Raw genomic sequence first — 185,311 nt, 5'->3', positions numbered from 1 at the left:
GGGCCCCCCCCCCGCCCCCCCCCGCCATCGCCGTCGAAGGCCCCTTGCCCCATCTGTTCATCCCCCCGACACCCCAGACCACCACACGAGACCTAGGGTAGGTATATGAGACGCGCGAAGATCGTCGCCACATTCGGCCCGGCCATCTCCAGCTACGAGAACACGCTTGCGGTCATCGAGGCCGGCGTGGACGTAGCCCGCATGAACATGAGCCACGGCGACCACTCGGTGCACGACAGCACCTATGAGAATGTCCGGAAGGCCTCCGCCGAGCTCGGCAAGGCCGTCGGCATCATGGCCGACCTCCAGGGCCCCAAGATCCGTCTGGGCCGATTCGTCGACGGCCCGCACGAGCTTGCCGTCGGCGATGTCTTCACGATCACGACCGAGGACGTCCCCGGCACCAAGGAGATCTGCTCGACGACGCTCAAGAGCCTCACCGAGGACGTGAAGGTCGGCGACACCCTCCTCATCGACGACGGCAAGGTCGGCCTCCGCGCCACCGCGGTCGACGACGTCAAGGTCGTCACCGAGGTGACCGTCGCCGGCACGGTGTCCAACAACAAGGGCATCAACCTGCCGGGCGTCGCCGTCAACGTCCCCGCCCTGAGCGACAAGGACGAGGTGGACCTCCGCTGGGCGCTCAAGCGCGGCGTCGACTACGTCGCCCTGTCGTTCGTGCGCGACGCGAGCGACGTCGAGCGCGTGCACCAGATCATGGACGAGGAGGGGCGCCGCGTCCCTGTCATCGCCAAGATCGAGAAGCCGCAGGCCGTCGACCAGCTGCACGAGATCATCGACGCGTTCGACGCGATCATGGTCGCGCGCGGCGACCTCGGCGTCGAGCTGCCCCTCGAGGAGGTGCCGCTCGTCCAGAAGCGCGCGATCGAGCTCGCCCGGCGTTGGGCCAAGCCCGTCATCGTCGCGACCCAGGTGCTCGAGTCGATGATCGAGAACCCCCGCCCGACGCGCGCCGAGGCCTCGGACTGCGCCAACGCCGTGCTCGACGGCGCGGACGCGGTCATGCTCTCGGGAGAGACGAGCGTCGGCGCATACCCGATCGAGACCGTGCGGACCATGGCCAAGATCATCGAGTCCACGGAGGAGCACGGCCTCGAGCGCGTCCCGCCGCTCGGCTCGCAGCCGAAGACGCGCGGTGGTGCCATCACGCGCGCGGCCGTGACCATCGCGGACCAGCTCGATGCGAAATACATCTGCACCTTCACGCAGTCGGGCGACTCGGCCCGCCGCCTCAGCCGCCTGCGCCCGCAGAAGCCCGTCTTCGCGTTCACGCCGCTCACCTCGACGCTGAACATCCTGAGCCTGTGCTGGGGCATCCAGCCGCGCATGGTGGACTTCGCCGAGCACACCGACCAGATGATCGCCCAGGTCGACGAGTACCTCCTGCGCGCGGGCCTCGCCGAGCCGAACGACCTCGTCGTCGTCGCTGCCGGCTCGCCCCCCGGCGTCGCCGGGTCGACCAACGCCCTGCGCGTGCACAAGGTCGGCGACCTCGCCGACGCCGGCCAGCTCGTCGGCGGCGCGGCCGTGCCCGAGCGCGAGAAGGTCGGTCCGTGGCCCGTCAAGGACAAGAACAAGGCCAAGCCCATCTAGCTCTGGCTGGCCCAGGCACACGGAGGGCGGCATCCCCAGGGGGATGCCGCCCTCCGTGTGCATTCAGCGGTGCCGGCGCGTGCCGGCCCCGCGCGGCCCGCGCCGGGCCTCCCGGTCAGGTGACCTGGTTGATGATGGTCTCCGCGACCTCGCGCATGCTCAGGCGGCGGTCCATCGAGGTCTTCTGGATCCAGCGGAACGCCTCGGGCTCCGTGAGGCCCATCTTCGTGATGAGCAGGCTCTTGGCGCGCTCGACGAGCTTGCGCGTCGCGAACTGCTCCTGGAGGTCGCTGACCTCGGCCTCGAGGGCCTTGATCTCCTCGTGCCGGGAGAGCGCGATCTCGATGGCCGGGATGAGGTCGTTGGGTGTGAACGGCTTGACCACGTAGGCCATGGCGCCGGCGTCCCGGGCGCGCTCGACGAGCTCCTTCTGGCTGAAGGCCGTGAGGAGGACGACGGGCGCGATGCGGGCCTTGGCGATCTTCTCGGCCGCGGTGATGCCGTCCATGACTGGCATCTTGACGTCCATGAGCACGAGATCCGGCTTGTGCTCCTCTGCCAGCTCGACGGCGCGTTCGCCGTTGTCCGCCTCCGCGACGACGTCGAAGCCCTCTCCGCGCAGGATCTCGATGATGTCGAGGCGGATGAGGGTCTCGTCCTCGGCGACGACCACGCGGCGGGTGGGTGCGGCGCTCGGGGACGTCTCGTCGGCTGGGGCAGCCTTGGCGGTCTTGTCGGACACTCGGGCTCCTAGGGGTTCGGGGGGTTGGTTCTGCCTCCGATCCTACCGGCGCGGCGCCGTCCGCGCCCTTCGGAAGGGACTGCTTGGCAACGCGAGCGTCGTCGGGAGGGTACAGTGGTTCCGCAGGCGCCCGTGTCCCAGCGGGCTGCGCATGCCCGAGTGGCGGAATTGGCAGACGCGCCGCACTCAAAATGCGGTACCGAAAGGTGTGTGGGTTCGAGTCCCACCTCGGGCACGAGTTTTCCCCTCGGCTGGGAGCGGTTTTTGGTGCTTCCCTTCTCCTGGGTTGGCGATGGCTTCGATGTACTTCTTCCGTTCACTCTGAGACTGTGACAGTCCCTTCCTGGACACCCGCGCAGTGGATACGATCGTGTTCCACCACGATCTGCTCGGTGCCGATGACCCGAGTCACGATGCGTGGTTCATCGTCCAAAATTAGGGCTGACAGACTCGTACATAGATGCGGAACCGTTTCATCATCGTCTCCGAATCTCGCTTGTTTGCCGTCGTCCGGAAGCAGAAACTGAACGCGTCACACCGCGCGAAACGGGAGCGGGGGTCCCATCCCACTGCATGGCCACGGAGGCCATCGACCCCCAGTGAATGCTTTTCACTCCCAATCCCTTGAGTAAGCAGGACGCACCATGAGCATCAACTTCCGGGCACCGTGGGGACGGCGGCCCAAGCATTCCGGACTCGGAAACGAGATCCTGGCCACCCGGACCACGTCCCGGACGCCGCCGAATGCCGCACAACCGAAGCGCCGACTCATCACGACGAAAGTACCTGGCGTACTGGCGGCCCTTGCGCTGACCGCGGGACTGGGACTCGTCGTGCCCGGCACGGCCTCGGCGGCCCCCTTCTGCGGAATCACCTGGGGTTCGCTGGCCAAGTCGACCGCCACGCTGGCGTTGGGTCCAAGCCAGGATCCGATCACCAATATCCGCTCCGGGCGCCACGCCTGCTTCGACCGCCTGGTGGTGGACGTCAACGGCGAGGCCCCTAAATACACAGTGCGTTATGTCAGCGCCGTGACACTGGATGGCTCGGGCTTTACCCTTCCGCTGCGGGGCGGCGCGTTCATAGAAGTGACAGTCATGGCACCGGCCCATGACCAGGACTACAACCCGACCTACACCCCGGCGAACCGGGACGAAGCGGTGAACGTGGCCGGCTTCCAGACCTTCCGCCAGGTGGCCTTCGCCGGCACCTACGAGTTTGTAACCGAGATCGGGCTGGGCGTCCGCGCACGGCTGCCGTTCCGCGTCTTCACGCTGGCCGGCCCGGGCGCCGGGTCCCGGCTGGTGATCGATGTGGCACACCGCTGGTGACGCCTGGGACCAGCCATGCGGGGTGCCGAAGAACGACGATGGCGCCCGGGTTCGCACAAGCAATTCCTCGGGTCGTGGCGTCGGGCTGCCAAAGGCTAGCCCTGCTGCGCGGCCCATTCCTGGACACGTCGGTTGCTTTCCTCCTCGGAAAGGTCCTCGACGCGGGTCATGACTGACCAGCGGACGCCGAAGGGGTCGCGGATGCTCGCGTAGCGGTCGCCGGAGACAAAGGTTGCCAGAGGTTCGCGGATGGCGGCTCCAGCCTCCTCGGCTCGCTGCACCAGAGCATCCGCATCCGCGCAGTACAGGCCGATCGAATAGCAGTCGTCGTCGCCCGCCGGCGCCGGAACAAGGCGGTACTCCGCGTTGGGTTCGCCGAGCTGGAGGTGGCCGTTCCCGAAGTCGAGCTCGGCATGGACAACAACCCCGCCCATCTCCGTAGCGCTGATGAGGCGGGCGTCGAACACGTCCTGATAGAACGCGATGGCGTCCTTGGCGTTGGCCACGGCAAGGAACGGGGTGAGGCTTGTGAGTCCCTTCGGGATCCCGTGGACGGTGTGCTCGCCGTGGGCGGCCGTGCTTGCCGGGGTACTTGTAGTATCTGTCATGTTCATGACACTAGGCGCTGGGTTGGTGACGGCGCTTGAAGATTCGCGACAGTCTGAGGTCCGGTGGAGGGTTCGTTCAAGGGCATCCTGTACCCGGCCCGGCTGCCTGTATTTCACCGGTTCCCGGCCCCTCCTTCTGTTGCCGACCTGGTCCAGTGGTTCTGGATCCCCGAGTGGGACATCGAACCCGGCCGCACCTCTCGCCAGCACGTGATCGCATATCCGGGTTCGAATCTGGTGGTGCAGCCCGACAACGTGGTGCTTTCCGGTCCGACAACCCGCGCCTCGTACCGCGACCTGAGCGGCCGCGGCTGGGCCGTAGGCGCACTGCTGCGCCCGGCGTCCATGCCGCTGTTCACGGATGACCCGGCCGCGCTGCGCGATGCGGAAAGGGCTCTGACTCTGGAAGAACTTCACCGTCCCGTCGCAGCAGCCATGAACGCGGGCGACGGCGACACTCGCCGGATGCAGGCAGTGGACGCCTTCGTGGCGTGGCTGGGTCCCATGGCGGGCGGCTCTGTGTCAGAGGAGGGTTTGCTGGCGAACCATCTGCTGGACGTGGTGGATTCCGATGCGTCACTGGGTCGGATAGAGGAGGTCGCTGAGCGGTTGTCGGTCTCTCCGCGGACCGTGCAACGTCTGGCCAGGAAGTACATCGGCCTCAGTCCCGGAGCCCTGATCCGCCGTCGACGGCTTCAAGACGCTGCCGAGCGTGCACGTCTGGATGCTTCAACGGATGTGGCAGCGATAGCTGCCGAACTCGGCTACGCCGACCATGCCCATCTGACGAACGATTTCCGGAAGCATCTGGGGTTGACGCCGAGTTCGTACCGGCGGGCGGTTGGTGGTGAGGAGTCCTCGTCGGAGTGTGCTCCGGGCGTCATCCAGCACCCCCTCCATACGGACGCGTGATCGCCTCGAGGAGATGTCCGTCGGGATCCGCGAAGTAGACGCCGCGTCCGCCGTCGTTGTGGTTGATCTGCCGTGGGCGGGACCGTCCGGGGTCCGCCCAATAGGGGATGCCCTGGGTCTGGATCCTTGCGAAGATTCCGTCGAAATCCTCTTCACTGACCAGGAAGGCGTAGTGCTGCGGGGAGATGGGCCGGCCCGCCGTGGCGAAATCGAGGGTCACTCCATGGTCAAGGGGCACGGTCATGAAAGACCACATGGCTCGGGGTTCCGGCAGTCCGAGAACGTTGGCCAGGAACTCTGCCGAACGCCGCTTGTCCGTTGCGTACACGATGGTGTGGTTGAACGTGACCGTCATGGTGACCTCCTCGGCGATGGGCGCGAAGGTGTGATCAGGACTCGGCGAGCGGCAGCACCAGCAGGTAGCCGGTCGGTATGTCGCTGCTCCAACGGCGTGGCTCGCGGACGACGAATTGCGTCGCCAACTGCTCGGGGGTGAGCAGGGCGTTGGGCGCGGGGGACGGTCCCCACTGCGCGCTGCCGTAGGGGTGGAGCGGATCTTGGACGCGGATACCGGTGACGGAGAACTCGGGGAACCGGTTGGGATCGCCGAGCGACTCGAAGCCGCTCATCACCGCTACGTGGCGACCGCGCCACAGGACCAGCCCGACCGGCCGGTCCGTGGCGGTGATGGCGCGCGCCGCGGTCTGCAGCGCTTCATCGTAGTCGGCGATGCTGACGACCGCGTACGGCCCCATCCCGATCTCGTTCAGCACCTGGGCCCACCCCAAGGGGTTGGCACCGTTGAAGGAGTTGGACGACCGTGCCCGGGCCATCTCCCACAGCTCGCCCTGCTGTGCGCGATCGGCCCACGTGCTGGCGGCCGCGTCGTCCGTGAGGTTGTGCATCATCTGGATGCTCGCCGCCACGCACCAGTCAAAGGTGTACTGCGGCACGAAGTCCCCCTCTTCGTAGAGGTTGTGGGCGAACGCCTGCGGCACGGGGGGCGGCGTGGGAACCGATGTGGCGGTGGGGGAGGGGGCCCCGTGAGGGGCGAGGCCATCGCGCGCGGCCGGCGGGGCCGAGGAGGTCTGGATCGGCCGATCGGTGGCGGCCTCGTCGACTCTGGCCACGGGCGCGCAGGCCGTGAGGAGGGTCGCCAGGATGACGAACCAGGTCAGACGACGGAGCGGGGCACCGATCATGACCGATCCAGTTTATCGCGGCCTATGGTGGCCTGGCTCGTATACCGGCCGGACCTCGGATGGGCGATGCGTCACCAGCCGCCGCGCGTCGGCGTGTGTCCCTTTCGGGCGTCGTCTGGCATGGCCATCTCGGCCCGCAGGCCCAGGAGCCGGATCGGGCGCCCCGGTTCGATGTGGGCTGCGAGGTCCAGGGCCCGCGCGAGGACTTCGTCCCGGTCGAAGGTCTCAGGAATCTTCTTCCCGTGGGTCGTGGTGACGAAGGGGGCGTACCGAATCTTGAGGGTCAGCCCGATCACGGGCCGTCCATCGGCCACGACGTCCTCGAGGACGTGCGCCGTCAGCTCCCTGACGGCGTCGTCCACCTGGGCGGGCTCGGTCAGGTCGCGCTGGAAGGTGGTCTCCCGGCTGTGCCCGCGGGCCACCCACGGGGTATCGTCCACCACGCTGGCGCCGTCCCCGCGTCCGAGCGATGCGTACCAGGGACCCATCCTGGGGCCGAACTCCGGGACCAGGTCCTGGGGGTCGCATGCGGCGAGCTCGGCCACGGTGGTGATGCCGAGCTTGGCCAGCCGGCCGGACACCTTGGTCCCGACGCCCCACAGCTCCCTGGTCGGCCGGCCGCCCATGACCTCGAGCCAGTTCCCGGACGTGAGGCGGAAGACGCCGGCCGGCTTGCCGAAACCGGTAGCAACCTTGGCCCGGACCAGGGTGTCGCCGATGCCCACGCTGCAGTGCAGCCGCGTCCGCTCCAGGACGGCGGCCTGCACCTGCCGGGCGTAGGCCTCCGGATCCTCCGTCTCCACGCCGACGAAGGCCTCGTCCCAGCCCAGCACCTGCACGGTGGCGCCGGGCTGCGCGCGCAGGGTGGCCATCACCGTGTCCGACGCCGCGAGGTAGGCCTCGTGGTCGACGGGCAGGATGACGGCGTCGGGCACCTTCCGGGCCGCAGTGCGCAAGGGCATCCCGGAGCCCACGCCGAACGCCCTGGCCTCGTAGGACGCGGTCGAGACCACTGCCCGCTCCGTGGGGTCGCCCCGGCCGCCGACGATGATCGGCCTGCCCGCGAGCTCCGGCCGCCGGAGCACCTCGACCGCCGCGATGAACTGGTCCAGATCGACGTGCAGCACCCACCGGATTCCGCTCACCCCACCAGTCTGCCCCAAACATCCCTGGCAGGCATCGGCTCTCTGCCGAGAGCGCAGGGGGCTTCCCGGCAGGAGCCGAGGCGCCCCGCGCTGTGCTCTCGACTTCTGCGATCGGCGGCGCGCCCCCTAGGATGGTCACGCCGCGCCAACACCAGATCCCCCCGATCCGTCAAGGACTGTTGCGTGGCCAGTCGGTGAACACTCTGTGAACTGGGCGGCTGCGAGCGGCCCCGGGCATGGGCCGTTCCCCACGTCAACCGTCACACGACCCCGAAGGGGACCCCCGGGTGGATATCACCGCCATGATCGTGCTGGTCATCGTATTGGCACTCTTCTTCGACTTCACGAACGGCTTCCACGACACGGCAAACGCGATGGCGACGCCCATCGCCACCGGAGCCATCACGCCCCGCCTGGCCGTCGCCCTCGCGGCCGTGCTCAACCTCGTGGGCGCCTTCCTCTCCACGGAGGTCGCCAAGACCATCTCCGGCGGGCTCATCCGCGAGGGCGAGCAGGGCATCCACATCACCCCCGAGGTGATCTTCGCGGGCCTCATGGGCGCCGTGCTGTGGAACGTGTTCACGTGGCTGCGCGGGCTCCCGTCGAGCTCCTCGCACGCCCTCTTCGGCGGCCTCATCGGCGCGGCGGTCGTGGGCATCGGCTTCCACTCGGTCAACTTCACGACCGTCGTGGCCAAGGTGATCCTGCCCGCCGTCGCGGCCCCGCTCATCGCCGGCTTTTCGGCCTGGCTGTGCACGCGTCTCGCCTACGGAATCACCGCCCGCCGCACGGTCGAGGGCGCCAAGCTCCATCAGGGCCGCGCGACGTTCCGCATCGGCCAGATCTTCACCTCGAGCCTCGTCGCCCTCGCCCACGGCACGAACGATGCGCAGAAGACCATGGGAATCATCACGCTCGTGCTCATCGCCGGCGGTCTCCAGGAGACCGGGTCGGGCCCCCAGTTCTGGGTCATCGCCGCGTGCGCCGTGGCGATCGCCGTCGGAACCTACGCGGGCGGCTGGCGGATCATCCGCACACTCGGCACGGGCCTGACCGAGGTCAAGCCGGCGCAGGGCTTCTCGGCCGAGTCGAGCACCGCGGCCGCGATCCTCGCCTCGTCCCATCTCGGCTTCGCCCTGTCGACAACCCAGGTGGCCTCGGGCTCCGTCATCGGCTCGGGCCTCGGCCGCCGCGGCACCACGGTGCGCTGGGGCACGGCGGGACGCATCGGCGTCGGCTGGCTCCTGACGCTTCCGGCGGCCGCCGTGGTCGGCGCCCTCGCCGCGCTGCTGGCCGGGCTCGGCACCCCCGGCGTCCTCGCGACCGCCGTCCTCGGCAGCGGAGCCGTGCTCTGGATGTTCGTCGTGTCCCAACGGGACAAGGTCGGCCACCACAACGTCGTCGAAGTCCAGGACGCCGGCGAGGCCGTCGAGTTCCCCCGCCGCCGCCCGTTCGCCCGGAAGGGATCCAAGTGACCATCAAGTGGGCCGAGCTGGCCATCGTCGCCATCGCGACCATCTTCAGCGCCGGGACGGTCGTCCTCCTCTACGGCCTCGGCGTCCGGCTCGCCGCAGTCGCGGCCGACCGCCGCCCCAAGGGTGCACTCCAGAATGCCGTCTCGAAGGCATGCTTCGGGCTGTGCGGCCTGGCCGTCGTCGTCGGCGTCTACCTCATCGTGCCCTACTTCCACTGAGCCCGCCGCCCTCGCTGAGCCCGCCGACCCCGGTGCGCCAGCGCTGGGCAGCCCTGCCGCGCCGGGCTAGGGTGGGCGGATGGCTGAGTTCGTGTACTACGTGGGCAGCAGCCTCGACGGCTACATCGCGGCCCACGGCGGCGGGCTGGCCTGGCTCGAGCAGTTCAGCCGTGTCGAGGGCGTCGGCGGTTCCTACGGCGCGTTCGAGAAGACGGTCGGGTGCGTCGTCATGGGCGGCGGGACCTACGCGTGGATCCGCTCGCACTCCCCCGGGACGTGGCCCTACTCCGTCCCCTCCTGGGTGTTCACGCACCACGAGCTGGGCGTGGACGACGACGCCGACGTCGTCCTCGTGCGGGGGGATGTGGTGGAGTTCGCGGACGAGCTGCGGCACTCCGCGGGCGGGAAAGACGTCTACATCGTCGGCGGGGGCGTGCTCGCTGGGGAGTTCCTCGCTGCCGGCCTTGTCGACCGGATCGTCCTGACGATCGTTCCCGTCGCCCTCGGCGGGGGAGTGCCGCTGTTCGGCGGAAGGCCGCTCCCGGAGCCCGCCGGCTTCGCCCTCGCGGCGCTCGTCGAGCGCGGCGGCACGGTCGAGCTGACCTACCGGCGCACCTGACCCTGGCTGGGATTGTCGCGCAGGAGGTTCGTGATCCTCGCCGTGGCGAGGCGGCGCCCGTCCTCGTCGGTGATGACGATCTCGTGCGTCGTGAGCGTCCGGCCCAGGTGCACGGCCGTGCACGTGCCGCGGACGAGGCCGCGGGCGCCCGGCCGGTGGTGAGTCGCGTTGAGGTCGACGCCGACGGCGTGCCGGCCCGGCCCCGCGTGCAGGGACGCCGAGAACGAGCCGAGGGTCTCGGCGAGCGCGGCGGAGGCGCCGCCGTGGAGGATGCCCGCGACCTGGGTGTTGCCTTCGACAGGCATCGTGGCCACGGACCGCTCGGGCGTGAGCTCCTCGAAGACGATCCCGAGCTTGACCACCAGCGCCCCGACGCCGCGCTGCGAGAGCCAGCCCCGCAGGTGGGCCGGGATGCCGGCGGCCTCGAGCTCGTCCGCGAGAGCGACTGAGAGCTCCGCGTCGGAAGAGTCCGGGAGGCCCGGGCGCCGCATGAAATTGTCCGCCATGGGAACTAGGCTGACACCCGTGACTGAAACCAGCAAAACCACCCCCCTCCCCGGCCCGACGAACACCACGGGGGGTGCGGCCGGGGGACGGCCTCGGCTGCTGGTCCTGGACGGACACTCCATGGCATTCCGGGCGTTCTTCGCACTGCCGGCGGAGAGCTTCCAGAACTCGGAGGGCCAGCACACGAACGCCGTGCACGGCTTCACGTCCATGCTGATCAATCTCGTCCGGGACCAGGAGCCCACCCATGTCGCCGTCGCCTTCGATGTGAGCGACGAGACGACGCACCGCAGGACGGAGTACAGCGAGTACAAGGCCGGCCGCAACGCCACACCGGCGGAGTTCGCGGGCCAGATCGACTACATCAAGAAGGTCATGGCGGCCCTTGGCATCCGCACCTTGGAGCTGCCCGGCCATGAGGCCGACGACATCCTCGCGACGCTGGCCGCCCTCGGCTCCGGGGCGGGCTTCGAAGTCCTCCTGGTCTCGGGTGACAGGGACACCTTCCAGCTCGTCAACGACGACGTCACCGTCCTGTACCCGCGCAAGGGCGTCTCCGACCTGCCCCGCATGGACGCGGCCGCGATCGAGGAGAAGTACTTCGTTCCCCCGGCACGCTACCCGGACCTGGCCGCCCTCGTCGGCGAGTCGGCCGACAACCTGCCGGGCGTCCCCGGCGTCGGGCCCAAGACGGCGGCGAAGTGGATCGCCCAGTACGACGGCGTGGAGGGCGTCCTGGCCCACGCGGACGAGATCAAGGGCAAGGCAGGTGAATCCCTCAGGGCGAACCTCGAGTCGGTCGAGCGCAACCGCAAGCTCAACCGGCTCCTGACGGATCTCGAGCTCCCGCTCTCGCTCGAGGACCTCGCCCAGCCGCGCCCCGAGCGCGCGGCCGTCGAGTCGCTCTTCGACGAGCTCGAGTTCAAGACCCTGCGCACGCGCGTCTACGAGATCTTCGCGATGAACGCCGCGGAAGCGCCCGAGGACAGGTTCGAGGTGCCCGCGCACACCGTGCCGGCGGACGACGCCGAGCTCGCGGCAGCGCTCTCGGCGCTCACAGCCGACACTGTCGGTGCCGAGGAGGCCCCCGTGGCCGTGGCCCTGCGCGCCTCGGGCGCGTCCCCGCGGCCCGCGGCCGAGGCGATCGCCCTCGCGACGGCGGACGCCGCCGTCGTCCTCACGCTCGACGGCGAGGTCCCCCCGCCGCTTGCCCAGTGGCTGGCCGACCCCGCTGTGCCCAAGGCGATGCACGAGTACAAGGAGGCGGCCAAGGCACTCCGCGTTGCGGGCGCCGAGGTCGCCGGAGTCGTCGACGACGTCTCGGTCTCCGGCTACCTCGCCGAGCCCGACCGCCGGTCCTACGCCCTCGCGGACCTCGCCCAGCACCATCTCGGCGTGGACCTCGGGGCGGGTCAGCCCTCGACCGGCCAGCTCGCCCTCGACCTCGAGGGCGGCGACGCCGCCGCAGCGGCGCTCGTGAAGGAGGCCGCCGTCGTGCACGCGCTGCACGCGCACCTCGCCCCGGCCCTGGTCGAGCGCGGGGCCGCCGGCCTGCTCGCCGACCTGGAGCTTCCGCTCTCGCGGGTGCTGCTCGACATGGAGTGGACCGGGATCGCGGTCGACAGCGGGCACATCGCCGGCCTCATGGACCAGCTCGGCGCCGCGAGCGAGGCGGCGGCCCAGGAGGCCTACGCCGCGATCGGCCGTGAGGTGAATCTCGGTTCGCCCAAGCAGCTCCAGACGGTCCTCTTCGACGAGCTCGGCCTCCCCAAGACCAAGAAGATCAAGACCGGCTACACGACCGACGCGGCCTCGCTTAAGGACCTGCTCGACCGCACTGGCCACCCGTTCCTTGCGGGCCTCATGGCACACCGCGAGTCGAGCAAGCTGCGCCAGATGGTCGAGACGCTGCAGAAGTCGGTCTCGTCCGACGGCCGCATCCACACGACCTACGCCCAGACGATCGCCGCGACCGGCCGCCTGTCCTCGAACAACCCGAACCTGCAGAACATCCCCATCCGCTCCGAGGAGGGCCGCAGGGTCCGCGACGTGTTCGTCGTCGGCGAGGGCTACGAGTCGCTCCTCTCCGCGGACTACTCGCAGATCGAGATGCGCATCATGGCGCACCTCTCGGGCGACGAGGGGCTCATCCAGGCCTACCGCGAGGGCGAGGACCTCCACCGCTTCGTCGGCTCGCGGATCTTCCACGTCGAGCCTGCGGACGTCACGTCCGAGATGCGCTCGAAGGTCAAGGCCATGTCCTACGGCCTGGCCTACGGGCTGACCTCGTTCGGCCTGTCCAAGCAGCTCGAGATCTCGGTGGACGAGGCCCGGTCGCTCATGAAGGACTACTTCGACCGCTTCGGCGGGGTCCGCGACTACCTCCGCGGCGTCGTCGAGCAGGCGCGCCAGGACGGCTACACGTCCACGATCTTCGGCCGCCGCCGCTACCTGCCGGACCTCACGAGCCCCAACCGGGTCCACCGCGAGCTCGCCGAGCGCATCGCCCTCAACTCGCCCATCCAGGGCTCGGCGGCGGACATCATCAAGCGGGCCATGCTGGGCGTCGAGGGCCAGCTGCGCGAGCAGGGCCTCGGCTCCCGGCTCCTGCTGCAGATCCACGACGAGCTCGTCGTCGAGGTCGCCCCGGGGGAGGAGGAGCGTGTTCGCGCCCTCGTGGCCGAGCAGATGGGCTCCGCGGCGGAGCTCACCGTCCCGCTCGACGTCCAGATCGGCGTCGGCCGGACGTGGAACGAGGCGGGGCATTGACCGTGCCCCGAGAGCCGGATCCCGCGGACGAGGCGCGCGGCGCCGGCGAGCCTTTCGACGACGGCACGTACGTGCTGCGCCGCTTCGCGCCCGGCCTTCCGGGGGAGCCGGGGCACGCCGCGACCCGGGACTGGCTCCGCGCCGTCGGGGCGGGCTTCTACGACAAGGCCCGCGACGACGCGTACCTCGACGCGGTCGCGGCCATGTACGCCGCCGACGAGCGTGAGCTCACGGGGGTCTACGCCCGCGGCCCCGTCCCGCCGGGCACGCTCGGAGAGCACATTCCCGTGGCGACCTTCGCGACGCTGCGCAAGACCCTCAACGCGGGGTTCGGGCGGCTCGTGCCCGCCCACCTCATCACTGCGGTGACCGTCCGGACGAGCCACCGCCGGCGCGGCCTCCTGCGCCGGCTCATGAGCGCAGACCTCGCCCGCGCCAAGGCCGGCGGCGTCCCCATCGCCGCGCTCACAGCCTCCGAGGGCAGCATCTACCGGCGCTTCGGCTTCGGCGTGGCCACGTCCGAGCGCAGCGTCACGGTGGACACAACGCGGCGCTTCGCGCTGTCCGCGGCGCCCGAGGGGCGCGTCGAGGCCGCGGACCCGGCCGTCCTCCTGGACCTCGGCCCCCGCATCTTCGCCCGCGTCCACCGGCTCACGCCTGGTTCGATCGACCGGCATGACTGGTACCGGCTCGCCGCGGCGGGCCGGTTCTCGCACGACGGCGGGCCCGACACGGCGATCCGGGCGGCCCTGCACCTCCGCGCCGACGGGCAGGCGGACGGCTATGTCGCCTATTCATTCCGCGGCTGGGACGCCAAACCGTACACGGTCGAGGTCAAGGACCTCGTAGCGGCGACGCACGCCGCCTACCTTGGCCTCTGGGAGTTCCTCGGCTCGCTCGACCTCGTCGAGCGCGTCGTGTGGCGTGAGGCGCCCGCCGATGATCCGCTCGTGTGGGCGCTCGAGGACCCGCGCTGCGTCGGCGCCAAGGCGGCGCAGGACATGCTGTGGCTGAGGATCCTCGACGTCGAGGCCGCCCTGTCCGCGCGGGCCTACGACGCCGACGGCGGGCTCGTCCTGACCGTCACCGACCCGCTGAGCCTTGCTTCGGGCACCTACCGGCTCACGGTCGACGACGGGGCGGCGCGGGTCGAGCGTCTGGCGCCCGGCGACGCGGCGGGGGCCGACGCCCGGCTCGACGTCGCGGACCTGTCCTCGGTCTACTGCGGCGGGGTCAGCCCGGTGACCCTCGCGGCGGCCGGCCGGTTCACCGAGCTGCGGCCCGGGGCGGCCCTCGAGGCGATGCGGCTCTTCGCCGTCGAGCGCCCCGCACACTGCCTCACGCACTTCTGAGCGGCCGCCACAGCCCCTCCCGGCCGGTTCTCAATGAGGCGCTGCGGTTTTGACCGTCGTTGCGGGCCGCGACTAGACTGGACGGGCGCGTAGTACGCGCGTGCACGACACAATCCACACTCAGGCAGACTCCTGCTTGCGGCTGAACCGCGGGCCCCGGGGACTGGCTGACCGACCACCTATCCACATCGGAGCCCCTACTACATGACCATCACCTCCACCTCGACGTCCGCTACGCCGCAGGTCGCCATCAACGACATCGGCACGGCCGAGGACTTCCTCGCCGCAGTCGACGCCACCATCAAGTACTTCAACGACGGCGACCTCGTCGAGGGCACCGTCGTCAAGGTCGACCGCGACGAGGTCCTGCTCGACATCGGGTACAAGACCGAGGGCGTCATCCCGTCCCGCGAGCTCTCCATCAAGCACGATGTCGACCCGGGCGAGGTTGTCGCCGTCGGCGATCAGGTCGAAGCCCTCGTCCTCACCAAGGAGGACAAGGAAGGCCGCCTGATCCTCTCCAAGAAGCGCGCCCAGTACGAGCGTGCCTGGGGCGACATCGAGAAGATCAAGGAGGAGGACGGCGTCGTTACCGGCACCGTCATCGAGGTGGTCAAGGGTGGCCTCATCCTCGACATCGGCCTCCGCGGCTTCCTCCCGGCCTCGCTCGTCGAGATGCGCCGCGTCCGCGATCTGGCGCCGTACATCGGCCAGAAGATCGAGGCCAAGATCATCGAGCTCGACAAGAACCGCAACAACGTGGTCCTGTCCCGCCGCGCGTGGCTCGAGCAGACCCAGTCCGAGGTCCGCTCCTCCTTCCTCAACAAGCTCGAGAAGGGCCAGGTCCGCCCCGGCGTCGTCTCCTCGATCGTCAACTTCGGTGCGTTCGTGGACCTCGGCGGCGTCGACGGCCTCGTCCACGTCTCGGAGCTGTCCTGGAAGCACATCGACCACCCGTCCGAGGTCGTCGAGGTCGGCCAGGAGGTCACGGTCGAGGTTCTCGAGGTCGATCTCGACCGCGAGCGCGTCTCCCTCTCGCTCAAGGCGACGCAGGAGGACCCGTGGCAGACCTTCGCGCGCACCCACGCGCTCGGCCAGGTCGTCCCGGGCAAGGTCACGAAGCTCGTTCCGTTCGGTGCGTTCGTCCGCGTCGAGGACGGCATCGAGGGCCTCGTGCACATCTCGGAGCTCGCGGTCCGCCACGTGGACCTCGCCGAGCAGGTCGTCTCCGTGGGCGACGAGCTCTTCGTCAAGGTCATCGACATCGACCTCGAGCGCCGCCGCATCTCCCTGTCGCTCAAGCAGGCCAACGAGGGCGTGGACCCGGACTCGACCGAGTTCGACCCGGCGCTCTACGGCATGGCCGCGGAGTACGACGAGGAGGGCAACTACAAGTACCCCGAGGGCTTCGACCCGGAGTCCAACGAGTGGCTCGAGGGCTACGAGACCCAGCGCGCCGCGTGGGAGCAGCAGTACGCCGACGCCCAGTCCCGCTGGGAGGCGCACAAGAAGCAGGTCGCCCAGCACCTCGCCGACGACGCCGCCGCTGCGTCCGGCCACGAGGCACTGCCGACGACCTACTCCTCGGAGGCCCCGGCCGCCGAGGCTGGCACGCTCGCGTCCGACGAGGCCCTCGCGGCCCTGCGCGAGAAGCTCACCGGCAACTGATCGCGTCCTGGCCAACTGATAGTCCGGCCGACTGATCGCCTGAAAGGGGCGGGTCCTGCACCGCAGGGCCCGCCCCTTTCGCATGTCCCCGGATCAGCGCAGGTCCGCCCGGACCAGCGCAGGCCCGCCCGGACCAGCGCAGGCCCGCCCGGATCAGCGCAGGTCCACCCACTCCGTCCCGAGCCCGACGGCGGTGCCCGCCCCGCCCGTGAGCCCGGCCAGACGCTCGGCGAAGCCCGCCACGGCGGGCTCGCTGTCCTCGACAGCGATCCGCAGGAGCGCGGCCCGCGGCCCGTAGTCCGTGCCGAGGACCTCGACGCCCGCGGAGCGCAGGTCGTTCTCGAGCCGCCCAGCGCCCGCGTGCGGAGCCTCGACCCCGAGGATCCGCAGCCGCTCGCGCCGCACGAGCGGGGCCGTGCCGAGCGCCGCCGAGACCGACTCCGAGTACGCGCGCACGAGGCCGCCCGCGCCGAGCAGGATCCCGCCGAAGTACCTCACGACGACGGCCGCGACGTCGCTCAGGTCCGCGACGCCGTCGTGCATCTCGCGCTTGAGGAGCGCCTCGAGCATGGGGATGCCGGCGGTGCCCGCTGGCTCGCCGTCGTCGCTGCTGCGCTGGGTGTCCCGATCGGGGCCGAGGACGAAGGCGCTGCAGTGGTGCCGCGCGTCGTGGAACTCGCGCCGCAGCCCGGCCACGAGGGCGCGGGCGTCCTCCTCCGTCTCGGCCCGGCGCAGGACGGTGATGAAGCGGGAGCGCTTGACCTCGAGCTCGTGGCGGTGCTCGCCGTCGATGGTCGTGTAGCGCACAGCGCGGCTCGGGGCAGGGCGGCTCTCGGCGTGACTCACCGCACAAGTCTAGGCGGGCGCTAGGCTGGGCCCGTGCTGAGAGTGGGTCTGACGGGCGGGATCGGGTCCGGGAAGTCCGAGGTCGCGCGGCGTCTCGCCGAGTTGGGCGCGATCCTCATCGACGCGGACGTGCTGGCCCGCGAGGCCGTCGCGCCGGGGTCGGAGGGGCTCGCCGCGGTGGCCGCGGCGTTCGGGCCGGGCGTCATCGCGGACGACGGCGGGCTGGACCGGGCGGCGCTCGGCGCCGTCGTCTTCGCGGACCCCGCACGGCGGGCCGAGCTCAACGCGATCATCCACCCCCGCGTCCGTGCCCGCGCCGCCGAGCTCCTGGCGGAGGCGCAGGCCGCCGACCCGCGCGGCGTCGTCGTGCAGGACATCCCGCTGCTCGTCGAGACGGGCCAGGCGGGGGGCTTCGACCTCGTCGTGGTCGTGGACGCGCCGGACGAGGTGCGCGTGGAGCGCCTGCTCCGGCGCAGCGGAATGGCCGAGGAGGAGGCCCGCGCCCGCATGGCCGCGCAGGCCTCCCGCGAGGAGCGCCTCGCCGCCGCCGACCACGTCGTGGAGAACGCCGGCACGCTCGAGGAGCTGCGCGCCGCCGTCGACCGCCTCTGGCACGGCGTGCTCGCCCCCGCCGCCGCGCGCACGGCCGGGGCGGGGAGCGGGGGCTAGGCGTGCGGACCTGGCCCGGGACGCGGACACCTCCTGTCCGCAGCCGGGCGTAGATTGGTTCCATGAGCCTTGCGCAGGAGATCAACCGCGTCGTCGCGCCCTTCGAGGTCGTCAGCGAGTACCGGCCGGCAGGCGACCAGCCGACGGCGATCGCCGAGATCGCCGAACGCATCACCAACGGGGAGAAGGACGTCGTCCTCCTCGGCGCCACCGGCACCGGCAAGAGCGCGACGACCGCGTGGGTCATCGAGAAGCTCCAGCGGCCCACGCTCGTCCTGGTGCAGAACAAGACGCTCGCCGCGCAACTCGCCAACGAGTTCCGCGAGCTCCTGCCGAACAACGCCGTCGAGTACTTCGTCTCGTACTACGACTACTACCAGCCGGAGGCGTACGTCCCGCAGACGGACACCTTCATCGAGAAGGACTCCTCGATCAACGAGGAGGTCGAGCGGCTGCGGCACTCCGCGACCAACTCCCTCCTGACCCGGCGGGACGTCGTCGTCGTCGCGACCGTCTCGTGCATCTATGGCCTCGGCACGCCCGAGGAGTACGTGGCCGGGATGGTCACGCTTCGGCGGGGGATGGAGCTCGACCGGGACGCGCTCCTGCGCCAGTTCGTCGCGATGCAGTACGTGCGCAACGACGTCGACTTCCACCGCGGAACGTTCCGCGTGCGCGGCGACACGGTCGAGATCATCCCGATGTACGAGGAGCAGGCGCTGCGGATCGAGTTCTTCGGCGACGAGGTCGAGTCGATCCACACCCTCCACCCGCTCACGGGCGAGGTGGTCCGCGAGGAGACGGAGATGTACGTCTTCCCCGCGAGCCACTACGTCGCGGGGCCGGAGCGCATGAACCGCGCGATCAAGGCCATCGAGGACGAGCTCGCGGAGCGGCTCGAGGTCCTCGAGTCGCAGAACAAGCTCGTCGAGGCCCAGCGGCTGCGCATGCGGACGACGTATGACCTCGAGATGATGGAGCAGATGGGCTTCTGCAACGGCATCGAGAACTACTCGCGGCACATCGACGGCCGCGGCGCCGGCACCGCCCCGCATTGCCTCCTGGACTTCTTCCCCGACGACTTCCTCCTCGTCATCGACGAGTCCCACGTGACCGTGCCCCAGATCGGGTCGATGTACGAGGGCGACATGTCGCGCAAGCGCACGCTCGTCGAGCACGGCTTCCGGCTGCCCTCGGCGACGGACAACCGCCCTCTCAAGTGGGACGAGTTCCTCGAGCGGATCGGGCAGACCATCTACCTCTCCGCGACGCCGGGCAAGTACGAGCTCGGGAAGTCCGACGGCGTCGTGCAGCAGATCATCCGTCCCACCGGGCTCGTGGACCCCGAGGTCGTGGTCAAGCCGACCAAGGGGCAGATCGACGACCTCCTCGGCGAGATCCGGGACCGGGTCGAGAGGGACGAGCGCGTCCTCGTCACGACGCTCACGAAGCGCATGGCCGAGGATCTCACCGAGTACCTCATGGGCCATGGCGTGAAGGTCCAGTACCTGCACTCGGACGTCGACACGCTGCGCCGCGTCGAGCTGCTGCGCGAGCTGCGCCTCGGCGTCTTCGATGTGCTCGTGGGCATCAACCTCCTGCGCGAGGGCCTGGACCTGCCCGAGGTCTCGCTCGTGAGCATCCTCGACGCGGACAAGGAGGGCTTCCTGCGCTCCTCGACGTCCCTCATCCAGACGATCGGCCGCGCGGCGCGCAACGTTTCCGGCCAGGTGCACATGTACGCCGACAAGGTCACCGACTCGATGGCGCAGGCGATTGACGAGACCAACCGGCGCCGCGAGATCCAGATCGCCTTCAACCGCGAGCACGGCGTCGACCCGCAGCCGCTGCGCAAGCGGATCGCCGACATCACCGACCAGCTCGCGCGCGAGGACGAGGACACGCAGAAGCTGATCAAGCAGTTTGACTACGGAAAAGGCAAGCGTGGCTACTCGGTTGCGAAGGCTGCCGTGGCCGGGCAGGCGGCCGTCCGGAAGGAGGGCCTCGCCGCCGCGCCCGCAGAGGACCTGATGGGCCTCATCGAGCAGCTCACCGAGCAGATGCACGGCGCCGCGGCCGAGCTGCAGTTCGAGCTTGCCGCGCGCCTCAGGGACGAGGTCGCCGACCTCAAGAAGGAACTCCGCCAGATGCAGGCGGCCGGGCATGCCTGAGCCAGAACCGCGGCGCGAGCCGCAGGCCCGGCGTCCCGCTCCGGAGGGGCCGCCCCCGCGCGGCCCCGTCTCGGGCGCTGTGGCGGACGACGTCGAGCGGCGGCGGATCCAGCGACGTACGGTCACGGTGCTCTCCGTCGCGCAGCTGCTCAGCGGCCTCGGCAACGGCGCGACCTTGGCGATCGGCTCGCTCCTGGCCGTTGAGTTCGGTGGCTCCCAGGCCTGGGCCGGGGCGGTCATGACCGTGCTCACCCTCGCCGCCGCCGTCGCGGCCCTCCCGCTCAGTGGCTATGCCGCGTCCCGCGGACGCCGCCGGGCCCTCGTCGCGGGCCTCGCCGCGGCGGCCGCCGGGTCCCTCCTCATTGTGCTCTCGACCATGGCCTCCTCGCTCGGCCTGCTGCTCGCGGGCAGCGCGCTTCTCGGCGTCGGAATGGCCGTGAACCTCCAGTCGAGGTTCGCAGCGGTTGACCTCGCCGACCCCACCCACCGCGGGCGAGACCTGTCGCTCGTCGTGTGGTCCATCACCGTCGGGGCCGTCGCGGGCCCCAACCTCATCAAGCCCGGCGCCGCCCTCGGCCAGGCCCTCGGTCTCCCGGAGACGGCCGGGCCGTTCGTCATCTCCGTGACGGGCATGGTCATCGCCGCCGTGCTCCTCGCCGCAGGCCTCAGGCCCGATCCGCTGCTCGAGGCCCGGCGGGCCGCGGCCGGAACGGCGGGGACCCCGGTCCTCGAGCCCGCAGGCCCGCTGCCCGGGCCCGTCAGGGGCGCGGTCCTCTCCCGCGGACTGCGGGCGATCGGGTCGTCCCCGGGCGCCGTGCTGGCCGCGTCCGGCATCGTCGCGGCCCAGGGCGTCATGGTGTCCATCATGTCGATGACGCCGCTGCACCTCCAGCAGCTCACGGTCGGGGACGTCGCCGGAGCGGGACCGGGCCATGAGGGCCACGTGAGCACGGACTCGTTCGCGCTCATCGGCTTCACGATCTCGCTGCACATTGCTGGCATGTTCGCGCTCTCGCCGCTCATGGGCTGGCTGTCCGACCGCTTCGGCCGGCGGGCGATGCTCGCCGTGGGGCATGGGCTCCTGCTCGCGGCGGTCGCTGTCGTGTCCCTCGGGGCCGGGAATGCCGCCGCCGTGACCGTCGGGCTCGTCCTGCTCGGCCTCGGCTGGTCCGCCGCGGCGATCTCCGGGTCGGCGCTGCTCGCCGAGAGCGTCGCCGAGGCGAACCGGGTCGAGGCTCAGGGCGTGAGCGACACGGCCATGGGCCTCGCGGGAGCCACAGGTGGCGCCCTGTCCGGGGTCGTCATGGCACTCGTCGGCTTCCCCGGGCTTGCCGCGATCGCCGGGCTCCTGAGCATCGCCGTCCTCCTCGCAACTGCCGTCACCGGGGCAGCCCGCCCGGCTCAGGTCTAGCAGAGCAGCGTGTCCCTCGAGGGACGGCATCAGAACGGTGGAGGAGGGGGCTGCTCGTCGGGTGGCCTGTTCGGCGGGCGAGGCGGGCCCGGTGACGTGATGTGCTTGCGGTCGAGCGGTGAGGTCCAGACGATGGCCCCGTCGGTGCTGGGCTGGGAGGCGGTCCAGTATCCCAGGGTCTTGAGCCGGTGGTGCTCGCTGCACAGGAGGGCGAGGTTGGTGGTGTCTGTCGGGCCGCCGCGGGACCATTCATGGGTGTGGTCGGCCTCGGTGTGAGGGTGGGTGCGGTCGCAGGCGGGGAAGCGGCATCCGGTGTCCCGGGCGGCGAGGAAGCGCCGCAGTGCCGGGGGCGGTTTGTAGCGCGTCCGTCCGAGGGCGAGGGGAGCCCCTGTGTCTGCGTCGGTGAGCATGCGCATCCACGTGTCCGCCTGCGCGGCCAAGCGGCGGGCGGTGGCCGCGTCGATGGGGCCGTAGCCCAGGATCTCACCGGGCGCGTCGCCGAAGGCCAGGCCCGCCGCGGCGAGCTCGGCTGCCGGGCCGGCCGAGGAGTCGTCGGAGGGGCTGTCGGCGGGTCGCTCGGCGGGGGCAGGTAGCGGCAGGGGGACGAGTGTCGTGGCGGGGACGGTCACGACGATCTCCATGCGGACTCCGCCGCGAGGCGAGCCACCGGCGGGGGAACCACTGGTCGGGGCGCCGGCGGCCGAGGCGCCGGTTGGGGCGAGGAGGATGTCGGTGAGGGCATCGGCGCGGCGCTGGGCTGTGGTGCGGGGGTCGTCCGGGGATGCCTGGGCTCGGGCGGCGGCCTGGAGGCGGGCGTCGATGGCGGCGCCTGCCTCGAGTGGGAGGTAGGCGGAGAGGTGGCACATGCCGTCGTCGCCGGGCTCGATGTCGAGCCGGCGGTGTTCCCGGGCCTGCCGGGCCCTCGTCGTCAGGGTGTGCGCGCTGTGCTCCTCGGCCATGCGCCGGAGCGCCCTCGAGAGCGCTGGCACGGACGGGCGTTCGGGGGCGTCCGCTGCCGAGCGGGCCGGGTCGCTGGCCGGTGCGGCCACCGCGACGGCGCGGTCGAGGAACCCCTCCACGGCGTCGGAGGGGATGGGGGCGGCGGCCCGCAGGATGGTCTGCGCCCGGGGCCGGTCCAGCCGGCCCTCCTGGAGCGCCATGAGCACGGGCCGGGCCTCGGGCGCCGTCAGAGCCAGCGACTCGGTAACCAGGGCCCTCGCGGCCCTTGGCGGCAGGGACCGTTCTGCGGCGATCTCGGCCGCGGTCAGGGACGGTGCCTGGCTCCGCTCGAGGGCGTCGGGGGCGTCGGCGCCCAGGAGGCTCGCGATCCCGCGGACCATGAGGACCCGCAGGGCGTGCAGCTGGGCCTCGGCGGCATCGACGCTGGCCAGGCCCGCGAGCAGCGCCTCGACAGAACGCTGCCGGGCGCGGGCAGCGACCGCCGCCGGATGGAGGAGGATCACGGGGCCGCCGCCCTCGGCGTCGTCCTCCTCCTCGGCTTCCCAGTCCCGGCACTCATAGTCGGCACGGCCGGGATCGGAGGAGGGGTCGTCAAGATAGGCGGGGTAGTCGCTGCCGGCCCACTCATCGGCCTCGCCGGGTAAGGAATCCGGGCCGTCAGTCACGAGCGGATCCTCAGAGCAGTCAAGGCATCCGTCGGGCTCCCAGGCCCTGGATTCGAAGTCGGCGCGGCCGGGATCGGAGGCGGGGTCGTCGAGGTACGCGGGGTAGGGAGTGGACGTCGCGGGCTCCGGCACGTCGATCAGCGACGGCGGCCGCCCGCCGTCGTGCGTCCCGTCCCCGAAATCCTCCATAGCCCCACCCCATCACGGGGGTCCGACATTTCTCGCGACGGCCGGAGGCGGCCAACCAGGTTCAGCCCCCGACGTGGCCCAGACGGGCGGCAGGGGGCCCCCCGCGCTCCCCGTCGGCCATGGCGAGGAGCCGCGCGAAGATGCCCTCGCCGTCGTCCGCGATGCCGTCGTGGTGGAAGTCCGCGGTCTCCCAGACCTCGAGCCCGCGGACCCGCTTGGCTGTGCCGAGGGAGAGGTCCCGGTCCACGTAGATGTCGTCGCGGTACACGGCGGCCGCGGCGGGGACGTCGTTGAGGGCCAGCCGGCCGGGGTCGTAGAGCGGCCCCCAGTCGCCCTTGCGGGCGAGCTCCTCGGCGGTCTCGGCGAGCGGAACGAGCGCGGGATCCTGCTCGAAGTACCAGGGCATGACCATCTCGCCGAGCAGGAGCGGGGCGTCCGCGTCCGGGCGGAAGGCCGGGAACTCGTCGAGGACGCGCCACGCGGCCCAGTCCGTGGCGGCTCCCTGCGCGTAGATCGATTCGTGCAGGAGCGCGTAGAGCGGGTTCGGCGCGCGGGTCACGAGCTGGTGGATCTGGGCGAGGAAGGCATCCGAGAGCCGCGGCCCGTCCGCGCCGCGGGTGAAGGCGTCCTCGAGCAGGTAGTGCAGCATGTCCACCCGGGTGTTCCCGCCGAGGAGGTTCCCGACGAGCTGGAACCGCTCGGGGGTGAGGCGCTCGCCGCTCGGCAGCCGCTCGTCGCGCCCGTGCAGGTGCTCGACGACGGCGGTCACCGCCGCGCGGTCACCCGGGTACCAGCCGAAGTACTGCTCGTTGCGCTCGGCGACCCTCGCGTACGTGGCCCGGTAGACGTCGTCGGCGGCCGCGTCGAGCGGCGCGAGCCCGCCTGCGATGAGTGCCCGGCGCAGGCCGTGCGGCGCGAGCGAGAGGTACGTGAGTGTGCAGAAGCCGCCATAGCTCTGCCCGAAGACGGTCCACGGGCCCGAGCCGAGCGCGCGCCGGATGGCCTCGCAGTCCAGCACGATCGAGTCTGCCCGGAAGTGCGCGAGGTAAGCGGCCTGCTCCGCGGGGCCGCCCCGCGCCGGGAGGGTCACGCGGTCCGCCGGGGCGGAGAGGCCCGTGCCGCGCTGGTCGAGCATGAGGATCCGGAAGTCGCGGGCGGCCTCCTTCATCCACCCGCTCAGCCCGGTCACGCGGTTCCCCCGGCCGCCGGGACCGCCCTGCAGGAACACGAGCCAGGGCAGGCGTTCGACGGCCGCGGGCGGGTGCGTGGCCGAGCTGTACTCGCGGGCGAAGACCTCGAGGTGCTCCCCGCCGGGCCGGCCGTGGTCGAGCGGCAGGCGGAAGACGTGCTCGGCCGTGCGCAGGCCCCGGAACTCGTGGCGGCCGAGGACGCGGTGCCCCGGGGCGGTGCTCATGCGGTGGAGCCGAAGCCGGCGAGCGCGTCCCCCGTGAGGCGGAACGTGTCCCACTCCTCCATCGGGTGGGCGCCGAGGCCGCGGTAGAAGCCGATCGAGGGCTCGTTCCACTTCAGGACGCTCCACTCGACCCGCGCGTACCCGCGCTCCACGGCGATCCGGGCGAGCTCCCGCAGGAGGGCCTTGCCGTAGCCGAGTCCGCGGGCGGCGGGGCGGACGTAGAGGTCCTCGAGGTAGATCCCGTGCGTTCCCTCCCACGTCGAGTAGTTGAGGAACCACAGCGCGAACCCGGAGATCTCGCCGCCTGATGAGTCCTCGACCACATGCGCGAAGATCGCCGGGTTCTCCCCGAAGAGCTGCTCCGTGAGCATCTCCACGGTGTTCTTGACGGCGTCCGGCTCCCGCTCGTAGGCGGCGAGCTCGCGGATGAGCTCGAGGATAGCGGGCACGTCGGCGGGCTCAGCTGGACGCAGGGTGGCCACGGTGGAAGGACTCATGGCACCAACCTAGCCGCCGAGGCGGCCGATCGCGGTGACGCGGATGACGGCGGTGCCGGACTCGTCGCTCGCGTCGAGGTCGACGTCGGCGGAGAAGCCCCAGTCGCGGTGGCCCGCCGGGTCGTCGAAGATCTGCCGCACGTGCCACACGCGGGGCTTGGCCTCGATGACGAGCAGCTGGGGGCCCCTGGCATCCGGGCCCGTGCCGATGTCCTCGTGCTCCTCGAAGTAGGCGTCGAGGGCCTCCTCCCATTCGGGCACCCCGAACCCGGCATCCCCGTCGAGCTCGGCGAGCGCCGCCGAGTCCTCGTCGGCGAACAGCTCGACGCGGCGGAAGAGCTCGTTCCGGACCATGACCCGGAAGGCGCGCAGGTTGGACGTGAGCGCCGGGGGAGGGGGCGGCGGGGCGTCGTGGGTGTGCAAGTCGCGGCCGCTCGTGAGCTCCTCCCACTCGTCTAGGAGGCTCGAGTCAACCTGCCGGACGAGCTCCCCGAGCCACGCGACGAGGTCCTCGAGGTCCTCGCGGAGGGCGTCCTGGGGGACGGTCTGGCGCAGGGCCTTGAACGCGTCCGTCAGGTACCGCAGGACGATGCCCTCGCTGCGCGCCAGTCCGTAGAACTGCACGTACTCGCCGAAGTCCATGGCGCGCTCGTACATGTCTCGGACCACGGACTTCGGCGCGAGCTCGAAATCGCCCACCCAGGGGGCGTGCCGGCGGTAGGTCTCGAAGGCGGCCTCGAGGAGCTCCTTGAGCGGCTCGGGGTAGGTGACGGCGTCGAGCTGTGCCATGCGCTCGCTGTACTCGAGCCCCTCGGCCTTCATCGCGGCGACGGCGTCGGCCCGGGCGCGCTTGAGCTGGGCAGAGAGGATCTGCCGCGGCTTCTCGAGGGTGGCCTCGATGACCGAGACGACGTCGAGGGCGTACGAGGGCGACTCGGGGTCGAGAAGGTCGAGGGCAGCGAGCGCGAAGGGCGAGAGCGGCTGGTTGAGCGCGAAGTTCTCCTGCAGGTCCACCGTGAGGCGCAGCGAGCGCTGGCTCGCGACGTCCTCGGCGGTGAGCTCGGCGGCGGGGATCCGCTCGACGACGCCGGCGCCGAGGAGCTCGCGCAGGATCCCGAGCGCTCGGCGCATGAGCCGCAGCTGCGCAGGCCGCCCCTCGTGGTTCTCGCCGAGGAGCCGGCGGGCCGCCGTGAAGGGATTGCCCGGGCGGCCCATGAGGTTCAGGAGCATCGCGTGGGAGACCGTGAAGCTCGAGGACAGCGGCTCGGGCTGCGCCTCGACGAGCCGCTCGAACGTCGGCTTCCCCCACGAGACGAAGCCCTCGGGCGGCTTCTTCTTCACGACCTGGCGCAGCTTGCGCGCGTCGTCGCCGAACTTCGCGCGCGCCTTCTCGAGCGCCCGGGTGTTCTCGACGACGTGCTCGGGCGCCTGCACGACGACGGTGCCCGCCGTGTCGAAGCCGGCCCGCCCCGCGCGGCCCGCGATCTGGTGGAACTCGCGGGCGTTGAGCAGCCGCGTCCGGTTCCCGTCGAACTTGCTCAGGGCCGTGAGCATGACAGTGCGGATGGGCACGTTGATGCCCACCCCGAGCGTGTCCGTGCCGCAGATGACCTTGAGCAGCCCCGCCTGCGCGAGCTGCTCGACGAGCCGCCGGTACTTGGGCAGCATGCCCGCGTGGTGCACGCCGATCCCATGCCGGACAAGCCGGTTGAGCGTCTTGCCGAAGCCGGCGGAGAAGCGGAAGCCGCCGATGAGCTCGGCGATCCTGTCCTTCTCCTCGCGCGTGCACATGTTGACGCTCATGAGCTGCTGGGCCCGCTCGATGGCCTCGACCTGGCTGAAGTGCACGACGTACACGGGGACCTGCCTCGTCGCGAGGAGCTCCTCGAGCGTCTCGTGGACGGGCCGCTCCTCGTAGTAGTAGTGCAGCGGGATGGGGCGCTCCGCGTGGGCGACGGTCGTCGTCGTCCGCCCCGTGCGCTCGGCGAGCTCGTCCTCGAAGCGGCTCACGTCACCTAGCGTCGCGCTCATGAGGAGGAACTGGGCCTGCGGGAGTTCGAGCAGCGGGACCTGCCACGCCCACCCGCGCTGCGGGTCCGAGTAGAAGTGGAACTCGTCCATGACGACCGGGCCGAGCTCGGCGTCGGCACCCTCGCGCAGGGCGTGGTTGGCGAGGATCTCAGCGGTGCAGCAGATGATGGGGGCCTCGGGGTTCACCGCCGAGTCGCCCGTGACCATGCCGACGTTCTCGGCGCCGAAGATCTCGCACAGCGCGAAGAACTTCTCCGAGACGAGGGCCTTGATCGGCGCCGTGTAGTACGAGCGCCGGCCCGTCGCGAGCCCGTGGAAGTGGGCCGCGATCGCCACAAGGGACTTGCCCGAGCCCGTCGGGGTCGCGAGGATCACGTTCGATCCGGAGACGATCTCGAGCACCGCCTCGTCCTGCGCCGGGTAGAGGGACAGTCCCCGGCCCTCGGCCCAGCCGAGGAACGCCTCGTACACCGCCTCGGCTAGGTCGGGGCGGCCGGAGGGAACGGGGAGGAGGGTGTCGAGTCGCATGGCGCCTCCAGCCTATCGGCACTAGCGTTGTCCCATGAGCTCGCTGACGTGGGACCCGGCCGTCTACGCCGCCTTCAACGACCACCGCACGCGGCCCTTCTTCGACCTCACGTCGCGGATCGCCGCCGGGGCGCCCCGCCGCGTCGTGGACCTCGGCTGCGGCACGGGGCAGCTGACGGCGGCGCTCGCCGAGCGCTGGCCGGACGCCGACGTCGAGGGCGTGGACGGCTCGGAGGCGATGCTCGACGCCGCCCGCTCCTCCGGCGGCGGCCTCGCCAACCTGCGGTTCACCCGGGGCGACATCGTGCACTGGGAGCCGGAGGACGACGTCGACGTCGTCGTCTCGAACGCCGCCCTCCAGTGGGTCCCAGGCCACCAGGGCCTCATGGGCCGCTGGCTCGAGCAGCTCGCCCCAGGGTCCTGGCTCGCCGTCCAGGTGCCCGGCAACTTCCAGTCGCCCTCGCACACGCTCATGCGCGAGCTCGCCGAGTCCTCGCAGTGGGAGCACCGGCTCCGGGGGGTCCTGCGGCACCACGACGCCGTGTCCGAGCCCGCCGAGTACCTCCGCCTCCTCCGCGAGGCCAGCTGGGAGGCGGACGTGTGGGAGACCACCTACCACCACGTGCTCGCGGGCGAGGACGCCGTGCTGAACTGGGTCCGCGGGACGGGCCTGCGCCCGGTCCTCGACGCGCTCACCCCGGAGGAGGGCCGGCAGTTCGAGGAGCAGTACAACCAGCTCCTGCTCGACGCGTACCCGCCATCGGAGCGCGACGGCGTCACGACTGCCGTCTACCCGTTCCGGCGCATCTTCTGCGTCGGGCGGAGGCCCTAGGGGAGACCCGAGGGCCTGGTCCGGGGTCAGGCCGTCTGCAGTTCTCCGCGGACCAGCCCGCGGGCGACCTCGGTGAGGAGCCCGACGCCGCGCACGGCGTCGTCGTCGCGCGTGTGCTCGGCCTCGTTGTGCGAGATGCCCTCGACGCTCGGCACGAACAGCATGACAGTCGGCACGGCGTCCTTGAGGTTGGTGGAGTCGTGCCCCGCCACCGTCATGATGGTCGTGTGCGTGAAGCCGAGCCGCTCGGCGCTCGCGGTCCCGAGGGCCACGCCGTCCGGCTGGTACGCCACGAGGCCCCATCGGTGCGTCTGCTCGACGCTGATCTGGGTCCGCGAGCGCGCCTCGGCGTCGGCGATCCCCTTGCCCAGCAGCTCGGTGGCCCGGGCCAGCACGCCCTCGTCGGGCGAGCGCAGGTCCAGGTTCATGACCGCCTGGCGGGCGATCGTGACCGGCGAATTCGGGAGCACGTACATCTCGGAGACCGAGGTGTGCAGGAGGCCCGGCTCGAACTCGTCGGCCAGGTCGCGCGCGGCGGCGATGAGGAGGGCGGCCCCGTAGAGCGCGTCCCGGCGGTCCTCCATCCGGGTGGCCCCGGTGTGCGACTGGGCGCCGTCGACGATCACGCGGTACTTCGCAGCGGCCCACGTGCGGTCCACGATGCCGACCTGGGTGCCGCTCTCCTCGAGGTTGCGGCCCTGCTCGACGTGGATCTCGGCGTAGCAGGCGACGTCGGCGAGCACCGGCGCGCTCCCGTCGGGAGCGCGGTGCCCGGCGGCGAGCGCCTCAGCCACCGTGACGCCGGTGGGGTCTGCGGTGGCGAGCGCGTCGGCGACGGGGAGCTTGCCGGTGAACACGCCGCTGCCCATCATGCTGGGCGTGAAGCGGCTGCCCTCCTCGTTGAACCAGTTGACGACGGCGACGTTGTAGACCGCGTCGAGGTTCCCTCCGCGTGCCTCGGCGGCGACGCTCGCCCCGGCGTGCGCCGCGGCGAGCACGCCGTAGGCGCCGTCGTACCGGCCGGCGAGGGGCTGTGAGTCCAGGTGCGAGCCGAGGAGGACGTAGGGGGCGCCCGGGACCAGCTCGAGGGTGCCGAACTGGTTGCCCGCCTCGTCCACGGATTCGGCGTAGCCGTGGCGGGCGAGCCATTCGCCGAACCACCGCCGGGTTTCATGGTCTGCGGGGGTGCCCGCCTGCCGGTCGACGCCGCCGCCCGGGGTCGCCCCGAAGCGCGACATGGCGGCGAAGTCGGCGAGGAACTCGGTGTCGGTGGTGCTCATGCAAAATCCCTTCCTGCCAGGGCTGCGGCGGAGTCTGGAGTGTTCGTCAGAGTGGGGAAGTTCTCCCCGCCGAAGCGGAGCTCGCCGTCCACCATCGTGCCGAGCACGCGGGTCGCCCCGATGCGCGAGGGCTCGACGGCGGTGGGGTCCTGGTCGAGGAAGACGAGGTCGGCGAGATACCGGGGCGCAAGCACACCCTTGAGGTGCCCGGTTCCCGTCGCCTCGGCCGAGCCGGTGGTGTAGGCGGCGAGCGCCTGAGCCGCGGTGATGCGCTCGTCGGGGCCGTAGACCTGGCCCGACGGCGTCACGCGCTCGACGAAGGACTGGATGACATCCAGCGGCCTGCCGTTGGACACCGGCCGGTCCGAGCTCCCCGGCAGGACCGCGCCCCGGTCGAGCAGGCTCTTCGCCGGATAGGACTGGGCCGTGCGCTCCGGGCCGAGGAGACGGGCCATGCCGTCTCCGAACTCGGTGATGAAGTGCGGCTGCGGGACGAGCACGATGCCGGCGGCGGCGATCCTGTCCAGCTGCTCGGGGCGGACGACGCCGCCGTGCTCGATCCGGTTGGGGAGGGCGTTGGGGCCGTACGTCCGGTGCGCCTCCTCGATGATCTCGATCGCGTGGTCGACGGCGCGATCCCCGATGGCGTGGATCGCGAGCGCCCAGCCGGCGCGGTAGGCCTCGAGCGCCGCCGTACGCAGCTTTTCCGGGGCCGTCTGCAGGTAGCCGTGGTTGTGCGGGCAGCCCACGTACTCCTCGCTCACGTAGGCCGTGCCGCCCAGGAGCGAACCGTCGCTGAACACCTTCACCGATCCGAGGCGGAGCCAGTCGTCGCCGAGGCCCGAGCGGATGCCGCCGTCCAGCCCCCGCGACGTGGGGTCCGAGGCGTGGCCGGGCACATGGTGGAGGGCGTCCAGGACCACCATCGGCTGCATCCGGACACTGAGCAGCCCCTTGTCCTTCGCGTTCTGGTAGGCGGCGAACTCGCGCGGGGAGTAACCGATCCAGCCGCCAGCGATCCCGGCGTCGGTCACGCTCGTGATGCCCTCGGAGAGGTAATGCGTCGTGGCCAGGTCCAGCGCCCGCTCGATGGTCTCGAGGGGGTAGGGCAGCATGAGGTCCTGGACGAGGCGCATGGCGTTCTCCTCCAGCAGCCCGGTGGGGCGGCCGTCGTCGCCCACGACGACGACACCGCCGTCGATGGGGGCGGCGAGGTCCGCACCGGCCTGCGCTACGCGCTCGAGCGCGACGCCGTTGAGCGTGCAGGCATGGCCGGAGGAGTGCTTGATCCAGACGGGGCGGCCTGCGGCCGCCGCGTCGAGGCGGTCGCGCTCAGGCTGCTGGCCTCGGAGCAGCAGGGGGCTGAAGCCCGAGGCGATGACCCACTCGTCGGGGTCGAGCGTCTCCGCGGCCTCGGCAATGATCCGGTACACGTCGGACAGGCTCGTCACCGAGCCGAGGTTGGCCTCCATGAGGCCGAGGCCGAACCACACGCTGTGGGCGTGGACGTCGTTGAAGCCCGGCACGATCGTGGCGCCCCCGGCGTCGATGACCCGCGCGGGGGTCATTCCGGGGCCGGACTCGGGATCCACCGCCAGAATCCTGCCGTCGTGAACGAGCAGGCTGGTCGCAAGGGGGTACGAGGGGTCCTGGGTCAGGATGCGAGCGTTGCGGATCAGCAGGTCGACGAGCATGGAGACCATTCAACGCTGGGACTTTGCCCCCTGCAATGGACAAAGGCCGCCGCTTCGGCGGGCAGGCTTAAGCATTTGCATAAAATGGAAGGATGATCGCTGATCATCGCGGGAGCCCCTCGGCCGTGACGCGCCCCGAGAGGGCCTTCCGGCCGGGAACCACGGTCGAGCCGGAGTGGGCACGCCTCCTGGAACGGCTGTGGCAGGAGAGGGACCTGCTCGTCGACGACTTCCTGCAGCGCTTCTCGGAGATCTCGTACGGCGAGGCGCGCGTCCCCGAGCAGGACGTCCAGCGGACCGCGGCGGACACGATGGACCATCTGATCCTCCAGATGGGCGGTGCCGAGCTGCCCCTCGACCTCCGGGCGCTGCCGCGGGAGATCGGTGTCCGCCGGGCCCGCCAGGGCGTGCCGCTCGAGGCGTTCCTCAGGGCAATCCGCAATGACTTCCGCGTCCTGTGGAAGGGGCTCGAGCGTGTTGCCGGTCCGGACAGCATCGGGACCCTCGTCGGCAACATGGACTGCGTGCTGGACATGGTGGAGGGCTACGTCAGCAGCATCCAGCAGGCCTTCGCCGAGGAGGAGGCGCGGCTCGCCCGCAACAAGCACCTGTATCGGCAGCGCCTGCTCGCGCGGCTCTTCCACGGCGGTGAACTCGATGCGGCCGACATCCAGGAGATTGCCGCCGCCCTCGAAGTCCAGCCCCACGGCACCTTCGAGGTGCTTGCGGCCGTCGACGACGCCGTGCCCCTGGCCCAGCGGAGGTACGGCTCCGCCCACGATGCCTACTTCTACGAGAACACCGGAGCGGCGTACGTCTTCCGGCCGCTCCGCAGGAGCCGCACGTGGCTCGACGAAGGGCCGGGCTTCCCGGCCGGGTACGTGCCCGGCGTCGAAGGGCTCGCGGCGCTTCCCGCAGCGGCCGCGTCGGCACTCGTGCTCGCCCAGCACCGCCGGACAGGGGCGCTGGCCACCGTGGAGGCGGCGTGGATGCCGATCGCCGCCGGCCTGCTGGAGACGACGCTGCCGGGCTTCTCCGACCGGGTCACCCGAGCGCTGGACGCCTGCACGCCGCACGAGCGCGAGCGCCTGCTCCAGGTGGCCCGCAGCTATGCGCGGACGGGATCGATCAAGGCGACCTCGGAAGAGCTCTACTGCCACCGCAACACCGTGGTGAACAGGCTGCGCAGCCTGCAGGAGGTCATCGGGCTCGACCTCACCGTTCCCGCCCAGGCGGCCTGGGCGCTGGTCTCGCTCAGCCGGTACGGCGACGACCATCACTAGCCGAAAACCAGTCGGCTTGTGGATTTGCCCAAGCGAGTCCGCCGAAGTGAGTGGAAATAGCCATTGTTCAGGGAATTCGCACCGATTTAGGCTCGAAGAACCGTCAGCGCAGACTCCCCCCAGTTCGAAAGGCTCACCCCGTGACGTCACTCAACGGCACCCAGAGCGCACCGCCGGTCGTCTCCGGCAAGGACGCGGGCAAAATTGCCCGCGCCGCCTTCGTCGGGACGGCACTCGAATGGTACGACTACTACCTCTTCGGCACCGCTGCCGCGCTCGTCTTCAACCGGCTCTACTTCACTGACCTGAATCCGACCGCGGCGCTGCTGGCGTCCTTCGCGACCTTCGGTGTCGGCTTCGCCGCCCGCCCGATCGGCGCCATCGTCTTCGGCTACGTCGGAGACCGCTACGGGCGCCGGCCGGCGCTGCTGGCGACCATCGTGATGATCGGCGTCGCCACCGCCCTGATCGGCATGCTCCCCGACTTCTCGAGCATCGGGCTGGCCGCGCCCGTCCTGCTCGCCGTCCTGCGCCTCGTCCAGGGCCTCGCGGTCGGCGGCGAATGGGGCGGCGCGGTGACCATGGCGGTCGAGCACGCACCGGCGGAGAAGCGCGGCCGCTACGCGGCGATGGTCCAGATCGGCTCGCCGGTCGCGACCCTCATGGCCTCGGGTGCGTTCGCCCTCGTCCTGCTCCTCCCCGCCGCATCCTTCGACGCGTGGGGCTGGCGCCTGCCGTTCCTCGCGGCCATTCCGATGCTGCTCGTCGCGCTCTGGATCCGCCTCAAGGTCGAGGAGTCCCCGATCTTCAAGGACCTGCTCGCCCAGGAGGAGACGGTCAAGGCACCCGCGCTCGAGGTCTTCCGCCGGGCCGGCGGGCGCCTCGTGGTGGCAGTCCTCGCCGCCCTGCTCGGCGTCGGCGGGTTCTACATGATCACCACCTTCGCGGTGAGCTACGGTGCCAACACCCTCAAGGTGGACCGCAGCGTCATGGTCAACGCGACGCTCATCGCAGCCGCCGCCCAGATCGTTGTCACGGTCTTCATGGGCCGCCTCGCCGAGAAGATCGGCTCCGGCAAGGTCACCATGTGGGGCGGAATCGTGAGCGCGGTCCTGGCGTTCCCGCTGTTCGCCATGATCGACACGAAGTCCCCGCTGCTCATCACCCTCGCCATCACGATCGGGATCATGCTCATCGCCGTCGCGTATGCCGTCAACGGCGCGCTGCTGACCGAGCTGTTCCCGCCGAAGCTGCGCTACTCCGGCGTGGCCCTGGGCTACAACATCGCCGGCGCCACGAGCGGCTTCATGCCGATGATTGCGACCGCGATGCTCGGGGTGTCCGGCAACCAGTCCTGGGGCGCTGCCCTGATCCTGGCGGGCATCTCGCTGCTGACCGCCGTCGGCGGCTACCTCGGCGGCCGGCTGCGCATCGAGGACAAGCACCTCGTGGCGGACAACGCCTAGATCCGGCCGTCGTCCGGAGCATGGTCCCGGGAGCGGCGCCGGTGAAGGCCTTGGGCGAGGAGCCACACCGTCCTCGGGACTGGCCAGACGACCGCCAGGGCCAGCGCCGGGACCAGGGTGACGCCGATGTCGGGGAATTGGCGGACGATCACTGCCAGCTGGGTCTCGAAGTGCGCCGGCGCGTAGCCGACGCAGAGCCACAGCACGAAGGCGTCGAGCCCCAGTGCGGCTGCTCCCACCAGCGCGAGGCGCCAGCGCCGCCGGCTAGCTGAGGATGCGGCCCGCCGTCGCCTTCCCGTCCTCGCGAGGATGGCCCCGGTGAGCACGAGGCTCGCCAGCTCGGCCAGGAGGAGGGCCGATGACACCACCCAGCCGTTGCGCTGCAGCCAGTCCTCGTGCACCACGGTCGGGGCGGGGGGTTGCCCATGGAGGATGCGCAGGACGTTGCTGTCCAGCGCCTTGAGGCGCGACGGCGCGGAGGTGTCGTTGGCGTTGATGACGAGCGCCACTCCGAGGCCGGAGGCCGGGACCATGGCCGTGTAGGTGTGCGTGTTGCCCCATTCCCCCTGATGTTCCAGGAGCAGGGGGAGGTCGCGGCCCTCTGCGGGGGATCCTGCGCCCGCCGGGGAGGCCTCGCTGAGCGGCCGCGTGAACCAGGCCATGGCGTACTGCTTGGACTCGTCCACCCGGACCCCGGGCGTGTGCATCACGTCGACGCTTTCTGGGCGGAGGATCCGGTGGTTGCCGTAGCTCCCTCCGTCCAACAGGGCGACCAGTTCGTGGCCGAGATCCTCGGCCGAGGCGTACATCGTGGTGGACGACATTCCCGACGTCGGGGCGGGCACCTCCGTCTGGCGCCAGAACGAGCCGAACCACAGCGAGTGCCCGCGGGCCATGCTGTCCGCCTCGGCCGAGGCGCGGGTGGTGTGGGCATGGTCCATCTCCAGCGGGCGGAAGACGTGGTCGCGCATGTACTCCCCGAATGGCTGACCGCTCACGGTCTGCACGAGGAGGCCCAGGATGTTGTAGTTCGCGTTGGCATACCCGAAGGCGTCCCCGGGATTCCCCTCGAGCGAGGCCCCCGCCAGGTCGCGGACGCCCTGTTCGAGAGCGTCCGGGGCCTGGGTGTCGGACCCCTCGAAGGCCGCGTCCGCGGAGGACAGCCCGCTCGACTGGTGGAGCAGGTGCCGGACGGTGATCGCGGAGGCCCGGCTGTCCTCAAGGCTGAACCATGGCAGGTACGTCACCACCGGCTCGTCCAAAGCGAGCCGGCCGGCCTCGACCTGCTGGAGCACGGCGATCGCCGTCAGCGACTTGCTGGTCGAGGCCAGGAGCACCGGAGTCTGCGCAGTCATCGGCCGCCCTGAGTCGTCGGCCCGGCCGAAGGCGCGCTCGTGGACCTGCTCGCCGTCCCTGACGATCACGACGGCGGCCCCCGGGAGGCCGATCGAGTCCAGCTGCTCCTGAAGGTAGGTGTCGACCCCCTGGAAAGCAGGGTCCGCGGCGGTCTCGTGGGCGGCAGCGGCGACGCCGGACGGCGGTGCCAGGAGACCGAGGCCGACGAGGGCGGCGGCCTGGAGAGCCGCGAGGACCGCGCAGAACCGGGCAACGGCCTTCATGCGCCCTCCCGATGCTGTGTACCGTGGATTCAGGTGCCGTCTACCAGCCGCGCTGCTTCCACTCGGCGAGGTGCGGGCGCTCGGCGCCGAGCGTCGTCGGCCGCCCGTGGCCGGGGTGCACCTCCGCCTCGTCGGGGTAGACGTCGAAGAGGCGCTCGGTGACGTCGGCGTAGAGCAGCGCGAAGCGGTCCGGGTCCTTCTGCGTGTTGCCCACGCCGCCCGGGAACAGCGAGTCACCGGAGAAGATGAGCGGCGGCCCATCGCGCTCCTGGAGGACGAACGCCATCGAGCCGGGCGTGTGCCCGCGCAGGTGGACGGCGGCCAGGTCGAAACCGCCGGAATCGCTGGAACTGCCGGAGCCTGTGGAGACGGGCACGACGTCGCCGTGGTCGAGGACGACGTCGACCGGCACCGGGATCCCGGAGACGTCCTGCCGGCCCGCGGCCACCTGCGCCCCGGTGGCCTCGACGAGGCCCTCGAGCGCGCGCACGTGGTCCCAGTGCTGGTGCGTCGTCGCGACGAGGGCGAGCCGCGCGGGGGTCTGCGCGTCCGCGGCGCCCTCGGCGAGGAGCTCCCGGATGGCGGGAAGGTCGTCCGCGGCGTCGATGAGGACCTGCGCCCCGGACGCCTTGGCGGTGATGAGGTAGACATTGTTGTCCATCTCGCTCACGGCGATGCGGCGGACCGTGACGCGCTCGAGATCGTGGAGGAGGCTGCCCATGCGGCCAGTGTAGGCGCGCCGCCGGTAGGCTGAGCCGCATGTCACATCCCGACTTCCCCGGGCGCTGGCGGCCCAACGCCGAGCTGGCAACGCCGCTCTTCGAGCAGCTGCGCCGCCGCATCATCGGCCTCGCGGACGACGGCGCGCTGCCGGCCGGGCACCGGCTCCCGCCTGTGCGGGCGCTCGCCACCGAGCTCGGCGTCGCCCCGCACACCGTGGCGCGCGCCTACCGCGAGCTCGAGGAGGCCGGCGTCGTCGTCACGGCCGGCAGGGCGGGCACGAGCATCGCGCCGCGGGGGGCGCGCGAGGAGGAGCTCGCCGCGGCGGCCGCCGCGTTCGCGTCCGCCGCCCACGCGCGCGGCTGCACGCTGGGAGAGGCCGTCGAGCTCCTCACCGCCGCGTACGCCCGGCTCTGACCCGCCCGGCTCCGAGGCCGCCGGGGTAACCGGCGCTATCGAAGACGTTTTCGAAATGTCGGCGCCGTCGACTAGCATGGATGGGTGCAGAGTCTCTCGACGCTCAACGATGCCCCCTCGCCCCAGGCCTCCGCGTCCGCGTCCCCGCGCGTCCTGTCCGGCGCCACCGGCGGGCCGGCGCACCACAGTGACCTGACCCGGATCGTCGTCAAGGGCGCCCGCGAGCACAACCTGCGCAACGTGGACCTGGACCTGCCCCGCGACGCGATGATCGTCTTCACGGGCCTCTCCGGCTCGGGCAAGTCATCGCTCGCCTTCGACACGATCTTCGCCGAGGGCCAGCGGCGCTACGTCGAGTCTCTCTCCGCCTACGCGCGCCAGTTCCTGGGCCAAGTGGACAAGCCTGACGTCGACTTCATCGAGGGCCTCTCGCCTGCCGTCTCGATCGACCAGAAGTCCACGAGCAAGAACCCGCGCTCGACCGTCGGCACGATCACCGAGATCTACGACTACATGCGTCTCCTCTGGGCCCGCGTCGGGCGCCCGCACTGCCCGATCTGCCACGAGCCCGTCACGAGGCAGACCCCGCAGCAGATCGTCGACCAGCTGCTCGAGCTCCCCGACGGGACCCGCTTCCAGCTTCTCGCGCCCGTCGTGCGCGGGCGCAAGGGCGAGTTCGTCGACCTCTTCAAGGAGCTCGCGGCGAAGGGCTACGCGCGCGCCCGCGTCGACGGCGAGCTCATCCAGCTCTCCGAGCCGCCCAAGCTCGGCAAGCAGTACAAGCACACGATCGAGGTCGTCGTCGACCGCCTCGTGGTCAAGGAGGGCATCCGCCAGCGCCTCGCGGACTCGGTCGAGACTGCGCTCGGGCTCGCAGAGGGCCGGGTCCTCGCCGATTTCGTGGACCTCGAGGCGGACGACGACGGCCGCGTGCGCGCGTTCTCCGAGAATCTCGCGTGCCCCAACGAGCACCCGCTCGCGATCGACGAGATCGAGCCGCGCTCGTTCTCCTTCAACAACCCCTTCGGCGCGTGCCCCGCGTGCACGGGCATCGGCACGAAGCTCGAGGTGGACGAGGAGCTCGTCGTCCCGGACCCCGCGCTCTCGCTCGCCGAGGGCGCCATTGCGCCCTGGTCCCTCGGCGCCGCGACGCAGGAATACTGGACCCGCCTGCTCGAGGGCCTCGCCGACGACCTCGGCTTCTCGGTGAACACCGCGTGGCACAGCCTCCCGCAGTATGCGCGGGACGCGGTGCTCTACGGCAAGGACCACAAGGTCGTCGTGCAGTACCGCAACCGGTTCGGCCGCGAGCGCAAGTACAGCACGGGCTTCGAGGGCGCCGTCCAGTACATCCAGCGCAAGCATCTCGAGACGGAGTCGGACTTCGCCCGGGACCGCTACGAGGAGTACATGCGCGAGATCCCGTGCCCCGAGTGCGGCGGCGCGCGGCTCAACCCGGCGTCCCTGTCCGTGCTCGTGGGCGGGAAGTCGATCGCCGAGACCTCGCGGCTCCCGCTCCGCGAGGCCCGGGACTTCCTCGCGACGCTCGACCTCACGGCGCGGGAGGAGCAGATCGCGCACCAGGTGCTCAAGGAGATCGACGCGCGCCTGACGTTCCTGCTCGACGTTGGCCTCGAGTACCTCAACCTCGAGCGCTCCGCCGGAACCCTCTCGGGCGGCGAGGCGCAGCGCATCCGGCTCGCGACGCAGATCGGCTCAGGTCTCGTGGGCGTGCTGTATGTCCTCGACGAGCCGAGCATCGGCCTGCACCAGCGGGACAACCGCCGGCTGATCGAAACGCTCACTCGCCTGCGCGACCTCGGCAACACGCTCATCGTCGTCGAGCACGACGAGGACACGATCCACGAGTCGGACTGGATCGTCGACATCGGCCCGGGCGCTGGCGAGCACGGCGGCGAGGTCGTGTACTCGGGCCCGCTCGAGGGGCTCAAGGAGAGCCGCCGGTCCATCACAGGCGACTATCTCGCCGGCCGCCGCAGGATCGAGATCCCGGCCAAGCGCCGGAAGGTCGACAAGACCCGCCAGCTCAAGGTCGTCGGCGCGCGCGAGCACAACCTCCAGACGGTCGACGCGACCTTCCCGCTCGGCGTGCTGACCGCCGTGACGGGCGTGAGCGGCTCGGGCAAGTCCACCCTCGTGAACGACATCCTCTACAAGGTCCTCGCGAACAAGCTCAACAATGCCAAGCAGGTGGCCGGCCGGCACACGCGCATCGAGGGGCTCGAGCACCTCGACAAGGTCATCCACGTGGACCAGAGCCCCATCGGCCGCACGCCGCGGTCGAACCCGGCGACGTACACGGGCGTGTTCGACCACATCCGCAAGCTGTTCGCGGAGACGAACGAGGCCAAGGTCCGCGGCTATCAGCCCGGCCGCTTCTCGTTCAACGTCAAGGGCGGCCGCTGCGAGGCCTGCAGTGGCGACGGCACGCTCAAGATCGAGATGAACTTCCTCCCGGACGTCTACGTCCCGTGCGAGGTGTGCCACGGCGCGCGGTACAACCGCGAGACGCTCGAGGTCCACTACAAGGGCAAGACGATTGCCGACGTGCTCAACATGCCCATTGAGGAGGCCGCGGAGTTCTTCGCCGCGTTCACGCCGATCGCGAGGCACCTGCGCACGCTCAACGACGTCGGCCTCGGGTACGTGCGCCTGGGTCAGCCGGCGACGACGCTCTCGGGCGGCGAGGCCCAGCGCGTCAAGCTGGCCGCCGAGCTGCAGAAGCGCTCGAACGGCCGCAGCGTCTACGTCCTCGACGAGCCGACGACCGGACTGCACTTCGAGGACATCCGCAAGCTCCTGGGCGTGCTGCAGTCGCTCGTCGACAAGGGCAACACGGTGATCACGATCGAGCACAACCTCGACGTGATCAAGAGCGCCGACTGGGTCCTCGACCTCGGCCCCGACGGTGGCTCCGGCGGCGGCCGCATCATCGCCACGGGCACCCCCGAACAGGTCTCCCGCGCCGACGGGAGCCACACGGGAGTGTTCCTCGCGGAAGTCCTCGGCAAGGCCTGAGCATCGGGAAAACGCCGGGATGAACGCCGCGGCATGGACCCTGCACGCCCTCTGCGGGGCTCCATGCCCGCGTATTCATACGAGTTTCTGGCACTGAAGACGATATGGGAGACTGTCCCGGTGACAGACAGCCCCGAACTCGTGATCTTCGATCTGGACGGAACCCTCGTCGACCCAGCAGGAAGCATCACGGGCGGCATCGCGCATGCCCTCGCGGCACACGGTCTTCCGGTACCGGACGGGGCAACGCTCTCGAGCATGGTCGGCCCGCCCCTCGTCGAGTCCCTCCGCCGCCTCGCCGAGGTGCCCGCCGAGGCGATCCCCGCCGTCGTCCACTCCTACCGCCAGCGGTACATCTCCCATGGCATGGCGGAGAGCCGCCCCTACTCCGGCATCCCCGAGCTGCTCGAGCGGCTGCGCGGGCGCGGGCTGCGCCTCACGGTCGCGACGCAGAAGCCCGAGTCCCTCGCCAAGCGCCTGCTCGCGGCGCATGGGCTCGACCGGCACTTCCACAGCATCCACGGCGCGCCCGACGACGAGACGCTGCCGCCTGCCCCGGACGGCAAGACCGGGATCGTCCGCGCCGCCCTCGCCACCAACCACGGGCGTCCGGACGCGGCGGTCATGGTCGGCGACCGGCGCCACGACGCGGCCGGTGCCGCCGCCAACGGCGTGGCCTGCATCGGCGTCCTGTGGGGCTTCGCCCCCGAGGGAGAGTTCGCCGCGCTGGATCTGGCCGCCGTCGTCGGGACCGCCGACGAGCTCGAGGAAGCCATCCTGGCGGCCCTCGACGTGGGCCGCGCCGCATCGGCGCAGGAGGCCGCCGCATGGTGATCTACTCCCTCACGCGCCACAGCATCCGCGCCGCGATCGCGGGCTTCTGCCGCCCCACCGTGACCGGGCTCGAGAACGTCCCGAAGGACGGCCCGGTCATCGTGGCCTCGAACCACCTCTCGTTCCTCGACTCGGTCATCATCCAGGCGCTCATGCCCCGCGGCGTCGCGTTCTTCGCCAAGGCCGAGTACTTCAACGGCACGGGCGTCAAGGGAAAGCTCATGAAGGCCTTCTTCGAGGGCGTCGGGTCGATCCCGGTCGAGCGCGGGGAACAGGCCGCGAGCGTGGCGGCGCTCAAGACCCTCCTGGACCTCCTCGACGAGGGCCGCGGGATAGGCATTTACCCCGAGGGCACGCGATCGCGGGACGGACTCCTGTACCGCGGCCGGACGGGCGTCGGCTGGCTCGCCCTCACGACCGGCGCGCCCGTCGTCCCGGTCGGCCTCAAGGGCACCGAGAAGCTCCAGCCGGCGGACAGGAACACCATCGTCCCGCGGCACTTCGAGATGGTGGTGGGGGAGCCGCTGTACTTCGGGAAGACGGGTCCGGACCACTCGCTGCCGGCGCGCCGCGAGGCGACGGACCGGATCATGGACGCCATCGCGGCCCTGAGCGGGCAGGGCCGGGCGCCCGGCTACAATAAGCCGCCCGCCCAGGAGTAAGCGCCGCGCGGCGAGCCCCACCCCTGTCTAGACTGGACTAGTGGCAGATCCATCGAGCTACCGGCCGAAGACGGGGGAGATCCCCGCGGATCCCGGTGTCTACAGGTTCCGCGACCCGCACGGCCGCGTTATCTACGTCGGCAAGGCCAAGAGCCTCCGGCAGCGCCTGAACTCGTACTTTGCCAACCCCGCCACGCTCCTGCCCAAGACCTACGCGATGGTCCATGCGGCCGCGAGCGTCGAGTGGACCATCGTCGGCAGCGAGCTCGAGGCGCTCCAGCTCGAGTACACGTGGATCAAGGAGTTCGCTCCGCGGTACAACCTCGCCTTCCGCGACGACAAGACGTACCCCTACCTCGCCGTGTCGATGGGGGAGAAGTACCCCCGCGTGCAGGTGCTGCGCGGGGAGCGCCGCAAGGGTACGCGCTACTTCGGCCCGTACACAGCCGGCGCCATCCGGGAGACCATGGACACGCTCCTGCGCGTCTTCCCCGTGCGCTCGTGCAGCGCCGGCGTCCTGCGGCGCGCCGAGCAGAGCGGCCGCCCGTGCCTCCTGGGCTACATCGACAAGTGCTCGGCTCCCTGCGTCGGACGCGTCACGCCCGAGGAGCACCGCCGGCTCGCCGAGGACTTCTGCGCGTTCATGGGCGGCGAGGCCAAACGCTTCATCGGCGGTCTCGAGAAGCGCATGGCCGCGGCCGTCGCCGAGCTCGACTACGAGACCGCCGCCAAGCTGCGCGATGACATCATCGCGATGCGCAAGGTGTTCGAGCGCAACGCCGTCGTGCTCGCCGAGGACACCGACGCGGACGTCTTCGCCGTCGAGGAGGACGAGCTCGAGGCCGCCGTGCAGGTGTTCCACGTCCGCGGCGGCAGGATCCGCGGCCAGCGCGGCTGGGTCGTCGAGAAGGTCGAGGACACGACGCCCGCTGGGCTCGTCACGCACCTCCTCGCCCAGGTCTACGGCGAGCAGTCCGAGACGGACGGCCGGCTCCCGCGCGAGGTGCTCGTGCCGGTTCTCCCGGAGGACGCCGAGCAGCTCACCGCGTGGCTCTCCGCGCTCCGCGGAGCGCGCGTGACCCTGCGCGTCCCGCAGCGCGGGGACAAGGCCGCGCTGCTCGAGACGGTGCACGAGAACGCCGTCCAGGCCCTGCGCCTGCACAAGAGCCGCCGCGCCGGCGACATCACGACCCGCTCGCTCGCCCTCCAGGAACTCCAGGAGGCGCTCGAGCTGCCCGAGGCGCCCCTGCGCATCGAGTGCTTCGACATCTCCCACGTCCAGGGCACGAATGTCGTCGGATCCATGGTCGTCGTCGAGGACGGGCTCGCGAAGAAGAGCGAGTACCGCCGCTTCTCGGTCACGGGAGACGCGGCCCGCGACGACACCGCCGCGATGCACGACGTCCTCACGCGCCGGTTCCGCAGCTACCTCGCCGACAGGGAGCTTCCGGTCGATGAGAGGGGCAAGTTCGCCTACCCGCCGAACCTCGTCGTCGTCGATGGCGGCCAGCCCCAGGTCACGGCGGCCGTGCGCGCCCTCGCCGAGCTCGGCATCGGCGAGGAGGTGCGCGTCATCGGCCTCGCGAAGAGGCTCGAGGAGGTCTGGCTGCCCGAGGGCGACTTCCCCGTGATCCTCCCGCGTGCGTCGCAGGGCCTGTACCTGCTCCAGCGGATCCGCGACGAGGCCCACCGCTTCGCGATCACATTCCACCGGCAGAAGCGCGGCAAGTCGATGACGGCCTCGCTCCTGGACGAGATCCCGGGGCTCGGGCCCGCCCGCAAGAAGGCGCTCCTCGCGCACTTCGGCTCGCTCAAGCGGCTCAGGGCCGCGAGCCTGGCCGAGCTCGCCGAGGCACCCGGAGTCGGGCCAGCCCTCGCTGGCGCCATCCACGCGCGCTTCCACGGCCTCGGGACGGCGGGCCTCGGCACTGCGGGAGACGGCGGGCTCCCCGACCTGCCGGGGGGCGCCGATGCCGCCGGTGAGCCGGCTGGGGAGACGGTCCCCGCCATCAACTACAGCACCGGCGAAATCCTCGACTCTTAGCTAGGCTGGGGCCCATGAGCGAGACGAGCGCGGCGGACGCGAGCCCAGACACCCTGACCCCCGTCAAACCCACCGCGTCGGAGCTTCTCATCGTCACCGGGATGTCCGGAGCGGGCCGGAGCACGGCGGCCAACGCCCTCGAGGACCACGGCTGGTACGTCGTGGAGAACCTGCCGCCCCAGCTACTCGGTACGCTGTCCGAGCTCGTGGGCCACGCTTCGGCGAAGATCCCCAAGCTCGCGGTCGTCATGGACGTGCGCAGCAAGGGCCTCGACGCGGACATCCGCGGCGCCCTCACCCAGCTCGCGGCGAGCGGCGCGGAGTACCGGGTCCTCTTCCTCGACTCGAGCGACGAGGTCCTCATCCGCCGCTTCGAACAGGGCCGCCGCCCACATCCGCTGCAGGCTGGCGGGCGCATCTCCGACGGCATCGCCGCGGAACGCACGCTGCTCGCGGAGCTCAAGGAGAGCGCGACCCTCGTCCTCGACACCTCCGACTTCAACGTGCACGGGCTCGCGACGGCCATCACGGAGCTGTTCTCCGAGAAGGGCCCGGTCACGCTGCGCCTGAACATCATGAGCTTCGGCTTCAAGTACGGGCTGCCGGCGGACGCCAACTACGTCGCCGACGTGCGCTTCCTCCCGAACCCGCACTGGGTCCCGCAGCTGCGCCCGCACACGGGCCTCGACCCGGACGTGAGCGACTACGTCCTCGTGGCCAACGGCGCCCAGGACTTCGTGGACCGCTACGTCCACGCCCTCGAGCCCGTCCTCTCCGGCTACCGGCGCGAGAACAAGCACTACGCGACCATCGCCGTCGGCTGCACGGGCGGCAAGCACCGCTCCGTGGCGATCGTGGAGGAGCTCGGCAAGCGGTTCGCCCAGCAGCCGCGCGTGACCGTGACCACGTCGCACCGGGATCTGGGCCGGGAGTGAGCGCCCTGTTCACCGGCCAGCTCCCGCTCGTCCGTCCTGGTGCTGGCACGAACGGGGGCGTGCCCAAGGGACCCTCCGTCGTCGCCCTCGGCGGCGGCCACGGCCTCGCCGGCTCGCTCTCCGCCCTGCGCCTCCTCACGACGGAGCTCACCGCCGTCGTCACCGTCGCGGACGACGGCGGCTCCTCCGGGCGCCTGCGCCGCGACTTCGGCGTCGTCCCCCCGGGCGACCTGCGGATGGCCCTCGCCGCCCTGTGCGACGACACCGATTGGGGCCGCACGTGGCGCGACGTCATGCAGCACCGCTTCCGCTCCCCGGCCGGGACGAGCGGCCTCGACAACCACGCGATGGGGAACCTGCTCATCGTGACCCTCGCGGAGCTCCTGGGCGACATCGTGGCGGGCCTGCGGTGGGCCGGTGCGCTCCTCGGTGCCCGGGGCCAGGTCCTGCCGATGTCGCGCGTGCCCCTCATGATCGAGGGCGACGTGCTCGTCTCCGGCCCGCACGGCGGCGGGGACCGGCTCGAGACGATCCGCGGCCAGGCCGCGTGCGCCGTCGCCGGCCGGCTCGAGGACGTGCGCCTCGTGCCCGACGACGCCCCCGCGTGCCCCGAGGCGCTCAGCGCGATCGAGCTCGCCGACTGGGTCATCCTGGGCCCCGGCTCCTGGTACACGTCCGTGCTCCCGCACCTGACCCTGCCCGAGATGCGCCAGGCCCTGTGCGACACCCCCGCGCGTCGGTGCCTGACGATGAACCTCGCTGTGGACACGAAGGAGACGTCCGGCATGACCGCCGCGGACCACCTCCGCGTCATCCAGCGCGCCGCCCCCGAGTTCAGCGTCGACGCCATCATCGCCGACGTCACCTCGGTCCGCGACCGCGACGAGTTCGTACGCGTCGCCGCCGAGCTCGGGGCCGAGGTCCACTTCGGTAGAGTAAGGTCTTCCGGCCATCGGCCGGTCCACGATGCGCTCCGCCTCGCCGGGGCGTACCACGAGATCTTCAACGGCGGCGGGCGATGAGCCGCGCAGGCTCCGCGCCGCCGCGCGCATCCGAGCAGGAGGGCACACCATGGCACTGACCCAGGGCGTCAAGGACGAGCTGTCGCGGCTGGGCGTCAAGAAGTCCTCCGAGCGCAAGGCCGAAGTCTCGGCGATCCTGCGGTTCGCGGGTGGCCTGCACATCATCTCCGGCCGCATCGTCATCGAGGCCGAGGTGGACCTCGCCTCGACCGCCCGACGGCTGCGCGCGGCCATCCATGAGGTCTACGGGCACCAGAGCGAGATCATCGTCGTCTCGGGCGGGGGCCTGCGCAAGGGCAGCCGCTACGTCGTGCGCGTGGTGCGCGACGGGGAAGCCCTCGCGCGGCAGACCGGACTGCTCGACAACCGCGGGCGCCCCGTGCGCGGGCTGCCGTCGGTCGTCGTCAACGGCTCGGCCGCGGACGCCGAGGCCGTGTGGCGCGGCGCGTTCCTCGCCCACGGCTCGCTCACGGAGCCCGGGCGCTCGAGCTCGCTCGAGGTCACGTGCCCCGGCCCCGAGGCCGCCCTCGCGCTCGTCGGCGCCGCCCGCCGGCTCGGCATCGCCGCGAAGGCGAGGGAAGTGCGGGGGGTGGACCGCGTCGTCGTGCGCGACGGCGACGCGATCGCCGCGCTGCTGACCCGCATGGGCGCGCACGACGCGCTCATGGCGTGGGAGGAGCGGCGCATGCGCAAGGAGGTGCGGGCGACGGCGAATCGGCTCGCGAACTTCGACGACGCGAACCTCCGCCGCTCCGCGCAGGCCGCCGTGGCAGCGGGCGCCCGGGTGGAGCGCGCGCTCGAGATCCTCGGGGACGACGTGCCCGAGCACCTGCGCTACGCGGGCGAACTGCGCGTCGCGCACAAGCAGGCGAGCCTCGACGAGCTCGGTCGGCTCGCCGACCCGCCGCTGACCAAGGACGCGATCGCCGGCCGGATCCGCCGGCTCCTGGCGATGGCGGACAAGAAGGCCGCCGAGACCGGAATCCCCGGCACCGAGGCCAACGTTACGCCCGACATGCTCGACGGCTGACCGCCGTCGACGGGCATGCCCCCGGATCTGCATAGGATGGAGCAGTCATCAGCCCGTGCTTCATGGGACGTGGCGCGGGAAACCAACCGATGGAGGATGTTGTGACCTACGTACTGCCTGAGCTTCCGTACGACTACGCGGCGCTCGAGCCGCACATCTCGGCCCGGATCATGGAGCTGCACCACAGCAAGCACCACGCCGCCTACGTCGCGGGTGCCAACACGGCGCTCGAGAAGCTCGCCGAGGCCCGCGAGGCTGGCGACTTCGCCAACGTCACCCGCCTGAGCAAGGACCTCGCGTTCCACCTCGGTGGCCACACCAACCACTCGATCTTCTGGAACAACCTCTCCCCGGAGGGCGGCGACAAGCCCGAGGGCGAGCTCGCCGCGGCGATCGACGACGCGTTCGGCTCCTTCGACAAGTTCGTCGCGCACTTCAGCGCGGCGGCGACGAGCCTCCAGGGCTCCGGCTGGGCGATCCTCGCCTACGAGCCCCTCGGTGGCAACGTCGTCATCGAGCAGCTCTACGACCAGCAGGGCAACGTCCCCGTCGGCACGATCCCGCTGCTCATGCTGGACATGTGGGAGCACGCCTTCTACCTCGACTATGTCAACGTCAAGGCGGACTACGTCAAGGCGTTCTGGAACATCGTGAACTGGGCCGACGTCTCCAAGCGCCTCGAGTCCGCGCGCCAGGGCGCTGGGAGCCTCATCACCGTCTCCTGAGATTCGCGTCACATTCTGTGACATTCGGTGCGAAAGGGTCCGTCTGTTCCGAGACGGGCCCTTTCCCCGTAGGATGGTGGGCGGAAAGGCCGCGCAGGCCTTTCAGCCATGGACAATGGAGACTCGGGCTGTGGGCCTTTCCTCGTGCAAATCTCTGCCCAACGATGTGCGGACCGTCTAACAGTTCGAGCAGTCTCCTGGGTGCTCGACTGAGCATCAAGGAGATCGACCAGAGTGACCACTCGTATTGGCATCAACGGCTTCGGCCGCATCGGCCGCAACTTCTTCCGTGCCGCCCTCTCCCAGGGCGCGGACCTCGAGATCGTGGCGGTCAACGACCTCACGAGCCCCGAGACCCTGGCTCACCTGCTCAAGTACGACTCCGTGACCGGTCGCCTCGCCGAGTCCGTGGAGGCCCGCGACGGCGCCATCGTCGTCGGCGGCAAGGAGATCAAGGTCCTCGCCGAGCGCGACCCCGCGAACCTCCCGTGGCAGGACCTCGGCGTCGACATCGTCGTCGAGTCCACCGGATTCTTCACCAAGGCCGCGGACGCCAAGAAGCACATCGACGCGGGCGCGAAGAAGGTCATCATCTCCGCGCCGGCCACCGACGAGGACATCACGATCGTCATGGGCGTGAACGACTCGCTCTATGACGCGTCCGCGCACAACATCATCTCGAACGCCTCCTGCACCACCAACTGCCTCGGCCCGCTGGCCAAGGTCATCAACGACGCGTTCGGCATCGAGCGCGGCCTCATGACCACGGTGCACGCCTACACGGCGGACCAGAACCTCCAGGACGGCCCGCACAAGGACCTCCGCCGCGCCCGCGCCGCAGCGCTGAACATGGTCCCGACCTCCACGGGCGCCGCGAAGGCCATCGGCCTGGTCCTGCCGGAGCTCAAGGGCAAGCTCGACGGCTACGCGATCCGCGTCCCGGTCCCGACGGGCTCCGCGACCGACCTCACCGTGACTCTCTCGCGCGAGGTCACCAAGGAGGAAGTCAACGCCGCGGTCAAGGCCGCCGCCGAGCAGGAGCTCAAGGGCATCCTCGCCTACACCGAGGACCCGATCGTCTCCTCGGACATCGTGACGGACCCGGCCTCCTCGATCTTCGACGCCGGCCTGACCAAGGTCATCGGCAACCAGGTCAAGGTCGTCTCGTGGTACGACAACGAGTGGGGCTACTCGAACCGCCTCGTGGACCTCACCGAGCTGGTCGCCTCCAAGCTCTGAGTCCCGTAACGTTCCGGGAACTCAGATAGCCTGACCTCATGACTGCACACACTCTCGACGAGCTGCTCGCCGATGGTGTCCGCGGGCGGCGCGTTCTGGTCCGGTCGGACCTGAACGTGCCGCTCGACGGGTCCACCGTCACTGATGACGGCCGCGTCCGCGCCTCCCTCCCCGTGATCCAGAAGCTGGCCGAGGCCGGCGCCCGGGTCATCGTCATGGCCCACCTCGGCCGCCCCAAGGGCGCGCCCGAGCCCAAGTACTCGATCAAGCCAGCCGCCGACCGCCTCGCCGACCTGGCCGGGGCCGCCGGCATCACGGTGCAGCGCGCCGAGGACACCGTCGGCGAGAGCGCCCAGGGCCTCGCCGCGGGGCTCGAGGACGGTCAGGTCCTGGTCCTCGAGAACGTCCGCTTCGACGCCCGTGAGACGAGCAAGGACGACGCCGAGCGTGCCGCGTTCGCGCGCGAGCTCGCCGCCCTGACGGGGGAGCGCGGCGCCTACGTGGACGACGCGTTCGGCGCCGTGCACCGCAAGCACGCATCGGTGTTCGATATTGCGCAGATCCTTCCCGCGTACCTCGGGGAGCTCGTCCGCGCAGAGGTCGAGGTGCTGCGCCGTCTCACCGACGGCGCGGACCGTCCTTACGTCGTCGTCCTCGGCGGCTCGAAGGTCTCCGACAAGCTCGCGGTGATCGACAACCTCATCGGCAAGGCGGACAAGCTCCTCGTGGGCGGCGGCATGCTGTTCACCTTCCTCGCCGCGAACGGTCACAAGGTCGGCTCGAGCCTCCTCGAGCAGGACCAGATCGGCACCGTCCAGGACTACCTCGAGCGCGCGACGGCGGCGGGCACGGAGTTCGTGCTGCCCACCGACGTCGTGGTCGCCTCCGGCTTCGCCGCGGACGCCCAGCACGAGGTCGCCGCCGCGGACAAGATCGAGGACACGGCCTTCGGCGCCTCCGGCATCGGCCTCGACATCGGGCCCGAGACCGCCGAGGCGTTCGCACGCGAGATCGCCGGCGCGAAGACCGTCTTCTGGAACGGCCCCATGGGCGTCTTCGAGTTCCCGGCCTTCGCGGCGGGCACGAAGGCCGTCGCGCAGGGTCTGGCGGACGCCACGGGCAGCGGCGCGCTGACCGTCGTCGGCGGCGGCGACTCCGCGGCCGCGGTCCGCACGCTCGGCTTCGAGGACGGCCAGTTCGGCCACATCTCGACCGGTGGCGGCGCGAGCCTCGAGTACCTCGAGGGCAAGGAGCTCCCGGGCCTCACGGCCCTCGGCGCCTAGCCACCGCGTTTTTCATCACGGCCGGGCGTGCCGGGCGCACCCAGTGCGCCCCCCGCGCCCGGCCGTTCCCCTGATCCCACGACTCCCAGGAGGCACCGTGACCAGCTCGACCAACGGCACGTTCGACCGCACCCCGCTCATCGCGGGCAACTGGAAGATGAACATGGACCACGTCCAGGCCATCACCCTGCTCCAGAAGCTCGCCTGGACACTCGACGACGCCAAGCACGACTTCTCGCGCGTCGAGGTCGCGGTCTTCCCGCCGTTCACCGACCTGCGCGGCGTCCAGACCCTCGTTGCGGGCGACGACCTCCCCGTCGCGTACGGCGGCCAGGACCTCTCGCAGTTCGACTCTGGTGCCTACACCGGTGACATCAGCGGCGCGTTCCTGGCAAAGCTCGGCTGCCGCTACGTCCTCGTGGGGCACTCCGAGCGCCGCGAGGTCCACGGCGAGACCGACGAGGTCCTCAACGCCAAGACCAAGGCGGCGTTCAAGCACGGCCTCGTCCCGGTCCTGTGCGTCGGCGAGGGCCTCGAGATCCGCCAGGCTGGCACCCACGTGGAGCACACGCTCGCGCAGCTCCGCGCCGACGTCGAGGGCCTCACCGCCGAGCAGGCCGCCCAGCTCGTCGTCGCCTACGAGCCGGTCTGGGCGATCGGCACCGGCGAGGTCGCCGGCCCCGAGGACGCGCAGGAGATGTGCGCGGCCATCCGGGCCGAGCTCGCCCAGATCTTCGGCGCCGAGGCGGCGGCAGGCACGCGCCTCCTCTACGGCGGCTCCGTCAAGGCGGCCAACGCCGCGGCAATCCTCTCGGAGGCGGACGTCGACGGCGTGCTCGTGGGCGGCGCGAGCCTCGATCCGGCCGAGTTTGCTAGCATTGTCAGGTTCGAGAGCCACGCGGCGGCCTAGCCAGCGCCCGCACCGACGGCGAGAACCGACCCCTGCGAGAAAGGCCGGAGCACCCACGTGGAAGTCCTGACGATCATCCTGCAGATCCTGCTCGGCATCACGAGTCTCCTGCTGACGCTCCTGATCCTGATGCACAAGGGCCGCGGCGGCGGCCTCTCCGACATGTTCGGCGGTGGCATGTCCTCGGGACTCGCCTCCTCCGGCGTCGCCGAGCGCAACCTCAACCGCTTCACCATCATCCTCGGCCTCACGTGGGGCATCGTGATCATCGCCCTGGGCCTGATCATGCGCCTCACGAGCGTCGGCGATTCCTGACGCAGCGTTCCGGGCGCCAGCCGGGAACGCACCAAAGGGGCGGGAGCAGCGAATGCTGCTCCCGCCCCTTTTTCGTCTGCCTGGAACGTCCGGCCTTCAGGCCGAGGCGGGCTCCTTGCGCACGAGCTCCTGCGGGACCTTCGCGGCGGCCGCCGCGTCGATGAGCCAGAGCGTGCGCGAGCGCCCGCGGGCGCCCGAGGCGGGCACCTGGACCGGCCCGGCTCCTGCGAGCGCGAGACCCACGGCGCCGGCCTTGTCCTCGCCAGCGACGAGCATCCACACCTCGTCGGCCGACTTGATCGCCGGCAGCGTCAGGGAGATCCGCGACGGCGGCGGCTTGGGCGCGTTCTCGACGCCGACGACGATCCGCTCGGACTCGCGGATCCCGGCCATCTCGGGGAAGAGCGAGGCGATGTGCGCGTCTGGGCCGACGCCGAGGAGCAGGACGTCGAACCGGGGGAGCCTGCCGGGCACGTCCGGCCGGCTGTCCGAGTAGTCCTCGGAGTGCTCGCGGGCGGCCTCCTCGGCGAGGCGGCGCTCATAGTCCGCCGCGGCCTCGTCCGCCGTCGCGAACTCGTCCGCTGCCCCCGGCACGTGCACCCGGTCGGGATCGAAGGGGAGCCGGTCGAGGAGCGCCTCGGCCGCCTGCAGGCTGTTGCGGTCCGGCGAGCCGGGCTCGACGAAGCGCTCGTCGCCCCACCACACGTTGACCTTGGACCAGTTGACCGCGCGGCACGCGGGCGATTCCGCCACGGCGCGGAGGGTGCCGATGCCCATCGAGCCACCGGTGAGGACGACCGTGGCCTCCCCGTACTTGTCCTGCAGGTCCACGAGCTTCGTGATGAGCCGGGCCGCGATGGCCGCGAGCAGGACCGACGAGTCTGGATGGATGCTCACACGGGGATCAGCGCTCACTCGGCTGCACACTCCTCAGGTTGGTGCGCGGCAGCCCGGACGCGAGGACCTCGCCGAAGACCTCGTCCGCGTCGAGCCGCCGCAGTTCTTCGGACAGGCAGTCTTGCAGACTGCGGCGGGGCAGGGCAATGCGCTGGTTGGGCTGGTCCGGCTGCGTGAGCTCCGCGACCGTGAGGCCTGGGCGGTAGAGCTGGATGTCGCCCGTGGCCCGATGAAGGCGCACGCGCCGGATCCCGGTTCCGGCCGGGTCCGCCACGATCGTGACCGGCGCGTCGAACGCGAGCGTGAGCCACGAGGCGAGCAGGACCGTGCTGGGGGAGTCCGAGGCCCCTTCGACGGTGACGCCGGTGACCGGGCTGCCGTCGGCCTGGTCCAGCGCGGCCGCGAGCTGGATGCGCCAGTTGGTCAGGCGCGTCCAGGCGAGGTCCGTGTCCCCGGCCTGGTAGGTCTCCCGCAGGCGGTACAGGGCCGACGTGGGGTCGGGCTCGTTGCCGGAGTCGGTGATCCGCCGGTGGGCGATGCGGCCGATCGACGTGTCGCCCGCGTCCTTCGGAGCCCCGTGCGGCCACCAGGCCACGATCGGCGCGTCCGGCAGGAGCAGGGCGGCCACGAGCGACTCGGACTCCTCGGCCAGGCGGCCGTAGCCGCGCAGGACGATGACCTCGGAGGCGCCCGCGTCGCCGCCCACCCGGATCTGCCCGTCGATCCGGTCCGCGGAGTCGCGGCCCGAGTCGACGAGCACGATGATGCGGCACGGGTGCTCGCGGCTGGCCTCGTTGGCGGCCTCGATGGCCTCCTCCTCGTAGCCGTGCTTCGTGATGACGACGAGCGTCAGCACCCGGCCGAGGGCCACGACGCCGCCGCGGTGGCGCATGTTCGTGATCTCCTTGGAGATCTTCGACGTGGTCGTGTTGGGCAGGTCGATGATCATGGCCGCCTCCAGGAACGTCCGTCACGGGCCAGGAGCTCGTCGGCCGACGCCGGCCCCCAGCTGCCCGGCGCGTAGGGCTCGGGCTGGGCGCCCGTGCTGGCCCAGTACTCCTCGAACGGGTCGAGGATCTTCCACGAGAGTTCGACCTCCTCGTGGCGCGGGAAGAGCGGCGGCTCGCCGAGCAGGACGTCGAGGATGAGACGCTCGTAGGCCTCGGGGGAGGACTCGGTGAACGAGTGCCCATAGCCGAAGTCCATGCTCACGTCCCGGACTTCCATCTGGGTGCCGGGGACCTTGGAGCCGAAGCGGATCGTCGCGCCCTCATCCGGCTGGACGCGGATGACGACCGCGTTCTGGCCGAACTCCTGCTCGTGCTGGTCGAGGAACAGCAGGTTCGGCGCCCTCTTGAACACGACGGCGATCTCGGTCACGCGCCGGCCGAGCCGCTTGCCCGCCCGCAGGTAGAACGGGACACCGGACCAGCGGCGCGTGTTGATGTCGACCCGGATGGCCGCGTACGTCTCGGTCGTCGAGTCGGCGGGGATGCCCTCCTCCTCGAGGTAGCCCTGCACGAGCTCGCCGCCCTGCCAGCCGCCCGCGAACTGGCCGCGCGCGGAATGCGTCGAGAGGTCCTCAGGCAGCTTGACGGCCGCGAGCACCTTCTCCTTCTCGGCGCGCAGGTCGTCGGCGTTGAAGGAGATCGGCTCCTCCATCGCCGTGAGCGCGAGGAGCTGGAGCAGGTGGTTCTGGATCACGTCGCGGGCGGCGCCGACGCCGTCGTAGTACCCGGCGCGGCCGCCCGTGCCGATGTCCTCGGCCATCGTGATCTGCACGTGGTCCACGTAGTTGGCGTTCCAGAGCGGCTCGAACAGTTGGTTCGCAAACCGCAGCGCGAGGATGTTCTGGACCGTCTCCTTGCCCAGGTAGTGGTCGATGCGGAACACCGCATCCGCCGGGAACACCGACTCGACGATCTCGTTGAGCTGGCGCGCGGACTCGAGGTTGTGCCCGAAGGGCTTCTCGATGACGACGCGGCGCCACTTGCCGTCCTCGGCCTGGGCCAGGCCGTGCTTCGAGAGCTGGCGGCAGACCTGCTCGAACGCCTTCGGCGGGATCGAGAGGTAGAACGCGTGGTTGCCCCGCGTGCCGCGCTTGGCGTCCAGCTCCTCGAGCGTGTCCTTGAGCCGCAGGAAGGCATCGTCCTCGTCGAACGAGCCGCGGACGAACCGCACGCCCTCGCTGAGCTGCGCCCACACCGCCTCATCGAACGGGGTGCGTGCATGGGCCTTGACTGCGGCCTTGACCTCCTCGGCGAAGTCCTCGTGCTCCCAGTCGCGGCGGCCGAACCCGACGAGCGCGAAGCTCGGCGGGAGCAGGCCGCGGTTGGCCAGGTCGTACACGGCTGGCATGAGCTTCTTGCGGGCCAGGTCGCCCGTCACCCCGAAGAGGACGAGCGACGACGGCCCGGCGATGCGATTGAGCCGGCGGTCCCGCGGGTCGCGCAGGGGGTTTGCCGGCCGCTTCGCACCGCCGATGTCGTTCTCAGGCATGGTTGCTTTCTTGTCGGGCCTAGTTGCTGAGCGAGGACACGAGTGCGAGCAGCGCCTCGACGCCGGCCTCGCGGTCGGTCAGGTGAAGCCGCAGCACGGGCCGGCCGTGCTCCGCGAGGACCTGGGCGTCACCCGCGGCCTGGGCGGTGATGAGCTGGCCGAACGTGAACGGGCGCTCCGGGATCTCGACGTCGGCCTTCGCGTCGGCCGTGACCTGGAGGAACACGCCGACGGCGGGGCCGCCCTTGTGGTACTGGCCCGTCGAGTGCAGGAAGCGCGGGCCCCAGCCGAACGTCGTCGGGCGCCCCGTCACGGAGGCGAGCTGGTCGCGCACCGACTCGAGCGACGGGAAGGCGATCCGGTCGAGATAGGCCTGAACGCTGAGGTACCCGTCCGGCCCGAGCTGGGCCAGGAGCGCCTTGACGGCCTCGGCCGCGGTGGACGCGCCGCCGAGCCACTCCCCGCCGCGGACCTCGATCGGGCCGTCGATGAAGGCGGCCGGCGTCGGCTCCGGGCGCGCGTCGAGCAGGCCGCGCGCGGCGACCTTCGCCGCCTCCACGTCCGGCTGGTCGAACGGGTTGATGCCGAGCAGGCGGCCGGCCACGGCCGTGGCGAACTCCCACAGGAGCAGCTGGCTCGCAAGGCCGCCGCCCACGGCGGCCTCGTCGGCGCCCAGGCGCGGCTCGGCGTCGGCCGACACGAGGCGCACGACGAGGACGTCCTCGGCGCCGCCCGAGACCTCGGGGGAGTCGACCGATGCCACGACCGGGAGCACGCCCCGGCCGATCTTGCCCGTCGACTCGGCGATGAGCTGCTCGGCCCAGTCCGCGAAGCCCGTGATGCCCGAGCCGTCCTCGACGATCACGATCTTGTCCCGCAGCGGCGACGTGCCGCCGAGGGCCGCGCCGAGCTGGAGGCCGATGTTGTCCGCGGAGTCCTCGCGCAGGAGCTCGGCGGCCTCCTCGGCCTCATCGAGGAGGGCCTGGATGTCGACGCCGGCCAGGCCCGAGGGCACGAGGCCGAAGGCCGTGAGCGCCGAGTAGCGGCCGCCCACCGACGGGTCGGCGTTGAACACGGCACGGTAGCCGGCCTCGCGGCTGGCCGCGTCGAGCGGCGAACCCGGGTCGGTCACGATGATGATGCGACGCGTCGCGTCGATGCCGGCCGCCGTGAACGCGGCCTCGAAGGCGCGGCGCTGCGAGTCGGTCTCGGCGGTTGAGCCGGACTTCGAGGACACGACGATGGCCGTGGCCTCGAGCCGCTCGTCGAGGGCGGCGCGGACCTGCTCGGGATCGGTCGAATCGAGGACGACGAGCGGCACCCCGGCCGTGGCCGTGATGACCTCGGGGGCGAGCGAGGAGCCGCCCATGCCGCAGAGCACGATCCGGTCGACGCCCTCGCCGCGCAGCTCGTCGCGCAGGGCGAGGATGTCGGCCACGAGCGGCTGGGAGACGGTGGCGGCCTCAATCCAGCCGAGGCGCTTGGCCGACTCCTCCTCCGCCTCCGGGCCCCACAGCGTGTGGTCCTTGGCGAAGATCCGGCTGGCGATGGCGTCGTCGGAGAGGGCAGCGGCGTGCGCCTCGACGGCTGCCCGGGCCGCGCCCGTCGCGTCGAAGGTGAGTGCGCTCATGCTCAGGCCCCCTTGCTGGCGGAGGTCTGGGCGGCGAGGCCGGCCTCGATGTCGCCGAGGAGCTCGTTCCAGGAGGCGACGAACTTGTCCAGGCCCTCGGACTCGAGCACGGCCACGACGTCGTTGTAGTCGATGCCGAGCGCGGCGAGTTTGTCGAGGTGGGCGTTGGCCTGGGCGTAGGCGCCGGTGACGGTGTCGCCGGTGACCTGGGCGTGGTCGAAGGTGGCCTCGAGGGTCTTCTCGGGCATGGTGTTCACGACGCCGGGGGCGACGAGGCCGGTGACGTAGAGGGTGTCGGGCAGGTTCGGGTCCTTGACCCCGGTGGAGGCCCAGAGCGGGCGCTGCGGGCGGGCGCCGGCGTCGGCGAGGAGCCTGAAGCGCTCGGTGGAGAACTCCTCCTCGTACACCTGGTAGGCCAGGCGGGCGTTGGCCAGGCCGGCCTGGCCCTTGAGGGCCTTGGCCGCCTCGGTGCCGATCGCCTCGAGGCGCTTGTCGATCTCGGTGTCGACGCGGGAGACGAAGAACGAGGCCACGGAGTGGATCTGGGACAGGTCGTGGCCGTTGGCCTTGGCCTTCTCGAGGCCGGTGAGGTACGCGTTGATCACGGCGCGGTAGCGCTCGAGGGAGAAGATCAGGGTCACGTTGACACTGATGCCCGCGGCGATGGTCTCGGAGATGGCCTCGAGGCCCTCGAGGGTGGCGGGGATCTTGATGTGCACGTTGTCCCGGCCGACCTTGGTGTGCAGTTTCTTGGCCTCGGCGATGGTCGCGGCGGTGTCCCACGCGAGGCGGGGGTCGACCTCGATCGAGACGCGTCCGTCCACGCCCTGCGTGGCGTCGGCGACGGGGGCGAGGAGGTCGCAGGCGTCGGCGACGTCGGCGGTGGTGATCTCGAAGATCGCGTGCTCGACGTCGGCCCCGGCGGCGGCGAGCCCGGCCAGCTGAGCGTCGTAGCCGTGGGTCTTGGTGATGGCCAGGTGGAAGATCGTCGGGTTCGTGGTCACGCCCACGACGTTCTTCTCCTCGACGAGGGCCTTGAGCGAGCCGTCCGCGAGGCGGGAGCGGGAGAGGTCGTCGAGCCAGATCGACACGCCAGCGTCGGACAGTGCCTGGGTGGGGGTAGTCATGTCAGTCTCCTTGTGAGAGCCAGTGGAACTTCAGGTGGTCGGGGTCAGGCCGCGGCGATGGAGTCCCTCGCGGCGGCCGTGACGGCCTCCGCAGTGATGCCGAACTCGCGGAACAGGGTCTTGTAGTCGGCGGAGGCGCCGTAGTGCTCGAGGCTGATCGTGCGGCCGGCGTCGCCGACGAACTCGGCCCAGCCCAGGGCCAGGCCGGCCTCGACCGAGACCCGGGCCTTCACCGCCGCGGGCAGGACGGACTCGCGGTATGCGGGGTCCTGGGCGCGGAACCACTCGACGCAGGGCATGGACACGACCCGGGCCGCGATCCCCTCGGCGGCCAAGGAGGCGCGGGCCTCGACGGCGAGCTGGACCTCGGAGCCGGTGGCGATCAGGACCACGTCCGGGGTGACGTCGGCCCCGTCGCGCTGGGCCTCGGCCAGGACGTAGGCGCCCCTGGCGGTGCCGGCGGCGTCGCCGAACGCGCCGTCGCCGCGGTCCCAGACGGGCAGGTTCTGCCGGGTCAGGACGATCCCGGCCGGGTTGTCGGTGTTCTCCAGGATGGCCTTCCACGCGTGGGCGGTCTCGTTCGCGTCCGCCGGGCGGACGACGTCCAGGCCCGGGATCGCGCGCAGGGAGGCGAGCTGCTCGACCGGCTGGTGGGTCGGGCCGTCCTCGCCGAGGCCGATCGAGTCGTGCGTCCACACGTAGGTCGAGGGGATGCCCATGAGCGCCGAGAGGCGGATCGCGGGGCGCTGGTAGTCGGAGAAGATCAGGAACGTGCCGGAGAACGCCCGGGTCTTTCCGCCCAGGGTGATGCCGTTGACGATCGACGCGGCGGCGTGCTCGCGGATGCCGAAGTGCAGCACCCGCCCGTAGGGGTTGCCCTTCCACGCCTCGGTCGAGCGGGAGGCCGGGATGAACGAGGGCGAGCCCTCGATCGTGGTGTTGTTCGACTCGGCCAGGTCGGCCGAGCCGCCCCAGAGCTCGGGCAGCACGGGGCCGATCGCGTTCAGGACCTTGCCGGAGGCGGCGCGGGTCGAGACGTCCTTGCCGGCGGGGAACACCGGCAGGGACTTCTCCCACCCGGCGGGCAGCTGGCGGGCCTCGAGGCGCTCGTGCAGGGCGGCGGCCTCCGGGTTCGCGCCCTTCCAGGCGTCGAAGGACTCCTGCCACGCGGCCCGGGCGTCGCGGCCGCGCTCGAGCGCGCCGCGGGTGTGGGCCAGGACCTCGGGGTCGACCTCGAAGGACTTCCCCGCGTCGAAGCCGAGCACGCCCTTGAGCGCGGCGACCTCCTCGGCGCCCAGGGCGGAGCCGTGGATCTTGCCGGTGTTCTGCTTGGTCGGCGCGGGCCAGCCGATGATCGTGCGCAGCGAGATGATCGAGGGGCGCCCGGTCTCGGCCTTGGCCGCGACGAGCGCGTCGTAGAGGGCCTGGATGTCCTCGACGTACTCGCCCGTGGCGGTCCAGTCCACGCGCTGGGTGTGCCAGCCGTAGGCCTCGTAGCGCTTCAGGACGTCCTCGGTGAACGAGACGTCGGTGTCGTCCTCGATCGAGATGTGGTTCTCGTCGTAGACCACCACGAGGTTGCCCAGCTCCTGGTGCCCGGCCAGCGAGGACGCCTCGGCCGTGACGCCCTCCTGCAGGTCGCCGTCCGAGGCGATGACCCACACCGTGTGGTCGAACGGGGACTCCCCGGCCGCCGCCTGCGGGTCGTACAGGCCCCGCTCGCGGCGCTGGGAGTAGGCGAACCCGACCGAGGAGGCCAGGCCCTGGCCCAGCGGGCCCGTGGTGATCTCCACCCCCGCGGTGTGACCGTACTCCGGGTGGCCCGGGGTCAGCGAGCCCCACGTGCGCAGCGCCTGCAGGTCGTCGACCTCGAGCCCGTACCCGGCCAGGAACAGCTGGATGTACAGGGTCAGGGAGGAGTGCCCGGGGGAGAGGATGAACCGGTCACGCCCGATCCACGACGGGTCCGAGGGGTCGTGCCGCATGAGCTTCTGGAACAGCAGGTACGCCGCCGGGGCCAGGCTCATCGCCGTGCCCGGGTGGCCGTTGCCCACCTTCTGCACCGCGTCCGCGGCCAGCACGCGGACCGTGTCCACCGCCTTGCGGTCCAGATCCGTCCAGGTCAGTTCTTGCACATCCACTGCAGGCACGAAACCGAGCCCCTCTCCATTGCTGACGACTGGGCAGGCCTCAGCGAGCCCGCGAATGGTGGGCCTGCGGCAGTCTGCCAGCCGTTCACCATCGAAACGTTGTCTGTGGATGCCCCGAGCCCGCCGGGGTCGAGCCGTGCAGCACTGCGGCGTCCGCAGGCACGCGCCATGTCCTGTTGCAGGTCAGCCTGTAGCAGGGCAGCGGTCCGTGTTGCGGCAGCGGGGCGTCCAGCTCACATACTAGTCACGGGCATGGGGCCGAGGAGAGCCCTTGCCGGAAATTTGTCCCCATATTCCGGAGTGTGAATCACTCCACACGGCCGCCCCCGGTGACCAGTAGGACATCCGCACGATACATCCCCCGCGCACCCCCGCGAGATCTCCCGCGCGCCCGCCCGCGCGGGAGGGCGCGCGGGGGCCGGTATCATGGAGGCGGCACTGTGCGCCCGCCGTCGGGCGGCCGCCGCCAGCAGCTTCGGCAGAGTCGATCCCGACTAGTACCCCGAGTAGAACAGAGTCGCGCACCCGTGAGCACAGCAGACGCCCCCGCCACCGTCCCGTCCAGACCAGCAAAGCCGGGTCTGCGCCGCAAGGTCAAGGCGTACGTCGCACTCACGAAGCCCCGCGTCATCGAGCTGCTGCTCGTGAGCACGCTGCCCACGATGGTCTACGCCGAGCGCGGCTTCCCGTCCCTCGGGCTCATCCTCGCGACCATGGTCGGCGGCGCCTTCGCCGCCGGCAGCGCCGGGGCCTTCAACTGCTACATCGACCGTGACATCGACCGCCTCATGCGCCGCACGGAGAACCGGCCGCTCGTCACGGGCGAGGTGACCCCGCGCGAGGCGCTCGCCTTCGCGTGGCTCCTCGGCATCGCGTCCCTCGCCATCCTGTGGTTCGGCGCCAACCCGCTCTCGAGCGTCCTCGGCGCCGCGGCGATCTTCTTCTACGTCGTGATCTACTCGCTCATCCTCAAGCGCCGCACCGCGCAGAACATCGTGTGGGGCGGCGCCGCCGGCTGCTTCCCCGTGCTCATCGCCTGGGCCGCGGTGACCAACACGCTGGAGTGGCCCGCCGTCATCCTCTTCATGGTCATCTTCCTGTGGACGCCGCCGCACTACTGGCCGCTCTCGATGCGCTACGGCGAGGACTACCGCAACGCCAACGTGCCGATGCTCGGCGCCGTGGCCGGGGCCAAGATCGTGGCCGTCCAGGTCGTCCTGTACGCGTGGGCCATGGTCATCTGCTCGCTCCTCATGGTTCCCCTCGGCGGCGCCGGCTGGGTCTACACGGCGGCCGCGGTGCTCACGGGCGGCTGGTTCCTCTACGAGTCGCACGCCCTCTACGCGCGGGCCCAGCGCGAGGAGATCGAGGACAAGAAGGCCATGAAGGTCTTCCACGGCTCCATCAGCTACCTCACGGTGCTGTTCGTCGCCCTCGCGGTCGACCCGTTCGTGGGCGCGCCGATCATCGCGGGATAGATCGAAGCAGGAGACGACAGAAGGAGGGCCGCACCCGTTCGGGTGCGGCCCTCCTTCGTGCCATGCGTGGCGTCAGAGCCGCGGGCTGTGGCGCGCGAGGTCCGCGACGTTGACGGCGGAGGCCATGAGCAGGGCCGCCACGACCATGTGCGTCCCGACGAGCAGCGGCGGGATGCCCGTGTAGTACTGCGTGATGCCGATCGCGGCCTGCAGGAGCGTCAGGACGAGCAGGACGAGGACGCCCGAGCGGAAGGGGCCGTGGATGCGCCACCGGACGGCGGCCCAGACGCCGAAGAGGGCACCGAACGCTACGAGGTATGCGGGGACGGCGTGGATGTGCGAGAGGAGGTCCCAGTCGAGCCCGTTGCGCGGCGCCTCGGCGTCGCCCGCGTGGGGGCCGGCGCCGGTGACGACGACGCCGAGCACGACGGCTGCCGCCGCGGCCGCAGCCGTGGCCGCCATCGCGGGGAAGACGGCACCGGGGAGGGCGGGCAGGGTCCTGTCCATGAACCGGCCCGTGCGGCCGAAGGCCCGGTTGACGAGGAGCATGGCGACGACGACGAGGGCCATCGAGACGAGGAAGTGCAGGCCGACGACCCACGGGTTGAGCTGCGTCAGGACGGTGATGCCCCCGATCACGGCCTGGGCGGGAATGCTGCCGAGGAGCGCGGCGGCGAGCCAGAAGAGGTCCTTGCGCTCTTTGCGCAGGTTCCACAGCATCACGAGCATCGCGAGGGCGACGGCGGCAAGGGCGAAGGTCAGGAGCCGGTTGCCGAACTCGATGACGCCGTGGATGCCCATCTCGGGGGTCGCGCTGAGCGACTCCGCCGTGCAGCGCGGCCACGTGGGGCAGCCGAGGCCTGAGGACGTGAGCCGCACGGCGCCGCCCGTGCCGATCAGCAGGGTCTGGCCGATGAGCGAGGCGATGGTCAGTGCCCGGATGCGGCGGTCGACCTCGCGGGGAAGGCGCGCCGTGAGGCGCGAGAGCGGCGTGTGGCCAGTGGCGGTCATTCAGATCAGCTCCATCGGAACCAGCGGGTGGCGGCGGTGCCCGCGACGGCGGCCCAGATGGCCAGGACCGCTGCGGCGGGGAGGTTGAGGGTGCCCTCGAGGGAGGCGGCGCGCAGGGCCTCGCCGAGGGCGCCGGAGGGCAGGAACCCGACGACGGGCTCGAGGGCGGCGGGGAGCCGGGTGGCAGGCAGGACGATGCCGCCGAACACGCCGAGCAGGATCCAGACGAGGTTCGTCACGGCGAGGGTGGCCTCGGGCCGCGCAGTCCCAGCGATGAGCAGGCCGAGGGCCGTGAACGCCGCGGCGCCGAGGGCCAGCAGCGGGATCCCGAGGAGCACGCCCGACGGCGCCGGCCGCCAGCCGAGCGCGAGGGCCACGCCGCCGACGACAACAACCTGGACGGCGAGCACGACGAGCACCGCGACGACCTTCCCTGCGATGAGGCCCCCGCGGCCGAGGGGAGTCGTGGAGAGGAAGCGCAGCACCCCATAGCGCCGGTCGAAGCCGGTCGCGATGCCCTGCCCGGTGAAGCCGACGCTCATCGTGCACAGCGCCAGGATGCCAGGCGCGGCGACGTCGATGCGGCTCGCCCCGAGCCCGTCGAGGAAGGGCGTCATCGTGAGGCCCACGAGCCCGAGGAGGGGCAGGACGAGCATGAGGATGAGCTGCTCGCCATTGCGCAGCATTGCCCCGGTCTCGTAGCGGCCCTGCTGCCAGACGCGGCGGGCCAGGCGTGCGGCGCTCATGCGCGGTGCTCCTGTGGGGATTCGGCTGCCGATTCGGCAGCAATCGCGAGGAACACGTCCTCGAGGTTCTGTGCCCCGAGCTCGAGGCTGTGCGGCATGATGCCCCTCTCGTGCAGCCACGACGCGAGGGCGAGCAGGTCCGCCGTCGTGAGCTCGCCGTCGACTGTGTACTGGCCCGCGGGGCCCTCGGCGACCTCGGCGGCCGAGCCGGCGAAGGCGTCGGCAAGCGGCAGGCCCGGTTCCGCGGTGAGGGTGAGCCTGCGGGCCGCATCGCGGCGGTGGGCGAGCAGCTCGGCGACCGTTCCGCTCGCGACGACGCGGCCGCGGTCGAGGATATGCACGACGTCGGCGAGCCGCTCGGCGTCGTCGAGCAGATGGGTGGTGAGCACGATCCCGAGCCCCTCGGCCCGGAGCTCCTCGATGAGGGCGACGACGAGCTGGCGCGACTGCGGGTCGAGGCCCGCGCTCGGCTCGTCGAGGAAGACGACCTCGGGGCGGCCGATGAGAGCGGCGGCGAGGGCCACGCGCTGCTTCTGCCCGCCCGAGAGCCGGCGGATCGTGGTCGAGGCGAACTCGTCGATGCCGAGCCGCCGGGCGAGCTCGTCGACGGGCCGGGGGTCAGTGTACATGCCGGCGACGTGGCGCAGGAGGTGCAGGGGCCGCGCCGCCGGGGGCAGCCCGCCCTCCTGGAGCATGATCCCGACGCGGGAGCGCAGCTCGGCGTCCGCCCGCGCGGGGTCCTGGCCGAGGAGCCGCACCGTGCCGGCCGTGCGGGTCTGGAGGCCCTGCGCGCACTCGAGCGTCGTCGTCTTGCCGGCTCCGTTGACGCCGAGGATCACGGTGATCTCGCCCTGCCGTGCGACAAGGTCGACGCCGGCCAGGATCCGCTTCATCCGGCCGTCGAGGGACGGGATAGGGCCGACATCCTTGACGAGGCCCTCGATCTCGAGGCATGGTGAACCGGTTCTGAGCACCCGTCCATTCTACGCGGGGTAGTAGTGCCGCCGCCGCGGGCCCAGGAGTGCTAAGCCTCTCCTTACTGGAGACGCTCGCCCGATTAGGCAATGATTATTTTGTGTATTCCGTGACCACGCCGAATGCTGCCCAGCGGCCGCCCGCCGACACCGAGGACCGCACGCGCGACCGCGTCCTCAGTGCCGTGCTCGAGCACGGTCCCGTGAGCGCCGCCGAACTCGGCGACCTGCTCAACGTGACACCGGCCGCCGTGCGCCGCCACCTCGACGCCCTCACGCAGGCGGGCGTCGTGGAGGTCAAGCGCGTCGCGACCTCCGGCACGGGCGCGGGACGTCCCGCCCGGCGCTACGTCCTGACCTCGCGCGGCCAGTCCAGCATCGGCGACGACTACCTCGACATCGCGCGCAAAGCCCTCGAGCGCCTCGGCGAGCTCGGCGGCTCGGGCGCGGTCGAGGAGTTCGCGCGGGAGCGCTTCGCCGCGATGGAGCGCCGATACGAGCCGATCGTCGACGCCGCGGGCGACGACGTCGCGGCCCGGTCGCGGGCTCTCGCCGAGGCCCTCACCGCCGACGGCTTCGTGGCCTCCGCCGCGTCCGTGCAGGGCAAGGCCCCGCTCCCGGCACACCTCGCGAGCGTCCAGCTGTGCCAGGGGCACTGTCCCGTCCAGCAGCTGGCCGCCGAGTTCCCCCAGTTCTGCGACAGCGAGACCGCCGTGTTCTCCCGCCTCCTCGGCGTGGACGTGCGCAGGCTCTCGACGCTCGCGCAGGGCGGCCACGTGTGCACTACCCACATACCCACCGGACGGGCGGCGATCGCCGCGGCCCGGCCGGGCACCGCTACCGAAGAGACGACCACCCACAACACTGAGAGGCCGTGATGACGGATCAAATGGCCGAGAAGAAGGCCGTGGACGGCGAGTCCACAGTGATCTCGGAGATTCTGGAGAAGAACCCGGAGCTCCATGGGATCGGCACCTATGAATACGGATGGGCAGACGCCGACACGGCCGGCGCCAACGCGCGACGCGGCCTCGACGAGGACGTCGTCCGCGATATCTCCTCCAAGAAGGGCGAGCCCGAGTGGATGCTCGACCTCCGCCTCAAGGGCCTGAAGTACTTCGACCGGAAGCCGATGCCGCTGTGGGGCGCTGACCTCTCGGGGATCGACTTCGACAACATCAAGTACTTCGTGCGCTCGACCGAGAAGCAGGCGGCCTCGTGGGAGGACCTCCCCGAGGACATCCGCAACACGTACGAGAAGCTGGGCATCCCGGAGGCCGAGCGCTCGCGCCTCGTGGCCGGCGTCGCCGCCCAGTACGAGTCCGAGGTCGTGTACCACCAGATCCGCGAGGACCTGGAGAAGCAGGGCGTGATCTTCCTCGACACGGACACCGCGCTCAAGGAGCACCCTGAGTTCTTCCAGGAGTACTTCGGCACGGTCATCCCTGTCGGCGACAACAAGTTCGCCTCGCTCAACACCGCCGTGTGGTCCGGCGGCTCCTTCGTCTACGTCCCGAAGGGCGTCCACGTCGAGATCCCGCTCCAGGCCTACTTCCGCATCAACACGGAGAACATGGGCCAGTTCGAGCGGACGCTGATCATCGCGGACGAGGATTCCTACGTCCACTACATCGAGGGCTGCACCGCGCCGATCTACACCTCGGACTCGCTGCACTCGGCCGTCGTCGAGATTGTCGTCAAGAAGGGCGCCCGCGTCCGCTACACGACGATCCAGAACTGGTCGAACAACGTGTACAACCTCGTGACCAAGCGCGCCATCTGCCACGAGGGCGCGACCATGGAATGGATCGACGGCAACATCGGCTCCAAGGTCACCATGAAGTACCCGGCCGTCTACCTGGTCGGCGAGCACGCCAAGGGCGAGACCCTCTCGATCGCGTTCGCGGGCGAGGGCCAGCACCAGGACACCGGCTCGAAGATGGTGCACATCGCGCCGAACACGCAGTCCTCGATCGTGTCCAAGTCCGTGGCGCGCAACGGCGGCCGCGCGGCCTACCGCGGCCTCGTCCAGGTCCGCGAGGGTGCGAAGAAGTCGGCCAACACCGTCCGCTGCGACGCCCTCCTGGTCGACACGATCTCCCGCTCGGACACGTACCCGTACATCGACATCCGCGAGGACGACGTCGTGCTCGGCCACGAGGCGACCGTCTCCCGCGTGTCCGAGGAGCAGCTCTTCTACCTCATGTCCCGCGGCCTGCCCGAGGACGAGGCCATGGCCATGATCGTGCGCGGCTTCATCGAGCCGATCGCGCGCGAGCTGCCCATGGAGTACGCCCTCGAGCTGAACCGCCTGATCGAACTGCAGATGGAAGGGTCTGTCGGCTGACATGACTGAAATGACTGAAACGCCCCTGAATGAGACGCTTCTGAACGAGAAGGCGCGCATCGGGGCGCCGTCCATCCCCGGCCTCACGGAGGAGGGCGAGAGCCTGACCCCGCTCGAGCCGGCGGAGACCACCCGCCCGCAGTCGGCGTCCGCCCCCGCCTCCCCGCTGGGCGGCGACGCCGCCAAGGGCCACTCGCACGGCGGCGGCTACGGCATCCCGGACAGCTCCCGCGCCGGCCGCCTGACGTCCTACACGCTCGAGGACTTCCCGGCGATCCGCGGCACCGAGGAGGAGTGGCGCTTCACGCCGCTCAAGCGCTTCGGCGGCCTGCACACCGCAGCGCTCGACGGCGCGGCCCCGGCCGTCGCGGTCGAGGCGCCGGAGCAGGTGCGCGTCGAGACCGTCGGCCGCGAGGACTCCCGCATCGGCTCGGCCGGCATCCCGGAGGACCGCGTGTCCGCCAACGCCTGGTCGCACTTCGCCGAGGCCACGGTCGTCACAGTCCCCGCGGGGGCCGAGCTCGAGGACCGCGTCCTCGTCACGCTCACCGGCGCCGGGAAGGCCGCAGCAGCCCAGCACGTGGTGGTCGTCGCCGAGGACGGCGCCCGCGCCGTCGTCGTGCTCAACCACGTCGGCGAGGCGGTCGTGTCGGAGAACGTCGAGATCGTCCTTGGGGACGGCGCGGACCTCACGGTCGTGTCCCTCCAGGAGTGGAGCGACGCCTCGGTCCACGCCTCGAGCCAGCAGGTAAAGATCGGCCGCGACGCGCACCTGAAGCACATCGTCGTCAGCCTCGGCGGCTCCGTGGTCCGCGTGACCCCGACGGCGCGCTTCGCGGCGCCCGGCGGCGAGGTCGAGCTCTACGGCCTCTACTTTGCGGACGCCGGGCAGCACCTCGAGCACCGCACGTTCGTGGACCACGCCCAGCCGAACTGCGTCTCCAATGTCCTCTACAAGGGCGCGCTGCAGGGCAAGGACGCACGCACGGTGTGGGTCGGCGACGTTCTGATCCAGAAGCAGGCCGAGGGCACCGACAGCTACGAGAAGAACCAGAACCTGGTCCTGACCGACGGCTGCCGCGCCGACTCCGTGCCGAACCTGGAGATCGAGACGGGCCTCATCGAGGGCGCCGGCCACGCGAGCGCGACCGGCCGCTTCGATGACCAGCACCTCTTCTACCTCATGGCGCGCGGCATCCCGGAGGACGTCGCCCGCCGCCTCGTGGTGCGCGGCTTCCTGAACGAGATCATCCAGAAGATCGGCGTTCCCGCCATCGAAGAGCACCTCACCGAGGCCGTCGAGCGCGAGCTCGCCGCCGGAGACAACTGACCCCCGCTACACCTCGCCCGGTGCGACCGGGGAACAAGGAGAACAAACACACATGTCGACTCTGGAGATCAAGGACCTGCACGTCTCGATCGAGACCGAGCAGGGCGTCAAGGAGATCCTCAAGGGCGTCACGCTCACCGTGAAGACCGGCGAGACCCACGCGATCATGGGACCCAACGGCTCCGGCAAGTCCACGCTTGCCTCGACCATCGCGGGCCACCCGCGCTACACGGTCACCAAGGGCTCGATCACGCTCGACGGCGAGGACGTCCTCGAGATGAGCGTGGACGAGCGCGCCCGCGCGGGCCTCTTCCTCGCCATGCAGTACCCGGTCGAGATCCCGGGCGTGACCATGACGAACTTCCTCCGCACCGCCAAGACGGCGATCGACGGCAAGGCCCCGGCGCTGCGCACGTGGACCAAGGACGTCAAGGCGGCCATGGACCAGCTGCGCATCGACGCCGACTTCGCCCAGCGCAACGTCAACGAGGGCTTCTCGGGCGGCGAGAAGAAGCGCGTCGAGATCCTTCAGCTCGAGCTCTTCAAGCCGAAGTTCGCCGTCCTCGACGAGACCGACTCGGGCCTCGACGTCGACGCGCTCAAGGTCGTCTCGGAGGGCGTCAACCGCGCCCACGCCGAGGGCAACATGGGCACGCTCCTCATCACGCACTACACGCGGATCCTGCGCTACATCAAGCCGGACTTCGTGCACGTGTTCGTGGACGGCCGCATCGCCGAGCAGGGCGGCCCCGAGCTCGCCGACCGCCTCGAGGACGAGGGCTACGACCGCTACGTGGCCGGCGCCGGCGCGGCGAAGGCCTGAGGACGAGGGCCGCGATGACGGAGACGCAGCCTGGACAGGCGTCCCTCGACGAGGTCGAGGAGCTCCTCAAGGACGTGATCGACCCCGAGCTCGGGGTCAATGTCGTGGACCTCGGGCTCGTGTACGGCCTCGAGTACGGCGAGGACGGCGCGCTGCTCATCAGCATGACGCTCACGACCGCGGCGTGCCCGCTCACCGATGTCCTCGAGGAGCAGGTGGGCCAGGCGCTCGACGGCTCGGTCGACGAGTGGCGCCTCAATTGGGTGTGGATGCCGCCGTGGGGTCCCGAGCGGATCACCGAGGACGGCCGCGACCAGATGCGGGCGCTCGGCTTCAACATCTGATCCCGGCCCGGATTCCGAGCCGGTGACGACGACGGGCGGTTGCCTTCCGTGCGGAAGGCGACCGCCCGCCGTCGTGCGCGTCTGTCAGGGGGGTTGCGGCTAGACAGCCCCCGTGAAGGTGTTGCACTGGTCGATGTCGCCGCTGTCGTAGCCTCGCATGAACCAGGCCTGGCGCTGCTCGGCCGAGCCGTGGGTCCACGCCTCGGGGTTGACCCGCCCGGTCGCGGCCTGCTGGATGCGGTCGTCGCCGACGGCGGCGGCGGCCGAGAGCGCGTCGCGCAGGTCCTGTTGCGTGAGGGGCTCGAGGAAGGGCCGGTCCGTGCCCGGCGCCGGGGCCGAGTCCGCGTGCTGCGCCCAGATCCCGGCGAGGCAGTCGGCCTGTAGCTCGACGCGGACGGCGCCCGACTGCGGGCCCTGGGGGTCCTGCTGCGCGTAGTCGAGCGTGCCGATGATGTTCTGGATGTGGTGGCCGAACTCGTGGGCGACGACGTACTCCTGCGCGAGCGGCCCGCTCGAGGCCCCGAACTGGGTCTCGAGGACGCGGAAGAAGCCGGGGTCGAAGTAGGCGGTCGCGTCAGCTGGGCAGTAGAACGGGCCGACCTCGCTCGTCGCCGTCCCGCAGCCGGTGCTCACGGCCTGGTCGAAGATGACCGCCTCGGGCTGGGGGTAGCGCACGCCCCGCTGCGGGAGGTAGCCGGCCCAGAAGGCGTTGAGACTGTTGACGGTCCCGACGATCCGGCAGTCGATCCGCGCGTCCGCCGAGGCCCCCGTCCGGCACTCCGCGGCGGTGCCGGGCCCCGCCGGCCCCTGGCCCTGGGGCGCCTGGCCGGTGAGCTCGTTCAGGATCTGCGGGTTGATCCCGAGCAGGCTGAGGACGAGCACGAGGATTCCGCCGCCGATGCCGCCGCCGATGATCGTTCCCCGCCCGAACCGCCCCCCGCCGCGCCGGTCCTGCACCTGGGACGGGTCGAGCTGCGCGTCGTCATTGAAGCTCATGTACGCAAGGGTAGACCTCTGCCCATCGATAGACTGATCGGATGCCATTCCTCGACCGGCTGCGCTGTTGGGCTGCCGAGAAGCCGCACGAGCCCGCCGTCGTGTGCGGCCGGGAGAGGCTCTCGTGGTCCGAGCTGCACGGCGCCGCGGAGGTTCTCGCCCGCTCGGGGGAGCCGACGCGAGTGCTCCGACAGGGAAACGGCGTGGACTTCGCAGTGCGCTGGGCCGCGGGCGTCGCGGGGGAGCGCGAGTGCGCCGTCCTCGACCCGCTCTGGCCCGGGGCCCTCGCGGACGACGTCGTCGCTCGGCTCGCGGTGCGCGCCGCGGGTCGGTCCCCCGGGCGCGTCGGCGCTGCCGCCGAGGGGCCAGCCGAGCTCGTCGACGGCGACCCGGCGTCGTCGTTCCTCGTCGGCCTCACCTCGGGCACGACCTCGCTGCCCAAGGGCTTCTCCCGCACGAGGGAGTCGTGGCGGCGCTCCTTCGAGGCCTCCGTCGAGTGCTTCGGGCTGAGCCCCGGCGACCGCGTGCTTGCGCCCGGGCCGCTGTCCGCGAGCCTGAACCTGTACACCCTCTCCGAGTGCCTCTTCGCGGGCGCGACGTTCCACACCCTCGCGCACTTCGACGTCGGCGACGCGCACGCCGAGATCACGCGCCGCGGCATCACGCGGCTCGTCCTCGTCCCGACGATGCTGCGCGTCCTCGCCGAGCGCGGCCTCGCCGGGGACGTCGACGCGAGCGGGATCACCGCGATCGTTTGCGCGGGCCAGAAGCTCGACCGGCGCACGCTCGAGGCCGTCCGCCGCTGGGCGCCCCAGGCCGCCGTGTGGGAGTACTATGGCGCCTCCGAGCTCTCCTTCGTGGCGGCGAGCCGCCACGCGCCCGGCGGCGAGGCCGCCGAGGTGGGCACCGGCGTTGGCCGCGCCTTCCCCGGCGTCGAGCTCGCGATCCTCGACGACGCGGGCGCGCCCGTGCCCGACGGCGCGGTGGGCAACATCTGCATCCGCAGCCCCCTCGTGAGCTCCGGCTACGTGTGGGGCGATGATGGCGAGGCCTTCACGCACCTCGGCGGCTGGGCCACCGTGCGCGACCAGGGGTTCCTCGACGCCGGGACGCTGCACGTGCTCGGGCGACGGGCCGACATGATCAACACGGGCGGCGCGAACGTGTACCCGCACGAGGTCGAGGCCGCCCTCGCGATGCTCGACGGCGTGGCCGAGGTCGTCGTCGCGGGCGTGCCGGACGACGTGCGCGGCCAGCGCATCGTGGCCGGGATCGTGCCCTCGCACGCCGGCCTCGGACAGCTCGCCGTCCGCGCGGGGCTCGAGGGGTCCCTCGCGCCGGTCAAGCGTCCGCTCCAGTACCTGCGGCTCGACGCGCTCCCCACGACCGAGCGCGGCAAGCTTTCCCGCGCGGAGTTCCAGCGGTGGGTCCTCGAGGGGGACAGCCGTGCCCGGCCGCTCGTCTGAGGCGGGAGCGCGCCGGGGGGCGGCGTCGCGGCCCCCTCGGTTCCGGGGCCGGCCCGCGACCGAGGGGGCGCCCCTCGTCGTCGCGGGCCGCCGGACGCCGCTCGCCCGCGCCGGCACGCACTTCGCCGGGGTGCCCGTTCAGGACCTCCTCGCCCCCGTGCTCCGCGCCCTCGCCGACGCGCCGGGACTGGGGGAAGGACAGATCGCGGACGTCGTCGTGGGCAACGCCGCGGGCGGCGGCGGCAACCTCGCGCGCCTCGCCGCGCTCGAGGCGGGCCTGCCCGAGCGGATCCCCGGCATCACCGTGGACCGGCAGTGCGGATCCGGGCTCGACGCCGTCGTCCTCGCGTGCCGGCTCGCCCAGGCGGGCGCCGGCGCCGCGTTCCTCGCCGGCGGGGCCGAGTCGGTCAGCACCGCGCCCGAGCGGGGGCGGCGGACGGACGACGGCGGCATAGAGTTCTACTCCCGCGCCCAGCACGCGCCCACGCGGCCGGGCGAGGACGAGCCCGGCGACCCGGACATGGGCGTCGCCGCCGAGACCGTGGCCCGGGAGGCCGGCGTCGGCCGCGAGCGGCAGGACGCGTTCGCGCTGCGCAGCCACCGGCTCGCGCTCGCGGCGGCGGAGGCGGGGGCGTTCGACGGCGAGCTCGTGCCCGTGCGCGCGGGCGGCGGCTGGGTGCGTGCGGACAACGGGCCGCGGCCGCGGCTCGATGCGGCTCTGCTCGCGCGCTTCCCCGCCGCGTTCGTCCCCGGCGGGACGGTCACGGCCGGGAACTCGTGCGGAGACGCGGACGGGGCCGCGGCGGTGATCGTCGCGGCGCCCGGCGCCCTCGGCTCCCTGCCTCCAGATGGCGGACGGTCTCCGGGCGGGCGACGGCGGGCGCTCGCGTTCGTCGGCGCGTCCTCCGTGGGCGTGGACCCCCGGCGGCTCGGCCTCGGCGCCGCCGCCGCGGCCGAGGAGCTGCTCGGCGCCCACGGCCTCGCGGTGGCCGACCTCGCCGCCGTCGAGTTCAACGAGGCCTTCGCGGGGCAGGTGCTCGCGTGCACCGACAGGCTCGGATTCGGGGACGGGCAGCTCGAGGCGGTCCTCAACACGGACGGCGGGGCCCTGGCGCTCGGCCACGCCTACGGGGCCTCGGGGGCGGTGTCCGTCGTCCGGCTCCTCGCGCGCGCCCAGTCCCTGCCCGAGGGCTCGCTGTGCCTCGCGATGATCAGCTCCGCGGGCGGCATCGGCACGGCGGCCCTCTTCGAGGCAACCGCGCTCCCCTAACCAACGCGGGGTCACGTCCCTAGGATCCGGGGTCACCTCTCAACCTTGCGGAGTCACCTCTCAGCGTTCCGGGGTCATGTCTCAACGATGCGGAGTCATGTCCCTGCGTTCCGGGGCGAGTGACCCCGCATCGTTGGGAGGTGACCCTGCATCGTTGGGAGGTGACCCCGCATCGTTGGGAGGTGACCCCGCAACGTTGGCGGGTGACCCCGGGTCTAGTCGTCGGCGTCGCCGAGGCCCCGGGCGGCGAGGGCGTCGCCGGTTCGTCGCGCGTAGGCCACGGCCGAGAGCACGACGGGAATCGTCCGCGCCCGGACGCTGCGCTCGAGGCCCCGGGCCCGCGCGGCGTCGCCCACCTCCGCGAAGGATCCGGCGAGCACCGGGATGCTCCGCAGCATGATCGCGATCGCGAGGGCGAACCGCTCAGGGTCGGCGCCGAAGCGGCGGAACGGGCGTGCGGCGCCGGCGACGGCGTCGAGCAGCTCGCGCAGCGGCACGGTCGCCGTGAGCAGCGCCGCCGCGAGGAAGCAGAGCAGGAGGTTCAGCACGATCCGGCCCGAGGCCGCCGGGCCCTGCTGCCACCACTGGAACGCGAAGAGCACGCCCAGGAGCGGGGCGATGAGCCTCCACGGCGCGACGAGCCGCCGCACCCCGAGGCCCGCCGAGAGCCATGCCGCCACGACCGCCGCGACCGCGAGCGCCGAGGCGCGCCAGTCCAGCAGCATGAAGCTCGCGGCCCCGGCGGCGAGCACGCCCGCGAACTTGGTCCACAGCGGCGCCCGGTGCAGCCACGAGTGCCCTGGCACGTACCCGGCCAGAAGCCCCGGCGAGATCCGCGCGCGCATCAGCGGCCGCCGTCGTGCGCCGGGATGCCGCACAGCGCGCGGTAGAACGCGACGCCCTCTGCGGGTCCGCCGTCGAAGGCGATCCGGCCGGCGTCGACCACGAGGACCCGCTCGGCGTCGAGGGCCAGCTCGAGGTCGTGGGTCGAGAGGATGACCTGCTGGTCCAGCCCTGCGAGCGTGCGGCGCAGGAGCTCGCGGTTGCGCAGGTCCAGGAGGGTGGAGGGCTCGTCGAGGACCAGGACGGACGGCTCGACGGCGAGCACCGCCGCGAGCGCCATGAGCTGCCGCTCGCCGCCGGAGAGCTCGTAGACGCTCTGGTCCGCGAGGGCGGCCAGCCCGAACCGGTCCAGGACCGCCTGCGCGGCCGCGGCGCGGTCGGCGCGGGAGCGGTGGTGCCGGCGCAGCGAGAGCTCGACATCCTCCCGGCCCGTGGGCATGACGAGCTGGCTCAGCGGATCCGTGAAGACGAAGCCGACACGCCCCCGCACCGCCCGGCCCTCGGCGGCGGTGTCGAGCCCGTCCACGCGCACGCTCCCGGCGCTCGGCAGCACGAGGCCGTTGAGCAGACGCAGGAGCGTCGACTTGCCCGAGCCGTTCGCGCCGAGGACGGCGACCCGCCGCTCCGTGAGGTCCACGCCGACGCCGTCGAGCAGCACCTTGGAATGGGTGCGGCCCGACTCCGGGTCCTCGACGGCGACGGCGACGCGGACGCCGTCGAGCTCGATCCGGCTCACGCTGCGGCGGCCTCCGGCGCCTTGACGCGGCGCATGAGCACATCCGGGAAGGCGCGGTGCACCGCGACGGCGGCGACGGCGGCGACGGCGTTCTTGAGCAGGTCGCCCGGGTAGTAGGCGAGGTCCGCGAGGAACGCGGCCTGCCACGCGAGCTTGAGGTTCACCACCATGCCCACGACGCCGAGGCCGTGGATCACGACGACGAGCACCGCCGTCGCGGCGAGGAAGAACCAGAGACCCCGCCGGCGCGGGGAGGTGCGGCGGATGACGAGCTCGGCGAGGAGTCCGATCGCGAAGGCGCCGACGAGGAAGCCGATGATGTAGCCCGCCGAGCCCGATGCCAGAATCTGCAGGCCCGCGCGGCCGCCGGAGAAGATCGGCAGGCCCGCGAAGGCCAGGGCGAGGTAGAGCCCCATGGCGGCCGCGGCCCGGGCGGCGCCGAGGACGAGGCCCGTGAGCACGATCGCGAGGGTCTGCAGCGTGATGGGCACGCCGAAGCTCCCGACCGGGACGCCGGGGATGACGGCCGAGACGGCGATGAGGGCGGCGAACACGGCGACGAGGGCGAGGGACTGGGCGTCCCACGTCCGGCGTGGGCCTGTGCCCTGCGCCGCGGGCGCGGCGGGGGCGCTCTTCTGCTTCATGGGACCTCCTGGGGCTGGGTGCGGGTGCTGCGGGTGCAGGGTCTGCTGTGAAGGGTACGCATCGCAGGGCCGCTCCATTTTGTAGGGCGCCCACCAAAGGCCGGGGCCGGCCGTTGGGGGAGGGCCACAACCGCGGGCCGGTAGACTTGTCTGGGCCTGCTCGGGCCCCCGCCCACCTCGAAAGGCAAGACCCCACGTGATCACCGTCTCCGACCTCGAACTCCGCGCTGGCGCGCGCCTGCTCATGGACGAGGTGAGTTTCCGGATCGACAAGGGCGACAAGATCGGGCTCGTCGGCCGGAACGGGGCAGGCAAGACAACCCTCACGCGCGTCCTCGCGGGGGAGGGGCTGCCCGCGGCCGGCACGGTCACGCGCTCGGGCGAGATCGGCTACCTCCCGCAGGATCCGCGCACGCCGGACATGGAGCAGCTCGCGCGGGACCGCATCCTCTCCGCCCGGGGGCTGGACGTCGTCGTGCGCAAGCTCCGCGCCGCGCAGGCCGAGATGGCGAGCGACGACGCCGCCGTCCAGCGCAAGGCGATGGCGCGCTACGACCGGCTCGAGGCGGAGTTCCTCGCCGGGGGCGGCTATGCGGCCGAGGCCGAGGCCGCCGCGATCTCCGCGAACCTCGCCCTCCCCGACCGGATCCTCAACCAGCCGCTGCGCACCCTCTCGGGTGGCCAGCGCCGCCGCGTCGAGCTCGCCCGCATCCTGTACTCCGACGCCGAGACCATGCTCCTGGACGAGCCCACCAACCACCTCGACGCGGACTCGATCGCGTGGCTGCGGGACTTCCTCAAGGCACACCAGGGCGGGCTCATCGTCATCTCGCACGACGTCGAGCTGCTCGAGGCGACCGTGAACAAGGTCTTCCACCTCGACGCGAACCGCGCCGTCATCGACATCTACAACATGGGCTGGAAGCGCTACCTGACCCAGCGCGAGACCGACGAGCGCGCCCGACGGCGCGAGCGCGCCAACGCGGAGAAGAAGGCCGCCGTCCTGCTCGACCAGGCGAACAAGATGCGCGCCAAGGCCACGAAGGCCGTCGCGGCGCAGAACATGGCCAAGCGCGCCGAGCGGATGCTCGCCGGGCTGCAGGAGGAGCGCGCCTCGGACCGCGTGGCCGCCCTGCGCTTCCCCGAGCCCGCCCCGTGCGGCAAGACCCCGCTCATGGCCGAGGGCCTGAGCAAGTCGTACGGCTCGCTCGAGATCTTCACCGACGTGGACCTCGCCGTCGACCGCGGCTCGCGCGTCGTCATCCTGGGCCTCAACGGCGCCGGCAAGACGACCCTCCTCCGCATGCTGGCCGGAGTCGACGACCCGGACACGGGCGAGATCAAGCCGGGCCACGGGCTCAAGGTCGGCTACTACGCGCAGGAGCACGAGACCCTCGACCACGACCGCACGGTCCTCGAGAACATGCGCAGCGCCGCCCCTGACCACCTCGGCGACGCCGACGTGCGCGGCATCCTCGGCTCGTTCCTGTTCCAGGGCGACGACGTCGACAAGCCCGCCGGCGTGCTCTCGGGCGGCGAGAAGACCCGCCTCGCGCTCGCGACCATCGTGGCCTCGAGCGCGAACGTCCTCCTCCTCGACGAGCCGACCAACAACCTCGACCCGGCGAGCCGCCGCGAGATCCTCGGGGCGCTCAAGACGTACAAGGGCGCCGTTGTCATGGTCAGCCACGACGAGGGCGCGGTCGAGGCGCTCAACCCCGAGCGCGTCGTCCTCCTGCCCGACGGCGTCGAGGACCTCTGGAGCGCCGACTACCTGGACCTCATCACGCTCGCCTGACGAGATCACCCCGGACCGCTAGCGGACCTCGAGCTCCTCGGCCCCGGTCACGCGGGCGAGGTCGTCGTAGCCGATCGAGAGCATCGAGCGGTGGTCGCCCGCGCCGGCCCACAGGAGCGGGAACGCGCGCAGGTGCACGTCGATGAGCGTGCGCAGCGGGGCCGGGTGGCCGACCGGGGCGACGCCGCCCACGCGCTGACCGGTGTGCTCGAGCACGAAGTCGGCGGAGGCCCGGCGGATCTTCCCGACGCCGATCTGCCGCGCCACGTGCCGGGTGTCGACGCGCGCGGCGCCGCTCGCGAGGATGAGCAGCGGCTCGCCGTCGGCGTCGAACACGAGGCTGTTGGCGATCGCGCCGACCTCGCAGCCCAGCACGTCCGCGGCGGCGGCCGCCGTGGGCACGTCCTCGGCGAAGGTGCGGACGGTGTCGTCGAGGCCCGCGGCGACGAGCGCGCCGCGGACACGCTCGACCGGAGAGACAGGCACAGGGTCAGCCATGAGCCCGATCCTAGCCGGGACTACCGGTAGCCCTGGGCGTCGAGGATCGCGTCCTCCTCCTCCTCGGAGGTGGGCCGCTTCCGCTGCCGCGGCCCGAGGCGCGCCGCCCTCGCGGCGGCCCGCTCGGCGGCCTCGCGCGCGGCGCCGTCGTCCCGGCCCTCGGCCTGTGCCGCAGCGTGCGCCTCGGCGGCGTCCGCGGCCTCGTCGATCGCGTCGTTGCGCGCCTGCTGGCGGGCGGCCCAGCCGAAGGCGACGAACATGAGGACGGCGAACGCGAGCCACTGGAGCGCGTAGGAGAGGTGCGTGCCCTCGTTGGGCTGCGGCTTAGCGAGGGGCGCCGGCGTCTGGGCCGCGGGCGGGGCCTCGCTCGCGAGCAGCCCGTACGCGCCCTCGAGGATCGGGTAGGGCAGCTGGGCCGCGTAGCCGGCGAGGTCGATCGAGGCGAGCTGCCCCTCCGGCGCGCCACGGTCGAGCGCGGGCTCGGCCGGGCGGAGGCGCACGACGACGTCGACGGTCCCCGACGGCGGGGCGGGCACCGCGTCCGGCCTGCCAGCCTCGGCGTTGCCGATCGGCAGCCAGCCGCGGTCCACGACCACGGTCTCGCCGGACTCCAGGCGCAGCGGGACGACGACCTCGTAGCCGGGCTGGCCGTTGAGCGGCCGGTTGCGCACGACCCGGGTCTGCCCGACGTCGTAGGTCCCGCGGAGCGCGACGGGGCGCCACTCGTTCTCGATGTCGAGCCGCCCGAACTCGCCAGCGGCCTCGGCGAAGGGCATGGGCGCGGCGTCGTAGTTCTGCTCGACGCGGTCGACGACGGCTCTGGCCTCGTCGAGGCGCGCGAGCTGCCAGCGGCTCAGGAGCGCGCAGGCGACAGCGAAGAGGGCGGCAAGCCCGAGGTACATGAGCCAGCGGCGGGAGAAGAGGAAACGGTACATCAGGCGGACGCCTCGAGGGGGAGCGTCTCGCGCCAGAGCATGCGCGTGCGCAGGTAGTCCTCGAGCCACTCGCGGTGCTCCGCGCACGCCAGCCACACCTTGCGCCGCTCAGGGGTGTGGATGCGGGGGTTGTTCCACAGCAGCCGCCAGGAGGCCGCGGCGCGGCATCCCTTGCGGGAGCACACGTGCTGTTCTTCGGGCCGGTCGCCACCGTTGGCGCGGCTGACACCGTCGGCGCCGTCCGAGCCGGGGATCATGTCCAGCAGGTTCACGCGGCGCCGGCCTCCTTCTCTCTGGTGTCGGTCTCGTCGTGGTCCGGCTCGCTCGGCCGGGCGTCCTCCGGCGCAGTGTCCCCGGGCCGCTGGTACTCGGCCTCTGCCTCGTTCTCGACGACTTCGCCCTGGATCGTCTCGGCGTCCGCCTCGTGCGGCGCCGCGGGACCGATCTCGGCGAGCGGCGCGGCGTCGAGCATGTCGCCGTCGTACGTCTCAGCCTGGACCTGGGCGTTCGCGATGACCACAGCGACCCACGGGAGGAACACCGCGCCTGCTACCGCGATGAGCTTGAACCACCCGTCGAGGACGAAGATCAGCACGATGCACACCATGCGGATGCCCATGGCCACGGCGTAGCGGACCATGCGCTGATGCATGTCGATGCTGTGCCCGGGCGCGGCGGCGGTGATGCTGTGGACCTCCGCGGCCTCCCCGGAAGCGTCGTGGCCGGTGCGGCCTGCAGGATCTCTCGTCATCACACTCCCAAGCAGTGTCCATTGTCCCACCCGGCGCGGAGACGGGCCAATCGGCGCGGGCTGGCGCTCGTAACCGCGGACGCCGCCGGGCCGGGCTCCCGCTCGAGGTGTCCGCGGAGGCTAGGATTCTCGGTGAACAGGCGCCGGGCAGAGGCGCCCCGATCCCTTCTCAAGGAGCACCGTGACCCTGGAAGCACCCTCCCCGCGCAGCGTCCTCGTCACCGGCGGGAACCGCGGCATCGGCCTGGCGATCGCGAAGGCCTTCCTCGCCAACGGGGACAAGGTCGCCGTGACCTACCGGAGCCCGTCCGAGCTGCCGGAGGGGATCCTCGGCGTCCAGGCCGACGTCACCGACGAGGCCTCGATCGACACGGCCTTCAAGGCGGTCGAGGAGGCGCACGGTCCCGTCGAGGTGCTCGTGGCCAATGCGGGCATCACGAAGGACACCCTCCTGCTGCGCATGAGCGAGGAGGACTTCACGTCCGTCCTCGACACGAACCTCACGGGCGCGTTCCGCGTGGTCAAGCGCGCCTCCAAGGGCATGATCCGCCTGCGCCGCGGCCGCGTGGTCCTCATCTCCTCGGTCTCCGGCCTCTACGGCGCCCCCGGGCAGATCAACTACTCCGCCTCGAAGGCCGGACTCGTCGGCCTCGCCCGCTCCTTCACCCGCGAGCTCGGCTCCCGCGGCATCACGGCCAACGTCGTGGCCCCGGGCTTCATCAACACCGACATGACCGCGGAGCTGCCCGAGGAGACCCAGAGGGACTACCTCTCGAAGGTCCCGGCCGGCCGCTTCGCCGAGGCGGAGGAGGTCGCCAACGTCGTGCGCTGGATCGCGAGCGACGAGGCCGCCTACATCTCCGGTGCCGTGATCCCGGTCGACGGCGGCCTCGGCATGGGCCACTAGGCCCACCCCGGCCGCGGGTTCCGTGGGTTCGGTGGGTTCTGTAGGTTTCCTACAGGGCCGAGGCTTCGCGGCACTGGCATGATGGACCCCGGATCAGATTCTTTTGGACACATGCGACAGCGAGGAGTTCGGATGGGACTGCTGGAGAACAAGACAGCGATCGTGACGGGATCGTCGCGAGGGATCGGCGCAGCGACGGCGAAGATCCTCGCCGAGGAGGGCGCCGCCGTCGTCATCAACTACCGCCAGAAGGCGCCGCGCGCGAACAAGGTGGTCGCCGAGATCGAGGCGGCCGGGGGCCGCGCCGTCGCCGTGGGCGGCGACCTCACCAGCGCGGACGACGTCGACGCGCTCGCCCAGGCGGCGCTCGACTCCTTCGGGAGCCTCGACGTCCTCGTGCTCAACGCCTCGGGCGGCATGGAGTCGGGCCTCGGCGAGGACTACGCGCTCAAGCTGAACCGCGACGCCCAGGTGAACATGCTCAAGGCGGCCGTCGAGCGCATGAAGCCGGGCTCGCGCGTCGTGTTCGTCACGAGCCACCAGGCGCACTTCATCGACACGGTCCCCACGATGGACGCCTACGAGCCCGTGGCCCGGTCCAAGAACGCCGGCGAGAAGGCGCTCCGCGAGCTCATCCCGTCCCTGACGGAGAAGGGCATCTCGTTCGTGGTCGTCTCCGGCGACATGATCGAGGGCACCATCACCGCGACCCTCCTCGACCGCGCCGCCCCCGGGGCGATCGAGGCGCGCCGCGAGGCCGCCGGCAAGCTCTACTCGGTCGAGGAGTTCGCCGCCGAGGTCGCGAAGATGGTCACGGCGGACGTCCCGACCGGCCACACGGAGTACGTCGGCGGGGCCGGGCACTTCCAGGCCTGACCTCGCATCGCAGGGACATGACCCCGCATCGTTGAGAGGTGGCCCCGCATCGAGTCCCGATGCGGGGTCACCTTCCTGCGTTGCGGGGTCACCTTCCTGCGTTGCGGGGTCACCTTCCTAGGATGCGGGGTCACACCCCCGCGAGGTGGCGGACGATGTCCAGGTACGGCAGATCGATCGCCGCGTCGGCCGCCGCGCGGACCTTGGGCTTGGCGTTGAACGCGACGCCGAGCCCGGCCGCGCCGAGCATGTCGAGGTCGTTCGCACCGTCGCCCACGGCGACGCAGTGCTCGAGCGGGATGCCGTGCCCGCCGGCCCACTCCCGCAGCATGCGCTCCTTGACGGCCCGGTCCACGACCTCGCCGAGCACCCGCCCCGTGAGCCGGCCCTCAACCACCTCGAGCTCGTTCGCGAGCGCGTGGTCGAGGCCGAGCCGCTCCGCGAGCGGGGTGAGGATCTGGTTGAACCCGCCCGAGACGACGCACACGACGTGCCCCGCCGCGTGGAACGCCTCGATGAGCTCCTCCGCGCCGAGGGAGAGCACGACGGCGGCGCGCACCTTCTCGATGACCTCTACCGGCAGCCCGGCGAGGGTCGCGACGCGCGCGTGCAGGCTCTGGGCGAAGTCGAGCTCGCCGCGCATCGCGGCCTCCGTCACGGCGGCGACCTCCTCGCGCTTGCCCGCGTGCTCCGCGAGCAGTTCGATGACCTCCTGCTGGATGAGGGTCGAGTCGACGTCCATGATGAGCAGCTTCCGCTCGGCCGCGCGCAGGGCGGAGGGCACCAGCGACGCCCCGATCGCGAGCCCGGCGAGGGCGTCGCGCGCCTCGCCCAGCCGCGCGCCGTCGAGCGTCATGTCCGCGGCGAGCACCTCGTAGCGCGCGTCGCCCGCCCGCTCGAAGGGGCCGACGACGGCGCCCGCGCCCTCGAGGGCGCGGGCCGCGGCGGCGGCGTCGGCCTCGGACAGCGAGGCGGCATGGAGGACGGCGGCGAAGTCAGCAGGCATAGCCCAAGATTCTAGCCAGCCTGGGCGCGGTTCGCCGTGGGCGAAGCATCTGCACTAGGGTCAGAAGTCATGAGCAAAGTTCTCCGGCTGTCCGGCGTGAGCGTCGTCCGCGGGACGAAGACGCTGCTGAACGGCATCGACTGGCAGGTGCGCGAGGGGGAGCGCTGGGTCGTCCTGGGGCCGAACGGGGCCGGCAAGACCACCCTCCTGCAGCTCGCCGCCGCCCGCATGCACCCCTCGCGCGGCACCGTCGACGTCCTCGACGAGACCCTCGGCAGGGTCGACGTCTTCGAGCTGCGCCCGCGCATCGGGCTCGCCTCGGCCGCCCTCGCGGCCCAGATCCCCGAGCACGAGAAGGTGCTCAACGTCGTCGTGACCGCCGCCTACGGCGTGACGGGCCGCTGGCGCGAGGCCTACGAGCGCGACGACGAGCGCCGTGCCTTCCGCCTCCTCAACGAGTGGGGCATGGGCCCGCTCCTCGGGCGCGTCTTCGCGTCGCTGAGCGAGGGCGAGCGCAAGCGCGTCCAGATCGCCCGCGCCCTCATGACGGACCCCGAACTCCTGCTCCTCGACGAGCCCGGCGCGGGTCTGGACCTCGGCGGCCGCGAGGAGCTCGTGCACCGGCTCTCGGAGCTCGCCGCGGACGACGCCGCGCCCGCCCTCGTGCTCGTCACGCACCACCTCGAGGAGGTCCCGCCCGGGTTCACTCACGCGCTGCTGCTGCGCGACGGCGGGGTCGTGGCCTCGGGCCCGATCGCCGAGACCCTCACCGAGGCGAACCTGAGCGCGACGTTCGGCATGGCCCTCGACGTCGTCGCGCGCGACGGGCGCTACACGGCCACCGCGAAGGACGGCGCCGCGGCCCGGGCCGGTGCGCCCGCCGCCACCTGAGAATGGAGTTCTGGCGCGAGGCGCTCGTCTTCCTCGGCGGCCTGTGGGCCGGGACGATCAACACGATCGTCGGCTCCGGCTCCCTTGTGACGTTCCCCATCCTCGTGGCCCTCGGCTACGGGCCCGTGAACTCGATCATCTCGAACGCCATGGGCCTCGTCGCCGGGGGCTTCTCGGGCGCCTATGGGTACCGCCGCGAGGCCGCGAGTGCCAAGCGCACCCTGCTGCGGCTGGCGCCCGTCTCCCTCGTCGGCGGGCTTGTCGGAGCCTTCCTGCTCCTGACCCTGCCCGAGCGGGTGTTCACCTTCGTCGCGCCGGTGCTCATCATCGTCGCCATCCTGCTCGTTGTGTTCCAGCCCCGCCTCTCGGCCTGGGCCAAGCAGCGCCAGGCCCTCGGGCACGTGCCGCCCGAGGAGGCCGACCACCAGCGGCTCCCGGCGGTCCTGTACGTCCTCGTCTTCCTCATCGGCGTCTACGGGGGCTACTTCACCGCCGCCCAAGGCGTCCTGCTCATGGCCGTGCTCGGGATCTTCTTCCACGGCACGCTCCAGCAGTCCAATTCGATCAAGGTCGTCCTGACCCTCGTCGTGAACCTCATCGCGGCCGTGTCCTACCTGCTGTTCGCGTTCGAGCGGATCAACTGGCTCGTCGTGCTGCTCATCGCCGTCGGCTCCACGATCGGCGGGTTCCTCGGCGCCGGCATCGGCCGCCGCATGCGGCCGGGCGCCCTGCGGCTCGTCATCGTGCTCCTGGGCCTCATGGCCCTCGTCGACATGGTCTCAAGGCTCGCCCGTGGCTGAGCAGTCGCCGAACCCCGCTGATCGGGCGGACACGCACGACGGCGCCGCCCCGCCCGCCGTCGTCGGCCCGCCGAACGTCGTGCGCCTCGAGAGCGCCGACGACCCGCGCGTCGCCGACTACACCCAGCTCACGGACGTCCACCTCCGCAGGGTGCGCGAGCCCGCCGAGGGCCTCTACATCGCCGAGTCCACGCGCGTCCTTCGCCGCGCCCTCGACGCCGGGCACCGCCCCCGCTCGTTCTTCCTCGCCGAGAAGTGGCTCGAGGGCCTCGCGGACGTGCTCGCCGCGCACCCGGACGTCCCCGCGTACGTGGGAACGCCCGAGCTGCTCGAGGAGATCACCGGCTTCCACCTCCACCGTGGCGCGATGGCCGCGATGCACCGGCCCGAGCCCGTGCCCGTCGAGCGGCTGCTCGCGGACATGTCCGATCGCACTCGCGGACGGGGAAGGTCGAGGATCGCGGTGCTCGAGAACCTCACCGACCATACGAACGTAGGAGCGGTTTTTCGCAGCGCCGCAGCGATCGGCGTCGATGCTGTGCTGGTGACACCGCAGTGCGCGGACCCGTTGTACCGCCGCTCGATCCGCGTGTCCATGGGGACGGTGTTCCAGGTGCCGTGGACGCGGATCGAGTCGTGGCCCGAGGATGTTGAGCTGCTGAAGGAGGCGGGCTATGTCGTGGCGGGGATGACGTTGGGGGAGGGCGCGATCACGCTCGACGAGCTGGTCGCCGAGGACCACGAGAACCTGGCCCTGGTCTTCGGCACCGAGGGCGAGGGGCTTACCCCGGAGACGGATAGGGTACTCGACCGGCGGGTCACGATCCCGATGATGAACGGCGTCGACTCGCTGAACGTCGCGGCCTCGTCTGCTGTTGCCTTCTACGCGACCAGGTAGTGGCTGAGCGCGCAGGCCCATGATCTGTTGCGGGTCACCACGTCTCGGCAACTGGATCCACCTCACTGCGGTGTCCGCAGAGGCCGCCGCACGGGGATGTGTCCCCCATCCCGGCCCGGCGTGGCGGCCCACCCAGATACCCGCGACGGTGGTTGGGAAGCACGGCATCGGACAGCGTGAACAGGCTCTCCGGAATGTGAGGGGCCTCCGCTAATGTCTGGGTGAAGCGGCCGCGAGGGCCGCTGGATTGGGGGGTCCGATGGAGGCGAAGGCTTCTGCGCGGTACGCGGCTTTGGTCCGGTGGGCAGAGGCAGCGGCGGAGTCCGGGCATGACGTGCCGACAGTGGAGGTACTGGAGGTGCTGGCCGCAACGAGGTCTTTGGAGGCCCCAGGGGCGGAGCACGTTGGCGCCGTTGGAGGCCTTGTATCAGGTGCCTACTTTGACATCAGCGTCGGATGTCCGGACCCGGAGAGATAAATGACAAAACGTGAAATCATCGGATCGGGCTTAGGCCTGATAATTGTCATCGGAGTGACAGTACTCGTGATGTCCTTCATGCTTCCGCCCAGCCACCCAAATTTTCCTCCAATGGTAGGAACGATCGTGACGGTCTTCGTTCTCATCGAGGTAGCCCGCAATCTCTGGGTTCACATAAAGCGGCAAACGGGCGACAGCCACTAACCCAGGCTCTGGTCGTGTTCCAATACTTCAGAGTTTTCACGCCATGACCGATCTCATCCTGCCTCTCGATGACGTACTTTCGAGCGTGGACTCCGAGCTGTTGGGCTGGGAGGAGGCCACCGCGCACATCGATGAGGTAGCCATGGCGGTAACACTGCATTGGCGGACGTCCCCTTCGACGCGGATCCATTGGAATTCTGACGCGTGGAACGAAGGCCTGGTCCAGGGTGGGCCCGGCGAAGCTGACCCCAGTCCGAAGGTAACGATCACCGACGTCTCCGAGCGGTGGCGCGACCTTAGCGGGAAGCGCCTCACAGCGTGCACGTTCTCTCATTCGACCCGGCCAAGTGACCTTCCATGGGCGATGAATCTCCAATTCGCCTCCGGCGCGAACCTGGTCATAGCGCTGGGCGAGCTGCTGGACGGGCAGCCGAGCTACATGCCCGACACGCTGCTTGTGATTGGGACGCGGGAAGCCGCCGAATCCTACAGCCACCCGGCGGCGCTCGGAACAGCTTGGGGCGATCGCCGCGAGTAGCGTCGTCCGCAGGCCTTCAGCGCGAAGGGCATAGTGCACAGGACTTCGATCACTTGTGCAAAAGACTTCGAAAACTGACAGATGGCGTCTCTCGCACATTCATTCAGATGCCGGGCGAAATGAATGATATTGCAGGTCGCTTTGAGTGGATCTTGGACGGCGACAAATTAACCCACCAAAATTTTGTCCGACGCGGAACGATCAATGGGATTCCAATCAAGCCATGACTGAAGACTTAGTGAAATTTCGACTGACTGCAGCGTTTGTGTTGGCTCGCCTACGCCTTTTGCCATCGGAGTTGGCCTATGGATACACACATGGATGGTTTACGACCGGCAGAGATCCCCGATCTTTTGAGCCACCGGCAATTCTACTGAGCAATGACTACGATCGAGTTCCCGATTTAATTTCCGAGATTGATGAAACGACAGAGAACGCCGACCGAGTCTGGCTCTTTCTGGCACTCGACTGGCTTTATGAGCACCGAGATGAATACTCCGAGCCACTTGAGATCGTCGAAATGATATATTCAGACTTTGATTATCCGGCGGAAATCGAGGGGTTCGTCAGATTTATGCCCCCGCCCCCAGGAGCTGCGACTGGCAATACGGCCATTGAGCGGAGATGGCGCGAATACCTTCGCCAGAGATCAGAAGAGTACGCGAGTAGGCCGTAGTGGGGGTATGCGGGGATCTACGCAAGAAATGAGCGACTCGCGAACCACTTGCAGGTCGAAGGCGATGAAGCTCGCAGACCGCTGCCGCCGCGAGCTCGGCGGCGCCGCGGGCGCATTCCTAGATTGTTTCAACTGTCTGGGACAGCAGCCATTGGGTGTCGGGCACGGCCAGCCGAGATACTGCTTGGAACGATCGCCGTGAATAGCGTCGTCCGCAGGCTGGTCGGCACGGAGGCCTTGTGCACAGGACTTCGATCACTTGCGCAGACTTCGAAAACTGACAGCTGGGACCTTCGAACCCTACGGACGCCCCCGGGCCACAGGCCCGAACAACCCCAACGCCCCACCCCTGGGCTGGCTCGGCCAATACCAAGACCCCCACCGGACTCACCCACCTGCGCGCATGCCAGTACGACCCCACCGCGGGCATGTTCCTCAGCACCGACCCCGCAGCCAGCACATCCTTCTCCGGCGCCTACACCTAGCCACGGCCGACCCGCTCCGCTACCTCGACATCACCTCCTGGGACGAATTCGTTGTCGGCGTCCAGGACGTCAGCGGCATCGTCTCCGACGTCGCCGGCGTGCTCGCCATCGCTGCCGGGGCAGTCCATGCCGGCACCAAGGCCATCCAGGCCTACAGCACCTGCAGCACCGGCAAAGGCTCCTGCGGCGGCGCCGTCGCCGAAGCACTCCTCTCAACCGCCGCCATCATCCCCGGCGGCAGGCTCATCAAGGGAGCCGCCAGCGCGGCAAAGACAATGGCCAAGGCCTGCTCCTTCTCCGGAGCCACGGTGGTGCTCATGGCAGACGGCACGCACAAACCGATCGAGGACGTGAGCGTCGACGACATAGTCATCGCGACCGACCCCGAGACCGGGGAGCAGGAAGCCAAGACCGTCGAACATGTCTGGGTCCACGACGATGTCGTGATCGACCTGGTTGTGGATGGTGAGGTCATCACCACCACTGAGGACCATCCCTTCTGGTCCGTCACCGACCAGCGCGTCGAACGCGCTGACAAACTCGAGCCGGGCGTAGAGCTCCTTAGCGCGGGTGGCCAGACTGTCAGTGTCTCGGGGCTCGAGCTCGGGACATGACGGCAGACGCTCACCTACAACCTGTCAGTGGAAGGCATCCACACCTACCACGTCGGTCAATCCGAGATACTCGTTCACAACACCTGCACCGATGACATCCTGCCTACGCCTCAGGTGAGCAGCACGAAACTGCAGAACATCGCCAACAACCTCTACAAGAGGACGACCAACCCGAACAGGATCGGGAACGGCACGACAATGGATGCCATCATGAACGAAATTGCGACAAGCGCCCAAACTGGCAACAAGTGGCACACGATCAAGGGGCAAGAGTCGCTCCAGGGGCTAAATAACTGGCTCCGCAAAAACCCCGATGCTCCATACCACGACCGACTCGTTGCCCAGAGTCTTGCCGATGAGCTGTCTGTCGTTCTTGGAGGTTCTGGATGAGCGTGGCAACCGAGAACGCGATCCAGCAGCTTGTGGCGACTCACCCCGCCCTGGCGCCCGTCCTGGCCGAGCACCTCGAAGACAACTTCGGTGAGATGCTTCCACACCTTGTGATGGCGGATGTTGTCGGGTGGCTCGTGGCCCACCGCGACTCGGATCCCGCCATATGTGCATCGGTCCTGGCTTGGATGGACACGAGATTCGACGAGGGCCCGGATGATGTTCGAGGTCTCATAGCGGTCAGCGGAGTCCAGATGATCCCTGACCCAGGCCAACCTGGATCAGAATTGCGGGACTTGCTCGGGCCAGCACTCCGTGAAGTGGATCCTTGGCGCGCGTGATTGCTTTGGTCAAAGCGATCACGCGCGCTCTGCGCGCCAACCCGCCATTGGCCCTTGAACGGAGCGTCGTTGCAACAAACGACGGCGGACGCTTTCCTGCACTACATCCAGGAGAATCATTAGCTCCGCCGCCTGAAGCCCGAGCGTGATGTTCATGTGGTAATCGCACCCTTTTGACTGGTATTGCACCGATTGCAGTATCACTCTTCACAGTGTTATTCGTAGACCCCCGGGAGCGGGGAAGACCATGCTGGTCCAAAAGGGCTCTTCACAATCCGGGGTGTAGTCGGGGTCTGAATCCGCCGGTTTCGAGCAGGGACCTGGCGATGTAGTTCGTCAGGTTGCGGAAGCCCAGGGCTGAGCCGCGGAGGTGCTCGAGCCGGCCATTGATGGCCTCGGTGGGCCCGTTGCTGGTGCCGGGTCGGTCGAAGTAGGCAAGCACGTCGGCGGCGCGCTTCTTCAGCGTCCGTCCCAGGCTGATGATCTCGACCAGCGCTGCCGGGACGCCGCTGGCGACGGAGTCGATCACGGCCTGCATCAGCTCGCGGCCGCGGCACCGGTCGGGTTCGCGGTAGGCGGCGATCAGGCGCTGGTAGATTCCCCATGTAGCCTCGACCTCGACGTGGGCCTCGCCGTGGATGTCGGCGGCGAACAGGTCCGCCAGCCGGTCCTGCTGCCTGTCGGTGAGCAGGTCCGCCCCGGTGTGCAGGGTCCTGCGCGCCCGGTAGAGGGGGTCGTCCTTGCGGCCGCGGTGGCCGTGGATGGCCTGCTGGACGCGGCGGCGGCACCGGTCCAGGGCGTCGCCGGCGAGGCGGACGACGTGGAAGGGGTCCATCACCGCGGCCGCGTCGGGGAGCTCTTCGGCGGTGGCGGTCTTGAAGCCGGTGAAGCCGTCCATCGCGACGACCTCCACCCCATCGCGCCAGGCTTGGGGACGGGCTGCGAGCCAGGTCTTGAAGGCCTGCTTGGAGCGGCCTTCGACCATGTCCAGCAGCCGGGCCGGGCCGGTTCCCTAGCGCACGGCGGTGAGGTCGATGATCACGGTGACGTACTTCTCGCCGCGCCTCGTGTGGCGCCACACATGCTCATCGACGCCGATGGCCTTCACCCCGTCGAACCGGTCGGGATCCTCGATCAGGGCCCGCCTTCCCTCGGCCAGGACGGCGTCGTTGGCGGTGTTCCACGCGACCCCGAGGCCTTCGGCGACCCTGGCCATGGTCAGGTGCTGCACGACGATCCCCTCCAGTGCCCACCGCAGCCCCCGGCGGGAGAGCCTGGCCCGCGGCTCGGCCGCCCGGGTGGTGTCCTGGCTCCACACGTGCCCGCACCCCGGGCAGCGGTAGCGGCGGACCGTCACGAGCAGGGTGGTCGGCCGCCAGCCGAGGGGCTCATGCGCCAGCGGCCGTGTCACCGTGTCACGCGGCACGTCTTCGCAGCCGCAGCGGCGGCACCACTGGTCCGGTTCGACGACCCGGCAGGCCAGGACCGCGCGGTCCGGCTCGAGGCGTTGGCCGACGACTTCGCGGCCGAGCTCCTCGACGCGGGCGAAAGCGGACAGGTCAGGGCAGGCGAAGCCCACAGCAGGAGTAGCGTTGGACAAGTCGAGGTCTTCTGGATGGACGGCGTAGGAACCCCCATCATCGGAAGACCTCGACCTCTACCCCGCCACCGACGCGCCGGGCCCGACTACACCCTCATCCGTGAAGAGCCTCCAAAAGGCCTCAGTACAACCCCTGCCTAGGCATAGCCCATCGAGGGTCACCCTTGTCGGCCCCTCAATGCGATGAATACTGAGGGAGATCGACGCCAAGTCTCTCCTGTCCAAAGGCCCTCAAGCCCCCACACGCAGTGGAGTCACCAGCTCGTCAGGTGCGTGAAGATTCCGCGGTTCAGCGAATGGAAGCGCAGAACAGATTGCAACACCTACTAACGTCAGGTGTCCCAAAATATCGGGCGTCGATCCTGAGAAACGAGGGCGTTCGAGGATCGCAGTGCTTGAGAACTTGACCGATCATACAAACGTTGGCGCCGTTTTTCGCAGCGCCGCAGCGATCGGTGTCGATGCCGTGCTGGTGACGCCGCAGTGCGCGGATCCGCTCTATCGTCGCTCGATCCGGGTGTCGATGGGCACTGTCTTCCAGGTGCCATGGACGCGGATCGAGTCGTGGCCCGAGGACGTTGAGCTGCTGAAGGAGGCGGGCTACGTGGTGGCGGGGATGACGCTGGGGGAGGGCGCGATCACGCTCGACGAGCTGGTCGCCGAGGACCACGAGAACCTCGCGCTGGTCTTCGGTACGGAGGGGGAGGGTCTGACCCCGGAGACGGACCGGGTCCTCGACCGGCGCGTCACGATCCCGATGATGAACGGCGTCGACTCGCTCAATGTCGCTGCTTCGTCGGCCGTTGCCTTCTATGCGACGCGGTAGTGGCTTGGCGCGAAGACGCATCATTCGATTCGGGTCACAACCTCTGGGCAAACCGTACCCACCTCACTGCGGTGTCTGGGGAGAAGATTCCAATAATCAGCGGCCGAGTCGTCGCGGGGCACCGGCCGGCCAATCCTTTCAAGCCACCCTTCCGGCTGACCCACCAAAGCCACACCGGCCCCTAGGTAACGGCGAGCGATCGCCGGCCGCCGATGGCCGGGTCACGCCGAGGCGATGAGGCGGGGGAGGTTGGAGAGCGCTCCGGCGGCATGGGCTCGGCTGCGCTCGCGAGCCTCGGGAAGGCGTGGGTCGTCGGCGTAACGCTCCAGCTCGGCGAAAGGATACAGTCGACTCGTGCGTGACCAGGCGGACACGGCCGGATGCTGGCCGCGAGCCCGGGCGTTCGCCATCAGCGCGGCGTAGGAGATGAGGAAGTCGACATTCCGATCCCAGAGGTGCAGCGGGCGGCACAGCTCGTTCTTCTGGTCGTCGTCGTGGAGTTCGGCTTCGACGACGCCAAGCATCGCGTACTGGAACGAGACGGTGCCCCAGAACATCGGCTGAAGCGTGATGCGGCCAGGCTCGAAGATCGGACGGAGTGGCGGCCGGACGAGCCCCGACGCCGCGCAGTGGAGGTGCAGCGTGTCGCGTGTCGTGGGGATGATACCGTCGTCGAGGATGATGCGATCGCGCTCGACAGAACGCACGTGACCGAGGCGGACGACATCCTCGATTCGCCGGAGGAGGGCGATCTCGGCTTCTCCGACCATCGCGCCGTGGAACATTGTGGGCGGCACCGAGGGGTCGACCCGCAGCAGGATTCCCTTTTCGTCGAGCCGTGCGAAGAGATCGTCAACCGTCGTCGCTTGGGCCATGGCCTCGATCTGCGCGGCGTTCGCGACGTACTGGTCGACGACGAGGTCGTGCGGCTGCAGGTAGCGTCGATTCGGCCACCATCCCTCGCGCGGTTTGATCCACGTGAGGTCGGCGGGATCCACACCCCGCTCGAGAAGCCACACACACGTGTCGAGGGCGGTCTTTCCCGCGCCGATCACCGTGAAGCGTCCGGCCGGCTGGGCGAGTCGGGCGAGCCCACCGGTGGGGATGCAGCGGACTCCCTCGGCCACGGCGAACGGCGGGGCGGAGGTGGCGGGGATGCGGCCCTCGAGGTACCTCGCATCCACCACGCGGCGGCGCACGGTGACGGGCACGGTGCGGCCGTCCAGGCGGGAGACGATCCGACCCTCGTCAACGAACTCGCACTCGGGCAGGTAGACTACACGACCTGTCGGCAGGAAGACCCGCGTCATCGCCTCTTCGAAGTGCGCGCAGATCTCGCTCGGGCCGGCCAGCTCGTACATGCCTGCGTTCGTGCCGCTGACGTCGCGCCTGTCGGCTCCGAATGGCACGGATTCGACGCCGTAGAGGTTCGCGGGCTGGTGCAGCCGAACGAACGGATATGCGTCCTGCCAGTGTCCCCCGGGCGCGTGCCGACGATCGACGATCGCGACCGTGGCATCCGAATGCGCGAGGATCCGGTCGGTGAAGACCATCCCCGCTGTCCCAGCGCCGACCACCAGATAGTCGGCTTCCATGCGCCCGCGCACGCACTCACAGTAGACTCGGCCGGCTGCGCGGGGAATCCTCCGGTGCGCAAGTACGCTCGGGCGGCCGCCCGACCGGTTATCGCCCCGTCTGCGCCTGACCTACGGGCGGAAGAGCTGCTCGAACGTGTGGACGCCTGGCCGGGATCGAGCAGGGTCGTGACCAGCCGGTAGGCCACCGACTTCCTCGCCTGGCTGTCGTCGTCGATGGCGTAGTCGATGACCCGGACCAGGATCGGTTGAGCGTTGCGCTCGGCGGCGGGGGGTGTTGCGGCGCAGGTGGGCCAACGAGGTGCCGTCGGGCAGGTCTTGGACATGCTCGGGCCTGGGGCCGGACCTGTCGGTACGGATGCTCCACAGCAGGTCCGCTCCGGTCGCGGTCGCCTTTCGCCACAGCGCGTAGGAGAAGAACCCGCGGTCCGCGGTCAGCAGCATCCTTTTGCGCAAGCGAGCGGGGCAGCAGGTCCCCGGCCATGGACGCCTCGACTCCGCGTACGTGCCGACCTTGGCGGCGAAGACCACGTGCGTACCGCACTCGGCCAGTGCCAGCACCCGCGCCATCGGGACCGCGGCTTTCTCGCCCTTGTTCACCCCGGGAGCCAGGAAGACCATGCTGGCCCAAAAGGCCTGAGTACAGCCCTCTGCGTAGGCACAGCCCACCGAGGGGCACCCTTGTCGCCCCTCGGTACATGAACACTGGAGGAGAGCGACGCCAGGTCTTTCCTGTCCAAAGGGCCCTCAAACCCGGACACGCAGTGACTCGGCCAGGCCGTGAAATTCTGCCCTAGCCAGCCCTGGAGGGTTTGCCTGACGTGTACCATCCCCTCTTTCAACATTCACTGACGTTCCTGCAGTCAGATGCGCGAAGATCCCCCGGCTCTACGTCGCGACTGGACGCGCAGAACAAGTTGCGGCACTTACCAACGTAGGAGCGGTTTTTCGCAGCGCCGCAGCGATCGGTGTCGATGCCGTGCTGGTGACGCCGCAGTGCGCGGACCCGCTCTACCGCCGCGCGATCCGGGTGTCGATGGGCACTGTCTTCTAGGTGCCGTGGACGCGGATCGAATCATGGCCCGAGGACGTCGCGCTGCTGAAGGATGCGGGCTACGTGGTGGCGGGGATGACGCTGGGGGAGGGGGCGATCACGCTGGACGAGCTGGTCGCCGAGGACCACGAGAACCTAGCCCTGGTCTTCGGTACCGAGGGCGAGGGTCTGACCCCGGAGACGGATCGGGTGCTTGACCGGCGGGTCACGATTCCGATGATGAACGGCGTGGACTCGCTCAACGTCGCGGCGTCGTCGGCGGTCGCCTTCTACGCGACCAGGTAGTGGCTGAGCGTGACTGCACCCATCTGACCGCGCTGCCAGGCGCATTTTGGACCCACTTCACTGAACGCGTTGCGCCAGCCCATCAGTCCTTCACAGCAGACGGCGGGCGAGGGGAAGCCGCCGTGAGCCGGCGGCTTCCCCTCGGCCCTCGTTTCCAGGAGTCGAGGCAGCGCGCGTGCCGGGGGTGCCGGGCAGACGGAACCGGCCGAACCCTGCCAGAGGTCTGCCGTCGAGTTCTCCCTGATCCTTCCTGCAGAACGGGTGGCGGCCCGAAAGCCACCCACTTTGTCGTATCAGTGGGGTCGGATGCAAATTGCGTCGACCATATCGACTTCGTGTTTGCTTCTGCGTGGGCGTTCTGCCTAGCGTTGATGGACGTTCCGTGACCAAATTGTGATCACTGCATAGCGTGAGGTGGAGATCTGGGGGCTGTATAGGCGGCCAGCGCGCGAGCGCCCAGCCTGCGTTGGCGATGAGCGCTTGGCGTCGTCCTCGAATTGCTGACCCTTGACTGCACAGCTGTTGTTGGCATTGTTACCGGGTCATGGAGTGCACCGCTGTGTGCGCACGATGAAAACTACACATGGCCATGCCGGGGGAAGTAATGCCACGAATGAAGATTCGGGCGGCCCCCGGTGCCGCCGGAGTCCCGAAAGTTGGTTATCGCTCCCCGCCGCGTGGCAAGCCACCGAGGTCTGATCTCGATTCGGCAGGTTCGCAGGAAGCAATGCAATGCGCTGCCCACTGCGTCCTGGCCTGGTGGCTGCCCGCTACCGAAATACAAACCGAAGTGACCGGAGAGCTGCATCTTGAAATTCCGCAAACGCACACTTGCCTTGTTCACGGCAACAACACTGGCCGTGAGCGGGGGAGGCCTGCTTGCCTTGTCCGCTGCCCAGGCCGCCAATACCGCCCCAAAGCACGGCAAGGCCCTGGGGCGGATCGCTGCGGGTGTGCCGTCGACGGCGACCCCCACTCCGACGTTGACGGCCACCTCTGTACCGACGCAGACGGCCACGGCCGCTCCCGCGCCGACGGAGACGTCGACCGGGACAGCCACGCCAACGTCAGCCGCCACTCCGACGCCTACAGCAAGCCCAACGACCACTGCGTCCGGGATTTCCTCCACGGGCACCGAGGCAGCCCAAGCGCTGGGATGGGGACCCCTCCAGGCTGGCGACGAATTTGACTATATAGGTGCGCCGAACAGCACCAAATGGAGTGTTTACGACTCAGCGGGCCACGCAGGAAACGGTGTACGTTCACCCCGGGCCATCTCGGTGAACAACGGGATTATGACGATCAAGGGCGACTCAGCTGGAGTCACGGGCGGCATGAGCGCGAAATTTGCCCGCCAAAAGTACGGCAGGTACGAAGTCCGGATGCGCACCAGTGCCGCCGAACAGCAGTACCATGCCGTGAACATTCTCTGGCCCGACAGCACCTCCGCCAAGTGCTCCGAGATTGATTTCGCGGAGCAAACAAACGATCTGGCAAACATCAGTTTCTTCCTCCACTACGGCTGCGCCAGTGGCGTCCAGACCTATGCGAAGAAGCCCCTGGACATGACCCAGTGGCACAACTATGCGGTGCAGTGGTGCCCGTCCGGCGTCACCGGCTATGTGGACGGCCAGCTTTGGTTTAAGGACACTGACCCGGCGCACCAGCCGGACCAGTCCATGCACCTGACCATGCAGCTTGACTGGTTCCCGAACGGGCAACCCACCAAGCCCTCAACCATGGATGTCGACTGGGCACGCAACTACAGCATCAATGGCACAGGAAGCCCGGCCGCCGGCTCGCTTGCTTCAACCCCGCAATGCTGATGCCGATTGCCAGACCCTAGGTCGGTGGCCAAGCCCCTACGGCGGGGACGAAAAGCACCCCCGGGCCTTGATGAGCAGTTCATCAAGGCCCGGGGTGTTTCGTTTTCGGGGGGTGCTTTCCAGTCCGCTCAGGCAGCCGACGGACTCCGCAGCTCGTAGCCATCCGGGTGGTGGACCAGGCGGCGGCCCAATCCGCCCCTTGGCTGGATCCACAGCGTGGTCCCGTCCAGTGTCATGCCGTCCAGTGCGCCCTCGATGACGTTGCCGCGGCTGTCCTCCATCTGAACGCTGTGTTAGGCGAAAGTCATGGGGGTGGGTGTCGCAGCACTGCCGGCGATGCATGCCTAAGCCAAGCGGCTGTTCAGAGGGGACTTTCGCCGGCCATCCCTGAGCTAAGAGTTGGTGCGGATTCTGACGATCTCCCGCCGTGCCTATGCAGCCCGGGGGGAGGGGTTCACGACTCCAGGCCCAGCGGTTCACCAGGTCGCGGGCCAAACAAGGCGCTCTCCAGAGAATTTCACGACATCGCTGTCACAGATCGGGCGCGGCCGGTGTCTTCATGTCGTAGGACCCAGAACCGACCGCAGGAGGAGACATGACCACCAGGATCCCAGCCTCAGAAATCACCGGTTTCTACGGCGCACTCATCAAGAAGTTCAGCGCGAAGATGTTCGGCAAAGTCCCGGAATCGCTGGGCGTCATGTGGCACAACCAGCCCGTTCTCAAGGCATCCATGGGCTTCGGACAGAAGCTGCAGAAGTGGAACAGCTGCGATGAATCGCTGAAGTCCTACGCTCACATGGCCGTGGCCTCCTTCATCGGCTGCACTTGGTGCCTCGACTACAACTACTTCATGGCGCACAATCACGGCCTGGACCTGGAGAAGGCCCGGCAGATCCCATGCTGGCGTGAGTCCGACGTCTTCACGCCTCTGGAGCGGGACGTCCTAGAGTATGCCGAGGCCATGAGCGCCACGCCCGTCTCAGTGACCGACGGACTGTCGGCCCGGCTGCTCGAGCAATTGGGCGCGCCGGCGCTGATCGAACTGACCAGCATTATCGGCTTCGCCAACCTCACGACCCGCAGCAACGTGGCCCTCGGAATCGAATCCGAGGGATTCGCGGATTCCTGTGAGTTGAAGCCGCTCGCAGCGCGCAGCGGCCACGGAGTAGCCTGAGCGGGATGAGCAGCCTCGCCGCCACTGACAGGCCAGACCCGTTCGTCGCCCACCGCAGCCTGCTCTTCACTGTCGCCTACGAGATGCTCGGCTCCGCCGCGGATGCCGAGGACGTGGTGCAGGAGGCCTGGCTCCGGTGGGCTGAACTGGACCCCGACATCCGCGCGGGGGTCCGCGACCCGCGGGCCTACCTCGTTCGCATCGTCACCCGCCAGGCGCTCAACCGCCTCCGCGCGCTGTCACGACGGCGGGAGGACTACGTCGGGGAATGGCTGCCCGAGCCCCTGCTCACCGTGCCGGATGTCGCCGAGGATGTGGAACTGGCCGAAAGCGTCTCGATCGCGATGCTCACGGTTCTCGAATCGCTCACCCCTGTGGAGCGGGCGGTCTTCGTCCTGCGGGAGGTTTTCGACCTGCCCTACGAGGAGATTGCCGAGGCCGTGGGCAAGTCAGCGCCAGCCGTGCGCCAGATCGTCAGCCGTGCGCGCTCTCATGTGGCCGCCCGGCGCCCCCGCATACGCGTGGACCGCAACGAGCAGCAGGAAGTCGTCGAACGGTTCCTGAAGGCGGTCACCACCGGGGATGTGCAGGGCTTGATGGACGTGCTGGCCCCCGACGTCGTACTCATCGCCGACGGCGGCGGCGTCGCCCAGGCGGTTCGGGTGCCGGTGTACGGCGCGAAGAAGGTGACAAATCTTCTGCGGTCCTTCCCAGAGGCCGCGCTCAACCCGAAAATCGCTCTGCTCTGGCTCAATGGCGGCCTCGGCATCCGGATCGACGACGAAGCAGGCGGTCCGTCACTCATCAGCCTGGTGGTGGAGGACGGCAGGATCGCACGGATCTTCGCCATGCGGAACCCGAACAAGCTCGGCTACTTGGAGGAGGAGACCAGGCTGACGCGCTAGCTAGTACCAATATCGGCGCCCGCCGATGATGGGTCGGTTCAGCGCGCCGAGAATAAGCAGGATGACGCCGATGATCAGCACAATCCAGCCGATGGTGCTGAGGATGTCGATGCCGAGAAGCCAGCCGACGATCAGCAGAACAAGTCCGAGGACGATCATTTCTTTCCTTTCGCGATTGTCGCGGAGGAGCCTCCGCACTTGACTCTGTGGCCGAGCTGCCATGGGAGTAGACGTTAGGGTAGGTGGTCGAGGGCACTGGGGGAACAGCTGGATGATTCGTGTTGCTTGGGGATCGAGCAGCCCCACAGGCAGCGGGCAAACGCGAGAGACAGGGGCCCCGATTCTCCCGGGCTGACAGCAGGGGCGGCGGACGACTGGCGGCCTCGACACCTCGTTATGCAGCTGCCCGACATAGGGGAACGTGGCGTTGGCCAGGGCCCGCGTGGATGTCTGGGGGACGGCACCGGGCATGTTCGCAGCTGCTTTCGGCTGACGACCTTGGGGGCGGCCCTGCCGGGGACGAGGACGGCGGCGATGACGACTTCGGCCTGGGACCCGCAGCCGCGCGATGCGCGCTACCCGCTGGACGCGCTGCTGTGCGACGGGGACCCGCTCTCGTCGAGGCCGATCTTTCGCGGCCGAGGGCGATCGGGCGTCAGCCTCGGCCATAATGACCACGAAACAGTTAGTGGATCCGGCGAAGGAGACCGACGATGACTGCAGCACAAATGCCGATAGAGGGATATGTCGCCGGTACTTGGGAGATCGACCCCGTCCACACCGAGATCGGGTTCAGCGTGCGCCACTTGATGCTGAGCAAGGTCCGCGGCCGGTTCACCCGCTTCACCGGCTCCTATACCACCGCGCGCAACCCGCTGAACTCCTCGGCCACGGTCACGGTCGAGATGACCTCGATCGACACCAACAATCCGACCCGCGATGACGATCTGCGCTCGGAGAACTATTTCGACGTCGACCGGTACCCGCAGATGACCTACCAGTCGACCGGTGTCCGAATCGAAGACGGGCAGGTCATCCTCGACGGTGAACTCACCGTGCACGGTGTCACCCGGCCAGTGCCGCTGAGCGTGGAGGTGAACGGCTTTGGCAAAGATCCCTATGGCAACCAGCGCTCCGGCTTCACCGCCACCGGTTCGATCAGCCGTGCTGACTTCGGGATGACCTTCAACGTCCCGCTGGAAGGCGGCGGCGTCTTGGTCGGGGACGAGATCGACCTCCAGCTCGAAGTTGAAGGCATCCTGCAGAAGCCAGGGACCTCTGACTAGATCGCGCGCTCCGAGCCGGTGCTTGATCAGGACGCGACGACGACAGGCAAGAGACGAAAACGATCCGCGAGCTCGCCGATCCCGATTGAAGGCCCTCTTCGAGGGCATGTAGAAGGCATGAGCGGAATCTACAGCTGTCCGGCCTGCAGGATGGGCACCCCCCGCTCGCACGATTGCGAGAACCCTCACTGCCCGTGGGTGACGTGCAGTGTGTGCCGGGCGGTGTGGGACCCGAAGACGGGGATCTGGATGGTCAACGGCGAGGCTTGGGGCACTCTGAACATTCGGCTTCAGGCCGGGTCTTGATCCCGGGGTGATGGCTTACCGCTCACGGGGAGCGGGCACTGGCGTCGCCAGGATCGGGGCGAGCGCCATAGCCGTGGGACGCTGGCGCGCATATTCGGCGTTGAAGCACACGCATGAGAAGGTCGGCGACCCCTGGGAGCCCAAAGAAGGCAAGGGCCCGTCCGACGAACAGCACCTCTACGATCAGGGCCGCAGCGTTGGCGAGCCTGCTCGCCGGTGCGGCCGACGCCGTCGCCCGGCTCGCCCGCGGAATAGCGGGCGAACTCGGGCCGGCAGGCTGGTAGTATGGACTGCTGGCCCCCAAACGGGGGCGTTCACACCTTGCCCCTGGCAAAATCCAGGAGCAGCAGAAAGGTCCCATTGTGAAGTCTGAGATCCACCCGAAGTACGAGGCCGTCGTGTTCAACGACCTCGCTTCCGGCAACAAGTTCCTCACCCGCTCCACGGTCACCTCTGACAAGACCATCGAGTGGGAGGACGGCAACACGTACCCGGTCATCGACGTCGAGATCTCCTCGGAGTCCCACCCGTTCTACACGGGCAAGCAGCGCATCATGGACGCGGCCGGCCGCGTCGAGCGCTTCAACGCGCGCTTCAAGAACTTCGGCAAGAAGGCCTGAGCCAGGCCTCTCCCGCCACGGAAGGCGCCGCCCCGCAGGGGGCGGCGCCTTCCGTGCGTTCGGGGCGCGGCTAGGCTGGTGCCGTGGCTGACTATCACGGCGAGTACAAGGTGCCCGGCGGGAAGCTCGTGGTCGCGGACCTCGCCGCCGAGGACGGGATCATCACCGCGGCGAGCATCAACGGGGACTTCTTCCTCGAGCCCGACGAGGCCCTCGCGGACATCAACGGCGCCCTCGTCGGCCTCGCGACCCACGCGCCCAACTCGGCGCTCAGCGCCGCCGTGGCAGACGCCGTCGGACCCACCGCCGTCATGTTCGGCTTCGATGCCGACGCCGTCGCGGTCGCCGTCCGCCGGGCGCTCGGGCACGCGACGACGTGGGCGGACCACGAGTGGGAGCTCATCGGCCCGACCCCGCTGCCCATCACCGAGCAGGTCGCGCTCGACGAGGTCCTCACGCGCGAGGTCGGCGACGGCCTGCGGAACCCGACGCTGCGGCTCTGGGACTGGGAAGAGCGCTCGGTCGTGATCGGCAGCTTCCAGTCCTACCGCAACGAGGTGGACCCCGACGGCGTGGCCCGGCACGGCGTGACGGTCGTGCGGCGCATCAGCGGCGGCGGGGCCATGTTCATGGAGGCGGGCAACTGCATCACGTACTCGCTGTACCTCCCGGCCTCGCTCGTGGACGGCCTGTCCTTCGCGGACTCGTACCCCTTCCTCGACGCGTGGGCCATGGAGGCGCTCGCGTCGGTGGGCGTCAAGGCCTTCTACAAACCGCTCAACGACATCGCGACCGAGGCAGGGAAGATCGGCGGCGCGGCTCAAAAGCGGCTCGGGAACGGCGGCGTGCTGCACCACGTGACCATGAGCTACGACATCGACGCGGCGAAGATGACCGAGGTGCTGCGCATCGGGCGGGAGAAGATCTCGGACAAGGGCATCGCGAGCGCCGCCAAGCGCGTCGACCCGCTCAAGCGGCAGACGGGACTCTCCCGCGAGGGGATCATCGAGGCCATGATGTCCAGCTTCGCGGCCCGCTACGGGGCCACGCGCGTGGACCTGTCCGCGGCCTCGCTCGCCGACGCTCGGGGGCTCGCCGCACGCAAGTTCGGCACCCAAACCTGGACGCACCGCGTCCCCTAGCAGGAGCGCCCGATGCAGGAGACACGGGGAGCGGCCAGAGTAAGGGTCACCGTCGACGGCGGGGTCCTCGACGTCGAGCTCCTGGGCGAAGCAGCCAGGACCGGCGGGTCCCGCCGCCCGGTCCTCGTCGTGCAGACCGCCCTCGAGGCCGAGGAGCTCCTGCCCCTCGCCCGGCTGCTCGCCGCCTCCGGGTCCTGCCGGGTCGCCTACCTCCGGCGGGCGGGCTACGGCGCGCCCGGATCGCCGGCCGCCCGCGGCTCGGTCGCTGGCGACGCCGCCGACTGCGAGGCCGTGGCCGCAGCCCTCGGCTGGGGGCCGCTGCACGTCATCGGCGCGAGCTATAGCAGCGCCGTCGCCCTGTCCTGGGCCTCGGAGCACCCCGGAGCGGTCGCGTCCCTGTCCCTCCTTGAGGCCCCGCCCACGCACACCGGCGCGGGGGAGAGACTGCGGGAGCTGTCCGTGGAGCTGGCCGCTGTCCACGCCGAGTCCGGCCCGGCGGCGGCCCTCGACTCCTTCATGCGCCTCCTCGCCGGCCCGGACTGGCGCGCGGCCCGTGAGGCCGCGATCCCGGGCTCGGTCGAGGCCCTCGAGCGGGACGCCCCTGCGTTCTTCGGCGGCGACATGCCGGCGGTCCTCGGCTGGCGCTTCGGCCCCGATGAGGCGGCCCGCGTCCGCTGTCCCGTGCTCTACGTCGGGGGCGGGGACACCGGCCCGCTGTTCGCCGAGGTCGGGCCGTGGCTGGCATCGCTCGTGCCGCAGACCCAGCGGCAGACCATCCCCGGCGCGGGCCACGACCTCGACCTCACCCATGCCCGCGAGGCGGCCGAGCTTGTCCTGGGCTTCCTCGACAGCCGCCCGACCCGGACGGGCTGAGCCGGGAGCCGGGAGCCGGGCTCCGGGGCGCGGTCGTCCGGGACCCGCCTCAGGCGCGCCGGATCACCGCGTGGGCCGCCCCGCCCTCGCCCGCGATGAGCGGGTCGCTCACGTACCCGGCCGGGATGCCGCCCTCGAACAGCCGCTCGCCCGCGCCGAGGAACACCGGCGCGATCGCGACGTGCAGCTCGTCGATGAGACCCTGGGCCAGGAACTCCCGGACGGTCGACGCGCCGCCGCCGAGGCGCACGTCGAGCCCGCCGGCCGCCTCGGAGGCCATCGCGAGGGCCTCGCGGGGCGTCGCATCGACGAAGTGGAACACCGTCCCGCCGTCCATCTGGGCCGGTGGCCGCGGGTGGTGGGTGAGCACGAAGACGGGGTGGTGGAACGGCGGGTCCTCGCCCCACCAGCCGCGCCAGGACTCGTCGGGCCAAGGCCCGCGCACGGGGCCGAACATGTTCCGGCCCATGATCGTCGCGCCGATGCCGTCCTCGCCGGCGCGGAAGAACGCGTCGTCGACGCCCGACGAGCTGCCTCTGGTCCCGAACCTGCTGGCCCCGGTCTCCGTCGAGAACATCCACTCGTGCAGGCTCTCGCCGCCCACCCCGAGTGGGTTCTCGACGCTCTGGTCCGGCCCGGCGGCGAAGCCGTCGAGCGAGATCGTCAGGTTGTGCACCCTCAGCCGTGCCATGCTTCCTCCTCTTTCCCTGCGTCTTGTTCTGCGTCCCGCCCGTCGAACCCGCGCGCGCCCGCGCGGGACGTGTTCTGGGCCGTGAGCGAGCGGTGCAGGTGATCCCGCGCCTCGACGACGAGCCGGCGCAGCGCGGCCGGCGCCCCGGCGTTCTCCTCCAGCCACGCGTCCGCGCGCCGCAGGACGGGGTTCTCCCCGGGCTCCTGGCCGACGGCGAGGACCTCGTCGGCCGGGAACAGGCCCGTGACGAGCCGCGTCGCGATCTCCTGCGAGCGCTCCCCCCACAGCCGCGTGAGCGCGCCGAAGTACCGCTCGGTGAAGGGCTGCCGCAGCGCCGTGAGGCCCGCCATGAACCCCTCGACCGTCGCCCCGAGCAGCTCGTTGGACAGCCCCGTACCCTCGACGGCGGCGGCCCACGCCTCCCGCTTCACCTCGGGCAGCGGCCGGGCCGCCATCGCCACGGCGTGGCCCACGCGCCCCTTCGCGGTCCGGTCCCGGGCGAGCTCCGCATCGAGCTCGGCGGCGTCGGCCCGGCCCTGGGCCGCGAGCGCCTGCAGGAGCGGCCACCGCAGGTCCTGGTCCACGGCGAGGCCATCGATCGCCTCGGTGCCGTCCACGAGCGCGCGGACCAGGCCGAGCTGGCCCCCGCCGTACCGGCTCCCCGCCGCGAGCGCCCGCGCCCACGCGAGCTGGGCGTCCGAGCCGGGCGCCGCGGCCCGGAGCTCGCGCACGACGGCGGCGAGGCAGCGGGCGCGCAGCTCGCCGCGGGCCTCGCCGTGGGTGTAGCGCTCGATCGCGGTGCGGGCGTTGTCGAGGACCGCCAGCTGGACGCCCACCGTGGTCTCGGCCGCTGCGAAGCGCACGACGGCGTCGGCGTAGGCGCGGGCGGGCACCTCGCCGTCGCGCGCGGCGTGCCACAGCGCGGTCCAGCAGAGCGCCCGCGCGAGCGGGTCGCCGACGTCCCCGAGGCCCTCCCGGACGGTGCGCTCCGAGGCCGGGTCGAGCCGGACCTTCGCGTAGGTCAGATCGCCGTCGTTGAGCAGCAGGAGTTCGGGCACCGGGAGGCCCGCGAGCGCGGGAAGCTCGGTCAGGGCGCCCTCGACGTCCGCCTCCACCGAGTGCGTGCGCACGAGCCGCCCCCCGCCGTCGGGCGCGCCGCCGTCGCGCGAGTAGAGGCCCACCCGGAGGCGGTGCGGGCGCAGCGCGGGCCGGCCCGTGACGGGGTCGACTGCGCTCTGCCGCACGGCCACGCGAACCAGCCGCCCGCCGTCGTGCTCCACGACGGGCTCCAGGACGCTCAGCCCGGACGTCTGCAGCCACGCCGCCGCCCACGCCTCCATGGGCCGCCCCGACGCCCGCCCGAGGGCCGCGAGCAGGTCCGCGAGGGACGCCGTCGAGAACGCGTGCTCGCGGAAGTAGTCCCGCGCGGCGCCGAAGAACGCCTCTTCGCCCACGTACGCCACGAGCTGCTTGAGCACCGACGCGCCCTTCGCGTAGGTGATGCCGTCGAAGTTCTGCTCGGCCGCCTCGAGGTCCTTGATGTCCGCGACGATGGGGTGCGTCGTGGGCAGCTGGTCCTGGACGTAGGCCCAGGCCTTGCGCCGGTTCGCGAAGTTGACCCACGCCGTCTCCCAGTCCGTGGCCCGGTCCACGGCGAGGGTGCCCATGAAGTCCGCGAACGACTCCTTGAGCCAGAGGTCGTCCCACCAGCGCATCGTGACGAGGTCGCCGAACCACATGTGCGCCATCTCGTGCATGAGGGTGTTCGCGCGGCCCTCGTACTGGCTGTCCGCAGCGCGGGAGGGGAAGACGTAGGCCTCGGTGAAGGTCACGAGCCCGGGGTTCTCCATCGCGCCGAGGTTGTACTCGGGCACGAAGGCCTGCTCGTACTTGCCCCACGGGTAGGCGAGGCCGAACGCGCGGTGGTACCAGTCGAGACCACGCTTGGTGAGGGCGAAGATCCGCTCGGCGTCGAAGTGCGGCGCGAGCGAGGCCCGGCAGTACGCCGTGAGCGGCACGGACAGGGTCCCGCCGTCAGGCCGTTCGCCCGTCCACGCGTCCTCGGCCCGGTGGTAGGGGCCCGCGAGCACGGCCGCGAGGTAGGTGGACATCGGCTCCGTCTGGGCGAACTCCCAGCGCTCGCCGCCGTCGTCGTCTCCACTGGCCTCCCTGCCCGTCAGGAGGCCGTTCGCGCTCACCGCCCAGCCCTCGGGGGCCAGGACCGTGAAGCCGAAGCGGGCCTTGAGGTCCGGCTGCTCGAAGCACGGGATGAACCGCCGGGCGTCCGCGGGCTCGGACTGCGTGTACAGGTACGTGCGCCCGTCGGCCGGGTCGGTGAAGCGGTGCAGGCCCTCGCCCGAGGTGCTGTACCGGCCGCGTCCCGTGACCTCGAGCAGGTTCCGGTCCTCGAGCCCCTCGATCCGCAGCCGCGCGCCGTCGTACTCGATCCCCAGCGGGCGGCCGTTGAGGACGACGGCGAGCACCTCCTCGCCGATGAAGTCCACCCACGTGGACGCCCCGGGCCGGGCGTGGAAGGTGAGGCGCGCCGTCGTCGTGAAGCACACCTCGGAGGGGTCTCCGGCGGCGCGCAGGTCGAGGGTGACGCCATAGCTCTCCGTCGCGATCGTGCGCGCCCGCTCGGCGGCCTCCTCGCGGCCGAGGTTCGCGGTGGCCGGATTCGGTGTGCTCTCGTTCACTCTCGACACGCCGCCATTCAACCACGGGCGCCGAAACACGCCCGGGGCGGGCGCCGATATGCGCGCGGGGCGCAGAGGTGAAAAGCTGTGCTCTATGTCGGATCTCTTCGAGGACTACTCCATAGCCGCCGAACGCACGGGCGCCTATGACGAGATGTTCGCCCCGGGCCAGGCCGCCCGCCCGAGCTACCGCCAGCTTGCTGGCGCGCTCGACGGCCTGAGCCTCGCGGACGTGAGTGCGCGCGCGGACTCCATGGCGCGGACCTTCCTCGACCGAGGTGTCACGTTCGACTACGCGGGTGAGGAGCGCCCGTTCCCCCTCGACATCGTCCCGCGCGTCATCCCCGCCGGCGAGTGGACCGTCCTCGAGCGCGGCGTCGCGCAGCGCGTCCAGGCCCTCGAGGCGTTCCTCAACGACGTCTACGGAAAGATGGCGGTCGTGTCCGACGGCGTCATCCCGCGCCGCCTCGTCACGACGAGCCAGCACTTCCACCGCCAGGTCCACGGGTTCGAGCCCGCCGGCGGGGTCCGCGTGCACATCTCCGGCATCGACGTCGTCCGCGACGCCGTCGGGACCTTCCGCGTCCTCGAGGACAACGTGCGGGTCCCCTCGGGCGTGAGCTACGTCCTCGAGAACCGCCGGGCCATGGCCAAGGGTCTGCCCGAGGCCTTCAGCCAGCAACCCATCCGCCCCGTCGAGGAGTACCCGCGCCGCCTCCTCTCGGCACTGCGCAAGACGGCGCCGGCCGGCGTCGACGACCCGACCGTCGTCGTCCTCACCCCCGGCGTGTTCAACTCCGCCTACTTCGAGCACACGCTCCTCGCGGGCCTCATGGGCGTCGAGCTCGTCGAGGGCCGGGACCTCATCTGCCGCGGCAACCGCGTGTACATGCGCACGACGGCGGGCGAGCAGCGCGTCGACGTCATCTACAAGCGCATCGACGACGACTTCCTCGACCCGCTGCAGTTCCGCTCGGACTCGATGCTCGGCTGCCCGGGGCTCGTCAACGCCGCCCGCGCCGGCGGCGTGACGATCGCGAACGCCGTCGGCAACGGCGTCGCGGACGACAAGCTCGTCTACTCGTACGTGCCGGACCTCATCCGCTACTACCTCGGCGAGGAGCCCATCATCGCCAACGTGGACACCTACCGGCTCGAGGAGGACGCCGCGCGCGAGGAGGTCCTCGACCGGCTCGACGAGCTCGTGGTCAAGCCCGTCGACGGCTCGGGCGGCAAGGGCCTCGTGATCGGCCCCGACGCGACACGCGAGGAGCTCGAGACCCTGCGCTCCCGCGTGCTCACCGACCCGCGAGGGTGGATCGCCCAGCCGGTCCTGCAGCTCTCGACCGTCCCGACGCTCTCGGGCGACAAGTTCGGGCCCCGGCACGTGGACCTGCGCCCGTTCGCGATCAACGACGGCGACGACGTCTGGGTGCTCCCGGGCGGGCTCACCCGCGTCGCCCTCAAGGAGGGCTCGCTCATCGTCAACTCGAGCCAGGGCGGCGGGTCGAAGGACACGTGGGTCCTCGCCGAGTCGCCGGACGTGCCGATTGAGGCCGAGCCGCGGCACTCGATCAGCATCCGCGAGCGGACGAGCGTGTGGCCCGTCGAGAGCAGCTGGCGGGACCGCGACCGCCAGGCGGAGCAGCAGCAGCAGTGAGCTCGCGCCGTCGTGCTCTTGCACCCACCCGTCGTGCTCTTGCACCCACCCGCCCTGCCCGTACCGCCCGAGGAGGCCGCCATGCTCAGCCGCATCGCTGAATCCCTGTTCTGGATCGGCCGCTACGTCGAGCGCGCCGACGGGACCGCCCGCATCCTCGACGTCCACCTCGAGCGGCTCAACCACCTCCCCCCGGAGGAGCAGCGCAGCGTCGCGCAGGAACTGCTCGGCGTCATGGGCTCGCGGCCCGAGAAGGACGAGTTCGGACTGTCCGAGCTCCTGCACGCGCTCGCCTACGACCGCTCGCATGCGACGAGCATCGCCGGATCACTCGGGGCCGCGCGCGAGAACGCGCGGCGGGCGCGGGAGACGGTGTCCTCGAGCCTGTGGGAGTGCCTCAACACGACCTTCTACGGCCTGAGCCAGCACCGCAAGGACGTCGTCGGGACGTACCGCTTCTGCAACTGGGTCCTGGAGCGGACCGCGATGGCGCGGGGCCATGCCGACACGACGATGAGCCATGACGAGGGCTGGCAGTTCATGGTCCTGGGCCGATCGCTCGAGCGGGCCGACATGACCGCGCGCATGCTCTCGACGCGCGAGGTGCACACGGCGGGGATGTCGTGGGTCAACATGCTGCGCTGCGCGGGCGCCTACGAGTCGTTCCTGCGCACGCGGCGGGCCGCGTTCGACGACCGGCACGCCGCGGAGTTCCTGCTCATGGACCGGCTCTTCCCCCGCTCGATCGTGTACGCGCTGCGGGATGCGGACAAGGCCCTCGAGAAGCTCGACCCCTCGGACCAGCGGGTCGGGTTCATCAACGACGCCCGCCGGATCGTCGGGCAGGCGAGGACGTTCCTCGAGTTCCACCGGACGGACGACCTCATGGTCGAGCTGCCCGAGCACATGGAGCGCGTCCAGAAGGCCGTCGCGCAGGCCTCCGATGCGATCTCGCGCAAGTACTTCAATCGGGCCGACGAGCAGGCCTGGGTGGGAGAGGTGTCATGACCCGTCTGAGGATCGACCACCGGACGGCGTACCGGTACAACAAGCGCGTCACGCTCAGCTACAACGAGGCGCGCATGACGCCGCTCACGGAGCCGCAGCAGGTCGTGCTCGAGTCGCAGGTGCGGGTCGCGCCGTCGCAGGCGGCCATGAGCTCCTACAAGGACTACTGGGGCACGCGCGTGACGGCGTTCGACATGCAGATCCCGCACGAGTACCTCGAGGTCGTCTCGACGACGACGGTCGAGGTGCACCGCGTCGAGCGCGTGCCGGTCGAGGGCGAGGTCGTGCCGTGGGAGCGGCTGCGCAGCCCCGAGATCGAGGACCAGTTCAGCGACTGGCTCCCGCAGTCGCGCCTGTCCGGGCCCGGGACGGAGGTGCTCGGGATCGTGCCGCAGCTCGCCGAGGGGCTGGACCCGAACGAGGCCGCCCACGCCGTGTTCGAGTGGATGCGCGGCGAGATGCGCTACATGCCGGGCAGCACCGGCGTCACGACCGACGCCGAACAGGCGTGGAACCAGCGCGAGGGCGTGTGCCAGGACCTCGCCCACCTCGCCATCGGGTCGCTGCGGAGCCTCGGGATCCCCGCGCGGTACATCTCGGGCTACCTCCATCCGCGCTCGACGGCGGGCATCGGTGAGACCGTGGCCGGCCAGTCCCACGCGTGGCTCGAGTGGTGGGACGGCGAGTGGCGCAGCTGGGACCCGACCAACCACAAGCCCGCCGGCGACTTCCACGTGACCGTGGCCCGCGGGCGCGACTACCGGGACGTGCCCCCGCTCAAGGGCATCCTCTCGGGCGGCGGAGGCTCCCACCTCGACGTCGAGGTAGAAATCACCCGCCTCGCCTGATCCGCCCCAAGCGCGGAGAAGCGGGCGGCATCCCTGCCGCCCGCTTCCCGCCGCTGGACCGTCCATGGATGGCTCAGCCGGCATGCTGGCCTTGGACCGGTGCTCAGAACCAGGAGATGCTGGCGCCGCTCGGGCTCAAACGAATGATGCCACCTTGATAGTTCTGAGCCACGCCTCCGTCATTGCCGGTCGCGTATTCTTCACTGGTGGGGTAGCCGAGGCGACCCGATTCGAATCCCGTGGAGGCCCAGATTTCGCGGATGGCGCCAACGGACATGTGGGCTCCTGTTGTCGGTGACCAGATGATCGCGCCGCCCTGGTAGTTCTGGTAGACGCCGCCATCCTTGAGCCCGCCGACCTCGTCGGTGGTCGGGTATCCGAGCCTGCCGTTCTCAAACCCTGTAGCCGCCCACAGGTCACGGATCGCCCCCACGGAGATGTGGGCTCCTGTTGTCGGTGACCAGATGATCGCGCCGCCCTGGTAGTTCTGGTAGACGCCGCCATCCTTGAGCCCGCCGACCTCGTCGGTGGTCGGGTATCCGAGCCTGCCGTTCTCAAACCCTGTAGCCGCCCACAGGTCACGGATCGCCCCCACGGAGATGTGGGCTCCTGTTGTCGGTGACCAGATGATCGCGCCGCCCTGGTAGTTCTGGTAGACGCCGCCATCCTTGAGCCCGCCGACCTCGTCGGTGGTCGGGTATCCGAGCCTGCCGTTCTCAAACCCTGTAGCCGCCCACAGGTCACGGATCGCGCCAGTTGAGACCTGTGCCCCTGATGCCGGCGACCAGACGATGCATCCGCGTTCAAAGCACTGGTACCCGCCGTTGTCCTTGAGGCCATACACTTCTCCAGTGGTGGCAGCTCCAAGAGCACCATTCAGGGAAGCTGCCTTGGCTGCAATCGGAGACTGCGCGGCCGTGGTGAAGGTCCAGGACGTGTCCGAGGCGAGCGCGTTGCCGGCAGCGTCCTTCACCCCGTCGGTGCCGCCCTTGATGGTCGCCGTGTACGTCGTATCCGCGGCCAGGTCCGCACTCGGGTTCAACGTCGCAGCCTTGGTCGTGCTGCTGTACGCCACGTCGGCCGGCACCGGCGTCGTCCCCGTCTGCAGGGTGAACGCGCTCGACGTAATCGTCGAGGCGTCCATCGCCTCCGAGAACGTCCCCGTCACGTCCGCCGTCACCGCCACGCCCGTCGCACCGTCAGCCGGAGACGTATCCGTCACCGTCGGAGCCGTCGTGTCGCCGCCCCCAGCACCACCGCTCGAGTCGAAGTAGTGCCAGTACCTGCTCGTGGCGTTCACGTCGGCGAGCAGCAACAGACCGCTGTTCGCCGTCCCGCGCGTCGAGCTGTTGAGGTTCTGCTTTGTTGACGTCACGTTGTGGACGTACTGGTCCACGTCGACAATGCGTTCAGTCTTGTCCGTAGTGAAGTTGATGTTGTCCAGCGGCGTGGACTTCTCGTAGATCGCGCCCCCCGAGGTGGTGCAGACGCCGGCGTTCATCGTGCCGCTGGGCTTCGGATAGGTGGCGAAGGTGCGCAGCATCCGGGTGCTCTCATCGATCAGGACGACCGCTCGGTTCGGGCATTCCGCGACCGTCGCGATCGTGTGCGCCGACCAGACCGTCCCGCTCAGTTCCAGCAGCTGGATCAGCGGCTGGGACGCCGACGTGAAGTTCGTCTTGATCGCGGCGAAAACCTTGTCTCCCGAGGAGTCCAGCCACTTCAGGTTCATATGGTCATCGCCGCTGCGCAGCCCCTGGACCGCTGCCACGGGAGCGCTCCAGTCGGTGTCCGAAGCCCCGTCGACGTGGTAGCTCCAGTACATGCCGTCGGTAGAGTCGATGACCGTCCGGCTCCACATCACACCGATCTTGCCGGGTCCGAAGGCGATCACGGCCGAGTTGTCGTTCAGGGACACGTTCGCCATCTCCCCAGGGAGCGGGAAGGGCGTCCCCCAGGTCTCGCCATCCGTAGCGGTGACGTTCACGTAGATCTGGTTCCCCTGAGGCCACGTCGCCCACACACGGCCGGTGGAGTCCTTGTCGATGGTCAGGGTCTCGACCTTGTAGTTGTTGATGCTGGTCGACGTCAGCAGCGAGTACGTCTTGGTGCTCGAGCTGTAACTGTAGCGCCGATGCGTCGTCGGGAAGTTAGGCTCGGCCGGGAGACCGTCGTTGACGAACCGGTAGCTCGCCACATGCAGCGTCGTCCCATCCCACAGCACGTCGTGATGGGTGTTCGCCCGTGGGTCCGTCACCACCCCCGTATCGACCCACGAGCTCGTCGATGGATCGAACCGGAAGATATGGAAGTCCGAGCTGGCAGTGTCCCACAGGTTGCCCCACCAGATCCCGTCGTTGAACCACAGCGAACTCGTCGCCCGCTTCGTGCCGGTCGGCGTCCCGGTTCCGGAGTGAGAGGGACCCTCAACCCCGACATCACCGGCGTCCGCCGCCGCAATCGGTGCCATCAGCCCACCCAGTGCAAGCAGCAGCGCTGTCAGCAGCGCATAGAGCCGCACTTCCCGGGATCTGGGTACTGGGGGGCCAGGCGGGCGGTGACGTCCCCGCGGTATGCCAGGCGAGGAAGCCCTGCGGCTTTCACTATGACCGTCCGTGTTCGGGGAGGTCGTTGGCGATGGACTCTCGACGTCTGGCACATGGGCCGGACCTTGGCTAGGAATAGACACTGGCTTGACCACTCTTCATGACGTGGACGGCCCCTGGCGGAGCGCCGTCGTGATGAACTTATTAGGTGCAAGGCTGCGGCCCTGAAGACGTTCCCACCACATCTGCAGCATTCGACGAATGCCACGGCCGCGCCGTGATGAGTCGACCCTAGGATTTTGCTCTAGCACCTGTCACGAGTAGCAACTACCTGCTTTGTGCCGTGGCACAGGCCGTTTTCTACTTGGTCGCTGGCCTTCGTCTCTTCCCCTGGGGGTGGCACGAGGGCACGGCAAGGCTGCTGCCGGGCAGAGGCATAGAGGCCGGCAGCAGGGCAGGGGATATGACCCCTCAACGGCTCACCAGGGGGAGGGCTTGTAGTCCTTGAGGAATACCCCGTACAGGTCGGTGCCCGCCTCGCCCATGACGATCGGGTCGTACACCCGGGCCGCGCCGTCCACGAGGTCGAGCGGGGCGTGGAACCCCTCGTCGGCCAGGCGGACCTTCGTGTAGTGCGGCCGCTCGTCCGTGATCCAGCCGGTGTCGACAGCGGTCATGAGGATGCGGTCGGTCTCGAACATCTCCCCGGCGCTCGTGCGCGTCATCATGTTCAGCGACGCCTTGGCCATGTTCGTGTGCGGATGACCCGGCCCCTTGTACTTCCGCCCGAACTGCCCCTCCATCGCGGAGACGTTGACGACGTACTTGCGCCGCGCCGTCGACCGCCGCATCGCGGCCCGCAGCCGGCTCACGAGCAGGAACGGCGCAGTGACGTTGCACAGCTGGACCTCGAGCATCTCGAGCGGGTCGACCTGGTCCACGACCTGCGTCCAGGAATTGATCGTCGCGAGGTCAGGCACGAGCCCGCCGGCGTCGATCGCGGTCCCGGCCTCGATCCGCTCGAGCGACGTGGACCCGGTCGAGAGCGCGAGTGCGGTCACGGCGTCGCCCGCGAGGACGGGGTGTCCGGTGACGGAGCCGGCGATCGAGAGCGGGTGCCTGTCGTGCGCGTGCCCGAACGTCAGCAGCTGCGGCCCACCGTTCGAGGCCAGGAGCGCGGCGGGGAGCGGCTCGTCCTCGGCGTCGGCGAGCGGCTTGTACGCGTTCGGCGAGCGGCGCACGGTCTGCGCGGCGTTGTTGATGATGATGTCGAGGGGGCCCTCGGCGTCGAGCGCGTCAGTCAGGGAGATGACCTGGGACGGATCGCGCAGGTCGATGCCCACGATCGTGAGCCGGTCGATCCACTCCGCGCTGTCCTCCATCGCGGCGAAGCGGCGCGCGGCATCCTTGGGGAAGCGCGTCGTGATCGTCGTGTGGGCGCCGTCCCGCAGGAGCCGCAGCGCGATGTACATGCCGATCTTCGCGCGCCCGCCGGTGAGCAGGGCGCGCCGGCCGGCCAGGTCCGTGCGCGCGTCCCGCTTCGCATGGTTCAGGGCAGCGCACTCGGGGCAGAGCTGGTGGTAGAACGCGTCGACCTGCGTGTAGTGCTGCTTGCAGATGTAGCAGGGCCGCGACCGGATGAGGTGCCCGGCGATCGAGCCGGTCGCCGAGGGCTTGAGCTTGTTGCCCTTCGTCTCGTCATCGATCCGGTCCGGCGCCGCGGTCGCGGTCTGGGCGATGACGGCCTTGTCCGCTTCGGCGATCGCGTCCCGCTTCTGCGTGCGCGTGAAACGCCGGTGCGCCTTGAACATCTTGCCGGTCGCACGGCGCACCGCGACGTAGTCGGGGTGCTCCTCGTCGTACGCGTGGATCGTACCCAGGACCTTGAGGCAGGCCTGGATCTCCTCAGGCGTCAGTTCGGAGGGCACATCGGGGGAGCTCATGGACTCCCATTCTACCGGTGCGCGGGGACCCGGGCGGTCCCGGGCCCCCGCGCCCGGCTAACCCTTGGCGGGGGAGCTGACGGACGACGGCGCGTGCCCGCCGGCGCCCTTCGGCGCGCCCGCGGCGGCCCCGCCGGAGTAGCCCGATGCGGCGGCCGCGTGCACCTCCTGGATCCGCTCGACGACCTCGGGGAGCTCGGCGGCGACGTCCTCGAGGGCGGCCGGGACCTTCGAGGACCACGCGGCGGCCAGCCGGCGCTCGTCCTCGTCAGGTTCCGGGACGATCTGGCCCTTGGACAGCACCGTGATCCCGGAGGCCGTGACCTCGAACCCGCGCAGACGGTCGAGCTTCGCGTCGACGCCCACGGTCGCGCCCGCGGGGATAGTGACGTTCTTGTCGACGATCGCCCGGTTCACGACGGCCCCGGCACCGATCTGGACGCTGTCCATGATCACCGAATCCACGACGCGGGCTGCGGCGTCGACGCGCACGTCGTGCGAGAGGACCGAGCCCTCAACGATCCCGCCCGAGATGACGACCCCGCTCGCCACGATCGAATCGAGCGCCGTCCCCACGGTGCCGCCCTCGCCGCGGACGAACTTCGCCGGCGGGGACACGCTCTGGCGAGTGAAGATCGGCCACTCCGAGTTGTACAGGTTGAAGACCGGCAACGGGGAGATGAGGTCCATGTGGGCGTCGTAGAACGAGTCGAGCGTCCCCACGTCCCGCCAGTACGTGCGGTCGCGCTCCGTGGAGCCCGGGATCTCGTTCTTCGTGAAGTCGTACACGCCCGCCTCGCCGCGCTCGACGAAGTACGGGATGATGTCCCCGCCCATGTCGTGCTTCGTGTCGAGCCGCTCGGCGTCGCGCTTGAGGGCCTCGACGAGGGCGTCGGCGTCGAAGACGTAGTTGCCCATCGAGGCGAGGAACGAGTCCGGGTCGTCCGGCAGGCCGGGCGTGGTCGCGGGCTTCTCGACGAACGCGGCGATCTTGCCGGGGTCGGTCGCGTCGGTCTCGATGACGCCGAACTGGTTGGCCATGTTCAGCGGCTGCCGGACAGCGGCCACGCTGGCCTTCGCGCCCGACGCAATGTGGGCCTCGACCATCTGGTCGAAGTCCATGCGGTACACGTGGTCGGCACCGACGACGACGACGATGTCCGGCTGGTCGTCGTGGATGAGGTTGAGCGACTGGTAGATCGCGTTCGCACTGCCCAGGAACCAGCTCTTGCCCACGCGCTGCTGCGCGGGGACGGAGGCGACGTAGTTCTGCAGAAGGGTCGAGAGGCGCCATGTCTCGGAGATATGGCGGTCGAGGCTGTGCGATTTGTACTGGGTGAGCACAACGATGCGGCGGTAGCCCGAGTTGACCAGATTCGACAACGCAAAGTCGATGAGCCGGTACCCGCCGGCAAACGGTACCGCGGGCTTGGCCCTGTCGGCCGTGAGCGGCATGAGTCGCTTGCCCTCGCCACCCGCCAGGACGATCGCCAATACTTTCCTAGGCGCCACTGCGCAACCCCCGTATTCCTTCGTTCCGGCATGTCTGTGGGCCGCGCTCCGGCCGTGGACCGTGGCCACCTTCACACTAGAACACGATCTCCGCACCGACTACGTTGAGACCGTGCGTATCGACATTGTGACCAAGGAATTCCCGCCGGAGATCTACGGCGGCGCAGGTGTGCATGTGGCAGAGCTGAGCAGGGTCCTGGCCCGCGAGGTCGATCTGCACGTCCATGCCTTCGGCGCGCCGCGGGAGCCGGAGGTCGACGGCGCCTCCGTCGCGTCGTACCAGGTGCCCGATCACCTCGCGGGGGCCAACGCGGCGCTGCAGACGCTCGGCGTCGACCTCGGCATCGTCCCGGATGTCGCCGGCGCCGATCTCGTGCACTCCCACACGTGGTACGCGAACATGGCAGGGCACATCGCGAAGCTCCTTCACGGCATCCCGCACGTCCTCAGCGCCCACAGCCTCGAGCCGCTGCGCCCGTGGAAGGCCGAGCAGCTCGGCGGCGGCTACCGCCTGTCCTCATGGGTGGAGAAGACGGCATACGAGGCCGCGGACGCGATCATCGCCGTCTCGAACGGCATGCGGGAGGACATCCTGCGCTGCTACCCGGACGTGGACCCGGCGAAAGTCCGAGTGGTCCACAACGGCATCGACGTCTCCCGGTGGGGTCGCGACGAGGGCACCGAGCACCTGCGCGCGCTCGGCATCGACCCCGAGAAGCCCTCGGTGGTCTTCGTGGGCCGCAACACCCGCCAGAAGGGCGTTCCGTACCTCCTGCGCGCCGCCGCGAAGCTGCCGGCCGACGTCCAGCTCGTCCTGTGCCTCGGCGCCGCCGACACGCCGGAGCTCGCCGCCGAAACCGCTGAGCTCATCGACGCGCTGCGTGCCGAGCGCGAGGGCATCGTCCTCATCGAGCGCATGCTCCCGCGCGCCGAGCTCATTCAGGTCCTCTCGCACGCGACCGCTTTCGCGTGCCCCAGCATCTATGAGCCCCTCGGCATCGTGAACCTCGAGGCCATGGCCTGCGGCGCGGCGGTCGTCGCGACGGCGACGGGCGGGATCCCCGAGGTGGTCGACCACGGCACGACCGGACTCCTCGTCCCGATCGAGCAGGTCAGCGACGGCACGGGCACCCCGCTGGACCCGGAGAAGTTCGTCACGGACTTCGCCGCCGCCCTCACCGAGGTCGTCTTGGACCCGGATCGGGCCCGGAAGATGGGCGAGGCCGGCCGCGCCCGCGCCGAGGAGCACTTCTCGTGGGAGAGCATCGCGGCCACGACCCTCGAGGTCTACAAGAGCGTCCTGTAGCGCCGTTCCAGCACGGCCGTGCTGGAACACGTGTGCTGGAACGGCTGTGCCAGAAGCACGACGGCGGCGACGCACGCCCGGCGGGTGCGTCGCCGTCGTCGTCCCCGGCTCCTCCTGCCGGTCAGCCGCGGTTGACGGTGACCTTGGTCGGCCCTGGCCCCGCCTCGGGCGCGATCGGTACCCGGACCTCGAGGACGCCGTCGCGGTAGGAGGCGGTGACATCGTCGCCGCGCACGCCCCGAGGCAGGTCCACGGTGCGCGAGAACGAGCCGTAGCGGAATTCGCTGCGATACCCGTCTCTGACGCTGTCCTCGGTGCTCTCTCGGCGCTCCGCCTTGATGCTGAGGACGCCCTCCTGGACGGTCACGTCGACGTCCTTCTCGGGGTCGATGCCGGGGACCTCGACCCGCACGACGAGCGTCTCACCGTCGCGGAATTCCTCGACCCGCAGCCATCCGGTCTCCCAGTCGCCCTCGACGAACCGCCGGAACGGCTCCGGGATCCCGAACCGCCTCAGGTGCTCCGGCATGTCCCACTGGCCCCTGCGGCCCCATCCTTCGCCCATCGGATCCTCCTGACGCGGGCCCGGCCCGGGCGGCCGGGTCCTGCCCTCAGGCTAGACCCGGCCGCGCGGGGTGGGGAAGCAGGCGGTCGGAGGCCCGCCATCCCGGGCGCGGCCCATCCGGCACGGCCGTGCTAGGCCCGGTCCGGGAGCCGCTTCTCGGGCACGGGAGCCTGGCCCGAGTCCCGCAGGGCGTGGTAGTGCTCGGCCGCCTCGGCCTGCCGCTCGGCCTCGGCGCCGCTCGCGATCGCGACCCGGATGTGCTCCGGACCGTAGCCGAAGGCGTCGACCAGGTCCCTCGCGTGCGGGCGGAGCTTCACGAGCAGGCGGTTGATGTACTCGCCCACGGTCCGCCCGCGCTGCATGCTGAGCCGGCCGTTCATGAGGTACCACGCGAGGTGCTTCTCGACGAGGGTCAGCCCGAAGAGGTCCCTCAGCCACGTGAGAACCTGCCGGGTTCCGGCGTCCTCGACAGTGTCGAGGGCCTCGGTGAAGGCCTCCCACTGGAGCAGCTCGCCATGGGCCCGTGCGGCCTCGATGAGCTCGTCCTGGTGCGCGTTGAACCGCGCCGCGGCCTCGGCCCTGGGCAGGCGGTCGGCGCCGTGGAGGGACTGGGCTGCCTGCGCGACCATGGTCTGGACGCGGTCGGCCAGCAGCAGGCGCTGCGTGTCGGGGTCGCGCAGGGCAAGCGCGGAGCGCTGGGCCCGGCCCGAGTCGGCGATGAACTGGGCGACCGTGCCGAGCCCTGTCCGATAGGCCATGCCGCGGGCCTGGCCAAGGGCGAACTTCGCGAGCGCGCCGACGCTGAGGCCGCGGAACTCCTTCGCGTAGTCGTTCAGGAGGCGTTTGGCCACGAGCTGGAGCAGGACATTGTTGTCCCCCTCGAACGTCACGTACACGTCGAGGTCCGCGCGGAGCGATGCGAAGCGGTTCTCGATGAGGAACCCCGCGCCGCCGCAGGCCTCGCGGCACTCCTGGAGCGTATCGAGCGCGTGCCAGGTCGAGAGCGGCTTGAGCGCGGCGGCGAGCGTCTCGAGGTCCTGCCGGTCCTCGTCCGCGGCCTGTGCGCCGGAGAACACCTCGTCCAGCTTGGCGAGGAGCTGCTCATGGGCGAAGGACATCGCATAGGTCCCCGCAAGGAGCGGCAGGAGCCGCCGTTGGTGGCGCTGATAGTCCAGGAGCACCTCCTCGTTCTCGTCCGACGAGGCGTTGAACTGGCGCCGCTCGGTCGCGTAGCCCAGGGCTGCGGCGAGGCCGACCTTCGAGGCGGCGACCGCGGCGCCGTCGAGCGAGACGCGGCCCTGGACGAGCGTCCCCAGCATCGTGAAGAACCGGCGCCCTGGGCTCGCGATGGGCGAGGAGTAGGTGCCGTCCTCGGCGACGCCGCCGTACCGGTTGAGCAGGTTGGTGCGGGGGACCAGGACGTGGTCGAAGTGGAGGCGCCCGTTGTCGATCCCGTTGAGCCCGCCCTTCACGCCGTCGTCCTCGCCGCCCACTCCCGGCAGGAACTCGTGCGTCTCCGGGTCCCGCAGCGGGACGTAGAACGCGTGGACGCCATGGCCCATGCCGCGCGTGATGAGCTGGGCGAACACGACGGCGGCCACGCCGTCCTTCGCTGCATTGCCGATGTAGTCCTTCCACGCGGCGCGGAACGGCGTGTGGAGGACGAACTCGCGCGCATCCGGATCGTAGGTGGCCGTCGTGCCAATGCTCGCGACGTCGGAGCCATGCCCGGTCTCGGTCATGGCGAAGCACCCGGGGACCGCGAGCTCCATGATCCCGGGCAGCCAGCGGCGGTGGTGCTCCTCGGTGCCGAGGTGCAGGACGGCCGAGCCGAACAGGCCCCACTGCACCCCGGCCTTGATCTGCAGCGAGGGGTCCGCTGTGACGAGCTCCTCGAAGCCCGCGATGTTGGCTCCGTGGTCGTCCTCGCCGCCGAGCTCGCGGGGGAAGGCGCGCTGGACCGCCCGGTGGTCCACGAGGTACTTGAGCTGGCCGCGCACGCGCTCGCGGTGCTCCGTGTGCGTCATGCCCTCGACCTTGTGCAGCTCGGGATGCCCGGCGAGCTCGCGGGCCGTCCGGCGGGTCTCGGCCCAGCGGCCGAGCAGCAGCTCGCCGAGCGCAGCCACGTCCACCGATGGCGACTCGGCGGTGTCCGCGACGTCTGGGATCTCGGCGGCGGTGCTCTCCGCGACGGCGGGGACCTCGGTGGTGTCGGGAGCTTCGACGGCGGTGTCCGCGACGGCGGTGCTTTCGGGGGCGATCGGGGTCATGGGTGCTCCTTAGCTGCGGGAAGCGGGGCGCGGACGACGGCGAGGCCCGCCTGGGCGGCGATGCCGCCGTAGAGCCAGTCGGCGATGAGGCTGGCCATGTCGTCGAGGGATGGCTTGTCGGGCGAGGGGGGCGTGGTGAGCCAGCGCTCGCCGGCGGAGCGTACGAGGCCGATGGCCGCGCAGGGCCAGTAGTCGAGCGTGGCCTGCGAACCGGGGTCGAGGTGCCGCCGCATGGGGGACTCGATCATGGCCCCGACGGCATCGAAGAAGGACCCGAACGCAGCCCCGGCCACGCTCCCGCCGGCCGGATCCGCCGCCGCGCCCCCCGGGCCACGCGTGACGAACTCGTACACGTTCGGCGAGCGCGCCGCCATGGCCAGGTACGCGTGGACCATCGAGCGCAGCCCGTCGTACGGGGACGGGGCGGCCGCGGCGGCCTCCGCGATGCGCTCCTGCATCTGGGCCAGGACGAGCTCGCCCATGGCCGCCGCGAGGCCGGCCTTGTCCCGGAAGTACCGGTAGAAGACCGACTTCGAGGTGCTCGCCGCGGAGGCGATGTCCTCCATGGGAACGTCAGGCCCGAGGCGGTGGACAGCGCGGCGTGCGGCGCGGATGAGCTCGGAGCGCCGCTCCTCGCGGTGGCTCGCCCACCGGGTGGCGCGCCCGTCGGCAGGCGGCCCGAGAGTGGAAGCCGGCGCGGCGCCGTCGTCTTTGGCCCCGTCGTCCGCTGGTGTGGGGTAGTTCACGATACCCAGCGTATCAGGTACGCTTGGTATCGGTAATTCAGGCCATTGGACCCCCGGAGGAGCGCCATGCCCATCACCCAGCCCGCGCCCGTGCGCAAGGCAGTCGTCGTCGGCGGCAACCGCATCCCGTTCGCCCGCGCCAACGGCGCCTATACCGAGACATCGAACCTGGACATGCTCACGGCCGCGCTCGACGGGCTCGTGGCCCGCTTCGGCCTCGCCGACGAGCGGATCGGCGAGGTCGCCGCCGGCGCCGTGCTCAAGCACTCGCGGGACTTCAACCTCACCCGCGAGGCGGTGCTGGGTTCCGCGCTGAGCCCCGAGACGCCCGCCTACGACGTCCAGCAGGCCTGCGCGACCGGCCTCGAGACGGTCCTCTCGCTCTCTGACAAGATCAAGCTCGGCCGGATCGACTCGGCCATCGCCGGCGGCGTCGACACGACCTCGGACGCGCCGATCGTCGTGAGCGAGGGCCTGCGCCGCGCCGTCCTCGAGCTCTCCCGCGCGAAGACCGTCCAGCAGAAGCTCAAGGCGTTGTCCCGCATCCGCCCCAAGGACCTCACGCCCGTCGCGCCCGGCACCGCGGAGCCGCGCACCGGCCTGTCCATGGGCGAGCACCAGGCGCTGACCACCAAGCAGTGGGGCATCACGCGGGAGGCCCAGGACGAGCTCGCCCTCGCCTCGCACCGCAACCTCGCCGCCGCCTACGAGCGCGGCTTCTTCGATGACCTCCTGACCCCGTACCGCGGCCTCACGAGGGACCAGAACCTCCGTCCCGACACGACGCCCGAGAGGATGGCCTCGCTCAAGCCCGTCTTCGGCAGGCACCTCGGCGCCGAGGCGTCCATGACGGCGGGCAACTCCACGCCGCTCACCGACGGCGCCTCCGCCGTCCTCCTCGCCTCCGAGGACTGGGCGGCCGAGCGCGACCTGCCCGTCCTCGCCGAGATCGTGGATGGCGAGGCCGCCGCGGTGGACTTCGTCCACGGCAAGGACGGTCTGCTCATGGCGCCCGTGTTCGCCGTGCCGCGCATGCTCGCGCGGCTCGGACTCACGCTTGAGGATTTCGACTACTTCGAGATCCACGAGGCCTTCGCGGGCACCGTCCTCGCTGCGCTCGCGGCCTGGGAGGACGAGGACTTCTGCCGCGAGCGCCTCGGCCTCGACGGCGCGTTCGGCAAGGTGGACAGGGCCAAGCTCAACGTCAACGGCTCCTCGCTCGCCGCGGGCCACCCCTTCGCCGCGACCGGCGGGCGCATCGCGGCGACGCTCGCGAAGCAGCTCCACGAGCGCACCCGGGCCGGCGACCTCGGCCGGCCGGCGCGCGGGCTCGTCTCCGTGTGCGCCGCGGGCGGCATGGGCGTCGTCGCGGTCCTCGAGGGACGCTGAGGCGGGACCATGGCAGCGGACAAGTACACGCAGTTCGTCTCCCGCGGCTGGGGCCGCGACCTCGCCAAGCGGCTCGGCCTCCCGCAGCCCGTGGAGCTGCGCCGGCACGTCCCCGATGCCCCGCTCGTGCCCGGACCCGTCCTGCTCGTCGGGACGGGGGAAGGCGCCGACGCGGTCGAGACCGCCCTCAAGGGCTGGGACGTCGAAGTGCGGCGGGACGCGGGCACCGGAAGGGCAGTCCCGAGCGCCGCGCAGACCGCAGCGCACGACGGCGGGAAGGCACCGTCGTCGTCCGGCCCGCCGGAACGACGCGAGCGGCTCGGGGCGATCGTCCTCGCCCTCGACGGCATCGGCGCCCCCGAGGGCCTCTCGGCCCCCTTCCTCGCCGCCGGGGCGGCGCTGCGCTCGCTGGCCCCGGGCGGGCGGGTCGTGACGCTCTCCCGCCGGTCCTCGACGGCGGACGAGCCCGCCGTCGCCGCCGCCCGTAGCAGCGTCGAGGGGGCGCTGCGCTCGCTGGCCCGGGAGCTGCGCAGCGGCGCGACCGGCAACGGGATCCTCCTTGCGGAGGGCGTGCCCGCCGATGCGCCGAGCGCCCTCGGGGCGCTGCGCTTCCTGCTCTCGGGCCGCTCCGCCTTCGTCGACGGTCAGTTCCTCACGGTCGGCACGGCCAAGGGGGAGGTGCCCGCCGACCCGGAGAGGCCCCTCGCCGGGAAGGTGGCCGTCGTGACCGGGGCGGCCCGCGGCATCGGCGCCGAGATCGCGCGCACGCTCGCCCGCGACGGGGCCAAGGTCGTCGCCGTAGACGTTCCGGCCGCCGGCGACGCCCTCGCGAAGGTCGCGAACGACGTCCGCGGGACCGCGCTCCAGCTGGACATCACCACCCCCGATGCGGGGGAGCGGATCCTCGACCACGCCCTCCATCGGCACGGAGGGCTCGACATCGTGGTGCACAACGCCGGCATCACGCGGGACAAGCTCCTGGCCAACATGGACGCGGCCCGGTGGGATGCGGTCATCGCCGTGAACATCGCGGCGCAGCTGCGGATCAACGAGGCGCTCCTGGCCTCGGACCGGTTCCGCGACGGCGCCCGGATCGTCTCGGTCGCCTCGACCTCGGGGATCGCGGGCAACCGCGGGCAGACCAACTACGCAGCGTCCAAGGCCGGCGTCATGGGCATGGTGCGCTCGACGGCTGCGCGGCTCGCCGCGACGGGCGGGACCGTGAACGCCGTCGCCCCCGGGTTCATCGAGACGGACATGACGGCGCGGATCCCGTTCGCGATGCGGGAGGTGGGGCGGCGGATCAACTCGCTCCAGCAGGGCGGCCAGCCCGTAGACGTCGCCGAGGCGATCGCGTTCCTCGCCTCCGACGCCGCGGGCGGGATCTCCGGGAACGTGCTGCGGGTATGCGGCCAATACTGGATGGGGCAGTGATGCGGGAAGAGACAGTCGAGCTCCCCGAACTGCCGTCCCTGTCCAAGCTCTACGTCACGGCCGCCGCCGAGGCCGCCCGCCTGCTCATCTCGAGGCGCGACGGCGGGCGGCGGCTGCCCGACGCGAGGCACCACGTCGCCGTCGTGCGTCCCGACCTGGCCAGGCTCACCGCCTACCAGCACCTGCTCGGGGAGCCCGCGCGCGACGTCGTGCCGGCCGGGTACCTGCACGCGCTCGCCTTCCCCGTGGCGATGAGCGTCATGGCGCGCGAGGACTTCCCGCTGCCGCTGCTGGGGATGGTGCACCTACGGAACCGGGTCGAGTATCGCGATCCGGTCGCGTACGACGACGCGCTGGACATCACGGCGTGGGCCGAGAACCTCGCGGCGCACCGCGCCGGGACTCAGGTCGAGGTCGTCGCGGAGATCGCCGGGGGAGGGGGGCCCGTGTGGCGCGGCGTCTCGTCGTACCTGGCCAAGGGCGCGTTCCTGCCGGGGATCGACAAACCCGGGGCCAACGGCGCCGGCGCGCAGCGCGAGGAGTTCCGACCGCCCCTGCCGACGGCCCTGTGGCGCCTCGGGGTGGACATCGGGCGCGAGTACGCAGGCGTGTCGGGCGACTTCAATCCGATCCACCTCTCGGTGCTCTCGGCGAGGGCGCTCGGCCTCAAGCGCTCGATCGCGCACGGCATGTACACCGCCTCCCGCGCGCTCGCGGAGGTCGGGGCGCAGAAGGGCGACTCCTTCGTGTGGGACGTGTCCTTCGAGGCGCCGGTGTTCCTGCCTGCCATGGTCTCCGTCAACATCGCGGACGCGGTGGACGCCGACGGGGCGTGGGAGCGGAGCGATTTCGTGGGCTGGAACGCGACGGCGGGGCGGCGGCACTTCGTGGGGAGCGTCGCGCGGCTAAGCTAACCAAGTTCAGATTCGTCACGGACGATCAGATGTGCGGTCCACGCCAGCTTCCCGTGGGTTCGGCAATTCCGGAGGGGTTCCCTGCCCGAAACTGTGGGTACACCGACCCGCACTGAGCCCGTTGAGGCCTTGGGTTCACGTAGCAGGTCCCTGAGAGTCGTCAGCCCAGCCGCATCCGGTGCGCTCCTTCGTCAGCACGTCTTCACGGGCGGCGGCAAGAGGGAACGCGAAATCCTTCTGAAATCGGGTACACGATTCCGCTGATCCAAGTAGTCACCTGATCTGCCCAATGGCGTCCGTTTCGCGATCTCTGGTTCCCCTTGGACATTGACCATAGGCTCCGTCCCTTGGGCTGTTCATTGGGGGAACCGTGAAGCTGACTCTTCGTCGTGTGTGGAAGGCAGCCAGTGTTGCCTTGACGGCGGTTGTCGCCGCGTGCCTGGGGCCGGTCGCCCTGATCGACCTGGCGATCGGGTGATTCTCATGGCTCCGGCTACGCTTTTTGGCCTCGCGGTACTAGCAGGAGGGCTCCTTGTGCTGGCAACTGCAAGCCTGATAGTAAGAATCCCCCCAGCTTTGTCTTTCGCCCTCCTCGGGACCCAGAAAAATCTAGGCGACGAAACCGGGCGATCCTTCGGGGAATGGCCGTCTTATGGATCATCGCCGGAATAACCTTCAGTGGCATCGGGCTCATCTCTCGGGTCAACCAATGAGGTGGATCCCTATCGCATTCCTTGTTATTGCCGGAAGTGCGCTCATCATCTTCAGAAGAGATATGAAAAATTTGCAGTGGAATTTATGCAACCAATTCCCGTCGCACGTCATTGGTCGGCGATGCTCGGACGTTTGGCGCGCATAAGCGCAATCCTATTCGGATGCATTTTTATTATTCTTCTGGGAATTGTTATGAGCATCGGCTGGCTGTGGCCATGGTAACTTGAATGGCCGGTGCCGAGGTGGCACTGCGGGCCTGGGATCCGGTCCGGGGCGATGATAGTGCCCCGGACGTTGTGTCATGGTTGTCCTCACGGCCTTCTGCCGGTTCTCCAGCAGGTGCGGATTCGTGGTCTCCGGCCAAGTGGGGCGGCGGTGGTCGAGCTATCGGGCCACGTCGTCGCGGACCGGAAGCCGAGGAGGGCCGCGATCACTGCGCGGTTTGCGGAGTGGGGCTACGGCCAGTAGGCCGTTTCGAGCGGGGCGGCGTCGTTCACGTGGGGAATGGGCGGCGGTGTCCCTTCGGCCGGGACCACGGAAGCACTAGCTCCACTTGTCCTCCACAGGCTAGGAGATCAACCGAAGGCGCGGTAAAATCGAAGATATGTTCGAACGGCCGGCTGGCGAGTGCCTCGGAGGCGGCGAGGGGGACGCGGACTCCTCGCCGCTCGAGCACGTCATGGCCGCCATTGCGGCCCGCGCTTCGGGCTGGCGTGAAGCCCTCGGGCCGGAACCAGGAGTCACGTCGGCCAGGATCGATGCGTGGGCGCTCGCCCTCGCCGATCATCTCGAGCCTCACGATGCTGTCGGAGGCGCCGCTGGTCCCGACGCTCTTGATGAGGATGAGCTCATCGAGCGCATAGCAGCCGCCGAACGGCTCAAGGCCGCAGCCTCGGCGCGCCAGGCGATGGATTCCGTCCGCCTCGCCCTCCTCGTGGGAGTGCGGCGTGCCGCCGACGCTGCCCTGAGCGGCGCCGAGGAGAACGTGGGCCGGCAGCCAGACCCGTCGTTGGATGTCGCTGCACGCATTGCCCTGGCGAGGCAGGAGTCGCCGGCCAAGGGCGGGCAGCTGCTCGGACTCGCCCAGGCCCTGGTGAAGGAGATGCCCCATACCCTCAACGCGCTCGCCGGCGGGCGGATCAACGAGTGGCGGGCCACCCTGGTCGTGCGCGAGACGGCCTGCCTGAGTGTCGAGGACCGCGTGCGGGTCGATGAGGCGCTCGTGCCCGTCTATGCCCGCGAGGGCGTGGGAGACCGGCAGCTCGCGGCGGAGGCGAAGAAGACCGCCCAGCGGCTCGATCCCGCCGCGGCGGCCAACCGGGCCCGCCGGGCGGTCAGCGAACGGCGCGTGAGCGTCCGCCCCGCTCCGGATTCCATGGCCTACCTGACGTGCCTCCTGCCGGCGGCGCATGCCATCGCGGCCCATAAGGCGCTCGTTGAGCACGCGGACGGTCTCCGTTCTGCGGGCCCCGCGGACGACGCCGGGCGGTCGCCCGGCGCTGTCGGCGCGGCAGGCGCAAGCGCGAGGACCCGCGACCAGATCATGGCCGACACGCTCGTGGAGCGGCTGACGGGCCAGGCGAAGGCGTCAGACGTGCGCCTCGAGGTGCAGCTCCTCATGACGGACGCTGCACTTCTCAGCGGTTCGTCCGAGCCGGCAGAGCTGCCCGGCTACGGCGTGATCCCGGCGCAGGTCGCGCGGGACCTCGTCGCCGGGTCTGAGCAGGAAGCCTCTTTGCGACGCCTTTATGCAGCGCCCTCTACCGGAACGCTTGTTGCGATGGAATCCCGGGCTCGGATCTTCCCCGAGGGGCTCAAGCGACTCATCGCCGCCCGTGACCGCACCTGCCGCAACCCATGGTGCGATGCGCCCCTGCGCCAATTCGACCACGTCGTCCCGGCCGCCCGGAGAGGGCCGACTGCCGAGGGCAACGGTCAAGGGCTGTGCGAGCGGTGCAACCAGACCAAGGAAGCCCCGGGATGGTCGGAGGCGACGGTCCCCGCGACGCGGCACACGGTCGAGGTGAGGACGCCGACTGGAGAGACGTATCGCTCCACCGCACCCCCGCTGCCTGGGACGAGAGAGATCCTGTATCACCGGGTCGACTTCGACGGGGGCGAGTACGTGTTCCAGACCGTGGCCTGACGGAAGTTTCGCCTTCCGGCCGGCCTGTCCCCGGGCAATACTGGGCCGCATGTGGACCTCGCTGCTGTTCGGCGCCGTGGCCTCCAGTGCCCTGATCATCGGGGCGCTCATCGGTGTCCGGTTCGAGCTGCCCAAGCGCCTCCTCGCCATCCTCCTGTCCTTCGCTGCCGGCGCACTCATCACAGCTCTGGCCTTCGAGCTCTTCCAGGACTCCCATGAGCGCGGCGGCATCTGGCGGGCGGCTATCGGGCCCTTCGTCGGCGCCATCGTGTTCACGACCCTGAGTGCGCTCTTGGACCGGTGGGCGCAGCCGGGCACTGGCGTCCCGGCGGACGAATTCCGGGGCAGCGCAAAGCTCGACACCAACGCCGCCGCGGAGCTGCTCCCGGCGTCGCCATCGTCCACGCGTGGCGCGGCGGGTCTGGCCCTGCTGGCCGCCGTGACGCTCGACGGCGTGCCAGAGAACGTCGCGCTCGGCGTCTCGCTCGGGGAGGGCACGGGCGGCCTCGCGCTCCTTGCCGCGATCTTCGTCTCGAACCTTCCCGAGGCGCTCGTAGGGGCCGCGTCGATGAAGGAGCGCATGTCCTCTCCGGCGATCATCTGGCTCTGGGCGGCCTGCGGGGTGCTGCTGGTCGCCGCCGTCGTCCTCGGCGCGGGACCCCTGTCCACGTCCGGGCCCGAGACCATCTCCCTGCCGCTCGCCTTCGCGGCCGGGGCTGTGATCGCCTCCCTCGCGGACACACTCATGCCGGAGGCGTATGAGCACGGTGGCCCCGCCGTCGCCCTCAGCACCGCGGCGGGTTTCGTCGTCTCCTACACGCTGTCGCTGGCCTGAGACGCGGGCGCCCCGGGGATGTCAGTAGGCCCGGGCAACGCACGAGGCCCCCAGAGAACGCAGAAGGCCCGGGAATCCGTGGATTCCCGGGCCTTCTGGGATTGTGCGCGGAGGGGGACTTGAACCCCCACGCCCTATTCGGGCACTAGCACCTCAAGCTAGCGCGTCTGCCATTCCGCCACCCGCGCAGGCGGCCATCGGACGAGGATCAGCACGCTTTTCCTCCTCGGCGGCGATATAGAACAATACACCATCCCCGGCGGTGCTGGTGTCCATCGACCCCGGGAGTGCGCATAGGTAGCCTTTCCGCATGGCTCGCATGCCGGCCGAGGCGCAGCGCGCCGCAAAGCCCTCTCGGGCGGCCCGGCTGCTCGCATGGCTGTTCGCCGCCACGAGTGCCATCGTCTTCTTCGGGATCGTGGATCTCGCGACGCTGCCCGGCTGGACCGATCCCGCCTACGAGTGGCAGGTTCCGCTCGATGCGAGCTGGGGAAGCCTGTTCACCTTTGTCATCGCGGCGGCCTACGCCTCCATCGCTCGTCGACCGGGCAGCCCGTGGCCGGCCATCGTGCAGCTCGGTGTTGCCGCTGTCGCCCTCGGCATCAGCGCAGCGCTGGGCCAGGATGCACGACCAGTGTGGGTCGGGCTCGGTGTCGCCGGGACGGCGGCGCTCCTCACCTGGCTGACCAAGGCCGTTTCAGAACCCTTTCCCAGGACCACTTCGCTGGACTGGCCCCTTGGTGCTCTCGCCCTCCTGGGACTCCCGCTGTGGCTCGGCTTTGCCCTCGACGCCCTGGAGAAGTCGCGTCTCGTTGCTGACGACGACGCCAGGGCAGTGAACACGCTGGGGATGGACCACTGGCCGTTCCAGGCTGCGCTTGGCCTCATCCTGCCGGTCTGCGCTCTCCTCATGTGCGTCTGGCCTCCTGCACGGCCGCTCCTGCGGGTGAGCCTGAGCCTCTCAGCGGCCTACGTCGGTGTGGCTGTCCTTGCCTTCCCGGACCGCGCCGGGGCCATGCCGCATTACCTCTGGGGCGTCGCCATGGTCTTCTGGGGGACCCTGCTCGCGTTGTCGGGCGCCCGGGCGGAGTCGCCACGCGGCGGGGACAGCTGAAAGCACGGAAGCCCCGATCCGAAGACCGGGGCTTCCCGTGGTGCGCGGAGGGGGACTTGAACCCCCACGCCCTATTCGGGCACTAGCACCTCAAGCTAGCGCGTCTGCCATTCCGCCACCCGCGCAGGCGGCCTCCCGGAGCATCAACAACCGTGTGTTTCCCTCCCGGGCAGCGAGTAAGACTCTACACGATCCGGCGCCGAAGCAGAAATCGCGCGGCGCCCCGGGGGGTAGGCAGGACTAGGCTGGGGGGAGCCGAGCCTAGAGGAGGATCCATGTCCGTCAGCCCCGCCGCGAGCCACGTTCCCGCCGAGGATGAGGTCGTCGGCATCTGCCGGGACCTGATCCGCTTCGACACCTCGAACTACGGCGACGGCACGGGGCCCGGCGAGCGCGCGGCCGCCGAGTACACGGCGGGCCTCCTGGCCGAGGTCGGCCTCGTCCCCGAGATCTTCGAGTCCGCGCCCGGCCGCGCCTCCGTCGTCGCGCGCATCCAGGGCACGGATCCCAGCGCGGGCGCGCTCGTCGTCCACGGGCACCTCGACGTCGTGCCCGCCCAGAAGGAGGACTGGAGCGTGGACCCGTTCGCCGCCGAGCTGCGCGACGGGCTCATCTGGGGGCGCGGTGCCGTGGACATGAAGGACATGGACGCCATGATCCTCTCCGTCGTCCGGGAGATGCAGCGCACGGGAACCCGCCCGCGCCGGGACCTCGTCGTCGCGATGTTCGCCGACGAGGAGGCCGGCGGCGCCTACGGCGCGCGCTGGGCCGTGGACAACCGCCCCGAGCTGTTCGAGGGGGCGACGGAGGCCATCAGCGAGGTGGGCGGCTTCTCCGCCGAGATCGGGGGCAAGCGCGCGTACCTCCTCCAGACCGCTGAGAAGGGCCTCCAGTGGCTGCGCCTCACCGCGACGGGCCGGGCCGGGCACGGCTCCCAGACCAATCCGGACAATGCGGTGACGACTCTGGCCCGCGCGGTCGCGAACATCGGCTCGCATGAGTGGCCCATCGAGCTCACCGACACGACGCGGCGCTTCCTCGACGGCGTGACCGAGCTGACCGGCGTCGAGTTCGATCCGGTCAACCCGGACATCCTGCTCAAGGAGCTCGGCACCCTGGCCCGGTTCGTCGGCGCGACGCTGCAGAACACGTCCAACCCGACCATGCTCCGGGCAGGGTACAAGGAGAACGTCATCCCCGGCGCCGCCGAGGCCCGCGTGGACGTGCGCACCCTGCCCGGCCAGGACGAGCTCGTCCTCGCCAAGCTCAGGGAGCTCGCGGGCGACGGCGTGCAGTTCAGCTACGTGCACCGCGACGTCTCGCTCGAGACCCCGTTCGCCGGCTCTCTGGTGGACGCGATGGTCGCAGCGCTCGACGCCGAGGACCCCGGCGCGACGGTGCTGCCCTACACGCTCTCGGGCGGCACGGACAACAAGTCCCTGAACCGGCTTGGCATCACCGGCTATGGCTTCGCCCCGCTCCAGCTGCCCGCCGAGCTCGACTTCGCCGGCATGTTCCACGGCGTCGACGAGCGCGTCCCCGCCGAGTCGCTCCGCTTCGGCGCCCGCGTGCTGCGCCGCCTCCTCACCAGCTACTGAGGCGCCGCCTCGTGCCCGTGGATCCTGACGCCGTCCTGACCGAGGAGCTCCTGGCCGGGATCCGCTCGCGCGCCGCCGGCTACGACGAAGGCAACGAGTTCCCGCACGAGGACTTCGGCGCCCTCGCCGAGGCCGGCTACCTCAAGGCGTTCGTCCCCGTGTCCGCGGGCGGGCTGGGAGCCGGCCTGTCCGACGTCGTGAGCCTCCAGCGGCGGCTCGCCGCGGCCGCGCCGGCCACCGCCCTCGCGGTCAACATGCATCTCGTCTGGACCGGCGCCGCGAAGGTGCTCGCGGACCGCGGCGACGCCGCACTCGGCGCCGTCCTCGAGGAGGCCGCCGCGGGCGAGGTGTTCGCGTTCGGCGTCTCCGAGGCCGGCAACGACGCGGTCCTCTTCGACTCGGTCACCGACGCGGCGCCCGACGGCGACGGCGGCTACCGCTTCACCGGCACCAAGGTCTTCACCTCGCTCGCCCCGGTCTGGACCCGCCTCGGAACGTTCGGCAAGGACTCCTCCGGGGATGAGCCGCGGCTCGTGTGGGGATTCCTCCGACGGGACGAGCCGGGCTGGCGGCACCTCGACGACTGGGACACGCTCGGCATGCGCGCGAGCCAGTCCCGCACGACGATCCTCGAGGGCGCGCATGTCCCCGCCGAGCGGATCGTGCGCACGCTCCCGGTCGGCCCGAGCCCGGACCTGCTCGTCTTCGGCATCTTCGCCGTCTTCGAGACGCTCCTGGCCGCCGTCTACACGGGCATCGCCGAGCGGGCGCTCGAGCTGGCCGTCGAGGCCGCGCACCGCAGGCGCTCCCACCGCAGCGGGGGGCGGCCCTACTCGCAGGATCCGGACATCCGCTGGCAGCTCGCCGAGGCGGCGATGGCGGTCGACGCCGTGCTGCCGCAGCTCGAGCGCGTCGCCGGGGACCTCGACGGCCTCGTGGACCGCGGGCAGGCCTGGTTCCGGGCGCTGAGCGGGCTCAAGCACCGGGTCGCCGAGACGGCCGTGGCGGTCGTCGGCACCGCGATGCGGGTGGGTGGGGGAGGAGCGTACTTTCGCGGGACCGAGCTCGAGCGCCTCTACCGGGACGTCCTCGCGGGCCTGTACCACCCCTCGGACCCCGAGTCCGCGCACACCACGGTCGCGAACGCCCTCCTCGGGCCGCTCGAGGGCTGAGGCCCGGCAGGTCCGGGCTACGCGGTCCGGGAGACGAGCATGACCTTGCGCCGCAGCCAGTACTGGCGCCCGCCGCCCATGTACAGCCGGGAGCGCTCAAGCTCCCAGCGCCCATACTCCGAGTGCTCGCGCACGCGCTGCCGCGCGTCCGCGAGCGAGTCCTTGGGGCCGACCGAGAGCACCAGGTACTCGTACTGGCGCGTGGCGTTGCCTCCGTCGACCGGGGCGGTGGTGAGGATCCGCTCCTTCATGGCCCTCGCTTCCTCGTGCTGCGTGACGCTGGCGCCGCGGGGCGGCGGCAGGGACGCCCTTCGCGAGCCGCCGTGGCTCCCTAGGCAGGCCCCACTGTTTCAGACTACCGTGGCCCCCATGAGCATTGATCCGCGCGTGGCCCTCGGTTCGCTGACAGCCGCACTCGAAGAGCACCTCATCGCCGCTGCCTCTCGGCGCTCCGACGAGGACCCGGCCGTCGAGGCCGCGTTCTTCGCCGTCGCCGATGCCTTCGAGTCCTACGCGGACGCGCTCTACGACGCCTATGGCGAGGATCTCCCGATCGACCTCGTGGACTCCGAGGACGAGGAGGACGAGGACGCAGACGACGAGGAGACGGACGAGGACGAGGCGGTCGACGGCGCGGCCAGCCAGGGTGCGGCTCGTCGCTCCTGAAAGGGCCCCGGGGGTTCGCCCACTAGAGTGGCGAGCGTGAATTTCCTCGAAGCCGCCTTCCTCGGGCTCATTCAGGGCCTGACGGAGTTCCTGCCCATCTCCTCGAGTGCCCACCTGCGCATCGTCGGGGAGTTCCTGCCCAACGCACAGGACCCGGGCGCGGCCTTCACGGCGATCACCCAGCTCGGCACCGAGACCGCCGTCATCATCTACTTCTGGCGTGACATCGTGCGCATCGTCGGCGCGTGGTTCGGCTCGCTCACGGGCCGGATCCCGCGCAATGACCACGACGCGCGGATGGGCTGGCTCGTGATCATCGGGAGCCTGCCGATCATCGTGCTCGGCCTGCTCTTCCAGGACCAGATCGAGACGGTCCTGAGGAGCCTCTGGATCACGGCCACGACCCTCATCGTGTTCGGAATCATCCTCGCCATCGCCGACGCCCTCGGCCGGCACGTGCGGACCCTCGACGGGCTCGGCACCCGCCACGGAATCCTCTACGGCTTCGCCCAGGCACTCGCCCTCATCCCCGGGGTCTCCCGCTCAGGCGGGACCATCACCGCGGGTCTCTTCATGGGCTACACGCGCGAGGCCGCGGCGAGGTACTCGTTCCTCCTCGCGATCCCCGCCGTGTTCGGCTCCGGCCTCTTCCAGCTTGCCAAGAGCCTGCGGGACGGCTTCGGCACGGGCCCGTACGGGCCCGCCGAGACAGCGCTGGCGACGGCGATCGCGTTCGTCGTCGGCTTCATCATCATCGGCTGGTTCATGCGCTACATCTCCTCGCGCTCGTACCGTCTGTTCGTCTGGTACCGGATCGGCCTCGGCGCACTCCTGTACGTGCTTCTCGGATTCGGGGTCATCTCCGCGGGCCACTAGTCTTGTGGGGTGAAGACCTGGAGGCAGACCCCCGTCCCGCAGTTGCCCGGAGCCAGCGGCTCCGTCCGGCTCTACGACTCCCGCCTGCGGGACATGGTCGAGATTCCCGCCGCCGCAGAGCGGTCGCTCTACGTGTGCGGCATCACGCCGTATGACGCGACGCACCTCGGGCACGCCTCCACCTACGTCGCCTTCGACCTGCTCAACCGCCTGTGGCGCGACGCCGGCAGCACCGTCACGTACGTGCAGAACACGACCGACGTCGACGATCCGCTGCTCGAGCGCGCGGACGCGACCGGCGTCGACTGGCGCACGCTCGCCCATGGGCAGATCGCGCTCTTCCAGACGGACATGGAGGCCCTGCGGGTCCTGGCACCCGACCACTACATCGGCGCCGTCGAGTCGATCCCCTGGATCGTCCCCGAGGTCGAGAAGCTCCTCGCCGACGGCCTCGCCTACACTCTGGGCGGCTCCGAGGGCGAGCCCGACGGCGACGTCTACTACGACGTGACCGAGGCGACCCGCCGCGCAGACTCCGACGATGCGTGGCGCCTGGGCCACGTCTCCCACCTGACCGTGGCGGAGATGATCGAGGTCTTCGGCGACCGTGGCGGCGACCCCGACAGGCCGGGCAAGCACAGCCCGCTCGACCCGATCCTGTGGCGCGAGGCGCGCCTCGGCGAGCCCCACTGGGACGGCGGGACCCTCGGACCCGGCCGCCCCGGCTGGCACATCGAGTGCACCGTCATCGCCCGCCGCTTCCTGCCCGCGCCCTTCACCGTCCAGGGCGGAGGCTCGGACCTCGCCTTCCCGCACCACGAGATGGGTGCCGGGCACGCCTGGAGCATGGACCACACGCCGCTGGCGAGGCACTTCGCCCACACGGGCATGGTGGGCCTCGACGGGGAGAAGATGAGCAAGTCCCGCGGGAACCTCGTGATCGTCTCGAAGCTGCGCGCCGCGGGCGTCGAGCCGGCGGCGATCCGCCTCGCCATCCTGGCCAACCACTACCGCTCCGACTGGGAGTGGACGCAGGAGCTCCTGGACGGCTCGGCCGCCCGGCTCGCCCGGTGGCGCGAGGCGCTCGCCCGCGCGGTCCCCGGGTCGGCCGAGCCGCTCCTGTCCGAGCTGCGCACCGCCCTCGCGGACGACCTCGACGCGCCGCGCGCCCTCGCCGCCGTGGACAAGTGGGCCGAGGACGCGGCAGCGGGGCGCGGGGAGAGCGCGCATGACGGCGCGTTGGCCGCCGACGCGGTCGACGCCCTGCTCGGCGTCGCGCTGCGCTAGCGACCTCGGGACTGGGCCGCCGCGCCAAGGGGAATGCCCCGCTCCCTCAGCCGCCCGCGCCGGGGGAGTCCTTGCCGCGGCGCTTGAGGTAGCGCTCGAACTCGCGGGCGATCGACTCGCCCGTGGCCTCGGGGAGGTCCGCCGTGTCCTTGGCCTCCTCGAGCTGGTGGATGTACGCGGCGATCTCCGGGTCCTCCGTCGCGAGCTCGTTGACGCCGCGTTCCCACGCCTCGGCGTCCTCCGCGAGGTCGTTCGTCTCGAGGGGAACCTGCAGGAGCTCCTCGATGCGGTGCAGCAGCGCAAGCTGTGCCTTGGGCGACGGCGCCTGCGCCACGTAGTGCGGGACGGCGGCCCAGAGCGAGACGGTCGGGGTGCCGTGGTGGTCGGCGGCGTCGGCGAACACCCCGACGATCCCCGTGGGTCCCTCGTACTGGCTCGACTCGAGCGCAAGCCGCTCGCGCAGCTCTTCGCTCTCGCTCGTGGCCGACACGGGGATGGGGCGCGAGTGCGGGACGTCCGCGAGCAGCGCGCCGATGACGACGAGGTAGTCCACCTCGAGGTCCTCGACGTATTCGATGAGCTCGTCCGTGAACGCGCGCCAGCGGTAGGAGGGCTCCGTGCCCTGGACGAGCACGAGGTCCACCGGGTGCCCCTCGAGGCGCGCCGTGGAGACCTTGGTGGTCGGCCACTTGATGCGGCGGCGCCCCGAGCCCGCGCGCCGGACCGTGGGCCGGGTGAACTGGAAGTCGTAGTAGTCGTCCGAGTCGATCATGCCGACCTTCTGGGCATCGAACTGGCGGCGGAGGAACCGCAGCGCGTCGCTCGCGGCCTCGCCGGCGTCGTTCCAGCCCTCGAACGCCGCGAGCATCACGGTGACCCGCTCGCCCTCGGGCGGCGGGGGGAACAGGCCCGGGTGCGGTGCCGGGGCGTCGGCGTCGAAGTCGTCCATCGGTCCAGACTAAGACGCCGCACGCCGCGTTGCATGGCCATCGGTCCGGTTCAGCGCCTGTTTCGCCCAGAGGGCAAAACGGCACGTGGCGGGATCCCGGCGTCCGGGGACGGCCCCTTGCCCACCGTAGACTGGTGCATATGCGCCTCCCCGCCGAAACCCCAGCCTCTGGTCCTGCCTCCGGCGGGCTTGCCCCGCTGCGCGCCGTCCTGTGGGACATGGACGGGACGCTCGTCGACACCGAGCCGTATTGGATCACCGCGGAGCACGAGCTCGTCGAGCGCTTCGGCGGCCAGTGGACGCATGACCAGGCCATGCGCCTCGTCGGGCAGGCCCTCGGCACGTCCGCGGGGATCCTCCAGGAAGCCGGCGTGCGCATGGAGGCCCGAGAGATCATCGACACCCTCACGGCCCGCGTCATCGAGCAGCTCGGGAGCGCCGTGCCGTGGCGGCCGGGGGCGCGCGAGATGCTCGACGCCCTCCGTGCCGAGGGCGTCGCGTGCGCGCTCGTGACGATGTCCGAGGCGCCCATGGTGCGGCGCATCCTTGCGCACCTGCCCGACGGGGCGTTCGCCGCCGTCATCACGGGCGACTCCGTGGTCCATGGCAAGCCTCACCCTGAGCCCTACCTGCGGGGCCTCGAGCTGCTCGCCGACCAGCTCGGGGGGCTCGATCCCGAGGAATGCGTCGCCGTCGAGGACTCCACCCCCGGCGCGACCTCCGCCGTCGCCGCCGGGTTGGCCACCGTCGTCGTGCCCAACGCCCTCGCGGTCCCCGTGCACCTCGGCGTCGAGCATTGGGAGACGCTCGAGGGGCGCGGCCCACAGGAACTCGCCGCGGCCCTGCGTCGCGGTGCCGCGGTCTCCGCGGTCGGGGGCTCGGCGGTCGGGGGTTCGGCGTGAGCGTGGAGCCCGGGGCGGAGGGCGGGCGCCGCGAAGGCATCCGCCTTGGCCGGATCGCAGGCGTGCCCGTCATCCTCGCCTACTCCTGGTTTCTCATCGCGGGCTTCACGGTGCTCGTGTACGGCCCGACCCTCCAGGCCCGTCAGCCGGGCCTCGGGATCGGGGCCTACTTCGTGGCGTTCGCCTACGCCGTGCTCCTGCTTGCCTCCGTCCTCGTCCACGAGCTCGCGCACGCGCTCACGGCGCGCGCGTTCGGCTGGCCGAGCCAGAAGATCGTCCTGAACCTGTGGGGCGGGCACACCCAATTCGAGTCGTACACCGCCTCGCCCGGCCGCTCCGTCGTCGTCGCCCTCGCGGGGCCAGCGGCCAACTTCGTCCTCGCGGCCGTCGGGTGGCTCGTCGTGACCACCGTCCACCTGACGGGGGTCGCGGACATCCTCGTGAACATCTTCATGTGGGCCAACTTCCTCATCGCCGTGTTCAACGTGCTGCCCGGCCTGCCGCTCGACGGCGGGCGCATCGTCGAGAGCGCCGTGTGGAAGGCCACCGGCTCGCAGGAGAAGGGCACGATCGCCGCGGGCTGGACCGGGCGCGGCATCGTCGTGTGCCTCGTCCTCTTCGGCGTCGTCATCCCCGCCGCCCAGGGCTCGCCGGTCGACCTGCCGTTCGCCATGGTCACGCTCCTCGTCGCGGTGTTCCTCTGGCAGGGGGCCTCGGCCGCGATCCGGCACGCCGGCTTCCGCACGCGGCTCCCGGGCGTCGTGGCGGGCAGGCTCGCGGTCCCCGCCGTCGGCATCCCCAACTACGCGACGGTCGAGCAGGCCGTGGCCGCGGGAGCCCAGGGCGGCGTCGCCGTCGTCCTCTGCGCACCCGATGGCAAGCCGCAGGGCGTCGTCGACCCCTCGGCCGTAGACCGGGTGCCGCCCGCCGCGCGCGGCACGACGCCGGTGACGGCCGTCGGCTATGCCCTCGCCCCCGGTGCGTACGTGCCCGACACGGCGGGCGGGCAGGAGCTCGTCCAGTACCTCGCCCAGCTGGCGGGCACGGAGTACGCCGTCGTGGACGCGGGCGGGCGCGTCGTCGGGCTCCTGAGCCAGCGCGACGTCGTGGCCGCGATCTCCGGGCGCCAGGCGCGCTAGCCTTCCCCAGAACCTTCCGCCGGTGCGCCCGGCGGACCGCAGAGAGGACACCATGATCCACAGCACCCAGCCCGTCGCGGCGGAGGGCCCCGTCGGGGCGGCCCTCCGCCGCGGCCCCTTCCGTGTCGGCGAGCGCGTGCAGCTGACCGACGAGCGGGGCCGCATGAACACGGTCACCCTCTCCGAGGGGGGCGCGTTCCACACCCACAAGGGCTTTCTGAACCACAGCGAGATCATCGGCCGCCCGGACGGCTCGGTCGTGACGAACACCGCGGGGCACCAGTACCAGGCCCTGCGCCCGCTCCTGTCGGACTTCGTCCTGTCGATGCCGCGCGGAGCCGCCGTCGTCTACCCCAAGGATGCGGGCCAGATCGTGACGATGGCCGACATCTTCCCCGGCGCGCGCGTCGTCGAGGCAGGCGTCGGCTCGGGCGCGCTCTCGATCTCCCTCCTGCGTGCCGTGGGCGACGGCGGGTACCTCCACTCGTTCGAGCGGCGCCAGGAGTTCGCGGACATCGCGCGCGGCAACGTCGAGACCATCTTCGGCGGGCCCCACCCCGCATGGCGCATCTCGCTCGGGGACTTCCAGGACGAGGTGGTCAAGGCCGAGGAGCCGGGCAGCGTGGACCGCGTGGTCCTGGACATGCTCGCCCCCTGGGAATGCCTCGACGCGGTCGCGACCGTGCTCACCCCGGGGGGCGTGTGGATCAACTACGTCGCGACCGCGACCCAGCTCTCCCGCACCGCGGAGGCCATCCGCGCCGACGGCCGCTTCACCGAGCCCGACGCGTGGGAGTCGATGGTGCGCGGCTGGCACCTCGAGGGTCTCGCCGTGCGGCCCGAGCACCGCATGGTCGGGCACACGGGCTTCCTCCTCGTCACGCGGCGCCTCGCCGAGGGCGTCGAGCCGCTCGTGCGCAAGAAGCGGGCCAAGGCGGAGTTCAGCGACGAGGATCTCAACGCGTGGACCCCGGCGTCGGTGGGGGAACGCCCTGTCTCGGACCGCAAGCTCCGCCGGGCCGCCCGCGACGCCCGTGCAGGGGTCCCCGACCAGGGCACAGCGGAAGACTGACACGCTCTGTCCACCATCCGGAAACCCGGTGTAACTGTTTTGTTCCAAGCCGATTCGCTCGGGTTCGCAGGGCGTGGGGCGCGCTAGTGTCTTTTCATCAGGGCGCGTCCGGGTAGGACTCGGATGCAGGGTGGACCGCAAGGTCCGGCCCGCGGGTGGAGAAGGATGTGATCGCGATGGCAGAGAACGACAAGGCGGGGAACGGCCGTGAGGCGGTGCCGCCTGCGGCACACGCCGAGCAGCTGAGCATCGCCGAGCGCCAGATCAATGTCCTCCGGGACAAGCTGCGCGCCGTCGACCGGCAGCTCGCCTCAGCGACGAGCAACAACACCCGGATGACGGAGATGCTCCAGACCGCCAAGGCCGAGATCCAGCGGCTCAAAGCGTCCCTCGAGCACGAGGGCCAGCCGCCGTACAGCTTCGGCAGCATCGTGCAGATCAACCGCAAGCGGCCGGCCGGGGGCGCCTCCGCCGCCGTGACGGACGAGAGCGTCGATGTCGTCAGCTCGGGCAGGAAGATGCGCGTGGGCCTGAGCCCGCTCGTGTCCGTCGCCGACCTGAGCATCGGCCAGGAAGTCCTCCTCAACGAGGCCTTCGAGGTGGTCGCGGCCCTCGGCTTCGAACGCTCCGGCGAGCTCGTGACGATCAAGGAGCTCCTCGGCCGCGATCGCGTCCTGGTGATCGGCCGGGGGGACGAGGAGCGCGTCCTGCGCCTCTCGAGCCCGCTGCAGCTCGAGCGGCTGCGCGTGGGCGACGCCGTGTCCGTGGACAACCGCACCGGGTGCGCGCTCGAGAAGGTGCCGCGCTCCGAGGTCGAGAACCTTGTCCTCGAAGAGGTGCCGGACATCAGCTACCAGGACATCGGCGGGCTCGCTTCGCAGATCGAGCAGATCCGCGACGCCGTCGAGCTGCCGTTCCTCCATCCGGACCTCTACCGCGAGCACGGGCTCAAGGCCCCCAAAGGCATCCTGCTCTACGGCCCGCCGGGGTGCGGCAAGACCCTCATCGCCAAGGCGGTCGCCAACTCCCTTGCCGTCCGTGCCATGGAGCGGGCGGGCACGCAGGACGTCAAGAGCTACTTCCTGAACATCAAGGGCCCCGAGCTCCTCGACAAGTACGTGGGCGAGACGGAGCGGCACATCCGCCTCATCTTCTCCCGCGCCCGCGAGAAGGCCTCGGATGGCAGCCCTGTTGTGGTCTTCTTCGACGAGATGGACTCGCTCTTCCGCACCCGCGGGACGGGAGTGTCCTCCGATGTCGAGACGACCATCGTCCCGCAGCTGCTCAGTGAGATCGACGGCGTCGAGCGTCTCGACAACGTCATCGTCATCGGCGCGTCGAACCGCGAGGACATGATCGACCCGGCGATCCTGCGGCCGGGCCGCCTCGACGTGAAGATCAAGATCCACCGGCCCGACGCCGAGGCGGCCTCGGACATCTTCTCGAAGTACCTCACCGAGGACCTCCCGATCCACCCCGAGGACCTCGCGGAGCACGGCGGCGACGTCAAGAGCACGGTCACGATGATGATCCAGCGCACGGTCGAGGCGATGTACGCGACCGACAAGTCCACCGAGTACCTCGAGGTCACCTACGCCAACGGCGACACCGAGATCCTGTACTTCAAGGACTTCAACTCGGGCGCCGTGATCCAGAACGTCGTGGACCGGGCCAAGAAGGCCGCGATCAAGGACCTCCTCACGACAGGCTCGAAGGGCCTGCGCATGGACCACCTCCTGCGCGCGGTCGCCGAGGAGTTCCGCGAGCACGAGGACATGCCGAACACGACCAACCCGGACGACTGGGCGCGGATCTCGGGCAAGAAGGGCGAGCGGATCACCTATATCCGCACTATCGTCCAGGGCAAGGGCGGCACCGAGCCCGGCCGTACGATCGAGACGACCTTGAGCACCGGGCAGTACCTGTAAGGGGGACGATGAGCAGCGACACGAGCCCCGGCCTCGCGGCCGGGGGAGCCCTGCGCGTCATGGGCTCGGAGACGGAATTCGGCATCCACGCGCCGTCGGCGCCCGGGGCCAACGCGACGTACCTGTCCTCGCAGGTCATCGCCGCCTACTCGCGGCTCACGCGCGGCAGGGGCGGCGGCGGGGGCGCCGAGGCCGGGACCGGCTGGGACTATACGGATGAGACGCCGCTGCGGGACGCGCGCGGGTGGACCGTGTCGCGAGGCCAGGCGCACCCGGACCAGCTCACCGACATCGAGCCCGTCCTGACGGCAGAGGCGGTCGCCCTCGCCCACGGGCCCGCGGAGATCGAGCTCGACGGGGACCAGGAGCCTGCGCTCATGAACCTCGTCCTCGGCAACGGGGCCCGGCTCTACGTCGACCACGCCCACCCCGAGTACTCGAGCCCCGAGGTCACTAACCCCCGGGACGCGCTCGTGTGGGACCTCGCGGGCGACGCCGTCGCCCTCGCCGCCGTGCGGGCCCTCGCGGAGGACCGCGAACGCGGGCCCGTGAACCTCTACAAGAACAACACCGACGGCAAGGGTGCCTCGTACGGCTCGCACGAGAACTACCTCGTGCCGCGTTCCGTCCCCTTCGGCGAGCTCATCGCCGGACTCACACCGTTCTTCGTCTCGCGCCAACTCGTGTGCGGCGCCGGCCGGGTGGGCCTCGGCCAGGATGGGTCACGCCCCGGCTACCAGGTCAGCCAGAGGGCCGACTATTTCGAGGCCGAGGTGGGCCTTGAGACCACGATGCGCCGGCCGATCATCAACACGCGCGACGAGCCGCACGCCGTTGCGGACAAATACCGCCGCCTGCACGTGATCGTGGGCGACGCCAACGTCAGCCATGTCGCCAACTACCTCAAGTTCGGCACGACGGCCCTCGTCCTGAGCCTCATCGAGGCCGGGAAGGCGCCCCAGATCGAGGTCCACGACCCCGTCCCGGCCCTGCACAGGCTCAGCCACGACACGGGGATGACCGAGACCGTGCGGCTCATCGACGGGCGACGGCTCACGGGCCTCGAGATCCAGTGGATGTACTTCGAGGCCGCGGCCAAGCTCGCCGCGGACCAGGGCGTGGCCGCCGAGCACGGCGGCGACGGCCACACCGCCGAGGTGCTCCGCCGCTGGGAGGCCGCCCTGACCGACCTCGGCGGGAACCTCGACGCCGCGGCGACGTACGTCGAGTGGCTCGCGAAGCTGCGCGTCCTCGACGGGTACCGCAGCCGCGACGGGCTCGCGTGGGGCGACGCGCGGCTCGGCCTCGTCGACATCCAGTGGTCCGACGTGCGGCCCGAACGCGGCATCGCCCTCCGGCTCGCCGCCCGGGGAGCGCTCGAGACGATGGCCGATCCGGCGGCCGTGGCCGCCGCCGTCGTCGAGCCCCCCGAGGACACCCGCGCGTGGTTCCGGGGGAAGAGCATCCAGCACTTCCCCCGCGGAGTGGCGAGCGCGAGCTGGGACTCCGTCGTCTTCGCCCCGCCGAACAGCTACCGGCTCCAGCGCGTGCCGACCCGCGAGCCGCTCCGCGGGACCAAGGCGCTCACAGGCGCACTCTTCGCCGAGCACCCCGATCTCGAGGGCTTCCTCGCGGCCCTCCTCGGCGAACGGCACACGTAGCGACAGGCCAGCTCCGCGGCATGACGGCCATGCCCGTGACACCAGCGCGAAAAGTGACAGTATGGGAGGAAGAGGCGCCCGCCGCAGCCAGCGGCGGCGAGCCACAGCACAGACCACGGCGCCGCCGCCCGCGGCGCCCGACGCAAGGAGGCGGCCATGGCCGGTCAGGAGCACAAGAGCACTCAGCCTCGGGACGAGGAAGAGGCCGTCGAGGTCGAGGTTCCGACCCCCGCGCCCGGCGCCAGCCAGGACCAGGCGAACACCCAGGGTGTCGACGACCTCCTCGACGAGATCGACAACGTCCTCGAGACCAATGCGGAGGAGTTCGTGCGCGGGTTCGTCCAGAAGGGCGGCCAGTAGGCCCGGCATGAACGACTTCCTCGCCGAGCGCATCGTCGCCGCCGCGTCCTCGTCCTTCACCGAGCACCTGGCGGCGGCCAGGCCGGATCTCCTCCCCTTCAACCGGAGCCTTCCAGCGAATGCCTCGACGGCGACACCCCATGCCACGACGATCGTCGCGATGTCCTTCGCAGGCGGCGTCATCATGGCAGGTGACCGGCGCGCGACCATGGGCAACGTCATCGCGAGCCGCCACATCGAGAAGGTCTTCCCTGCCGACCGCTACTCGGTGCTCGGCATCGCCGGGAGCGCGGGCATCGCGATCGATGTCGCGCGCCTGTTCCAGGTCGAGCTCGAGCACTACGAGAAGATCGAGGGCATGCTCCTGAGCCTCGAGGGCAAGGCCACGCGGCTCGGGGCGATGATCCGCGGCAACCTGCCGCTCGCGCTCCAGGGACTCGCCGTCGTCCCGCTCTTCGCTGGCTTCGACCTGGAGTCCGGCGTCGGCCGGCTCTTCTCCTACGACGTCACGGGCGGGCGCTACGAGGAACTCGAGCACCACTCGGTGGGCTCCGGCTCCGTGTTCGCCCGGGGCGCGCTCAAGAAGCTCTGGCGGCCGGGCCTCGCCGAGGCCGACGCCGTGCGCACCGTCGTCGAGGCGCTCTACGACGCCGCCGACGATGACTCCGCCACGGGCGGCCCCGACCCCATTCGGCAGCTCTGGCCGGTCGTGTACACGGTGACGCGCGCCGGCGCCCGGCGCGTGCCCGAGCACGAGCTCGCCAGCGTCGCGGGCGAGCTCATCGCCGCGCGCAGCACCGCGGGACGGGAGGCCTGAGATGACCCAGCCGTTCTACGTCTCGCCCGAGCAGCTCATGAAGGACCGGGCGGACTTCGCCCGGAAGGGCATCGCCCGCGGCCGCTCCGTCGTCGTCATCAGCTGCCGCGAGGGCATCGCGCTCGTCGCCGAGAACCCCTCGCCGTCGCTGCACAAGATCGGCGAGATCTACGACCGGATCGCGTTCGCCGCCGTCGGCAAGTACAACGAGTTCGAGAGCCTGCGGCAGGCCGGCGTGCGCTACGCCGACGTGCGCGGCTACTCCTACGACCGCGAGGACGTCACCGGCAGGGGGCTCGCGAGCGTCTACGCGCAGAGCCTCGGGGCGGTCTTCACCGCCGAGCAGAAGCCCTTCGAGGTCGAGCTCACCGTCGCGGAGGTCGGGGACGACGTCGAGCACGACCACCTCTTCCGGCTCACGTTCGACGGCTCGATCGCCGACGAGCGCCGCTTCGTCGTCATGGGCGGCGCCGCGGAGCGCGTCGCGGAGGCCGTGATCGACGGCTGGAGCACCGAGGCGTCCTTTGGCGAGGCCATCCGGCTCGCCGCACGGGCGCTGCGGGAGGACCGCACGGAGCCGATCAGCCTCGAGGTCGCCGTCCTGGACCGGGACGCGGAGACGGCACGCGGCCTGCGCCGTGCGTTCCGCCGCATCACGGCCGACGAGCTCGTCACCCTCATGGACGGGACGGACTGAGTGGACCGCAGGATCTTCGGCGTCGAGACAGAATTCGGCATCGCCTATTCGAGCCCCAACGGGCGGCCGCTCGCGCCCGAGGAAGTGGCCCGGTACCTGTTCCGCAAGGTGGTCAGCTGGGGCAGGTCCTCGAACGTGTTCCTGGGCAACGGCTCGCGGCTGTACCTCGACGTCGGCTCCCATCCCGAGTACGCGACCGCCGAGTGCGACGACGTCGCGCAGCTCATCGCGCACGACCGGGCGGGCGAGCGGATCCTCGTGGACCTCATCGCCGAGGCGGAGCGCCGCCTGGCTGAGGAGGGCTTCGACGGCCACGTGTACCTCTTCAAGAACAACACGGACACGGCCGGGAACTCCTACGGCAGCCACGAGAACTACCTCATCCCGCGGCGCACCGAGTTCTCGCGCCTGGCCGAGATCCTCATCCCGTTCCTCGTCACGCGCCAGATCCTGTGCGGCGCGGGGAAGGTGCTGCGGACGGCGCACGGCCCCGTGTACGCGTTCTCGCAGCGCGCCGACCACATCTGGGAGGGCCTGTCCTCGGCGACCACGCGGTCACGGCCCATCATCAACACCCGGGACGAGCCCCATGCCGACGCCGAGCACTTCCGCCGTCTCCACGTGATCGTCGGCGACTCCAACATGTCCGAGACGACCACGATGATGAAGCTCGGCACCGTGGATCTCGTGCTGCGCATGATCGAGGCCGGGGTCATCATGCGCGACGCCCGCATGGAGAACCCGATCCGCAGCATCCGCGAGATCTCCCACGACCTGACGGGCCGCGCGCCCGTCCGGCTCGCGAGCGGCGGGCAGACCACCGCCCTGGACATGCAGCGCATGTACCTGTCCAAGGCGCACGAGTTCGTCGCCGCCAACGGGGCGCATACCCCGCATGTGGAGCGGATCCTCGAGCTCTGGGAGCGCACGCTCGACGCCGTCGAGTCCGGCGACACGCGCGGCATCGACACCGAGGTGGACTGGGCGATCAAGAAGAAGCTCATCGACCGCTACTGCGCGACGCACGGCGTCGACCTCGACTCGGCCCGGGTCGCCCAGCTGGACCTGACGTACCACGACATCAGCCCGGACCGGGGCCTGTACTTCCTCCTGCAGAAGCGCGGTGCCGCGGCGAGGGTCGTCGATGACGCGGCGATCGCCCAGGCGGCCCTGACGCCGCCGCAGAGCACGCGGGCCCGCCTGCGGGGACGGTTCGTCCAGGCGGCCCAGGCCGCGGGCGTCGACTACACGGTCGACTGGGTGCACCTCAAGCTCAACGACCGGGCCCACCACACGATCCTGTGCAAGGACCCCTTCGCGAACGAGGACCCGCGCGTGGACGAACTCCTCGACGCACTCAGGCCCTTCACAGGCTGAGCCGGTAGGCTTGACGCGGCCCTGACGGGCCCGGACCGCCGCCACGCGATGTGGTGGAACATCCCACAGGAAGTTGACCAGTGCGCCGTCTCATCGCCCTGCTGCTCCCGCTTGCCCTCTTCGTGGCGGGCTGCGGGAGCTCCGAGCCCACCAGCACGCCCGCCGGCCAGGTGGCCGCCTTCGATTCGCTCAAGGTGACGCCCGGCGAGAAGGCCCCCGCCGTGGAGTTCGACAAGCCGCTGTCCGTCAACGAGCAGACCATCAAGCTGGTCGATGAGGGCGACGGCGAGAGGGTCAAGGCTGGACAGACGGTCGAGATCGGGTACGTCGCCCTCAACGGCGCCGATGGCGCCGTCCTCGAGGACACCTTCGAGTCCGGCGCGACCGAGAAGCTCGAGCTCTCCGAGGAGCTCAAGACGAACGGCGCCGCCGTCTACAACGGCTTCGTCGGGGCCAAGGTCGGCTCGTACATCGCGTTCGCGTCGCCCCCGCAGCAGGCGATGGGGTCGGAGACCGCCCCCGCGGCGTCGACGCTCCTCGTGATCAAGGTGCTCTCGACGAAGGACACGCCGCAGCCGCTCTCCAAGCCCGAGGGCGACGCCGTCACCGAGCTCCCCGCGGGCCTGCCCAAGGTCACCGAGGACGGCAACGGCGTCCCGCAGATCGACGTCGCAGGAGCGGCGAAGCCCACCGAGCTCGTGGCCCAGGACCTCATCACCGGCCACGGCCAGACCGTCGCGGAGTCCGACACGATCGTCGCGAACTACGTCGGGGTGAACCTCGCCGATGGGGTCAAGTTCGACTCGAGCTTCGACCGCGGCCAGACAGCGACCTTCGGTCTCCAGCAGGTCATCCCCGGCTGGACCAAGGGCCTCGCCGGCAAGGCCGTCGGCTCCCGCGTGCTGCTCGTCATCCCGGCCGCGCAGGCCTACGGCGAGGAAGGCCAGGGCCAGGCCAAGGGCGACCTCGTGTTCGTCGTCGACATCCTCGGCATCAAGTAGGCTCTCCCACGGCACGAGCCCCCAGAAGTAAGGAGCACCCATGTCGTTCGGCAAGCGCGAGTACGACCGCACGAAGCCCGAGATCGACTTCCCCGAGGGCGAGGCCCCGGCCGAGCTCAAGATCGTCGACCTCATCGAGGGCGACGGCCGTGAGGTCGTCGCGGGGGATACCGTCTCGACCCACTACGTCGGCGTCGCCTGGTCCACGGGCGAGGAGTTCGACGCGTCCTGGAACCGCGGCACGCCGCTCGACTTCCGGGTCGGCGTCGGCCAGGTCATCCAGGGCTGGGACCAGGGCCTCCTCGGGATGAAGGTGGGCGGCCGCCGCCGCCTCGAGATCCCGTCCGAGCTGGCCTACGGCTCCCGCGGAGCCGGCGGGGCGATCGGCCCCAACGAGGCCCTCATCTTCGTCGTGGACCTCGTCGGCGTGCGCTGAGCGCGCTCTCTCGAGCACCGCGATCCGGGCGGCAGGCAGCTGGGCTGCCTGCCGCCCGGATCGCGTATAGCCTCGGACATGTGTCCGAAGCCAAGACCTCGCGCCTGCTGAACCTCCTCATCGCGCTCCTGCACACGGAGCGCGGGCTCTCCCGCGACCGGATCCTGCGGGACGTCTACGGACACACGGCCGAGCCGGGGCAGGACGGGCCGGCCCGGGAGCAGGAGGCCGTCCTGCGGCAGTTCGAGCGCGACAAGGCGGATCTGCGCTCGATGGGCGCCGACATCCAGGAGCGCGAGGGCTACGAGCGCATGGACAGCGCCGAGAAGGTCACGATGTACCGCGTGGACCCGACAGGGTTCCGGCTGCCGCCACAGCGGTTCACGGCCGAGGAGTCCACCTGGCTGGCCCTGGCCGCGCTCGCGTGCGACAGCGCCGTCGCCGGCCGCGAGGCGCAGCGGGCGCTGCGCCGGCTCGAGGCGGCCGGAGCGCTCCCCGAGACCCCGCCGTCCCAGGTCCAGCCGCGCGTCCGGCTCGACGAGCCGCACTGGGACATCCTCAGCGACGCGGCCGCGCGCGGAGCCGAGGTCGCCTTCGACTACCACGCCTCGAGCACGGGAGAGCTGCGCCGGCGCCGGGTCCAGCCCTGGGGCCTCGGCCAGCGCTTCGGCCAGTGGTACCTCGCCGGGCACGACGTCGACCGCGGCGCCCCGCGCGTCTTCCGCCTCTCCCGGATCCGCGGCACCGTCGCCGCGCACGCACCGGGTTCCTTCGCGCTGCCCGAGCCCGGGGCCGTGCGCCGCGCACTCGACGGCCTCGACGGACTGCCCGAGCGGACCGCGCGGCTGCGGGTCGCCGAGGACCGCGCCCTCGAACTCCGCCGCACGTGGGCTCCCACCGGCGCCGGGCCCGAGGGCTGGGACCGCGGCGACTTCGGGTTCCGGGACGTCTCCGTCGCTGCGGAGTGGCTCGCGGGCTTCGGCGACGCGGTCGTCGTCGAGGGGCCCGCGGAGCTCGCGCACGCCGTCGTCTCGCGGCTCGAGGGCGCGCTCCGGGCGCTCGGAACCCGCGGCGCGCGCGAGGCCGCCGTGACGAAGCCCCCGCGGAAGGTCACGAGCGGCAATGAGCGCCTCGAGCGGCTCATGGACCTCGTCCCCTTCCTGCTTGCGGGCCCAGCCTCGGTCGAGACCGTCGCGGAGCGGTTCGGGCTCACGGCGCAGCAGGTCCGCCAGGAGCTGCTCCTCCTCCAGGAGGCGGGGCCCATCGACTCCGCGGGCTTCCAGAGCTACATCGAGGTCATCGAGGACGAGGGCATCGTCAGCCTCGCCAACGCCGCCGAGCTCTCCCGCCCCCGCCGCCTCAGCGCGGGTGAGGCGGTCATCCTCCAGCTCGGCCTGCAGGCCCTGCTCCCGCTCGCCGAGGATTCCGCCAAGGAGTCCATCGGGCGGCTCATCGACAAGGTCGGCGCCGCCGCCGTCGTCGGCCGGGAGGGCCTGCCGCAGATCGACGTGCAGTCGGAGCCGCAGCGCAACGCCCAGCTCGTCCCCGCCCTCTACGCCGCGGCGACGGCGGGGGAGACGCTGCGCCTGACCTACCTCAACCCAACCAAGGACGAGGTCACCGAGCGCCTCGTCAACCCCCTCGGGATCCTGTCCGAGGGCAACCGCTGGTACCTCGATTCCTACTGCCACCGCGCCCGGGCGCGCCGGGTGTTCCGCATCGACCGGATCGAGTCCGTCGCCCCGGCCGAGCCGCTGCCCGTCCCGCCGGACTTCGAGCCGGGCGGGGACGCCCTCTTCACCCACCGTCCGAGCGACGTCGAGGCCGTCGTGCGGCTCGCCCCCGAGTCGCTCTGGGCCGAGGCCGCGTTCGGTGCGGAGGACGGCCGCGACCTCGAGGACGGGAGCCGACGCGTCAGCCTCCACGTGGCCGACGTCGCGTGGCTCGCCGCGTTCGTGGCCCAGTTCGGGGGCTCCGCCGCGCTCGAGGGGCCCGCTGAGGCCGTCGAGGCGTGCCGCGCGTGGCTTGCCCGGGCCCTGGCCGCGTACGGCGCGGAGGCGGGGACCGGATAGTCTGTCAAGCGTGCCATGGTGGTCGTGGGTCCTCATCTGGGTGTCTCTCCTTGCCTGCACGCTGCTCGTGCTCGTGCTCGGCGGCGTGCACATCGTCCGCAAGGGGCTCGCCCTCATGCGCGAGGTCGGGGAGGCCCTGGGGGAGTTCTCTCCGGCAGGACGCCCTACCCAAGGCCCCGAGGACGACGGCGGCACCCGCCCGGGTGCCCCAGTTCCCGGCAGCGCTGTGTTCGCCGACCCGGCCGCCATGCGCCTGGAGTACGCCGAGGGGCGCGAACGGCGCAGCGCGGCGCGGCGCGACCGCCGCGTCGAGCGCCGGCGCCTGCGCGGCCAGCCACAGTCCCTCAAGGACCTCGGGCTCATCTAGACTTGCAGCTGTACGAAAGGACTTCCTGTGTTCCGACCATTCGAAAACCCGTGGGTCATCCTGATCCTGGTCATCGTCGTCGTGCTCCTCTTCGCAGCCCCCAAGCTCCCGGGCATGGCCCGCAGCCTCGGCCAGTCGATGCGGATCCTCAAGTCCGAGGTCAAGGAGATGAAGAACGACGGCAAGGAGTCCGGGACGGCAGGCCAGGCCGGCACCGATGCGCCCGTCGAGGGCAAGGTCATCCCGCCGAAGCGCGACGACCAGGCTGACGGCGGCGCCTCCGGGCCGTCCGCACGCGCCTGAGCGTGGCCGCAGGCAAGGGCAGGAAGGCCAACCCTGAAGGCCGGATGCCCCTGCTCGAGCACCTCCGGGAGCTCAAGAACCGCCTCATCAAGGCGCTCATCGGCCTGGCCGTGGGCGCCGTCGGTGGGTGGTTCCTCTACGACCCGCTCATTGTCGCGCTGCAGGAGCCGGTCAACAGGATCTCAGAGCACACCGGCGGAATCTCGGCGCTGAACTTCCCGAGCATCGCCTCGGCCTTCGACTTCAAGATCCAGATGGCGGTCATGATCGGCCTGGTCATCTCGAGCCCCGTGTGGATATACCAGGTGTGGGCCTTCGTGATGCCCGGCCTCACCACCAAGGAGAAGCACTACTCGCTCGGCTTCATGGTCGTCGCGGTGCCGCTGTTCCTCCTCGGGATCTTCATGGGCTGGACCGTGCTGCCGCAGATCGTGCACGCCCTGACCCAGTTCACCCCCGCGTACGTGAACAACCAGATCGACGTGCGCGAATACGTCGAGTTCGTCACGCGGCTCCTGCTCTCCCTCGGCATCGCCTTCATCGTGCCCGTGGGCCTCGTGGCGGCGAACATGATCGGCGTCCTGCCCGGCAAGGTGATCCTCAAGGCCTGGCGCATCACGGTCTTCCTCGTGTTCGTCCTCTCGGCGATCGCCGCCCCCGGCGCGGACGCGCTCTCCATGTTCATGCTCGCCGTGCCCCTCCTCGTGCTGTTCTTCGCGGCGATCGGCATCTGCCTGCTCAACGACCGGCGCCGCGAGCGCCGGCGGGCCAAGGCAGCGGCGGAGACGGACGCCGCGGCGGGCGTCGCCACCTCCCGCGAGGACCTCGAGAAGTTCTGAGCCCGGCGGGGGACTACGCTGGTGCCATGTCCATGGCCGCCGAGAACCCGTCCCCCGCCGAGCGCTACGCGGCAGCCGCGGAGCGCAGGGCGTTCGCCAAGACGGAATTGGGCGCCTTCGCCGCCCGGATCGACTTCCCGCTCGACGAGTTCCAGAAGGAGGCGTGCCGGGCCCTCGAGGCCGGGCGCGGCGTGCTCGTCGCGGCCCCCACCGGCGCCGGCAAGACGATCGTCGGGGAATTCGCGGTGCACCTGGCCCTCGCGCAGGGCCTCAAGGCGTTCTACACGACGCCGATCAAGGCCCTCTCGAACCAGAAGTACACCGACCTGGCAGCCGTCCACGGCCCGGACCGCGTCGGACTGCTCACGGGCGACACGACCATCAATGGCGACGCCCCCATCGTCGTCATGACGACTGAAGTCCTGCGCAACATGCTGTACGCGGACTCGGACACGCTCATCGGGCTCGGCTATGTCGTCATGGATGAGGTCCACTACCTCGCGGACCGCTTCCGCGGAGCGGTGTGGGAGGAGGTCATCATCCACCTCCCCCAGGATGTCAGGGTCGTCTCCCTCAGCGCGACCGTCTCCAACGCCGAGGAGTTCGGCGCGTGGCTCGACACGGTGCGCGGCGAAACCGACATCATCGTCTCCGAGCACCGGCCCGTCCCGCTGTGGCAGCACGTCCTCGTGGGGCGGCAGCTCGTGGACCTCTTCGCGACCCGCAGCGATTTCGAGGCCCTCGCCGACGCCCACGACGCGACCCGCGGCGAGGCCGGGACCGACGAGTCGGCGGCGGCCGCACCGGGCGGGACGGCTGGCCTTCCGCGCGATGCCGGCCCGCAGCCCCGCGTGCGGTCCGCGGCCGTGAGCGAGCTCTCCGCCGTCAACCCAGAGCTGGTCGACCTCGCCCGCCGCGAGACGCAGCAGCAGTACCGCGGCCGCTTCGGCCACGGCGGGCGGGCGCGCCGCCGCGAGGAGCGCCAGCGCGGCGAGAAGCAGTCGATGCGCACCGGCCCGGGCCGCGCCGACGAGGCCCCGCCGCTCGCGGGCACGCGCACGAGCAGGCCGCAGATGGTCCAGACGCTCGAGCGCCGGGGGCTCCTGCCCGCGATCGACTTCATCTTCTCCCGCGCGGGCTGTGACGCCGCCGTCCAGCAGTGCCTCGATGCGGGGCTGGACCTGACGAGCGAGAGCGAGCGCGCCGAGATCTCCGCCACGGTCGAGGAGGCCGCGCGGGACATCCCGCCCGCCGACATGGCCGTCCTCGGGTTCTGGGCCTGGCGCGAGGGTCTCCTCCGAGGCATCGCCGCGCACCACGCCGGCCTCCTGCCCACGTTCAAGGAGGTCGTCGAGAAGCTCTTCGTGGCAGGCCTCGTCAAGATCGTTTTCGCGACTGAGACCCTCGCGCTGGGCATCAACATGCCCGCGCGCAGCGTCGTGATCGAGAAGCTCGAGAAGTTCAACGGCGAGGCGCACGTCGACATCACGGCGGGGGAGTACACCCAGCTCACCGGCCGCGCAGGGCGCCGCGGAATCGACGTCGAGGGCCACGGCGTCGTGCTGTGGCGCCCCGGGCTCGACCCGGCTGCCCTCGCGGGCCTCGCGTCGCGCCGTACGTACCCGCTCAACTCGAGCTTCCGGCCCACGTACAACATGAGCATCAATCTCGTGGCCCAGTTCGGCCGCGAGCGCGCCCGCGAGATCCTCGAGAGCTCCTTCGCCCAATTCCAGGCCGACCGCTCCGTCGTCGGCCTCGCCCGCCAGGTCCGCAGCCGGGAGGAGTCCCTCGCAGGCTACGAGAAGGCCATGACCTGCCACCTCGGGGACTTCTCCGAGTACGCCAAGATTCGCCAAGAGCTCTCGGAGGCGGAGAAGTTCGCCTCGCGCGAGTCCGGCAGGGCCCGCCGGGCCATGACCCTCGACTCGCTCGCCCGGCTCGCGGCCGGCGACGTGGTCGAGATCGGCGAGGGCAGGCTCTCGGGCAGCGCCGTCGTCCTCGCGCCGGACACGAACGGCCGAGACCCGCGGCCCCAGGTGCTCACGGCGGAGAACAGCCTCCGCCGCATCGGCCTGCAGGACATCGCCGGACCCGTCGAGCCGGTCGCGCGGATCCGCATCCCCAAGCATTTCGACCCCAAGCGGCCCAAGGACCGGCGCGACCTCGGCGCCTCCCTGCGCCACGCCGTCGAGCGGGCCCACACTGGCGCCGAGACGGGCCGCCGCGGAGCGAAGCGCTCGCGCCGGGACTTCGCCTTCGCCGACGGCTACGAGGACACCGAGCGGCGCATCCAGGACCTGCGGCGGCGGCTCCGCCAGCACCCCTGCCACGGCTGCGCCGAGCGGGAGGACCACGCCCGCTGGTCCGAGCGGTGGATCAAGCTGCGGAAGGAGACCGACAGGCTCCTCGGCCAGATCCAGGGCCGGACGAACACGATCGCCAAGACCTTCGACCGGGTCTGCGAGGTCCTCGCCGCGTACGGCTGCCTCGACGACGAGGGAGCTGCCGGGACGGGCACCATGGGCACACTGCGCGCCGGGGGCGTCTCGCCCGCGGGCCAGCAGCTGCGCCGCATCTACGGCGACCGCGACCTGCTCACGATGCTCGCCCTGCGCGCGGGGGCGTTCGACGACGTCGACGCCGCGGAGCTCGCGGCCCTGACGAGCGTGCTCGTCTACCAGGCCAAGCGGGAGGAGCGGGGCCTGCCGCCGAAGATGCCGAGCGTCTCGCTGGACATCGCGTTCGACGTCGTCCTGCGCGAGTGGTCCCAGCTGGAGGACGCCGAGGAGCAGCACCGGCTGCCCCGCACCGCGGAGCCGGAGTTCGGCCTCGTGTGGCCCGTCTACAAATGGGCGCGCGGCCGCGAGCTGCAGAACGTCCTCTCCGGCACCGACCTCGCGGCCGGCGACTTCGTCCGCTGGGTCCGGCAGGTCATCGACCTGCTCGATCAGCTCGCCGACGTCCCCGGCATCGAACACCGCGTGTCCCGCCTCTGCCACGAGGCGATCCGCACGCTGCGCCGCGGCGTCGTCGCGTACTCCGCTGTCGCGGAATAGCCGCCGAACCATCCACCGCAGGAACCATGCCGCGGCGTGCCCGCGGCGGATCGAGGAATGCCCATGCCAGAGCGCGCGCTCACCCTGTACCGCAACGGCTCGGTCTACTCGGCCGCCGACCCCTTCGCCTCGGCGATGCTCGTCGACGGCGGGACGGTCGCCTGGCTCGGATCAGAACAGGCGGCCTCCTCGATCGCGGACTCCTCGATGCGGATCGTGGACCTCGACGGCGCGCTCGTCGCTCCCGGCTTCGTCGACTCGCACGTCCACCTCTCCGACACGGGCGAGGCCCTCGCCTCGCTGGACCTCTCCGGCGTGCGCTCGGCCGCTGGGCTGCTCGAGGCCCTCGAGTCGGCCGCCGGCGCGGGCGATGGCGGGACGGCGGGCGTGCTGCGCGGCCACGGGTGGGACGAGTCCCGCTGGGACGACCAGACCCTGCCGACGTCGGAGGAACTCGCGCGCGCGGCGGGCGGCCGCGCCGTCTTCCTCACCCGGGTCGACGTGCACTCAGCGCTGGTCTCGCCCGCCCTCGCTGCCTCGGCCGGGCTCTCGGGCCTGGATGGAATGGACGACGGCGGGCCGCTCGCCGTGCGCGAGGCCCTCTCCGCGGCCCGCGCGGCGGCGCGTCCGACCGACCCCGACGACATCCGCGCCCTGCACTCCGCGGCCCTCGCGCACGCCGCCGCCACGGGGCACGTCGCCGTCGTCGAGCAGGCCGCCCCGCACCTCGGCGGCGCCGACGACCTGCGCGCGCTCGCCGCCCGCGGGGGCGCCGCGGACGAGCCCGAGGTGCTGGCCTACTGGGGGCAGCTCGTGGGCAGCGCCCGGGAGGGCCGGGAGGTCCTCGACGGGCTGGGCGCGCCCGTGCTCGGCCTCGCGGGCGACCTCACCGTGGACGGGTCGATCGGGAGCCGCACGGCCCTGCTCAGGGCGGACTACGCCGACGCGCCGGGGCACCGCGGCCATGGCTACCTCACGGCGGGGCAGATCGGCGAGCACGTCGCCGCGTGCACCGAGCTCGGCGTGCAGGCCGGGTTCCATGTGATCGGCGACGGCGGGCTCGACCGCGTGCTCGACGGCTTCCGGCGCGCCGCGGACGCCGTCGGCTCGGACCGGGTCCGGGCAGCCGGCCACCGGCTCGAGCATGCCGAGATGGTCGGCGAGGCCGAGGCTGCCGCGCTGGCCGCACTCGCCGTGACCGTGAGCGCCCAGCCGCTCTTCGACGCCGCGTGGGGCCACGCGGGGGGGCTCTATGAGCGGCGGCTCGGATCCCGCCGCGAGGGCATGAACCCCTTCGCCCGGCTCCTGGCAGCGGGCGTGCCCGTGTGCTTCGGCTCGGATTCGCCCGTATGCGCCATGTCCCCGTGGGACACCGTCAGGGCCTGCCTGACGCACTCGGATCCGGACCAGCGCATCTCTGCCCGGGCCGCGTTCATCGGGCACACACGGGCGGCCTGGCGGGCCCTCCGGCACGCCGACCCGCTCATGGGCCAGCTCGTGCCCGGCGCACCCGCGAGCTTCGCGGTGTGGCGGGCGGACGAGCTCATGGTGCAGGTCGCCGACGACCGTGTCCAGGCCTGGAGCACCGACCCGCGCGCCCGGACGCCCCTCCTGCCGGCTCTGGACACAGAGAACGACCCCGAGTGCCTCCAGACCGTGCACCGCGGCCGTGAGCTCTACCGGCGCAGCGGCTTCGGGGCGTGAACCCCGGGCCCGGCGCCTGATTTCCCTTGTCTTTTCCCCCGTCCGGCGGCGTGTGCGACACGCCGGGCCGACGAGGGCAAACACGCGGAAGCCCAGATGAACGGGCGGTTGACACGGGACACACACCCCGTAGGATCGTTGTTCATCGGGCCTTTGCCGCCTGCGGCTGGCCCGGTCCCGTCCGCTCCACCGACGGGGCACGGCACGGGGCAGGCCTGTGTGTCAGTAGAAAACAGTTCGGGGGACTGACCAGCTGCCGGCCCCGCGTACTGGCCCGAAGACGCATAGGCCTGCCTGCTGCTGGATATAATGGGCAGTCGCGCCCCCATGGCGCCACCCTCATCCAGCTCCGAAAGGCCGACTGCGTGCGCATTCTCACGATCATCCCGACCTACAACGAGCTCGAGTCCTTGCCCAAGACGCTGGGGCGCCTGCGCTCTGCCGTGCCGGCGTCGGACGTGCTCGTGGCGGATGACAACAGCCCTGACGGGACCGGCGCGCTGGCCGACAGGATTGCGGCCGAGGACCCCCAGGTGCACGTCCTGCACCGCAAGGGCAAGGAGGGCCTCGGCGCCGCGTACATCGCCGGCTTCCGCTGGGCCCTCGAGCGCGGCTACGACGTCGTCGTCGAGATGGACGCCGACGGGTCGCACCAGCCTGAGCAGCTCCCGTCGCTCTTGACGGCGATCGACGGCGGGGCCGACCTCGTGATCGGCTCCCGGTGGGTCAAGGGGGGCTCGGTGGTCAACTGGCCCTTCTACCGCCAGCTCATCTCCCGCACCGGCAGCACCTACGCCCGGCTCATGCTCGGGCTCAAGCTCAAGGACATCACCGCCGGCTACCGCGCCTTCCGCCGCGAGACCCTCGAGAAGCTCGACTTCGACTCGATCGAGTCGAGGGGGTACGGCTTCCAAGTCGACCTCGCGTGGCGCATCGCGAAGATGGGCCTGACCGTGGTCGAGGTGCCTGTGACGTTCGTCGAGCGCGAGCTCGGGAGCTCCAAGATGAGCGGCAACATCGTCCTGGAAGCCATGGTCAACGTGACCAGATGGGGCCTCGCCGAGCGCCTCGGGCAGCTTGCCGGCCGCGGCCGCTGACCCAAGCGACACGAAGGGGGCGGGAACCTGATGGTTCCCGCCCCCTTCGCGCTTCTGTGTCGGCGCGGCCGGCGTCAGCCGGCCTGCTCGCCCCGGCGGCTGCGGAGCAGCTCGAGGCGGTCGGCCAGGATCTGCTCGAGCTCGGGGATGCTGCGGCGCTCGAGCAGCATGTCCCAGTGGGTGCGGACGGCCTTTTCGGCGATGTCCGCCGGGCGCTCCCCGTCGACGAGGAACGCCTCCTTGCCCGTCTTGGACGTCCAGACAGGCGGGATCTCGGCCTCGGAGGAGAACGTGACGAACACCTGCTCGCCGTCCTCGCACCGGTACTCGACGCGCTGGCGCGGGGCCGGCTCGACGCCAGCCTCCGTCTCCATGGACTGTGCACCCAGACGCATGCCGCGCAGGCTGCGGTCGCTCATTTCTACTCCCTCACGTTCTGCCGGCCGCACGGGCCCGGCGAAATAGCCAACGCCTGTGGGCGCCCCCGTGTTCCCGGGGTCCGCGGCGGACGTTCCATTATAGGTGGGCGAGGAGGTCGGCGTTGGCCAGCTCGCTCAGGGGCGGGGTCCGGCGTAGGGCGAGCCCGCGCCGTCGTCCCCCTCCGCGGGCGAGGCGCCGAGGTACCCCTGCGCCTCGAGGTCCAGCTGGGTCGGCGCGGCCGCCTGCTCCTCGAAGGCGCGGGCGTCCTCTTCGAGGCTCGCCCCGGGGGCCTCCTCGAGGGCCTCCTCCCGGGCCTCGGCGGGCGCTGGCCCGGCCGGGCGGCCCTCCGGCGCCTGGCCCTCTGCCGCTTGGGCGACGTTGCCGATCATGCCCCCGATCCCGCGCAGCGCCTCTCCGACCTCGCTGGGGATGATCCACAGCTTGTTGGACCCGCCCTCGGCGATCTTCGGCAGGATCTGGAGGTACTGGTATGCGAGCAGCTTCTGGTCCGGGTTGCCGCGGTGGATCGCCTCGAAGACCTTCTGGATCGCCTGCGACTCGCCGTCGGCCTTGAGGACGGCGGCCTTGGCCTGGCCTTCGGCCCGGAGGATCTGCGACTGCCGCTCGCCCTCCGCCGTGAGGATGGCCGACTGCTTCGTGCCCTCCGCCGTGAGGATCGCGGCGCGGCGGTCGCGCTCGGCGCGCATCTGCTTCTCCATCGAGTCCTGGATCGAGTGCGGCGGGTCGATCGCCTTGAGCTCGACACGGGAGACGCGCAGGCCCCAGCGGCCGGTCGCCTCGTCCAGGACGCCGCGGAGCTGCCCGTTGATCTGGTCGCGCGAGGTGAGCGCCTCCTCGAGGTTGAGGCCGCCGACGACGTTGCGCAGCGTCGTGATCGTGAGCTGCTCGACCGCCTGGATGTAGTTGGCGATCTCGTACGTGGCCGCGCGCGGATCAGTCACCTGGAAGTAGACGACCGTGTCGATCGAGACGACGAGGTTGTCGGAGGTGATGACAGGCTGGGGCGGGAACGAGACGACCTGCTCGCGCAGGTCCAGCAGGGGCAGGAGCCGGTCGACGAACGGGATGAGCAGCGTCAGGCCCGGGTTGAGCGTGCGCTGGTACTTTCCGAGGCGCTCGACGACGCCGGCCCGCGCCTGCGGGATGATCCGCACCGAGCGCACGAGCACCGTCGCGACGAAGGCGATGAGCGCGATGAGCAGGGCGGTGAGCAGGAATCCTGCCGGGTCCATGGTTCCCCCTTCGATGGTTTTCTCTTCCGGCCCGGTCTGGGCCGTCAGCTGCGGTAGGGCGAGGTGCTGCCGCTCGGGGCGACGACGGCGGTTGCGCCGTCGATCGCGACGACCGTGACGGTGTCTCCAGGGAGGAACTCCCCGCGCTCGGCGCGCGCCGTCCACACGTCGCCGCCGATCTTCACGAGGCCACGGTGCGCGTCGACGGGCTCGACGACGGTCGCAGGCGCGCCCACGAGCCGGTCGATGTTGGTGCGCGCGTCCTCGATGCCAGGGCGCATGTGACGCATGGCGATCGGCCGGACGAACGCGATCATGGCCACGGAGACGAGCGCGAAGACGACGCCCTGGAGCCACGCGGGTCCGCCGAGGAGCGCCGCGACGAAGGCGGCGAGGGCGCCGCCGGAGAGCATGACGAAGACGAGGCTCAGGCTCACCATCTCGACGCCGGCCAGCACGAGGGCGAGGCCGAGCCACACCATCCATCCGTACTGAGCGAACCAGTCCATCGTTCCCCCTGCCGTACCGCGCGTGTGTGCTTCCACACTAGCCCAGCGCGGGGCCTCGGCAAGCGACTTTCCGGGGGTGGGGCGGGGACGCCCCGGACGGTTCAGACGGTCACCAGCGGGGACGGAGCGGGCGCGGAGCGCCCGCTGTCCGCGGCCGTTCTGAGGGCGGCGACGGCGGCGCGCAGATCGTCCGGCGGGGACGTGAACGGCAGCCGCAGACGGTGCTCGAAGGCCCCGTGCAGGCCGAACCGGGGGCCTGCCGTGAGGGCGACCCCGTAGGCCCGCGCCGCGAGCGCGAGCCGGGACGAGGACCACGGCGAGCAGTCGAGCCACAGCGCCATCCCGCCGTCGGGCTCCGCGACCCGCCACTCGGGGAAGTGCTCGGCGAGGGCCCCCGTGAGGGCGGACAGGCCCGCGCGCAGGCGCGCGCGGCGCTCGGCCACGAGCAGGCCCTCCCGGGCGAGCAGCTCGGCGGCGACGAGCTGCTCGAACACGGGCGTTCCGAGGTCGAGGCTCGTGCGCACCTGCGCGAGCCGGCCGATGAGGGCCCGCGGGGCGCGGATCCAGCCGACCCGGAGTCCGCCCCATGCGAGCTTGGACAGCCCGCCCACGGTGACGGCCGCGGACGAGTGTGCGGCGAGCGGCGGCAGGGGGCCGCGGGACATGTCGAGGAGCCCGGTCGTCTCGTCGGCGACGAGCACGGTCCCGTGCCGGGCGGCGAGGCGGGCGAGCCGCTCCCGGCCCTCGACGGTCATGCTCGCCGCCGTCGGGTTGTGGAAGTCGGGCATGACGTATGCGAGGACGGGGCCCGCGGCGAAGGCGGCCTCGGCGGCCTCGAGGTCCCAGCCGGCGGCGGAGACCTGGATCGCCCCGAGCCGCGCGCGGGCTGCCAGGAGCGTGTCCATCGCGTGCGGATACGTGGGCTGCTCGACGAGCGCCCGGTCGCCGGGGGAGAGGAGCACTCGGGTCAGGAGCGCGATGGCGCTCTGGACCCCAGAGGTCACCATGACCTGCTCCGGCTCCGTGGGCAGGCCGCGGCGGCGGAAGTGCTCGGCCACGGCGACGCGGAGGCGGGGCAGGCCGACGGGCTCGTACCCGCTCGTGCCGAGCAGCGCGCCGATCTCGGCGCCCGCCCGGGCGAAGCACTCGCCCACGACGCTCGCGGCGGGCATGGCGGCCTTCGACAGGTCCAGGGCGCCGCCCTCGTCCGGCGCCGCGACGGCCGGGGCGGCCGGGATCGAGACATAGCTCCCGGATCCGCGCACACTCTCGAGGCACCGAAGCTCGCGCAGCCGCGCGTAGGCGCCGGCGACAGTCGTCCGGCTCAGGGACAGGGCCTGGGCGAGCTCGCGCTCGGCGGGCAGCCGGGTCCCGTCGAGGATGCGGCCGTCGAGCGCGAGGAGCCGGATCCGCTCCGCGAGCTCGGCGTACGCCGGGCCGGAGCCCCGCCAGGGTCCGAGGAGCGCTGCGAGGCGCGGTGCCGTGATGCTGGCCATGGGGCCAGCGTAGCCGAATTGGCCCTGTCGGAGGATGCCAATTGTGGCCAAGCTGGGTCAATGGCTCCCTTGACCGCGTTCCTCACCAGCCGCCGCCTGACTGTGCGGCTCGTCCGCCTGTACCTCGGGCTCATCGCCTACGGCATGGCGATCGCCCTGCTGCTGCGCTCGGGCCTCGGCTCGTCACCGTGGGACGTCCTCGGCCAGGGCGTCGCGCGGGCCACGGGACTGAGCTTCGGGGCCGCGACGGTCGCCATCAGCCTCGCCGTCCTGATCCTGTGGATCCCCCTGCGCGAGCGGCCCGGCTGGGGCACGCTCTCCAACGCGGCCCTGATCGGCGTGCTCGCGGACCTCGGGCTCGCATGGATCCCCGCCGCGGAGGGCCTCGCCTGGCAGGCCGCGTGGCTCGCCGGCGGGCTGTGGCTCCTGGCCCTCGCCTCGGCGCTCTACATCGGAGCGGGCCTTGGCCCCGGGGCGCGGGACGGGCTCATGACCGGGCTCGTGCGCCTGACGGGGCGGCCGGTCTGGGCCGTGCGCTCGGCGATCGAGCTCACGGTCGTGCTCGCCGGCTGGCTGCTCGGCGGCACGGTCGGGATCGGCACGGCGGTGTTCGCGTTCGGCATCGGGCCCCTCGTGCAGGCGGCGCTGCGGCTCCTGCGCGTGGACCTCACCCAGCGCCCAGGGCGGCGCCCGGAGCAGCGCACGACGTCGGGCCCCGGGCCCGCGGCGGTGCCGCCGGCGTCGGGAGTTGCGGTGGGGGACTCGCAGCCGATCAGCGGCGGCGCAGCACGCTGAGTTCGACGGCCCCCGTTGCCTCCACTCGGCGGGCGCCGAGCCGCGCGAGGACCTGGTCCCGGTCGGCGTGGTGCCCGGCGGGCCCCATGAGGGCGAGGTCCGCGGCCTCCTCCGGGGCGAGGGAGAGCGGCATCGTGACGCGCCGCCGCGCGACCGGCTCGTAGGCCCCTTCCGCCTCGCGCTCGAGCGCGTCGGCCTTGCCCGCGGGCACGTCGAGCATCGGCAGCCGGTCCCGGAGCTCGGCGAGGTGCTCCGGCAGCGGGGTCACGACGCACAGGAGCCCGCCGGGGCGCGTGACCCGGGCGAACTCGGGCAGGTTCCGCGGGGCGAACACGTCGAGCACGGCGTCGACGCTCGCGTCCGGGAGCGGCAGGGGCCGCCACAGGTCCCACACGACCGCGGCCACTCCTGGGACCTTCGCGGCGCGGCGCAGCGCGTGCGGGGAGAGGTCGAGCGCGACGGCGCGCGCCCGCCGTCGTGCGCCGAGCACGGCGGCGAGGTAGTAGCCCGTCCCCGCGCCCGCGTCCAGGAGGGCGGCGTCCTCGGGCAGTCCGGCGCAGGCCTCGGCGAGCGCCTCCGCCGCCGGAGCGAAGTGCCCTGCCGCGAGGAAGCGCTCCCGGGCCTGGACCATGGCCGGCGTGTCTGGGGTCAACCGGCTCCCGCGGCCCGTGAGGAAGTTGACGTAGCCCTGCCGCGCCGCGTCGAAGCGGTGGCCAGCCGTGCACACGAGGGACCTCGGCCCGCTCGCGGAGGCGTCCCAGCCCGTCCCGCAGTGCGGGCACAGCAGGAGCGCGCGGGCATCGGAGAGCATGGCCACCATCGTAGCCGCGGACCGCGCCCGGCCCCGCGCCGGGGCGGACGCCGGTCCGCTAGAAGCCGAGAGCCCGGGCCGCGCGCTCGGGCGTCGGCTGCGCCCACCGGGCCGCGTACTCCTCGTTCGAGCACAGCGAGCGCGGCTCGGCCCGGTCCAGGTAGAGCGTGCCGTTGAGGTGGTCCGTCTCGTGCTGGACGATCCTCGCCTGCCACCCGGAGAACTGCGCCGAGCGCGAGGACCCGTCCGGCGCCGTCCAGCGCGCCTCGACGCGGGCCGCGCGCCGCACGACGGCGGTGTACCCGCGCACGGACAGGCAGCCCTCGAAGAACGATGCCCGTCCGTCGTCGAGCGGAACATACGCAGGATTGAGGACGGCGGTGAACGGCAGGGGCGCGCGCTCCCGGGTCCGGGCCACGTCCTCGTCCGCGGCCCACATGTCCTCGAGGACCGCGAGCCGCAGCGGCAGGCCGATCTGGGGCGCGGCCAGGCCCACGCCCGGGGCCGCGTGCATGGTGCGGCGCATGACGTCGATGAGGGCCGCGAGCAGCGCCGCGTCGAGCTGCCCGTCGAACGTCTCGGCCACCATCCGCAGCACGGGGTGCCCGGCCTGGACGATGGGCGGCAGGCCGTCGGCACCCACGATCTCGGCGGCGGCCTCGGCGAGGCGGGCGGGGCTCCAAGCGTGCTGGATGCCTGCGTGAGTCGGGGCGTTCTCTGGCGCGGTGCTCATGGGGACAGGGTAGGCGCAGCGGACGTGTCAGCGTCCTGCCCGCCAGGCCTACCCGGCGGGCAGGACGATCCGCAGGAAGTCCTGCGCCGAGCGGGACAGCGGCGGCCCCGCGGGCCACACCGCCCGCAGCACCCGGCCGAGCCGCAGCGCCGGCGTCGGGACCTCGGCGAGGCGTCCGCTGCGCAGCGCGGGCAGCACCGCGAGCCGGCTCACGACGCCGGGCCCCAGCCCGGCCGCGACGCTCGCCGCGAGCGCGGCGTTGCTCCCGACCTCGAACCGCGGGCCGGTCCCATGCGGGGCGAGGGCAGCGTCCGCCGTCTGGCGCGTCCCCGACCCCGGCTCCCGCACCACGAGCCCTGCCGCGGCGACCGCCTCGGGCGGGACGTCGCCGTCGTGCGCCCAGGCGTGGTCCGGGCGCACGACGACGACGAGCTCGTCCCGCGCGACGTCGAGGTAGCGGAAGCCCGTCTGCACGGTGGGGCCCTCGACGAAGCCGAGGTCCGCCGCGCCGGAGCGGAGCCGCTCGAAGACGGCGTCGGAGTTGCCGACGTCGAGGGTGGCCGTGACGCCCGGGAGGCGCTGCTGGGCGGCGGCAAGCCACGCGGGCATGAGGTGCTCCGCGACCGTGAGCGAGGCGCACAGGTGCAGGGCGCCGCGCTCGGCCTCGAGGGCCGCGACGGAGCGGGCGATGCCCTCCGCCGACTCGACCAGCTCCGCGGCGAGGCCCGCCACGACGCGCCCGCGGTCGGTCAGCTCGGTCCCGCGGGGGGTGCGCCGCGCGAGGGCGAAGCCCGCCGAGCGCTCCATCTGCTCGAGCAGGCGGGAGGCGTTGGGCTGGGCCATGCCCGTGGCTCGGGCGGCCGCGCCGATGCTGCCGTGCTCGGCGACGGCCGCGAGCAGCCGGTAGTGCCGCAGGTCCCAGTCGCGCACGCTCATATCATCAGCATATGGCCGCATGCCGGATTGCCGTCTACTGGCATCGGGGGAGGCCCGGGAGCATGGGAGCATGGCCGTCCTGACGCGCACCGCGCCCCGCCCCGTCTCCCGGGTTCCCGCCGCGCACGCGCGCGTCCGGATCGTTGGTCCGGGGCTGGCCGTGGCGCTCGCCGTGGCGCTCGCGCTCGCCGGGCTCGCGGGCCTCATCCCCGGGCTGAGCCCGCTCCTGGCCGCCATCGCGCTCGGGATCGCGGCGCGCAACGCGGGTCTCGTGCCAGAGCGGCTGGCGCCGGGCCTCGCCGTCGCGGCGCGCGCCCCGCTGCGGCTCGGCATCGTCCTGCTCGGCCTGCAGCTCTCCCTCGGCGACGTGGCCGCGCTCGGCTGGGGCCTCCCCGCGCTCGCGGCCGCCGTCGTCGTGCTCGGCATCGCGGCCACGATCGGCGTCGGGCACCTGCTCGGCGTCCCGGCGCGGCAGGCGCTGCTCATCGCGTGCGGCTTCTCGATCTGCGGGGCCGCGGCCGTCGCCGGCGTCGAGTCGGTCGTCAAGGCCGAGGAGGAGGAGACGCTGACCGCGGTGGCGCTCGTGGTCCTCTTCGGCACTCTCATGATCCCGGCGGTTCCCCTGCTCGCCGCCGCCCTGGGGCTCGACGACAGCACCGCCGCCGTATGGGCCGGGGCGAGCGTGCACGAGGTCGCCCAGGTCGTCGCGGTGGGCGGGGCACTCGGCGGCGGCGCCCTCGCGCTCGCGGTCACCGTCAAGCTCGCGCGCGTGCTCATGCTCGCCCCCGTCGCCGCCGTGCTGGCGTGGCGCGCGCGCAGGGCCAGCTCCGCGGACGGGTCGCGCCGGCCCCCGCTCGTGCCGCTCTTCGTGCTCGGCTTCGCGGCGCTCGTCGCCGTGCGCAGCGCGCTGCCGGTCCCGGGGGACGTCCTTGCCGCGGTCTCCGGAGCGCAGACGGTCCTGCTCACGACGGCGATGCTCGCCCTCGGCACGGGCGTGCGGCTGCGCTCGCTCGTGCGGCGGGGAGGGCGGACGCTGGCGCTCGCGGCGGCCTCGACCGCCGTCGTCGCCGGGCTCGGGCTCGGCGGGGCGCTGCTCGTGGCCTAGCGCCGGGGGCAAGCTCGACGAGGCCATCTCGCACGTTTCCTTGGGCATGACCGGATCCCTGCCCGCCGGCCGCATATGACTAATCCACAACGCGGGTCTCCCGCACGCGATCGCGCGGTGCCATTCTTGAACGCATGAGCGATGGAGCCAATGGCCACAGCGCGCCGGGCCCTCCCCAAGGGCGGGCCCGGTGGGGACGCGGCCGGATCGTGGCCGCGGCCGCGGCCGCCCTTCTCCTGCTTGCCGCCCTCGTGGCGACGGTCCTCCCGGCCATGCAGGCATCCAGGCCTCCGGTGGCCTCGCCGACCATCACGAGCGTGATCCCGACCGAGACGCCGACGATATCCCCGGCCACCGGTGCGTTCACGTTCGCCGCTGTGGGTGACATGAACCCTGACGGGAACACGTCCACAAGTTCCGCCTCAGGTAAGAACGCGGCCAGCATCGCGTCCGGCCTGAATGACGGATCACTGGACAACTTCATCGGCCTCGGTGACTTCCAGTACAGCGTCGGCTACTGCGCTGATCTCGTGAACGAGTACCACAAGCTGTGGGGACCGGTGGTGCCGAAGACGTTCTGGACGGCAGGGCCGAACCATGACGTGCAGCTGGGACGGAACGACGACCTGGACAGGTACATGGACGGGCAGTGCCCCGGTTCGACCGCGAAGTCCGCGACCAGCCAGCATCTGGGCCGGTTCCAGGACGCGCTGGAGTGGTACTCCTTCGACAAGGGCAACTGGCACATCCTGGCAGCACCTACAGCCGCGTGGCGCTACAGCGCCACCCGGGCACGGGCCATGACCGCGGAGATGGACGCTGACCTGAAGGCGGCGAAGGCGGCAGGCAAGCACCTCGCTGTCGTCTACCACGACCCGTACTTCACCTCTGATACAGAGAGCCATGCCCGGTTCTCGCAGGCCAAGCCCTGGATCGAGGTGTTCTGGAGCAACCGAGTACGGGTCCTCCTGTCCGGCTCGCAGCACAACTACGAGCGGACCTGCCCGGTGAACAACGCGGACCAGTGCGTCGATGACGGGATGCAGCAGTTCCAAGTGTCAACGGGCGGCATTGGGCTCCGGTCCTTCACGTCGGACCCGGCCTACGTGGAGAGGAAGTTCAGCGACACATGGGGGCATCTGCGGATGACCCTGAACGCTGACGGCTCGTATTCCTGGAACTTCGTTCCTGTCCACGGTGGTATGCAGACGGACAGCGGAAACCGCGCCGCTCCATAGCGGTGAGCAGCGCGCCGAAGGTGCCCTTCGGCGCGTCGAACGCCCCGGACTGGGCAATAGGTCCAACGTGGACCCCGTGGAAGCCCTCAGCGAGATCGCCTTCTGGCTCGAGCGCTCGCTCGCGCCGAGCTACAAGGTGCAGGCGTTCCGGCGGGCGGCCGCGGCGATCGCCCCGCTCGCGCCAGACGACGTCGCCGCCCGCGCGCGCGACGGCCGCCTCAGGGCGATGGCGGGCATCGGCGAGCGCACGGCGCAGGTGATCCGCGAGGCTGTCGAGGGACTCGTGCCGGCGTACCTCGAGGCGCTGCGGGAGCGCGCGGAGGAGCCCCTCGCCGAGGGCGGGGACGGGCTGGCCGCGCTCCTGCGCGGCGACCTGCACAGCCACAGCGACTGGTCGGACGGCGGGTCCCCGCCAGAGGAGATGGCCCGGGCCGCGCAGTGGCTCGGCCGGGAGTACCTGGCGCTCACAGACCACTCGCCGAGCCTGGCCATCGCGCGGGGACTCAGCGCCGAGCGGCTGGCCCGGCAGCTCGAGCTCGTCGCCGAGCTCAACGAGGGGTACGACGACGGCGGGTTCCGCATCCTGGCGGGGATCGAGGTGGACATCCTCGAGGACGGCTCGCTCGACCAGGAGCCCGGCATGCTCGACCGGCTCGACGTCGTCGTCGCGAGCGTGCACACCAAGCTGCGCTCGCTGCGCGGGGCCATGACGCGGCGCATGCTCGCGGCCGTCGAGGACAGGCACACGGACGTCCTCGGCCACTGCACGGGACGGCTCGTCACGGGATCCCGCGGCACCCGCCCCGAGTCAGAGTTCGACGCCGCCCGGATCTTCGGCGCGTGCGCGGAGCACCGCGTCGCCGTCGAGATCAATTCGCGGCCCGAGCGGCAGGATCCGCCGGACGCGCTCATCCGCGAGGCGCTCGACGCAGGCTGCCTCTTCTCGATCGACAGCGACGCCCACGCGCCCGGCCAGCTCGACTTCCTGCAGCTCGGTGCCGCGCGCGCGGAGGCCAACGGCGTCCCCGCCGAGCGCATCGTCACGACGTGGCCGCGGGGAGCTCTGCTGGAGTGGACCCACCGTAGGTAGCGGCGCGGTTTCGGCCCGGCGGCCCTCGGGTAGGCCTCGGATGCCAGCCAGGAGAAACGAGGACACTGTGGACACCGACACGGGAAACACCGCACCGCTCACCGCGATCGTCACCGGATCCGACTCGGGCATCGGCCGGGCCACCGCCGTCGCCCTCGCCGAGGCCGGCATGGACGTCGGCATCACGTGGCACACGGATGAGCCTGGCGCCCAGCAGACGGCCGAGGAGGTCCGCGGCCACGGCCGGAAGGCCGTCGTCGCGCGCCTCGACGTGTCCGACGCCCCCGGGTGCGGCGACGTCGTCGACCGCCTGGCCGAGGAGCTCGGCGGGCTCGACGTCTTCGTGAACAACGCCGGAATGGGGGCGAACGAGCCCTTCCTGGAGATGGACTACGGACGCTGGCGCGAGATCGTCGCGACCGACCTCGACGGGGCGTTCGTGTGCCTCCAGCGTGCCGCGCGGCGCATGGTCGACGCCGGCCGGGGCGGCAGGCTCATCGCCGTCACGAGCGTCCACGAGCACCAGCCCCGCGTCGGTTCGGCGGCGTACGACGCCGCGAAGCACGGCCTGGGCGGCCTCATCAAGACCATGGCGCTCGAGCTCGGCGAGCACCGCATCACGGCCAACTCCGTGGCCCCCGGGGAGATCGCGACCCCCATGACAGGGCAGGAGGACGAGGACCCGCGAGGCATCCGGCGGCCTGGCGTGCCCCTCGGCCGCCCCGGAGACGCGCGGGAGGTCGCGGCCGTCATCGCTTTCCTCGCCTCGCCCGCGGCGGCGTACGTCACCGGGGCGTCATGGACGGTCGACGGCGGGATGCTCCAGATGGGCCCGCAGGCCGGCTCCCATCTCGAAGACGACACGTGGCGGAAGGGCTGAGGCTCGCGCATTCGATCGCGCAGTGCCATTCTTGACCGCATGAGCGACGCAGCCAGCGGTCACAGCGCGCCTGGCCCCCAAGGGGGGGCCCCGTGGCGACGCGGTCGGATCGTGGCCGCGGCCGCGGCCGCCATTCTCGTGCTGGCCGCCCTCGTTGCTTCGGTCCTTCCGACTATGCAGCCGTCCGACCCCCCGGCAGCCTCGCCGACCACGATGACCGAGAGCCCGACCCCAACGCCGACTGAACCGGGTGGGGGAACGACGACAACCCCGACTGAACCGGGTGGGGGAGCGACCCCAACGCCGACTGAACCGGGTGGGGGAACGACGACAGCCCCGATTGAACCGGGTGGGGGAACGACGACAGCCCCGATTGAACCGGGTGGGGGAACGACGACAACCCCGATTGAACCGGGTGGGGGAACGACCGCGGCGGCGGCGCATGGCTGGGGGAGCCCGGTCGCGGGCGACGAATTCAACTACATGGGCGTTCCTGACGCTACTAAGTGGAACGTCTACAACTCCGCCGGCCACGCAGGCAAGGGCGTCCGTTCCCCCGCGCAGACCAGGGTGAACGGCGCCGAGCTGGTGATCAACGGCAACCCTGACGGAACTACTGCCGGCATGTCCGCGAAGTTCGCAAACCAGAAGTACGGGCGCTGGGAAGTACGCATCGCCGCCTCGGGCGACGACGAGTACCACATGGTGTCGCTCCTCTGGCCTGACTCGAGGAATTGGCCATGCGACGGCGAAGTGAACTACGCCGAGACCAACGGGCATTGGGACGCGATCAAGTTCCACCTGCACTACTCATGCTCGAACTCCCAAGTATCAGCAAGCAAGGCCCTGGACGTGGCACAGTTCCACAACTACGCACTGGACTGGTCCCCCGAGGGGATGGTCGGCTACGTTGACGGCGTGGAGTGGTTCCGTGATACCAATCCGGCGCATCAGCCCCCGGGCCCGATGCACCAGACGCTGCAGTTGGACTGGTTCCCCGATTCCTCGGCCGACGGTGCCGCCGAGATGCGCGTTGACTGGGTACGGGTCTACCCGAGATGAATCCGTGACGGGGACATTGACACAAGTTCGGCCACAGCAAAAATGGAGCGCTGTGACCGGAATCAACCCGCCCGGGCCTGTGTGCTCAGTCACAGAATGATCTCAGGGCTGTACCGCTCTGGATACTGTGGGAGCTGGCTGCCTCGACGAGGAGGCGGCCAGGAGCGCCGGCTCCTGAGCATCAGAGAAAGCAATGACGCATGACCTTTGAATCTCACTCCGTGACCCTCAAGATCTGGGACCCCGCCACGATCGACCACACGCTCGACGAAGCCATCTCGCACGTATCGGCCAAGGCGAACGCCCCCAAGGACCGCATCAAGGTCACCCGCAGCGGGCCCGACGTCTTCACGGTGAGCCTCGCCGAGGACATCTAGGACTCGACCTCCTCCGCGCCGGCGGACCGTGTCGAGTTCGCCTCCGCACTCGTCGGCCTCGTGGACGGCCTCCCGCACCCGGGAGGCCGTCTGGAGCATGTACGCGAAGCGGAAGTGCTGCGCCCGCCGATGACCACGAGCGCCCCGGTCTCTCCCTTCGGGATGACGGGATCCCTGCCCGCCCGCAGTACATTACAAACCCACAACGCTGTCTCCCGCCTGCAATGGCGCAGTGACATCCTGATCGCATGAGCGACGCAGCCAATGGTCACAGCGCGCCGAGCCCCCAAGGGCGGGTCCCATGGGGAAGCCGCCGGATCGCGGCCGTGTCCACGGCCGCCGTCCTCCTGCTGGCCGCCCTCGTGGCAACAGTCCTCCTGACCATGCAGCGGTCCAACCCACCGACGGCGTCGCCGACCACCACGAGCGCGAGTCCGAGCGAGACGCCCACGCCGACGCCGACGCCCGAGACCCCGCCGCCTCCACCCCCTCCCACCCTGCCGGAGCTCCCCCCGGGGGTCCTGAACGTCCTGGTCATCGGAAGCGACATCCGGGGCAACGCCCGCGAGGCGGCCGATCGGCAGGCCGCAACGGGGGAGAGGGCCGACCACCGCGCCGACATGCTCATGCTCATGCACATCCCCGCGGACCGGCAGAGGGCCTACGGCATCTCGATCATGCGGGACACGTGGGTCTCCATCCCGGGATACGGCCAGTCGAAGGTCAACGCGAGCCTCGAGATCGGCGGCCCGCCGCTCGTCGTCGAGACGGTGGGAACCCTCCTCAACACGCGCATCGACCACTACGTCATGATCGACTTCGAGGGGTTCAAGGTCCTCACCGATGCCCTCGGCGGCATCGACGTCGACGTTGCAGTGCCGTTCACCGCGACGCATGACACGGGGCACACGTTCACGCCCGGCATCAACAGGCTCGGGGGCCAGGCGGCCCTCGAATTTGTCCGGGAGCGCTACGCCTTCATTGACGGCGACTACCAGCGCGTGCGCAATCAGCAGGCGTTCGTGCGCGGCATCATGGCGCACATGCTGGGCACGGGGAAGGTCATGGACCCGGCGAGCGCGATCGGCGTGATCGGCGCGGTGGCGCCATACGTGACGACTGAGCCGGGCTTCGATGCGATGGCCATGGCGACCCTCGCCTTCGGCCTGAGGGGCATCGATCCTGCCGCGAGCGTCTTCTTCACCCTGCCGACGGCGGGCACGGGCTTTTCGGCCGACGGCCAGTCCATCGTCCTGCCGGACTACGCCGGGATCGCCGCGGTCCGTGACGCCCTCGCCGTGGACGGCATGGCCGCGTACGCGGCGGCCCGCGGGCTCTGAGGCCCCGGATCCCCGAGCGGCGTCGTCGTTGGACGGCGCCGCTCGCGTGTTCGAATACCTATCCCGCGCGGCCGAGTACGCATAGCCACAGCATTTTCACGTGGCCGACTACTCGAATTCACGCGGTGTGGCTACACAATTCTTGAGCGACTACGTGAATCGTCCCGAGACGGTACTCTAATCGCCTCGGAATGCTTTACGTCCCTATCGGCGCTTGAAGATCTTTGAATCTCAGACCGGAATCAAGACCGGTCCCGATCAGAGGTTCATCGATGGCACCGACCTCAGCACTCAGGCGCGCCTCCATCACGGCGCTCGCCGCCCTTGCGGGCCTGCTGGCGGTCTGGGGCTTTACCGCCGCGGTCCCGCCCGCGCCGGCGCCGGCTGCTGTTGGCGAGGCCCCGCCGGTGCAGGACGCCGTGGAGGAGCAGCGGGCCATTGCCCAGCGGGCCAGCGTCCTCGAAGCCGAGGCGGCCAGAGTCCGCGCCGAGCAGGCAGCGGCGCAGGCCGCGGAAGAGGCCAGGCTCAGGGCCGAGCGCGAGGCCGCCGAGGCAGCACAGCGGGCGGAGGCCGAGCGCCAAGCGGAGGCCGAGCGCCAGGCCGAGGCCGCTCGGCAGGCTGAGGCCGAGGCGGCTGCCCGGCAGGCCCAGGAGGCACAGGCAGCCACGGCTGCCGCCGCTGCGGCAGCCGTGGCAGCTCCCCCTCCGGCCCCGGCGCCCGCCCCGGCCCCGGCGCCTGCTCCGGGCCCGGCGCCTGCTCCGGGGGCCTACATCCCGGTCGTCGGAGCTGGGGGACAGGCGGCCGTCGATGCCTGCGCCGGCCCCGTCCACTTCACGCCCGTGACGGTCTCGATCAGCATCGCCGAGCATGACTTCTGCGGCGGCTGGGCGAGGATGGGCTGGATCCAGCCGGGCACGGTCGTCACGGTCCAGGGATACGGCACCTTCACCGCCTACGGGCGCATGGTCGTCCCCAAGGGTGCGCAGCAGGGCGTTCTGGCCGGATTCGCCGGCGGTTATCCGCCGATTTTCCTCCAGACGTGCATTCCAGGCACCACTGATATGCTCCTGATCGCCCTGCATTGAAATTCGGAGTTGAATTGGGGCGGCGGACTGGCGAGAGCGGCCGATAATTCCTGAATTTTGATCCGACGTGCTGTTGCGTGGCCCCACGGAATAATTCCGCAGGGGCCACGGACGATTTTTGTTCGGCAGAAACTCCTGAATTCGCACGACGCCGGTGGCAGGTGGGGAGCATCCGATGCCCGGCCTTCAAGGCTCGCTTCCGCCGCCAGAGCCCCGAGGATCCGGCTCCGGAACCGGCTCCGCCCCTCGCGACATCCCTGGGGGCGTTGCATCCCACCTCGGACCTCCCGCCGGAATTCGCAGGGAGACGCCCTGCGCTGCCAGTCAGCCACGGGGCCCAGCGGCCATTAGTAATACAAGCAGTTGTTCTCTATTCGACCCCCGGCCGATAGGTTTCCTTTCGCCCGTGGGGCAAATTTCAGACGGCTGCCCACGTGTCGCCGCCCTTTCTGATCCGCATTCAGCCGCGGCCGAATGGGCCGGACGTCACGAGGAGGGATGCCGCCTGCGTGGCGAAGCAGGTCACGAGGCCGATCAGGAATCGAGAAGTGGCCGTCGGGGCCCGCAGCTAGCATGACTGCCATGGACATCACGATCCAGACGGGCTTCCTGCCGCACGACGATCCAGGAGCGTCCCTGAGCGGTTCGCCCTGCCACGAGATGGAGGACATATGAGCACGCTCGCGACGGGGGACACCCAGGCGGAGGCACAGCACGTGGCCGACAGCCATGATCTGATCCGCGTGCACGGTGCGCGCGAGAACAACCTCAAGGACGTGAGCATTGAGCTGCCGAAGCGGAGGCTCACCGTCTTCACCGGCGTCTCCGGCTCGGGAAAGAGCTCCCTGGTCTTCGCCACGATCGCCGCGGAGTCGCAGCGGATGATCAACGAGACGTACAGCGCGTTCGTGCAGGGCTTCATGCCGACGCTGTCCCGGCCCGAGGTCGACGTCCTCGAGGGTCTCACGACCGCGATCATCGTCGACCAGGAGCGGATGGGGACGAACCCGCGCTCGACGGTCGGCACCGCCACCGACGCCAACGCGATGCTGCGGATCCTCTTCAGCCGGCTCGGGGAGCCGCACATCGGATCGCCGAACGCCTATTCCTTCAACATCCCCACTGTCCGCGCCAGCGGCGCGATCACCGTCGAGCGCGGGAACAAGACCAAGGCCGAGAAGGCGACCTTCAACCGGCTCGGCGGGATGTGCCCGCGCTGCGAGGGCATGGGCTCCGTCAGCGACTTCGACCTCACCGCGCTGTACGACGACGGCAAGTCGCTCAGCGAGGGCGCTCTCACCGTCCCGGGCTACAGCATGGACGGCTGGTACGGCCGCATCTTCAGCGGCAGCGGCTTCTTCGACATGGACAAGCCCATCCGCAAGTTCACCAAGCGGGAGCTGCACGACCTCCTCTACCGCGAGCCCACCAAGATCAAGGTCGAGGGGATCAACCTCACCTACGAGGGCTTGATTCCCAAGATCCAGAAGTCGATGCTCTCGAAGGACGTCGATGCCCTGCAGCCGCACGTGCGCGCCTTCGTCGAGCGGGCGATCACGTTCCAGACGTGCCCCGAGTGCAACGGCACGCGGCTGAGCCAGGAGGCGCTGTCCTCGAAGATCAGGGGCAAGAACATCGCCGACGTGTGCTCGATGCAGATCACCGACCTCGCCGAGTGGATCCGTGGGATCGACGAGCCCTCGGTGGCCCCGCTTCTCGCCGGCCTGCAGCACCTCCTCGACTCGTTCGCAGAGATCGGGCTCGGCTACCTCTCCCTCGACCGGCCCTCGGGCACGCTCTCCGGCGGCGAGGCGCAGCGGACCAAGATGATCCGGCACCTCGGTTCCTCGCTGACCGACGTCACGTACGTCTTCGATGAGCCGTCGATCGGGCTTCACCCGCATGACATCGAGCGGATGAACACCCTCCTGCTGCAGCTGCGGGACAAGGGCAACACGGTGCTGGTGGTCGAGCACAAGCCTGAGATGATCGCGATCGCGGACCACGTCGTCGACCTCGGTCCCGGCGCGGGGACGCACGGCGGGACCGTGTGCTTCGAGGGCACCGTGGAGGACCTGAGGGGCAGCGACACGACCACCGGCCGCCATCTGGACGACAGGGCCGCGCTCAAGCCCGCCGTGCGTCCGTCCGCCGGGGCCCTCACGGTCCGGGGGGCCTCGACGCACAACCTCAAGGACGTCGACGTCGACATCCCGCTCGGCGTCCTCACCGTCGTGACGGGCGTCGCGGGCTCGGGCAAGAGCTCGCTCATCCACGGCTCGGTCGCAGGCCGGGACGGCGTCGTCGTCATCGACCAGGGCGCGATCCGCGGCTCGAGGCGCAGCAACCCAGCCACGTACACAGGCCTGCTCGAGCCGATCAGGAAGGCGTTCGCGAAGGCCAACGGCGTGAAGCCCGCACTGTTCAGCTCCAACTCCGAGGGCGCGTGCCCCACGTGCAACGGCGCGGGCGTCATCTACACCGACCTCGGCGTCATGGCCACCGTCGAGTCGACGTGCGAGGAATGCGAGGGGAAGAGGTTCCAGGCCTCCGTGCTCGAGTACAGGCTCGGGGGACGGAACATCGCAGAGGTCCTCGCGATGCCAGTCGCCGAGGCCGAGGAGTTCTTCTCCGACGGCGAGGCTCGCACCCCGGCAGCCCACACCATCCTCGACCGTCTCGCCGACGTCGGGCTCGGCTACCTGACGCTCGGCCAGCCACTCACGACGCTCTCCGGCGGCGAGCGGCAGCGGCTCAAGCTCGCCACCCAGATGGCGGAGAAGGGGGACGTCTACATCCTCGACGAGCCGACCACCGGCCTGCATCTCGCCGACATCGAGCAGTTGCTCGCCCTCCTCGACCGGCTCGTGGATTCGGGGAAGTCTGTCATCGTCATCGAGCACCACCAGGCCGTCATGGCCCACGCCGACTGGATCATCGATCTCGGCCCGGGAGCGGGGCACGACGGCGGGCGGGTCGTCTTCGAGGGCACTCCCGCCGACCTCGTCGCGGACCCCTCGACACTCACGGGCAAGCACCTGGCGGCCTACGTGGGCGGCTGACGAGTGCTGACGGCGCCGTCGGGTTCGCCTCTCCTGCTCGACTCTGGAGCGGGCGGGCGCGCCGGAGTAGCGTGGCGGCATGACAACAGCCCTTGTGCGCCCCCGCCATGGACGGATGATCGGCGGCGTGTGCGCGGCCCTGTCCGCCCGCTTCGGGATCCCGAAGTTCATCGTCCGGCTGGCGTTCGTCATCTTCGGCCTCTTCGGCGTGGGTGAGCTGGTCTACATCGCGCTCTGGATCCTGATCCCCAAGGCCCCGGCGGGGCAGTAACCCAGCACGGACCAGCCGTGGGAGCCGTCCTTCCATGTTCGCCGGGCTGCCAGCTGATCGTTGGGAGTAGCCCTCCCGGGTCGGGCAAGTCGACGACGGCGGCCTTGGTCGCGGATCGCTTCGCAACGAGTGCCCTCGTCGAGGGGGACCGCTCCTTCGCGTTCCTCCGGCAAGGCGTCGTTCCGCCCTAGATGCCAGCTGCGCACGACCAGAACACCGCCGTCGTCGAAGCCGCAGCGCGAGCCGCCGGGCGCCTGGCCGGGCACTGCGACGTCGTCTGCGACGGCGTGATAGGCCCGTGGTTCATCGAGATCGAGCGCGTGAAGACCCGGACGGGCCAGGACCTCACAACGACGCGGATCAGGCGTGGCAGTAGGCTCTGACCATGACGGCCGCGCGCACGCTGCTGCTCACGGTTGGCCACGGCGCCGCAACTGCAGAGGACTTCCAGCGCCTGCTGCGGGCGGCAGAGGTCGCCTCCATCATCGACGTGCGGATCGGGCCAAGCAGTCGGAAGCACCCGCACTTCGGCAGGGGAGAGCTGGAAGCGTGGTTGCCTGCGGCTGGGATCGCGTACCGCTGGGAGAGGCGGTTGGGTGGGTTCCGCAAGCTCCCGGCCGGGTCACCCGACGTCGCCCTGCCGCCTACATGCGTACACCGGACTTTATCGCCGCGTTGTCGGGTGTGCTTGCGGAAGCAGCAGAGCACCGCACAGCCATCATGTGCAGCGAGACGGTGTGGTGGCGGTGTCATCGTCGGCTGATCGCCGACCACGCTGCGCTGCTCGAGGGTGCCGACGTGTCCCACCTCATGCCTCCGGGGGCGATGCGTGGCGCATCCGCCGACCGAGGGCGTCCGGGTGGCGGGGGACCAGCTGCTCTACGACGTGTGTTGACCCTCTCAGGACCGTGGGGAGAGGGGCCAAGGGCATCTCTTGACCCCCGCTTCAAGTAATGTCACCACAGCATTCCCATCGCCATCTCCTCCTAGACATCACCTTCGGGGGGCCTTAGTATTGTCGACAATTGACGATCTACGAGGAGGAGAGGCTTCATGCAGCCTTACGTTTACGTGCCTGCAGACAAGATCCAGGGTGAGCTCGAGCCCAACGGCCACCGCGCCGGCTACGACTCGGGTGACCCCAAGACGGCCATCCTGAAGTTCGACACCGCCTTCAAGACCGGTGTCTGGGAGTGCCAGCCCGGCGGTTGGAACATCACCCCTCGCGAGGACACCGAGGTGTGCTACATCGTGAGCGGCCGCGTGCGGGTCACCGACAATGGCTCCGGCAACGTCTACGAGGTCTCGGCCGGCGACGTGGTCGTGCAGCCCAAGGGCTGGACGGGCCGCTGGGAGGTCCTCGAGACCGTCCGCAAGGTCTACTGCCACGGCTTCGACTGAGCTCGATTGACCTGAGAGTCAGCCTTCCAGCCTGACAATCTCATCTTGCGCGGGTCGTCCCCCTTGGGGACGACCCGCGCGCATTTCTGCAAGGCGGCGGGATTCTAGCTGGCTACTCAGCAGAGGCGGGCACGTCCCTCACGACCCACATCTTGCGGACGGTTTCGTGGATAATCCACGTACCCTCCCAGCCCGCCGGCATCACGAACAGGGTTCCCGGACCGATGTCAAAGCTGGTGCCATCCGCTTCGGTGATGGTGGCGGACCCGCTCAGAATCTGGCAGATCTCGTCATTCTGCCGGACGGTCTTGGACACTCCCGGGGTTGCCTCCCAGATGCCCACCTTGAAGTCGTCCCTGGCCCACAGGCGGAAGGACACATCCGTCTGGCCGGGCGTCACCGAGTTCTCCTTGGGAGTGTGCTCTCCCGGGTCCGCGGTGGTTGCGTCCTTCAAAACGGTGGCCTTGATCAAAACTGCTCCTTCTGTCGCATCCTTGAGTCCGTCTTCAGGGGGTTTGTTCTGCTTCCAGTCACAGAACGTATCAGCCAAGAAGAGCCGGGTTGAGCCCTCCCGGGACAATGCATTGTTTCCCTGAAGGCAAGAATGGTGCGCGGCCCGGAAATGCAGTGACCACTGCATTTCTTTCGTCAGCAGAAATAACGTGTTGCCCTTGAGGCAGTCCGCCAGCGTCTTCTTGTTTGCTACGTTCGTCTGGCTGGACGCAGTGCAGTCCCGGAATCGGGACGATCGCACGAGCGGCTCAAAGACGAAAGGGAGCAGCCATGGTCAAGGCGACCGTCATGAGTGACGCAACCACCGCGGATCCGGGGGAGCGCAAGCCGAAGGAAGCCTCGCTGACCCCCGGCCAGACGGAAGTGTCTTTCCGTCTGTGGACCAAGGACGACTTCAAGGTGGGCATCTGGGAGGCAACTCCGGGAGTGTCCAAGAGCACCCGCCCCGGCTACGACGAGATCTGTCAGATCTTGAGTGGGTCCGCCACCATCACCGAAGCGGATGGCACGAGCTTTGACATCGGCCCGCGAACCCTGCTCGTGACTCCTGCCGGCTGGGAGGGCACGTGGACCATCCACGAAACGCTTCGCAAGGTGTTTGTTGTCAAGAAAATCCCAGCCTCGACTGACTAGGGGCGATTCCACAGTCTCGTTCGCCCTCAAAGAAAGAAGATCGTGAGCTCACCGTCGAGCATCATCGATCCCTCGCCCTGTCAGTGACTCTGGACAAGTAACCCGTGGGAGCCCCAACAGTGAACGACACCCCGCTGCTTGCAATGCTGCATACAGTCCCCGGCCTGGTGACGGATATGGAAGCCCGGGCCGCGGACGCGGTTCCCGGCCTCCGCGTCCTGCACTATGTCGACGAGTCGTTGCTCCGAGACACCGTGGCCAAGGGCACGACACCACGACATGTTCGTCGGCGACTGGTCAACTATGCCCGCTATGCGGAGGAATCAGGTGCGCAGGCATTGTTGGTGAGCTGCTCCTCCATCGGCGAAGCGGCAACCGCCGCCCAGGACTTTGTCTCCATTCCTGTCCTGCGCATCGACACCCCGATGGCCGATCTGGCCGTAGCATCCGGCGACAGGATCGGCGTGATCGCGACCGTGTCGGCGACTCTTGGACCCACTACCCGGCTCGTCCAAGCCGCAGCCGAGAGGCACAACAAGTCGCCCGCCATTACAGCCAGAAAGGTGGACGGCGCATTCGACGCCCTGCGCGCGGGGGACCGGAAGATGCATGACACGTTGGTCCTCGCCGCATTCTTGGAACTGGCAGCGGAGTGCGACGTCGTCGTTCTCGCCCAAGCGTCCATGGCCCGTGTCGTCAAGCGCACCCAAGAACAGCCTGGAGGACCGATCGTCCTTACGTCCCCTGACTCGGGCATGACCCAGCTCAGCACGATCTTCCCCTCCAAAGACTCATAAGAAAACGCTTCTATCGGAGAAGGATTCCGGCCATGTCAAACACCCCAACGAAAGCCGATGTCCCGTGGCTCGGGGTTATCGCCGATGATTACACGGGTGCCTCCGACGTGGCCGGCACCCTTGTGCGTGCCGGGATGCGTGTGGTGCAGACCTTCGGCATTCCCGAGCCGTCGATGCAGCTGCACGACGTCGACTGCATCGTCATCTCCCTGAAGACCCGCAGCGTGCCCGCCGCCGAGGCTGTGGAGGAGTCTCTGGCGGCGGCGCACGCCCTCAAGTCGTGGGGCGTTCAGCAGCTCTATTTCAAGTACTGCTCGACGTTCGACTCAACCGCCGAAGGCAACATCGGTCCCGTGGCAGACGCGCTGCGCAACGAGTTCGTCTCGGACGGCCAGGTCACGGTGGTTGCTCCGGGTACTCCGGCCCTGGGCCGGACTGTGTACAACGGTGTGCTGTTCGCTGGCATGGACCTCCTGCAGGAATCCTCCATGCGCCACCACCCGCTGACCCCGATGTCCGGCTCGAACGTGCCGAGGCTCCTGCAGGCGCAGACCAAGACCCTCGTCGGTCACGTTGGCTACAACGCAATCGAAGCCGGTGCGGCGGCAGTCCAAGCGCACTTCCAAGCCCTGAGCACCGCGTCCATCGGGTACGCCGTCGTCGACACCCTCGATGACCGCCATCTGACAGTGCTGGGTGCCGCGCTGCTCGATCATCCGCTTGTCACCGGAGGATCAGGGCTGGTTGGCGGGCTGGCGATTGCCCGTGGGTCCCGCGTTCAACCAGAATCGGCGCGGGTGACCCGGCCAGCAGGTCCGGCAGCGATCGTCGCAGGCAGCTGCTCGGAGATGACGAGAGCCCAGATCGACACGTTCCGCCAGTCACGCCCCTGCTTCCTCGTCGACCCTGTCGCCATCGCTGAAGGACAGGACGTGGTCGGCGAAGCGCTTGACTTCGCGCGCAAGAACATGGAGGACGGCCCGGTCCTGATCCATTCCACCGCCTCCCCGGAGGAGGTATCGAGGGTCCAGGGGCAGCTGGGCCGGGCCCGGGCCGCCGAGATGACCGAGGAGAGCCTCTCCACGATCGCCGAAGGGCTCATCCGCCTGGGCTGTCGACAACTGATCGTCGCCGGCGGAGAAACTTCCGGGGCTGTCGTCCGCAGCCTCGGCATCAGCACAGCCCGTGTCGGCAGGGAAGTCACCCCTGGCGTGCCGTGGCTGACGACGGAAGCCGACGACGAGCTGGCCATCCTGCTCAAGTCCGGGAACCTTGGAGACCCGCGACTCTTCCTTGACGCATGGGACCACGATCGGTGACCGACGTGGACAGCCGCAACGAACTCGTCCGCTTGGCCAGGTCCTTGCACCAGAGAGGCTTCACCAGGGGAACGTCCGGGAACCTGAGCGTACGCGTTGCTGGCGGAATGCTGGTCACCCCAACCAACGTCTCGCTGGGTGAACTCAGAACAGACGACCTGGCCATGGTTTCGGACGCCGGCGAACACCTTTCCGGCGGCCGCCCGTCCAAGGAGGCATTCCTGCATTTGGCGATGTACCGGGCGAGGCCCCAGGACCACGCAGCAGCCCATGTGCATTCCACCTACGCCACAGCGCTCTCGTGCCTGGACGACGTGGACGACGATGACGTCCTGCCGCCCTTGACGGCCTACTTCGTCATGAGGGTCGGGCGGCTGGTCCGGTTGCCCTACTTCGCACCCGGCGACCACGGGCTGGGCGAGACTGCCGAAAGGGCCGCAGTCTCAAGCCGGGCCCTGCTGCTGGCGAACCACGGGCCGATCGTCTCCGCGCCCTCCCTGGCACAAGCAGTGGACGCTGTTGAGGAAGTGGAAGAGACCGCCCGCCTCTTCTTCCTCCTGCAAGGCCACGCGATCCGGCCCCTCCAGCCCGCACAGATTGCCCACCTCTGCGCAGGGCGTGCCTAGGACCGTGCAGCTAGGTCTTGTCACTGCTGGACCTGCCCCGCAACTGTTGCTGGCCAGCCAGTTGATTTTCCATATCGGCTTCTATTCCGTGGTGCCGTTCCTCGCAGGCGTCATGCGGGACGACTTCGGCATGGGAACCTTGGCGGTCGGGATCGTTCTTGGCGCGCGCACCTTTGCACAGCAAGGATTGTTCCTTTTCGGTGGGGCGCTTGCCGATCGATGGGGAGCGCGGCAGTCAATGATTGCGGGTTGCCTGGTACGGGTCGCGGGCTTTCTGCTTTTGGCGTGGGCATCGGACTTCCCCCTATTCCTCTTGGGCGCCGTGGTGACGGGCATTGGTGGGGCACTGTTTGCTCCTGCGATGCAAAGTCTTGTGGCCTCTGTTGCCGAACGGCGCTTCGCCGAGAAAGGCGGCAGACAGGACGACCCCGCACACTGCGCTGCCGCACGGAAAAACCATGGATCCACACTCTTTTCATTGTTGGTGGTCTGCGGCGAAGTAGGCACCGTTGTAGGCCCGCTCTTGGCAACTCTTCTACTCAAAACGGGCTTTGACACCGCCCTTCTGGTCGGGGCAGGTGTCTTTGCTGTCATGGCTGCAGTATTCCTGTGCTTCCTGCCGAGGTCACATCGTGACGCCCCCAAAACAGCAGGCAGGAAGACCGCCTCCTCACCGGCGTTGGGCCTATGGTCCTGCCTTAGGGAGAAGCAGTTCGTCCGGTTCGCGGCCTTCTACAGCGTCAATCTCCTGGCGACCAACCAGCTGTATTTCGGGATGCCAGTGGAACTGGAGCGCAGCGGAGCAGGAGCAAGTGCGTTGGCAGTGGTCTTTGCCTACGCATCGGTCCTGACTATCACCCTTCAGTGGCCCATAGCGCGGCTCATGCGCAAAGCCGGACCAGATGTCGCACTTCCCCTCGGCTTTGCCCTGCAGTCCCTTGGCTTCGCTTCCATGGCAGCCTTGGCTGTCATCCCTCCGCCAAGCGGTCTCCCCATGTTGCCGGCCCTCTTGCTCGTCACAGGTCTTGCCCTCGGGAATATGTGCGTGATGCCCATGGCCATGGGGCTGGTCATGGAGTTCGCCGCCGGGCGCCCTACAGGCGCCTATTACGGGCTGCTCGCCACTGCAGGAGGTCTCGCCGTCGTCTTCGGCAATGCGGCCCTGGCCCCGCTCTACGAACTGGCCTACAGGCCGTCAATCACTGCATTCCCTCCCTGGCTTCTCCTGTCGCTCTTCGCAGCGACAACGGCAACATTCATTCGCCGTTTCGTCCCCAACAGCGCGCCCAGAGACCGCCACACCTTTGTCCCTCTGCGTGGTCGCCGGCCGAGACGAGTTCGAACATGACCTGATCGCCGAGCTCCTTCTGAACCGCGGCTAGGTCCTCCGACAGGTGCTGTTTCACGGACTACAGGTGCTGTTTCACGGACTATTGAGGGTGTTCTCATGCCGCCGTGTGGCGTTCATCAGAGGGGTGCGGACGGCCTTGGGGGCTACGGCGGTGCAGATCGCGGAGTAGGTGCGCGGGCGTCAGCGTCGCGGAGCACGTAGGCTCGGCGCAAAGGGAGGCCGAGCTTGGCGTGCTTCTCGAGCCCGCCCGTGAGCCTGCGCGCCGAACCCGGCTGGGACGTCGACCAGCATCCGGGCTCCTGGCGGGCCGAGTGGGCCTACCCCCATACGAGAGCCGCCCGCGACGGCAAGACGCTGACCGCCCAGGGAGAACCGTGCCCGCGAAGCCATCTTCGACGGGCACAGGTCCACCCGGACACCTCCGCCGCATCCGCGACGCCGTCGAGGCCCAACCTGACCAGCGTGTTCACTCCGCTGGCCCTCCGCGGATTTCTGACGTGGCGTTGCCTGATCCCATTCAATGTGGAATCAGGCAACGACATGGATCGGTTCGCGGCCTTCGAGAACATCGATGACCGCGTGGGCGGCCGCGATGCCGGCGCGGTCTCGTGCCTCGATCGTTTGTCCGGCCAGATGGGAGGTGATGAGGACGTTGTCCATATCCCGGAGCCGGTGGCTGGCGGTCAGTGGTTCATTTTGGACGACATCGAGCGCCGCTCCTGCGATCTGGCCTACGGAGAGGGCGTCGGCCAGTGCTCCTTCGTCGATGAGGGAACCGCGGGCAGTGTTAATGAGGATGGCAGTAGATTTCATGGCCTGCAGGAAGGAGCGGTCGACGAGGGGGGGAGCGGAGCTCTCGGAGCGGGTATGAAGGGTGAGGTAATCGGCCGCGCTAATCGTCGTCTGAAGATCGGTGAACCGGACCGCGGAATCCGAGGGGACCGGATGGGATGTGCTGACGATGACTGTCATTCCGAGGGCGCAGCCGAGCCGTGCCACGGCCCGGCCGCTGGGTCCGTAACCAATGATGCCTAGAGTGGCCCCCCGCAGTTCACGACCGGCACTGCGCGGCCAGTGGCCGTTCTTGACCGATTGGATGACACTCGGGAGGCTTCGTGCTGCCATAACCATCAGGCCGATGGTCATCTCTGCGACCGCGTCATGGTTCACCCCAGGGGTGTTGCAAACCCGCATGCCGTGTCGTTGGGCGGCTGCAATGTCGATCGAGTCGTAGCCCACACCGCTGCGGGCGATGACTTTCAGCGAAGCTGCACCGGCGAGCATGTCGGCGGTGACCGGTTCACTGGCCAGAATGGCACCGGCGGCGCCATCGAAGAGCGATAGCCGCTCGGCATGTGTCCGCGGTCCACGCGAGGGTGAGTAGATGGTATCGAGGCCATGCATTCGGAGGAGCCGGTCAACCTTGTCTCCGGGGCGCAGGTAGTCCGTGGTGATCAGAATGCGGGCAGACATAGTACGAGAGGTTCCTCTTCATGAAGTTCACGGGGGTCAGGGCATGATTCTGCGCGATGCCGGGAAAATTTTTCAAATGCTCCGGATCATCGATCACATCTTCGGCTTCTTTCGCTTCTCAAATGGGAGGCCGTAATCGGGGGAGAGGCAGGGGTAATTGTCGGCGGGGGCATGCTCGCGGTCGAGACCACTGGGCGACTTTCAGACATCTGAATGACGATGAAGCTCGGAAGCCCGAGGCCCATGGAAAAAGCGAACCCCGGGCGGTGCAAAGACGCCTGCCAGCAGTTGCTGGCAGGCGTCTTAGGGTGAAATGGCCGCTCTCTCAGAGACCGAGGAGCTTGTTCAGCTCGTCCAGAGACTGAACAGTGTGGATGTTGTAGCCCGGAGCGAAGGGTTCAGCGCCACGGTCCAGCATGACGAGGTCCCGGAAGCCCAGGTTGAACATCGGGATGTGGTCGTACAGGGGGTGCGAGGAGACATGCAGGAAGTCCTCAGGCTTGGCGTTCAGGCTGTCCAGCATGTACTCGAACGCCTGAAGGCGCGGCTTGTAGGCTCCGGCCTGCTCAGCGGTAAAGACAGCGTGCCACTCTGCACCGAGCTTGGGGATGCTGATGTCGAGGAAGCTGTTGTCCGCGTTGGACAGAGCCACCAGCTTGTAGTTGTCGCCCTGGAGCTTCAGGGCAGCCGGCACATCCTCGTGGGCAACGGCGTCGCGCACAGCCTGAGCGAGCTCTGCGCCGGCGCCGGGGGTCGGCCCGATGCCAAACCGCTTGCAGGCGCGGTCAAAGGCGTCCTGAAGGATCTGCTCGTAGGGCTTGTAGTCACCCTGAACCTCGTCGAACCGGTATGCACGGAAAATCTTCTTGAAGGCCAGCCACTGCTCGTCGGGGATGCGGCCATCGAGCAGGCGCTGAGTCGTGGGATAAATAGTGAAGTTGATCAGCGTGCCGTAGACATCATAAGAGATGTACTTCGGCCGGAAGTTCGTGTCTGCCATGATGAATCTCTTTCTTTGTATTTTGCGGGCTAGGTCTTCAAAATATTGCCGCCAGACAGGGGCTCACCACTGGTTGGAGGATCGCTGCTCTTAGCTCAGTGCCAGTGAGGCGAGTCGCGTGTCCCCTTCGCGGAATCTGGCGGGGTTCATGAAACCGACGTCGGTGGCGGTCGTTCCGTCCGTCAGGAGATCGGCGGCGATGGCTCCCAGTGCCGAGGCCAGCTTGAAGCCGTGGCCTGAGAAGCCGGCCGCTGCGATGACGCCCTCCATCCCGGGGAAGCGCCCGAACAGGCCGGTCGTGTCAGGCAGATGACCGTCCGCACACGTGGCAACCCGGACCGGGTCCGGAATCAGTCCGGGAAGGAATTCACGAACCCAGGCCCTGATGGTTTCCATGAACTGCGGATCCCACGTGAGGGGCTTCTCCATGGACTCAACCTCGTCCAGATAAACGCTCCCGACAACTTTCATCGTCCAACCGTCAGCGCTCGGGAACCCGTAGAACCGGCCCGGGTTCGACCTCCCGGCCTCCTCAACCCTCCTCATGAAGACCGGCATGTCTTCCCTGCAGAATGCTGAGGGATCCACGGCCGGGAACCAGGTCAGGATCTGCGGCCGGACGGCAAGGTGAACACCGAGTTCCTTGCAGAGCGCCCCGGCACCGTTGCCCTGCGAAATGACCACCCGAGAGGCAATGATTTCTTCGTGATCGGTCCGGACAATGTAGCGGTCACCGTACGTCTCAATGCTGTGTGCTTTCCGGTTGCCCAGGAACTTGGCGCCTAGCCGTGCAGCCTCCAGCAGGGCGGCAGTCACGGCCTTCTCCGGATGCAGGTAGCCTCCCTCAGGGTCAAAGACGGTAACATCCGAGTCCCTGATCACATGCTCGGGATACATTGCTCTGGCCTCATCGCCCCGTAGAAGCTGGTAGTCGAGGCCATGGTCCTGCGCGGCGGCAAGGAGTGGCGCCAATCCCGGATTGTGCTCGTCATAGATCGTGACGGCGCCAGTAGTGCTGAGCAGCTCGCTCCCGCTGATCTTCTCCAGATCGCGCCACAGATCCTGGGCTCTCTGCAGGAGGGGCGTGTAATGCCCGCCCTCCACATACAGCTTGCGGAAGAGCCTCGATTCCCCGGCGTAGGCAGAGAAGGGGCCCGGGATCGAGAACCGGTCGAGTCCGATGACCCGCAGGCCGCGGGAGGCGATCTGCCAACTCGCCATGCTTCCTACCGAGCCTACTCCGACGATCACAACGTCCGTTTCGAGTGCAGTCATGCTTCTACCCTGCTTTCCCTTGTTGCACGCCGTCGTCCCGGTTCCAGGCCTGCTTCTGTGGGGCCAAACCCTTGCCTGCGCCTCCAGTTTGATCAGCGTAAGCTACAAGAAGAGGCGCCAGAAGGGCGCCTGAGACAATGTGTTGTTTCCAATGACGAAAGAAGCAGGAGATGGATCTCACCGCGATCGATGATTTGGAGTTTTTTGAACAGATTTCCCGCTCACAGAGCCTTACCGAAGCGGCCAGGAACTGGGGGAAGTCGGTGTCCGCGGTGAGCAAGCGCCTCGCCCGGCTTGAGTCGCGGCTGGGAGTGCCACTGGTCCGGCGCAGCACGCGTCGGCTGACCCTCACCGAAGAGGGCCACCGTTACGCATCGGGGGCCGCGGCCATCCTGCAGCAGAAAACCGACCTCGAAGAAGCCCTCTCCGTGCAGCATGGTGAGCTCAAGGGACGCATCAGCGTGCATTCGAGTCTAGGGATCGGCCGCAAGCACATTGCACCGCTGTTGGGCGAGTTCGTGCGGCAGCATCCGCTGATCCAGATAGACCTCCAGCTATCTCCGCTGCCTTTGAATATCTCTGGCACTAGTTTCGACATCGCCATCCGTGTGGGAGGACTCTCGGATTCACGGCTCAAGGCGAAACTCCTAGCCCGGAACCGAAGGATTGTGTGCGCGGCGCCAAGCTACATCGAGAGCGCCCCGCCGCTTCGGACCATCAGGGACTTGGAACTGCACAACTGCATCGTCCTGCGTGAAAACAACCCCGATTACTCGCTGTGGCGCTTCGGGACGGACGGGCACGAGTACGTCGATGTTAGGGGCAGCATGATCAGCGACGATGGGGACGTGGTGACCAACTGGTGCGTCCAGGGCATCGGATTGATCATGCGCTCCACATGGCACGTCAATCCGCTGATCCAGCAAGGAGTACTTCAGCACGTTCTCCCGGAGATCGAGACGCCCAGCGCCGATGTATTTGCTCTGTATCCTGCCGTGACTAGGACGCCTCGGCGGATCACCTCGGCCATTGAACACCTGCAGCAGGGTCTTGCAGCGAGGCTAGGCTCCTCAAGTAGTCCGGCAGACTAACCAGGACACTGCCCACTGAGTAGGACTGCCGGTTCCTCGGGGCTCTCGCATCCAAACAACTCCCGTTGCCTAAATGGCCGCCCTCAGGGGTTCCCGGGACGAGGAGCGCGAGCAGGCCTCCAAGGCTGACATAGACCAGGGCGGTTGGCGACGGAGTCCGAGTCCAACGATATCGACGTCCGGTCGAAAGTGCTGACGGACCCTGCCCGCCGTCGGAGCGCGGCGTCCGACCATGCCGCGCCGCAGGTCAGCTCTCACGGGTAGCGGTCTGCCGTCAGCTGCTGTGCGGGGCGACGTGGAGGCGCCAGGGGACGGCTGGGAGGTCGAGGGTGTGCCCGGCGTTCCGTTCGGGGGTGAGGACCTCGCCGATGAGGCTGCCGGCGTTGGTGGCGATGACGACGTCGAGCTGGTCCACGATGCACGAGCCCGGGGGCAGGGCGTCGAGGAGCGGGGCGAAGTCGGCCTGGAGGTGGCTGATGAGGACGTCGGCCGTGGCCGCGCCGGCCACCTGCCCGTCCCGCATGACGCGCTTGCTGAAGCTGATGATGTAGGCGTTGGAGCCGTTGGCGTCCACGTAGGCGTAGCTGCTCTGCACGGCGTGCTCCGTGCCCTCGCGGGGCCACCAGGGGGTGCTGGCGAAGTCGTAGAACTCGAGGTCCATGTCGAGCCGCTGCGGCGCCGTCCGGCCGGGGGGAACGTAGGACCAGATGGTCTCCGCCTCGCCGAAGTACGCGGCCTCGGTGAAGAAGCCCAGGCCGTAGAGGACGGGCGAGGCCTCGTCCAGGGTGCGGTGGGCTATGTCGTAGACGCCCTTGAGATCCTCCGGGGTCGGCCGGTCGGCCGTGGCGTCGAGGGCGGCGTGGACGGCGTCC

General features: G+C 70.3%; 165 protein-coding genes, 3 tRNA genes and 5 pseudogenes. 112 read left to right on the top strand and 61 right to left on the bottom strand.

The window, feature by feature from the left end; all coding sequences use genetic code 11:
* Window positions 1–105 precede the first annotated feature (105 nt).
* Window positions 106–1,614, top strand: a complete 1,509-nt coding sequence (gene pyk / locus BV907_RS04675) for a pyruvate kinase (protein WP_077488562.1) — start codon at window positions 106–108, stop codon at window positions 1,612–1,614.
* Between the two features lie 115 nt (window positions 1,615–1,729).
* Here the strand turns inward: pyk and BV907_RS04670 are convergent, their stop codons facing one another.
* Entirely contained in the window at window positions 1,730–2,356 is a 627-nt protein-coding gene (locus BV907_RS04670) for an ANTAR domain-containing response regulator (protein WP_077488561.1), read from the bottom strand.
* Between the two features lie 153 nt (window positions 2,357–2,509).
* Here BV907_RS04670 and BV907_RS04665 point away from each other — a divergent pair.
* A tRNA-Leu gene (locus tag BV907_RS04665) sits at window positions 2,510–2,591 on the top strand.
* 535 nt (window positions 2,592–3,126) lie between these two features.
* Entirely contained in the window at window positions 3,127–3,687 is a 561-nt protein-coding gene (locus BV907_RS04660) for an AMIN-like domain-containing (lipo)protein (protein ID WP_077488663.1), read from the top strand.
* Window positions 3,688–3,782: 95 nt separating this feature from the next.
* Here BV907_RS04660 and BV907_RS04655 read toward each other — a convergent pair whose 3' ends face one another.
* On the bottom strand, window positions 3,783–4,295 hold the full coding sequence (locus BV907_RS04655) for a VOC family protein (RefSeq protein ID WP_077488560.1): 513 nt from the start codon (window positions 4,293–4,295) through the stop codon (window positions 3,783–3,785).
* Window positions 4,296–4,358: 63 nt separating this feature from the next.
* Between BV907_RS04655 and BV907_RS04650 the strand changes: the two genes are divergently transcribed.
* Complete coding sequence (locus BV907_RS04650; protein WP_077488559.1) at window positions 4,359–5,207, top strand: AraC family transcriptional regulator; 849 nt, start codon at window positions 4,359–4,361, stop codon at window positions 5,205–5,207.
* On the opposite strand, the gene BV907_RS04645 is transcribed toward BV907_RS04650, so the two are convergent.
* From BV907_RS04645 to BV907_RS04635, 3 genes are all read right to left on the bottom strand, one after another.
* Window positions 5,176–5,562, bottom strand: a complete 387-nt coding sequence (locus BV907_RS04645; protein WP_077488558.1) for a VOC family protein — start codon at window positions 5,560–5,562, stop codon at window positions 5,176–5,178. The two genes, BV907_RS04650 and BV907_RS04645, sit on opposite strands and share 32 nt — an antisense overlap.
* Before the next feature lie 34 nt (window positions 5,563–5,596).
* On the bottom strand, window positions 5,597–6,409 hold the full coding sequence (locus tag BV907_RS04640) for a hypothetical protein (protein ID WP_077488557.1): 813 nt from the start codon (window positions 6,407–6,409) through the stop codon (window positions 5,597–5,599).
* Window positions 6,410–6,480: 71 nt separating this feature from the next.
* Window positions 6,481–7,554, bottom strand: coding sequence for a DNA polymerase IV (locus BV907_RS04635; RefSeq protein ID WP_483881407.1), 1,074 nt, complete (start codon window positions 7,552–7,554; stop codon window positions 6,481–6,483).
* Window positions 7,555–7,841: 287 nt separating this feature from the next.
* Between BV907_RS04635 and BV907_RS04630 the strand changes: the two genes are divergently transcribed.
* The 3 genes from BV907_RS04630 (at window position 7,842) to BV907_RS04620 (ending at window position 9,866) form a co-directional block, all read left to right on the top strand.
* The gene (locus BV907_RS04630) at window positions 7,842–9,029 is read left to right on the top strand and encodes an inorganic phosphate transporter (RefSeq protein ID WP_077488555.1); all 1,188 of its coding nucleotides are present in this window, start codon (window positions 7,842–7,844) and stop codon (window positions 9,027–9,029) included.
* Window positions 9,026–9,247 (top strand): hypothetical protein, encoded by a 222-nt coding sequence (locus BV907_RS04625; protein ID WP_425441602.1) that lies wholly within the window; start codon window positions 9,026–9,028, stop codon window positions 9,245–9,247. The genes BV907_RS04630 and BV907_RS04625 overlap by 4 nt, the downstream gene beginning before the upstream one ends.
* 79 nt (window positions 9,248–9,326) lie before the next feature.
* A complete protein-coding gene (locus tag BV907_RS04620) occupies window positions 9,327–9,866 on the top strand; it encodes a dihydrofolate reductase family protein (protein ID WP_077488554.1) in 540 nt (179 codons plus the stop codon).
* Here BV907_RS04620 and BV907_RS04615 read toward each other — a convergent pair.
* On the bottom strand, window positions 9,851–10,372 hold the full coding sequence (locus BV907_RS04615) for a hotdog fold thioesterase (RefSeq protein WP_077488553.1): 522 nt from the start codon (window positions 10,370–10,372) through the stop codon (window positions 9,851–9,853). The genes BV907_RS04620 and BV907_RS04615 overlap by 16 nt on opposite strands.
* A gap of 121 nt (window positions 10,373–10,493) precedes the next feature.
* On the opposite strand from BV907_RS04615, the gene polA reads away from it, so the two are divergent.
* The 3 genes from polA to rpsA all read left to right on the top strand — a co-directional run bounded on the left by polA (window position 10,494) and on the right by rpsA (window position 16,162).
* A complete protein-coding gene (gene polA / locus BV907_RS04610; protein ID WP_245827804.1) occupies window positions 10,494–13,142 on the top strand; it encodes a DNA polymerase I in 2,649 nt (882 codons plus the stop codon).
* Window positions 13,143–13,144: 2 nt separating this feature from the next.
* A complete protein-coding gene (locus BV907_RS04605; protein WP_425441606.1) occupies window positions 13,145–14,494 on the top strand; it encodes a GNAT family N-acetyltransferase in 1,350 nt (449 codons plus the stop codon).
* A 204-nt stretch (window positions 14,495–14,698) separates the two neighbouring features.
* Window positions 14,699–16,162, top strand: a complete 1,464-nt coding sequence (gene rpsA, locus BV907_RS04600) for a 30S ribosomal protein S1 (protein WP_077488551.1) — start codon at window positions 14,699–14,701, stop codon at window positions 16,160–16,162.
* Window positions 16,163–16,315: 153 nt separating this feature from the next.
* On the opposite strand, the gene BV907_RS04595 is transcribed toward rpsA, so the two are convergent.
* Window positions 16,316–17,008 carry an IMPACT family protein gene (locus BV907_RS04595; protein ID WP_077488550.1) on the bottom strand — a complete coding sequence of 231 codons (693 nt, stop codon included), beginning with the start codon at window positions 17,006–17,008 and terminating at the stop codon, window positions 16,316–16,318.
* Window positions 17,009–17,041: 33 nt separating this feature from the next.
* On the opposite strand from BV907_RS04595, the gene coaE reads away from it, so the two are divergent.
* The 3 genes from coaE (at window position 17,042) to BV907_RS04580 (ending at window position 21,259) form a co-directional block, all read left to right on the top strand.
* Complete coding sequence (coaE, locus tag BV907_RS04590) at window positions 17,042–17,677, top strand: dephospho-CoA kinase (RefSeq protein ID WP_077488549.1); 636 nt, start codon at window positions 17,042–17,044, stop codon at window positions 17,675–17,677.
* Between the two features lie 62 nt (window positions 17,678–17,739).
* Entirely contained in the window at window positions 17,740–19,848 is a 2,109-nt protein-coding gene (gene uvrB, locus BV907_RS04585) for an excinuclease ABC subunit UvrB (RefSeq protein WP_077488548.1), read from the top strand.
* The gene (locus tag BV907_RS04580) at window positions 19,841–21,259 is read left to right on the top strand and encodes an MFS transporter (RefSeq protein WP_077488547.1); all 1,419 of its coding nucleotides are present in this window, start codon (window positions 19,841–19,843) and stop codon (window positions 21,257–21,259) included. Before uvrB ends, BV907_RS04580 begins: the two co-directional genes overlap by 8 nt.
* Window positions 21,260–21,288: 29 nt before the next feature.
* On the opposite strand, the gene BV907_RS04575 is transcribed toward BV907_RS04580, so the two are convergent.
* The 4 genes from BV907_RS04575 to BV907_RS04560 all read right to left on the bottom strand — a co-directional run bounded on the left by BV907_RS04575 (window position 21,289) and on the right by BV907_RS04560 (window position 27,543).
* Complete coding sequence (locus BV907_RS04575; protein ID WP_077488546.1) at window positions 21,289–23,073, bottom strand: HNH endonuclease; 1,785 nt, start codon at window positions 23,071–23,073, stop codon at window positions 21,289–21,291.
* Window positions 23,074–23,134: 61 nt separating this feature from the next.
* Window positions 23,135–24,487: an alpha/beta fold hydrolase gene (locus BV907_RS04570; RefSeq protein WP_077488545.1), complete on the bottom strand. Its 1,353-nt coding sequence runs from the start codon at window positions 24,485–24,487 to the stop codon at window positions 23,135–23,137.
* Window positions 24,484–24,969 (bottom strand): GNAT family N-acetyltransferase, encoded by a 486-nt coding sequence (locus BV907_RS04565; RefSeq protein WP_077488544.1) that lies wholly within the window; start codon window positions 24,967–24,969, stop codon window positions 24,484–24,486. Before BV907_RS04565 ends, BV907_RS04570 begins: the two co-directional genes overlap by 4 nt.
* Window positions 24,970–24,993: 24 nt before the next feature.
* Complete coding sequence (locus tag BV907_RS04560; protein WP_077488543.1) at window positions 24,994–27,543, bottom strand: DEAD/DEAH box helicase; 2,550 nt, start codon at window positions 27,541–27,543, stop codon at window positions 24,994–24,996.
* Between the two features lie 34 nt (window positions 27,544–27,577).
* Between BV907_RS04560 and BV907_RS04555 the strand changes: the two genes are divergently transcribed.
* On the top strand, window positions 27,578–28,375 hold the full coding sequence (locus BV907_RS04555; protein ID WP_342745506.1) for a trans-aconitate 2-methyltransferase: 798 nt from the start codon (window positions 27,578–27,580) through the stop codon (window positions 28,373–28,375).
* 26 nt (window positions 28,376–28,401) lie between these two features.
* Here the strand turns inward: BV907_RS04555 and BV907_RS04550 are convergent, their stop codons facing one another.
* The gene (locus BV907_RS04550; protein ID WP_077488542.1) at window positions 28,402–29,655 is read right to left on the bottom strand and encodes a M20 family metallo-hydrolase; all 1,254 of its coding nucleotides are present in this window, start codon (window positions 29,653–29,655) and stop codon (window positions 28,402–28,404) included.
* Window positions 29,652–31,349, bottom strand: coding sequence for an amidohydrolase (locus BV907_RS04545; RefSeq protein ID WP_077488541.1), 1,698 nt, complete (start codon window positions 31,347–31,349; stop codon window positions 29,652–29,654). The genes BV907_RS04550 and BV907_RS04545 overlap by 4 nt, the downstream gene beginning before the upstream one ends.
* 92 nt (window positions 31,350–31,441) lie before the next feature.
* On the opposite strand from BV907_RS04545, the gene BV907_RS04540 reads away from it, so the two are divergent.
* Both BV907_RS04540 and BV907_RS04535 read left to right on the top strand, forming a co-directional pair.
* The gene (locus tag BV907_RS04540) at window positions 31,442–32,632 is read left to right on the top strand and encodes an RsbRD N-terminal domain-containing protein (RefSeq protein ID WP_077488540.1); all 1,191 of its coding nucleotides are present in this window, start codon (window positions 31,442–31,444) and stop codon (window positions 32,630–32,632) included.
* Window positions 32,633–32,772: 140 nt separating this feature from the next.
* Window positions 32,773–34,098, top strand: a complete 1,326-nt coding sequence (locus BV907_RS04535; RefSeq protein WP_077488539.1) for an MFS transporter — start codon at window positions 32,773–32,775, stop codon at window positions 34,096–34,098.
* On the opposite strand, the gene BV907_RS04530 is transcribed toward BV907_RS04535, so the two are convergent.
* Together BV907_RS04530 and BV907_RS04525 are read right to left on the bottom strand one after the other, a co-directional pair.
* Window positions 34,095–35,717 (bottom strand): serine hydrolase domain-containing protein, encoded by a 1,623-nt coding sequence (locus BV907_RS04530; RefSeq protein WP_077488538.1) that lies wholly within the window; start codon window positions 35,715–35,717, stop codon window positions 34,095–34,097. The genes BV907_RS04535 and BV907_RS04530 overlap by 4 nt on opposite strands.
* Before the next feature lie 40 nt (window positions 35,718–35,757).
* Window positions 35,758–36,438, bottom strand: a complete 681-nt coding sequence (locus tag BV907_RS04525) for an MBL fold metallo-hydrolase (protein ID WP_077488537.1) — start codon at window positions 36,436–36,438, stop codon at window positions 35,758–35,760.
* Window positions 36,439–36,476: 38 nt separating this feature from the next.
* Here BV907_RS04525 and BV907_RS04520 point away from each other — a divergent pair, with 38 nt between their 5' ends.
* The 13 genes from BV907_RS04520 to secG all read left to right on the top strand — a co-directional run bounded on the left by BV907_RS04520 (window position 36,477) and on the right by secG (window position 50,892).
* On the top strand, window positions 36,477–36,854 hold the full coding sequence (locus BV907_RS04520) for a GntR family transcriptional regulator (RefSeq protein ID WP_077488536.1): 378 nt from the start codon (window positions 36,477–36,479) through the stop codon (window positions 36,852–36,854).
* Between the two features lie 153 nt (window positions 36,855–37,007).
* Window positions 37,008–39,893: an excinuclease ABC subunit UvrA gene (gene uvrA / locus BV907_RS04515; RefSeq protein WP_077488659.1), complete on the top strand. Its 2,886-nt coding sequence runs from the start codon at window positions 37,008–37,010 to the stop codon at window positions 39,891–39,893.
* 120 nt (window positions 39,894–40,013) lie between these two features.
* The gene (locus BV907_RS04510; protein WP_245827796.1) at window positions 40,014–40,727 is read left to right on the top strand and encodes an HAD hydrolase-like protein; all 714 of its coding nucleotides are present in this window, start codon (window positions 40,014–40,016) and stop codon (window positions 40,725–40,727) included.
* Entirely contained in the window at window positions 40,721–41,389 is a 669-nt protein-coding gene (locus tag BV907_RS04505) for a lysophospholipid acyltransferase family protein (protein ID WP_077488534.1), read from the top strand. Before BV907_RS04510 ends, BV907_RS04505 begins: the two co-directional genes overlap by 7 nt.
* Window positions 41,390–41,429: 40 nt before the next feature.
* The gene (gene uvrC / locus BV907_RS04500) at window positions 41,430–43,433 is read left to right on the top strand and encodes an excinuclease ABC subunit UvrC (RefSeq protein WP_077488533.1); all 2,004 of its coding nucleotides are present in this window, start codon (window positions 41,430–41,432) and stop codon (window positions 43,431–43,433) included.
* Window positions 43,434–43,447: 14 nt separating this feature from the next.
* On the top strand, window positions 43,448–44,368 hold the full coding sequence (gene rapZ / locus BV907_RS04495) for an RNase adapter RapZ (RefSeq protein ID WP_077488532.1): 921 nt from the start codon (window positions 43,448–43,450) through the stop codon (window positions 44,366–44,368).
* Window positions 44,365–45,390, top strand: a complete 1,026-nt coding sequence (locus BV907_RS04490; protein ID WP_077488531.1) for a gluconeogenesis factor YvcK family protein — start codon at window positions 44,365–44,367, stop codon at window positions 45,388–45,390. The genes rapZ and BV907_RS04490 overlap by 4 nt, the downstream gene beginning before the upstream one ends.
* Before the next feature lie 49 nt (window positions 45,391–45,439).
* Complete coding sequence (gene whiA, locus BV907_RS04485) at window positions 45,440–46,420, top strand: DNA-binding protein WhiA (protein WP_077488530.1); 981 nt, start codon at window positions 45,440–45,442, stop codon at window positions 46,418–46,420.
* 89 nt (window positions 46,421–46,509) lie between these two features.
* The gene (locus BV907_RS04480; protein WP_077488529.1) at window positions 46,510–47,145 is read left to right on the top strand and encodes a superoxide dismutase; all 636 of its coding nucleotides are present in this window, start codon (window positions 46,510–46,512) and stop codon (window positions 47,143–47,145) included.
* A gap of 234 nt (window positions 47,146–47,379) precedes the next feature.
* The gene (gene gap / locus BV907_RS04475) at window positions 47,380–48,384 is read left to right on the top strand and encodes a type I glyceraldehyde-3-phosphate dehydrogenase (RefSeq protein ID WP_077488528.1); all 1,005 of its coding nucleotides are present in this window, start codon (window positions 47,380–47,382) and stop codon (window positions 48,382–48,384) included.
* A 38-nt stretch (window positions 48,385–48,422) separates the two neighbouring features.
* A complete protein-coding gene (locus BV907_RS04470) occupies window positions 48,423–49,667 on the top strand; it encodes a phosphoglycerate kinase (RefSeq protein WP_077488527.1) in 1,245 nt (414 codons plus the stop codon).
* Window positions 49,668–49,764: 97 nt separating this feature from the next.
* Window positions 49,765–50,577 carry a triose-phosphate isomerase gene (gene tpiA / locus BV907_RS04465; RefSeq protein ID WP_077488526.1) on the top strand — a complete coding sequence of 271 codons (813 nt, stop codon included), beginning with the start codon at window positions 49,765–49,767 and terminating at the stop codon, window positions 50,575–50,577.
* 57 nt (window positions 50,578–50,634) lie between these two features.
* The gene (secG, locus tag BV907_RS04460; RefSeq protein ID WP_077488525.1) at window positions 50,635–50,892 is read left to right on the top strand and encodes a preprotein translocase subunit SecG; all 258 of its coding nucleotides are present in this window, start codon (window positions 50,635–50,637) and stop codon (window positions 50,890–50,892) included.
* Between the two features lie 96 nt (window positions 50,893–50,988).
* Here the strand turns inward: secG and pgl are convergent, their stop codons facing one another.
* The 6 genes from pgl to tkt are packed head-to-tail and all read right to left on the bottom strand — an operon-like array spanning window position 50,989 to window position 59,186.
* Window positions 50,989–51,807, bottom strand: a complete 819-nt coding sequence (pgl, locus tag BV907_RS04455) for a 6-phosphogluconolactonase (protein WP_077488524.1) — start codon at window positions 51,805–51,807, stop codon at window positions 50,989–50,991.
* Window positions 51,797–52,738, bottom strand: coding sequence for a glucose-6-phosphate dehydrogenase assembly protein OpcA (locus tag BV907_RS04450; protein ID WP_077488523.1), 942 nt, complete (start codon window positions 52,736–52,738; stop codon window positions 51,797–51,799). The genes pgl and BV907_RS04450 overlap by 11 nt, the downstream gene beginning before the upstream one ends.
* Window positions 52,735–54,288: a glucose-6-phosphate dehydrogenase gene (gene zwf / locus BV907_RS04445; protein ID WP_077488522.1), complete on the bottom strand. Its 1,554-nt coding sequence runs from the start codon at window positions 54,286–54,288 to the stop codon at window positions 52,735–52,737. The genes BV907_RS04450 and zwf overlap by 4 nt, the downstream gene beginning before the upstream one ends.
* Window positions 54,289–54,307: 19 nt before the next feature.
* Window positions 54,308–55,918, bottom strand: coding sequence for a glucose-6-phosphate isomerase (locus BV907_RS04440; RefSeq protein WP_077488521.1), 1,611 nt, complete (start codon window positions 55,916–55,918; stop codon window positions 54,308–54,310).
* A gap of 2 nt (window positions 55,919–55,920) precedes the next feature.
* Window positions 55,921–57,045 (bottom strand): transaldolase, encoded by a 1,125-nt coding sequence (tal, locus tag BV907_RS04435; protein WP_077488520.1) that lies wholly within the window; start codon window positions 57,043–57,045, stop codon window positions 55,921–55,923.
* Between the two features lie 44 nt (window positions 57,046–57,089).
* The gene (gene tkt / locus BV907_RS04430) at window positions 57,090–59,186 is read right to left on the bottom strand and encodes a transketolase (protein WP_077488519.1); all 2,097 of its coding nucleotides are present in this window, start codon (window positions 59,184–59,186) and stop codon (window positions 57,090–57,092) included.
* A gap of 536 nt (window positions 59,187–59,722) precedes the next feature.
* Between tkt and BV907_RS04425 the strand changes: the two genes are divergently transcribed.
* Entirely contained in the window at window positions 59,723–60,673 is a 951-nt protein-coding gene (locus BV907_RS04425) for a heme o synthase (RefSeq protein ID WP_077488518.1), read from the top strand.
* 72 nt (window positions 60,674–60,745) lie between these two features.
* On the opposite strand, the gene BV907_RS04420 is transcribed toward BV907_RS04425, so the two are convergent.
* Genes BV907_RS04420 through BV907_RS04410 form a run of 3 tightly spaced genes read right to left on the bottom strand, consistent with a single transcriptional unit; the run spans window position 60,746 to window position 63,404 of the window.
* Window positions 60,746–61,684 (bottom strand): COX15/CtaA family protein, encoded by a 939-nt coding sequence (locus BV907_RS04420; RefSeq protein ID WP_077488517.1) that lies wholly within the window; start codon window positions 61,682–61,684, stop codon window positions 60,746–60,748.
* A 5-nt stretch (window positions 61,685–61,689) separates the two neighbouring features.
* The gene (locus BV907_RS04415) at window positions 61,690–62,430 is read right to left on the bottom strand and encodes an ABC transporter permease (protein ID WP_077488516.1); all 741 of its coding nucleotides are present in this window, start codon (window positions 62,428–62,430) and stop codon (window positions 61,690–61,692) included.
* Window positions 62,427–63,404, bottom strand: coding sequence for an ABC transporter ATP-binding protein (locus BV907_RS04410; protein WP_245827794.1), 978 nt, complete (start codon window positions 63,402–63,404; stop codon window positions 62,427–62,429). Before BV907_RS04410 ends, BV907_RS04415 begins: the two co-directional genes overlap by 4 nt.
* A gap of 101 nt (window positions 63,405–63,505) precedes the next feature.
* Here BV907_RS04410 and BV907_RS04405 point away from each other — a divergent pair, with 101 nt between their 5' ends.
* From BV907_RS04405 to BV907_RS04385, 5 genes are read left to right on the top strand one after another with little or no spacing between them, the layout of a single operon-like run.
* The gene (locus tag BV907_RS04405; RefSeq protein WP_077488515.1) at window positions 63,506–64,282 is read left to right on the top strand and encodes a helix-turn-helix transcriptional regulator; all 777 of its coding nucleotides are present in this window, start codon (window positions 63,506–63,508) and stop codon (window positions 64,280–64,282) included.
* Window positions 64,282–65,751 carry a Fe-S cluster assembly protein SufB gene (gene sufB / locus BV907_RS04400; protein WP_077488514.1) on the top strand — a complete coding sequence of 490 codons (1,470 nt, stop codon included), beginning with the start codon at window positions 64,282–64,284 and terminating at the stop codon, window positions 65,749–65,751. Before BV907_RS04405 ends, sufB begins: the two co-directional genes overlap by 1 nt.
* Before the next feature lie 10 nt (window positions 65,752–65,761).
* The gene (sufD, locus tag BV907_RS04395) at window positions 65,762–67,081 is read left to right on the top strand and encodes a Fe-S cluster assembly protein SufD (RefSeq protein WP_139346600.1); all 1,320 of its coding nucleotides are present in this window, start codon (window positions 65,762–65,764) and stop codon (window positions 67,079–67,081) included.
* A gap of 52 nt (window positions 67,082–67,133) precedes the next feature.
* Window positions 67,134–67,904, top strand: coding sequence for a Fe-S cluster assembly ATPase SufC (gene sufC / locus BV907_RS04390; RefSeq protein ID WP_077488512.1), 771 nt, complete (start codon window positions 67,134–67,136; stop codon window positions 67,902–67,904).
* A 14-nt stretch (window positions 67,905–67,918) separates the two neighbouring features.
* Window positions 67,919–68,248, top strand: a complete 330-nt coding sequence (locus BV907_RS04385; protein WP_077488511.1) for a metal-sulfur cluster assembly factor — start codon at window positions 67,919–67,921, stop codon at window positions 68,246–68,248.
* Between the two features lie 99 nt (window positions 68,249–68,347).
* On the opposite strand, the gene ypfJ is transcribed toward BV907_RS04385, so the two are convergent.
* A complete protein-coding gene (gene ypfJ, locus BV907_RS04380; protein ID WP_077488510.1) occupies window positions 68,348–69,244 on the bottom strand; it encodes a KPN_02809 family neutral zinc metallopeptidase in 897 nt (298 codons plus the stop codon).
* 41 nt (window positions 69,245–69,285) lie between these two features.
* On the opposite strand from ypfJ, the gene BV907_RS04375 reads away from it, so the two are divergent.
* Together BV907_RS04375 and BV907_RS04370 are read left to right on the top strand one after the other, a co-directional pair.
* A complete protein-coding gene (locus tag BV907_RS04375) occupies window positions 69,286–70,710 on the top strand; it encodes a class I adenylate-forming enzyme family protein (protein WP_077488509.1) in 1,425 nt (474 codons plus the stop codon).
* Window positions 70,691–71,980, top strand: a complete 1,290-nt coding sequence (locus BV907_RS04370) for a thiolase family protein (protein ID WP_077488508.1) — start codon at window positions 70,691–70,693, stop codon at window positions 71,978–71,980. The genes BV907_RS04375 and BV907_RS04370 overlap by 20 nt, the downstream gene beginning before the upstream one ends.
* 215 nt (window positions 71,981–72,195) lie before the next feature.
* On the opposite strand, the gene BV907_RS04365 is transcribed toward BV907_RS04370, so the two are convergent.
* From BV907_RS04365 to BV907_RS04355, 3 genes are read right to left on the bottom strand one after another with little or no spacing between them, the layout of a single operon-like run.
* Window positions 72,196–72,825, bottom strand: a complete 630-nt coding sequence (locus BV907_RS04365; protein WP_077488507.1) for an energy-coupling factor transporter transmembrane component T family protein — start codon at window positions 72,823–72,825, stop codon at window positions 72,196–72,198.
* Window positions 72,825–73,559, bottom strand: a complete 735-nt coding sequence (locus tag BV907_RS04360; protein WP_077488506.1) for an energy-coupling factor ABC transporter ATP-binding protein — start codon at window positions 73,557–73,559, stop codon at window positions 72,825–72,827. The genes BV907_RS04365 and BV907_RS04360 overlap by 1 nt, the downstream gene beginning before the upstream one ends.
* Complete coding sequence (locus BV907_RS04355) at window positions 73,556–74,203, bottom strand: biotin transporter BioY (protein WP_077488505.1); 648 nt, start codon at window positions 74,201–74,203, stop codon at window positions 73,556–73,558. Before BV907_RS04355 ends, BV907_RS04360 begins: the two co-directional genes overlap by 4 nt.
* A 196-nt stretch (window positions 74,204–74,399) precedes the next feature.
* On the opposite strand from BV907_RS04355, the gene BV907_RS04350 reads away from it, so the two are divergent.
* Window positions 74,400–76,001, top strand: a complete 1,602-nt coding sequence (locus tag BV907_RS04350; RefSeq protein WP_077488504.1) for an ABC-F family ATP-binding cassette domain-containing protein — start codon at window positions 74,400–74,402, stop codon at window positions 75,999–76,001.
* Window positions 76,002–76,019: 18 nt separating this feature from the next.
* Here BV907_RS04350 and BV907_RS04345 read toward each other — a convergent pair whose 3' ends face one another.
* The 4 genes from BV907_RS04345 to BV907_RS04330 are packed head-to-tail and all read right to left on the bottom strand — an operon-like array spanning window position 76,020 to window position 78,185.
* Window positions 76,020–76,499, bottom strand: coding sequence for a YbaK/EbsC family protein (locus BV907_RS04345; RefSeq protein ID WP_077488503.1), 480 nt, complete (start codon window positions 76,497–76,499; stop codon window positions 76,020–76,022).
* Between the two features lie 20 nt (window positions 76,500–76,519).
* On the bottom strand, window positions 76,520–77,434 hold the full coding sequence (locus BV907_RS04340; protein ID WP_077488502.1) for an SURF1 family cytochrome oxidase biogenesis protein: 915 nt from the start codon (window positions 77,432–77,434) through the stop codon (window positions 76,520–76,522).
* Window positions 77,434–77,706, bottom strand: a complete 273-nt coding sequence (locus BV907_RS04335; RefSeq protein WP_077488501.1) for a hypothetical protein — start codon at window positions 77,704–77,706, stop codon at window positions 77,434–77,436. Before BV907_RS04335 ends, BV907_RS04340 begins: the two co-directional genes overlap by 1 nt.
* A complete protein-coding gene (locus tag BV907_RS04330) occupies window positions 77,703–78,185 on the bottom strand; it encodes a DUF3099 domain-containing protein (RefSeq protein ID WP_077488500.1) in 483 nt (160 codons plus the stop codon). Before BV907_RS04330 ends, BV907_RS04335 begins: the two co-directional genes overlap by 4 nt.
* A gap of 181 nt (window positions 78,186–78,366) precedes the next feature.
* Here BV907_RS04330 and fabG point away from each other — a divergent pair, with 181 nt between their 5' ends.
* Together fabG and BV907_RS04320 are read left to right on the top strand one after the other, a co-directional pair.
* Entirely contained in the window at window positions 78,367–79,092 is a 726-nt protein-coding gene (gene fabG / locus BV907_RS04325; protein ID WP_077488499.1) for a beta-ketoacyl-ACP reductase, read from the top strand.
* Window positions 79,093–79,224: 132 nt separating this feature from the next.
* Window positions 79,225–79,968 (top strand): SDR family oxidoreductase, encoded by a 744-nt coding sequence (locus BV907_RS04320; RefSeq protein ID WP_077488498.1) that lies wholly within the window; start codon window positions 79,225–79,227, stop codon window positions 79,966–79,968.
* A 130-nt stretch (window positions 79,969–80,098) separates the two neighbouring features.
* Here the strand turns inward: BV907_RS04320 and serB are convergent, their stop codons facing one another.
* Window positions 80,099–80,974, bottom strand: a complete 876-nt coding sequence (gene serB, locus BV907_RS04315) for a phosphoserine phosphatase SerB (RefSeq protein WP_077488497.1) — start codon at window positions 80,972–80,974, stop codon at window positions 80,099–80,101.
* 69 nt (window positions 80,975–81,043) lie between these two features.
* On the opposite strand from serB, the gene BV907_RS04310 reads away from it, so the two are divergent.
* The 8 genes and pseudogenes from BV907_RS04310 (at window position 81,044) to BV907_RS04275 (ending at window position 87,289) form a co-directional block, all read left to right on the top strand.
* Window positions 81,044–81,865, top strand: coding sequence for an ABC transporter ATP-binding protein (locus tag BV907_RS04310; protein WP_077488496.1), 822 nt, complete (start codon window positions 81,044–81,046; stop codon window positions 81,863–81,865).
* A gap of 2 nt (window positions 81,866–81,867) precedes the next feature.
* Entirely contained in the window at window positions 81,868–82,665 is a 798-nt protein-coding gene (locus BV907_RS04305) for a sulfite exporter TauE/SafE family protein (RefSeq protein WP_077488495.1), read from the top strand.
* A gap of 79 nt (window positions 82,666–82,744) precedes the next feature.
* Window positions 82,745–83,563: a TrmH family RNA methyltransferase gene (locus tag BV907_RS04300; RefSeq protein WP_077488657.1), complete on the top strand. Its 819-nt coding sequence runs from the start codon at window positions 82,745–82,747 to the stop codon at window positions 83,561–83,563.
* A gap of 725 nt (window positions 83,564–84,288) precedes the next feature.
* Window positions 84,289–84,783, top strand: coding sequence for a hypothetical protein (locus BV907_RS04295; protein WP_077488494.1), 495 nt, complete (start codon window positions 84,289–84,291; stop codon window positions 84,781–84,783).
* 223 nt (window positions 84,784–85,006) lie between these two features.
* Entirely contained in the window at window positions 85,007–85,459 is a 453-nt protein-coding gene (locus BV907_RS04290; protein ID WP_077488493.1) for a DUF2247 family protein, read from the top strand.
* A 403-nt stretch (window positions 85,460–85,862) separates the two neighbouring features.
* The gene (locus BV907_RS04285; RefSeq protein WP_077488492.1) at window positions 85,863–86,558 is read left to right on the top strand and encodes a Hint domain-containing protein; all 696 of its coding nucleotides are present in this window, start codon (window positions 85,863–85,865) and stop codon (window positions 86,556–86,558) included.
* An 18-nt stretch (window positions 86,559–86,576) separates the two neighbouring features.
* Window positions 86,577–86,948 (top strand): annotated as a pseudogene (locus BV907_RS04280) (hypothetical protein); the annotation flags it as partial.
* Window positions 86,945–87,289, top strand: a complete 345-nt coding sequence (locus BV907_RS04275; protein WP_077488490.1) for a hypothetical protein — start codon at window positions 86,945–86,947, stop codon at window positions 87,287–87,289. The pseudogene BV907_RS04280 and the gene BV907_RS04275, both read left to right, overlap by 4 nt.
* An 18-nt stretch (window positions 87,290–87,307) precedes the next feature.
* On the opposite strand, the gene BV907_RS18710 is transcribed toward BV907_RS04275, so the two are convergent.
* The gene (locus tag BV907_RS18710; RefSeq protein WP_175637365.1) at window positions 87,308–87,445 is read right to left on the bottom strand and encodes a hypothetical protein; all 138 of its coding nucleotides are present in this window, start codon (window positions 87,443–87,445) and stop codon (window positions 87,308–87,310) included.
* 112 nt (window positions 87,446–87,557) lie between these two features.
* A pseudogene (locus BV907_RS04270) lies at window positions 87,558–88,889 on the bottom strand (ISL3 family transposase).
* A 373-nt stretch (window positions 88,890–89,262) separates the two neighbouring features.
* Here BV907_RS04270 and BV907_RS04265 point away from each other — a divergent pair.
* Window positions 89,263–89,715 (top strand): annotated as a pseudogene (locus BV907_RS04265) (TrmH family RNA methyltransferase); the annotation flags it as partial.
* Between the two features lie 221 nt (window positions 89,716–89,936).
* On the opposite strand, the gene BV907_RS04260 reads toward BV907_RS04265, so the two are convergent.
* Window positions 89,937–91,310: an NAD(P)-binding protein gene (locus BV907_RS04260; RefSeq protein ID WP_077488656.1), complete on the bottom strand. Its 1,374-nt coding sequence runs from the start codon at window positions 91,308–91,310 to the stop codon at window positions 89,937–89,939.
* Window positions 91,311–92,235: 925 nt separating this feature from the next.
* Here BV907_RS04260 and BV907_RS04255 point away from each other — a divergent pair.
* From BV907_RS04255 to BV907_RS04235, 4 genes and pseudogenes are all read left to right on the top strand, one after another.
* A pseudogene (locus BV907_RS04255) lies at window positions 92,236–92,649 on the top strand (TrmH family RNA methyltransferase); the annotation flags it as partial.
* An 860-nt stretch (window positions 92,650–93,509) separates the two neighbouring features.
* Window positions 93,510–94,475 carry a glycoside hydrolase family 16 protein gene (locus BV907_RS19665; protein WP_342745510.1) on the top strand — a complete coding sequence of 322 codons (966 nt, stop codon included), beginning with the start codon at window positions 93,510–93,512 and terminating at the stop codon, window positions 94,473–94,475.
* 595 nt (window positions 94,476–95,070) lie between these two features.
* Window positions 95,071–95,652 carry a carboxymuconolactone decarboxylase family protein gene (locus tag BV907_RS04240; protein WP_077488488.1) on the top strand — a complete coding sequence of 194 codons (582 nt, stop codon included), beginning with the start codon at window positions 95,071–95,073 and terminating at the stop codon, window positions 95,650–95,652.
* Window positions 95,653–95,657: 5 nt separating this feature from the next.
* Window positions 95,658–96,557, top strand: coding sequence for an RNA polymerase sigma-70 factor (locus tag BV907_RS04235; protein WP_077488487.1), 900 nt, complete (start codon window positions 95,658–95,660; stop codon window positions 96,555–96,557).
* On the opposite strand, the gene BV907_RS18705 is transcribed toward BV907_RS04235, so the two are convergent.
* Window positions 96,558–96,716 (bottom strand): hypothetical protein, encoded by a 159-nt coding sequence (locus BV907_RS18705; protein ID WP_175637364.1) that lies wholly within the window; start codon window positions 96,714–96,716, stop codon window positions 96,558–96,560. It abuts the gene before it with no gap.
* A gap of 554 nt (window positions 96,717–97,270) precedes the next feature.
* Here BV907_RS18705 and BV907_RS04230 point away from each other — a divergent pair.
* The 4 genes from BV907_RS04230 to BV907_RS04210 all read left to right on the top strand — a co-directional run bounded on the left by BV907_RS04230 (window position 97,271) and on the right by BV907_RS04210 (window position 100,784).
* Window positions 97,271–97,843 (top strand): YceI family protein, encoded by a 573-nt coding sequence (locus BV907_RS04230; protein ID WP_077488486.1) that lies wholly within the window; start codon window positions 97,271–97,273, stop codon window positions 97,841–97,843.
* 668 nt (window positions 97,844–98,511) lie between these two features.
* Entirely contained in the window at window positions 98,512–98,769 is a 258-nt protein-coding gene (locus BV907_RS04220; protein WP_077488485.1) for a type B 50S ribosomal protein L31, read from the top strand.
* Window positions 98,770–98,852: 83 nt separating this feature from the next.
* Complete coding sequence (gene lplAB, locus BV907_RS04215) at window positions 98,853–99,911, top strand: lipoate-protein ligase LplAB (protein WP_077488484.1); 1,059 nt, start codon at window positions 98,853–98,855, stop codon at window positions 99,909–99,911.
* Window positions 99,912–99,923: 12 nt separating this feature from the next.
* On the top strand, window positions 99,924–100,784 hold the full coding sequence (locus BV907_RS04210; RefSeq protein ID WP_077488483.1) for an alpha/beta fold hydrolase: 861 nt from the start codon (window positions 99,924–99,926) through the stop codon (window positions 100,782–100,784).
* Between the two features lie 49 nt (window positions 100,785–100,833).
* Here BV907_RS04210 and BV907_RS04205 read toward each other — a convergent pair whose 3' ends face one another.
* Window positions 100,834–101,475 (bottom strand): dihydrofolate reductase family protein, encoded by a 642-nt coding sequence (locus BV907_RS04205; protein WP_077488482.1) that lies wholly within the window; start codon window positions 101,473–101,475, stop codon window positions 100,834–100,836.
* A complete protein-coding gene (pepN, locus tag BV907_RS04200; RefSeq protein WP_245827792.1) occupies window positions 101,463–104,180 on the bottom strand; it encodes an aminopeptidase N in 2,718 nt (905 codons plus the stop codon). The genes BV907_RS04205 and pepN overlap by 13 nt, the downstream gene beginning before the upstream one ends.
* Window positions 104,181–104,265: 85 nt before the next feature.
* Here pepN and BV907_RS04195 point away from each other — a divergent pair, with 85 nt between their 5' ends.
* The 3 genes from BV907_RS04195 (at window position 104,266) to BV907_RS04185 (ending at window position 107,687) form a co-directional block, all read left to right on the top strand.
* Window positions 104,266–105,831: a circularly permuted type 2 ATP-grasp protein gene (locus BV907_RS04195; protein ID WP_077488480.1), complete on the top strand. Its 1,566-nt coding sequence runs from the start codon at window positions 104,266–104,268 to the stop codon at window positions 105,829–105,831.
* A gap of 81 nt (window positions 105,832–105,912) precedes the next feature.
* On the top strand, window positions 105,913–106,839 hold the full coding sequence (locus tag BV907_RS04190; protein WP_077488479.1) for an alpha-E domain-containing protein: 927 nt from the start codon (window positions 105,913–105,915) through the stop codon (window positions 106,837–106,839).
* The gene (locus BV907_RS04185; RefSeq protein ID WP_077488478.1) at window positions 106,836–107,687 is read left to right on the top strand and encodes a transglutaminase family protein; all 852 of its coding nucleotides are present in this window, start codon (window positions 106,836–106,838) and stop codon (window positions 107,685–107,687) included. Before BV907_RS04190 ends, BV907_RS04185 begins: the two co-directional genes overlap by 4 nt.
* A 103-nt stretch (window positions 107,688–107,790) precedes the next feature.
* Here the strand turns inward: BV907_RS04185 and BV907_RS04180 are convergent, their stop codons facing one another.
* The 3 genes from BV907_RS04180 to BV907_RS04170 all read right to left on the bottom strand — a co-directional run bounded on the left by BV907_RS04180 (window position 107,791) and on the right by BV907_RS04170 (window position 113,631).
* On the bottom strand, window positions 107,791–110,157 hold the full coding sequence (locus tag BV907_RS04180) for an Ig-like domain-containing protein (protein ID WP_077488477.1): 2,367 nt from the start codon (window positions 110,155–110,157) through the stop codon (window positions 107,791–107,793).
* Window positions 110,158–110,712: 555 nt separating this feature from the next.
* Window positions 110,713–112,176, bottom strand: a complete 1,464-nt coding sequence (locus BV907_RS04175) for an SDR family NAD(P)-dependent oxidoreductase (protein WP_077488476.1) — start codon at window positions 112,174–112,176, stop codon at window positions 110,713–110,715.
* 57 nt (window positions 112,177–112,233) lie between these two features.
* Window positions 112,234–113,631: a glucose-1-phosphate adenylyltransferase gene (locus BV907_RS04170; RefSeq protein ID WP_245827803.1), complete on the bottom strand. Its 1,398-nt coding sequence runs from the start codon at window positions 113,629–113,631 to the stop codon at window positions 112,234–112,236.
* A 169-nt stretch (window positions 113,632–113,800) separates the two neighbouring features.
* Here BV907_RS04170 and glgA point away from each other — a divergent pair, with 169 nt between their 5' ends.
* Complete coding sequence (gene glgA, locus BV907_RS04165) at window positions 113,801–114,994, top strand: glycogen synthase (RefSeq protein WP_077488655.1); 1,194 nt, start codon at window positions 113,801–113,803, stop codon at window positions 114,992–114,994.
* A gap of 121 nt (window positions 114,995–115,115) precedes the next feature.
* Here glgA and BV907_RS04160 read toward each other — a convergent pair whose 3' ends face one another.
* From BV907_RS04160 to BV907_RS04150, 3 genes are all read right to left on the bottom strand, one after another.
* Window positions 115,116–115,559 carry an Hsp20/alpha crystallin family protein gene (locus BV907_RS04160; protein ID WP_139346599.1) on the bottom strand — a complete coding sequence of 148 codons (444 nt, stop codon included), beginning with the start codon at window positions 115,557–115,559 and terminating at the stop codon, window positions 115,116–115,118.
* Window positions 115,560–115,690: 131 nt separating this feature from the next.
* Complete coding sequence (locus BV907_RS04155; RefSeq protein WP_077488474.1) at window positions 115,691–117,829, bottom strand: acyl-CoA dehydrogenase family protein; 2,139 nt, start codon at window positions 117,827–117,829, stop codon at window positions 115,691–115,693.
* Window positions 117,826–118,575, bottom strand: coding sequence for a TetR/AcrR family transcriptional regulator (locus tag BV907_RS04150; RefSeq protein ID WP_077488473.1), 750 nt, complete (start codon window positions 118,573–118,575; stop codon window positions 117,826–117,828). Before BV907_RS04150 ends, BV907_RS04155 begins: the two co-directional genes overlap by 4 nt.
* A 66-nt stretch (window positions 118,576–118,641) precedes the next feature.
* Between BV907_RS04150 and BV907_RS04145 the strand changes: the two genes are divergently transcribed.
* From BV907_RS04145 to BV907_RS04125, 5 genes are all read left to right on the top strand, one after another.
* Window positions 118,642–119,964 carry an acetyl-CoA C-acetyltransferase gene (locus BV907_RS04145; RefSeq protein WP_077488472.1) on the top strand — a complete coding sequence of 441 codons (1,323 nt, stop codon included), beginning with the start codon at window positions 118,642–118,644 and terminating at the stop codon, window positions 119,962–119,964.
* A 9-nt stretch (window positions 119,965–119,973) separates the two neighbouring features.
* Complete coding sequence (locus BV907_RS04140; protein ID WP_077488471.1) at window positions 119,974–121,398, top strand: 3-oxoacyl-ACP reductase; 1,425 nt, start codon at window positions 119,974–119,976, stop codon at window positions 121,396–121,398.
* Window positions 121,395–122,312: a MaoC family dehydratase gene (locus BV907_RS04135; RefSeq protein ID WP_139346598.1), complete on the top strand. Its 918-nt coding sequence runs from the start codon at window positions 121,395–121,397 to the stop codon at window positions 122,310–122,312. Before BV907_RS04140 ends, BV907_RS04135 begins: the two co-directional genes overlap by 4 nt.
* A gap of 1,318 nt (window positions 122,313–123,630) precedes the next feature.
* The gene (locus BV907_RS04130; protein WP_245827791.1) at window positions 123,631–125,172 is read left to right on the top strand and encodes an HNH endonuclease; all 1,542 of its coding nucleotides are present in this window, start codon (window positions 123,631–123,633) and stop codon (window positions 125,170–125,172) included.
* 49 nt (window positions 125,173–125,221) lie between these two features.
* The gene (locus tag BV907_RS04125; protein WP_077488470.1) at window positions 125,222–126,007 is read left to right on the top strand and encodes a ZIP family metal transporter; all 786 of its coding nucleotides are present in this window, start codon (window positions 125,222–125,224) and stop codon (window positions 126,005–126,007) included.
* Window positions 126,008–126,111: 104 nt separating this feature from the next.
* Here the strand turns inward: BV907_RS04125 and BV907_RS04120 are convergent.
* Window positions 126,112–126,195: transfer RNA gene (locus BV907_RS04120), tRNA-Leu, on the bottom strand.
* Window positions 126,196–126,317: 122 nt separating this feature from the next.
* Here BV907_RS04120 and BV907_RS04115 point away from each other — a divergent pair.
* Window positions 126,318–127,121: a hypothetical protein gene (locus BV907_RS04115; protein WP_139346597.1), complete on the top strand. Its 804-nt coding sequence runs from the start codon at window positions 126,318–126,320 to the stop codon at window positions 127,119–127,121.
* Window positions 127,122–127,159: 38 nt separating this feature from the next.
* On the opposite strand, the gene BV907_RS04110 is transcribed toward BV907_RS04115, so the two are convergent.
* Window positions 127,160–127,246, bottom strand: a tRNA-Leu gene (locus BV907_RS04110).
* Between the two features lie 150 nt (window positions 127,247–127,396).
* Here BV907_RS04110 and BV907_RS04105 point away from each other — a divergent pair.
* Together BV907_RS04105 and BV907_RS04100 are read left to right on the top strand one after the other, a co-directional pair.
* Window positions 127,397–128,719 carry a M20/M25/M40 family metallo-hydrolase gene (locus BV907_RS04105; protein ID WP_077488468.1) on the top strand — a complete coding sequence of 441 codons (1,323 nt, stop codon included), beginning with the start codon at window positions 127,397–127,399 and terminating at the stop codon, window positions 128,717–128,719.
* 17 nt (window positions 128,720–128,736) lie between these two features.
* Window positions 128,737–129,891 (top strand): acyl-CoA dehydrogenase family protein, encoded by a 1,155-nt coding sequence (locus BV907_RS04100; RefSeq protein ID WP_077488652.1) that lies wholly within the window; start codon window positions 128,737–128,739, stop codon window positions 129,889–129,891.
* Window positions 129,892–129,908: 17 nt separating this feature from the next.
* Here the strand turns inward: BV907_RS04100 and BV907_RS04095 are convergent, their stop codons facing one another.
* The gene (locus BV907_RS04095; protein WP_077488467.1) at window positions 129,909–130,142 is read right to left on the bottom strand and encodes a DUF5703 family protein; all 234 of its coding nucleotides are present in this window, start codon (window positions 130,140–130,142) and stop codon (window positions 129,909–129,911) included.
* 118 nt (window positions 130,143–130,260) lie between these two features.
* Here BV907_RS04095 and BV907_RS04090 point away from each other — a divergent pair, with 118 nt between their 5' ends.
* From BV907_RS04090 to mshC, 3 genes are read left to right on the top strand one after another with little or no spacing between them, the layout of a single operon-like run.
* Window positions 130,261–130,557: a hypothetical protein gene (locus tag BV907_RS04090; RefSeq protein WP_077488466.1), complete on the top strand. Its 297-nt coding sequence runs from the start codon at window positions 130,261–130,263 to the stop codon at window positions 130,555–130,557.
* A gap of 36 nt (window positions 130,558–130,593) precedes the next feature.
* Window positions 130,594–131,433 carry an undecaprenyl-diphosphate phosphatase gene (locus BV907_RS04085; protein ID WP_077488651.1) on the top strand — a complete coding sequence of 280 codons (840 nt, stop codon included), beginning with the start codon at window positions 130,594–130,596 and terminating at the stop codon, window positions 131,431–131,433.
* A 9-nt stretch (window positions 131,434–131,442) separates the two neighbouring features.
* Window positions 131,443–132,720 carry a cysteine--1-D-myo-inosityl 2-amino-2-deoxy-alpha-D-glucopyranoside ligase gene (gene mshC, locus BV907_RS04080; protein ID WP_077488465.1) on the top strand — a complete coding sequence of 426 codons (1,278 nt, stop codon included), beginning with the start codon at window positions 131,443–131,445 and terminating at the stop codon, window positions 132,718–132,720.
* Between the two features lie 46 nt (window positions 132,721–132,766).
* Here mshC and BV907_RS04075 read toward each other — a convergent pair whose 3' ends face one another.
* Complete coding sequence (locus tag BV907_RS04075; RefSeq protein ID WP_077488464.1) at window positions 132,767–133,669, bottom strand: PAC2 family protein; 903 nt, start codon at window positions 133,667–133,669, stop codon at window positions 132,767–132,769.
* Between the two features lie 140 nt (window positions 133,670–133,809).
* Here BV907_RS04075 and BV907_RS04070 point away from each other — a divergent pair, with 140 nt between their 5' ends.
* The 18 genes from BV907_RS04070 (at window position 133,810) to BV907_RS03985 (ending at window position 154,497) form a co-directional block, all read left to right on the top strand.
* Complete coding sequence (locus BV907_RS04070) at window positions 133,810–134,571, top strand: HAD family hydrolase (protein ID WP_077488463.1); 762 nt, start codon at window positions 133,810–133,812, stop codon at window positions 134,569–134,571.
* Window positions 134,568–135,710 (top strand): site-2 protease family protein, encoded by a 1,143-nt coding sequence (locus BV907_RS04065; RefSeq protein WP_077488462.1) that lies wholly within the window; start codon window positions 134,568–134,570, stop codon window positions 135,708–135,710. The genes BV907_RS04070 and BV907_RS04065 overlap by 4 nt, the downstream gene beginning before the upstream one ends.
* Before the next feature lie 52 nt (window positions 135,711–135,762).
* Window positions 135,763–136,782 carry a tRNA (adenine-N1)-methyltransferase gene (locus tag BV907_RS04060; protein WP_077488461.1) on the top strand — a complete coding sequence of 340 codons (1,020 nt, stop codon included), beginning with the start codon at window positions 135,763–135,765 and terminating at the stop codon, window positions 136,780–136,782.
* A 176-nt stretch (window positions 136,783–136,958) separates the two neighbouring features.
* Window positions 136,959–138,710, top strand: a complete 1,752-nt coding sequence (arc, locus tag BV907_RS04055; protein WP_077488650.1) for a proteasome ATPase — start codon at window positions 136,959–136,961, stop codon at window positions 138,708–138,710.
* An 8-nt stretch (window positions 138,711–138,718) separates the two neighbouring features.
* On the top strand, window positions 138,719–140,371 hold the full coding sequence (gene dop / locus BV907_RS04050; protein ID WP_245827790.1) for a depupylase/deamidase Dop: 1,653 nt from the start codon (window positions 138,719–138,721) through the stop codon (window positions 140,369–140,371).
* Between the two features lie 156 nt (window positions 140,372–140,527).
* Window positions 140,528–140,731 carry a ubiquitin-like protein Pup gene (locus BV907_RS04045; protein ID WP_077488460.1) on the top strand — a complete coding sequence of 68 codons (204 nt, stop codon included), beginning with the start codon at window positions 140,528–140,530 and terminating at the stop codon, window positions 140,729–140,731.
* A gap of 7 nt (window positions 140,732–140,738) precedes the next feature.
* The gene (gene prcB, locus BV907_RS04040; RefSeq protein ID WP_077488459.1) at window positions 140,739–141,548 is read left to right on the top strand and encodes a proteasome subunit beta; all 810 of its coding nucleotides are present in this window, start codon (window positions 140,739–140,741) and stop codon (window positions 141,546–141,548) included.
* Window position 141,549: 1 nt separating this feature from the next.
* Window positions 141,550–142,245 (top strand): proteasome subunit alpha, encoded by a 696-nt coding sequence (gene prcA / locus BV907_RS04035; RefSeq protein ID WP_077488458.1) that lies wholly within the window; start codon window positions 141,550–141,552, stop codon window positions 142,243–142,245.
* A complete protein-coding gene (pafA, locus tag BV907_RS04030; protein WP_077488457.1) occupies window positions 142,246–143,622 on the top strand; it encodes a Pup--protein ligase in 1,377 nt (458 codons plus the stop codon).
* A gap of 80 nt (window positions 143,623–143,702) precedes the next feature.
* Entirely contained in the window at window positions 143,703–144,623 is a 921-nt protein-coding gene (locus BV907_RS04025) for an FKBP-type peptidyl-prolyl cis-trans isomerase (protein ID WP_077488456.1), read from the top strand.
* Window positions 144,624–144,663: 40 nt separating this feature from the next.
* Window positions 144,664–145,059 (top strand): FKBP-type peptidyl-prolyl cis-trans isomerase, encoded by a 396-nt coding sequence (locus BV907_RS04020; protein WP_077488455.1) that lies wholly within the window; start codon window positions 144,664–144,666, stop codon window positions 145,057–145,059.
* Between the two features lie 80 nt (window positions 145,060–145,139).
* A complete protein-coding gene (locus tag BV907_RS04015; RefSeq protein WP_077488454.1) occupies window positions 145,140–147,131 on the top strand; it encodes a helix-turn-helix transcriptional regulator in 1,992 nt (663 codons plus the stop codon).
* 10 nt (window positions 147,132–147,141) lie between these two features.
* Window positions 147,142–147,498, top strand: a complete 357-nt coding sequence (locus BV907_RS04010) for a hypothetical protein (protein WP_077488453.1) — start codon at window positions 147,142–147,144, stop codon at window positions 147,496–147,498.
* 27 nt (window positions 147,499–147,525) lie between these two features.
* Window positions 147,526–147,801, top strand: coding sequence for a Sec-independent protein translocase subunit TatA (tatA, locus tag BV907_RS04005; RefSeq protein WP_077488452.1), 276 nt, complete (start codon window positions 147,526–147,528; stop codon window positions 147,799–147,801).
* Between the two features lie 44 nt (window positions 147,802–147,845).
* Window positions 147,846–148,640: a twin-arginine translocase subunit TatC gene (gene tatC, locus BV907_RS04000; protein WP_077488451.1), complete on the top strand. Its 795-nt coding sequence runs from the start codon at window positions 147,846–147,848 to the stop codon at window positions 148,638–148,640.
* Between the two features lie 26 nt (window positions 148,641–148,666).
* The gene (locus BV907_RS03995) at window positions 148,667–151,696 is read left to right on the top strand and encodes a DEAD/DEAH box helicase (protein ID WP_077488450.1); all 3,030 of its coding nucleotides are present in this window, start codon (window positions 148,667–148,669) and stop codon (window positions 151,694–151,696) included.
* A gap of 57 nt (window positions 151,697–151,753) precedes the next feature.
* A complete protein-coding gene (locus tag BV907_RS03990) occupies window positions 151,754–153,400 on the top strand; it encodes an amidohydrolase (RefSeq protein WP_077488449.1) in 1,647 nt (548 codons plus the stop codon).
* A gap of 365 nt (window positions 153,401–153,765) precedes the next feature.
* Window positions 153,766–154,497 (top strand): polyprenol monophosphomannose synthase, encoded by a 732-nt coding sequence (locus BV907_RS03985; RefSeq protein ID WP_077488448.1) that lies wholly within the window; start codon window positions 153,766–153,768, stop codon window positions 154,495–154,497.
* 74 nt (window positions 154,498–154,571) lie between these two features.
* Here BV907_RS03985 and BV907_RS03980 read toward each other — a convergent pair whose 3' ends face one another.
* The 4 genes from BV907_RS03980 to yczR form a co-directional block, all read right to left on the bottom strand.
* Window positions 154,572–154,916 (bottom strand): RNA polymerase-binding protein RbpA, encoded by a 345-nt coding sequence (locus BV907_RS03980; RefSeq protein WP_077488447.1) that lies wholly within the window; start codon window positions 154,914–154,916, stop codon window positions 154,572–154,574.
* A gap of 135 nt (window positions 154,917–155,051) precedes the next feature.
* Window positions 155,052–156,170 (bottom strand): SPFH domain-containing protein, encoded by a 1,119-nt coding sequence (locus tag BV907_RS03975; RefSeq protein ID WP_245827788.1) that lies wholly within the window; start codon window positions 156,168–156,170, stop codon window positions 155,052–155,054.
* 44 nt (window positions 156,171–156,214) lie between these two features.
* Window positions 156,215–156,679 (bottom strand): NfeD family protein, encoded by a 465-nt coding sequence (locus BV907_RS03970; RefSeq protein ID WP_077488446.1) that lies wholly within the window; start codon window positions 156,677–156,679, stop codon window positions 156,215–156,217.
* Window positions 156,680–156,780: 101 nt separating this feature from the next.
* A complete protein-coding gene (gene yczR / locus BV907_RS03965) occupies window positions 156,781–158,175 on the bottom strand; it encodes a MocR-like transcription factor YczR (RefSeq protein ID WP_077488445.1) in 1,395 nt (464 codons plus the stop codon).
* A 60-nt stretch (window positions 158,176–158,235) separates the two neighbouring features.
* Here yczR and yczE point away from each other — a divergent pair, with 60 nt between their 5' ends.
* Window positions 158,236–158,970 carry a membrane protein YczE gene (gene yczE, locus BV907_RS03960; RefSeq protein WP_077488444.1) on the top strand — a complete coding sequence of 245 codons (735 nt, stop codon included), beginning with the start codon at window positions 158,236–158,238 and terminating at the stop codon, window positions 158,968–158,970.
* Here yczE and BV907_RS03955 read toward each other — a convergent pair.
* Genes BV907_RS03955 through BV907_RS18200 form a run of 3 tightly spaced genes read right to left on the bottom strand, consistent with a single transcriptional unit; the run spans window position 158,948 to window position 161,450 of the window.
* On the bottom strand, window positions 158,948–159,781 hold the full coding sequence (locus BV907_RS03955) for a methyltransferase domain-containing protein (protein ID WP_077488443.1): 834 nt from the start codon (window positions 159,779–159,781) through the stop codon (window positions 158,948–158,950). The two genes, yczE and BV907_RS03955, sit on opposite strands and share 23 nt — an antisense overlap.
* Window positions 159,782–159,839: 58 nt before the next feature.
* The gene (locus tag BV907_RS03950; protein WP_077488442.1) at window positions 159,840–160,514 is read right to left on the bottom strand and encodes a peptide deformylase; all 675 of its coding nucleotides are present in this window, start codon (window positions 160,512–160,514) and stop codon (window positions 159,840–159,842) included.
* 48 nt (window positions 160,515–160,562) lie between these two features.
* A complete protein-coding gene (locus BV907_RS18200) occupies window positions 160,563–161,450 on the bottom strand; it encodes a LysR family transcriptional regulator (RefSeq protein WP_175637363.1) in 888 nt (295 codons plus the stop codon).
* A gap of 70 nt (window positions 161,451–161,520) precedes the next feature.
* Here BV907_RS18200 and BV907_RS03940 point away from each other — a divergent pair, with 70 nt between their 5' ends.
* The 14 genes from BV907_RS03940 to BV907_RS03885 all read left to right on the top strand — a co-directional run bounded on the left by BV907_RS03940 (window position 161,521) and on the right by BV907_RS03885 (window position 174,361).
* Window positions 161,521–162,555: a YeiH family protein gene (locus tag BV907_RS03940; RefSeq protein WP_139346595.1), complete on the top strand. Its 1,035-nt coding sequence runs from the start codon at window positions 161,521–161,523 to the stop codon at window positions 162,553–162,555.
* A gap of 209 nt (window positions 162,556–162,764) precedes the next feature.
* Entirely contained in the window at window positions 162,765–163,793 is a 1,029-nt protein-coding gene (locus BV907_RS03935) for a metallophosphoesterase family protein (RefSeq protein ID WP_245827787.1), read from the top strand.
* 67 nt (window positions 163,794–163,860) lie between these two features.
* Window positions 163,861–164,883, top strand: a complete 1,023-nt coding sequence (locus tag BV907_RS03930) for a PHP domain-containing protein (RefSeq protein WP_077488440.1) — start codon at window positions 163,861–163,863, stop codon at window positions 164,881–164,883.
* A 67-nt stretch (window positions 164,884–164,950) separates the two neighbouring features.
* A complete protein-coding gene (locus BV907_RS03925; protein ID WP_245827786.1) occupies window positions 164,951–165,763 on the top strand; it encodes an SDR family oxidoreductase in 813 nt (270 codons plus the stop codon).
* A gap of 483 nt (window positions 165,764–166,246) precedes the next feature.
* Complete coding sequence (locus tag BV907_RS19285) at window positions 166,247–166,825, top strand: glycoside hydrolase family 16 protein (RefSeq protein WP_245827785.1); 579 nt, start codon at window positions 166,247–166,249, stop codon at window positions 166,823–166,825.
* 200 nt (window positions 166,826–167,025) lie between these two features.
* Window positions 167,026–167,202 (top strand): hypothetical protein, encoded by a 177-nt coding sequence (locus BV907_RS18700; RefSeq protein ID WP_175637362.1) that lies wholly within the window; start codon window positions 167,026–167,028, stop codon window positions 167,200–167,202.
* A gap of 248 nt (window positions 167,203–167,450) precedes the next feature.
* Window positions 167,451–168,542 (top strand): LCP family protein, encoded by a 1,092-nt coding sequence (locus BV907_RS03915; protein WP_077488437.1) that lies wholly within the window; start codon window positions 167,451–167,453, stop codon window positions 168,540–168,542.
* A gap of 272 nt (window positions 168,543–168,814) precedes the next feature.
* A complete protein-coding gene (locus tag BV907_RS19555; protein WP_077488436.1) occupies window positions 168,815–169,627 on the top strand; it encodes a hypothetical protein in 813 nt (270 codons plus the stop codon).
* A 671-nt stretch (window positions 169,628–170,298) separates the two neighbouring features.
* Window positions 170,299–172,689 (top strand): ATP-binding cassette domain-containing protein, encoded by a 2,391-nt coding sequence (locus BV907_RS03905; protein WP_077488435.1) that lies wholly within the window; start codon window positions 170,299–170,301, stop codon window positions 172,687–172,689.
* Between the two features lie 79 nt (window positions 172,690–172,768).
* Window positions 172,769–172,960, top strand: a complete 192-nt coding sequence (locus BV907_RS03900; protein ID WP_077488434.1) for a PspC domain-containing protein — start codon at window positions 172,769–172,771, stop codon at window positions 172,958–172,960.
* 191 nt (window positions 172,961–173,151) lie between these two features.
* Window positions 173,152–173,343 carry a hypothetical protein gene (locus BV907_RS03895; protein ID WP_077488433.1) on the top strand — a complete coding sequence of 64 codons (192 nt, stop codon included), beginning with the start codon at window positions 173,152–173,154 and terminating at the stop codon, window positions 173,341–173,343.
* A gap of 2 nt (window positions 173,344–173,345) precedes the next feature.
* Window positions 173,346–173,723, top strand: coding sequence for a DUF488 family protein (locus BV907_RS19755; RefSeq protein WP_217697883.1), 378 nt, complete (start codon window positions 173,346–173,348; stop codon window positions 173,721–173,723).
* The gene (locus BV907_RS19750; RefSeq protein ID WP_217697882.1) at window positions 173,609–173,914 is read left to right on the top strand and encodes a DUF488 family protein; all 306 of its coding nucleotides are present in this window, start codon (window positions 173,609–173,611) and stop codon (window positions 173,912–173,914) included. The genes BV907_RS19755 and BV907_RS19750 overlap by 115 nt, the downstream gene beginning before the upstream one ends.
* A gap of 99 nt (window positions 173,915–174,013) precedes the next feature.
* Window positions 174,014–174,361: a cupin domain-containing protein gene (locus BV907_RS03885; RefSeq protein WP_077488432.1), complete on the top strand. Its 348-nt coding sequence runs from the start codon at window positions 174,014–174,016 to the stop codon at window positions 174,359–174,361.
* Window positions 174,362–174,473: 112 nt separating this feature from the next.
* Here the strand turns inward: BV907_RS03885 and BV907_RS03880 are convergent, their stop codons facing one another.
* Entirely contained in the window at window positions 174,474–174,833 is a 360-nt protein-coding gene (locus BV907_RS03880) for a cupin domain-containing protein (RefSeq protein WP_077488431.1), read from the bottom strand.
* 311 nt (window positions 174,834–175,144) lie between these two features.
* On the opposite strand from BV907_RS03880, the gene BV907_RS03875 reads away from it, so the two are divergent.
* The 6 genes and pseudogenes from BV907_RS03875 to BV907_RS19745 form a co-directional block, all read left to right on the top strand.
* A complete protein-coding gene (locus tag BV907_RS03875; protein ID WP_077488430.1) occupies window positions 175,145–175,507 on the top strand; it encodes a cupin domain-containing protein in 363 nt (120 codons plus the stop codon).
* Window positions 175,508–175,626: 119 nt separating this feature from the next.
* Window positions 175,627–176,304, top strand: coding sequence for an aspartate/glutamate racemase family protein (locus BV907_RS03870; RefSeq protein WP_139346594.1), 678 nt, complete (start codon window positions 175,627–175,629; stop codon window positions 176,302–176,304).
* A gap of 32 nt (window positions 176,305–176,336) precedes the next feature.
* Window positions 176,337–177,623 carry a 3-oxo-tetronate kinase gene (gene otnK, locus BV907_RS03865; RefSeq protein WP_077488428.1) on the top strand — a complete coding sequence of 429 codons (1,287 nt, stop codon included), beginning with the start codon at window positions 176,337–176,339 and terminating at the stop codon, window positions 177,621–177,623.
* Window positions 177,605–178,249 (top strand): 3-oxo-tetronate 4-phosphate decarboxylase, encoded by a 645-nt coding sequence (otnC, locus tag BV907_RS03860; protein ID WP_077488427.1) that lies wholly within the window; start codon window positions 177,605–177,607, stop codon window positions 178,247–178,249. The genes otnK and otnC overlap by 19 nt, the downstream gene beginning before the upstream one ends.
* A 46-nt stretch (window positions 178,250–178,295) precedes the next feature.
* Window positions 178,296–179,597 carry an MFS transporter gene (locus BV907_RS03855; protein ID WP_245827784.1) on the top strand — a complete coding sequence of 434 codons (1,302 nt, stop codon included), beginning with the start codon at window positions 178,296–178,298 and terminating at the stop codon, window positions 179,595–179,597.
* Window positions 179,598–179,855: 258 nt separating this feature from the next.
* Window positions 179,856–180,021 (top strand): annotated as a pseudogene (locus tag BV907_RS19745) (IS1634 family transposase); the annotation flags it as partial.
* A gap of 107 nt (window positions 180,022–180,128) precedes the next feature.
* Here the strand turns inward: BV907_RS19745 and BV907_RS03850 are convergent.
* The 3 genes from BV907_RS03850 to solA all read right to left on the bottom strand — a co-directional run bounded on the left by BV907_RS03850 (window position 180,129) and on the right by solA (window position 183,348).
* Complete coding sequence (locus tag BV907_RS03850) at window positions 180,129–181,073, bottom strand: phosphoglycerate dehydrogenase (protein WP_077488425.1); 945 nt, start codon at window positions 181,071–181,073, stop codon at window positions 180,129–180,131.
* Between the two features lie 325 nt (window positions 181,074–181,398).
* Entirely contained in the window at window positions 181,399–182,073 is a 675-nt protein-coding gene (locus BV907_RS03845; protein ID WP_077488424.1) for a haloacid dehalogenase type II, read from the bottom strand.
* Window positions 182,074–182,163: 90 nt separating this feature from the next.
* On the bottom strand, window positions 182,164–183,348 hold the full coding sequence (gene solA / locus BV907_RS03840; RefSeq protein WP_077488423.1) for an N-methyl-L-tryptophan oxidase: 1,185 nt from the start codon (window positions 183,346–183,348) through the stop codon (window positions 182,164–182,166).
* 170 nt (window positions 183,349–183,518) lie between these two features.
* Between solA and BV907_RS03835 the strand changes: the two genes are divergently transcribed.
* A complete protein-coding gene (locus BV907_RS03835) occupies window positions 183,519–184,439 on the top strand; it encodes a LysR substrate-binding domain-containing protein (protein WP_077488422.1) in 921 nt (306 codons plus the stop codon).
* Between the two features lie 274 nt (window positions 184,440–184,713).
* Here the strand turns inward: BV907_RS03835 and BV907_RS18690 are convergent.
* Window positions 184,714–185,311, bottom strand: a 598-nt coding sequence (locus tag BV907_RS18690) for a PDC sensor domain-containing protein (RefSeq protein ID WP_077488421.1), incomplete at its 5' end; no start/stop codon positions are given.

It is taken from the genome of Sinomonas mesophila, assembly GCF_001999765.1.
Lineage (GTDB): Bacteria > Actinomycetota > Actinomycetes > Actinomycetales > Micrococcaceae > Sinomonas > Sinomonas mesophila.
Note: the sequence above shows the minus strand (reverse complement) of the source record. Positions and strands in the feature narration are given on the sequence as shown.

What these genes read in the sequence shown, in the direction of transcription:
- solA (WP_077488423.1), bottom strand. Translation starts at nt 183,348, where the DNA reads ATGACTGCACTCGAAACGGACGTTGTGATCGTCGGAGTAGGCTCGGTA.
- BV907_RS04450 (WP_077488523.1), bottom strand. Translation starts at nt 52,738, where the DNA reads ATGATCATCGACCTGCCCAACACGACCACGTCGAAGATCTCCAAGGAG.
- BV907_RS03970 (WP_077488446.1), bottom strand. Translation starts at nt 156,679, where the DNA reads ATGGACTGGTTCGCTCAGTACGGATGGATGGTGTGGCTCGGCCTCGCC.
- zwf (WP_077488522.1), bottom strand. Translation starts at nt 54,288, where the DNA reads ATGCCTGAGAACGACATCGGCGGTGCGAAGCGGCCGGCAAACCCCCTG.
- BV907_RS04355 (WP_077488505.1), bottom strand. Translation starts at nt 74,203, where the DNA reads ATGAAGCAGAAGAGCGCCCCCGCCGCGCCCGCGGCGCAGGGCACAGGC.
- BV907_RS03990 (WP_077488449.1), top strand. Translation starts at nt 151,754, where the DNA reads ATGCCCATGCCAGAGCGCGCGCTCACCCTGTACCGCAACGGCTCGGTC.
- BV907_RS04645 (WP_077488558.1), bottom strand. Translation starts at nt 5,562, where the DNA reads ATGACGGTCACGTTCAACCACACCATCGTGTACGCAACGGACAAGCGG.
- BV907_RS04180 (WP_077488477.1), bottom strand. Translation starts at nt 110,157, where the DNA reads ATGGCACCGATTGCGGCGGCGGACGCCGGTGATGTCGGGGTTGAGGGT.
- serB (WP_077488497.1), bottom strand. Translation starts at nt 80,974, where the DNA reads ATGCCTGCTGACTTCGCCGCCGTCCTCCATGCCGCCTCGCTGTCCGAG.
- BV907_RS04525 (WP_077488537.1), bottom strand. Translation starts at nt 36,438, where the DNA reads ATGGGCAGCCTCCTCCACGATCTCGAGCGCGTCACGGTCCGCCGCATC.
- rpsA (WP_077488551.1), top strand. Translation starts at nt 14,699, where the DNA reads ATGACCATCACCTCCACCTCGACGTCCGCTACGCCGCAGGTCGCCATC.
- uvrB (WP_077488548.1), top strand. Translation starts at nt 17,740, where the DNA reads ATGAGCCTTGCGCAGGAGATCAACCGCGTCGTCGCGCCCTTCGAGGTC.
- ypfJ (WP_077488510.1), bottom strand. Translation starts at nt 69,244, where the DNA reads ATGAGCTTCAATGACGACGCGCAGCTCGACCCGTCCCAGGTGCAGGAC.
- BV907_RS04480 (WP_077488529.1), top strand. Translation starts at nt 46,510, where the DNA reads ATGGAGGATGTTGTGACCTACGTACTGCCTGAGCTTCCGTACGACTAC.
- yczE (WP_077488444.1), top strand. Translation starts at nt 158,236, where the DNA reads ATGGCTCCCTTGACCGCGTTCCTCACCAGCCGCCGCCTGACTGTGCGG.
- BV907_RS04105 (WP_077488468.1), top strand. Translation starts at nt 127,397, where the DNA reads ATGTCCGTCAGCCCCGCCGCGAGCCACGTTCCCGCCGAGGATGAGGTC.
- BV907_RS04310 (WP_077488496.1), top strand. Translation starts at nt 81,044, where the DNA reads ATGAGCAAAGTTCTCCGGCTGTCCGGCGTGAGCGTCGTCCGCGGGACG.
- BV907_RS04320 (WP_077488498.1), top strand. Translation starts at nt 79,225, where the DNA reads ATGGGACTGCTGGAGAACAAGACAGCGATCGTGACGGGATCGTCGCGA.
- BV907_RS04020 (WP_077488455.1), top strand. Translation starts at nt 144,664, where the DNA reads ATGTCGTTCGGCAAGCGCGAGTACGACCGCACGAAGCCCGAGATCGAC.
- yczR (WP_077488445.1), bottom strand. Translation starts at nt 158,175, where the DNA reads ATGGCCAGCATCACGGCACCGCGCCTCGCAGCGCTCCTCGGACCCTGG.
- BV907_RS04545 (WP_077488541.1), bottom strand. Translation starts at nt 31,349, where the DNA reads ATGCTCGTCGACCTGCTGATCCGCAACGCTCGCATCCTGACCCAGGAC.
- rapZ (WP_077488532.1), top strand. Translation starts at nt 43,448, where the DNA reads ATGAGCGAGACGAGCGCGGCGGACGCGAGCCCAGACACCCTGACCCCC.
- BV907_RS04125 (WP_077488470.1), top strand. Translation starts at nt 125,222, where the DNA reads ATGTGGACCTCGCTGCTGTTCGGCGCCGTGGCCTCCAGTGCCCTGATC.
- BV907_RS04615 (WP_077488553.1), bottom strand. Translation starts at nt 10,372, where the DNA reads ATGGCGGACAATTTCATGCGGCGCCCGGGCCTCCCGGACTCTTCCGAC.
- BV907_RS19750 (WP_217697882.1), top strand. Translation starts at nt 173,609, where the DNA reads ATGCGTACACCGGACTTTATCGCCGCGTTGTCGGGTGTGCTTGCGGAA.
- BV907_RS04375 (WP_077488509.1), top strand. Translation starts at nt 69,286, where the DNA reads ATGCCATTCCTCGACCGGCTGCGCTGTTGGGCTGCCGAGAAGCCGCAC.
- BV907_RS03885 (WP_077488432.1), top strand. Translation starts at nt 174,014, where the DNA reads ATGCAGCCTTACGTTTACGTGCCTGCAGACAAGATCCAGGGTGAGCTC.
- BV907_RS04260 (WP_077488656.1), bottom strand. Translation starts at nt 91,310, where the DNA reads ATGGAAGCCGACTATCTGGTGGTCGGCGCTGGGACAGCGGGGATGGTC.
- BV907_RS03845 (WP_077488424.1), bottom strand. Translation starts at nt 182,073, where the DNA reads ATGGCAGACACGAACTTCCGGCCGAAGTACATCTCTTATGATGTCTAC.
- BV907_RS04090 (WP_077488466.1), top strand. Translation starts at nt 130,261, where the DNA reads ATGAGCATTGATCCGCGCGTGGCCCTCGGTTCGCTGACAGCCGCACTC.
- BV907_RS04230 (WP_077488486.1), top strand. Translation starts at nt 97,271, where the DNA reads ATGACTGCAGCACAAATGCCGATAGAGGGATATGTCGCCGGTACTTGG.
- BV907_RS03905 (WP_077488435.1), top strand. Translation starts at nt 170,299, where the DNA reads ATGAGCACGCTCGCGACGGGGGACACCCAGGCGGAGGCACAGCACGTG.
- arc (WP_077488650.1), top strand. Translation starts at nt 136,959, where the DNA reads ATGGCAGAGAACGACAAGGCGGGGAACGGCCGTGAGGCGGTGCCGCCT.
- BV907_RS04330 (WP_077488500.1), bottom strand. Translation starts at nt 78,185, where the DNA reads ATGACGAGAGATCCTGCAGGCCGCACCGGCCACGACGCTTCCGGGGAG.
- BV907_RS03900 (WP_077488434.1), top strand. Translation starts at nt 172,769, where the DNA reads ATGACAACAGCCCTTGTGCGCCCCCGCCATGGACGGATGATCGGCGGC.
- BV907_RS04290 (WP_077488493.1), top strand. Translation starts at nt 85,007, where the DNA reads ATGACTGAAGACTTAGTGAAATTTCGACTGACTGCAGCGTTTGTGTTG.
- whiA (WP_077488530.1), top strand. Translation starts at nt 45,440, where the DNA reads ATGGCACTGACCCAGGGCGTCAAGGACGAGCTGTCGCGGCTGGGCGTC.
- BV907_RS19285 (WP_245827785.1), top strand. Translation starts at nt 166,247, where the DNA reads ATGGGCGTTCCTGACGCTACTAAGTGGAACGTCTACAACTCCGCCGGC.
- BV907_RS04620 (WP_077488554.1), top strand. Translation starts at nt 9,327, where the DNA reads ATGGCTGAGTTCGTGTACTACGTGGGCAGCAGCCTCGACGGCTACATC.
- BV907_RS04285 (WP_077488492.1), top strand. Translation starts at nt 85,863, where the DNA reads ATGCCAGTACGACCCCACCGCGGGCATGTTCCTCAGCACCGACCCCGC.
- BV907_RS03835 (WP_077488422.1), top strand. Translation starts at nt 183,519, where the DNA reads ATGGATCTCACCGCGATCGATGATTTGGAGTTTTTTGAACAGATTTCC.
- BV907_RS04365 (WP_077488507.1), bottom strand. Translation starts at nt 72,825, where the DNA reads ATGCGCGCGCGGATCTCGCCGGGGCTTCTGGCCGGGTACGTGCCAGGG.
- BV907_RS04060 (WP_077488461.1), top strand. Translation starts at nt 135,763, where the DNA reads ATGATCCACAGCACCCAGCCCGTCGCGGCGGAGGGCCCCGTCGGGGCG.
- BV907_RS04210 (WP_077488483.1), top strand. Translation starts at nt 99,924, where the DNA reads ATGCAGGAGACACGGGGAGCGGCCAGAGTAAGGGTCACCGTCGACGGC.
- BV907_RS18700 (WP_175637362.1), top strand. Translation starts at nt 167,026, where the DNA reads ATGACCTTTGAATCTCACTCCGTGACCCTCAAGATCTGGGACCCCGCC.
- BV907_RS04550 (WP_077488542.1), bottom strand. Translation starts at nt 29,655, where the DNA reads ATGAGCACCACCGACACCGAGTTCCTCGCCGACTTCGCCGCCATGTCG.
- BV907_RS03975 (WP_245827788.1), bottom strand. Translation starts at nt 156,170, where the DNA reads ATGGACCCGGCAGGATTCCTGCTCACCGCCCTGCTCATCGCGCTCATC.
- BV907_RS04580 (WP_077488547.1), top strand. Translation starts at nt 19,841, where the DNA reads ATGCCTGAGCCAGAACCGCGGCGCGAGCCGCAGGCCCGGCGTCCCGCT.
- BV907_RS18200 (WP_175637363.1), bottom strand. Translation starts at nt 161,450, where the DNA reads ATGAGCGTGCGCGACTGGGACCTGCGGCACTACCGGCTGCTCGCGGCC.
- BV907_RS19755 (WP_217697883.1), top strand. Translation starts at nt 173,346, where the DNA reads ATGACGGCCGCGCGCACGCTGCTGCTCACGGTTGGCCACGGCGCCGCA.
- prcA (WP_077488458.1), top strand. Translation starts at nt 141,550, where the DNA reads ATGACCCAGCCGTTCTACGTCTCGCCCGAGCAGCTCATGAAGGACCGG.
- BV907_RS04470 (WP_077488527.1), top strand. Translation starts at nt 48,423, where the DNA reads ATGACTGCACACACTCTCGACGAGCTGCTCGCCGATGGTGTCCGCGGG.
- BV907_RS04305 (WP_077488495.1), top strand. Translation starts at nt 81,868, where the DNA reads ATGGAGTTCTGGCGCGAGGCGCTCGTCTTCCTCGGCGGCCTGTGGGCC.
- BV907_RS04190 (WP_077488479.1), top strand. Translation starts at nt 105,913, where the DNA reads ATGCTCAGCCGCATCGCTGAATCCCTGTTCTGGATCGGCCGCTACGTC.
- dop (WP_245827790.1), top strand. Translation starts at nt 138,719, where the DNA reads ATGAGCAGCGACACGAGCCCCGGCCTCGCGGCCGGGGGAGCCCTGCGC.
- BV907_RS04540 (WP_077488540.1), top strand. Translation starts at nt 31,442, where the DNA reads ATGATCGCTGATCATCGCGGGAGCCCCTCGGCCGTGACGCGCCCCGAG.
- BV907_RS04420 (WP_077488517.1), bottom strand. Translation starts at nt 61,684, where the DNA reads ATGACCGCCACTGGCCACACGCCGCTCTCGCGCCTCACGGCGCGCCTT.
- pyk (WP_077488562.1), top strand. Translation starts at nt 106, where the DNA reads ATGAGACGCGCGAAGATCGTCGCCACATTCGGCCCGGCCATCTCCAGC.
- sufC (WP_077488512.1), top strand. Translation starts at nt 67,134, where the DNA reads ATGTCGACTCTGGAGATCAAGGACCTGCACGTCTCGATCGAGACCGAG.
- BV907_RS04070 (WP_077488463.1), top strand. Translation starts at nt 133,810, where the DNA reads ATGCGCCTCCCCGCCGAAACCCCAGCCTCTGGTCCTGCCTCCGGCGGG.
- BV907_RS18710 (WP_175637365.1), bottom strand. Translation starts at nt 87,445, where the DNA reads ATGAACATCACGCTCGGGCTTCAGGCGGCGGAGCTAATGATTCTCCTG.
- BV907_RS19555 (WP_077488436.1), top strand. Translation starts at nt 168,815, where the DNA reads ATGGCACCGACCTCAGCACTCAGGCGCGCCTCCATCACGGCGCTCGCC.
- BV907_RS04195 (WP_077488480.1), top strand. Translation starts at nt 104,266, where the DNA reads ATGTCGGATCTCTTCGAGGACTACTCCATAGCCGCCGAACGCACGGGC.
- BV907_RS04340 (WP_077488502.1), bottom strand. Translation starts at nt 77,434, where the DNA reads ATGTACCGTTTCCTCTTCTCCCGCCGCTGGCTCATGTACCTCGGGCTT.
- BV907_RS04170 (WP_245827803.1), bottom strand. Translation starts at nt 113,631, where the DNA reads ATGCCGCTCACGGCCGACAGGGCCAAGCCCGCGGTACCGTTTGCCGGC.
- BV907_RS03895 (WP_077488433.1), top strand. Translation starts at nt 173,152, where the DNA reads ATGCCAGCTGCGCACGACCAGAACACCGCCGTCGTCGAAGCCGCAGCG.
- BV907_RS04520 (WP_077488536.1), top strand. Translation starts at nt 36,477, where the DNA reads ATGTCACATCCCGACTTCCCCGGGCGCTGGCGGCCCAACGCCGAGCTG.
- BV907_RS04175 (WP_077488476.1), bottom strand. Translation starts at nt 112,176, where the DNA reads ATGAGCTCCCCCGATGTGCCCTCCGAACTGACGCCTGAGGAGATCCAG.
- BV907_RS04205 (WP_077488482.1), bottom strand. Translation starts at nt 101,475, where the DNA reads ATGGCACGGCTGAGGGTGCACAACCTGACGATCTCGCTCGACGGCTTC.
- BV907_RS04570 (WP_077488545.1), bottom strand. Translation starts at nt 24,487, where the DNA reads ATGAGCACCGCCCCGGGGCACCGCGTCCTCGGCCGCCACGAGTTCCGG.
- BV907_RS18705 (WP_175637364.1), bottom strand. Translation starts at nt 96,716, where the DNA reads ATGATCGTCCTCGGACTTGTTCTGCTGATCGTCGGCTGGCTTCTCGGC.
- BV907_RS04045 (WP_077488460.1), top strand. Translation starts at nt 140,528, where the DNA reads ATGGCCGGTCAGGAGCACAAGAGCACTCAGCCTCGGGACGAGGAAGAG.
- BV907_RS04295 (WP_077488494.1), top strand. Translation starts at nt 84,289, where the DNA reads ATGACCGATCTCATCCTGCCTCTCGATGACGTACTTTCGAGCGTGGAC.
- BV907_RS04275 (WP_077488490.1), top strand. Translation starts at nt 86,945, where the DNA reads ATGAGCGTGGCAACCGAGAACGCGATCCAGCAGCTTGTGGCGACTCAC.
- polA (WP_245827804.1), top strand. Translation starts at nt 10,494, where the DNA reads ATGGCATTCCGGGCGTTCTTCGCACTGCCGGCGGAGAGCTTCCAGAAC.
- BV907_RS04560 (WP_077488543.1), bottom strand. Translation starts at nt 27,543, where the DNA reads ATGCGACTCGACACCCTCCTCCCCGTTCCCTCCGGCCGCCCCGACCTA.
- BV907_RS04130 (WP_245827791.1), top strand. Translation starts at nt 123,631, where the DNA reads ATGTTCGAACGGCCGGCTGGCGAGTGCCTCGGAGGCGGCGAGGGGGAC.
- BV907_RS04345 (WP_077488503.1), bottom strand. Translation starts at nt 76,499, where the DNA reads ATGGCTGACCCTGTGCCTGTCTCTCCGGTCGAGCGTGTCCGCGGCGCG.
- BV907_RS04160 (WP_139346599.1), bottom strand. Translation starts at nt 115,559, where the DNA reads ATGGGCGAAGGATGGGGCCGCAGGGGCCAGTGGGACATGCCGGAGCAC.
- BV907_RS04235 (WP_077488487.1), top strand. Translation starts at nt 95,658, where the DNA reads ATGAGCAGCCTCGCCGCCACTGACAGGCCAGACCCGTTCGTCGCCCAC.
- BV907_RS04655 (WP_077488560.1), bottom strand. Translation starts at nt 4,295, where the DNA reads ATGACAGATACTACAAGTACCCCGGCAAGCACGGCCGCCCACGGCGAG.
- BV907_RS04575 (WP_077488546.1), bottom strand. Translation starts at nt 23,073, where the DNA reads ATGGAGGATTTCGGGGACGGGACGCACGACGGCGGGCGGCCGCCGTCG.
- BV907_RS03875 (WP_077488430.1), top strand. Translation starts at nt 175,145, where the DNA reads ATGGTCAAGGCGACCGTCATGAGTGACGCAACCACCGCGGATCCGGGG.
- BV907_RS03980 (WP_077488447.1), bottom strand. Translation starts at nt 154,916, where the DNA reads ATGAGCGACCGCAGCCTGCGCGGCATGCGTCTGGGTGCACAGTCCATG.
- tal (WP_077488520.1), bottom strand. Translation starts at nt 57,045, where the DNA reads ATGACTACCCCCACCCAGGCACTGTCCGACGCTGGCGTGTCGATCTGG.
- tatC (WP_077488451.1), top strand. Translation starts at nt 147,846, where the DNA reads ATGCCCCTGCTCGAGCACCTCCGGGAGCTCAAGAACCGCCTCATCAAG.
- BV907_RS03850 (WP_077488425.1), bottom strand. Translation starts at nt 181,073, where the DNA reads ATGTCTGCCCGCATTCTGATCACCACGGACTACCTGCGCCCCGGAGAC.
- sufD (WP_139346600.1), top strand. Translation starts at nt 65,762, where the DNA reads ATGACTGAAACGCCCCTGAATGAGACGCTTCTGAACGAGAAGGCGCGC.
- BV907_RS04145 (WP_077488472.1), top strand. Translation starts at nt 118,642, where the DNA reads ATGCCCATCACCCAGCCCGCGCCCGTGCGCAAGGCAGTCGTCGTCGGC.
- otnK (WP_077488428.1), top strand. Translation starts at nt 176,337, where the DNA reads ATGTCAAACACCCCAACGAAAGCCGATGTCCCGTGGCTCGGGGTTATC.
- BV907_RS04095 (WP_077488467.1), bottom strand. Translation starts at nt 130,142, where the DNA reads ATGAAGGAGCGGATCCTCACCACCGCCCCGGTCGACGGAGGCAACGCC.
- BV907_RS04440 (WP_077488521.1), bottom strand. Translation starts at nt 55,918, where the DNA reads ATGAGCGCACTCACCTTCGACGCGACGGGCGCGGCCCGGGCAGCCGTC.
- BV907_RS03995 (WP_077488450.1), top strand. Translation starts at nt 148,667, where the DNA reads ATGTCCATGGCCGCCGAGAACCCGTCCCCCGCCGAGCGCTACGCGGCA.
- BV907_RS03950 (WP_077488442.1), bottom strand. Translation starts at nt 160,514, where the DNA reads ATGAGCACCGCGCCAGAGAACGCCCCGACTCACGCAGGCATCCAGCAC.
- BV907_RS04240 (WP_077488488.1), top strand. Translation starts at nt 95,071, where the DNA reads ATGACCACCAGGATCCCAGCCTCAGAAATCACCGGTTTCTACGGCGCA.
- BV907_RS04530 (WP_077488538.1), bottom strand. Translation starts at nt 35,717, where the DNA reads ATGAAGGCCGTTGCCCGGTTCTGCGCGGTCCTCGCGGCTCTCCAGGCC.
- BV907_RS03940 (WP_139346595.1), top strand. Translation starts at nt 161,521, where the DNA reads ATGGCCGTCCTGACGCGCACCGCGCCCCGCCCCGTCTCCCGGGTTCCC.
- BV907_RS04185 (WP_077488478.1), top strand. Translation starts at nt 106,836, where the DNA reads ATGACCCGTCTGAGGATCGACCACCGGACGGCGTACCGGTACAACAAG.
- BV907_RS04640 (WP_077488557.1), bottom strand. Translation starts at nt 6,409, where the DNA reads ATGATCGGTGCCCCGCTCCGTCGTCTGACCTGGTTCGTCATCCTGGCG.
- prcB (WP_077488459.1), top strand. Translation starts at nt 140,739, where the DNA reads ATGAACGACTTCCTCGCCGAGCGCATCGTCGCCGCCGCGTCCTCGTCC.
- sufB (WP_077488514.1), top strand. Translation starts at nt 64,282, where the DNA reads ATGACGGATCAAATGGCCGAGAAGAAGGCCGTGGACGGCGAGTCCACA.
- BV907_RS04155 (WP_077488474.1), bottom strand. Translation starts at nt 117,829, where the DNA reads ATGACCCCGATCGCCCCCGAAAGCACCGCCGTCGCGGACACCGCCGTC.
- BV907_RS04385 (WP_077488511.1), top strand. Translation starts at nt 67,919, where the DNA reads ATGACGGAGACGCAGCCTGGACAGGCGTCCCTCGACGAGGTCGAGGAG.
- BV907_RS04140 (WP_077488471.1), top strand. Translation starts at nt 119,974, where the DNA reads ATGGCAGCGGACAAGTACACGCAGTTCGTCTCCCGCGGCTGGGGCCGC.
- BV907_RS04115 (WP_139346597.1), top strand. Translation starts at nt 126,318, where the DNA reads ATGGCTCGCATGCCGGCCGAGGCGCAGCGCGCCGCAAAGCCCTCTCGG.
- otnC (WP_077488427.1), top strand. Translation starts at nt 177,605, where the DNA reads ATGGGACCACGATCGGTGACCGACGTGGACAGCCGCAACGAACTCGTC.
- BV907_RS03955 (WP_077488443.1), bottom strand. Translation starts at nt 159,781, where the DNA reads ATGCTCTCCGATGCCCGCGCGCTCCTGCTGTGCCCGCACTGCGGGACG.
- BV907_RS04415 (WP_077488516.1), bottom strand. Translation starts at nt 62,430, where the DNA reads ATGAGCGCCGCACGCCTGGCCCGCCGCGTCTGGCAGCAGGGCCGCTAC.
- BV907_RS04555 (WP_342745506.1), top strand. Translation starts at nt 27,578, where the DNA reads ATGAGCTCGCTGACGTGGGACCCGGCCGTCTACGCCGCCTTCAACGAC.
- BV907_RS04505 (WP_077488534.1), top strand. Translation starts at nt 40,721, where the DNA reads ATGGTGATCTACTCCCTCACGCGCCACAGCATCCGCGCCGCGATCGCG.
- BV907_RS04075 (WP_077488464.1), bottom strand. Translation starts at nt 133,669, where the DNA reads ATGGACGACTTCGACGCCGACGCCCCGGCACCGCACCCGGGCCTGTTC.
- BV907_RS03915 (WP_077488437.1), top strand. Translation starts at nt 167,451, where the DNA reads ATGAGCGACGCAGCCAATGGTCACAGCGCGCCGAGCCCCCAAGGGCGG.